The following is a 229,919-nucleotide window of genomic DNA, read 5'->3' on the forward strand; positions in this document are numbered from 1 at the left end:
TTGGCCCACCCGACATCCCAGGGCCTGCCCGCGCAGGCCAGCCGCAACTGGCTGCAGAAGCTTGAACTCGACATGCGCCTGCTGGGCATGATCGGTGCGTTCGTCCTGCTCTGCATCGGTTTCGACCTCTTCACCGACGGCCGTTTCCTGACGCCGCGGAACATCTTCAACCTGACGATCCAGACGGTTTCGGTGGCCATCATGGCCTGCGGCATGGTCTTTGTGATCGTCACCCGCCATATCGACCTGTCCGTCGGCGCGCTGCTGGCCACCTGTTCGGCCATCATGGCGATGACCCAGACGCAGATCCTGCCCTACATGCTGGATTTCGGCCTCAACCACCCCGCCACCTGGATCATCACGATCCTTGTCGGGCTGCTGGCCGGCACGATCATCGGCGCCTTCCAGGGCTTGCTGATCGGCTACCTGACGATCCCCGCTTTCATCGTGACGCTGGGCGGGTTCCTCGTCTGGCGCAACGTGGCCTGGTACCTGACCGGCGGCCAGACCATCGGCCCGCTTGACGAGAATTTCCGCCGTCTCGGCGGCATCAACGGCACGCTGGGCGAAACCTGGTCCTGGGTGCTGGGCGTAGTGCTGACCATCGCCGCGCTCTGGGTGCTCTGGACCTCGCGGCAGGCCCGCGCGCGCCACGGCTTCGTGGTCAAACCGCTCTGGGCACAGGGCGTGCTGTCGGCGATTTTCGCCGCCGCGATCCTGGGCTTCGTCGCCATCCTGAACGCTTATGAAATCCCCTCCCGCCGGCTGGAGCGCATGTTCGAAGCCCGCGGAGAGGTCATGCCCGAAGGCCTGACCATGGGTTACGGCGTGCCCTTCTCGGTGCTGATCCTGATCGCGGTGGCCATAGTGCTGACCGTCGTTGCACGGCGCACCCGATTCGGGCGCTACATCTTCGCCACCGGCGGCAACCCGGACGCGGCGGAACTGTCGGGCATCAACACCCGCAAGCTGACCGTGAAGGTCTTTGCCCTGATGGGCTTCCTCTGCACACTGTCGGCGGTGGTCGCCTCTGCCCGCCTCGCCAACCATTCCAACGACATCGGCACCCTGGACGAATTGCGCGTGATCGCGGCTGCGGTCATCGGCGGCACGGCGCTGTCGGGCGGGTTGGGCACGATCTACGGCGCGGTGCTGGGGGCGCTCATCATGCAGGCGCTGCAATCGGGCATGGCCATGGTCGGCGTCGATGCGCCGTTCCAGAACATCGTGGTGGGCGCGGTGCTGGTGCTGGCCGTGCTGATCGACATCCTCTACCGCAAGAAAGTGGGAGCATGACAATGGTCGACAGAAGCGGAACCCCACTGGTCCAGATGCGCGACATCTCCGTTGCCTTCGGCGGCGTCAAGGCGGTCGACCATGTCAGCGTCGACCTCTACCCCGGCGAAGTCGTCGGCCTGCTGGGCCATAACGGCGCCGGCAAGTCGACGCTGATCAAGGTCCTCTCGGGCGCCTACCAGGGCACCGGCGAGATCCTGATCGACGGCAAACCGGTCGAGATCACCAATCCCCGCGATGCCCGCGCCAACAATATCGAGACGATCTACCAGACGCTGGCCCTGGCCGATAACCTCGACGCGACCTCGAACCTCTTCCTCGGACGCGAACTGGTCACTCCCATGGGGCTGGTCGACGACGCCGCGATGGAGGCCGAGTGCCGCAAGATCATGGGTCAGCTGAACCCCAACTTCCAGAAATTCCACGAACCCGTCTCCGCCCTGTCGGGTGGACAGCGGCAATCCGTGGCCATTGCGCGCGCGGTCTATTTCAACGCCCGCATCCTGATCATGGACGAACCCACCGCCGCGCTCGGCCCGCACGAGACGCAGATGGTGGCGGAACTGATCCAGCAGCTCAAGGCGCAGGGCATCGGCATCTTCCTCATCGACCACGACGTGCATTCGGTGATGGAGCTGTGCGACCGCGCCTCCGTCATGAAGAACGGCCAGCTGGTCGGCACGGTGAACATCCCCGATGTGACCGACGATGACCTGCTGTCCATGATCATCCTGGGCAAGATGCCCGGTGCCTCCGCGGCCTGACCGCCGGCACACTTCAATTCTCCCGCACCGTCCCGGCCCCGCCGGGGCGCCCTGCCCCTGACCAGCCAAGGAACGAGCACAATGAGCACAGGATTTTTCGACGGTATCGACAAGATCGCCTACGAGGGTCCCGACAGCACCAACCCGCTGGCCTTCCGCCACTACAACCCCGACGAGATGGTCATGGGCAAGCGGATGGAGGATCACCTGCGGTTCGCCGTCGCCTACTGGCATTCCTTCGCCTGGGAAGGCGGCGACCCGTTCGGCGGCCAGACCTTCATCCGGCCCTGGCACCCGCAGGACGACATGGGCCGGGCGAAACTGAAGGCCGATGTCGCGTTCGAGATGTTCGACCTGCTCGGCGCGCCCTTCTTCTGCTGGCATGACGCCGATATCCGTCCCGAACAGGGCAATTACGCTGACAACCTGCGCACACTCGAGGAGATCACCGATTATATCGGCGAGAAGATGCAGGGCTCCGATACCGGGCTGCTCTGGGGCACCGCAAACATGTTCGCGCATCGCCGCTGGATGTCAGGCGCCTCGACCAATCCCGACCCGGATGTCTTCGCCTTTTCTGCCGCCACCGTGAAGGGTTGCCTGGACGCGACGCACAAGCTCGGCGGGCGGAACTACGTGCTCTGGGGCGGGCGCGAAGGCTACGAGACACTGCTGAACACCGATCTCGGGCAGGAACTCGACCATATGGGCCGCTTCCTGTCGATGGTCGTCGATTACAAGCACAAGATCGGCTTCAAGGGCCAGATCCTCGTCGAACCGAAACCGCAGGAACCGTCGAAGCATCAATATGATTTCGACGTCGCCACCTGCATCGGCTTCCTGCGCAAGTACGGGCTGGAAAGCGAGGTGAAGCTGAACATCGAACAGGGCCACGCGATCCTCGCCGGCCATTCCTTCGAACACGAACTGGCGCTTGCCGCGTCCGAGGGGATGCTGGGCTCGATCGACATGAACCGTAACGATTACCAGTCGGGCTGGGACACCGATCAATTCCCCAACAACACGCCCGAGGTCGCACTGGCCTATTACCACATCCTGAAATCCGGCGGCTTCACCACCGGCGGCACCAATTTCGACGCCAAGCTGCGCCGCCAGTCGCTGGACCCGCAGGACCTGATCGCCGCCCATGTCGGCGGCATGGATATCTGCGCCCGGGGCCTCAAGGCCGCCGCCGCGATGGTCGAGGATGGCGGGCTGGAAACCGCGCTGGCCGACCGCTACGCCGGATGGCAGAGCGACGCGGCACAGCAGATGCTGAACAGCGACCTCGGCTCCATCGCCGCCCGTGTCCTGTCCGAAGGGATCAACCCCGAACCGCGCTCCGGCCGGCAGGAGATCCTCGAAAACTACGTCAACCGTTTCGTCTGAGGGGGACGCCATGTATCTGGGACTGGACCTCGGCACCTCCGGCCTCCGCGCCATCCTCGTGGACGAGGCGGGCATCGTTCAGGGCGAGGCCGAGGCCAGCTTTGACCTCGCCCATCCCTATCCCGGCTGGTCCGAACAGGACCCGGCCGCCTGGGTGACCTCCTGCGAAACCGCCGTCGCCGCCCTGCGCCGCCACGTGCCCGACGCCTTCGCCCGCCTTCGCGGCATCGGCCTGTCGGGTCACATGCACGGCGCCATCCTGCTGGATGCGGGCGACCGGGTGCTGCGCCCCTGCATCCTGTGGAACGACACCCGCTCCACCGCCGAGGCCGCCGCGCTGGATGCGACACCCGGCATCCGCGAGATCACCGGCAATATCGTCTTCCCCGGCTTCACCGCACCCAAGCTCGCCTGGGTCCGCAAACATGAACCCGACCTCTTCGAAAAGGTCGCCAAGGTCCTGCTGCCCAAGGATTATCTGCGCCTCTGGCTGACCGGAGAGCATATCTCAGATTTCTCCGACAGCGCCGGCACCGCGTGGCTGGACGTCGGCGCGCGGGACTGGTCCGACGCCGCGCTCGAGGCCGGCGGCATGCGGCGTGACCAGATGCCGTCGCTGGTCGAGGGCAGCGCGCCCGGCGGCACGCTCCGCCCTGCCCTGGCCGAAGCCTGGGGTCTGTCGCAGACCGTCACCGTCGCGGGTGGCGCGGGCGACAATGCCGCCGCCGCCTGCGGGTCGGGCTGCCTGGGCGAAGGCACCGGTTTCGCCTCTCTCGGCACCTCCGGCGTCTTGATGGCGGGGCGCGACAGCTACAGCCCCGACCCGGCCTCTGCCGTGCACAGCTTCTGCCACGCCGTGCCCGATCGCTGGTACCAGATGGGCGTGATCCTGGCCGCGACCGACAGCCTGAACTGGCTGTCCCGCAACCTCGGCCAAAGCCCGTCAGAGCTTGCCCGCGCCCTGCCCGACGCGGCCACCGGCCCGTCCGCGCTGACCTTCCTGCCCTACCTTTCGGGCGAACGGACCCCGCATAACGACAGCGCCATTCGCGGCGCCTTCATCGGGCTCGACGTGTCCTCTGACCGCACCGACCTCACCCGCGCGGTGATGGAGGGCGTGGCCTTCGCCCTTCGCGACAGCCTGCTCGCGCTCAAGGGCACTGGCGCACGGTTCGACACGCTGCTCGCCACTGGCGGCGGCGCGCGGTCGCGTTTCTGGCTGACGACGCTGGCCAGCGTGCTGGACCTGCCGCTGTCGCTGCCCAAGGGGTCCGAACTGGGCGCCGCCATGGGGGCCGCGCGGCTTGCCATCTGTGCAGCCGACGGAGCTGATCCGAATGATGTCATGACCGCCCCCGAAGCGGCCGAAATCATCGCTCCCGATCCTGCACTGCGCGGTGCCTACGAGGACGCCTACCAACGCTACCGCGCGCTCTACCCGCTCCTCTCCGGACTGGGCTGAGATGCAGCGCGTCCTCCTTCAGGACGGGGACATGCGCGTCGCGCTGCTCGATCACGGCGCGATCACCCAGGGCTGGTGGCTGGGCGACCGCCCCCTGATCCTGGGTTATGACGATCCGGCGGCCTACCTGACCGACCCGTATTTCATGGGCGCGATCGTCGGCCCCGTCGCCAACCGCGTCGGCGGCGCGGCCTTCACACTGGGCGGCTGGCCCCACCTGCTACAGGCGAACGAGGGGCCCAATCAGCTCCATGGCGGGCCGCACGGCTTCTGGTCCCGGCCCTGGGACATCCAGGTCGTCACCGCGACCATGGCCCGCTTCGTCCTGCATGCCGGCGATGGCGAAGGCGGCTATCCCGGACCGGTCGATGTCACGCTCACCGTCCGGCTCACCGCCCCGCGCCTGACCTACGATTTCTGCGCCCGTCCCGGCCAGCCGACCCCGATCAGCCTCGCGCAGCACAATTACTACACGCTCGGTCAGCCCGGCATTCGCGCCCATCGCCTGCATCTGCCCGCCTCGCGCACCCTTGCCCTCGATCCGCAACAGATCTCGACCGGCGACCGCATCGCCGTGACCGACGCGACCGATTTCCGCGAAGCCGCCCCGCTCACCGCACCGCTCGACGATTACTACATTTTCGACCCGATGACCGAGCCGCGGGTCACCCTGACCGCCCCAGACGGCCTGCGCCTCCATCTGCGCAGCGACCAGCCAGGGCTTCAGGTCTATACCGGCCAGGGGCTCGGAGCCCCCTTCGCACCTTTCGATGCCGTCTGCCTTGAACCGTCGGGTTACCCGGACGCGGTGAACCACGGCAGCTTTCCCTCTGTCATCGCCACACCCGAAGCGCCCTATCGCCAGGTACTGCACCTCGATATCCTGAGGCCAGAATGACCTTCGTTGACGGCCTCCCCAGCGCGCCCCGCGCCGACAAGCGATCCAATCCGCTAGGGGCCACCTGTTCCGAGACACTGGCCGGCGACAGCCTGCCTCTCGACGTCGCGACGCAATCCGCACAAGTCGCCGCATCCAGCCCCGCCGTAGCCTACGAACGAGGCGAAACCATTGACGTGGTTCCGGCAGCGCCGCGCAAATCAAGACTCCGCACCGACGCATTCCTGACCGCCCTCGCCCTCCTCGCTGCAACCGCCATCCCTCTGGCGGCACAGGACCTCGGTCCGCGCCCCACCTTCCCCGAAACAGACCCCAACCGGGTCGAGCTTGGCTGGCTCCTCTTCTACGACCCGATCTTGTCGGGCAACCAGGCGGTCAGCTGCGCCACCTGTCACCACCCGGATTTCGGCACGTCCGACGGCGTGTCCCTCGCCATCGGCGATGGTGGCCTGGGTCTTGGCCCCGAACGCGTCGTGGACCCCGACAACCCGCCAGAGGAGCGCATTCCCCGCAACGCCCCCGGCCTGTGGAACCTCGGCGCCAGCGAATTCACCCGCTTCTTCCACGACGGGCGGCTGGAGCTGGACCCGACCCAGCCAAATGGCATCCGCACCCCGCTTGGCGCCGATATGACACTCGGTTTCGACAGCCCGCTGGCCGCCCAGGCGATGTTCCCCGTCCTCTCTGGTGACGAGATGGCCGGCCATTACTCGGAGAACGAGGTCAGCCGTGCCGTCCGCCAGGGTCTGCTCAGCCAACCCGGAGGCGCATGGGACAAGATCGCGGCCCGTGTCGCCGCGATCCCGGAATACAGGGATAGGTTTGACAAAGCCTTACCGGGAGAGCCGATTTCCTTCACCGCCATCGCCAACGTCATCGCCGATTTCATCACCTTCGAATGGCGTGCCGTCGATGCCCCCTTCGACCGCGCCATGCGGGGCGAAATTGCCCTGCCGGAGGACGCCCGGACCGGCCAGGATCTCTTCTACGGCGAGGCCGGATGCGCCACCTGTCATTCTGGATGGCTGCAGACCGACCACGCGTTCCACGCGATCGCGATGCCGCAATTCGGACCGGGCAAGGCCGCCCGCTTCGAACCCCATGCCCGTGACGAGGGCCGGATGAAGGTGACCGGCGACCTGACGGACGCCTATGCCTTCCGCACACCTTCGCTGCGCAACGTGACGCTCACCGCGCCTTACGGCCATTCCGGCGCCTATCGGACACTCGAGGGTGTGATCCGGCACCATCTCGACCCCGTTGGCGCTCTGCATCGCTACCAGATCGACGAGGCCATCTTGCCCGATCTGCCAGGGGCGGAGGATACCCGTATCCTCGACACGCCCGCCGATCTAGACGCCATTGCCGCCGCGAACAGCCTCGCGCCCAATCCACTGAGGGAGACAGAGATCGCCGCGATTCTGGCGTTCCTCGGCACGCTCGAGGACCGCGCCGAGCGCCTGGGCATCCCCGAGAAGGTCCCCAGCGGCCTGCCTGTTGTCGGCCGTTGACAGAGACGAAAGAACAGCAGCGGGGCGGACGTCTGGTCGCCAAAAGATCGCGCGCCCAAGCATATCCTACCCAAAATAGCGCTCACTTTCTCCGTACGATACTTTCACTTTTGTGATTATTTTTACTCCAAATTCTCAACTGAAACAGCTACACGGCATTAAAAACGATTATTTATGCCAACCAATCCCAGCACCGACCCGCGCCAGAGCTCCCCCTCGAAAATCACCTCGTCCACCTCCAAATCGCCGTGCCTCCCGTAGCGTCAGCCCCATGTCCAAAGCCTGTGCATTTCGAATTTATGTTTTCGGAAAGGAAAGGCATCCCGCTTGCAGCCTCGTCCGCCATCCGCTTTAGTCAGGGGGCAGGAGGGACTTGCGTGACACAGGAAACAGCAGTCGAGGCCATCGCGGCCGCCAGACATTACGGGACCGGATCGACCGCCGTGAAAGCGCTGGACGAGGTGTCGATCTCGATCCGGAAGGGGGAGTTCTTTACCCTTCTCGGCCCCTCCGGCTGCGGCAAGACTACCCTGCTGCGCCTGATCGCAGGATTCGAAACACCGACATCTGGGCAAATCCTGCTCTCGGGCAAGGACATCACCCACATTCCGCCGAACGAACGGCGCGTGAATACCGTGTTCCAGAGCTACGCGCTTTTCCCGCACCTGACCGTCGCCCGCAACATCGCCTTCGGGCTCGAGATGCTGGGCCGGCCCAACGCAGAAATCGACAATCGCGTCAAAGAGATGCTGGCCCTTGTTCAGATGGAACAAATGGCCGAACGCAAGCCAGCCATGTTGTCCGGCGGCCAGCAACAGCGCGTCGCCCTGGCCCGCGCTCTGGCCCCGGCCCCCGAGGTTCTGCTGCTGGACGAGCCGCTCTCCGCCCTCGACCTCAAGCTCCGCAAGGAGATGCAGCTGGAACTCAAGCGCCTTCAGACAAAAACCGGAATCACTTTCGTTTTCGTCACCCACGACCAGGAAGAGGCGCTCACCATGTCCGACCGGATCGGCGTGATGAAATCGGGCAAGCTGCTTCAGGTCGGCGGTCCGCGCGACATCTACAATGCCCCGGTCAACCGTTTCGTGGCGGACTTCATCGGCGAGACGAACTTCCTCAAGGGGCAGCTGGCCAACGGTCAGGTCACCCTCGCCACCGGCGAAACGCTCCCCCTGCCCGATGCAACGGGCAGCGGAGAAGTGACGCTCGCGATCCGCCCCGAACAGATCCGCATCGCGCCCGACGGGCCGATCACCGCCAAGCTGAAACAGACCGTCTATTTCGGCACCGACACGCATTGTCACCTGGCGCTTGCCGACGGCTCTGAAATCGTGGCCCGGCTGCAAAGCCCGCCCTCTGGCGAAACCGGCCTGCAAGAGGGCGAAACCCTGCGCATCGCGCCGGTTCAGGGCGCGGTCCAGATCCTGCAGGAGGATTGAGCCATGGCGATGCCGAAACATGCCCGCGACGGCTGGCTGCTTTCGATCCCCGCGCTGATCCTTCTGGCCTTCGGCGCGGCGGGGCCGCTTCTGATCGTCTTCATCTATGCCTTCCTCGAACCCGGCGATTTCTCGGGCGTGGTCTGGAATTTCACGACAGAAGCCTGGTTCCGCGTCTTCTTTGAACGCGATATCTTCGACGGCACCGTGTCGATGGCGGATGCGCATCTGACGATCTTCTGGCGGTCGGTGAAGCTTTCGCTGCTGACCACGCTCATAACCTTCCTGATCGGCTTTCCGATGGCCTGGTTCATCGCCACGCAGCCGCCCAACCGGCGGCCCGCCTGGCTGTTCCTGATCACCATACCGTTCTGGACCAACCTTTTGATCCGCACCTTCGCGATCCTGGAAGTGCTGCGAAATCAGGGACTTCTGAACTCTTTCCTGCTATGGCTCGGGGTCATCGACCAGCCCTTGCAGATCCTTTACACCGACAATGCGGTGCTGATCGGCATGGCTTACGTCTACCTGCCGCTCATGGTTCTGCCGCTTTTCGCCGCCATCGACCGGTTCGATTTCCGCCTGATCGAGGCCAGCTATGACCTCTATGCCTCGCGCTGGCAGGTGCTGCGCCGGATCATTCTGCCGATCACGCGGCCGGGCATCGTCGCGGGTTCCATTCTGGTCTTCGTGCCTTCGCTGGGGGCCTATGTGACGCCGCGCATTCTGGGCGGCGGCAAGAACATGATGGTTGGGAATTTCATCGAATTGCAATTCGGCCAGGGCCGGAACTGGCCGCTTGGCGCGGCGCTGTCGATGCTGCTGCTGGTGATCGTGCTGGTGGCGCTGCTCGCCTATGTGCGCGTCACCTCGGGATCGGAGCGGCGCGATGCGTGATCGCAAGTTCTCAATCACCCGGATGCCGGGCTTTGCCACCGTCGCCATCGCCGCCTTCGTGCTGCTCTACGTGCCGATTGTGACCATGGTGATCTATTCCTTCAACGCGTCGGATTCCGTCGCGCTCTGGGGCGGATTTTCCCTGCGCTGGTATGCCATTGCCTGGGAAAACGAGTTCGTGCAGCAGGCCACGATCCGGTCGCTCGTCATCGCGGTGTCGGCGGCGCTGATCGCCTCCGTTCTGGCAACGCTGGCCGCGCTCGGCACCACGCGGCGGCCGTCCTTCAAGGGACAGACGCTGATCTACGTGATGATCAACCAGCCGCTGATGGTGCCCGAAATCGTCACCGCCGTGGCGCTTCTGATCTTCTTCGCGGGCATCAAGGTGGCGACCGGCTATACCGGGCTGCTCTACCTGATCATCGCCCATGCGGCGTTTTGCGTGCCCTTTGCCTACCTGCCGATCCGCGCCCGATTGGAAGGGATGGACCTGACCCTGGAACGTGCCGCCGCGGACCTTTACGCGACGCCGTTCCAGACCTTCCGCCGTGTCACCCTGCCCCTTCTGGCCCCCGGCATCGCCGCCGGCGCCATGCTGTCCTTCGTGATTTCGCTCGACGATGTCATCATCACCGAGTTCGTGAAATCCGCGGGCCAGGACACGTTGCCCACCTACATGCTCGGCCAGCTGCGCCGCGCCGTCACGCCCGAGGTCAACGCGATCTCGACCGCGTTGCTGGTCTTGACGGTGCTGCTGCTGACCGCATTCTTCTTACTGACAAGAAAGCGGGACTAACCCGCCCCACTGACCGGTCGGCCGCACCGACGTAATACCGACGTGATACCGACGCTAAACCGATGCCGTTTCGACGGCGTTAAAACCAGGGAGTAAATCCATGAAAATTCTGCTCACCGGCACCGCGCTGACGATGGCCCTCGCGGGTCTCGCCCAGGCCGAAGGGTCGCTCAATATCTACAATTGGGGGAACTACACCAACCCCGAGCTGATCGAGAAATTCGAGGAAGAATACGATGTCGACGTGACCATCACCGACTTCGACAGCAACACCACCGCGCTGTCCAAGATCGAGGCTGGCGGCCATGGCTTCGACATCGTCGTGCCCACTCATTCCTATGTCCAGATCTATGTGGGCAAGGACCTGCTGATGAAGCCGGGCATCCCCGAGATGGAAAATTACGGCAATATTTCAGAGGTTTGGAAGAACGTCGATTGGGATCCGGGCCGCGAATACACGGTGCCGTGGCAATGGGGCACGACCGGCGTCGCGGTGAACAAGACCGCCTATGACGGCGACATCAACACCTCTGCCATCTGGCTCGACACGCCGGAGGAACTGAAGGGCAAGGTCAACGTCGTGCCCGAGATGCAGGACATCATGAACCTGTCGGTGATGTATATGGGCGGTGAGCCCTGCACCAACGACAAGGAGCTGCTGCGCCAGGTCCGCGACAAGCTGGTCGAGGCAAAATCCGATTGGATGTCAATGGATTACGGCATGACCGAGAAGATGTCGAACGGCGACGTCATGGCCTCGGTCAACTGGAACGGCTCCACCTTCCGGGCGCGTCTGAACAACCCTGACGTGGCCTATGGCTACCCGAAGGAAGGCTACATCGTCTGGATGGACAACGTTGCCGTGCTGAAGGATGCGCAGAACGTTGAAAACGCAAAGCTTTTCGTGAACTTCATCATGGATCCCGAGAACGCCGCCCTGATCTCTTCCTTCGCGCGCTACGCGAACGGGATCGACGGGTCCGAGGAATACATGCCGGATGAAATGAAATCCGCCCCCGAGATCGTTGTCCCGGAGGAGCTGAAGGCGGCCGGCAAGTTCACCTCCTCCTGCCCGAAAGAGGTTCAGGATCTCTACACCGCGATCTGGACCGACCTGCAGAAGTAAGCCCCTGCGGCAAACGAGAACGGGCGCGATCTTCGCGCCCGTTTTCCATTCCCTATCAATGTGTTGAAGGCGTTTCGATCAATCCGCCTCGACCGAATTGGTCAACGTCCCGACCCCCGGAATGTCGATCACGACCGTGTCGCCGTCCTTCAGGAACTTGGTCGGCGTGCGCGCCATGCCCACGCCCGACGGCGTCCCCGTTGCGATGATGTCCCCCGTCCGCAGCTCCATGAAGGTCGACACGTAGGCGACCAGTTCCGGTACCGCAAAGATCAGGTCATCCACACCGCTATCCTGCACCACCTCACCGTTCAGCGTGGTCGTCATGTGCAGCTTGTCCGGTGCCCCGGCTTCCTCTGCCGTGGCGATCCAGGGGCCGATCGCGCCGGAGCGGTCGAAGTTCTTCCCGGGCGCGAACTGACTGGTATGGCTCTGAAAATCCCGGATCGATCCATCGTTGAGAATGGTATATCCGGCAATCGCCTCCATCGCCTTGTCCTGCGGAATGCGGCGGCCGCCCTGCCCGATCACGATGGCCAGTTCACCCTCGTAATCCATCTTCTCGGATTCCGCCGGCTTGATCATCGCCTCACCTGGTCCGACCAGGCTGTCCTGCGTGCGGGTGAAGACGACGGGGTATTTCGGTTCCGCATGGCCGGTTTCCGCGGCATGGGCCCGGTAATTCAACCCGATGCACAGCACCCGCGCCCCCGGATCAAGCGGCGCGACAAGGCTGGCGTCGGCCTCGATCTCGGCATGCACGGCCTCACCGGCCAGCAGGTCCGCGAGCGTGGAGGCGCAGTGCGCCTCCTTCGGCAAGGTTTCTGTCCCCGGCTCCAGCATCGCCCATTGGGGCCCGTGCAGCCCGCTGATCTTGGCTATCGGCATGTCCAACTCCCTGATTTCATGGCCGATCCCGGGACCGACGCGTTCCTTGACTGGCATGGGTATACCATCTGGAACGCCGCTGACCAGACGCCTGCGCTGTTGACCGTGCGGTTGGTTGTCGATGAACATGGCGCATGCAAGTTGCCTACCTCACACTCCACACCGCGCCCAACCGTGCCAGTGATCTTGCCAGCGCGGTCTCGGACCTGGGGCGGCAGCCTATCGTAACCGCCGGGTTCGTGCCGCAGATCGGGGACAGCATCAATCGGCTCTACCTGCTGCTGCGCGCAACCACGGCGGCGGAAATCGACGCGCAAGTCTCTGAAATCATGGCTCTCTCCGACGTGACGCAATCCGGTCTCCACGCGCTGTCACCGGTGCAAGAACGCGCCCTGACCCTGTTGAAGGCGGACAGCGCCATGTACACCAACCGCTGGTTTCATGTCCGAGCCGACGGGGCGGCGGCGTTCGAAGCCGATACCCAGTCCGCCTGGGACGCGTTCGAAAGCGGCACTGAGTCCGGTGTTGTCGGCCTGTGGAAGAAAGCGGAATTGGACGGAGTCGTCAGCTATCTTCTGATCGCACGCTACGCCGATTTCGCCACGTGGGAGCAGTCGAGGTTCTGGAACCGGCCCGCCGCGGAACAAAGTGACGACTGGGTCGAGAAATTCCGCCGCCGTCGTGAGAAAATGGTAGATTCCTCTGTCATTGCAATGCGTTGCGCCATGGTGACGGGCACGGTCTAGCGGCCTTGCGCCAGAACCTTCCTGTCCTCCGCCCGGTGAAACCGATGCTGCGCGCGCCCGGCATGTTTGGCGTCATAGAGCGCTACATCCGCATCGGCCAGCATCACCTCGGCCCGCGGATTGGCGTAGTCGGTGGAGAGCGTGGTGCCGAGAGAGGCCGAGATATGGCAGGGCTGCCCCTGGAAAATGATGGGCTGTTCCAGCCGGTCGATCAGGCGGCGAGCCAATTCCTCGATCCGGGTGCGATCGCATAGGGCATGGAAAATAAGGACAAATTCGTCCCCCCCTACGCGGGCGACAATGTCGTCGCCGCGGGTTTCCTCGACCATGATACGCGCGACGGTTTCGAGCACATGATCGCCCGCCGCATGGCCCATCGTGTCGTTGACCGTCTTGAAATAGTCGAGGTCGAGATGCATCAGTGCGAATTCCTGCCCCGCATCGATCAATCTGTCCAATACGTGATCCAGCGCACGACGGTTCTTCAACCCGGTCAGCGTGTCGGTAAATGCCTGTTCTTCCGCGGCAATCTTGGCGATCTGCAACTGGCGGGTCAGCTTGCGAGAGGCCTCCATCGCGGCGGATTTCGCCTCTACCAGGAAAAGCATTTCCACTGTCGGGTCCGTCGCCGCGAAATCGGCATTGGTCAGCGCGTAGTCGCGCACCGCATCCAGGATCGACAGCCCGAAGGACAGGTTCAGCAGCGCGCCCCCTGCCCCCCAGGGCACAAGAACCCCCTGCATATCCGTGCGGGGATTGTCGCGCATCCGCAGCCGCAGGCGCGCCTTCTGGCCATTGGCGGCGCGCAGGTCCTTCATCGTGGCGATGTGGCGCGGATGGGTCATCTGGAACAGTTCAAGAAACCGTTGGCCCGACAATGACTTGTGCGGCCAGAGCTTTTGCAGCGTCGGGCCGGTATGGCGGATATGGCCAGTCGCATCGACAAGGCAATGCATCGGGCAAAGCACATCCAGCGCGGCCAGGACATCGGGGTCAGAAAGGCTCATCCGCTGCGCGCCCCCAATTCGAACCGGCGGCCTTCGGCAAAGGCGGCTTCGACGAGGGTGATCTCGATCTCTTCCCGGCCCTGGGTCACGCCGCGGTGGTCGAGCATGACCAGCGCCCCGTAGTCGTCCGCCATGGCACGCAGGATGCCGACCATGACATGGCCAAAGCCCGGCCCGATCCCCATCCGGGCGGAATCGACGCTGAGCACAAAACGGCCATCCGCCTGGGCCCGCAATTCCAGCTGCGGCAGGATCAGATCCGACACGGCCAGTTGCGCACGCCCCGGCAGGTCGTCGAGAGAATGCAGGAAATCCTCGTAACAGATACCGGCGAAGCGCAGGAGGCGGCGTAGCGCCTCAACATTCGGGTCGGAGACGAGGTAAGTCCCCAGATCCTCAAGCAAAACGGCGCGCGGCTTGACCAGTTCGACAGATATCGCATCAAGCACGGCAACGGTGATCTTGTCCTCGTAGATCAACATCGCCTCGAAATCCGGGAAGGCCAGGCCTGCACGACGCACCACGGCCTGCCAGATATCCGGCCCGTAAGTGTCCCGCACGAAACACTGGATCGCCCTGTTCATCAGACCGTGCATGTGGTCCTGCCTCATCCTTCTGTTGCGGGGATGATGGCGGCAGGGATTTAAGATTGACCGAACATACTCAATTGTCACGAAATTGCGCGCCCCGGCCTTTCGGACAGGCGGTCAGAAATCGGTGGGCGCGCCGCCCTCGGCCTTGCGGCGTTCGGTGAATTCGGTCAGCGCGGCAAGGTTCGCATCGGGCATCGGTGGCGGCGTGAATTCCTCCATGATGGCCTTGAACATGACGTGGGCACGTTCGGCCGTCCACATGCCGCCCTTGGCCTGCCAGCCCTCGAAATTCTGCCATTCACTGACCGATGGCTGCCAGAAGGCAGTGGCGAACCTGTCCTGCGTGTGCTGGATGCCGAAGAAATGTCCGTTCTGGCGCACCTCCGCCATCGCTTCGAAGGCCAGGTCGCCCGGCTCCGTCCGCCAGAGACTGGGGTCGAAATAGCGTTGGATTTGGCTCAACACCTCGCAATCCATCACGAATTTCTCGGGCGAGGCGATCAGCCCGCCCTCCAGCCAGCCGGCCGCGTGGTAGATCAGGTGGGTGCCCGACTGCACCCCGGCCCAGAGCGAATTCGAGGTCTCCCACATCGCCTGCCCGTCCGGCACGTTGGCCGCACAGGCGCCCGAAGACCGCATGGGCAGACCGTAGAACCGGCACATCTGGCCGGTGATCTGCGTGGCGCGCATGTATTCGGGCGTGCCGAAGGCCGGCGCGCCGGATTTCATGTCCACGTTGGAGGTGAAAGTGCCGAACACGCAGGGTGTTCCGGGCCGGACATACTGGGCAAGCGCAATCGCCGACAGGCCTTCGGCGAGCGATTGCGCCACGGCCCCGACCATGGTGACGGGCGCCATGGCCCCGGCCAGGGTAAAGGGCGACACGATCAGCGCCTGCCCGCGCCGTGCCATCCGCATCCATCCGTCCAGCATCGGGTAATCGTGCTTGAGCGGCGAGGTGGAGTTGATGTTGGTGAACATGTGCGGGCTGGCGCGGAACTCGTCCTCCGTCAGGCCGGCGGCGAGGCGCACCATCTCCATCCCGTCCTCGATCCGCTCGGTGCCGAGCGCATAGGCATGGGGCACCTTGTCGGTCAGCGTCAGCTTGTCATAGACCGCGTCGAGATGGCGGATCGACGGGTGCAGATCGACGGGTTCAACCGGGTAGCCACCGATGAAGTGGATGCAGTTGAAGTATTGGGAAAGCCTGAGGAAGTCGGCGTAGTGCGTGCGCTGGCCGGGGATTTTCCGCCCCAGTTCAAGATCCCAGTAATTGGGCGGAGAGGACACGTTGCCGAACAGCACGTGATTGCCGCCCACCCTGACCTGATGCGCCGGGTTGCGCGGGGTCATGGTGAATTCGGACGGCGCGTGGGACAGCATCTCCATCACGAAGTCGCGGCCCATATAGACGATCTCTCCGTCCACACGGCAGCCGGCTTCGGCCAGGATCCGACAGGCTTCGGGGTTCAGGAAGGCGACACCGATCTCTTCCAGCACGCGCATGGCAGTGTCGTGGATCGCCTCGATCCCCTCCTGCGGCATGGGCTCGGTGGGGCGGTCGGGGTTGACCGGAACGTGCCAGGGGGCCTGCGTGACAATTGCGGGTCCACGACGCGCCGCATGCCCGGCCCGTCCGCCGCTGCGCCGCTTTTTCTTGAGCTCAACATCCATGCCTGACCCTCCGGTTGGATCAAGCAAACGCGCTTCGCCGTCGCCGCTCTGGCCGTTTTGCGACACGATCCGTCGGTTTTGACCCGCGCGGGGGTGGGAATTTCGCCTCAGGCAGCGTCGAGCCAGTCGGGCAGATGGCCGATATGGGGCAGGATCACGTCGGCATGGGGCGACAATTCCGCCGGTCCCGCCAATCCCGTCAGAACGGCGATTGTGACCATGCCGGCGGCGCGCCCGGCGATCAGGTCATGAGTGCTGTCGCCGACCATCGCCACGCGGGCCGGGTCCAGGCCACAGGCCGACGCAAAAGCCAGCAGCGGGGTCGGCGCGGGTTTCGCGCCATGTCCGCTATCGAAACCGATCAGCATCCGGAACCTGTCGGCCACCCCCGCCGCGCCCATATGAGCCCGCGCCGCATATTCGGAATCGTTGGTCATCACCCCCAGTTGCAACCCGCGTCCCGCAAGCTCTGCCAGCAGCGGCTCGAGCGGCACCGGCGGCTGCAAGGGGGCAGAGGCGGCGCGGATCATCATCTCCTGCTCCAGCTCATCCACATCCCGCCCGGGAAGCGCGCTGGCGATGCATTCCGCAGCTTCGCGATTGGTCCCGGCGATGATCGGGCTGGTCGGCGCGAACTGATCGGTGGCCAGGTCGAAATGCGCGGCGTCGGCAATGCGGCGGGCCAAGGCGTCATCGCCATCGGCCAGGTCGCGGATCAGCGACGCCGCCCAGGCGTTCCACGTGGCCGCGAAATCGAACAACGTGCCGTCCTTGTCGAAGAGAATTCCATCCAGTTTCATCACCCTGTCCCCGCCTGCCCTGCTTGCCTGTAACCCCTGTCATCAGCGGAGAGATCCGGCGATGCGCGGCGAAGATGCGCTGCCCGGGACGGCTTGACAACCGTGTCGCCGTGCGGCCCTCTCGCCATATGGCTGTTTCCGGTTCCGACCACCCCGTTTCGTCCGAAAATGATGCGCCCTACCGGCTGCATGAATCGCTGGGCTATCACCTTTCGCTGGCCGCCCGCCTTCAGGAACGGCGGCTGGAAGAGCGCCTGCGCGAGATCGGCCTGAACCGCACGACATGGTGTGTCCTGCTCGCCGTCGCCAATGAGGGCCTGTCGCAACCCTCTGATATCGCGGAGTTTGTCGGGATCGACCGCACGGCCACCTCGCGTGCCCTGCGCGGGATGGAGGCCGATGGCCTGTTGGCGCGCCGCTCGGGCAAGGAAGACCGCAGGACGCGGCAGATCACGTTGACGCCCAAGGGCGAACGCGCGGTTGCCGAGGGCACCCCGCATGCCCGCGAAAACGGGCGCGTGATCGCCGGACAGCTGAGCCCCGAGGAACATCAGGACCTGATGCGGATGCTGCGGCAGTTGATCGACGAAAACCCGGGGTTGTCGACGCTCTGATCCAGCGGCGGCAAGCGTCAGGTCCAGTGGACCTGTTCGCCCCCCGGCAGCGCGGCCCGTGCCCGCATCGGAACGTCATAGGCCAGCCCCTGCGCATCGCAGCATTCCACCACCCAGGCGTCATCCATCAGCAGGAAATCGAGCACGGACCCCAGGAATTCCGGCTCTGCGGCGCGGTCGCGCAGCTCACCCTCTCCGACACCGGTGGCGCCCAGGAAGACAGGCAACAGCTCGTCATTGCCAATCAGCCAGGCCAGGCAGCCAAGCGCGGCGGTTTCAGCCTGTTCCTGTTTCATCCGATACCTCGTTGACCTAGCGGAATGTCGCCGATTTCAGAAAGTAGCCGAAGCTATGGCAACGCTTTCTTAACCAGTTTCAACAAATGATCACCACACGCAATCTTGCGCAAGGCGGAGGCAGAATGCCCGGACGTATCCTGATAGCAGATGATCGATTTGCCTCGCGGCTGATGTTGAGCGCGCTGTTCGGCGGCGCCTATTACGACATCCTTCAGGTCGATCGCAGTGACGCGGTACTGCCCACGGCACGGGCGGAGCGTCCAGGTGCCATCGTCATTTCCGACTGGATCGCCGGCGAAGGCGCGCGCAGCTTGTGCGACGCGCTGCGTCGTGATCCGGCAACGTCGGATATCCTGCGCATTGTCGTGACGGACCGGATCGACCACGGCCGCAACGCCACGCTGATCGACGCGGGCGCCGATGACGTGATCGCGCGGTCCTGCCCGGACGAGGAATTCCTGGCCCGGATGACCCGCCTGCTGCAACACAAGTCGCAGCTTGCAGAATTGCAATTACGCGATGTCGCCCCCCGCCCGTCCGGGCTGGCCGAATTCGACGCCCCGTTTCACGGCCCCGGTCGGATCGGCCTCCTGTCCTCCCGGCCAGAGGCGCAGGCCTGGGTCACCGACCTGCACAAAGTATTGGGCCGAGAAATCTCGGCGAAGCCGGATCTTCTGAGGGGCGAGTCAGAGCTTCCGTCCGGCACGGACGTCCTGCTGATCGACTCCGAGACGCTGGGCACGGACAGCACCCTGCGCCGCGTGGCCCAGACCATGCGCCTGTCCGAAGCACGGAGGCCGCAGGTCATTGTCCTGAGCGATCCGAACACGCCCAGCCTCGCGCGGCGGGCGCTGGAAATGGGCGCGCACGGCATCCTGCACACGCCCTTCGACCCGGACGAAGCCACGGCCCGCATCCGCCTGCACCTGCAGCGCCGGACCGAATTGACCCGCCTGCGTGCGCGGCTGCGCAACGGATTGCGCTCGGCCCTGCTGGACCCGCTGACGGGGCTCTACAATCGCCGCTATGCCCTGCCCCGGCTGGACCAGCTGATGCAGGAGGTGCGGGCCGATCAGAGCCCCGCAGCGCTCATCATGGCCGATCTCGATCACTTCAAGTGGATCAATGACACCCATGGCCACAGCGCCGGCGACACGGTTCTGGCCGCCGTCGCCAATGTCATCCGGTCCCAGATCGACGGGATGGGCTTTGCCGCCCGGATCGGCGGAGAGGAGTTCCTGCTCGCCCTGCCCTCGGCCGGGAAACTGGCCGCGCTGACGCTGGCCCGCCGGATCAAGGCAGAGGTGGAGGGGATGGTGACAAAAGCCCCTGCCGGGCAAGAGGACCTGAAGGTGACGCTGTCGATCGGTGTCGCGATCATCACGCCCGATGCGCTGATCCCGGGCAGCACCGCATCCAAGGAAACCGCACGCTTCATGGCCCAGGCCGATGCCGCGCTGTACGAGGCGAAGCAGAAGGGCCGCAACCGGATCTGCGGCGATGTCGATATCGTCACGCGTGGCGGCGTGTCGCCCGGCAAGCTGGCCCTGCGCGGCTGACGCCGTCGCGGGCCAGGCGGTCAGTCGCGGTCGTACTTGCGCGGCGGCTTGCCCTCGGCCATCCGCTGAACTCCCTCCTCCAACCGGTCCGCAAAGGCGGCACGGTCCTCGGCGCTCATCTCCACGATCCGCTCCATCAACAGCCGTTGGCCAAGGGCGATGCGGTCCGTGGCCGCGTTCAGCTGGCGATCGAGCGATGCCTGGACCCGCGCGGCATCGAAAGGATTTGCCCGCAGCGCTCCGATCACGTCGCGGTAATCCGCCGCGATCTCTTCGCGCGAGGGGCGGTCCTTGCGGTATTCGCGTCGCAGCGCCTGGCCAATGGCATGGCGATCCTCGTGGGTAAGCGCAAAGGTCAGCGGCCCGCCCATCCGGTCGACACGCGGCACGCGACGGTCCGGGCGGTCGTTCAGGAAATGCCCGACCACCGCGCCTGCCACCAGCAGGTTCAGCGCCAGCGACACGAACAGAACGATCCGAAGCAGGCCGCGACGTCGAGGTTTTTCAGGGGTTTGCGAGGTCATGATCCCTCCGCCAGGTTGAGCGACAGCATGTAACCCGGGATCGGGTCCACGAGATAGATGTCGTCTTCGGTGGTTTCGGCCGCACCGGTCAGGTCAGAGGCCAATGTCTGCAGCATCGCCGGCGGCACCGCCCCGATCCAGAGCCCGGCCACCCCGGCCGTGGCCAGGCCGGCCAGCGCGGGCCAGCCGCCGATCGTCGCGATCAACTGGGACCAGAAGCCGCGGCGCGCAACGGGCGCCGGGGCCGCGGCACGGCCCGGTTGCATGTCCAGCGCCTGCGCGGTCATCCGCGCCAGCGCGTCGTCGGACAGTCGCGGCCTGTCCCGCCGGGCCGCGTCGAAGAAGACCTCGAGGCCTTCGGGATCATCACGTCTGTCAGTCATCGTCACGGTACCCCAGTGTTTCCTTGAGCCCCGAAAGCGCCTTGGCCAATCCCCGCTTGCCCCGCGCCGTCAGGCTTTCGACCGCTTCAACACCGATCCCCATGACATGGGCGATGTCGGGGTTGGCCAACCCCTCCAGGTGGCGCAGAACGACCGCCTGTCTCTGCCTGTCAGGCAGCGTCTCCAGCGCGTCCTGCAAGGCCTCGGCCCGCGCACGGACCTGCATCTGTTCGACCACGCCCGGCTGCCCGTCCTCGGGTTCAGGGATGGCGTCGATATCCACCGTGCCACCACGCCGACGGCGGTGGCGGTCGGTCACCAGGTTGGCGGTCACGCGATAGAGCCAGGTGGTCACCTTGGCCTCTCCCTGCCGCCAGTCCGGCGCGATCTGCCACAGGCGCATCAGCGCCTCCTGGGTGATGTCCTCGGCCTCGGCCGCATCGCCCAGCAGGCGATAGGCATGGGCATGGACAACCGGGGCCAGGCGCGCGGTCAACAGACGCGCGGCCGCCGGATCCCCGTTGGCATAGAGCACCAGCAAGGCATCGTCGTCCAGTCGGTCCAGATCGTCGAAGGGCATCTGCGTCATGTCCAGCGGGCGTAACCTGTTCCCATGGGCCGCGCAATCGGGCCCGGAGGAGGATCGGCCCCGACGCACCTGCGCCCCGGGGCCGATCCCTGCTGCTCGGCTCAGTTGTCGCGGTGACCTTTCATCCAGCGCTTGCCGTGTTCGCCATGCTCGCCGTGGCGGCGCTCCATCTTCTTGGCGCGGTCGCCGAAGCGCTCGCGGGCCTGGACCAGTTCGTCTTCCGAGATCGCGCCGTCATCGTCGCGGTCAAGGCGGGAGAACATCATCGCGCTGCGCGGCGGGTCCATTTCCTCGGCCGACAGCATGCCGTCGCCATCCGTGTCCATGCGTTCGATCATGCCCTGCATGCGGTCGTTCATCCGCTGGGCGCGCTGCGCCTCGGCACGGGCGACCAGTTCCTCGACCGACAGCACGCCATCGCCATTGGTGTCGGCCTCGGCAAAGCGGGCCGCACGGGCGGCGGTCATTTCGTCCTGGGTCACCTTGCCATCGCCATCGGTATCGGCGGCGGAAAAGTCGAACATCGGGCCACGGGGGCCGCGCGGGCCATCGCCGCGATCCTGTGCGGCCAGCGGCAGCGCGGTCGCGGTGAGGGCCAGGATCAGGGCGCCGGTCAGAACTTTTGTGCGTTTCATTTCAGATCTCTCCGTCTTATTGACTGCTTTTCAGAAGCGACCCGCGGCTCTCTCCGCTGGCCTCTCGTACACTCATACGGGGGGCGGGATCTTTTCCGTCGCGGACCTGTAGATTTTTTTCTTGGGCCCCGGACGCCCCACGGCGACAGCGCGACATCCCGACGCAAGGACATTGCGCGCACTTTCAAAACAGGGTGGGGATCGCCAGTTTGGGCCTCGTGTCGCTACCGGCACCCGGAACACTGCCTGTCATGGCCCCGCCCTGCCGCGCCTTCGCGAGGATGCAATGAAAGATACCCAGATGGTCCAAGACCCTCATCAGGTGACCGAAGAACGTCCGGTCTGGCCCGCATTGCGCCGGGGCTGGCGGCGGAAATGTCCCAATTGCGGATCGGGTCCGCTGCTGAAGGGTTATCTCAAGGTGCGCGATCACTGTCCCGTCTGTCGGGAAGAACTGCATCACCACCGCGCGGATGACGGGCCGGCCTACCTGACGATCCTGATCGTCGGCCACCTGATGGCGCCGTCGCTTCTGATGGTCTTCACGGCCTTTCAGCCCGAACCGCTGGTGCTGTTCACCTGTTTCGCTATTGGCACGGTCGCGCTCTCCCTCTACCTTCTGCCGAGATTGAAAGGGGCGCTGGTCGGGTTCCAATGGGCTCGGCTGATGCACGGTTTTGGAAAATCGCGCTGATTTCCGCCCCGCGGACCCCGGTCCGCATTCTGGGAGGAAGAGCCGTATATGAGTAGTACCGAAACCGTTTCCGCGCCGATCGACAAGTCGCAGATCCGCAACGCCGCCACCGTGATCGCCCTGCGCGACCGCAAGACAGAGCCGAAGGTCCTGATGGGCCAGCGCGGCGCCAAAGCGGTGTTCATGCCCAACAAGGTGGTTTTTCCCGGCGGCGCGGTCGATCCCGGAGACGCGGGTATCCCGCTGGCGGCCCCGATCCCGATGCCCTGCGCCGACCGGCTGGAGGAGGAGAGCGAGCCGGGCCTGGTCCATGCGCTTGGCGCGGCGGCGATCCGCGAATTGTGGGAAGAAACCGGCCTGATCCTGGGACGCCCCGGATCCTGGGCGTCACCGCCACCGGCCGATTGGGAAACCTTCGCGGCCACCGGCCATATCCCGGACGCATCCGCCCTGCGCTTCGTGTTCCGCGCGATCACACCGCCGGGCCGCCCGCGCCGGTTCGATGCGCGGTTCTTCGTGCTGGATGCGGACGAAGCGGTCGTCAGCGACCTGGACGATTTCAGCGCCGCCTGCGACGAGCTGTCGAACCTGCAATGGATCCCATTGGCCGAAGCGCGCAGCTTCGACCTGCCTTTCATCACCGAGGTCGTCTTGGCCGAAGTGCAGCAGCGCGCCTCGGATCCGACCCCGCCCGCCAGCGTCCCCTTCTTTGCCAACAACGCCGAAAACCGGGCGTTCAAGCGCCTGCGCGGCCTGGTCGACCTGAAGAACCGGCCGGACTGAGCCAGACCGGCCCTGGCCGGCTCAGGTCACCGCGACAAGTACGATGACGGAAACGGTGATGAGCGTGATGCCCACCACCTCTTTCCGCGTCACGCGTTCGTGGAAGAACAGGACCGATGCGAACAGCGACAGGATCACCTCGAGCTGGCCGAGCGCAAAGACATAGCCCGCATTCTGCAGGCTGAAGGCGGAAAACCAACAGAACGAGCCGCCCAGAGAGGTCAGGCCGATCCAGCTGGCCCGCCGCCAGGCCTTGGCCACGCGCGTGATCTCTCCGGGTTCGCGCACCAGTAGCCACGCGCCCAGGCACAGGTTCTGCACCAGCAAAACCCCGCTGAGCGCGATGAGCGCCCGCAGCCATGGCTCGCCCTCGACGGCCAGCGTCGCGCCGCGATAGCTGACGGCAGAGATCGCGAAGAACAGCCCCGACACCACGCCCAGCACCACCGCGCGCCCGGTCAGGATCGACCACCAGCTGGCGCCTTCGACCTTGGGCGGGTCCGACAGGAACAGCACGCCGAGCACCCCCAGCACCATGGCCGCGAACCCGGCCCAAGAGACGCCCTCGCCCAGGATCACGATGCCGACCAGCACGGTCAGCAGGACCTCGGATTTCTTCAGCGTGATGCCGACGGCGAAATTCCGGCTCTGGAAAAGCAGGACGACGCAGACAGTGCCGAGGATCTGGGCCAGCCCCCCGGCCACCGCATAGAGCCAGTATCCCGCACCGAAACTGGGCCAGTCGGCCAGGATGATCGCGGTCGCGACCCAGACGATCGGCGCCGAATAAACGAAGCGCGCCATCGTCGCGCCGCCCGCACTCAACCCGCTGGAGGCCATGACCTTTTGCAGCATGAAGCGGGCCGTCTGAAACACGACCGCGCCGAGGGTATATATGATCCACGCATCCATATGCGTGCTATGGGCTATTCCGCCGGCGGCTTCCAGAGCGGATGCGGAACGGGATCCTTGGCGCGCATGAAATACTTCGCGAAGATTTCCCCGTAGCTTCCATAGCGATAGCCGTCATTGCGCCGCAGGAAACGGTCACGGTTCTGAGCATAGAGCCGGGGAAGTTCGTACCACGGTCGGTTGGGATGCGCGTGGTGCACGACATGCAGGTTGTTGTTCAGGAACAGCAGCGCCAGCGGGCCGCGATCCTCGACGATGACGGTGCGGCCGCGTGCGCGTTCATGGGCGCGATGCTCCAGGAAGGTGCGGATTTTCTGCAGGGCGTGGCTGAAATAGGCGGCCAGAAGGTAGGCCCAGACCGGCATATCCGCCACCCAAGCCAGCCAGGCGATCACCGGCACCAGCGCGGGCAGATGCCAGGCCCACCCCCGTGCAACCGCGCGGTCACCGGCCCGCCAGGCCCGAAACTCCAGCCGCAGGAAGCACAGCGTGCCGATGATCGGCCCCAGGATCATCCGACCGGCCAGCGTGTTGTTCAGGCTTAGCGCAAATTGCTGCACCGGTCCGAGCGTCGTCCAGATCGCCGGGTCCCAGAAATTGCTTTCGGGGTCGTCGTATGGGTCGGTCAGGTTTTCGTCGCGGTGATGCGCCAGATGGGTGTCGCGGAACCGCAGGTAGGGCACGATCAGGCCGACCGCCGGAAAGACCAGCGCCTCGTTCAGCAGGCGGTTGCGGAACGGGTGGCCATGGATGATCTCGTGGCAGAGCGACGAATGCATGGAGATCGCGACGCCCGTCACCAGTATCGCCAGCGTCAGCGACCATTGGGCCAGCACCGTCGTGCCCAGCCCGATGGCCAGGTAGGTCAGCACGATCAGCGAAAGGGTCGGCCATTCGACCCGGCGGGCGCTGCGATCAGACATGCCGCCCCCATCCGATCCGGGCCCAGAGCCGTTCGTAGAAGGCGTACATGACAAAGCCGAGCGCCGCATTGATTGCTGCCATCGACCCGCCGACCGTGAGCGACCCGGTAAAGGCAAAGCCCACAAGCGCCATGATGACGAGCCCCAACAACGTCCAGAGCCCCGATTTCACGAGGGTGCGCAGTCGCGTTTCCATTATCCCTTATCCCCATTCCGCCGCGTTGATCGCGGTCTGCGTGGTGTCTGTCTCAGGGGTACGACCGGCGATCCGGGCAAACCATTCAGTATGTGATTAACAAAACTCTCAGATGGTGATATTTGTCACGTTATGAGTGATGTGATCGACAAACGTGTGCGGGCCCGACAATTTCGGGCCAGATTGAGCCAGGCCATGCGCGCTGAAGGCGTCAGCCAGTCCGCTTTGGCGCGCGCGGTCGGCGTGGATCGCTCAACAATTTCGCAATTGCTGACGGGCGACGGGGCCAGGTTGCCCAATGCGCAGGTCGTCGGGGCCTGCGCGGCGGCGCTTGGTGTCTCGGCCGACTGGCTGCTGTCGCTGTCCGAACGGCCCGAAACGGCGGCGAATCTCCTGGCGACCTCCCTGTCGATCACGACAGCGCCCCGGGCATTGGTCGACGAACAGATTTTCAACTGGCACCAGGAGGCCGCCGGCTACAAGATCCGCCACGTCCCGGCCGCGCTTCCGGACATGTTCAAGACAACAGAGTTCCTGCAATGGGAATATTCCCCGCATCTCGGCCGCACGACGGAACAGGCGATCAACGCTTCCGAAGACCGTCTGTCCTGGATGCGCCAGGCCAATTCCGATTACGAGATCGCCCTGCCGCTGCATGAAATGGCCAGCTTTGCCTGGGCAGAGGGGTACTATTCCGGTCTGCCGCGCGACATCCGGCTGACGCAGATTGACCGGTTTCGCGACCTGTCACGGACGCTTTATCCCCGGCTGCGGATGTACCTGTTCGATGCGCGGCGGCTGTTTTCCTCGCCTATCACGGTGTTCGGTCCGCTGATGGCCGTGCTCTACTCCGGCCACCACTACATCGTCTTCCGCGACAAGGAACGGGTCCAGGCCCTGACCGAGGATTTCGACAACCTGGTGAGAGAGGCGACGATCACCGCGCGGTCCCTGCCCGATCATCTGGATAGCCTGCGCCGGATGATCACCTAGGCCGGATCGCCGATCGCCCGCGCGAGACCGTCGGGGGGCGGCAGTTTACCCTGCGCCTCGGCCAGGGATTTCAGCCGTTCCTCGAGCATCGCCGGCATCTGGGCCGACCGGCGGGTTTCCAGATCCACGTGCAGCAGCATGTGTTCGGCCGTGGCCAGAAGCCGGTCGTCAGACCGCAGCTCGTGCCACAGATGCATCTTCTTGCCCCCGCCCGAGATCACCCGCGTCTCGACCCGGATCGGGGCGCCTGCGCGCACCTCGTCCAGGTGGCGGATATGGGTTTCGACGGTGAAAAAACTCTGCCCGTTCTCGATATAGGCGCGGTCGCAGCCGACCAGCGTCATCATCCGGTCCGTGGCATTGCCGAAGACATCAAGATACCTCGCCTCGGTCATGTGGCCGTTGTAATCCAGCCAGTCCAGCGGCACCGCCCTGTTGATCGTCCGCACCGGAGCGCCGAGGTCGATGATATCGTTGAACCGCACCGGCACCCCGGCCCCGTCCAACCGCGTCGCGTCGACCTCGTTCTGGACCTTGCCGGCGCCCCAATCCTGCCAGCCCAGAGCCCGGATGACGGCGACAAGGTTCTTGTCGCGTTGCGCCTCGAGCTCTGCAATTGTCAGGTCGCCGGACTGGGCGTCAGACTGGCTCGCGATGGTCTGAACCAGGCTGTCGTCCATCGTGGGAACATCGGTCAGCTTGCTCCACGGCCATTGCAGCGCAGGGCCGAATTGCTGAAGGAAATGCGCCATGCCGCCTTCGCCGCCGGCGATGCGGTAGGTTTCGAACAAGCCCATCTGGGCCCAGCGGAGGCCAAAGCCCAGGCGGATCGCGTCATCCACCTCCGAGGTCGAGGCGACCCCGTCCTTCACCAGCCACAGCGCCTCGCGCCACACGGCCTCCAGCAGGCGGTCGGCGATATGGGCGGGCACCTCGCCCCTGATCTTAAGCGGCGCCATGCCCAGTTCCGACAGGATATCCTGTGCCCGTTCCACCAGCGCGGACGGGTTCGCCTGGCTTGCCACGATTTCGACCAGCGGCAGCAGGTAGACCGGGTTGAACGGGTGCGCCACGATGATCTGGTCGGGCCGGGCCGATTGTGCCTGCAGTTCCGACGGGGTGAAGCCCGAGGTTGACGAGGCCAGGATCGCCCCCTCGGCCATGTGCCCCTGGATCGCGCGGTACAGCGTCTGCTTCAACTCGATACGCTCCGGCACGCTTTCCTGTACCCAGTCGGCATCGCGGACGGCTTCGGACATCAGGCGCGGGAAGCTCAGGTCGCCCTCTTCCGGCAGGGCCACCTCGCCCAGGCCGGGAAGGGCCAGGCGCGCCCGGTTGATGACCTCGCGGACACGGTCCTGTGCAGCGGGTTCCGGGTCGAACACCCGCACATCCCAGCCGTTCAGCAGGAACCGGGCCGCCCATCCCGCACCGATCACACCACCACCGATGATTGCAACAACCCGCGTCACCGTTACCCCTGTGCCTCCTGTCTGACCAAACCCAGTTTTTCCCGCATCGCCGCGGGGCCCATCACCGTCGCGCCCATGGCCTCGATAATGGTGACCGCGCGCGTAACCAATTGTGCGTTCGTCGCAGTAACGCCACGCTCAAGCCAGAGGTTGTCCTCCAGCCCGACGCGCACATGCCCCCCCGCCAGGACGGAGGCCGCGACATAGGGCATCTGGTGCCGCCCCAGTCCAAAGGCTGAAAACGTCCAGCCCGCGGGGATATTGGCCGTCATCGCCTGGAACGTGGCCAGATCATCCGGCGCGCCCCAGGGCACCCCCATGCACAATTGCACCAGGGCGGGGTCACGCAGGATCCCCTCCTCGACCAATTGCCGGGCAAACCACAAATGGCCGGTGTCGAAACATTCGATTTCCGGCAGCACATCCAGGTCCGTGATCCGCCGCCCCATGTCGCGCAGCATGCCCGGAGAATTCAGCATGACATAGTCGTTTTCGGCGAAGTTCATCGTGCCGCAATCCAGCGTGCAAATCTCGGGCCGGCACTCTGCCACATGCGCCAGCCGGTCGGCCGCGCCGATTATGTCGGTGCCCTGTCCGGGCGGCAGGGGCTGGTCGGTGCCCCCCAGCACGAGGTCGCCGCCCATACCCGCTGTGAGGTTCAGCACCACATCCGTGTCTGATGCGCGGATCCGGTCCGTCACCTCTCGGTAGAGGGCCAGGTCGCGCGAAGGCGCACCGGTTTCTGGGTCACGCACATGGATATGAACCGCCGCCGCACCGGCGCGGGCGGCCTCCAGCGCGCTGTCTGCGATCTGGGCCGGGCTGCGCGGAACATGGCTAGATCTGTCCTGCGTCTGACCGGAGCCGGTCACGGCGCAGGTAATGAAGACCTCTCTCGACATCGACAGCGGCATGACAACCCTCCAACCCACAGGAAGGCGTGGATCGAAAGGTAGCGCAAGCGCCAAGGTGACGCCGAAGCGCTACGCCTGACGAAGTGTTGTATGCAGGTCACCAGCACAACCGACAGCTGCGCCAGGACCTAGGAAAACCGCTTATTTCAATACGGCATCGGATGGTCGCGATGCACCAGATCGATGTCTTCCAGCACCTCTTCGTCAAGCTCCAGATCGACACCGTCGAGGATGTGCTGCAGCTGATCGCGCGTGGTTGCGCCAAAGATGACGGAGGCCATGAAGGGACGGCTGGCCGCCCAGGCCAGCGCCATGTGCACCGGGTCAAGCTCGTGCTTGAACGCGACATCGAGGTAGTCATCGACCGCCTTGAAGACCCGGTCGTTCTTGCGCCCGCCGAGTTCCGGAACCAGCGACATGCGCGACCCATCCGGGACGGCATGCCCCTGGTACTTGCCGGTCAACAGCCCGGCGGCGAGCGGGGAAAACGCCATCAAGCCAACATCTTCGGCCAGGCACAGCTCTGCCAGGTCGGTGTCGAACAGGCGCGCCAGCAGGGAATATTCGTTCTGGATGGTGACCGCACGCGGCGTGTCGGTTTCCCCCGAAAGACGCAGCCATTGCGCCATGCCCCAGGCGGTTTCGTTGGACAGGCCGAAATGCCGGATCGTGCCGCGCTTGCGCTCGGCCTCGAGCGCGTGAAGGCATTCGGCCATGTCGTCCAGCACCGCGTTTCGGTCGATCCCGGCGGGATTGTAGGTCCAGTTCTGGCGGAAATGGTAGGAGCCGCGATTGGGCCAGTGGAACTGGTAGAGGTCGATGTAATCGGTCTTCAGGCGGCGCAGCGATCCCTCGATCGTTTCGCTGATCGTCTTGGCAGAGATCGGTTCCCCTTCCCTCACGGCCTTCATCCCCTCGCCGGAATGCTTGGTCGCAAGGATCACATCCGCGCGGTGGCCGCGGGATTTTTCCAGCCAGAGGCCGATGATGCGTTCCGTCCGGCCGATGGTTTCGGGCTTCACCGGGTTGACCGGATACATCTCGGCCGTGTCGATGAAGTTGATCCCGCGATCCAGCGCCATGTCGATCTGCGCATGGGCATCCTTCGTCCGGGTCTGCGAGCCCCAGGTCATCGACCCCAGACAGTAGTTGGAGATCGAAATATTGGTCCGGCCAAGGCGATTTTTTTGCATCCGGGTCCCTCGTCAATGCAGTTGGGGTAACGGGAAGAAGTTACCAAATGTCTGACGGCACTTAGGCTATCTTGGCAATTTGTCCAAATTTCTACGGGAAATTCGATTGAGAACATTTAGCGAACACCATACATTGTCGGCATGTCTGCTGCCATCCATCCGCTGCTGTCACGTCGTCCGCACAGGTCACCGCCTGCGCTCGATCTTGGCGCCGGGGCGTCGCTGGCCCTGTCCCGCCTGCACGAGGCATGTGGCGAGGCGCGGCGCAGTTTTGCCATGCTGGTGGCGGCACGGCTGGGGGCAGCCGGTCGGACAGGGCCGATCTGGTGGATCGGTCCGGAATGGCAGACAGAATGTCTGCTGGCCGACGGGGTCGCCGGTTTTGCCGGCGCGGGTCCGGAACGGATGATCTTTGCGCATCCCAAACGCGAAGAAGACGTGCTCTGGACCCTGGAAGAGGTCCTGCGCAGCGGCAGCGCGGCGCTGGCGGTGGCCGACCTTCCCGGGATGCCCGGGCTGACCGCTGTCCGGCGGCTGCACCTGGCGGCGGAAACCGGCGCAACAGAGGGGCGCAGCGCCCCGCTGGGCCTGTTGCTGACCCCCGGCGATGGCGGGGCGCAAGGGGTGGAAAGCCGCTGGCTCATGCAAAGCGCGCACCATAGCGGCAACCGCACCCGCTGGCGGCTTGAACGGTTACGCGCCCGGATGGAACCGCCCCGCAAATGGTTGGTCCATCGCCACAAGGGCGCCTGCATCCTTGCCGCGCCCGAACCACCCGCCCCGCCCAAAACGGCATCGGAGGTCGCATCCGGACTGGCATAATACCCACCGACACGGCAAAGCAGGATCATGCGCCTGATCCTCACCCTCGCCCAGCTCTTCCTGTCGGTCATCCTGCTCCAGCTCTCCTCGGGCGGGCTGGGCCCGCTCGACGCGCTGTCGGGACTGGCCGAGGGGTTCTCCAGGCAGCAGATCGGTCTGCTCGGCTCGGCCCATTTCCTGGGCTTCTTCCTGGGGTGCTGGTGGGCGCCACGCCTGATGGGCAGCGTCGGCCATGCCCGGGCCTTCACCGCCTTCGTGGTGTTCGGGGTGATCGGACTGCTGATGCACATGCTCATCGTCTCCCCCCTACCCTGGGCGCTGATGCGCGTGCTGTCAGGGCTGTGCATCGCCGGCAGCTACACGGTGATCGAGGGCTGGCTGATGGTCCGCGTGACCAAGGAAACAAGGGGCCGCACAACCGGCATATACCGCGTCGCGGATATGGGAGCATCGCTGATGTCACAATTGCTGATCGGGTTCCTCACCCCGGCCACCTACGCGTCCTACACGATCCTGGCGCTGGTCTGCTGCGCCGCCATCCTGCCGCTGACCCTGACCACAGCCGTGCAACCCACGATGTCGGAGGCGCCGCGCCTGCGCCCCGTCATCGCCTGGCGCACCTCACCGCTCGCCGCCGTGGCGGTGATCGTCGCCGCGCTCTCCGCCGCGACCTTCCGGATGATCGGCCCGGTCTACGGCCAGGCCGTGGGGCTGGAGCCGCGGCAGATCGCATGGTTCCTTGCGCTCTTCATCCTGGGCGGCGCACTGGCCCAAATCCCGGTGGGCTGGCTGGCCGACCGGTTCGACCGACGCCGCGTGCTGGTCGGCATCTCCGTCGCAGCGATCCTCAGCTGTATCGCCTCCTCGCTCACCGGCGGAGGCAGCGCGATGGCAGCACAGATCAACGCCTTCTTCTTCGGCATCGCCACCTTCCCGGTCTATTCCGTCGCCGCCGCCCATGCCCACGACTTCGTCAGCGATGACGAACGGGCGGAGCTATCGGCCGCGCTGCTCTTCTATTACGCCGCAGGCGCGATCTTCGCCCCCTATATCGCCGCCTGGTTGATCACCGGGTTCGGGCCGTCGGCCTTGTTCGTCATGGTCGCGGCCGGGCACCTGGCACTTCTCCTCTTCTCGTTCAGCCGCATCCGCGTGGGCCGCACGCCGCGCAAACGCACCGCCTATATCTGGGCGCCGCGCACCTCGTTCCTGGTCGGGCGCCTGACCCGGCGTGCGCGAGAACGGGAAAAGAGCTGACATCCCCCCTCTGGCACCATCCGCGCCCACGCGTTAAAGGGGGGCCGGAGCGTCGCAAAAGGGCATGACATGGCACGGCATCTGATCACCTCGGCAATTCCCTATATCAACGGGGTCAAGCACCTGGGCAACCTGGTCGGATCGCAATTGCCGGCCGACCTCTATGCCCGTTACCTGCGCGGGCGCGGCCATGAGGTCCTGTTCCTGTGCGCCACTGACGAACACGGCACCCCGGCCGAACTGGCCGCTGCCAAGGCCGGCCAGGATGTCGCCGAATATTGCGCCGAAATGCACGAGGTCCAGGCGCGTCTGGCCGAGGGGTTCCGGCTGAGCTTTGACCATTTCGGCCGCTCGTCCTCTCCGCAGAACCACGCGTTGACGCAGCATTTCGCCGGCCGTCTCTACGACGAGGGGCTGATCACAGAGGTCTCGGAAACCCAGATGTATTCCAAGGCCGACGGACGCTTCCTGCCGGATCGCTATATCGAGGGCACCTGCCCCAATTGCGGGTTCGACAGCGCGCGGGGCGATCAATGCGACAATTGCACCAAGCAGCTTGATCCGGTCGACCTGATCGATCCGCATTCGACGATTTCCGGGTCCAAGGACCTTGAGATGCGCGAGACCAAGCACCTCTACCTGCGCCAGTCGACGATGAAGGACCAGCTGGATGGCTGGATTTCCGCCAAGTCGGATTGGCCGGTCCTGACCACCTCGATCGCGAAGAAATGGCTTCACGATGGTGACGGGCTGCAGGATCGCGGCATCACCCGCGACCTCGACTGGGGCATTCCGGTCAAGCGCGGCTCCGAGGATTGGCCGGGTATGGAAGGCAAGGTCTTCTACGTCTGGTTCGATGCCCCGATCGAATACGTCGCCTGCGCGCAGGAATGGGTCGATGCGGGCAAGGGCAGCGATTGGGAACGCTGGTGGCGGACCGACAAGGGCGCCGACGACGTGACCTACACCCAGTTCATGGGCAAGGACAACGTGCCGTTCCACACCCTGTCCTTCCCGGCGACGATCCTGGGCTCGGGCGAGCCGTGGAAATTGGTCGATTACATCAAGTCGTTCAACTACCTGAACTACGAGGGCGGCCAATTCTCCACCTCGCGGGGGCGCGGCGTCTTCATGGACCAGGCGCTCGAGATCCTGCCTGCCGATTACTGGCGCTGGTGGCTGCTGAGCCATGCGCCCGAAAGCTCCGACGCCGAGTTCACCTGGGAGAATTTCCAGGTCTCGGTGAACAAGGACCTGGCCGACGTCCTGGGCAATTTCGTCAGCCGCGTGACCAAGTTCTGTCGGTCCAAGTTCGGCGAAACGGTCCCCGAGGGCGGCACCTATGGCCCTACCGAAGAAGCACTTATTGCCGATCTGAACCAGAAACTTGCCGCTTACCAGACGCACATGGAGGCAATGGACGTTCGCAAATCCGCCCAGGAATTGCGGGCAATCTGGGTGGCGGGCAACGAATACCTGCAATCCGCCGCGCCTTGGGCCGCCTTCAAGGAAGACCCCGATCGGGCGGCCGCCATCGTTCGGTTGTCGCTGAACCTGATCCGGGTTTACGCAATCATCTCGGCACCGTTCATTCCGGATGCCTGCGACACGTTGAAATCGGCCTTCGGCATCGAGGATGCAGCCTGGCCCGATGACATGTCCGATGCTCTGGCGGTTCTGCCTGCTGGCACGGAATTCACCGTGCCCGAAAACCTGTTCCGCAAGATCACGGAAGACGAGGTCGCCGACTGGTCCGCGCGGTTCTCGGGGCAGCGCAACTGAAGTCCTGCCGAACGATCAGAATGCGGTCCGTCACTGAACGGCCCGCCTGAATGGCAAAACCCCCGGCAGATCAACTCTGCCGGGGGTTTTCTTTTTCACATTCCGAGCCATGAGATGCACCCTCAGAATTCGTCCCAAGGCTGCGCCGAAGATGCCGGGGCGAGCGCGCGAACCGTACCGTTGGTCACCTCTCGCACAGCGCGCTTTGGCGTATCGAGCGATTTCCGTTTCGGCTGGGCGGATTGATGCAGCTTGAACTGGGCCGAGGCGGTGACGAGCGCACTGGCCTCGGAGGTCAGCGCATGGCTGGCCGCGTTTGTTTCCTCGAACATCGCGGCGTTCTGCTGCGTAACCTGGTCGAGGTCATTCATGGCCGTATTGATCTCGTTCAAGCCGGCCGATTGTTCCCGTGCAGAGGTCGCGATGGTCGTGACTCGTGCGGAAATGTCCGCGACGGCGCTGACGATCCGGGCCAGAGCGTCACCGGTCTGGTCGACCAGGTCCACCCCCGTGCGCACCTGTTCCCCCGAGGCCGAAATCAGTTCGTTGATCTCGCGCGCGGCTTCGGAGGACCGCTGCGCGAGCGCCCGGACCTCCGTCGCGACCACGGCAAAGCCACGGCCAGCATCCCCTGCCCGGGCAGCCTCCACCCCGGCGTTCAGAGCCAGAAGGTTGGTCTGGAAGGCGATATCCTCGATCACCGATGTGATCTTGGAGATCTCCTGGCTGGAGGCCTTGATCGCGTCCATCGCTGTCACGGCCTGCTTTGCGACCTCGCCGCCGGTTTCGGCCTGTGTCTGCGCGGTGGCCGCGATCTGGCTGGCCTCGTCCGCGCCAGCCGTCGCGGATTGAACAGATGCAGTCAGCTGGTCGAGGGCGGCTGCCGTTTCTTCCAGCGTCGCGGCCTGGTGCTCCGTCCGGCGTGCCAGGTTGTCGGCGCCGCTGGTAATGTCCGCAGCCTCCGAATTGATGGACTTCGCATTCTGAACGACCGCGCCCATGGCATCATGCAGGGATCGGACGGCCTGGTTGAAGTTCTGCCGGAGCTGTTCGTAGGCCGCGCCGAACGTCTGCGTCAGCTGGACGGTCAAGTCGCCACCCGCCAACTGCCCCAGACCAAGCTGCAGGGCATCGACAACCTCCTCCTGCTCCTTGGCGCGCTGCTTGCGGTCTTCCTCCGCCGCGATGGCCGCATAATGGGCGTCGGTGACATCGGCCCCGATGAACACGACCCGCACGACATCACCGTCGGAATTCGTGATCGGCGTCACGATCCCCTCAGCCACCGGTTTGCGCGCGTCTTGTGTCGGCAGCTCGAAACGACCCGAGATGATCTCGCCGTTCATCACCTTGGCGGTGTTCTCCTTCTGCTGCTGCTCGGAAGAATTGACCGAAACCAGCGCCTGGGCCGACGTTGTGCTGCGCAGTTGCGCATCGGTCAGCCCGGTGGCCGACAGGAAGGCATCGTTGAAATCTGCAACCTTGCCTTCCTCGCCGAGGTCGACGCGAAGCTGGTACTTTTCGATAGCACCGAGGATCGCGGCGTTAAGGGCCTTTTCCGAGACATCCTCAAGCTCAAGCACATAGCCAATGACCTCTCCGGTCTCGTTGCGGACGCCATCCATCCGCAGGTCCAGCCGGTTGCGCCCCCAGCGACGCTGTTTGGCGATCGGCAGGGTCTTCCTGCCGGCGGCCACGTCGGCAATCAACGTCCGGCATCCGGGAAGCGACATGAGCCCTTCGGAGGTCAGCATGTCCTTGTTGAACCGCGCCCAATCGTCCCCGGCTTGCGCCGCAAACGTACCCAGCAGGCTGTCACAGGCCCCATTCATGTAACGCAGTTTCATGTCCGGCCCGACCAGCATCAGGGCAGAGCCCGTTCCGCCGATGGCGGCGCTGCGGAACGCGTTTTCTTCCTGGGTGAGTTGTGCCTGTTGGAGATCGGCCTGGAGCGAGGACAGGGCACCGGCGATTGCGCCGATTTCATCCGCACGGCGGCGGCCCGGCACCTCGGTCGACAGGTTGCCACTGGCAACATCCTGCATGGCCTTGGCGACGGCCATCAGCGGGCGCGACAACCAGAACCAGAGAAGCAATCCAGCAGCCAACAGAGCAACAACGAAGACGATACCGGAGAGAAGAATGTCGGTGATGTGTTCGGCCCGCATCGCCTCCATCCGGATGTCCGGCGTCCAGGCCGTTGCAATGATGCCCGCCGGTTCGCCATCGCGGCCGAATACCACCGGTTCGGCGACGATCCAGCCATTGGGGCCCGTCTGGGTCGAATGCGATCTCAGCGCCTCTCGGGCCAAGGTCAGGGCAGCCCCCCTGTCAAAGCCGGGTTCGTCGGAGACGTAGACCTCGCGCCCGTCTGCGGACAGGACCAGACCGCCGATGACTTCGCCCCCGGTATCGGCACGCAGGGCCGCGAAAGTTTCTTCGATCTGCTCGATCTTGCCGAACCGGACCGCGCCGCCAAGCTGCCCGCCGAGGAAGATGGTGGTTTCGGACGCCCGTTGCGCCACGAATTCGCCGATCATCCGCGTCGTTCGAGCATTCGACAGGAATTGAGAGGTAAGCACGACGATCAGGATGCAGACTGCAACCACCACGGTGCCAACGGAAAAAGTGGATTTCAACGAACGGAAAACGGCCACGCCGCCGGCTTGCCTGCGCATGCTGGCATCCTTTCACATGTAACGGGGGTGGTGGGGCGACAGCCCCACCGGTCTTCAATCAGAACAGCATTTCGGCGTTCAGGCCGACGGTCGCCGCGCCGATGACTTCGCCACTGGTGGGGTCGACGATGGTGATGGACACTTGGCCCTGATAGGTCTGGGTGGAATCATCGTATTCGATGTCGCTGACATGAATGGACCCGGCGCCCAGGCCATAGGTTTCGCTGAACTTTTCCTCGTCGCCCTGCCAGTAATCCGACGTCGTGTCAGAGGCAGCGACGTTCAGGCCGCGACCGTCCATCAGGAAGACCTCGGTCATGATGCCGTCGGAGCCTTCGACATGGCGGCGCAGGAAGTCCGAGGTCGGATTGTTCAGCACCGGATCGATCAGCGGGCGACTTGCAAGGCCGACCTGCTGGCGCCAGTTGCGATCCATTTCGTCGATCTGGGGCTGAGACAGCGCGCGGGTGCGCATGTTCTGGGCCCGGATCGCATCGACGACGATCGGATCGTTCACCCAGCTCATGTTGTCACGGGCAAAGGATTTCATGGTTTCGGTATATTGATCCGCATGGACCCCGTGCGCAGAAAGCACGAGAGCAGCGGCCAGCCAGATTGGTTTCATTGCGGCATCTCCTGATAAGTGGAACCGCGATGACCATGAGGACGAAGGCTTACCGTCAGTTTAATCGCAAAACGAAAGCCAAATAGACCCCGGAAAATGCACGAACAATTTTCATCATGCGACGCGCCCCCGCGTCGCCAGCGCCTGGCGGCCCCTTCTCAGCGGTCGAGATACGCGTCCAACGCGGCCTCGACACCGTCGGACCAGATCATCCGCAGCCACCCGTCGAAGGCCTTGGCGAAAACCTCGTTTTCCCCAAGCGTTCCATAGATTTGGCGCAAATTGAGCCACGCCAAGGGTGTCTCCCGCACCTGCCGCGCAAAGTCTTGCAGGTCATCCCAGACGGGATCGTTGGGGACGATCTGGGTGCCATCCTCTCGTGTGCCTTCGCACATCCGCGCCCAGAGCGCCTGGGACAGCGCCAGCCCCTCCACCGGGGTGCCCGCAGCCAGGGCATCGCGGATCACGGGCAGGACCGCGCCGCTGTGGCGCGAGGACCCGTCAAAGGCGACACGGCGAACGGTGTCATGGATCTCGGGGTTGGAAAACCGCACCTCGATCAGGTCGACATAGGCCGCGGGCGTCATTCCGGGCACGGGATGAACCTGCGGTACGATCTCATCCGTGGCGACCTTGCGGAACATCGCACGGATCCGGGGATGGGCCATCGTCTCGGCGATCGTGTCGATCGACAGGACCTCGGCAGGCGCGGCAATGATCTGGTGCCCGCCATTCAGCAACCGTAGTTTCATCGCCTCGAAATCATGGACCTGGTCAGAGAATGTCGCGCCGACGCGGTCCCAATCGGGGCGGCCCGCGCAGAAGTCATCCTCGATCACCCATTGGCGGAAATTTTCGTGCGTGACCGGGGCGTTATCCTCGACCCCCATCTTGCGAACCCGGGCCAGTTCCCGCTCTCCGGTGGCGGGCACGATGCAGTCGACCATGGAATTGGGGAAACTCGCCCGCGCCTCGATCCAGTCCGCCAGTTCCGGATCGGACAGGCGGGCAAGTGTGACGACGACCTCTTTCAGGCGCTGGCCGTTGCCCGGCAGGTTATCGCAGGATTGACAGGCAAAGGCCCCGACGCCTGCGTCCCGACGCGCGCGCAACGCCGCGACGATGGCGCCAAAGGCGGTGCGGGGTGTATGCGGATGCGCCGCGTCATGCGCAATATCAGGATGATCCACGTCGAAGGATTTCGTCGCCGGATCAAGGTAATAGCCCCCCTCCGTCACGGTCAGTGCCACGATGCGGATCGCAGGGTCCGACATTTGCGCAATCAGCGGACCGTGCCCTTCGACGATCGGGACGTAGCCGATCATCGAGCCCACGACCTCGGCCGAGACACCCGCCGGGTCCAGTTCGATCAGCGTCGTCAGGTAATCCTGCTCCACGAGCTTGAGCCGCTGCGCCTCGTCATACGGCCGTACGCCCGCACCGATGATGGCCCAGTCCAACGCCTCGCCCTGCTGCATCAGGCGGTGCAGGTACCAAGCCTGATGCGCCCGGTGGAAATTGCCCAGCCCGATATGGACGATCCCCGGCGTCAGCTGCGACCGGTCATAGCGGGGGCGTTCGATCCCCGCGGGCAGATCATCCAGGGTGGCATTGCTCAGCTTCATCATCTTTGATCCTCGGGCGCGGCGCGCCTCAGCTCATCCAGTTGCCGCCGTCGACGTTGTAGGTCTGGGCGACGATGTAGGCGGCCTCGTCCGAGGCCAGGAACACGGCCATGCCGGTCAGGTCCTCGGCCCGGCCCATGCGGCCGAAGGGCACGGCGGCGCCGACCTCCTGCTTCTTCTGGCCGGGGGCCTTGCCCTCGTATTTCGCAAAGAAGGCGTCGACGCCGTCCCAGTGTTCGCCGTCCACGACACCGGGGGCGATCGCGTTCACGTTGATCCCGTGCCGGATCAGGTTCAGACCGGCCGACTGGGTCAGCGAGATCACGGCCGCCTTGGTCGCGCAGTAGACCGTGACCAGCGCCTCGCCCCGCCGCCCCGCCTGGCTGGCCATGTTGACGATGCGACCGCCCTGCCCGCGCTCGATCATGTGCCGGGCCACGGCCTGCATGGTGAAGAGCGTGCCACTGACATTGATGTCGAAGGTGCGGGCGTAATCCTCGCGCGTGATCTCGTCGATCGGGGCGGCGGTGAAGATCGCGGCGTTGTTGATCAGGATGTCGATGCCGCCGAAGGCATCGACGGTCTGCGCGACCGCCGCGTCGATACTGTCCTGCCGGGTCACGTCCATCTCGACGGCGATGGCCCCGTCGCCCAGCCCTGCCGCCGCCGTGCGGGCCCGGTCGATATCGATATCGCCGATCGCCACGCGCGCGCCCTCGCGCAGATAGGCCTCGGCAAAGGCCAGGCCGATTCCGCGCGCTGCACCGGTGATGAGCGCGGTTTTCCCCTCAAGCCGCATCATTCGATCCGCAGCCCTTCGGCGTCGAAGCGATGCATGACGTCCTCGCGCGGCGTCAGATGGATACGGTCGCCGTGGTTGAAACCGACCTCGCCGCCCGCCCGGACGGTGATCGTTTCGGCGAGGCCCGTCTCATGGATATGGAAGAACGTGTCAGACCCGAGGTGTTCGCTCACCCCGACGACGCCGGACCAAGGCCCTTCGGTTTCGGACACGTCGATATGTTCCGGCCGGATGCCGACGGTGTGGGCGTTGTACTTGGCCGCCTCGGGTCCTTCGATGAAGTTCATGGTGGGGCTTCCGATGAAACCTGCGACGAACTTGTTGCGCGGGGTGCGGTACAGTTCCAGCGGGCTACCGACCTGTTCGATCACCCCGGCCTGAAGCACCACGATCTTGTCGGCCATGGTCATCGCCTCGACCTGGTCATGGGTGACGTAGATCATCGTCGTGGCCAGCCGCTTGTGCAGCTCGGAGATCTCCAGCCGCATGCCCACCCGCAGGGCCGCGTCGAGGTTCGACAGCGGCTCATCGAAGAGGAAGGCCGCCGGTTCGCGGACGATGGACCGCCCGATGGCCACGCGCTGGCGCTGACCGCCGGACAATTGCCCCGGGCGGCGATCCAGGTAGTCGGTCAGGTTCAGAACCGATGCCGCGGCCTCGACCCGGCGGGTGATCTCGGCCGGGTCCATCTTGGCCATCTTCAGCGGGAAGGCGATGTTCTTGCGGACCGACATGTGCGGATAGAGCGCGTAGGACTGGAACACCATCGCCAAGCCCCGTTTCGCGGGCGGCACGGCGGTGGCATCCTGGCTGTCGATGCGGATCTGGCCGCTCGACACGTCCTCCAGCCCCGCGATCAGGCGCAGCAGCGTGGATTTCCCGCAGCCCGACGGCCCGACGAAGACCGCGAATTCCCCGTCTTCGATGGTCAGATCCAGTGGCGGAATGACCTCGACCGCGCCGAAGCTCTTGGTCACCTTGTCCAGAGTAATGCGTCCCATTGGTTCTTCCTTTTTGTTGCCCGACCGCGACGCGGCGCGTGGGCCCTTACTTCACGGCGCCGAAGGTCAGTCCACGGACCAGCTGTTTCTGGCTGAACCAGCCAAGGATGAGGATCGGCGCGATGGCCATGGTGCTGGCCGCGCTGAGCTTGGCGTAGAACAAGCCCTCGGGGCTGGAATAGCTGGCGATGAAGGCCGTCAGCGGACCGGCCTTGGCCGCGGTCAGGTTGAGCGTCCAGAAAGCCTCGTTCCAGGCGAGGATGAAGTTCAGCAGCAGGGTCGACGCGATGCCCGGCACCGCCATCGGCGTAAGCACGTAGAGGATTTCCTCTTTTAGCGTGGCGCCGTCCATCCGCGCGGCCTCGAGGATCTCGCCCGGGATTTCGCGGAAATAAGTGTAGAGCATCCAGACGATGATCGGCAGATTGATCAGCATCAGCACGATGACCAGGCCGACCCGCGTATCCAGCAGCCCCATCCGGATGAAGATCAGGTAGATCGGGTAAAGAACCCCGACCGCCGGCAGCATCTTGGTCGACAGCATCCACAGCAGGATGTCCTTGGTCCGCTTCGAGGGCACGAAGGCCATGGACCAGGCCGCCGGTACCGCGATGATCACGCCCAGCAGGGTCGACCCGCCCGCGATGATGATCGAATTCCACAGGAACCGGGCATAGTTCGACCGTTCCTGCACGATGGCGTAGTTCTCCAGCGTCCAGTCGAAGAACAGGAAGACCGGCGGGTCCGAGATCGCCTGACCTTCGGTCTTGAAGCTGGTCAGGATCGTCCAGAGGATCGGGAAGAAAATCAGCAGGCCGATGGCCCAGGCCAGCGCGGTGTTGATCGTCTTGCGGCGGGTGGTGACAGAGCGTGCCATGATCCGGTCCTTCCTCAGGCGTCCAGGTTCTTGCCGACGATCCGCATCAGGAAGATCGCGACGATGTTGGCAAGGATGATCGCGTAGACCCCACCGGCAGAGCCGAGGCCCACGTTCTGGCTTTCCAGCACGCGCTGGAAGATCAGGTAGGTCAGTGTCTTGGTCCCGAAGGAGCCCTGGGTGGTCACGAAGATCTCGGCGAAGATCGACAGCAGGAAGATCGTCTGGATCAGCACCACGACCGTGATCGCACGCCCCAGGTGGGGCAGGATGATATAGCCGAACCGCTTGAGCGGCGGGGCGCCGTCCATCTCGGCCGCTTCCAGCTGTTCACTGTCCAGCGACTGGATCGCGGTCAGCAGGATCAGCGTCGCGAATGGCAGCCATTGCCAGCTGACGATCATGATGATCGAGGGCAGCGAGGCTTCGGTCAGCCAGGCGATCGGTTCGGCGCCCACGGCCTTCCAAAGATGCGCGAAAAGGCCGTTCACCGGGTCCATGAACATGTTCTTCCAGACCAGCGCAGACACGGTGGGCATCACGAAGAACGGTGCGATCACCAGGATCCGCACGACCCCCTGCCCCCACATCGGCTGATCCAGCAGCATGGCCAGCAACACGCCGAAGACCACGGTGATCGCCAGCACGCCGCCCACGATCAGCAGGGTCGCCTGCACGCTGGGCCAGAATGAACTGCTGGACAGGAAGCGGGCATAGTTGTCGAACCCGACCCATCCCAGGTCGCCGCCCCGAAGCGGCAGGTATTTCTTGAACGAGAAGTAGATCGTCATCGTCAGCGGGACGAGCATCCATCCCAGTAGCAGTACCACCGCAGGGGCCATCATCAGACGGGCCGCGGATCGTGAAGCCTTGGTCGCCATGGGGCACCTCCTCCGGTGACAGCCTTTGATGCTGCCGGTTGTCGCTGATTGACGTGATGGTGTTGGAAAACAGGGGGCGCGTCACGCCCCCTGCCTCGACGGCCTCAATAGCCGGCGGCTTCCATGGCGTCGGTGGTCAGGGCCTGTGCCTTTTCCAACGCTTCGTCCGCCGATTGCTGCCCGGCAAGCGCTGCCGAGAATTCCTGGCCCACTTCGGTCGCGAAGCCCGCGAATTCCGGAATGGCCACGAACTGGACACCCTGGTACGGCACCGGATCGACCGTCGGTTCGATCGGGTCGGCGGACTGAATCGACTTCAGGGTCATCTCCGCGAAGGGGATGTCCTTGTAGTTCGGGTTCTCATAGAGCGAGACGCGCGCGCCCGGGGGAACGTAGGCCCAGCCCTCTTCCGAGGCCACAAGCTCGATATAGGCCTTGGATGTGGCCCATTCGATGAACTCCTTCGCGGCACCTTCGTTGTCGGTGCCCGCCGGGATCGCCAGCGCCCAGGCCCAGAGCCAGTTGCCGCGCTTGCCCTTGCCGGTATCGGGGGCCAGCGCGAAGCCGACCTTGTCGGCTACGGTGGAATCGTCGGGGTTCGTCACGAAGGAGGCCGCGACGGTCGCGTCGATCCACATGCCGCACTTGCCCTGCTGGAACAGCGACAGGTTCTCGTTGAAACCATTGTTGGACGCGCCCGGAGGGCCGGCCTTGTCCATCATGTCGAGGTAGAAGGTCAGGGTTTCGTTCCAGGCGTCGCTGTCGAACTGCGCCTGCCAGTTCTCGTCGAACCAGCGCGCCCCGAAGGAGTTGGACATGGCGGTCAGGAAGGCCATGTTCTCGCCCCAGCCGGCCTTGCCGCGCAGGCAGATGCCATAGATCTCGTTGTCCTTGTCGGTCATCGCGACGGCGGCGTCACGGATGAACTCCCAGGTGGGCGCTTCGGGCATCTCCAGCCCGGCCGCTTCCATCAGGTCCGTCCGGTACATGATCATGGAGCTTTCGCCGTAGAACGGCGCCGCGTAGAGCGTGCCGTCATAGCTCAGGCCGTTGCGCATGGCGGGCAGCAGGTCGTCGACGTCGTAATCCTCGCCCAGGTCATCCAGGGCGACAAGCCAGCCGTTCTTGGCCCAGATCGGCGTTTCGTACATGCCGATCGTCATGATGTCGAACTGGCCGCCCTTGGTGGTGATATCGGTCGTCACGCGCTGGCGCAGGACGTTTTCCTCAAGCGTGACCCACTCGACCTCGTGGCCGGTCGCTTCGGTGAAATTGTCGGTCAGACCCTGCATCCGGATCATGTCGCCATTGTTCACGGTTGCGATGGTGATCGTGTCGGCCTGCGCTGCCGCAGCAGTTACAAGGGTAAGCGCAGTAGCCGCACGAAGTGCGTTCCTCAAAAACATCCGAATCCTCCCTAAGTTTGGATGTGTGACGGCAAGGCTAGGCAGAACTAAACGCGCTGTCAAAATAAATTTTACGCGCGGCAACTTTTGACGGAGATCAGGCCGAACTGCGCATGACGAGCCGCCCTTCAAAGAAGGTATCCTCGTGGGCATGGACCTCACCTTCTATAGCACGAAACAGGATCTCGACCGACCGGCGCGAAATGGATTCGTAATCCTGCGCCACAGTCGTCAGCGGCGGGCAAGTAAAGCGCGAGAACGGGTGATCGTCCTGCCCCGCAACCCGGATCTGGCAATCCTCTCCGATGCCGACGCGGATATTCTGTTCGTAACATGCCGTCAGGAAGCCGATCGCAAGGCGGTCATTGCTGCACAGGATCGTGTTCGTGGAAAACGCACCGGAGGCCAGTGCCCGCCCACCTTCGCGGCGCCCGATCTCTTCGAAATCCCAGCCCTCGCCCTCGGCCTGGAAGATATGCGGCGTATGGCCCAGCTCCTCCATCGATTGGATGTAGCTCTGCCGCCGCTTGTTGGCGTTCGGGTTCGACGGGTGCTTCATTTCGAAGAAACAGGGCGGTTCGCCCGTACGGCACAGGTAATCCACCATAAGGCGGACGAATTGCGGGTTGTCCGACCCGACAAAGGCCAGCCCCATCCCCTGCAAGTGACTGTCGAACAGGACGGTCGGAATTTGTTCGCAGAACTTCTCGACCGCGCGCCGGTCCGACGCACGTCCCAGCGGCGCCAGAAGGACGCCCGCGGGCTTGATCGACCGCAGGCTGTCGAAGATGTCATTCTCCAGCGCCGGCTGCCCGTGCGAGGAATGCAGGCTGGGCCTGTAGCCAGCCGCAATGCAGCGCTGTTCGAGGTTCCTGGCGATCTCGGCAAAGAACGGGTCGGCCAGATAAGGCACCACGATACCAACGTTTTTCGTCAGCTTGCGGTTCTGGTTCATGGCAAAGATGTTGGGCGTGTAATCGTAGGTTTCCAGCGCCTTTTCGACCTTCGCCCGGGTCGAGGCCCGCACGCTGGCCGGATCATGGAAATACTTCGACAAGGTCGGGCGCGAGATGCCGCTGACCGAGGCGAATTCGTCCATGTTTCTGATCTTCTTGCCCGTCATCCCAACCAAGTACCGTCAAATTTTCTTGAAGCGAAGAAAAAACTTGTCATACCTCAACCATTTCTTGCCGCGCGTAAAAAATCAACTGTCATGTCCCTGAACTTCGTGTGATTATGTAGCCGGAGCAGCGCGATGCGATCATCTCGCTGGCGGAGGAACAGAGCGACCCGCCGGTCGCCGAAATAAGGGAGGATCCAATGATCCTGTGTTGTGGCGAAGCCCTGATCGACATGATCCCGCACGGGACGACAGCCGGACGCGACGGCTTCGTGCCCTTTCCCGGCGGGGCCGTGTTCAACACCGCCATCGCACTTGGCCGTCTCGGCGCGCCTGCGGGTCTGCTGACCGGTCTCTCCTCCGACCTGTTCGGCCGCCAGTTGCGCGACGCGCTGCATGCCAGCCACGTCGACAACGGCTATGCCATCACCTCGGACCGGCACACGACCCTCGCCTTCGTGCAGCTGCAGAATGGCCACGCAACCTACGAATTCTACGACGAAAACTCGGCCGGTCGCATGCTTGCTCCCGCCGATATGCCCGAGATCGGGCCGGAAGTGACAGCACTCTTCTTCGGCGGCATCAGCCTGATGAGCACTCCCTGCGCCGATGCCTATGCCAGCCTGCTGGACAAGGCCGGGAACGACCGCGCGGTCATGCTGGACCCGAATATCCGCCCCGGTTTCATCACCGATCCCGAGGCTTACCGCGCCCGGCTGACCGCGATGCTGGCCCGCACCGATATCGTCAAGGTGTCCGACGAGGACCTGGACTGGCTGCTCCCCGATGCGGGCGACCTGCCCCGCCAGATCGCATCGCTGCACGACATGGGACCCGCGCTGGTCGTCCTGACCCGCGGCAAGGATGGCGCGACCGGGTACTTGTCGAGCGGAACCGAGGTCAGCGTCGCCGCCACGCCAGTCGAGGTCGCCGACACCGTCGGGGCGGGAGATACTTTCAACGCCGGCCTGCTCGCCCGCCTGTCGGATCTGGGGGCCCTGACACCTGAGGCGTTACCAAATTTGTCCGAAGATGACCTCCGCGCAGCCCTCACGCTCGGCACCCGCGCGGCAGCCATCACCGTCTCGCGCAGCGGGGCGAACCCGCCATGGGCGAAGGAACTGGGCTGAGATTTATCGGAAATCGCCAGAAGTCTTCGTGGTACCCGCGGCCGGACTCGAACCGGCACGGCATAAGCCTAGGGATTTTAAGTCCCCTGTGTCTACCATTCCACCACGCGGGCCCGTCGGCGTGCCAACGTCTGGCGGACATTACCTGCCCGCGCGTCCATGCGAAAGACCGCATCCCGGCTCTCGCCCCAAGAATTTCGCGCCGTGCGCCCGGCGCGGGACCACCGTGTCCCGGCTGCCCGCCCCATGTGACAAATGCTGTCCGGTCAAGGCTTTGGCTTGACCTCTGCGGCGCGACGGAACAGCGTTGATCCATGTTTCCTCTGCGCGACCATAACCCGTCGGGGCGCACGCCCTATGTCACCTGGCTGCTGATCGCCGCCAACGTGGCCATTTTCATTTTCTATTCCACTGCGCTGCAATCCCCGGCGGCCCTGAACGCCTTTTTCGCGGACTGGGCGTTGATCCCGGCGCGCGTGTCCTCCGGGGACGGCTGGGGGACCTTCTTGACCTCGATGTTCCTGCATGGCGGCTTCATGCACCTGGCCGGTAACATGCTGTTTCTGTGGATCTTCGGCGACAACCTCGAGGATGAGATGGGCCATTTCGGCTATCTCGTCTTCTACCTCGCCTCCGGGCTGGGGGCGGGCCTCGCGCAATATATCGCGGCGCCCTATTCGCCGGTGCCGATGGTCGGTGCCTCGGGGGCGATCGCCGGTGTGATGGGAGGCTACCTGCTGCTCTTCCCCAAGGCGCGGGTCGACATCCTGTTCATCTTCATCGTGATCTTCAAGGTCATTCCCGTCCCCGCCTGGGTCATGCTGGGCATCTGGTTCGGACTGCAATTCTTCAACGGGCTGGGCGCGGATTTGAACGCGGGCGGCGTCGCCTACTGGGCGCATGCAGGTGGCTTCATCGTCGGCTTCCTGCTGGCCATGCCGATCTTTTTCAGGCTTGGCGGCACCGCATTCTGGAGCCAGACCCACGGCCATCCGCCCCACCCCGAAGCGGCCTACAATTTTGAACGGACCAACGTGCCCCGCGTGCGGAGACGAAAATGAACGTGCAGCACCTGACCTGCCATTGCGGCGCCGTCGAGCTCGAGGTGGAGCTGGCCAGCGGCCTGACAGGCGCACGGCGCTGCAATTGCAGCTTCTGCCGGCGGCGCGGCGCCGTGGCGGTCACCGCAGCCCCCGACGGGGTCCGGGTCGTGAAGGGCGCGGAGAATCTGACGCTCTACCAATGGGGGACGCAAACGGCAGAGCATTACTTCTGCAAGACCTGCGGCATCTACACCCATCACCGCCGGCGCGGCGATGCGGGGGAATATGCGGTCAACCTCGGCGCACTCGACGGGGTTGACCCGTCGAAGCACGGGCCTTTCCCCTGGTTCATGGGGCGGGACGTTCCGCTGTGATCGCCGCGGCGATCAGGCGTTGCGGATCACCTTGGAGAATTGTTCGAAGATCGCCTCGTTGGCGCCGATGACCTCGCCGCTGGTCAGGATATCTTCACCCGGGCGCAGCGCATCGACCAGGCCGCCCGCTTCGCGCAGGATGATCAGTCCGGCCGCCATGTCCCAGGCGTTCAGGCGACGTTCCCAGAACCCCTCGTAGCGGCCGGCGGCCACGTAGGCGAGGTCGAGCGCGGCCGATCCCCAGCGACGGACGCCGGCACAGGCCGGCATCAGGCGCGCAAGGTCCTGAAGAGTGGCTGGCAGGTCCGAACGGCCGCCAAAGGGCACGCCGGTGGCGAAGATCGACTCGATCATCCGCGACCGCGACGACACGCGGATCCGGCTTTCGTTCATCCAGGCGCCCTCACCCTTCTCGGCAAAGAACATCTCGTCCTTGGCGGCGTCGTAAACGACACCGGCCACGATCTGGCCCTTGTGTTCCAGGGCGATCGACACGGCCCAATGCGGCAGGCCGTGCAGGAAGTTCGTCGTGCCGTCCAGCGGATCGACGATCCAGCGGCGGGTCGGATCACGGCCCGCCTCTTCGCCGCCTTCCTCACCGACCCAACCATAGGAGGGGCGGGCTTCCATCAGCTCTGCCTTGATGATCTCCTCGGCCGCGATATCGGCACGGCTGACAAAGTCGCCGGCGCCCTTCATCGACACCTGGAGGTTCTCGACCTCCCGGAAGTCCTTGACCAGGCTGCGGCCAGCCTTGCGGGCGGCTTTCTTCATCACGTTGATATTGGCGCTGAGGGTCATGGGCGGGCTCCTGTAACAGGTGGCGCGTATAGACCGCAGGGGCACACTTGCCAAGGGGGCAGGACGATGCAGGGCCCTGCCCGCGCCGGGACGTCATTTTCGGCGTGTGTGAACTCATGGCCGACGGCGCTCCCAAGCCCCACCATGGCCCCGATCCATCCGCCCGTAACGCCCTACCCGCGCTGCAGCTTCACCGCCTCGGTCCGGGCCAGGCGCACGAAATGGGCCAGGTACGGCTTGTCGGCTTCCTCGGCCCGCGTGGCGGCGAACATCCGGCGCGTCATGCCCTTTTCGGTCAGCGGGCGGGTGATGAAATCCGGGCTGCGCCGGGCATCGTTCAGCACCCAGTCCGGCAACACCGACACCCCCCGCCCCGAGGCGACCAGCATCAGGATCATCGGCGTCAGTTCGACCTTGCGGATATGGGCCGGTTCGACACCTTCGGGCTGCAACAGCATCTTGTAGACATCCAGCCGCGTCTTATCGACCGGGTAGGTCAGCAAGGTTTCGTCCTCGAAATCCTCCGCCTCGACAAAGGGCTTCTCGGCCAGGCGATGCCCTGCCGCGGCGACGAAGACCGGCGAATAGTCGAAGAGAGGCCGGAACGAGAAATCCGGATCGTCCTCCGGGTCGGAGGAGATCACGACATCGACCTCTTCCTTGTGCAGCGCCTCCATCGCGCCGAAGGACAGGCCAGGGCGGATGTCGACATCGACCTCGGGCCAGGCGCGGCGGAACTGTTCCAGCACCGGGAACAGCCAGTCATAACAGGCGTGACATTCCAGGGCGACATGCATGCGGCCTGCGATGCCTTCCTCCAGCGCCTCGAACTCCGCCTCAAGGGCGTCGATCTCGGGCAGGATACGTTCGGCCAGGCGCAGCATCCGGTGCCCCGCCGCCGACAGCTTCAGCGGCTTGGACCGGCGTACGAACAGCTCCACCCCCGCCTGGTCCTCCAGGCCCTTGATTTGGTGAGACAGCGCGGACTGTGTTATATGAAGGATGTCCGCGGCCTTCTGGAGCCCGCCTGCATCATGAATCGCCTTAATTGTGCGGAGATGTCGGAACTCTATGTGCATCCAGTAGTTTGGCTCATGATATTCGTGAAGTTTATGAGCTTTTCTCACAAACCCGAATTTGCGACAAGAGATGAAATAAGAGGGGAATCCCATGACCACGCCTGCTGTCTCTTTTGAATTCTTTCCGCCCAAGAACCTGGAAGCCTCCTTCCGTCTCTGGGACACCGTCCAGGTGCTTTCGCCGCTGAATCCGAACTTCGTTTCCGTGACTTACGGCGCCGGCGGCACCACCCGTGACCTGACCCGCGATGCCGTTGCGACCCTGCACAAGAATGCCGGTCTGAACGTCGCCGCGCACCTCACCTGCGTGAATGCCACCCGCGAGGAAACGCTGGCCATCGCCGACGGCTTTGCCGAGGCAGGCGTGACCGAGATCGTCGCCCTGCGTGGTGACCCGCCGAAAGGCGAAGGCAAGTTCACCCCGCATCCCGACGGTTTCGCCAACTCGGTCGAGCTGATCGAGGCGCTGGCTGACAAGGGCAAGTTCAAGATCCACGTGGGCGCCTACCCCGAACGTCACCCCGACGCCGTGTCGGACACCTCTGACGTCGACTGGCTCAAGCGCAAGCTGGATGCCGGCGCGACCGACGGGATCACCCAGTTCTTCTTTGAAACCGAAACCTTCCTGCGGTTCCGCGACCGCTGCGAAAAGGCCGGTATCACCGCCCCGATCATCCCCGGCATCCTGCCGATCGAGAACTGGAAGGGCATGCGCAAATTCGCCATCGGCTGCGGCGCGCACGTTCCCGCATGGTTGGACGACGCCTTCGACAAGGCCGCCCGCGACAACCGCGAAGACCTGCTGGCCACCGCGCTCTGCACCGAGATGTGCACTGCCCTGATCGACGAAGGCGTGGACAAGCTGCACTTCTACACGCTGAACAAGCCGGAACTGACCCGCGACGTCTGCCACGCCCTCGGCGTGACGCCCGAGGTCGACCTGCGCGACGTCGCCTGAGACCAAAATCCGCTCTGCGGTTGATCCTTCCACGCAGCGGGACTACGCTCCCCCTGCGCGGGAGGATTTTTCATGGATGCACAGGTGAACATGGGCCACGGCAGCGCCCGGTATTCCGGTCTGGAAATGATGCAGATGATGCTGGCCGGGGAACGCGAAGGCCCCGCTATCGCCAAACTGCTGAATTATCGGATCACCGCGGTCGAAGGGGGCCGCGTCGTGTTCACCGGCACCGCCACACCGGAATATTGCAACCCGATGGGCACGGTGCACGGCGGCTGGTACGGCACCCTGCTGGACAGCTGCATGGCCTGTGCCGTGGCTACCCGCGTCCCTGCCGGATCGACCTATACGACATTGGAATACAAGGTGAATATCATCCGCCCCATCCCCCTCGGGATGGAGGTCGACGCCATCGGGCTGGCCCAGCATGTGGGTCGCTCCACCGGGATCGCCAGCAGCGAGATCCGGGGCCGCGAAGATGGCAAGCTATACGCCACCGGCTCCACCACCTGTATCGTGATGCCCCTGCCCGGCTGACGGGCGGCACCGGACCGCGTCAGGCGGTCAGACCCTGCGGCAGGGTCAGCCCCCGCTGGATGGCGCTTTCGTGCAGACGTTCCGACGGGTCCTCTCCGACCACCCGCTTGTGGCGGATCAGGAACATCTTGCCAAAGCCGCGCCACATCCCGACCGACGGCGCCTCTGCATCCGCGGGGAACCGGTCGCGCCAGCCTTCGGGCAATTTCAGCCCATGCAGCTCTGCCTGGGCCAGCATCCACAACAGCGGCAGGTTCGCCAGCGGCCGCGCCGGGGCAAAGCCGCCCAGATGCCCCCCCACATCGCCATGGGTGCCACCGAACCAGACCTGTTCCAACCGGCCGGACCAGTCGGGATCGCTGCTCCACATGACGGGGGCATAGACGTCGCGGGTTTCCTCAAGCGCCAGGGCGTGGAACCCGGCCTTCACGCAGCGGGACAGGGCATGGTTGTGAAAGGCATGGCGTGGTTCCGTCAGTTTCCACAGGAACGGCAGGCGCAGGCCCAGAGATTTCACCGTGTCGAAGGCGCCGATCATCTCGACCACCGCATCCTCGTGGCAATTCATCCGCGAAAAGGCCCCGGCGGCCTGGCTCTTGCCGCCCGCCTGGTAGTGGCGATAGGCCAGCTGGATGTTGCGTTCCGTCGCCTGATCGGCGCGCACCAGCCCGACCCGATCCAGGATGCCCGCCAGTGACCGCACCGCGTAGGCGCCTCGTGAATAGCCGAACAGGAAGATCCGGTCCCCGGGCCGATAGCGCGAGGCCAGGTAGCCATAGGCGCGGCGGATTTGCCGGTTGATGCCACGCCCCATCAGAACCTCGTGGGTGTTGCGCCAGCTGCGCCACTGGATCCCCGCCTCGTAATAGAGCGACAGATCCGGCCCCATCTGTTCCGACAGCAGCCGGTAGATCAGGCCGACATTGCTTTCGTCACCCTCTTCCATCGACGACATCGTCCCGTCGAGGATGACAACATGCGTAACCGGCCCGCGCCGGGCACCCGGTGCCGACCGGCGCTGACGGAACAGCCAGCGGGGCCGGACAATCCTCAGCAGTCCATCACTGAGCCGGTTCAGCATCCTTCAGCATCTCCCAGACCCGCAGCGGCGTGAAGGGCATGTCGGCCCGTGTCACCCCGCGCTGTGCGAGCGCATCCATCACCGCGTTGGCGGTGGCCGCCATGGCGCCGACCGTGCCGGCCTCCCCGCAGCCCTTCATTCCCATCGGGTTCGCGGTCGAGGGCACGGGTTCGGTGGTGAACCCGACAAACGGCACGTCCTTGGCCCGCGGCATCGCGTAATCCATGAAGCTGGCCGTCAGAAGCTGGCCATCCTCGTCATAGGTGACGTTCTCGCAGATCGCCTGCCCCAGGCCCTGGGCGACGCCGCCATGCACCTGGCCCTGCGCCAGCATCGGGTTGATCAGGTTGCCGAAATCATCGACGACCGAATAGGCCACGACCTCGACCCGGCCGGTATCGGGGTCGACCTCGACCTCTGCGACATGGGCGCCGTTCGGGTAGGACCGGCCCGGCAGTTTCGCGGTTTCCTCGTGGCGCAGCAGGTCCTCGCGGCCCGCCTCGCGCGCCATTTCGGCGACGTCGACCATCGTCGGCGCGGCGTTCGATCCCTTGATGCGGAACGCCTCGTCGTCAAAGCTGACATCGTCGCGCTTCACGTCCATCTTGTCGGCCAGGAAATCGCCGAACACATCGACCATCTTGCCGACCACGGCCAGCGTCGCGTTGGATTGCGTGGTGACGGACCGCGACCCGCCGGTCCCGCCGCCCTTGGCGATCCGGTCACTGTCGCCCTGAACGACCCGGATATCCTCCATCGGGATGCCGGACTGATCGGACAGGAACCGGGCATAGACCGTTTCATGGCCCTGCCCGTTCGACTGGGTGCCGACATAGATCGTCACGGTGCCATCCTCGTTGAACTCCACTTTCGCGGTTTCCGAAGGATCGCCCAAAATGCTTTCGATATAGTAGCACAGCCCCAGGCCGCGCAATTTGCCCTCGGCCGCACTGGCCTCGCGCCGGGCGGCGAAACCGTCGCGGTCGCAGAAATCGGCGGACCGGTCCAGCAGGCGTTCGAATTCGCCCACATCGTAAAGCTCGTCGGTCACGGTCTTGTAGGGGAAGGCCTTGGGCGCGATGAAGTTCTTCTTGCGCAGCTCCCACGGATCGACACCCAGGTCGCGCGCCGCGTAATCCATCGCCCGCTCCAGCAGGAAAATCGCCTCGGGCCGCCCGGCCCCGCGATAGGCATCGGTGGGCGTGGTGTTGGTGTAATAACCCTCGGCCTCCAGCAGCGCGGCCTGGCAATCGTAGACCCCCATCAGGACGCGACCGAACAGGTAGGTCTGGATCATCTGCCCGAAATTCGAGTTGAAGGCGCCAAGGTTGTACTTCGTCTTGACGTGATAGCCCGTCAGCTTGTGATCGGCGTCAAAGGCCAGCGCGACCTCGTGGGTCAGATCGCGCGCGCCATTGTCGGCCAGCATCGACTCGGTCCGGTCCGCCATCCAGCGCACCGGCCGGTCCAGGAACCGCGCCGCATAGGCTGCCATGACATGTTCGGGATAGAGCTTGGCCTTCATGCCGAACCCGCCGCCCACATCGGACGTGGTCACATGGACCTGCTCGGTCTCTAGGCCCATCAGCTTGCCCAGCTCCCGCTTGGGACCCCAGACGCCCTGACCGTTCATTTCCAGGTGGATACGGTCGTCTTTCCACTCGGCAAAGCCGCCGCGCGGTTCAAGCGACGCGACCATGACGCGGTTGTCCACCACCTCGGCCCGCACCACGTGGGCGGCGGCATCGAAGGCGGCCTTGGTCTCGTCTTCGCGGCCCAGCAGATAGTCGACGCCCAGGTTGCCCGGCGCTTCGTCGTGCAGGTCGACATCGCCCTTGGCCAGCGCCATCTGGGCCGGCAATTCGTCATAGTCGAACTCGATCAGGTCGGCGGCATCCTTGGCCGCCTCCAGGGTCTCTGCCACGATCAGCGCGACTGGCTGGCCCACGAAGAACACCTTGCCCTCGGCCAGGATGGGATGTTTCGGGTTCGCCCCCTTCGTGCCGTCGCGGTTCGGCGCCAGCGTGCAGGACAAGCCGTCGGTGATTCCCGCCGCATGCAGGTCCTCGGCCGCGGCCACCAGGTGCACGCCATCGGTTTCCCGCGCGGCATCCAGGTTCAGTTCGGTGATCGTCGCATGCGCCACCGGAGAGCGCAGAACGTATAGATGCAACGCACCGTCGGGGGTGATGTCATCGACATAGCGCCCATGGCCGGTCAGCAACCGGACATCTTCGACACGCGTGACAGACTGGCTAAGCCCGAACTTTTCCATGGCATCCTCTCCTGCGACCTCAGGGGCGACACTAGCGGGCCGAACCAGAGTGTCCAGAGGGGAGCGGATCAGAACGCGCTGACGGCCACCGGACGGTCCAGCCCGTAACCGTTGAACCGCGTCGCGATGGACAGCGAATAGGCCCCCATCCCCGAAACGATCACGTAATCACCATTCTGCAGATCCCGCGGCAACGGCACCGGCGCGGGCAGACGATCCAGGGAATCGCAGGTCGGTCCAAAGATAATCCGTTCCACCGGCGCTCCGGCCCGGTGCGTGCCGTCGGGCGACAGGCAGGTCAGCCGGTCGGTCGGCCCGATATCACGCAATTCGGAAAGCCCGCCATAGATGCCATCGTTCAGGAAGACCGCGCCGCTGTCACGGATCGCCTTGACGCGCGTTGCCAGGCAGAACGCTTCGGCCACCATGGCGCGGCCCGGCTCGCAGACCAGCGCAGGCGCATCCGCCCCGAAGGCCCGCGCCACGGCCCCGGCGATCCGGGCAAAGATCACCTCGAGGTCCGGCGCATTCCCCTGCCTGTGTGCCGGAAACCCGCCGCCCACGTTCAGCCGGGCGAGCCGCACCCCGGCGCGCGCCGCGATCTGCGCCGCGGCCTCGATATAGGCCACCCAGGCGGCAGGATCATCGCATTGCGTGCCCGGATGAAAGGTCATCGCCAGTGGCACGCCCAGATCTGCGGCCCGGCGCAGCAAGTCCTCCGCCTCCACCGGCGTGGCGCCGAATTTCGACCCGAAGTCGTAGGCGGCCCCGGCGACCGGCAGCTTGAACCGCACCGCGATCTCGCAGCCCAGCCCGGCCACCGCCTCCAGCCCCGCCCTGTCGTCGACCGAGGCCGAGGCGATGCCGAAATCCCGCGCCGCCGCGATCTCCGCCTCCGATCGGACCGGGTTGTTGTAATGCAAACGCGCGCCCGGATGCGCGGCCCTGACCGCAGCCATCTCCGCAGGCGAGGCCACGTCGAACGTGTCGATCCCCGCCGCGACGAGGTTGTCCAGCACCACCGGGTCCGGGTTCGCCTTGACCGCATAGGTCACCAGCCCCGGAAACCCGTCCTGGAACCGACGTGCCTGGGCGTGCAGCATCTCGGGGCAGAAAAAGAGAACCGGCTGATCGGGCCGGTTGTCGTTCAGATATCCTTCGGGCGTGGTCAGCGGGCTGTGCTTCATCTGTGCGGGTCTCCTGTTGCCTGTCCCTTCATGGTGGTCGCGATTCCTGTCGATTTCACCCGTCACTCCGCCTAAACTGAGTCAGGTTCGGATCATATCGACGGAGAAACCATGCAGATCGACGAAACCGACCGGCATATCCTCAAGGCGCTGTCCGATGACGCCCGCCGCTCCGTCGCGGAACTCGGGCGTCAGCTGGGCCTCGCGCGCTCGACCGTGCAGGCGAGGCTTGAGCGGATGGAACGCGCCGGCATCATCGAGGGCTACACCCTGCGCCTTGGCGCCGCCGCGCGCCCCGCCGTCCGCGCCACCGTCCTGCTGACGCTGGAACCGCGCTCGGAACCCGAGGTGCTGAAACGTCTCTCTGCCATGACCGAGGTCGACGCGGTGCACACCACCTCGGGCCGCTACGACCTGATGGTGCAGATGTCCTCGGCCACGACCGAGGCGATCAATGACGCGCTCGACCGCATCGTCGCGGCCCGTGGCGTCCGGTCGACAGAGAGCCTGATCCACCTGTCGACCAAGCTCGACCGGCGGGGCTGAGCCGGACACTGCGCGACCACGAAGCCCAAACCAACCAGCCCCCAAGGCGCCCCATACCCCATCCTGACACACCCCACACGCGAAGCGCACTTTCCCTCGCCCGCGGGATTGGGTATGCCCTTGCCGGACCAACAATCCGGACCAAGCAAGGGCGACGATCATGGCGATGGAAAAAACCTTCAACGCGGCCGAGGCCGAAGACCGGATCTACAAGGCCTGGGAAGAGAGCGGCGCCTTCAAGGCCGGCGCCAATGCCTCCCGCCCGGAATGCTTCAGCATCATGATCCCGCCGCCCAACGTGACGGGCTCTCTGCATATGGGGCACGCCTTCAACAACACGTTGCAGGACATCCTGATCCGGTGGAAGCGGATGCAGGGCTACGACACGCTCTGGCAGCCCGGTACCGACCATGCGGGCATCGCCACCCAGATGGTGACCGAACGCGAGATGGCCGCGAACCAGGAACCCTCGCGCACCGAAATGGGCCGCGAGAAGTTCATCGAACGCGTCTGGCAGCAGAAGGTGAAGACCCGCGGCACCATCATCGGCCAGCTCAAACGCATCGGCGCCTCCGCCGACTGGTCGCGCGAGGCCTTTACCATGGGCGGCGCCCAGGGCGACCCGGACCGCGACAGCGACGCGCCGAATTTCCACGACGCCGTCATCAAGGTCTTCGTCGACATGTTCGACAAGGGCCTGATCTATCGCGGCAAGCGGCTGGTGAACTGGGACCCGCATTTCGAAACCGCGATCTCGGATCTCGAGGTCGAGAATATCGAGACGGCGGGCCACATGTGGCACTTTAAGTACCCGCTCGCCGGCGGTGCGACCTACACCTATGTCGAGAAGGACGAGGACGGCAATGTCGTGCTGGAAGAAGAGCGCGACTACATCTCCATCGCCACGACCCGGCCCGAAACCATGCTGGGCGACGGCGCGGTGGCCGTGCACCCCTCGGATGAACGCTACGCCCCGATCGTCGGCAAGCTGTGCGAAATCCCTGTCGGGCCCAAGGAACATCGCCGCCTGATCCCGATCATCACCGACGAATACCCGGACAAGGATTTCGGTTCGGGCGCGGTGAAGATCACCGGCGCGCATGATTTCAACGACTACCAGGTGGCCAAGCGCGGCAATATCCCGATGTACCGCCTGATGGACCCGAAGGCGCACATGCGCGACGACGGCAACGATTACGCCACCTGCGCCGCCCGCGCGCAGGAGATCGCCAACGGCGCCGAGTTCACCGAGGCCGAGGTCGACACCCTGAACCTGGTGCCGGACCACCTGCGCGGCCTCGACCGGTTCGAGGCCCGTGCCAAGGTCGTCGAAGAGATCACCGCCGAAGGCCTGGCCGTCATGACGCGCCCCGACGACCCGCGCCTTGGCAACGCCCCCAAGAAGAAGAAGGACGACGACGCCCCCGTCACGGACGAGGCCCCCTTCCCCGTCCCGCTGGTCGAGGCCAAGCCGATCATGCAGCCCTTCGGCGACCGCTCCAAGGTGGTCATCGAACCGATGCTGACCGACCAGTGGTTCGTCGATGCGGAAAAGATCGTCGGCCCTGCCCTCGATGCCGTGCGCGACGGCCGCGTCCGCATCATGCCCGAAAGCGGCGAGAAAACCTATTTCCACTGGCTCGAGAATATCGAGCCCTGGTGCATCTCGCGTCAGCTGTGGTGGGGGCACCGTGTGCCGGTCTGGTACGGGTTCGACCTGGCCCGCCACGGTTTCCGCGATGACGAGGCCGACGGCGCGCTGGACCTGGTCGAACTGACCCGCCTGCTGTCCGCGCAGGAACTCGCGCCCGGCACCGACCGGCTGCATTGCGCCCATGATTTCGACGCCGTCACCGGCCAGTTCAACGATGTGCTGAACCGCCTGCCGACGCCGCTGAACCACGCCATCGTGACCGAGGTCGCCGACCGCGACGAGGCGATGTCGGTGCTGGCCGCGTCGCTGGCCGAATACACCGCCACACAGGACCCGACCAAGGTCGTCTACCCGGTCTGGCGCGACACCGACGTGCTGGACACCTGGTTCTCGTCCGGGCTCTGGCCAATCGGCACGCTGGGCTGGCCCGAACAGACCCCGGAACTGGCGAAATACTTCCCGACCTCCGTGCTGATCACCGGTCAGGATATCCTCTTCTTCTGGGTCGCCCGGATGATGATGATGCAGCTGGCCGTGGTCGACGACATCCCGTTCCACGACGTCTACCTGCATGGCCTCGTCCGCGACGCCAAGGGCAAGAAGATGTCCAAGACCATCGGCAACGTCATCGACCCGCTTGATATCGTTGACGAATACGGCGCCGACGCGCTGCGCTTCACCAATGCGGCGATGGCCTCGCTGGGGGGCGTCCTCAAGCTCGACATGCAGCGGATCGCCGGCTACCGGAACTTCGGCACCAAGCTCTGGAACGCCACCCGCTTTGCCGAGATGAACGGCGTCTACCTGACCGGCGCGCCCTCTGCCGACATTCCCAAGGCCGAAGCGACGGTGAACAAGTGGATCATCGGCGAAACCGCCCGTATCCGCGAAACCGTCGATGCGGCCTTGGCCGCCTATCGCTTCGACGATGCCGCCGCCGCGCTCTATCGCTTCGTCTGGGGCAAGGTCTGCGACTGGTATGTCGAATTTGCCAAGCCGCTGCTGAACGACACCGCCCCCGAACGCGAGGAAACCCGCGCCGTCATGGGCTGGGTGCTGGATCAATGCCTGATCCTGCTGCATCCGATCATGCCCTTCATCACCGAGGAACTGTGGTCCGAAACCGGTGACCGCGCCAAGATGCTGATCCATGCCGACTGGCCGACCTACGGGTCCGACCTGATCGACAGCGAAGCGGATCGCGAGATGAACTGGGTGATCTCCCTGATCGAGGACATCCGCTCGGCCCGCGCCCAGATGCATGTCCCCGCCGGCCTGCACGTCCCCCTTGTCGTCACCGACTGGAGCGAGACGGAACAGGGTGCCTGGGCCCGCAACGAAACGCTGATCAAGCGGCTCGCGCGCGTTGACAGCCTGACCTGGGTGGAAAGCTTCCCCAAGGGCTGCATCACCGTCGCCGCCGAGGGCGCGACCTTCGGCCTGCCTCTCGCCGACATCATCGATGTGAGCGAGGAAAAGGCCCGGCTCGAGAAATCCCTGCAGAAGCTCGCCAAGGAGATCGGCGGGCTCGAGGGACGCCTGAAGAACCCCAAATTCGCCGAAAGCGCACCCGAGGATGTCGTGGCCGAAACCCGCGACAACCTCGCCGCGCGCAAGGACGAAGAGGCCAAGCTGAAGGCCGCCCTCGACCGCATGGCCGAACTGGGCTGACGACTGACCATGACCGGGGCGGCACGTCTCGCCGCCCCGTTTTCATGCCCGATTGACTTTGCCGCGCGCAGGCGTAAATGGCGCAGGCCGGATGCCTGTGTCCGGCCTCCTCCGGGCCTTCCATGATTCCGCTTCAGATGTCCTCCGGCGACCTGATCGCCGACCGCCGCGCCTATTACGCAGAGGCGCTTGCCACCGACGATCCCGCCGCGGCCTGCGATCTCTATCTCCAGGCGCTGGACCTCGCCCCCGATTGGGCCGCCGGCTGGTACCGCCTGGGCGTCCTGCGGGCCGATCATGGCCTTCCCGGTGCGGCAGAGGCCTTCGAGCGCGCCATCGCCAGCGACCCCGCCGACCGTCTGGGCGCGGCCCTGCGCCGTGATATGCTGCGCGACCGTGCCCTGGGCGATACCGTGCCCACGGCCTTCGTGGAAACCCTCTTCGATCAATACGCGGCCAGTTTCGACACCGCGCTGGTCGACCGGCTGGACTATCGCGCGCCGCAACTCCTCCGCGCCGGGCTGAACGGTCCGCAGGGCCGCGTGCTCGACCTCGGGTGCGGCACGGGGCTGATGGGGGCCGAACTCCGCCCCCTCTGCACCTATCTCGAAGGCTGGGACATCTCGGCCGAAATGTTGCGAGAGGCCGAGGCCAAGGCGCTCTATGACCACCTGGACAAGCGCGACCTGTCGGCCCTCGCCCCCGTCGACGCCACCTGGGACCTGGTCACCGCCGCCGATGTCTTTGCCTATCTCGGCGCACTGGAACGGATCACCGCCTGGGTCTCTGCCGCCTTGCGCCCCGGGGGCCGCTTCGCCTTCACGGTCGAGGCGCATGACGGGCCAGAGCCCTATCACCTGCGCCCCAGCCGTCGCTTTGCCCATTCGGAAAAGGGGCTTCGGGACCTGCTGGATTAGGCCGGGTTCACCGCCACGCTCACCCGCGCCACCCTGCGGATGGACCGCGACGCCCCGATCGAGGGCTTCGTCGTGCACGCCGTGAAAAACGCCCCCCTGCCACGACATGCCGAGGATGGCGAAGACATGGCCGCCGCCTGACCTCAGGCCCCGACGGCACGCCCCTCGCGCATGTCGATGGCCCGCACGCTCAGCGCCGCCACAAGGCCTATGACGCTGGCCAGGCACATCAGGAAGGGCAGCATGAAGGCGCCCGTCTCGATATTGACGACCGCGCCGGTCACCGTCGTGGTCAATGCGCCCACGAACACGATCAAGGCCGAGGACAGGCCAGAGGCCGAGCCCGCGATATGCGGCCGGATCGACATGACCCCGACATTGGCATTGGGTGTCGTCATGCCATTGCCTGCCCCCGACAACACCATCGCCCCGAAGAACAGCGGGATCGACAGGTAGCCCATCAGGATCAACGCCGCCGCCAGCCCTAGGCCGGTCACTGCCACGATCCGCCCCACGATCATCATCGTACTCAACTGGAAATGCCGCGAAATCCGGCTGGAGATCGCAGAGCCGATGATGAAGCCCAGCGTGATCGTGCCCATATAGGCGCCCAGTTCCGCGGTGCCCATCTCGAAGGCCGCCGACACGACCAGCGGCGCGCCCGACACGAAGATGTGGAAGGTCGACACCGAAAACGCCGCGCACAGCGCATAGCCCCAGAACCGGCGCGAGGTCACAAGCTCCGGATATTCGCGGAATTGCGACCCGAAATCGGTGGACTGGTTCTGGTTCGTCTCGCCCAGATCGACATAGCACAGAACCAGCAGGGCCAGACCCGACAGCGCATACAGCACGAAATTCGCCCGCCAGCCAAAGGCCGCATCCATAAGCCCGCCGATACTGGGCCCCAGCATCGGGGCGATGGCCATGATCATTGCCACCGTCGCCATCTTTGAGGCCGATTCCCGGTCGTCATACTGGTCCCGCACGATCGCCCGGCTCAGCGCCATGCCGGTGGCCGAGGCGCTCTGGAACATCCGCGCGACCAGGAACACCGTGATGTCCGACGTCACCGCGCAGACCACCGAGGCCAGGGTGAAGATGCCCAGCCCCCACAGGATCACCGGACGCCGCCCGTAGCGATCCGACAGCGGCCCCATCAGCAACTGGGTCACCGCCGTCATCAGCAGGTAGGCCCCGACCGCGATGCTCATCACCCCGTAGGAGACCTCGAAATCCTCGGCCATATGGGCCAGCGACGGCAGAAACATGTTCAGCGTCAGGACCGAATTCCCGGTCAGAAGGATCAATGTCAGAAGATGCGGAGCCGAAGAGGCGGGACGAAGCATGAAACGTTTCCAAAAAGTCCCGCTCATCTGACCCGGAAACTATGCAAATGGCAAACAGGTATTCTGCAAACCGGGGGTTTCGGGCCTAGGCTTCGGGCTCTTCCGCCTCGGGGTCGGCCTTGCCCACACCCTTGAAAACAAAGCGGAACGGGATCGCCCAAAGGACACCCAGAACGATGTAGACCAGCAGTTCCAGCCACAGCGGCGGACGGTCCAGCCAGGTCATCACGGTCACGGCAACCACGATGTATAGCGGCAGGCCCAGCAACAGGATCACCAGCGACCAGCGACGTCTTGCCTTGTAACTCAGCGCCATGGGGGCTCCCTTCCGGTCCTGCAGGTCCGGGGCAGGTCCGCCCGCCCCGGCATCGTCGTGTCGAAACATAGCCCGCAGGGCCGCCCGTCAAGGCGGCCGAGGGCTTCACATCCTTGCCGGATCAATCCGCGAAGGGGTCGGTGACCAGGATCGTGTCCTCGCGCTCCGGGCTCGTCGACAACAACGCGACCGGGCATTCGATCAGCTCTTCGACCCGGCGCACGTACTTGATCGCGTTGGCCGGCAGATCGGCCCAGCTGCGCGCGCCTTCGGTGCTGTCGGACCAGCCGGGCATTTCCTCGTAGATCGGGGTGCAGCGGGCCTGCTGATCTGCCGCCGTCGGCAGATAATCCAGCCGCTGGCCGTCCAGATCGTAGCCCACGCAGATCTTCAGCGTTTCGAACCCGTCCAGCACGTCCAGCTTGGTCAGCGCGATGCCGTTGACCCCCGATGTCGCGCAGGTCTGGCGCAGCAGCGCCGCATCGAACCAGCCACAGCGCCGCTTGCGGCCCGTCGTGGTGCCGAATTCGTGGCCGCGCGTGCCCAGCCGCTCACCGTCCTCGTCATGCAGCTCGGTCGGGAACGGGCCCTCGCCCACGCGGGTGGTATAGGCCTTCACGATCCCCAGCACGAAGTCGATCGCACCCGGGCCAATCCCGGTCCCGGTCGCCGCCTGCCCCGCGATCACGTTCGACGAGGTAACAAAGGGATAGGTGCCGAAATCGATGTCCAGCAGCGCGCCCTGCGCCCCTTCGAAAAGGATGCGTTTGCCCGCCTTGCGCTTCTCGTTCATCACCTTCCAGACCGGGGCCGCATAGGGCAGGATCTGCGGCGCGATCTCGCGCAGCTGCGCCAGCAGCGCCTCGGCGTCGATCTGCTCCAGGCCCAGGCCGGCGCGCAGCGCGTTGTGATGCACCAGCAGACGGTCGACGCGGGTCACCAGCGTCGCATCATCGGCCAGGTCGGCGACACGGATCGCCCGGCGACCCACCTTGTCCTCGTAGGCCGGGCCGATGCCACGGCCCGTCGTGCCGATCTTGGCGACGGAATTCTGGTTCTCGCGACCGCGATCCAGTTCGCCGTGGATCGGCAGGATCAGCGGGGTGTTCTCGGCGATCATCAGCGTTTCGGGGCTGATCTCGACGCCCTGTTCGCGCACGGTCTCGATTTCCTTGACCAGGTGCCAGGGGTCCAGCACCACGCCATTTCCGATGACCGACAGCTTGCCGCCGCGCACAACGCCCGAGGGCAGCGCATGCAGCTTGTAGACCTTGCCGTCGATGACAAGCGTATGCCCGGCATTATGACCGCCCTGGAATCGGACCACCACATCGGCCCGTTCAGACAGCCAATCGACGATCTTGCCTTTTCCTTCGTCACCCCACTGGGCACCGACGACTACGACATTGGCCATGGCACTTCCCTCCGGCTCAGGTCAAACCCGCGCCCTTTTAGCCAAAGCCGCCGGGAACCGAAACCGAATTCTCCGACCCGCGACGAATGAGTCAGAAGGCGATCCGGCAGCGCGCGCCCGTCGGCACCTCTCCGCCCGGATTTTCGACCTCCAGCCGCACGCCGAACGTGCCGCTGGCCGCATCGAAGAAGCGATCCACGACAACGACTTCGGCGGGGAACGAGCCCTCCAGCGGCGGCTTCAGCGTGACCTCGTAGCTGTCGCCCACGGCGATGTCGCCGAACAGGCGGCCAGGGGCGAATACCTCCACGTTGACGGGATCCGTTTCGATGATCTCCATCAGTTCGCTCTGTTCCGAGGCATATTCCCCGGCCGAGGCATCGACCGCGACGACCAGCCCGGAGACAGGGCTCAGCACCGATCGGCGTGCCAGCAGCGCCTCGGCCTGGCGCACCTCGATCCCGGCCAGCTGCCGGTCGAACTCCGCCTGTTCCAGCGCCAGCTGTGTCAGGGCCAGCTCGATCTCCGCATCTTCCAGGGCCGAGGTCGCGGCGACATTGCGGTCCGACAGCCGCTTGACCCGTTCAAACTCCCGCTCCCGCAGCGACAGCCGGGTCTGCTGGGCCCGCACGTCGACATCCGAGCCCGCACGGGTGCGCGCCAGTTCCAGCTGAAGCTCCTCCACCTCGGTATCGAGCCGCAGCAGCAGGTCACCGCGGTCCACCATGTCGCCGCGCCGCACCGGCAGATCGCGGATGACCCCTTCGGCGCTCGACGTGATCGTCACGCGGGATGCGGGCTCCAGCACGCAATCGACCATGTCCTGCGCGGCGGCCGCCGTGGACAGTGTGCCAATCAGAACCGCCAGGGTCACATGTCTCATTCCGATCCTCCCAGGAATCCCAGAAATCCATCCCTTTGCAGGTCAAAGCGCAACAGGTCCAGCCGCGCCCGGGCCATCAACCGCTCCGCGCGTTTCTGCGCCTTGCCGACGCCACGCCAATCGCCCAGCATTGACCGCGTGCGGCGCGAGCCGAACTTGTCGATGATCCCGTCATCCCGCGCCACCATGATCTCGCACGATCCCGGGTCGCCCTGGCGCGCGCAGCGGCCCAGCACCTGGCGGTCGATCCGGCCGGCCTCGTTCACCTCGGTCAGGATGACGTGCAACCCGCCGGCCTGCCGCACTGTCTCGTCCAGCATGATGTCCACGCCGCGCCCGGCCATGTTGGTGGCAAGCGTGATCCGCCCCGCCTGCCCGGCCTGGGCGATCACCTCGGCCTCGTCCGCATCTTGGGCGGCATTCAGCAGCGCGGGCTCCAGCCCCGCCTCGCGCAGGTGGCGGTCCAGCTCCGTGCTGGCGCGGATCGTGCGCGTCGCCAGCAGGACGGGCCGCCCCTGCCCCGCGATCTGGCCCGCACGCTTCGCCACCGCCTGCCACTTGCGTTCCTGGTCCTTGAAAATCCGCGGCCGCAGGTATTTGCGGCGCGACCGTTTCGGCGGCGGCAGGGCCAGTACACGCAACCCGTAGACCGCGCGAAACTCGCCCGCGACCTCCTTCGCCGTGCCCGTCATGCCCGCCAGCTTGCGATAACGGCGGAAGAACCGCTGATAGGTCATCCGCCCGCGTGTCACCCGCCGCCCGGTCACCTCGACGCCCTCGCGCGCCTCGACGATCTGCTGGAGACCGTCGCCAAGCGCGCGGTCCTCGGCCACCCGGCCGGTAAACTCGTCGATCAGCGCCACCTTGCCGTCCCGCAGGATGTAATGTTCGTCCCGCACGAACAGGTGCCGCGCACTCAGCGCCTGCACGGCGGCATGGTTGCGCCGGACGGAGTTGCGCCAGATGCCGCCCAACTCCTCTCCCGCATCGGCCAGCCGCGCCTCGCCGCGCGGGGTCAGGTCCAGAACGCGGCGCTGGTCGTCGACCGTGTAATCGCGCCCCTCCTTCAGGGGCTCGGCCAGGGCAATGGCCTGATGCGCCCAATCCGGGTCCGCCTCCGCGGTTTCGGAGATGATCAGAGGCGTGCGGCATTCGTCGATCAGAACCGAATCCGCCTCGTCCACGATGGCGAAGGGCAGCCCGTTCATCGTCAGCGACGCCGCCCGTGCCTGCGCCGCGTGCACCGTTTCCAGCGACAACCGGACCGACCCCTGCGCACCGCCCAGCGTGATCCGGTTGCGCAGGTAGTCAAAGGCGATGTCCTTGTTCGACGCATAGAGCACCCGCGCCCGGTAGGCCGGTGCCCGGGTCTGCGGCGGGACATGGTGCACGATCAGCCCGGTACTCAGCCCCAGGGCGGCAAAGAAATCGGCAAACAGCGCATGGTCGCGTTCAGCCAGGTAATCATTGGCCGTCACCACGTGAACGTCCTCGCCCGACAGCCCGGCCAACCCGGCCGCCAGGGCCGCGGTCAGGGTCTTGCCCGACCCGGTCTCCATCTCGACCAAACGGCCCGAACAGATGGCCAGCGCGCCCATCACCTGGGTCCGAAACGGGGTCAGCCCCTGCACCTCGCGGCAGATGGCGGCGATCAGGCCAAGCGCGCGAAGGCTGTGCCGGCGCATCACGCGATCCCGGCGCAGGCGCGGCCGGATGCGCTCCAGCTCGGCCTGCAGGTCCTCCAGGCTGCGCCCCTGGGTACGTCGCACGATGCGCATCACGCGGGCCGCCGCCAGCCGCAGGCGCATCCGCGACAGCGGGTCCCGCAGCGGCGCGATGGCCGTCTCGCTCATCGCGGTCAGGTGGTAGCGCCAGTCCACGGGCCGCACGCCGCTTTCGGCCTGGGCCATCTGACGCAGTTCCCGCAGACGCGGCACCTGTGCGGCGCGGCCCGACAGCTGGGGGGGCGTTGCGGCGTCAGACATTGAACCGCCTCAGGAAGACCTGCCGCACCCGGCGATAGACCCGCGTCGCAATCGGCTCGTCTCCGTGATCGATCCGCACATGCACGCGCATGCCGATCTCGGCCTCGCGCAGCGGGGTCTCGGGGGCCACGTCGAATTGCAGGATCGGCTCCAGCGTATGGGGCTCCGGCCCCCGTTCGGGATCGACCGCAAAGCGCCCGCCCCCTTCCATGGTCAGCGCGCGCGAGGCGATGCGCTGGCCCAGCGTCGGGACCTCCCTCACGATCCGCGCCGGCACGACGGCGTCCAGGTCATCGGCCGTGCGCAGGGCCAGCGACCGGCTACGCGACCGGATCAGATCCGCCTGGTCCTGATGTACCGCCACGCGCACGATCAGGTCCTCCGGATCGACCAGGTAGCCCACCACGTCGCCACGGCTCAGATACGCGCCCTCCAGGTCGGCGGCCCCCGGCATCACGAACAGACCGTCACGCGGCGCATGCAATGTCATCGAGGCAAGACGGTCGCGCAGCGATTGCGCCTCCTGGTCCGCCCGTGCCGCCTGCGCCCGCCAAAGCCGCATGTCATAGGCGCTTTCGCTCAGCGCCTGCTCATAGCGCAGCCGGTATTTCCGCGCCTCCGCCTCTGCCGCCTCCAGCCGCGCCTCGGCCAGCGGGTCGGTGATCGTCAGGATCGGGGCGCCCGCGGCCAGCCTCGCGCCGGGATCGCTCAGCACCGCCGCGACCTCTCCGGGTTCGGTGGCGTGGACCGTCGCCTCGTAGGGCGCATAGACGACCCCCTGCGCGACCGTGCGGTAAGGCACCGGCAGGAAGCCCAAGCCCCCCACCAGCAGCAGGCAGATCACGGCGACCACCGCGATTGCCCGGTGCCGGATGCCGCGCAGGCTGTCGCTGGTGGCGACGAACCGCAGGTGTTTCAGGATCGGCACGATGAAGATCAGGGTCACCGACCACATCGCCAAAAGCGCGCCAAGCGCGAAGAACCGCGTCGCCACGACCATCACGATGGTCAGCGAAATCAACAGCCTGTAGCAGAAGGCCGCGATGGAATAGGTGAAGAACCAGAACCGCTCGCCCCGCGCGCGCACCGGCGATTTCGCCTTGGCATTGCCGAACAGGTAGCGCTGGATCAGGTAGCCGATGAACCGGTTCGACCGCATCGACAGGTTGGGGATCTCCAGCAGGTCCGAGAACACGAAATAGCCGTCGAAGCGCAACAGCGGGTTGCCGTTGAACAGCAACGTCGACACGCCGCCGATCAGCATGACGTTGAACATCGCGGCCCGCGCCAGCCCGTCCTCCATCTGCGTCCACAGCAGCATCGCTGCCGCCGACAGGCCCAGTTCGACCAGGATCCCCGCGCCCGACACGAAGATGCGCCGCCACTTGCTGGTAAACGCCGCCGAGGCCGAGGCATCGACGTAAGGCACCGGGATGAAGACCAGCATCATCACCCCGACCTCGCGGACCTCCCCGCCCCATTTCTTGACGGCAAAGCCATGGCCCAGCTCGTGACACAGCTTGACCAGCGGATAGACCAGCACCAGCAGGACTAGGCTCTCGGTCGCCAGCACCCGGTCGATCAGGTTGCCGGTCAGCGCGTCCCAGTTCCGGCCCGCCGCGACCCCGCCCGAGATCAGCAGCGCCAGGTAGGCCAGCCCGCCGATCACCCCGAAGAAGGGCCGCGCAAAGGGCCAGAGCGCATCCAGAAGCGCATTGGGATCGAACAGCGGAAACCGCACGGCCAACGGGTTCAGGAACCGCGACAGAAGCGTCTTCCGCCGCACCTTGCCAGCGCGTTCCGACATCGCGTCGACATCGGGCAGCCCATTCGTGTGCAACAGGTCCAGCGCCGCCAATTGCGAGATCAGCGCCAGCATTTCGTCCTGTGCGGGCGCGGCATCGCCCAGTTCCGCACAGGCCGCATCCCAGACCTCGCCCAGGGTGCGGCGGCCATCCATCTGCGCGATCAGCCAATGCCCCGCCTCGGAAATCCGGGTGAACTTGCCGGTCAGCGGGTCGCGTATGACATACCAGACCTGGCCGCGGAACATCTGCCGGGTGACCTCGGCCCGGCGCGGCAGGACGGGGCGCAGATGGGCGGCGCGATACCAGCTCTGGCTTTCGAAACTCGTGGCCATGGCGCGCTCAGGGCGTCCAGCGCCACAGGGCCAGGCGGATCCAGTCGATGATCGGCTGCGCCCAGACCTGGATCAGCAGACGTTCCTCGACATCCACCTTGGCGACCCCGCGCATGCCCGGCCGGATCTGCGGGCTGCTGTCCAGAAGCTGCCCTTCGACCATCGCGACATTGCGCCCGTCATTGGCCTCCAGCCGCGGGGTGATCCGCGTGACCTCGATCGCATAGCCCTGGTCGGGCAGCGAGGACAGGACCAGCGTGCCGGTCTGGCCGATCCGGATATCATCCAGCTGGATTTCCTCGACCTCCAACGCCACCCGGTAGCTTTCCAGCGGCGCGATCTGGAACAGCTCCTCGCCCCGGCGCACGGCCCGGCCGATGGACTGGCTCAGATCGCCCTCGATCACCAGCGCATCAAACGGCGCGATCAGGGCCGAGCGGGCAATCTGCCGTTCCACCAGCGCCGCCTTTGAGCGCGCCTGCTCGATCTCGGCCGAGGCGATCCGCGCCGCAGCCGCGTTCCGCTCGCCAAGCGCGCGGTCATATTCGCCCTCGAACCGGCTCAGATCGGTGCGCCAGCGCAGCAGCTCGATCTGAAGGTCGCGCTCGTCCAGCCGGGCCAGCGGTTCGCCTTCGCGGATGACGTCGCCCGCCCTGACATATTGTTCGGCGATATGCCCGTCGAAGGGCGAGACCAGCGACCGCACGACCAGCCCCTGCACCTCGGATTCCGCGGAAACCCGGTAATCGCCCCGCGCGATGGCAAAGAAGGCAACGATCGCGATCAGCGCCAGCGCCACCAGCTTGCGCCCGATATAGCCGGGGCCAAGCAGCCGTTTCACCTGCCGCCAGAGCGAGGCCGCCCCGATCCGCAGGGCCGACCGGTCCGCCCGCCGCTTTTCGTCCAGCAGCGGGGCCAGCGCGGCGCCCACGGCCTCCGCGATCATCAGGTCGAGGTCCTCGAATGTCTCTCCGGGGCGTTTCTCGAGATGCAGCGCCCCCATGATCCGCTCACGCACGAAAAGCGGCACGGTCAGCAGGTCGCCCGTGGCCTTCATCCGCGCCAGCTCCGCATGCAGCGTCGTCACCGCATAGGCCATGCCCTCGCGGCGGGGGTGCAGCACGGTGCCTTCCTGGTCCGTCGCCTCCGCCATCGCCTGGGCCAGCTTTTCGGAATAGAGGCTGTCCATCCGGAAATCGGCCACGTCCGACACGGCCTCCAGCCGCACCCGGCGCCGCTTCAGGAAGCCGACGGCGACCTGCGAACAGTCCAGCCGCCGGGCCAGTTGGGTCACGGCGGCAATTGCGGCCGCGCGGGTATCGGCAGCGTCCAGCGCCGCGCCCAGCACGTCCAGAACCGCCGCCTGTTTCTCGCGTTCCAGCTTGTCCGACAGCGACAGATCCCGCCGGATGGCCGAGGTGATCCACCCCGCGCCCCAGCTCAGCGTGCGAAAGATGCGGCCGGGATCGGGTTGCGCGACCGGAAACTGAAACGCCGCCGCGCCCATCACCTCGCCATCGACGATCAGCGTCTTGACGAGGATCCGGCCCTCGATCACCACGTCGCGGCTCTTGTCCAGCGCTTCTTCGACCGCATCCGCGATCTCGGGGCTGGGGCGGTAGTCCTTGGGCCATGTGGCCACGGGGATCATGCCCTGCCCGGTCTCCAGCACCAGCGCGGCGCAATCCAGCGCGCCCAGGTCCCGGATCTGCAAGGCAAGCCAGACCCGCGCGAAATCGCGCAGGTCCCGATCTTCGGAAAACCGCGACCACAGCGCCTGGTCCAGTACGGAAACCTCGGCGCCCTGACCCGGCCCGGCCTGATCTCGGCTATCGGCCATGGATCACCCTGCCGTTGTTGGGGATCAGTTTTCCTTGCCGTTGGCCTTCGCCGCGGCAGCCGCCGCCTGCAGGCCTTCCAGCTTGATCTCGCCGAACCGCTTTTCGTACTGCGCCAGAACCGCGCCCATCAGCACGAACAGGCGCTTGGCCGCATGGGGGTTCAGCACGACCCGCTCTTCCAGCTTCACGTCGAAGGTCTTGGCGGCGGTCGGGTTCCAGGTCTGGTTGGTGCCGAAGAACAGCGTCACCTCTTCGCGGGTGGAGGCCGCGTTCACCACGTTGGCATAGGTGGTGCGCATCTGGCTGTCGTCCCAGTTGACCACCGGTGCCGCGGGTTGGCCGACCTCTGCGGCGGTGGCCTCTGCGGTCTTCTCGGTATCGGTGCTCTTGTCAGACATTGTCTTCCTCCGTTCTAAGTCCTTGTGTCCCGAACGGAGCGCCGTTTCCGGCGCCCCTAGGACCAATGTTGTGATTAAAACTCAACCAGTTGGGCGAAACTATGACTATTCAGCCGCCCATTTCACGCGGCCCTTGCCATTGCCCTTGCCGGGACTGGTGGTCTGCGTTTCCTCCGGCTCCACGTCCTCCACAGAGTCGAGCAGCATGGCTTCGTCCTCGGTGACCATGCCATCCACCCTCGGATCGTAATAGGTGTTCTGGCTTGTGTCATCCTGCGTCTGGCCGGATTGCGGCTCCGCATCGGTATTGGCCGGCTGGAAGAGACCCAGGCGCTGCGACGGATCAAGGAAGCCGCTCATCAGGTCGCCGTCATCCATGGAGTGATCCATGTCCAGTGCGTGGCCCAGCTCGTGCATGAGGATGGTGAGCAGATCGTACTTGCCCTCCGCCTCGCTGCCCGCCTCGGCCTCGCCCTCGGCATCGAATTCCTCGTCCGCCTGCGCGGTTTCATCGAGGAAATAGCCCAGGCCGGCCCCGTCGATATCCAGGGTGATCAGGCCCTCGCCATAGGTGGCCAGGGTATCGCCCTGCAGATCGCCGATCGCCAGGTCGATCGCTTCCAGATCCCTGATCTGCGACCGCGACAGGTCCATGGTCATGGCCAGCCGGCGGATCGCCTCGTCCATCAGGGCCTGGGCGTCTTCCATCTCCAGCGCCTCGGCGCCATCACCGACTTCGCCGCCGCGCAGCGCCTCAACGATTTCCACGGCGACCCGGGCGTCATCGGTCTCCAGCTTGAAGCTGTCGAAGGACGCAGCACCGGCCTTGGCGATCAGCCCGCTCTGGCCGTCGACACCGACCGCGTTGAACGCGTGGGAGCCGTAAAGCACCCCGTCCACGCTGGCCGATACGGTGGAGCCGGAGATCAGCAGCGTCAGCTCGTAATCCGTACCCGCCTCGATCCCGGTCGACACCGTGGTGGCGTGATCCACGACCCAGCGGCCATTGCCCTCGTAATGCCCGATCTCGACCTGGTCGGTCTGGGCATTCAGCATCACGAACTTGAACCGGTCGGCCGATACGAGGTCGAAGACGATCCCGCCCTGCGCCCCGGTCTGCACCTCGGCGCTCAGCCGCAGCTTGGCATTGTCCGACAGCGAGAACGCCCCGGCGGCATAGCCCGCATCGGCGGCCAGATCGACCGTCGACAACGCGAAGCCCCCGGTAGCATCCGTGCCATAGGCGCCGCCCGCGACGGCCCAGCTGCCCTCGGTCACGCCGGTGAAGGCATCGGCACTGCCGTCCTCGAAATCCTCCAGCTTTTCAAAGCTAAGCTCGGGCGGCAGCACCTGAACCGTCAGGTTGTCGAGCGTGGTGAAGGAGTTATCCGACCCCGCCCCGACCATTCCGGCATTCAGGCCCTGCGGCAGGCCATCCACGATCCGCGGATCGAACGTGTGGGACACGGCCTTCTTGCCATCGACCAGCAGCGTCACGGTCGTGCCGTTCACCGCCACCAGCACGTCGTAGAACGTGTCGGCCCAGAGCTTCATGTTGGACTGGACGTCGACCTGCCAGCCCCATTCCGCACGGTGACCGATCTGGATCTTGTTGGTGTCGGGGTTGATGCCCGCGAACTTGAAATCGTCCGGCGACTGGTAGTCGAAGATCAGGAAGGCGTTCGAGTCGTAGCCACCCTTGTCCTTCGCCGCCGCCATCGAGGCGGTGATCTCGAAGTAGGTCGGCAGGTAATCCGAGACATGGTAGACGCTCACGCCGTCCATGCCGACCGCTTCGGGGGCGATCGTGGCCTTGCCACCTTCGGTGGACCAGGTGCCGCTATCCGCCGCCAGCCCCACCAGCGCATCCGCCCCGTTGAAGCTCTCGGCCTCCATCACGTCACGCTTGCCGCCCGCGATGTTGCCCGGCTGCGGATCGTCCGGCGCACCGGTCTGATCCTGCCAGAAGGCATCCTGCTGCTTGACCGCGCCGATCTCGCCATAGGGTTCGCCATTGCGCGATGCCGCGCCATCGACGACCCGCGTCGTGTCAGCGCCATCGGCCTCGGACAGATCATAGAGGTAGTCGAAGATCTGCGGCTGCACGTTGCGGCTGATCGTGAAGGCACCGAAGGGCGCGAAGGGCACCAGGTAGGAGTTGAACTCGCCCACCCAGTCGATCAGGCGGTCGCCGCCGGTATTGCCGATCAGGATATCCCGTCCGCCGCCGCCAAAGGCGATATCGGCATAGGAATTCGCGGTATCCGGCGTGTCGTTCGCCCCGCCCGCGTCATGATCGTCATCCGCGTTCAGCAGGTCGTCGCCGAAGCCGCCATAGATATGGTCGCGCCCGGTGCCGCCCACCAGCCAGTCATGGCCCAGATCGCCAAAGATCACGTCATCGCCATCCGATGCCGTCGCCGGACCGTCCCCGATGATCGGATCGGTTGCCGCGCCGTCATTCGGGTCGAAGTTCAGCACGAAGGGCACCGCCCCCGGCGTCGACGGATCGACGAATTCGAAGGTCACCGGGTCGATCCAGACCTCGGGCCGCGGGTTGAACTCGTCATAGGCCGCGAACTCGTTCGGACGCTGATCGCCCTGCCCATAGGCCAGGATGTCGCCCGGATTGCCCGGATTGTCGAACGTGTAGGGCAGCGGCAGGCCACCGACGAAGTACCGCATCGCCTCGGCGCCCGAAATCGCGTCGGAGCCGTAGCCGCCATGCAACGAGTCGCTGCCAAGGCCGCCAAAGATGATGTCGTTGTCGTCGTTGTCCACGTCGGCCGAATTGTTCACCCGGTCCACCAGCCCCGGCACATCGCCCTCGGCCTGCGGGAAGAAGGGCGTCAGGTCGACGGTCTTCTTCAGGTAGCCTTCCAGGTGGATGGTCGATTGCTGGATGTTCCCGGGGGTCGAGATCACCTGGTTCACATCGACATAATCGATGCCGTAGATCGTCTCGGATTCGGCCGCGACGCCGGTGGCCAGGTTGCGCGAGGTATAGATGCGGCCATCGCTGCCGATCACCCCGTCCAGCCCCGTGCCGCCGGAAATCCAGTCATTGCCCAGGCCGCCGATGATGTCGTCGTCATCCGCATCGCCAAAGATCGCGTCGTCCCCGACCTGGCCGTAGACGCTGTCATCGCCGCCTTCCGCGTGGATTTCATCCGCCGCACCATGGCTCGGCCCGCCAAAGGCATCGCCGCCCTCGGTGTAATCCAGCAGGGACGCGCCGCGGATCACGATCCGGTCGCTGCCGCGCGACAGCTCGCCCACGCCGTAATGTTCGGACGCCACGTCGTCCATCGCGTCGTAGGTGAAGGCCATGTACTGACCGGTATCGCCCAGGATGCGGTAGATGTCGCCATTGTCGCCCATCACCATGTCCGCATCGCGGGAATGGCGATCCTCGACCAGGATGTCGGTCACCTCACCGGCCACGCCCGACGGCGCCTCGGTATATTCGTGACGCTCGATCCGCTGGCCAGAGCCACCCAGGATCATGTCCGACCCGGTGCCCAGATCGACGCCGCCGACGAGCAGGCCGAACCGCTCGGTCGCGTCCAAGCTGAACAGCGAGGAATTGTCGCCCACGATGTCATCCTGGCCCAGACCGCCAAAGATCACGTCGTCGCCGCCATTGCCCTCGATGTAATCGTCATCGTCGTAGATCGTCTCGAAGCTGGCATTGACCTGCAGCACGCCATCGGCATCGCGGAAGGCATAAACGCCATCCGAATTGATCCCGTCGGCCAGCATCCGGTCGACATCCAGCAGCGCCGTGCCAAGGTAGCCGGCCTGCGAGAACACGCCCTGCACGCCGCCATCGCCCTGGATCACGTCATCGCCCAGCTGGCCGAAGATGCTGTCCTGCGCCGCGCCGCCGGCAATGTAATCGTCCCCGTAAAGGCCGTTATCGGCCCCATTCTGATCGTGGTCCAGCAGCTCGATCTCGTAATCGCTCCAGACCGCCGTGCCATCGGGATTGGCAAAGGGCGTGCCAGTGATCAGCAGGATGCCCTCGACCGCGTCGCCGGTGGACATCTCGCCCGCATCGACGCTGTAAAGGCGCCCGTCCTGCAGCTGCGTGTAGCGCGGATCGGTGAAGTCGCCCAGGAAGGCGCCCCGACGATCCAGCTCCACGTTGTCGCCGAAGATCAGGTCGCGGCCCGCAAGCCCTGCCTGTGCATCGTCGCGACCCTCGGCATTGTCGCCGTCGATCACGTCCGCGCCAAAGCCGCCGATCAGCACATCCTCGTGCTCGTCGCCAAAGATCGTGTCGTCGCCGCCGAAGGCATTGGTGTCATCGACACCGCCCGCATTCTGGCGGATCGACAGGAACTGCACCTGGCCGCCCAGCACCCCGGCATAGCCGTGGTCGCCCAGCACCGTGTCGTTCTGCGTGCCACCAAGGATCAGGTCGCCGCCGGTGCCGCCCAGGATCAGGTCGTTGCCGGTATTGCCGGAGATCGTATCGCTGTCCCCCCGCTCCTCGGTCGAGGATCCGGCGGTGAAGGCGATAGTGCGCACCACGGTCTCGAACCCGTCGACGCCCCACAGCAGCTCACCATTGTCGCCCAGGATCGTGTCGCCGCCATCCTCGGCGGAATCCGTGCCCAGGCTGTGATCGCCACGGATCAGGTCGGCGCCCAGGCCGCCCAGGATGATATCGCCACCCGCATCGCCGGTGATCGTGTCATCCGCATCGAAGAGCGGCTGGTCGGTATCCAGGCTGCGGACCTCGGACAGCGCACCGCCCGACAGGATGATCTCGGCATTGTCGCCCAGGACGATATCCGCCCCGTCGATAGCGGTCTGATCGTCGCCCTCGTTATTGCCGTGGATCAGGTCGCCGCCATAGCTGCCGATGATCCAGTCCGACCCGGCATTGCCGGTGATCGTGTCGACATCGCCCAACGTATCTTCAAAGCTGCGAAGCTCGGCGATCGTAACCCCATCGGTGTCATAGATCAGTTCGCCATTGTCGCCGACGATGCGGTCGTCGCCATCCACGGCGCCAACCACCGTATCGGCATCACCGCGAAGCTCGTCCGACCCGACACCACCAAAGATCGTGTCGCCACCGGCATGGCCATGGATCGTGTCGTTGCCACCCGTGGCCACGCTGACCTCGCGGGTTGCCACGCGGCTCAGCAGGGACACCGCGCCCGCGGTCACGGCAAAGTCGATCTCGGCCGTGTCACCGAAGATCAGGTCGCCGAAATCAAGCCCGCCGCTGAAGCGGCCGTCGCCGTCGATCAGGTCGGCATCCGACCCGCCAACGATGGTGTCGGCCCCGGCATTGCCCTCGATCGTGTCGGCGCCATCGATGTCTTCCAGCACACCCTCGATCCGCTCGATCGACGACCGGAGCGGCGCGTCGCTGTCGTCGAAGGCATAATCGATCCGGCCATGGTCACCCAGGATCAGGTCGCCACCATCGGCATCGGAACCGATCTCGCCGAAGTCGCGCCCGGCGATCTGGTCGCCGCCCAGGCCGCCCAAGATCGTGTCGCTGCCGGTATCGCCCTCGATCAGGTCGGCCGCGCCCTCACTCCGGTAGGTTTCGACCGCGCCGATGATGCCATCGGTGTAATCGACAAAGCCCACATCCCCCAGGATCAGGTCATCGCCCGCCCCGCCCGAGATCTCGTCGGTGCCCGCGCCGCCGATGATCAGGTCATCGCCGTCATCGCCGGCAATCGTGTCGTTGCCACCGGTGCCGATCTGGATGGCAAAGATGCCATCGCGGAAGGTCGGAACCACCTGGCCCGGCACGCTCGGCGCCGGATCGACACCGCCCAGGAAGGCGTTGCGCACCATGCCTAGGTCGCCAAACCCGATATCGTCGCCCGCGCCCAGGGTGATGTCGTCATCCCCCTCGCCGCCCATGACCGTATCGTCGCCTGCGCCGGTATCGATGACATCGTCACCCCCGGCCCCGGCAATCGCCAGGATCAGGCCGGCCTGCCAGCTGAACCCGTCCGCCTGGTCCTCCGGCAAGGAGGAAATGCGGAACTTGCTGGTCGCGTCCAGATCCACGGCCAGCGGCGGCAGCACCTCCAGCACCTCGTTGTTGTTGTCGGTGATCAGCATCACCGGGGTTTCGAACCCGGTCCCGTCGTTGATGTCCACAAACAGGCCCTTCAGCCCGATATCGCCGGTTTCGTAGGGATCGAACACCGTGCCGTCGGACAGGTCCGCCACCGGGAAGATGTTCTGGTCGGTGTCGATATTCGTGCGCACGTCGAACTGGTCGTCGACGAAGCCCAGGAAGGCCTCCGGCGCCACACCCAGTCGCGTCACGATGGACCCGAAGCCACCGAACAGGTTGACCGGCGTCGGCTCCATGTCACCGTCCAGCAGGAAGGAAATCGCGTTGAAGTAATCGACACGGCCCAGGTCGCCAAAGACGATGTCATCGCCCGCGGCGGTGGTGATCGTGTCCGACCCCGTGCCGCCGAAGACGACCAGACCGCGGTCACCGGTGGCGGTCAGTTGATCGTCCCCACCCTGGAGGTCGACGGAGAGAGCGCCGTCAGCGGGGTCGATGATGCGCCAACCGGTGGCCACGGTTCCGGCCTCGAACTCGACCGGGTCTTCCAGTTCCAGCTCCGTCCCTGCAGAGCCGGCGATCCAGCGCTCGATCTCCTGCGTCGCGCCATCGGCTTCGATGGTGATGATCAGCTTCTGGCCCAGGTAGAAATCGTCTTCCTCACCCAGATCGGTGCCCATGTCGAAGATCGTCTCGAAACCGTTGCCCGGCCCCGGGTTCTCGATCGACACGACATTGCCGTCGCGCATGGGCAGATCGTTGGCGATCAGGTTCACCGTGACCGTGTCGCCCACCGGCGCCCCGACCAGCGGGTTGTCGGGCAGAAGCGTGGCATCCACCGGCACCTCGGTGCCCGTGCGGATGATCGTGCGGGTCTCGTAGCCATCCGACCGCGTCGGCGTGCCGATCACCTTCAGATCGTTGTAGCCGGAGCCCAGGGTGATATCGAGAACCTCGAGCTCGCCAAAGGTGATGCCACCTTGGCGGGCGCGTTCGCCGATGACTGTGTCGGGGCCCATGTTGAACCCGAACAACCGGTTCGAGGTCAGAGTGCCGCTGCTGTCCGCCGGGCTGTCATCGTCCTTGACGAACAGCACGTCGACCGACACCAGCTCGTTGACAAAGAAGTTCAGGCTTTCCGAGGTGATCGCATAGCGGTTCACCAGATCGTCCAGGCTGGTTTCCGGTGTATCCTCAGGCGCCGGATGCCCGGCATTTTTGGGATCGTTGACCGCGTCCAGCGGGTTGAAGCTCTGCGTAAGCTGCTGCTCCCCGACCGGGGACAGGTCGTAAGGCGCATTCAGCTGGAAGGTCACCGTGCCCGCTCCGTCGTCGATCGACACGGCGGTGATCAGGCGGAACTGGTCCACCGCTTCCGGGGCTGCCGGCGCGCGGGTGATTTCCAGCGTCTTGCCGACCAGCGCCTCGATCTCCGCATCCGTGGCCGCCCCGCCCGGATAGCCGGCATCGCCGGGCTCCAGGTCATCGGGATTGGCGCGCAGGCGCAGGTCGATCATGACCTCCGCTGTCAGGTCGCTGCGGCTGATCGTCAGCGCAGGCGCGCTGTCGGAATTGTCGATATCCGCCTCACCGAACTCGCCCACCGGGGCCTTCACGTTGATCTCGCCCGGCAGCATCAGCGGGTCGGCCAGGCCAAAGAGCGACCCGTTGCCGCCGGCCCCGTTGGTCACGACCGGACCAAGGATGCCCGCCAAAGTGGCCGGCCCCGGCGCAAAGACCTGGGTGTCGTCGCCATCGACCACCGCATCGTCGACCGCACGGACGAACACCTGCACCGGGGTATCCCAGTTGGTGTCGTCGAAGGAGATGGTGAATTCCATCACCGGATTGCCGGCCTCGTCGAACAGCAGGTTGCCGCTGTCATCCATCGCCTGCGACTTCAGCGCATCCATCGACGCACCGACATAGAGGTCGGTGCCCTGGATGACCGCGAAGACCTCGACCTGGATATTGTCGAAGCGGATGCCGCCCGTCTTGGTCGTCTTGGTGATGATCTCGCTGACATTGATGTCGACCGTACCCGCCACCGGCGCCGAGGTCAGGCGCAGCTCGTAGCTGTCGGTCGCCCCGCCCTCGATCACATCGGTGCGGCCCTGGGTCTCGCGGACCAGCAGGGTCGGCGCGTCGTCATCGGCAATCCGCACCAGCACGGACCCGCCAAAGGCCTCCTGGTAGGTGATCTGTGAATAATCATACTCGATCTCGACGATGCCCGAGACCTCGACGATATCGTCGCCGTCATAGAACAGGATCTGGTTCGACCCCTCGATCAGCTCGAAATCCACGCCTTCGGTCAGCGTCACGCCATCCAGCGTGACCGAGGTGATCGCATCCGGGCGATAGGTCAGCCCGACCGAGCTCTGCGGGTTGGTCGCGTCAATATCCAGCGTCAGAGTCTCGCTGTCCGAGAAGGACGCGGCTATGCCCGAGAAGTTCGAGAAGGAGAAGTCGATCTTGGCCGTATGCGCACCCTCGCGCAGCTGGTCATCGACCGCCCAAACCTCGACCAGGTGGGTCAGCGTGCCGGAATCGTAATCCAGCGACGTCAGCGACGTGCCAGTCGGGCCCTCGCCCGCCGCCACGACCTTGACCTGCGTCGCGTCGTATTCCAGGTCCAGCGTCAGGCTCTGCCCGCCGGTCAGCGGCTGCGACAGCGACAGGGTCAGCACATCGCCCTCGCCATCCTGATCGCCATCCGCGCCCTCGATCACCGCGGTGATCGTCTCGTTGTTGTTGCTGCCATCGACCGCGCCGGATCCGTCCAGCTCGTCGGTCTGGTCGATGATCAGGCCAGGCATGTCGTTGTCGTTCACCAGGACCTCGACCACCTGGCTGTTCAGCCCGTCATAGCGCGCGATGCGGAAGACGGAGTCCGAGTCCGGGTCGATCGACCAGATGCTGTTCAGGGTCAGCTCCGTGCCATCGGTATCCAGGATCAGCATCTCCTGACCCGCGCCGGTGCCGCCGATGATCTGCAGCGTGAAGCCGGTCAAGTCACCGTAAACGCTCTCGAAATCGATCAGGCTGCCATCGGCTGCATTACCGGTGAAGATCGTGCGATCGTCAAAGATCTCCTCGGCCTTCATCTCGTCAGAGCTGTTATGCGTGCCGGTGATCGAGTCATCCAGACGGATGTTGAAGACGGTGTTTTCGGTGCCCCCCACGGTCGGCACCTTGCCGTCGTCCCAGGGCTTGTTCAGCGTCAGCGTGTAGCTTGCGCCATTGTCGACCACGCCGACGATGAAGCGGTAATCACCAAAGCTTTCGCCCTCAACGATCGACAGCGCTTTGCCCAGCAATGCGTCCTGCGCGATGCCCAGCTTGGCGATCGTCATCTCAGCATTGGCATTGTCGACCGAGATCAGGTCGCCATCCACCTCACGCCCCTGCACCGTCTGCCCGGAGGAGAACGTGTGCGTGATCACCGCATTGGTCGGCCCTTCAAAGGCATCGTCGTCGAAGTCGAAATTCTCGGGATCCGAGAAGGTGTCGCCCGCGATGTCCTGCCGCGTGAACAGCCCGCCGGGGTAGTCGTTCATCACGCCATCGGCGATCACCTGCACTTCCTGGGCCGTGGCCCAGTTGGCAGAGGTGAATTTCAGCACGACCGAGGACCCGTCGAGGCGGGTTTCCGCATCCAGTTCGGTCGAGGCGACGCGGAAGGCATAGATCCCCTGCTGGCGCGCGCTCGGGCTGGGCAGCGGGGCCCCGACGGTGACGAAGACGTCCTCTGTCGGCTGCCGGGTCAGGCGCACCGTGTAGGTGTCGCCGGTCGCGTCACCCTCGGTCACGATGGTCGACCCCTGGGTTTCGGTCAGGATGGCGAAGGGCGTGTCGTCATCGGCCACGTTGGCCGAGATGCCGAACACCGTCTGCCCGTCATAGCGTGCATCGCCACCTGCGGTCATCTCGTGGGTTATGATGCCGGAATGGCCGCGGAAATCGTTGGACACGACCGGCGGGGTTTCCCCGCTGGTAAAGAACGTGTCGTCGCCCAGCCCGCCGAACAGCTCGGTCAGGACGGATTCCAGCGTGGATTGCAGGAAGAAGCGGTCATTGCCTTCCGCCCCGTCGATCCGCAGGCTCTCGATATTGACGAAATTGACGTTCAGCCCGGCGCCAAAGACACCGTCATCGGTGATGACGAAATCGTCGCCGAATTCCGTGCCGATCACGATCAGCGTGTCGAACCCGTCGCCGCCATTGATGTTCACCGGCGCATTCACCGCGTAGCGAACCAGGTCGGCCCCGTCGCCACCGGTCAGGTCGGTGCGTTCGCGCTGCGGTTCCTGGCTGCCGACCAGGGCAAAGGCGCGCACCTCGAAGATGTCGTCGCCCGCCTCGCCGTTCAGGCTCAGAACGGCCTTGTTGTGATAGACGGTAAAGCTGTCATCGCCGATCCCGCCATTGATCGTCATCGGGAAGCTGATCCCGTTGGACAGCCAGCCGCGCGTCACCTCGATGGTGAGGAAGAAATCGTCCTCCGCGATGCCGGTCGGGATGCCGTGGATTTCCTCGTTCACGAAGCGCGACTCGCGGAACAGCTGACCGATCTGGAAACTGTCATTGCCGCTGTCGCCGTAGACCGTGATCTCGGCCGCTGTGTCATCGCTGGCAAACACGTCGTCGCCCGCGCCGCCCGAAACGATGATCCGCTCAAGCGTGCCATCGTAATTGATCCGCTCGACGTTGAACGGCCCGTTCAGGTTGGCGATGAAGGCGTTGTTCAGGCTGACATTCGCGCGCATCAGGATGTGGTCGGCCCGGTCGGTGCCGTTGACCTCCAGCACGTCGACATCGCTGTCGTTCAGCCCGCCATCGGAAATCTCGATCAGGGATTCTGTCGTGCCGCCGGACAGGTTGACGCGGTAGGTGTCTGCCCCCTCGCCGCCATTGACGGAATCCGCCCCCTGGGCCGAGATGATGACATCCGCCCCGGCCTCGCCGAACGCGGTGTCCGCTCCCGTGCCGCCGTCCAGCACGTCATTGTCGTCGCCGCCGCGCAGGCTGTCGGACTGGCCTTCGCCCAGCAGGGTATCGTTGCCCGTGCCGCCGATCGCGGTATCCGCGCCCGCGCCCAGGTAGACCAGGTCGTCCCCGGCCCCGGCATCGACATCGTCATTGCCTTCCTGGCCGAAGATCAGGTCGTTGTCGGCGCCGCCGGTGATCACGTCACCCGCCCCGCCCGAGGCCAGCGCGATCCGCCGCGCCAGCTGCACGATGTCGCTGGAATTGTTCAGCGCGCTCATGTTGCTCAGCAGGTCATCGGCGGGCGCGTTCAGCAGCGATTCCAGGATGCCCCCGATATCGCCCAGCAGAAGGTCGGCCCCCGTGCCGCCGTCGATCGTGTCGAACCCGGCCCCGCCAAAGACCGCATCGGCCCCGGCGCCCGCCGTGATGTCGTCATTGCCGCCCGAGGCAAAGATCACGTCGTTGCCGTCGCCGCCGTCGATCGTGTCCTTCTCGCCCTCGTTCAGCTTGTCGGTCTTGCTCACGCCGCCTTCATGCAGCGCCAGCACGTTGGACAGGATCTTCTGGCCGGTCGGGTCGATGAACCGGATCTCGCCGCCATCGGACAGGATCAGGTCATGCCCCGCCCCGCCCAGTACGCTGTCCTGGCCGCCGCCGCCGATGACGATGTCGTCACCCGCGCCGCCTGCGACCGTGTCACGGCCCGCATTGCCCAGCAGGTCGATCTTCAGAACGCCCGGGTAGAACTCCACTTGGTCGCCCAGAACAAGGTCTTCGCCCGCGCCGCCATCGACGGAATCGTTGCCGGCCCCGCCCTCGACCAGGTCGCGCCCGCCAGAGCCGGTGATCGTGTCGTCGCCCAGCCCGCCGATCAGGCGGTTGAACGTCGTGTTGGACCCGGTGCCACCGCCGGTGAAGGCGATGATATCGTTGCCTATTCCGCCCTCGACATCGAACAGCACCTCGTCGCCGTTCCAGCCGATGAAGTTGATCTCGTCATCGCCCGCACCACCGCGCACGACGATCGCCTGACCCGCCTTCACCTTGTAGGAGAACTTGTTGGACGAGGTCGGGCTGTCCGCTCCGAACCCGTTGGGATCGGTATAGACGTCGACGGTGTATTCGCCGTTCGACAGGCCGCCGTTCTTCTCGATATAGACCGTTTCGCCGAAATCGGTGGCATTGCCCAGCAGGCGCTGCTCTGCAAAGTCGCCGATATTGATGATCAGGTCGCCGGTGCTGGCTTCGGAGGCCACGACAGGCGGGCGGAAGAAGTCGATCTCGAAGTCGAGGATCGTGATCGGGTCGACCAGGTCGAATTCCTTGTCGATCTCAAACAGGCCGAAATCGATCTTGAGGAAGGCGAAGAGCCGGGCAAAGATCTCGCCCGTGACATCGAAAATTGCCAGCGGGGCCAACAGCTTCTCGCCGTCGCCCGGCGCGCGCAGCTGGTTCTCGAAATTCGAGGCAAGCTCGCTGATCCGAACCTTGCCGTCATTGTCCGGATCAAACAGGTCGAACAGGATCTCGATGAACAGACCCCCGGCCACACCGGCCCGCGCAATCCCGAGGTTCAGCTCCGCCGCGGCGGTCACACCGCCCAGGAAGCGCAGTTCCGGCACGTCGGCGCCGGTGCCGTCCGGGTTCTCGGTATCCGAAATGAACAGGCCGTTGAACAGCAGCAGCGGATTGCGGAAATCGGTGTCCACGAAGTCCGAAATGCCCTGCGTGTCATAGCCGAAGGCAAAGTCCGCGCTGAATTCGATCACCAGCCCCAGCGACACGCCCAGCGGCCCGAAGATCGAGAAGAAGAAGTTCTGTTCGAAGCCGACGATCAGCGGGTCCAGATCGAAGGTGATCAGCGTCGCCGGATTGCCCATCAGCAGGCCGAAGATCTGTTCGGGCTTGTTGATGATCGGGAAATCGAACGCCCCGCCCGCCTTCAGCTTGGTCACCGTCTTCGCTGCGTCGGAATTCTTGTCGCCACTGGTCGAGGCCGCGGAGGCCAGCTCGTTGTTGAAGAAGGCCGTCGCATCGTCGATGAAGCTCTGGTCCTCGCTGCGTTCATTGAACAGATCCAGCCCGCTGAACCCGTCGGCGAACGGGTTGTCGGTCGCGGTGCCGCCGATCTGGTCGAAGATTACGAAATCGCCCACCGGGATCACAAGGTTCAGAACGCCCGGCTCGTCGCGCAGGGCGGCGATGTCGTTGATCAGGGTGATCACCTCGGCCAGCGTCTCGATCAGGCCAGCATCGAAATCACCCAGGGCCGCGGCCAGGTCCAGCATCGTCAGGTCGACGCCAAAGATGTCGATCAGCGGGATCGGCGCGGTCAGGAAGTCGATAAAGGGTTGAAGCGGCTCGGTATATTCCGCCACCGCGTCGACGATCGGACCCAGCACATCGGTCACGAACTCGCCCAGGTCCAGCCCCACGCCGGTAAAGGCCAGGTACTTGATGCCCACGTCCAGGTCGGCCTGGTCGGTGCTGCCGCCGATCAGGTTGTATTCGTCGCTGAAGCTCCACAGGAAGTCGAAGCCCGAGATGATCGACGGGAAGCCATTGGCCAGCGCGTCGCCCACCAGGTCCTCGTCCAGGCCCAGCGTCAGGTCCAGCGCCGCCGCCGCGGTCACGTCGATGCCCATCATCAGGCCGATGCCGCCCAGCTCGGTCAGGCCGATCTGATCGGCGGATTCCCCGCCCAGCAGGATATCCAGCCCCACTTCCGCGGTAATGCCGGTATCGGTGCCCTCCCAGGCGCCCGCGCCGGCGCCCAGACCGCTGTCGCGGTTGTCCGCGCTCAGGCCAAGGAAGCCCAGCTTGCCGGTGATGTTGGTGTCCTCGGACAATTCGGCCCGCGCGTTGAAGTAAACCTCGTCCTGGCCATCGGCCTCGTCGAAATCGAAGTAGAAGCCCTTCTGCGCCGACAGGCCGAAGCCCAGCCGGATGCCCCATTCGATGAAGAAGCGCAGATCGCCCTCGGTCTCCAGGCCCAGGCCCGGAATGCCGATGTCGAAATCAAGCGGCACATTCGCCAACTCTTCCTCGCCATCGCTGCCCAGGTCGAAATCCCACGAGATATCGGCAAGTTGGAAATCGCCCGTATCCAGCGCCTGCTGGAACCCATCTGCGTTGAGAAGGATGTAATCCCCGGCCCCGCCAAGGCCGGTCTGGTCAGCGACATCCAGCTCCTTCAGCAGGTCCAGCCCGTTCGGGCCCAGCAGATCGAAGATCAGCTTCGAGATGATGTTCTTGTCCGGATCGGCAAAGTCGTCCGCCGCGTCCTCGATCGTGTCCAGCGCCAGGCGCAGGTTGCCCACGAACCCTTCGCGGAAGTCGCCGATGAAGTTGGCCGCATCGCCAAAGCCTTCGCCCACGACCGGCAGGTTCAGATCGGCCAATTCGCCAAAGATGTTCTCTTCCAGCAGGCCCAGGAACGTGTCGAACCCGTCGACCGCCAACCGGACATTGTCGAAGATCGACAGCTCGGCAAAGTTGAACCCGTCCAGGAAACCGGTCAGCGCGGTTACGTCGATGACCACATCCGTAGTTGCGGGCGCCTGTTCGCCCGGTGCTCCGGTCAGGATCGTCAGCGCGTCCAACCCGTTTTCGGCAAAGCTGTCCAGCGCCCCGTATTCCGACCCGATCCCGCCATTCTCGGCGCCATAGGTCGTACCGATCAGGATGTCGCCGATATGGTTGCTGTCTGTCGGGAAGAAGACGGGCAACCGGCCCGAGATCTCGCCATAGGCCCCGGCATTGATGCCGTCGACCTCGAAGGCACTCAGCAGGCTGGTCGTGCCATTCGTCAGATCGCCCAGGCTGACCCGCCCGTTGGTAAAGGCCGCGCCAACCGATGCGATCTGCGCCCCGGCGCTGACCGCGATCTCGGCGATATCGCCGCCATTGTTGCCGATGGCCAGCGCAAGCGGCCCAAGCCCGGCATTGAAGGCCAGGTTCTGACCCGATGCCTCGATCCGCGCGCCCAGCCCGGTTTCCTCAAGCACGTAGAACGCATCCTGGACCCCGGTGGCCTCGTCGCCATCGGTGACATTCCCGGCCAGTTCGCCCAGGTCGATGCCCAGCCCGATGGACAGGAAGATCCCGCCCTCCGCCGCCAGCCCCGCAGAACCGGAGAAGTTGATCGGCCCCAGATCGCCCAGATCCTCGAAGATGTCGCCCGCGAACGGGATATCCGACAGCCCGACATTGATCGCATCCGAAAACGCCGCCCCGATATTCAGCGAGAAGGTCAGCATCTCCTTGCCCGCATCGGTGTCGTAACCGATGACAAAGGCATCGTCCGGGGCATCGTCGCCGCCGCCGGTCTGGTAGACGATGTCATAGGCCTCTTCGAGCGTCTCGGCACTCAGCCCGATCGCGTCGTTCAGCGCATCCTCGACGAATTGCAGGCTGCCGGCCGGGTTCTCGCGCAGCCCGTCGATGAAGTCGCGCAGATCGCTGGCCAGCGAGAACAGATCCGACAGCGACCGGTCGATGACCGGAATGTCGACATCCATGAATTCAAGGCCTTCCATCTCGGACAGGAAGCTTGCCAGCATCTCCAGCGCGTCCAGCAACGTGTCCAGATCGAAAGAGCCAAAGCCCACATCCGACAGCGCCCCGAAATCGGGCAGGTCCACTTCGGCCGTCGGGCGCACCGTGATGTCATCGAAATCGGCCAGCGACTGGCCGGGGCTCAGCGCCGTGACCTCCGGCCCGTCCACGGACACAAAGGTCGCGTCATCCAGCACCACGGTCGACACGCCACCGGTGAAATCGACAGATTCCACCTTGGCCTCGAAGAGGGAATCCGATCCGGCCAGCGCAAAGCGCACGATGGCCCCCTCGGGCAGCAGCCCGGTGAAATCCTTGTCCACGACGAAAGTATCCGCGCCGGTCACGGCAAAGCCGCCCGCCGCGTCCAGCCTTGTCTTCATGAACGGATCGCCCAATGCGATCAGGTCGATGGAGGCCGAAACGCTCGACCCGCCCAGCAGGTCATTGGCAATCGCCTCGAAGCCCGACGACCCCTCGGCCAGCGACAGCTCGAGGCTCGCCCGGCCGAACTGCGTCTCCACACCCGGGCCCGGATCGACATCCGCGGTCGGGATCAGCTCGGGGAAGACGAACAGATCGAACAGCGCGTCCAGCCCCTCGTCCCCGGCCCGGTCGATCACGTCGATCACCTCGCCCAGCGTGACGATGCCGTCTTCGGCCGGTGCGCCCGTCCCGGCATTGAAGCCCAGGTTCAGCTCTGCCCCGAACAGCGCCTCGCCCGTCAGGTCCACCCCGACGAAGCCCAGCGATGCGCCGGCATCTATGCCGCTCTTGACGATGGCCTTGCCGCCCGACTGGTTGGCCGTGCCGACATCGACGGCCACGTCGCCCGCCGCGACGATCCGCACACCTTCGACCGCATCGCCGAAGATCGACCCGGTGGCGACCTCCTTGATGAAATACTCGCCCGCGGCGATCCCGGCCACGTCGCGGATCTCGATCGCGACCCAGTCCGCCTCGTCCATGGAGCCGGACACGAAATCGCGCAGGTCCAGCGCGGCCGAGAACAGGATGTCGTCGCCCGCCAGTTGCAGGTCCTCGACCAGCCGCCCGGCCTGGGCCGAGAAGTTGATGGAGGCCAGGTCGCTCTGCGTCGCGCCCATCGCCGGTTCGGACTTGATGAAGAACCGGTCGACCAGGTCGATGCCGCCGATATCCGCGCCCTGCACGATCCCGTCGGGGCTGTCATCCTCGTTCAGCGGGTTCGCATCCACGCCGATCAGGCCCAGATCCACTGCCGTCGGCGATCCGTTCACGCCCGACAGCATCATCAGCGTCCGGGTCGCGTCGTTGATCTTGACCGAAATGCTCTTGCCGCCCTCGTTCTGCGGGGTCAGCGGATCGTCCGGCGTCAGGAACACCGCGTAATTCGAGGTTCCGGGATCATCGGTGACCGCACCGGCCGCCAGGCCCAGCGCATCTTCGATCGCATCCGAAATCGCGCCCAGCACATCGGCAATCGAGGTCGCATTGTCAAAGCTGACACGGATGTTGAAATCATCCCCCGGCCCGTCATCCTTGACCGTCATCAACAGGTCGTCGGAATCCGCCACCAGGTTGGTGCTGAAGCCCAGTTCCGGCACGGCCGAGGTCAGCTCCATCTCCGTATGGCTCGACCCTTCGGCCAGCGACAGGACCAGCCGTGACCCCTGGAAGCCCACAGTGATGTCCGAGGACAGGTCGACCTCGGAATCGTCGCTCAGGTCAGTCGCGGTCTGCAGCGCGGCCTTGATGTCCGCCACCAGGTTCACGATCGAGGAATTCAGCGACAGCAGCTGCCCGTTGCGCACCGACAGCGTCGCACTGGCCTCCAGCTTCACCTCGTAGGTCTTGGCGCCGTTATCCAGGTCGATGGTGATATCGACATCCTCACCGACCACGCCCGCGGCGTTGAACGGCTGGATCGTCTCGGCCGCTTCCAGCGTATTGCCGGTGGTCGATCCGGTCTGCCACAGACCCAGGATCGCGCTGGCCGGATCGGTATCGAAATCCTCGACATCGCTGTCGATTTCCATCGTATGCGCGGCAGCACCACCCGTGTAGGTGAAGACCAGCCGCACCAGTTCCTCGATGGGTGGATTGGCATCGGCAGGCGGGGCCACGTCGACAAAGCTGGCCGTCACGCCGGCAGGCAGATCGTCGTTGATCTGCGCCAGGATATCGGCCTGGAAATCGTCGAAGGTCAGCAGCGTCGCCTTGCTCAGATCGACATCGCTCAGCGTCACCACGTGGTCCGTCTCGACCCCGTCCTCGGTCAGGACGAAGGTGAAGGACATGTCGGTCTGCGCCACCGGCGCCTCGTCCGCGGTCAGCGCCTTTTCGGTCTTCTGCGTGATGCCCAGGTCGGCCAGCAGCGTCGCGAGCTCAAGGTTGCCCGCCGGTCCCGGCAGGCCACCGCCATTCGACCCGGTCGACAGGTCGAAGCCCAGGCCCAGGTCAAGCGACGCACCGCCGGAGATCACCAGCCGCGAGGTCGAGTTGATGTTCAGCAGGTTGCCCAGGTCCAGTTCGAAATCCGTCGGCAATTCGACATCGAACAGGTTGGTCCCGCCCAGGTCCACCTCGTACAGCAACTGGTCCGAGGCCGCGTCGTAGAAATCCGACAGGTCCGCATCGTTGAACGCGCCCGCCAGCACGCCGATATCGTTCAACCGGCCCAGGAAGCCCTGGATCGAGTCGAAGGTCGGCGCGTTGAACCGGTCGATCAGCTTGGTGACGTCGTCGCCGATGCCGGTGTTTTCCTCAAGCGCCGCTTCCAGCAATTCGAACTTGCCATCGAACGGGTCCGGCGCGGTCGAGGTCGTGACCCGGATCGTCGCTTGCAAGGCGGCCCCGCCCAGCAGCAGGTTGCCGGTCAGGAAATCCAGCGCGGATTCCGAGCCGTCAAAGATCATGCCATCGCTCAGCGCGTCGTTGATCGACAGGCCCAGCGGCGTCAGGTTGCTGCCGCCGATGATCTGGACGTTGGTGACCGTCGGGTCGATCCAGTCCAGCCGGAACCCGGTGCCGAACCCTTCGAACCGCAGATACGCATCAAGCCCCGCGGCCAGCAGGGCATTGTTCAGGTCGGTGACCAGGCGGTCGTCGCCGTCCTTCTCCCCGTCCCCGCCGTAATCGTACAGCAGCGCGTTCGACACGACTTCGCCGATGCGGGCGATATCGTCCAGCGCCCCTTCGAGGAACGGGATGTCGATGCCCGACAGCAATTCGCTTTCCGCCGTATCCTCCAGCCAGAGGATGAAATCGGCCACGGCGCGGACGATCTCGGTCGGGGTCAGGTTGTTGAAATCAAGGAAGTCCTGCTCGAACCCGCCCGAGAACGTGACATCCGGGGCCGATCCGTCGAAGAGCGTGCCGTTGATGTCGATATCCAGCGTCGCGGCCGCGCCGCCGCCGAACAGGTTGCCCGACACGGTCAGCGTCAGGTCGACCACGTAACCCTGGTTGCCCGCCGCCTCGAAGACGAAGGTGTCGTTGTTGAAATTGTAATCGAACCCGCCCAGCACGAAGCCCAGCTCGTCCAACACGTCGGACGCGCTGTCGCCACTGGCAAAGTTCACCACGCCATCGTCGATCAGCGCCACGTCCAGGAACACGTCGCCTGCGGCCGAGCCCTGCACGACACCGACCTTGGCGTCGATGGAGATGCCCGTCGCCTCGACCTCGGCGCCCAGGTCGAAATCGTCGATGGTGCCGCTGAACGACGCCGCGGCCGGGTTGGACACATCCACCGTCAGGTTGGCGGCGAACCGGAAGGCCGCGGCCATGTCCAGCCGCACATCGCTGTCGAAGGACAGGCCCTGCGCATCCGCATCCGCGCCGAAATCGAACGAGAACCCGGTGGTCCGCGCCGCCTCGAAGTCGAAATCGAAGGTAAAGGTCGTCGCGTCCTGCAATGTCAGCGCGACATTGTCGAAGCCGAATTCCAGATCGCCCAGCCCGGTCAGCCGGTTCAGGATCTGCTCTTCCACGATGGTGGTGAAGGTGCTGGCATCAAAGCCCAGCAGATCATGCGCCAGGTTCAGCGCATTGCCGTCCCCGGCCTTCACGCGCACTTCCTTGACCTCTTCAGTCACCGCCTGGAAGGCCAGTCGCCCGGCATTGATCGTCGGCGCCACCAGCCCGGACAGATCGCCCGACCCGATCGCACCCGACACCAGCGCGTTCAGCGCACCAAGCGCGTCCAGCGCGACGCCGTCGACCACGGTGCCGATCTCGTTCGACACATCCACGGCGCTAAAGCTGATCGCCTGCACCTCGGTCGCGACATTGCCCTCGGCATCCTCGACCAGCGCTTCCAGGTCAAAGCTGAAATAGGCGCCCACGGTACCCAACTCGCCCAGCAATTCCGCCGCCGTCGTGGCGACGCGGCTCATTACGGCGGGGGCGATGCCCTCGACCAGGGCGGTCGCCGCGGCAATCGCGTCCTCGATCTCACCAACCTGAAGGCCATCGGCCAGCCGCGCATTGATTTCCTTGAGGATTTGCGCCCGCGCATTGTCCAGCGTGTCATAGAGATCCAGCGCCCGCGCCAGCGTCACCTCGGCCTGGCCAACGATGTTCGACCCACCCACCAATGGCAGCGCCTTGATCAGGTCCAGCGTATCGCCCGCCTCTTCCAGAACGGAGGCGAAGGTGCCAAAGATCTCGTCCACCGCGGCCACCACGTTGGAGGCATCCAGCACGATGCTGTCCCCCGTGATCGAGGTGAAATCGCCGATATCGGCCAGCGTCGCGACACCGGTCGTCGACAGCAATTCCTGCGTGGTGATCTGGTTGCCCACGACCTCTGTCGTGTTCAGCCCGCCCGCCGCAGGAACCGCGACGACCAGCTCGTCCGCACCGGCCCCGCCATCGATCCCGATCGTGCCATAGCCCGATTCCAGGGTGATCGTGTCGTCCCCCGCGCCCAGGTTCACCTGCAACAACCCATCCAGGTTGGTGCCGGACACGCCGCCGATGGTGATGTCGTCCGCGCCATCGCCTAGGTTGATCGTGACCGAGGTCACCGCCCCGTCGATCGCCAGGTTGTGGGTTTCGATCCCCGGCCCGTCCAGCACGAAATTGTCGGTCGCGCCGACGGTGTTCTGGTAGGAGAGGCTGATATTCGTGTCCTCGGTCGCGCCGAAATCCAGCACGATATCGGGCGCGCCGACCACGTTGATCGGCTCCATCCCTGTGTAAAGCGTCGTCAGCCCGCCCAGCGTGATGCCACCCGCATCGGGCGCCGTCGGGGTGAACCCGACCGCAAGGCCGCCGGCCTCGATCTCGACAAGGTCGAACCCGCCATCGCCGCCTTCCAGCCCGCCGGTGGATTGCGCGCCAGAAAGCAGGCGGAAGATATCCTCGTTATCGGCGCCGCCGGTCAGCGTCTCGACACTGTCAAAGCTCAGGCCTTCGGTCGAACCACTGTCGATCCCGTCGACGATCCAGGTCGCGTCGATCCCGTCCGCGCCGATGATCTGGTCGTTGCCGCCATTGCCGGCGAACCAGATACCGTCGGGGAAGATATAGCTTCCGGCCTCGTCCATCCGCAGGACGTCATCGCCCTCGCTGCCCTCGATCTCCACCGAGGAGGTTTCGGCCCGGGCCTTTTCGGCCACCAGCACGCCCGAGAAACTGTCATGGATCTGGATCATGTCGCTGGCGGCATCCAGCGACAGGGTCAGGTCGTTCTGATCCGCCATCATCGCCACCGCGAAGGGGGCAAGGTCTGCCGAAAGCAGGATCCGCGGCTCCAGAGGTTCGACCTCTGCCTTCTGTACCTGTTTCCGCGCCTTGGGCTTGGTCAGGAGTGCCGTGGCCGCTGTGCTACGAAGGAGCGGCTGTCCAGCCGGTTTTCGCGCCGCCGGCTTTCCGGCTGCGGGGATCTGGCCCCCCTGCGGTTCGCGAAAATCAAAGCTTGGCTGACGTGAGAAATCACGCATGGCTACACTCCTGCAATTTTTCGTTCCGCGGCCGAACCGGCTTGGCTCGCCCGTGGACTTCGTAATGCTCGGCTCTCGCGCCCCGATCGGATCGAAATCCCTGCAAGACGCTAATGAAATAAACTTGCCTCGAAGATGTATGTAACGAACGATTCATCTTCTGGTGTCGTAACGTAAACCGGCGATCAACAATTTGTCACCCGCCAGACCTAGGCCATTTTGTGTCAGTGAGGCTGGGGGGCGTCAGCAAACAAACGCCGATCCGATTAACCGGCGAAGCGCCCATATAAACATCTGATAATAATTGGATTCTCGGCGATTCCGCCACGCAAGGCTCTTGCGCTCTTCTACGCAAAATCCCGCCAAGACCGGCGCCCTTTCGGCGAAATGCCGCCCACAAGATGTAGAATGGAACCAATCCGGCCAAGGTAAACCAGATTGTTCCAAATCCACCCAAAAAGGTTAACAAGATCAACCGCCGCGTGCATCTTGCAGCGCAGGTAACGCCCTTCTCGATATCCATTTCCGGATAGGTTCTGGACAAGCCAGACACCGTCCGCCAAACCTCTCCCAGCTCTGTGATGCAAGGGGGAGAAGTCGCATATGGGATTTGTGCTGCGTTGGATTTTCGCGCTGGTTCTGGTGGCCGCGACATACAACCCGACCGAGTGGAATTACATCGCCTGGATCACCCGATCCTGGCCCGACCAGATGCCGCTGGCGGTACTGCTGGGTCTGCTGCTGCTGGTCGGCTACATCATCTACCTGCGCGCCACGCTGCGTTCCATCGGGGCGTTTGGCATGGGCCTGATCCTCGCGATCTTCGCGGCCCTCGTCTGGGTGCTGATCGATTTCCAGTTGCTCAATCTCGACGATCCCGGGCTGAACACCTGGCTGGCGATCCTGGCCCTCTCCTTCGTCCTGGGCATCGGCCTCAGCTGGAGCCTGGTGCGTCGCCGCCTCTCCGGTCAGGCCGACGTGGACGATGTCGACGAGGTCTGACGGACCCGCCTGCCCCGCATGCAGACCCGCGCCGGATCGGTCCCACGGGGCCGACGAGGCAGCAAACAATGCCCTCTACCGGCTCCACCCCCTTGCGGCACTGGCCCAAAGGGCCTAAGTAGCCGCGGAACTGTTGGCACCGTCGATGCACCGACGTAATACCGACGTAATACCGACGTAATACCGATAGGCCCTCCGCATGGAAAATGTCGTCCTGATCATCCACCTGCTTCTGGCGCTTGCGCTGATCGGCGTGGTGCTTCTGCAACGCTCCGAAGGCGGTGGCCTTGGCATGGGTGGTGGCGGTGGCGCCATGACCGGCCGCGCCGCGGCGACGGCCCTGGGCAAGGTGACCTGGCTGCTTGCGGCGGCGTTCTTCGCCACCTCGATCTCGCTGGTGATCATCGCGGCCGGCAAGTCCGACAGCTCTTCGGTTCTGGACCGTCTGGCACCCGCCAGCTCTGCCCCGGCAGAGGATGCAGGCGACACGCCGTCCCTGCCCGGCGGTGGCTCCCTGCTGCCCCCGTCGCCCTCGACGGACGGGTCCCTGACGCCGTCGGCCGACTGACACGAACTTTCCGCTTCGGCGGCTGATCCACCATCCCTTGAGGCCGCTCTTGCGGCCTCAACAGTATGTAGCGGTACGGATGGACAATCCGGCCCGAATCTGATAGGTCTCAAATCCCGTGATGATGCGGCCTTTTCGGGCCGTTTCGGACATGATTTGCGATCTCTCGCAGCAAGACTTCACGGGAGCCTTCTTACATGGCGCGGTATATTTTCATCACGGGCGGCGTTGTGTCGTCCCTTGGTAAGGGTTTGGCATCGGCGGCGCTCGGGGCGCTCCTGCAGGCCCGTGGGTACTCGGTCCGCCTGAGAAAGCTCGATCCCTACCTCAACGTCGATCCCGGCACGATGTCGCCCTTCGAACACGGTGAGGTCTTCGTCACCGATGACGGCGCCGAAACCGACCTCGACCTGGGCCATTACGAACGCTTCACCGGCGTCGCCGCACGCGCCACCGATTCCGTGTCTTCCGGCCGTATCTATTCCAACGTGCTGGAAAAGGAACGCCGCGGTGACTATTTGGGCAAGACGATCCAGGTCATCCCGCACGTTACCAATGAAATCAAGGACTTCATCAATATCGGCGATGATGAGGTCGACTTCATGCTGTGCGAAATCGGCGGCACTGTCGGCGATATCGAGGGCCTGCCCTTCTTCGAAGGGATCCGCCAGTTTTCGCAGGACAAACCCCGCGGTCAGTGCATCTTCATGCACCTTACGCTTCTGCCCTGGCTTGCCGCCAGCGGCGAGCTCAAGACCAAGCCGACGCAGCACTCCGTCAAGGAACTCCGCTCCATCGGCCTGCAGCCGGACATCCTCGTCTGCCGCTCCGAACAGCCGATCCCGGAAAAGGAACGCGAAAAACTCGCGCTGTTCTGCAACGTCCGTCCCGACAGCGTCATTGCTGCCTATGACCTGAAATCCATCTACGAGGCGCCGCTGGCCTATCACCGGGAAGGCCTGGACCAGGCCGTGCTGGATGCCTTCCAGATCGCCCCGGCCCCCAAGCCCGACCTGCGGGTCTGGCAGGACGTCTACGACCGCATCCACAACACCGACGGATCGGTGAACATCGCGGTGGTGGGCAAGTACACGCAGCTGGAAGACGCCTACAAGTCGATCAAGGAAGCCCTGGTCCATGGCGGCATGCACAACCGCATCAAGGTCAACGTGGAATGGGTCGATGCAGAGGTCTTCGACAAGGCCGACGCCGCCCCCTACCTTGAAGGTTATCACGCGATCCTCGTCCCCGGCGGCTTCGGCGAACGCGGGACCGAGGGCAAGATCAAGGCGGCCGAATTCGCCCGCACCCGCAAGATCCCCTATCTGGGCATCTGCCTCGGCATGCAGATGGCGGTGATCGAAGCCGCCCGCCACCTGGCCGGAATGGACAAGGCCGGGTCCGAGGAATTCGATCATGAAGCCGGGGAAAGCCGTTTCGAACCGGTGGTTTACCACCTCAAGGAATGGGTGCAGGGCAACCACGCGATCAAGCGCAAGGTCGACGATGACAAGGGCGGCACGATGCGCCTGGGCGCCTATTCTGCCACGCTGGCCGAAGGGTCGCGCGTGTCGCAGGTCTATGGCTCCACCCAGATCGAGGAACGTCACCGTCACCGCTACGAAGTCGACGTGAAATACCGCGAAAAGCTGGAAGACTGCGGCCTGTGGTTCTCGGGCATGTCCCCGGATGGCCGCCTGCCCGAGATCGTCGAGGTGAAGGATCACCCCTGGTTCATCGGCGTGCAGTTCCACCCTGAACTTAAGTCGAAACCCTTCGACCCGCACCCGCTATTCGCGGATTTCGTGCGGGCCGCAAAGGACGTGTCCCGACTGGTCTGATCCCTTTCGGGGTCAGCCTCAGAAGTTGAAGCTGAACCGCTTGGTCAGGCCGACACGCAGCTTGAACTGGTCCCGGTCGCCCTGAGCCACGATGGGCGATGCGCCGGCATCGCCGGTCAGGCGGGTCCAGGTCAGCGCGCTGTCGATGCCCCATTCGTCGTTGAGCGCGTAGAACGCCCCCAGTTCGATCCCCGCCGACAGCGCCCCGCCGGAGGGCGTGTAGGCAGCCAGACCCGAGGCGCCGGATTCGGCGGCCGTCACGCCGAAATAGGTCCGGGCATAACGGTTGTCGCCCCAGAACACGCGCGGCCCGGCGCGCAGGCGCAGATCGGGCGTCGGGTTGAAGACGGCGTCGATACCCGCCTCGCCAACCCACGATTCGTGCCCGATCACGCCATAGCGCACATCGGCGAAGGCCTGCACATTGGGCGCGGTGTAGCCGATCCCCATGCCCAGTTCGACCGACTGATCCACGACCGAAAGGCCCGCGAGTTCGGGATAATCGGCCGGGTCACGCTTGCCGATATAGCGAAAAGACCCCCGCAGACCGAAGCCATAACGCTTCGCCAGAGGGTCCGCATCGCCGAATTCGAACTTACCAAGCCGCAGATATTGCAGGGAAAAGCTCGCATCCGGGCCAACCTCGTATTCCTTCGAGCCGAAATATCCCGGAGCAACCGACGCGCCCCCACGCAGGGTGAAGACCAGATCGGGGGACCCGATATCAGGCGCCTCCTGCGCCATCGCGGCAGCGGGAATGAGGGTCGAGGCCAAGATCGCAGCACGCAGCATGAGGGGTCCTTTCCGTGAGCCGTTACAAGGATTTTAGAGCGGCCAGCGCATACTACAAGCGATCTGATAGTCGATCCTTCACCGACATCACTCTGACGCGTCGGGCGCAGGCACGCTCTCGCGCAGCGCCGCGTTTTCCGCTTCCAGCGCTTCGATCCGCTCTGCCTGCTCTTCCATCGTGTCCGTCAAGTCAGCCAGCCGTTCGCGCATCTGCGCCAACTCCGTATCGCGAAGGTTCGCCTCGTCCCGGAGGGCACGCAAGTTGTTGGACAGGAGAGACATTTCGCGGCTCAGCGCCCGTGTGGTCATCAGCGCATCCCGCGCGCAGCGCGCCGCGTCGAAACAGGCCTGTGCCGCCGATCGATCAGGCAGCGGGATCGTCAGGGCGAGGCAACAGGCAAGAATGGCTGGACGCATCGGTTTCTCCTTCGCGGTTTGGCCTTGAACCTAGCGCAAAGCCCCGCAGGTCGAGGTCAGACGCGAAAATTGCGTCCATGCGCGGCACTTGCCCCGAGAGAAGGCCACGGACGACTCGAAACCGTTACGTTCGCGTGGTTCACTCTGCCCGGAAACAACCTGCTTGCCCTGGCGCCGCCGCGCGCCGGGCGATTTGCCGTGACGAAAGGTACGCTCATGTCCCCCGAAGATTTCAACGATGCTGAAGACTGGCTGGAATCCGAGCTTCGGGACGAGTTGGACGAGGATTACGAGATCGAGTTGGAAGACGCTGTCCTGTCGATGAAAATCCGCGAGATCTATCGCAAGGCGCATGGCGAAACGATCCCGCGTCAGACCTATTTCAAATCGCTGCTGCGGCTGCAGGCCGAATTGATCAAGCTGCAGGACTGGGTCATCGCCAATAACGAAAAGGTCGTGGTGATCTTCGAGGGGCGCGACAGTGCCGGCAAGGGCGGCGTGATCAAGCGGATCACCCAGCGGCTCAACCCGCGCGTGGTGCGGACTGTGGCCCTGCCCGCCCCGACGGAGCGCGAGAAATCGCAGTGGTATTTCCAGCGTTACGTGCCGCATCTGCCGGCTGGCGGCGAAATCGTCCTGTTCGATCGGTCATGGTACAACCGCGCCGGGGTCGAGCGCGTGATGGGCTTTGCAGACGAAGACCAGGTCGAACAATTTTTCCAGGACGTTCCGGAATTTGAACGGATGCTGGTGCGGTCAGGGATCAGGCTGGTGAAATACTGGTTCTCGATCACGGATGAAGAACAGCAGATGCGCTTCCTCATCCGCATCCATGACCCGCTGAAACAGTGGAAACTCAGCCCGATGGACCTGCAATCGCGCATCCGGTGGGAGGATTACACCCGCGCCAAGGAAGACATGTTCGCCCGCACCAACATCCCCGAGGCACCGTGGTACATCGTGCCGGGCAATGACAAGAAACGGGCGCGGCTGAACTGCATCGACCATCTGCTGTCGCTCTTCCCCTACGAGGAAGTGCCCAGCGATGAAATCGCGCTGCCGGAACGGGTCTATAACAGCGATTACGAGCGGCATGTGCTGCCGCCCGAATTGTACGTTCCGTCGAAATATTAGGCGGCTGTCGCCTTAGCTGGACGACTGGCGGCCGGGGACGAAGAGCGGGGTGAACAACCCCTGGATGAACCCGTGCCGATGGCCGCCGAGGGCCTTGGGCTTGCGGTTCTTGGCCAGCCCGGCATCGGCGATCACCGGCGCCAAGATCTTGGCGTCGAAGACCCAGCGACCGCGGCGGCCAATCTTGGCGTCCTCGCGTTGATGAGCCAGCCAATCGGCAACCTGTGCAGGGTCCCGCATCTGACGGGCTGCGATTGGCAGGTAAAACCCGCAGTTAATCCGCTGGCACAGCACGTCCAGGACAGCGTGGACTTCACGGCTGTTCTCGGGAAATGCGTTGCGGGGCAGCAGATTCCAGCGGCGCGGATGGAATGCGAAAAACAGTGTCAGGGCGGTGCCGAGATCGAGTTCCTTGCGGGCCGCGATCCAGCGGATGACGGACATGTCGGTATTGTCGACGTCCAGCTTGCGAACAAAATTGCACAGCATGTCGGGCTTGAGCTTCTTGAGCATGGAGATCTGCCGCTCAGGGGACATGCTCGTCCAGTCTTTTTGCACAATCGCCAGCATTTGCTAGGCCTTCCCTCTTTCCGGGGCCCCGAATTGGCGGGGGCGGTTTCCTTGGCATTCTTGCCGTTATGACGCAGCGTTACATCCGATTGCGGCAAAACTTTGGCAGCGCAACTAAAAGGCGAACAACTGCAAAGAGAGTGAATCAATTTGACGCATCTGTGTACGCAAGAGCGCCCTCCGCATGCCAAACGACCATTGGCTGCCCCTGCTTCTCCGACTATATGCGCCATATGTTTGCCGACTTCTTAACGCGTCTCGTGCGCCCCGATCCCGAACCGCTTGCCGAAACCGATGCCCGCCTCGCGCTGTCGGCGCTTCTGGTCCGCGTGGCCCGCAGCGATGGCCATTATGACAGTGACGAACGCCAGATGATCCACCAGATCGTGGCCCAACGTTACAAGCTTGATCAGGCTGCCGCGACGACCCTGACGGGTGAAGCCGAACTGCTGGAGAGCGAAGCGCCGGATACTGTGCGCTTCACCCGCGCCATCAAGGACGCCGTGCCCTATGAGGAGCGCCTGGGCGTGATCGAGGCGCTGTGGCAGGTCGTCATGGCCGATGGCCAACGCGACCCCGAAGAGGATGCGCTGCTGCGCCTGTCCGCGTCCCTGCTGGGCGTGACGGACCAGGACAGCAATGCCGCACGCCTGCGGGTCACCCGCACATGATCGCCAGCCTTCCGATGTATGACCGCCCGGAAACCGCGGCGGCAAACGATGCGCTCTGGGCGTTGATTCGCGATGACCTGCGGGGCGCCGGCATCGACGCGCCCGACAGCCTGACCCGTGGCCCCGACCTCTGGGCGGAATGGGAGGCGCCGGACCTTCTGCTGTCGCAGACCTGCGGCCTGCCCTACCGGGCGCGGCTCAAGGGCCAGGTGACGATCATCGGCGCACCGGATTACGGGCTGGAGGACTGCCCGCCGGGCTATTACGCCTCAAAGATCGTGGTGCGGGCCGAGGATGACGACACCGATCCCTCCGCGTGGAAAACCAAGACCCTGGCCTTCAACGAAACCCGGTCGCAATCGGGCTGGGCGGCCGCGCTGAACCATGCAGAGAAGCTTGGCACCGCATTTGCCCACAGCATCGAAACCGGGGCGCATCTGCATTCCGTGCAGGCCATCGCCGAAGGCCGCGCGGATATTGCCGTGGTCGATGCGCAAAGCTGGCGGATCATCTCCCGGTGGGAACCCGCGGCAAATGCGCTGAAGATCATCGGCCAGACCGATCCGACCCCTGCCACGCCCTTCATCACCGCGATCAGCCAGCCCGACGATGTAAAGACCGCGCTGCGCGGCGCGTTGGAGCGTGCCATCGCCGCTCTGCCCGAGGACGCCCGCGCCCTGATCAACCTGCAGGGCATGGCACAGGTCCCGGAAGAGGCCTACATGGCCGTCCCCACCCCCGCGCGGTAACGAAACGCGCGGCGCAGGCGCCCGGTCGGCATGCTTGTTTTTTCAGCATATCGTTGCGTCATACGCCCGGGACCCGTTGCATTTGCTCAAAAACTGCGCCCTACTCCCCGGGTCCAGACGGGAAAGACAACACTTTGCAGCAGCCACCGGTCATAGAGATCCGTGATCTTCACAAGAGCTATGGCACACTTGAAGTCCTCAAGGGTGTGACGATCACCGCGGAACGCGGCAAGGTCGTGTCGCTGATCGGGTCCTCCGGCTCCGGCAAGTCGACCCTGCTGCGCTGCGCCAACCTGCTGGAGGACAGCCAGTCTGGCGAGATCCTCTTTAAGGGAGAGGCCGTGCATTGGCGCGGCACCGGCATGGCGCGGCGTCCGGGCGATGCGCGCCAGGTGCTGCGCATCCGCACGAACCTGTCCATGGTGTTCCAGCAATTCAACCTGTGGGCGCATATGTCGATCCTGCAGAACGTGATGGAAGCCCCCATGACCGTCCTGGGCCGCGACCGGGCCGAGGTGGAACCGAAAGCCCGCGAATACCTGGCCAAGGTCGGCATTGCCGACAAGGCCGACGCCTGGCCAGCCCAGCTGTCCGGTGGCCAGCAGCAGCGCGCCGCGATTGCCCGTGCGCTGTGCATGGAGCCCGAGGCGCTGCTGTTCGACGAACCGACCTCTGCCCTCGATCCGGAGCTGGAACAGGAGGTCGTCAAGGTCATCAAGGACCTCGCCAACGAAGGCCGGACCATGATCCTTGTTACCCACGACATGCGGCTGGCCGCCGATGTCTCGGACGAGGTCGTGTTCCTGCATAAGGGCCTGATCGAGGAACAGGGCCCGCCAGACCAGTTATTCGGCGCTCCGAAATCGGAACGCCTCCGCCAATTCCTCAGTGCGACGCAGAGCGCGTGAGGCGACAGACCGGGACAATCCGGCCAAGTTCAACAACGGGAGCTTAACATGAAGAAACTGATCCTCAGCACTGCGGCGCTGGCGCTGACCGCCGGTCTGGCCACGGCCGAGAGCCACGCCACCACCGTCCGCCTGGGCACCGAGGGCGCCTACCCTCCGTTCAACTTCATCGACGATAACGGCGAGATTGCCGGGTTCGAACGTGAATTGGGCGACGAGCTCTGCGTGCGGGCCGAAGTGACCTGCGAATGGGTCACCAACGACTGGGATTCGATCATTCCGAACCTGGTGTCGGGCAACTACGACGTCATCATCGCCGGCATGTCGATCACCGACGAACGCGACGAGGTGATCGACTTCACCCAGAACTACACGCCGCCGTCGAATTCCGCCTACGTGGCCCTGTCCGAGGACGTGGACCTGGAAAACGGCATCATCGCCGCCCAGACCGCCACGATCCAGGCCGCCCACGTCGCCGAAGGCAGCGCGACCCTGATCGAGTTCGCAACGCCCGACGAAACCATCGCCGCGATGAAAAACGGCGAGGCCGACGCGGTCTTTGCCGACAAGGACTACCTGAAGCCTTTCGTGGAAGAGACCGGTGAGTTCTACTTCGTCGGCGAAGACGTTCCGCTGGGTGGCGGCGTCGGCATGGGCCTGCGCGAAAGCGACACCGAGCTGAAGGAAAAGTTCAACGCCGCCATCACCTCGATGAAAGAGGACGGCACGCTGAACACCATGATCACCAAGTGGTTCGGCGACGACGCCCAGACCTACTGATCCCGGATCAGGGACCCGGGCGGTGCGCCGCCCGGGTTCGACCCCAATGCCCATTTCAGACAGCAACGCGGATTTTCCATACGGGCCCGGCCCCGTCATGCAGGCCTGCACCGGCCCTTGCATCCACGTGCCTGTCTTTCCCCTGGCCATTCACCGTGATCGACGCCCACGCGGCGGTCTGACGCCCGTGATGGTGCCTCACTTCGCCAAGGCCGCACCAATGCCGGCCCAGCCCGCCTGACGAGGACCCATGTTCGCCTACTGCGCCGATCCGCAATCACTCGAAGGGCTGGCCTGGCTGTCGTGCTACCTGACGACCGGCAAGCACCTGCTGTTCTACCAGAGCTTCGCCTTCATCGTCGCCCTTCTATTGGTGACCGCACCGCTGGCGCTTGGCGTCGGCTTCATGGGCGCGCTGGCGACACGGTCCCAGTTCGCGCCGCTGCGCTGGATCGGGACAGTCTACACCTCGATCGTGCGCGGTGTGCCGGACATCGCCTTCTTCCTCTTCATGCCGCTGGCCATCGACCAGGGCCTGGAATGGATGCGCCACAAGATGCGCTGCCCGGACTGGGACGAACCGATCCGGCAGGGCAGCGATTTCGTCGTCTGCGCCTCGGCCAAGCTGCCGCTGTCCTCCTCGCCGCAATGGGTACATGAATATTACGGTGTCGTGCTGGGCATGTCGGCCTTCGCCTTCGTCTTCGGCGCCTTTGCCGCCTACGTGCTGGCCGGTGCCATGAACGCCGTGCCCCGGGCCCAGATGGAAACCGCAGAGGCCTATGGCATGACCCGCCGCCAGGCTACCTGGCGCATCCTCGTGCCGCAGATGTGGGTCTATGCCCTGCCCGGCCTGTCGAACCTGTGGATGATCCTCATCAAGGCGACGCCGCTGCTGTTCATCCTCGGGATCGAGGATGTCGTCTACTGGGCGCGTGAACTCGGCGGGCGCAAGACCAGCGCCTTCGACTTCCCGCATCCCGACTGGCGGCTGTGGTACTTCCTGGCGTTGCTCGTCTTCTACCTTGCGCTGACCAAGGTGTCCGAGATCGGCTTCAGCCGCCTGGCCCGCCGCATGTCGCGCGGCCAAGCCACTGCCGCCGGCGTGAAGGAGGCCCGCGCATGACCTGTCTCGAAACCATCCAGGCCTATGCGCTGCGCTCCATCGGGATCGGCGAACGGCTGCTGCCCCGGTCCGATTTCACCCTGTGCCAGCAATTCACCCTGATCGGGTCGGGCGTGATCTGGAATATCTACTTCGCCCTTTTCGCGCTGATCCTGGGCTTTGCCCTGTCGGTATCGGTCGGGCTGGCCCGCAACGCCAATAGCGCGCTGATCCGCAAACCGGCGGACTGGTTCGTCTTCGTCTTCCGGGGCTCGCCGCTCTTCATCCAGTTCTTCCTCTTCTACGAGGCCTTCACCCTGTTGCCGAAACAGGGGATCGAGCTGAATCTGGGCTTTGTCGAGATCACCGCCGGCACCCGCTGGCTGACCCGCGCCTGGGCCGGGGCGCTGATCGTGCTGTTCCTGAACACCTCCGCCTATGCCGGAGAGATCTTCTATGGCGCCCTGCGCTCCATCCCCAAGGGCGATCTTGAAGCCGCGGATGCCTATGGCTTCTCGGGGTGGAAGAAATTCCGCAAGATCACCTTCCCGACCATGCTGCGCCTTGGCTGGCCAGCCTATACGAACGAGTCGATCTTCCTGTTCCACGCCACGACGCTGGTCTATTTCAGCTCGTTCCCTGCCTGGCAGCAGAAGGGCGACGCCCTTTACTATGCCAGCTATTTCGCGGACAAGACGTTCAATCCGTTCATTCCCTACCCGATCCTGGCCGGCTATTTCATCCTGCTGACGCTGGCGATCATCTGGGTCTATGGGCTGATCTACCGCCACCTCAACCGTCACCTGCCGCAGGCGTCGCGGCCCCGTCTGCGCGCCCGGCCACAATTGGTCCGTTAATTCCATGGCCCTGGGCCCGATTTCCACTTTCCGTGTCGCCGCCGCCGATCTGAATGGCCAGATGCGCGGCAAACGCCTGCCCCGCCCCACCTTCGACAAGCTTGGCGATGGTGTGCGTATGCCGCTCTCCGTGCTCAACGTCGATGTCTGGGGCGCCGATATCGAGGACAGCCCGCTGGTCTTCGAATCCGGCGATGCCGACGGCATCCTGCTGCCCACCGATCGCGGCCCCGTCCCGATGCCCTGGCTGGACAGCCCCTCGGCCCTCGTCCCGATGGAGATGTTCCACGAAACCGGAGAGGCCTTTGCCGGTGACCCCCGCCATGCCCTGGCCAATGTGCTGAAACGCTACGAGGCCTATGGCTGGACCGTGCAGGCCGGGATCGAGATGGAATTCTACCTGGTCGACGACAGCGGCGACACGCTGGCCCCGCCACTGAACCCGCTGACCGGGCGCCCCTTGCAGGGCAACGCGATCCTGTCGCTGCGCCAGCTGGATGCCTTCGACGGCTTCCTGTCGGCCGTCTACGACGCGTCCGAGCAGATGGAGCTGCCGGCCCAGTCCACGATTTCCGAGGCCGGCCTGGGCCAGTTCGAGATCGACCTGGACCATGCAGACGCAATGCGCGCCGCCGACAATGCCTGGCTTTTCAAGGCACTGATCCGTGGCATGGCGCGGAAACACGGGATGGCCGGCACCTTCATGTCGAAACCGCTGCCCGACGAATCCGGCACCGGCATGCATGTCCATTTCTCGGTGCTGGACGCCGCGGGCAACAACATCTTCGACAATGGCGGGCCCGAAGGCACGGCGCTGATGAAACATGCGGTTGCCGGCTGCCTTGAGGCGATGCCGGCCTCCACCCTGATCTTCGCACCGCACGGGCCGTCCTACGACCGGTTCGTGCCCGGCGCCCATGCTCCCGTCGGCGCCTGTTGGGCCTACGAGAACCGCACCGCCGCGCTGCGCATTCCCGGCGGGTCGTCCAAGGCGCGGCGCATCGAACATCGCGTCGCGGGCGGGGACATCAACCCCTACCTGGCCCTCGCCGCGATCCTCGGCGCCGCGATCACCGGGATCGAGGATGCCCGAAGGCCCCCCGCGCCCATTTCCGGCAATGCCTACGACATGGACCTTCCGCGCCTGCGCCCCGACTGGGCCTCGGCCATCGACACGTTCGAAACCGACCCGACGATTGCCCGTATCTTCCCCGAATTGCTGATCCGCAACCTCACCCTGACCAAGCGTCAGGAGATGCGCAGACTGGCCGAAATCGCGCCGGAAGATCACTGGAAAACCTACCTGGAGGCCGTCTGACGCCCGCCTCGACGGCTCCCCCGACGGCCCCCCTTGCCGCCCCCCGAGCGCTCCTCTACCTTCGCGCCATCAACCAAATCAGGTGATCCATGCTCATCGGCATTCTTCAATGCGGCCATTTCCCCGAAGATCTTCAAGGGGAAAGCGGCGATTACGACGCGATGTTCGAACGGCTGCTGGCCGGCGAAAACTTCGATTACGCGACCTACAACGTGGTGGACGGCGACTTCCCCGAGGGACCGGAGGCCTGTGACGGCTGGCTGATCACCGGCTCCCGCCACGGCGCCTACGAGGATCACGACTGGATCCCCCCGCTCGAGGACCTGATCCGCGCCATTCGCGACGCCGGCCGCCCGCTGGTCGGGGTCTGCTTTGGCCATCAGATCATCGCCCAGGCCCTGGGCGGCAAGGTCGTCAAGTTCGACGGTGGCTGGTCCGTCGGCGCCCAGACCTACCAGTTCGAGGACGGTCCCCTGACGCTGAACGCCTGGCACCAGGACCAGGTCGTCGCCCTACCCGACGGTGCGCAGGTCCTTGCCTCGTCCGAGTTCTGCGCCAACGCAGCCGTGGCCTATGGCGACCGCATCTACACGGTACAGGCGCATCCCGAATTTACCGCGACCGAGGTCGACGGGCTGATCCGCAAACGCGGCCCCGGTGTCGTGCCCGACGCCCTGCTGGCCAATGCCGCAGACAACCTGAACGCCCCGCTCGGCAGCAGCACGATTGCCAAGCGGTTCGCCGCCACCTTCCGGGGAGAGAAATGATGGACGACAACTGGATCGCCTCCCTGCCCGAAGCGGCGCAGGCCTATCTCGAAGGGCGCCGCCTGGACGAGGTCGAATGCGTCATCGCCGACCTGCCCGGCATCGCCCGGGGCAAGGCCGTGCCCGCCTCGAAATTCGCGCGGCAAAGCAAGTTTCACCTGCCCAATTCGATCTTCTTCCAGACGATCACCGGCGATTGGGGCGACGCGGCGGGCGAGGAAGGGTTCATCGAACCCGACATGATCCTCAAACCCGACATGTCGACCGCAACGGCGGCACCCTGGACCGGCGACTGGACGCTGCAGGTCATCCACGACGCCTATGACCGCAAGGATAACCCGATCCCCTTCGCGCCTCGTAACGTTTTGAAACGGGTGGTGGATCTCTATCACAAGCAGGGCTGGAGACCGGTCGTCGCGCCCGAAATGGAATTCTACCTCGTCGCCCGCAACCTCGACCCGGCCAAGCCGATCGAACCGATGATGGGCCGCTCCGGCCGACCTGCCGCCGCGCGCCAGGCCTATTCCATGACCGCTGTCGACGAATTCGGCCCCGTGATCGACGACATCTACGACTTCGCCGAGGCGCAGGGCTTCGAGATCGACGGCATCACCCAGGAAGGCGGCGCCGGTCAGCTGGAAATCAACCTGCGTCACGGCAACCCGATCAAGCTGGCGGACGAAGTTTTCTACTTCAAGCGCCTGATCCGCGAGGCCGCCCTGCGGCACGATTGCTTCGCCACCTTCATGGCGAAACCGATCGGTGACGAACCCGGGTCGGCCATGCATATCCACCATTCGATCCTCGACCTGGAGACCGGCAAGAATATCTTCACCGGGCCGCAGGGCGGCGAAACGGATGCCTTCTACAACTTCATCGGCGGCCTGCAGCACCACCTGCCCCAGGTGATCCCGCTGCTTGCCCCTTACGTGAATTCCTATCGCCGCTACGTGAAGGATCACGCCGCGCCCATCAACCTTGAATGGGGCCGCGACAACCGCACCACGGGCATCCGCGTGCCAATCTCGGACCCGGCCTCGCGCCGGATCGAAAACCGGGTCGCGGGCATGGATTGCAACCCCTATCTCGGCATCGCCGCATCGCTCGCCGCCGGCTATCTTGGCCTGATGCGCGAGGAACGCGCCGAAAAGCAGTTCCGTGGTGACGCCTACGAGGGTGACGGCGACTTCCCCCGCACCCTGGGCGAGGCACTTGGCGAAATGGACGAAGCAGAGGGCATCGCCGAGGTTCTGGGCAAGGAATTCTGCCGCGTCTATTCCATCGTGAAGCGCACGGAATACGAGGAATTTCTGCAGGTTATCTCTCCTTGGGAGCGTGAGCACCTGCTGCTGAACGTCTGATGCGTCCGGCCCGTCGGCACCGCCTGGATCGCGCGTCAGCGCGGGACCGGTCGCGGCGCGTCCGCGCGTCTTCTTGAACCGCCAACAGACAAGGCAGAGCCCATGAACCTGCTGCACGCCAACGACAAACCCGGTGCCTATCCCGAAAGCTATTACGCCGCGACCGCGACGCAATTGCCGCCCTTTCCCGTCCTGAAGGGCGCGCAAAAGGCCGACCTTTGCGTCATCGGCGGCGGATATACCGGGTTGTCCGCCGCGCTGCACGCCGCTCAGGCCGGCCTCTCCGTCATTCTGCTCGAGGCGCAGCGCGTCGGCTTCGGCGCCTCGGGGCGCAATGGCGGGCAACTCGGCTCGGGTCAGCGGCAGGACCAGATGGAGCTGGAAAAGATTCTGGGCCCGGACAATGCCCGGCACTTCTGGACCCTCGGCGAAGACGCCAAGACCCTGGTCAAGACCCTGATCGCCAAGCACAATATCGACGCAGAGCTGAAACCCGGCGTCGCCTGGACCGGTTTCAGCGACAGCGAGGTGCACCACCTGCACGATTACGCAGCCCTGCTGCAATCGCGCTACGATTACGACCAGATCGAGGTCTTGGACCGGAACGCCTGCCAGGCCACGATCCCCTCCCCCGCGTACAAGGGAGGCATCCTCGATATAGGCGCGGCGCATCTGCATCCTCTGAAATTCGCCCTCGGCCTCGCCGCCGCGGCGCGGGACGCGGGCGTCACGATCCACGAGCGGTCCGAAGTGCACCACATTGCTCACGGTACACCGGCAACCATTCGCACCGGCGCAGGTCACGTGGAGGCCGACCACGTCATCCTGGCCTGCAACGGCTATCTCGGCACGCTGGAGCGCAAGGTCGCCAACCGCGTCATGCCGATCAACAATTTCATCGCCGTGACAGAGCCGCTCGGGGATGCGGCTGACAAGGTCCTGGCGCGCGACATTGCCGTGGCAGACAGCAAGTTCGTGGTGAATTACTACCGCCTGTCTGCTGACAAGAGGTTAATTTTTGGCGGCGGCGAAAGCTACGGCTACCGCTTCCCACGCGATATCGCGGAGAAAGTGCGCAAGCCGATGGCCGAGATTTACCCGCATCTGCGCGACGTCCGCATCGACTACGCCTGGGGCGGGACGCTGGGTATCACCATGAAACGGCTGCCTTTTTTCACTCGCCTCGCGCCCAATATCCTGTCCGCTTCGGGCTATTCCGGCCACGGTGTCGGCACCGCGACCCATGCCGGGCAATTGCTGGCCGCCGCGATTGCCGGTCAGGCCTCGGGGTTCGACGCGATGGCCAGCCTGCCGACCCCACGCTTCCCCGGCGGACCGGGTTTCCGAACGCCTTTGCTGATCGCGGCGATGTCCTGGTTCGCCCTGCGTGACCGCCTGGGTCTCTGAACCCACCTGTGTCCACCTGTCCGGAAATTTCAGTTGGCTCCTTCGGGGGGATCGTTTAGGTTTCCAGAAAAGACACTTCAGGAAAGCCGAAAAGATGAGTCTCCCTCCGAACGTCTACGATGCAGAGCCCATCCCCGAAGCCGCCCGCGAAGAGATCGAGCGCCTTCTCAGCTCCGGCGACCTGTTCCGCTACACCGCGCCCGAGAACGCGCCGGTGACACTGCTTGAAACCGAATTCGCCGAGATGATGGGCACGAAATACGCGCTCGCCGTGTCGTCCTGCTCCGCTGCCCTGTTCCTGTCGCTGAAGGCTCTGGGCCTGCCGCGCGGCGCGCGAGTGATGATCCCGGCTTTCACTTTTGCGGCAGTTCCGTCTTCGATCGTCCATGCGGACTGCGAGCCGGTCCTGTGTGAATGCGGTGACAATTATCGCATCGACCTCAACGACTTCCACGCCAAACTTGAGGGCGTTCAGGCGGTCATCATCAGCCATATGCGCGGTCACACCTCTGACATGAATGCGATCATGGAGGCCTGTGACGCCCGCGGCATCCCCGTCATCGAAGATGCGGCGCATTCGCTGGGCACCGAATGGAACGGGCGCAAGATCGGCACCATCGGCAAGATCGGTTGCTTCTCCTTCCAGTCCTACAAATTGCTGAATTCCGGCGAAGGTGGCATCCTGATCACCGACGATGCCGATGCAGTGGCCCGCGCGATCATCATGTCCGGCGCCTACGAGCATATGTGGAAGAAGCACAAGGCGCGGCATGGCGAGAACTCCAACGATCTTGTCGAGGCGCTGGAGCGGTGGCAGAACCAATTGCCGCTCTACAACCTGCGTCTGTCCAACATGTCCGCGACGATCGTTCGCTCGCAACTGCCCGAAGTTCCGCGCCGCGTGCGCGACGGGCGGCGCAACCACGATCACGTGGCCGCGATGATCGCGGCCTCCCCCTGGATCGACGTGCCTGAAAAGCTTGAGGACGAGGTGCGCGCTCCGGATTCCCTGCAATTCAACCTTGTCGGCCTGAGCGATGACGAAACCCGTGCCTTCCAGGACGCCGCGGCTGCCCGAGGGGTCAAGGTACAGGTTTTCGGCATGTCCACGGACAACGCCCGCGCCTTCTGGAACTGGCAATTCATCCAGGATCTGCCCGAGCTTCCCAAGACCCGCGCCATGCTGATGCGCGCCTGTGACACCCGCCTGCCTGCCCGCCTGACGCTGGAACAATGCGAAACTGTCGCCGAAGCCCTGATCGCCGCGGCAGAAGACGTGATGGGTGAGATGGTGGCCTACGGTACCTGACCGGGCGTCCCCAGAGTCGGTAACTTACAGAGGCGGCCAATTCGGCCGCCTTTTCAATGCCTTCTACTTCCGCTTCACTGTCGTGGGGCACCCGAGTATGCATTTTCTTCGCCAAGATTGACAATGTCCTGACTAGCTTCGCGTGAAACATCACGTAGCCTCGGGTCGCACATTAACGCGATGAACTGATTTTAAATCAAATTTATCAGTTAGTTAACCAGGTTCATCCACTTGGGATTTCAGTAGGTTGGGCGATGTTGGTCATGTGTGACCCCATCAGGCTTAACTGTCCGTTTAGGGACGTAAAAAAAGCGGCCCCAAGGCCGCTTTTCCGTTTACCATTTGTCAGGTGATCAGTCCACGAAGGCTTTTTCGACCACGTATTGCTTCGGATCGGAATTGGCGCCTTCCTCAAGCCCGAACTCCTCGAGGATTTCCTTGATCTCGATATTGAAGGCCAGGTTGCCGCAGACCATGCCGCGATCCGCTTCGGGGTTGATCGGCTCGATCCCGAGGTCCTTGAAAACCGTCCCGTCGCGCAAAAGGTCCGTGATGCGGCCCATCTTGGGGCTCTCCTCGCGGGTCGTGGTCGGATAATAGCGCAACTTGGCCAGGTTCTCCGCGCCGATCAGCTCGTTCAGCATCTCATCATTGCGGATTGTTTCAATCAATTCAGCGCCATAGGTCAGCTCACCAACTTCCCGGCAGGTATGGGTAATGATGACCTCGTCGTAGTCCTCATAGGTCTGCGGATCCCGCAGCAACGACGCAAAGGGGGCAAAACCGGTGCCGGTTGCGAAGAACCACAGCCGTTTGCCGGGCAGCAGCGCGTCGTGGACCAGCGTGCCCACGGGCTTCGGCCGCAGGATGATCTGGTCGCCCACCTCGATATGCTGCAGTTTGGAGGTCAGTGGACCGTCCTGAACCTTGATCGAGTAGAACTCCAGTTCTTCATCCCAGGACGGCGAGGCGATCGAATAGGCGCGAAGCAAGGGTTTTTGCTTGCCCGTTTTCGGATCGGGGTCGCCCATGAGGCCGATCATCACGAATTCACCCGACCGGAAGCGGAGCGAAGCAGGACGCGTCACCCGGAACGAGAAAAGCCTGTCAGTCCAGTGCTTTACAAAAGTCACGGTCTGCGCGTCGGGCAGCGTGGGAACCTTGGGTGCGGGTTGTTGATCGGTCAAGAGAGCCTCGGTCATGTGTTTTCGGGGCGTTATCGCCCCCCTCTAGCGTCTTATGCGAATTTTGGAAAGTGTTTCAGCCCGCGCGCAGCCGCGACTGATAGTCATGGGCGCGCCAATCGGCACGGAATTTCCACTCTCCCTCGGGTTGGCGCGCGGCCAGATCGTCGGAGATCTCGACCTCGTCGAAGCCGGACCGCCGCGCCATGGCGTATTGGTCCGAAATCACGTGGCCAAAGGCGCGCAGCTTTCCGGTATAGCCCCGGCGCCGCAGGACGCGGGCGATGGTGAACCCCCGCCCGTCCGAAAAGCTGGGGAATTCAACGCGGATAAGCTTGAGGCCCTCGCTCAACGCAACCTCTTCGGGTTGCGTATCCGAGGGCAGATCCAGCACCTCCGCCTCGTTCAGACCGTCCGCCCAATCGGCGGCGGCAAAGCCATCATCGGTGACGATCACGCTCATGATCCGCCTCCTCTCACCATTTTTCCGTTCACGAAGTGGATGCCACATTCGTTCTTGTCTTCACCGCGCCAGCGTCCGGCGCGCGGGTCCTCGCCCGGGGCCACCGGAGAGGTGCAGGGTTCGCACCCGATGGAAGGATAGCCCTTGGCCACCAGCGGATGCCGCGGCAGCCGGTTTTCCTCCATGTAGGCGCGGATATCTTCGGGTTCCCAATGCGCCAGCGGGTTCACCTTGATCCGGTGCGGGCCATCCGCCTCGAAGAATTCCAGCGCGGAGCGGGTGGAGCCCTGAAAGCGTTTCCGCCCGGTGATCCAGCCGTCGAACTGGGTCAAAGCCTGCTGCAAGGGCCGCGTCTTGCGCAGCGCACAGCAGCTGTCGGTATCGAATTGATGCAGCGTGCTGTCCGGGTCTTCCTTGGCCAGTTCCAGCGGATTCGCGCGGATCACGCGCAGATCCTGCAGATGCAGGCGCTCCGCTAGTTCCGCTTGATAATCAAGGGTTTCCTGGAACAGCATCTGCGTGTCGATAAACAGGACAGGTGTCTTGGGATCGACCATCGAAACAAGGTGCAGAAGCACGACCGATTCCGCTCCGAAGGACGACACCAGCGCGATGCGACCGGCCTCGGGGTCGCGCAAGGCGCCCTCCAGGACCGAGGTCGCGCCGTGATGTCGATAGCGATCATTCAGCGCTCTCACCCGTTCTGCCTGCTCCGGCAGATCGGGCGAGTTGAAATCCATTGCAGCTTCAGGCGGCACGGGTCTTCGCTTTCTCGTCCTCGTAGAGGGCGGCTTTGAACGGGTCGGCGCCCACGCGGCGATAGGCCATCAGGAAGGTCTCGTCCGGGCCTTCGCGCAGCTCCAGATAGGCGCGCACGATGCGTTCGATCGCGTCGGTGATTTCGTCATAGGCAAAGCCGGGGCCGGTGCGCTGACCGATCTCGGCGGTTTCGGTGCCGTCGCCGCCGAGGGTGATCTGGTAGTTTTCCACCCCGGCCCGGTCGAGGCCCAGAATGCCGATATGCCCCACATGGTGATGCCCGCAGGCATTGATGCAGCCCGAGATCTTCAACTTCAGCGGCCCGACATCATGTTCCATCTTCAGGTCTTCGAACCGCTGCGCGATCTCCTGCGCGACGGGAATGGACCGCGCGGTGGCAAGCGAGCAGTAATCCATGCCCGGGCAAGCGATGATGTCCGAGATCAGACCGACATTGGCGGTGGCCAGCTTGGCCTCTTTCAGTGCGGCATAGATCGCCGGTAGGTCCGATTTGTGGACATGCGGCAGGATCACGTTCTGCTCATGGCTGATGCGCAGTTCGTCGTGGCCGTATTTCTCGGCCAGGTCCGCCATCAGGCGCATCTGGTCAGCCGTGGCGTCGCCCGGCGTATCCCCATGTTTTTTCAGGCTGATCGTGACGATCGCATAGCCATCGACGCGGTGCGCCGTGAGGTTGGTATCGGCCCAGGCGCGGAAGATCGGGTCGGCCTCGCGGGCGGCCTCGAACGTGTCGGTCGGGCCGTTGCGGAAGGCCGGCGGGGCGAACTGGCGCTCGATCTCGGCCAGCATCTCCTGGTCGACGCCGGAGAAGAGCGGCTTGAGCTCGGCAAAACGCGCCTCGACCTTGTCGCGGATCGTGTCGATGCCGTTCTCGTGCACGGTGATCTTGATGCGTGCTTTGTACTTGTTATCGCGCCGGCCCAGCGTGTTGTAGACGCTGACGATGGCTTCCATGTAGGGAAGCAGATCCTCTTTCGGCAGGAAGTCACGGATGACCTTGCCGATCATCGGTGTCCGTCCCAGGCCACCGCCGACCAGCACTTCGTAGCCGGCCTCGCCGTCGCGTTCGATCATCCGCACGCCGATATCATGGGCGCGGGTCACGGCGCGGTCGTTCGGGCTGCCGGTGACGGCGAACTTGAACTTGCGCGGCAGGAACTGGAATTCTGGGTGGTCGGTGGACCATTGGCGCAGCAATTCGGCCACGGGGCGCGGATCGGCGATCTCGTCACGGGCGGCACCTGCGAAATGGTCCGCGGTGACGTTCCGGATCGTGTTGCCCGAGGTCTGGATGGCGTGCAGGTTCACCTCTCCGAGCGCGTCGAGGATATCGGGCACATCCGGCAGTTTCGGCCAGTTATACTGGATGTTCTGACGCGTGGTGAAATGGCCGTAACCCTTGTCCCACTTCTCGGCGATCACGGCCAGCTGGCGCATCTGCGCGCTGCTGAGCGTGCCGTAGGGGATCGCGACCCGCAGCATGTAGGCGTGCAGCTGCAGGTACAGCCCGTTCATCAGGCGCAGCGGGCGGAATTCCTCTTCGGTGAGCGACCCGTCGATGCGGCGCTCCACCTGCTTGCGGAACTGGGCGTTGCGCTCGGCCAGGAAGGCGTGGTCGAATTCGTTATACTGATACATCTTATGCCTCCGCCTGTTTGCCGTGGTGGTAGTTGGAGGGGCCGGTACGCCGGAAATCCTCGCGGAAATGGGTGGGCTCGGGGCCGCCGTCACCGGCGACCATGTCGGCCAGGTACGGGCCCACGACCTCTGCGGCGCGGCGTTCGGCTTCCAGCAGGCGCAGATCGGCCACCGCTTCGTCGGTGATCAGTTCCGCCTGCTTGAGATCACGGGTCCATTGGTCGTCAGCGGTCAGGTAGACGACATCACCTTCGAGAAGGGCGTTGGCGGTAACCACTTTGGGGGTAAAGGCGCGCGGCATCAGACCTGCTCCTGTCTGGTTTGGCTTTGAATGGGGGCGGCGACGCCCGGGATGACGCTGGTTTCGACCGGCTCGAGGCCAAGGCGCGCAATCAGCTGATCCGGGATCGGCCGGGTGGAAAGGTAAAGAACGTGCTGACCGCCCTGCGCATGCTGGGCCAGAAGGCGCGGCAGCGGAGGCACATGGGCGGTGTCATGGATGGTGACGAAATCGGCCTCGCGGCGGGCAAGCTCCAGCACAGCATCGGCGATGTCCGCGTCATGCACGACAACGTCGGCGGTGTCGAGCGCGCGGCGCGTCTTCATCACCAGCAGATCGGGGTCGTCGGACCCGGTCCAGGCCAGCGTGACCCGCGGCGTCTGCTCGCGACCGGCCTGATGGGCCTGCAACAGCGTTGTCAGGGCATGATCCAGGTCGTGCCCTTCGGCATGGGCCTCGGGCCCGGCATGGTCGAACCATTCGGCCCAGAACTCGCGGCGGGCGGCGCCGTGGGGCAGAACCTCTGCCCGGTCGCGGAAATGCGCCGCGGCTTCGGCCAGGTCACCGGTTGCGACCGGCAGCTGTGCCTCGAGCGCGGCCTTGACCTTGCGGGCCAGCACGGGCGCGGTGCCTTCGGTCCCGATGGCCACGGTCAGCGGCGCACGGTCGACCATGGCGGGCGTGATGAACTGTGACGCGGCCAGGTTGTCGACGACATTAACCAGCACGCCAGCGTCACGGCCCAGCGACGCGGTGCGCGCATCCTTGGCGTCGTCCTCGTCCGCCGCGTAGACCAGCTGTGCCCCGACCAGATCGAGCGCGCGCAGCGCCCGTGCCTTCAGGATCAGCTGACCGCGACGGGCCCATGTGCGGATTTCCGGTGCCGCATCTTCGGCGTAGACTTCGATCCGGGCGGGCGTCTTCATCAGCAGGCGCAGCTTGGCCAGCGCGGCCGCGCCTCCGCCGGACAGAAGCACGCGTGTGCCCTGCATCGACAGGAAGATCGGGAAATGCTGCATGGACGCCCCCTTTCCGGGTCGGTTGACTTGAGACCAACTTAGGAAATAATCCCCCCAACCCGCTAGGTATCCGGGGAAATAAGGAACTCTGTTCCAGCAAGCGCGACCAGCCGGGTCGGAATCCCGGTAAAGCAAGGAAAACAGGAATGGCGACCCGACTGGACGAGCTCGACCGGAAAATCCTTTTGCAACTGCAGCAGGACACCACACCCTCGATCGAGGAAATCGCCAAGAAAGTAGGGTCCTCCAAGACCCCTGTGTGGAACCGGATCCGCAAGATGCGCGATGCCGGGATCATCACGCGGGAGGTGGCGATTCTCGATGCGGAGACGCTGGGGTTCGAGGCCTGCTTCTTCGTGCTGATCCGCACGTCGGAGCACGACGCCTCCTGGCAGGCGGCCTTCCTCAAGGCCCTGCGCGAACGCCCCGAAGTGCAGGAGGCACACCGACTGGCCGGCGACATCGACTACATACTCAAGGTCCGCGTCCAGAATGCCCGCGCTTACGATGCGTTCTACCAGGCGCTGATATCGGAGGTGAAGGTCCACAACGTGACCGCGCTGCTGTCGATGGAAGAGATCAAATCGACCAACGCCCTGCCCCTCTGACCGGGCGCTCGGGGCTTAATCCAAAGAAAAAGGGCCGGTCGATGCGACCGGCCCTTTGCGTTTTTATGTCAGAGGCTTAGCCTTCCAGACCAAGCGCCTGCCGCACCTGCTCCAGCAGGGTGGAGAGCTGGTCGGGATTGTTCCGCGCGCCCTCGATCCCGGCCTTCAGCGCGCCTTTCTGGATCACCCCGATATCGGAGGCATCGATCAGTTCGATCACCTGGTCGAAGTCGAACCCGTCCACCGTCAGCAGGTCGGTGATGCTGGCCACGGACATGCCGGTTTCCTCGGCCAGAGCCTCGACCTCGGCGCTGGTTTCGGTCGTGGCGGCGTCGGCCGCATCCGCGGTTTCGGCCGCGGCGGTTTCGGCGGTTTCTTCCGCGGCTTCGGCGGTATCGGCTGCGGCGTCAGCAGCCTCTTCGGTCGCGGCGGTGGTTTCCGTGGCCACCTCTTCCGCGGCCTCCGCAGTCGTTTCCGCGGCCTCGTCGGCAACCTCCGCCGTCGCTTCGGCAGTGGCCTCTACGGCCTCTTCCGTCGCTTCGGCGGCGGCGGTCGCGGTGTCCTCGGTCACGTCAGCGGCGGCTTCGGCGGTGTCCTCGGCTGCGGCGACGGTGTCTTCGACGGCTTCTTCGGTCGCTTCGGCGGCGGTTTCAGCAGCCTCACCCGCGGTGTCCATCACGGTCTCGGCCGTGTTTTCAACGGCTTCGGCCGCGTCAGAGGCCTGGTCCGCCGCATCGCCGGCCAGCGCCATCGCATCATCGGTGGCCTCGGCGGCAGCATCAGCTGCGTCGCCTGCGACCTCTTCGGCGTTCTCGGTCGCCTCGCTCACGGCTGCGCCGACGGTTTCTGCCGCTTCTTCAGCGGTTTCCGCGGCATCGGCAGCCAGTTCCTGCGCCTCTTCGACCGCTTCTTCGGCCACTTCGGCCGCAGCTACCGCAGTGTCCTCGACCGCGTCACCGACCGAGTCGGCGGCGTCTTCCAGCGCGGCAGGGGCATCGATGTCCTCTGCGCTTTCGGCAACGTCGGTGGCCATCTCCTCGACCACTTCCGGCTCACGGATGTACCAGGCGATCCCGCCCACGATCACGAGGCCAATCAGAACGGCAATGATTTTCTGCATTTGAGAATTCCCTTCCTTTGGTCACCTGCGCCCATTCTAACGCAAGTTGGCCGACGCCGCCCACAAAATGCTGCGAGGCAGAGATTCGGCTTTGGCAGGACGTTTCCCCGATTTGCCGCTTGAAAGAAACCCCTGCCAAGTCTACTTTGTGCCTTCAAAACCACGGCCACAAAAGGACCAAGAAAATAGCTCGCAGACCACACAACGCGCCGCCGACCCGTGATACCGGCCCCCGCGTAAACGAACGCATTCGCGCAGATGAAATCCGCCTGATTGGCGCCGACGGAGAGAACGTTGGTGTCGTGACTCCGGCCCGCGCCATGGAAATGGCCGCTCAAGCAGAGCTGGATCTTGTCGAGATTTCCCCGAATGCCAATCCGCCTGTCTGCAAGATCATGGATTTCGGCAAGTTCAAGTACGAACAGCAGAAGCGGGAATCCGAGGCGCGCAAGAAACAGAAGATCATCGAGGTGAAGGAGGTGAAGTTCCGCCCCAACACCGACACGCATGACTACGAAGTGAAGATGCGCAACGTCTTCAAATTCCTTGAAAAAGGCGACAAGGTGAAGGTCACCCTGCGGTTCCGCGGCCGCGAGATGGCGCACCAGAACCTGGGCCGCGAATTGCTGGAACGGGTCGCCGAGGACATCAAGGAAGTCGGCAAGGTCGAGAACATGCCGAAGATGGAAGGCCGCCAGATGATCATGATGATCGGCCCGGTCACCAAGTAATCCCAATTTGACGTCATGATGAAACGGCCCTCTTTTGGGGGCCGTTTTTGTTTGCATTCAAGGGTTTGGGGCGGCTGGCTCGGGCAATGCTGCGCGGTTGGTCACGGCTTGTTAAGCCGCCTGCTCCGGTCACGAGGCTGGGGCCGGGTCGGGATTTCCTTGAGCAGGCCACCCACCCCCATCCCGGCGATATCGTCGCCGGAGACGGGCAGACCGCAGGCAATCCGCGACAGGATCCAATCGGCCCCGTTCAGAGACGGCGAACGCGCGCAGCCTGGCAAGCCGATCACCGGACGGTCGGATAAATCCCCCAGGAACAACAGGTTGCCCGGATCGACGGGCATTCCAAACCGCGTCACCTGGCCGCCCGCATCGCGTACGGCACCGGGTGCGACATCATCGGGATCGGACGTGGCAGAGCCTGTCAGGATCAGCACCAGGTCCTCCGGTGCGTCCTTCTGGAGCTCCGCCGTCAGCGCCGCGCGATCATGGGCCACGGTGCGGGTTTCGGTCAGGTCCATCCCCAAAGCCTCGACCCGGTCCCGGATGGCCTTCACGCCTTTTTCCCCTGCTCCACCAGGGATTTGCGTGACGATCAGACGGGCCGTGCACAGCCGCGTCCGCTCCAGCCGGAGGGACGGCGCATCGGCCAAGAGGCTCTCTGCCGCTTCTACCGCGCTGCCCGGAACCGCGTAGGAGATGATCTTGACCGTTGCCACCATCCCGCCCGCGCTCATCTGCCGGTAATTCGGCACCGTGGCGAGCGTCAGCATCGGGTCGATGCGGTTCAGCGCCTGCAAGCGCGCCGCGTCCAATCGCACCACGCCAGGCCCCGTGGCCAGCAGGTTCACGCGCCCCGTAAAGGCCTCTGTTATCTGCAGGTTAGCGGCATCCGGGTCCGGCACGAGAGCAGCCGCAACCCGTGCTGCAGCGGTATTTTCATCGATATCACCAGGCGCCAGACGGGCGACGATGACCTCTGTCATGCCGGCCTCTGCCATGGCCGAAATGTCATCGGCAGACAGGACCTGCCCCTTGCGCAGACGGCCCGAGGACAGGGCCACGGAATGGGCGAGGATGGCGCCTTCGGCCTCCTCAAGGTCGACCTTTCCGAACTTCATGTCAGGCGCCTTTTCGCAGGACCCGAGTGATCTCGCCCATGATCGAAACCGCGATTTCGGCGGGGCCCGCAGCACCGATATCGAGCCCGACAGGGGCGTGGATGCGGCCGATCTCGGCCTCGCTAAAGCCCTGACCTTCAAGCCGTTTCACCCGTTTCGCATGAGTCCGCGTCGACCCGAGCGCGCCGATATAGAACGCGTCCGACCGCAGGCCCAGAACGAGAGCCGGATCGTCGATCTTGGGGTCGTGGGTCAGCAGGACGAGCGCGGTGCGGGTGTCGATGCCCTCGCGGGTCAGAACCTCGTCCGGGTAGTCCTCCAGGATGCGTTCCCCAGGGAAACGGTTCTCGGCGGCGAAGGCGGGGCGCGGGTCGATGATGACCGGGTCGTAGCCCGCGATGCGCGCCATCGGCAAAAGGGCCTGAGCGATATGCACGGCCCCCACCACCATCATCCGCAGCGGCGGGTTGTGGATGGCGACGAAGGTCGTGCCGTCCTCGAGGAAGGCAGACCGATCGGCGCGGAACTTTTCTTCATGCGTTTCAAAGCCTTCCAGGCGACGTTCCCAGGTTTGGGTGTCGATCACATGGGCCACGGGGCGGCGTTCGGCGCGGGCTTCGCACAGGGCGGCGAGGTGATCTTCGGGCAGGCCGTTTTCGAGGCCCACGGGCTCCAGAAGGATGCGGATCGTCCCACCACAGGCAAGCCCCACGGCAAAGGCGTCATCGTCGGAGACACCATAGGTCAGGATACGGCTGCCACCCTCTTCAAGTACCTCAAAAGCCTCGGTAATTACCGCACCCTCGACGCAGCCGCCAGAGACGGAGCCGACCAGCTCCCCCTCGCCCGAGACGGCGAGCATGGCACCGACGCGGCGCGGTGCGGAGCCCCAGGTTTCGACCACGGTCGCCAGCGCCGCGCCCTTGCCGGCGCGAAACCAGTCGAGCGCCTGTTCGGGTATCTGATCCATGAGACTTCTCCTTTTCCGACCGCGATCGTCGCAGAAAATTCGACCCACCCCAAGTGGCGGAAAGTCGACCCTGCCCCCGATTTTCGGAGGGTCGGTACGACGTCGGTATCGCGTCGGTATTACGTCGGTGCATTTTTGCGCTGGATCAAGACATCATTAACCAATTTCCGGCATGACAGTCCTGCGGCCCATGCATTCCTTTCCGGAACGTCTTCTTCCCCAGTCGGGCCGCGACACTGAAAAAGGCCGGGCAGGTTACCCTGCCCGGCCTCGGAAATGTCCCCGGTCCAGAATGGCCCGGTTCGTATCGCTTAGCTGTCCGTCAGCAGCGTGGTGATGCGGCGCACGGCGGCGCGGCGGTTCTCGCGCTCGGCAGACAGGGTGCGGATCTTCAGGTCGTATTCGCCGTAGCCCTGAACAACCATGTTCTCGGGCGGCACGTCGAAATACTCGGTCAGGGCCAGTGCCACGGATTCGGCGCGGCGGTCGGACAGGGCCAGGTTGTAGCTGGCAGAACCGACGGCATCGGTGTGACCTTCGATCAGGAAGACCTCGCCCGGGTTTTCCTCGATCCGCTGACGCATGGCGGTCCCAAGCGCGGCCAGTTCCTCTGCCTCTTCAGGCCGGATCGCGGAGGAGCCGGTTTCGAAGGTGATGTTGTCCACGTCGATCTCGGGCACCAGCTGGCGCACGGCGTTGATGTTGCGCACCTGGCTGAGCGAGAAGGTACGGTTCACATCGGCCGGCATCTGGGCCTGTAGCGCGGCGCGCAGTTCGTCTTCCTGCGCCTGCTGGAAGTTTATCGAACGGTCGGCTTCGGACACCTGCGGCAGCTGGTTCACCTCGACCCGCTCGACAGTGCGGGTGTCGTCGAAGAGAACGACCTGCTGACCGTCGGGCAGGATGCGCGTGCGGCGCAGCACGGTGCCATCGGCGGCACGGATCGTTTCGATCTGCACGCCATTGTCGCGCGTGGCGACCGTCCGGGTGGAGCCGTCGTCATAGGCAAAGGTGCGCACGTCGGTCCCGGGGCGGCGGATCAGCGTGTCGTCGTTCTTGTAGACACGGTAGGAGCCGTCCGGCTGCTGCACGACCACGCGGTCGCCGGAATTCGACACGACCTCGTTGCCGTTCGACAGGATCTGGCCGACAGCGAGGGCACCAAGACCAAAGAGGGCGATCTTGCCCAGATCGTTCAGGCCTTCATTGTCGTCCAGCTGGTTGGCGACGCCATCATCCTGGGTGTTGGCCGCCTGCTGATCGGTCTCCTGTGCCGTGGTCTGCGCATCGGCCGCGGTCTGGAATTCCTCGGTCGAAGAGCGGGTGTCCTCTTCGGTCACGGTTTCCTCGACCACTTCGGCACCTTCGGTGTCGGTCGCGGTTGCGGCCATGGACCCGGATTGCGCCTCGGCTTCGGCCGCCTGGGCTTCGGCCTGCTGTTCGGCGACGGCCTGCCGGTCGACCTCGGCCTCGGCGGTTGCTTCGCCATCGCTGGCGGTGGCGCCCGCATCGGCAGTCGTTTCGGCATCGGCCGTCGCGTCGGCATCTTGCGCCGTAGCGGTTTCGGCGTCGGTCGCGGCCTCCGCGTCAGCGGCGGTCTCAGCTTCGGCTGCGGTTTCAGCTTCTGCTTCGGTTTCAGCTTCTGCTTCGGCAGCGGCTTCGGCATTGTCTTCGCCGGTCAGCGCGTTACGGACGTTGTCGACGGCCTGTTCAAGCGCGCCGGGCTCTTCCTCGGTCACCGGGGCGGCGTTGGCGTCGGCATTGGCCTCGGCCGTGGCATCCGAATTGGCGTCGGCCGGGGCCTCTGCATTGGCCTGAGCCTCTGCTTCGGCGGCCTGGTCGGCCTCAAGGTCTTCACGAAGGGCATCTGCGGTCTGGTCGACCTCTTCGGTCGCGCCTTCGGCAGCGTCTGCGGCCTGTTCGGTTGCGGCCTCGGTCGTATCGGCGGCCTGCTCGGTCACGGCTTCGGCCGTGTCGGCAGCTTGATCTGCAGTCTGTTCGACCGCCTCGGCAGTTTCCTCGGCGGCGGTTTCAGCCGTCTCGGCGGGCTCTGCGGCGGCTTCAGCCTGGGCGTTGGCGTTGGCCTGCCCCTCGGCATTCGCGTTGGCCTGGCCCTGACCGCCAGCATTGCCGGCATTATCGTTCACGTCGCCGTTGCCGGTCACCTGGTCCACGGTGTCCTGAACCGCGTCCACGGCCTGGCCGAGCAGCCCCTTGGCCTCGCCCTCGGCCTGTTCGGGGAGGGATTGGGCCTCTGCGGCCTGCATCTCTTCCAGTTTCTTCAGCTTGAGGGCCTCGATCTCGGCCTCGGTCATGCCCTCGGTGTTCACCTCGAGTTCAACGTCGTCGAGCGTGACCTGGGCAATGGCGGCATGCGGAACCGCGAGGCTGAGGCTCAGCACGATCGCGGTGGTCGATTTCAGAAATGTTCCGGTCATGGGGTGTAGTCCTTTCCTGGGCCGCATCGGGCGGCGCTTAGGAAAGCAACGTCGGATCATCGCAATAAGTTCAATGTTATCGGATAGCGCGAGGGATTTCAGCCTCTTAGCGCAGCCAGCATCCGGGCTTTTTCGCCCATGTCATCGGGGCGCGACAGCGATTGGGCGAGGTCTTCGATGGAAGCGATGGAGTGCCCGGCCCGAAACGTGTCCACGTGCGGCATCATCGCGGCGATGCCCCGGGCGCGCGGCGCGAAGCCGTCATAGCGCAACAGCGGGTTGAGCCAGATCAGGCGCCGCGACGACAGGTGCAGGCGCTGCATTTCATGGGCCAGCGCATCCGGGTCCCCCCGGTCGAGCCCGTCGGTGATCAGCAGGACAACCGCCCCCTGCCCCATGACGCGGCGCGACCAATCGCGGTTGAAGGCGTGCAGGCAATCGCCGATCCGGGTGCCGCCTTCCCAATCCTGCGCCTCCGCCCCGGCGGCGGCGAGCGCGGCATCGACGTCGCGATTGGCGAGGTGGCGGGTGATGTTGGTGAGACGCGTGCCGAAGGTGAAGGCGTGGACCTTGGCCCAGCCGGCGCCTTTTTCATTGGCCACCGCGTGCAGGAAATGCAGCACCATCCGCGAATATTGCGACATGGAGCCGGAGATGTCGCAGAGCGTGACCAGCGCGGGCCAGCGGGTGCGCGGGGTCATGCGGGCAAGGCTTTGGATTTCGCCGCCCGTGCGCATCGCCGCGCGCAGGGTGCGGGCGCCGTCGATCCGCGCGCCGCGGGCGCTGGACTGGCCGCGACGAGTCTTGAGCGGAGTGACCGGCAGCGTGAGCCGCGAGAGCATCCGCTTCGCGCGGGCGATTTCCTCGGTCGACATCTGTTCGAAATCGAGTGAGCGCAGGCGCTCTTCCTCGGACATGGTGAGGGAGGCGTCGACCTCGATCGTGGTCTCCTCCTCGCTCTCGTCCTGCTCGGGCCGGTCGACGGGGGCATCGGCGCCGTCGAGCAGCGCCTCGGCGGCACGTTTTTCGGCGGCTTCAGCGGCGCGTTCCTCGGCCACACCGCGCAGGGAGGGCAGCATCATGGACATCATGTGTTCCATGTATTGCGGGTCGCGCCAGTAGAGCCGGAAGACCTGGTTGAAGATCTGCCGGTGATCCGGGCGGGAGACGAAACAGGCGTGCAGGGTCCAGTAGAAGTCGGATTTCTCGGTGAAGCCCGCGGCCTCGACCGCGCGGATGGCGTCGATCACCCGGCCGGGCCCGATGGGCAGGCCGGCCTTGCGCAGGGCGCGGGCGAAATGGGTGATGTTCTCCGCCAGGCGGGGATGTTCGGGCAGGTCGAGTTGCGGGAATTCGGGCATCAGGTCAGGCCGGGGTTCGGGTGGAGAGGTCGCACAGGTGGGGGATTTTGCATCCCCCACACCCCCGGCAGGATATTTGGGGCCAGATGAAAGGGGCGCGCGCGCCGGGTGGCAAGCGGAATAGCTTGCTCGCCTCCGATGGAGGGCAAGCGATCTTGCCTGCTTTCAGGCAGTGGATATGCAGGCCGGATGGTCACGGGTAGCGACTGATTTCGATGAGATTGCCATCGGGATCGTTGAAATAGACCGAAGTGAACGGCCCGCGGGCGCCGGTCTTTTCCACCGGGCCTTCGACGATCGGGACGCCCTCGGCAGTCAGGCGGGCGATCGTGTCCTCGGGGGCCGCGTCGGTAAGCAGGCAGAGATCGCCGGAGCCGATACAGGCATGGTTGCGCGTTTCCTGGCCCAGCGATTGCAGGTTGATCTTCTGCGCGCCGACCTGGAGGGCCAGACGGCCCTCGCCGAAACGGACCACCCGAAGCCCCAGCACACGGGCATAGAAGGCCGCGGCCCTTTCGGGGTCGCGGACGGTGAGGACGAGGTGGTCTATGCTCTGGATCATCTATGCCACGCGCGCCGATCAGGCCGGGCCGATACTGGCGCGGGCCTCGTCCAGAAGGCGCTTGGCCTCGGACCCTTGCAGGCGGGCGATGTCGTCCTGGTATTTCAGGATCGCGCCCAGCGTGTCGGCGATGGTCTGCGGCGACAGCTCGATCACGTCGAGGGCGAGCAGGCATTTGGCCCAGTCGATGGTTTCCGCGACGCCGGGTTTCTTGAAGATATCCTCGGTGCGCAGGCGCTGGACGAAGGCCACGACCTCGCGCGAGAGGGTGTCGGCGGCCTCGGGCGCGCGGGCGGTGAGGATTTCCATCTCGCGGGCGAAATCGGGGTAATCGACCCAGTGATAGAGGCAGCGGCGCTTGAGCGCGTCGTGAACCTCGCGCGTGCGGTTGGAGGTGACGATGACGATGGGTGGTTCCGGTGCCTTGATCGTGCCAAGCTCGGGGATGGTCACCTGGAAATCCGAGAGCGCCTCGAGCAGGAAGGCCTCGAAGGGTTCGTCGGTGCGGTCGAGCTCGTCGATGAGCAGGACGGGCGGGCCGGCGGGATCGGGGCGCATCGCTTGCAGAAGCGGGCGTTCCGTCAGGTAGTCGGGGCTGAAAAGCTCTGCCTGGAGGGCGTCGCGGTCGGCGCTGCCCGAGGCCTCGGCCGTGCGGATCGCCACCATCTGGGCCGGGAAGTTCCATTCGTAGACGGCAGAGGCCGCGTCGAGCCCTTCGTAGCATTGCAGGCGGATCAGGCGGCGACCGAGGCCGGCCGCGATGGCCTTGGCGATCTCGGTCTTGCCGGTGCCGGGTTCACCTTCGAGGAAAAGCGGCTTGCCGAGGGTCAGGGCCAGGAAGACCACGGTGGAGAGCGCGCGGCCCGCCACGTAATCCTGGCCTGCCAGCATGTCGCCGACCGCCTCGATGCTGTTGGGTATCGTCATGTGGACCTCCGTCGGGGAAGAGTGCATGGGCGGGGCGGAGCGTCAAGGGCCGGAGGGTTGTACTTTAGGCGCAGGGGGACGCGGGACGCGCGGGCAGCGTTGACGGCGCGGCAGGCAAATGCGAAACTGCGCCCAAGTAATTAACGATGGGTCGGGCATAAAGCTGCGACCCACGCAACCCGGGCAGCTATCGGGCCGATATAATGATTGTTCACGTCCCCTTACAGGCGGGGGTGCAGCCATGCGCATAACCGCCGTGACCTGTGTGAAGAACGAAGGTCCCTTCCTGCTGGAATGGATCGCGTTCAACCGACTGATCGGCGTGACCGATTTCCTGTTCTATTCCAACGATTGCGACGATGCGACGGACCGGATGCTGGATGCTCTGGCCGGGCATGGCGTGGTTGTGCACCTGCCCAACCCCGCCGAGGGGCGCAATTACCAGATGGAAGCGCTGAAGGATGCGCGCAAGCAGCCCGTCCTGGCCGAGGCGGACTGGGCCTGGGTGGCGGATGTGGACGAGTTCCTGAACATCCATGTAGGCGATCACACGATCCCCGCCCTGATCGAGGCCTGCGGCAATCCGCAGGCGATTTCGCTGAATTTCCAGTTCTTTGCCAATGCCGGGATCGAGGGGTTCGAGGACCGCCCGGTGATCGAGCAGTTCACCCGCTGCCACAACCCCGACATCTGGTGCGGCGAGTTCGCGATCGAGGTGAAGAGCCTGGTGCGCAGCGACTTCCCGCTGCAATATTTCGGCGCGCATCGCCCGTTCTTCAAATCCAAGCTGCCGCCGAAAAAGCGGCCCTCCTGGACCGACGGGTCGGGGCGGAACGTGCCGCACAAGTTCCTGATCGCCGCCAATGAACGCCGGATCCGCAAGTTCCCGGCCCAGGGCGCGCGGACCCTGGCGACGCTGAACCATTATGCGCTGCGGTCTCTGGACAGCTACCTGGTGAAGAACGACCGGGGCGACGTGAACCGCGAACACCGCGCCTTCGACGACACCTATTGGCGCGAGCGCAACGATATCGCGGCCGAGGATCGCTCGATCCACCGCTACCTGCCCGCGCTGCACAAGGAAATGGACCGACTGAAGGCCCTGCCCGGCATCGGCGCGCTGCATGACGAGGCCTGTGACTTGCACAGGGCCAAGCGCGACGCGCTGCTGGCGCAACCCGAATACCAGGCGATGAAACAGCAGCTGAAGGAGGCCGGCACGATCTGTCCGGCGGAAGAGGCACTGCTGATCTCGCTGGGGCTGACGCCGCCGCCCTCGCCCTATGCCTTGGCAGAGCCGGAGGCCACCGGATGAGCCCGCGCCTGCGGGTGATCAATCTGGGCCTGCCGAAATCGGGCACCACGACCCTGGCCCGCGCCCTGCGCCGGGCCAACCTGCATGTCGCCGATCACCGCATCCAGCCGCAGCAGACCGCCCGCGAAGACCTGCACGAGGTGTTTGTCGGCGACCTGCTGTATCGCGGGCTTTACCACGCGGATGATCCGCTGGCCGACTTGGACGAGTTCGACGCGCTGAGTGAGATCTCGGCCCTGCGGGAGCGGCATCCGATCTGGCCGCAGACCGATTGGGGGCTGATCGAGGCGATCCGCGCCTGTCATCCCGGCGTCCGTTTCGTGGCGACCTGGCGCGATCCGCTGGAGCTGAGCAATTCGATGCTGGCCTGGACCAACATGGTGACCCGGCTGGAACGCGCGGCGATCCCCGGCCTGCCGGTTGGCTATGGCGAGACGACGGCGGAGCGTGTGCGCTGGATCGAAGGGCATTATGCCACGCTGGAGCGGTTCTTTGCGGGCGATCCGCATTTCCTGCACCTGCCCGTCGGGGCGGAGGATGCGCGGGACCGGCTGGCCGCCTTCATCGGGCGCGACGTGCCGTGGTGGGGTCAGGCCAACCGCAACACGAACCCCGATCTGCCCGAGGATGATGCGGCCAGGGGCGACGGGACCGATGACGATGCCGACGGGACCGGGGCCGAGACCGTCAGGGAGACGGATGAGACATGAAGATTCACCTGCATATCGGGCTGGACCATTGCGGTGCCCAGCGTCTTCAGGACGTGCTGGCCGAGAAACGCTCGCAGCTTGAGGGCAAGGGCGTCCTGTTTCCGCGCACGCCGGGCGCGAAGAACCACACCCGCCTGTTCATGGCCGTCACGGCGCCCGATGCGGTGGACCCTCTGCGCTTCAACCGCGGCTTCATCACCGAGGAAAAGCAGACCGCCCTGCGCGACCAGATCGCCGAGGGTCTGGCCCGCGACGTGGAGGCCGCGAAGCCCGAGGTGCTGATCCTGTCGGCCTCGCAACTGGGCACATCGCTGACCAGCCGGGCGGAGCTTGAGACGCTGCGCGACCTGCTGACCCCGCTGAGCAAGGACATCACCGTCACCGCCCATGTGGACGAGCCGGCGCGCCTGCTGGCCCGGGCCTATGCCGCGCAGGTGATGGAGGGGCGCGCCCGCGGGCTGGACCTGGAAACCGGCCTGGTCGATGCGCCGGACTGGTGGGAGGCCTGCCTGGCCCTGGCCCCTGATCCGGCCGCGGAACGCGGCCAGTTTCCCAACATCCAGACCCCGGCCTTCTGGCTGGATTACCAACGCCTCGTGCGCCATTGGGAGGCGACCTTCGGCGCGGGATCGGTACGGCTGCGCAGCTATGATCCCGACCGTTTCACCGGCCCCGACGTGGTCGACGAACTGGCCGCCTGTTTCGACATCACCGAACAATTCGGCAAGGCCGATCCCTGGACCCCGCCGGCAGAGCCCTCGGCCGCCTGGGTGGCGCGCTCGCGGCAGATGAACGACCTGCTGCTGCGCCTGCTGTCCGAGGGCAAGCACGTGCTGACGCGCACCTACTGGAAGCGGTTCATGGACGAGATCGCCATCGACGGCCCGCCGATCGCCTCCGGCACGCTGGGCTTGATATCGGATCGGTTCGCGCGGGATCGCGAGGGTCTGTGCGCCGCGCATCCCGGGCTGGACCCGGCCCGGATGGAACCCGACGCCCCCGAAGGCCCCTGGCGGGAGGCCGGAACGCGCAACGGCTACCGCGCCTCGCAATACCTGCTGGGCTGGATGTGGCGGGTCGAGCGCAGCACGGCCGACCATGCCAAGGCCAAGCTGGCCGATATCGCCGAACTGAACGGCGAAGCCCCGCAGGGTGAGACACGGGCGAAGATCAAGGAGGCCGTGACCCCCGAGGCGATGAAGATCATGTCGCCGCTGGCGCTGGAGAAATTCGCCTCGCTCCAGACCTCGTCGTTCAAGCCGCATAACCGGCTCGGCCGCGTCAACGAGGAAGAACTGGCCGCCCCGTTCGAACCTGCCTATCCCACTGCGCCCGCCCCGGTCCGGCCCCTGCCCGCGGGCAGCACGGGCCGCGTCATCGTCGGCTGCATGAAGAACGAGGCGCCCTATATCCTGGAATGGATCGCCTATCACCGCGCGGTCGGCTTCGACACCTTCCTGATCTACACCAACGATTGCACCGACGGGACCGACAAGATCCTGGCCCGGCTGGACGAGCTGGGCATTGTCCACCATCGCAACAACGACAAGTGGGAAGGCAATTCGCCCCAGCAATACGCGCTGGACAATGCGCTGGAAGAAGACGTGATCCGCAACGCGGAATGGATCGCCCATATCGACGTGGACGAATTCGTCAACATCCGCTGCGGCAATGGCACGCTGGACGATTTCTTTGAACGGGTGCCGGCGGCGACCAACGTGTCGATGACCTGGCGGCTGTTTGGCCATAACGGCGTGACCGCGCTAGAAGACCGACCGGTGATCGAGCAATTCACCGCCTGCGCGCCGAAATACTGCCCCAAGCCGCATACGGTCTGGGGCTTCAAGACGATGTTCCGCAATATCGGCGCCTACGAGAAACTGTCCTGCCACCGGCCCAACAAGCTGGTCGATGACAAGATCGACCAGGTGGCCTGGGTCAACGGCTCCGGCCTGCCCACCACCAAGGAGCAGATCAAGAACGGCTGGAGAAGCTCCAAGAAATCAATCGGGTATGACCTGATCCAGTTGAACCATTACGCGCTGCGGTCGGCCGAAAGTTACCTTGTCAAACGGCAAAGGGGGCGAGCCCTGCATGTCGACCGGTCGATCGGGCTGAACTACTGGATCCGGATGGACTGGAGCAATTACACCGACGTCACGATCACCCGGAACCTGCCCCGCCTGCGCGCCGAGATGGGCGCGCTGATGGCCGATGACACGCTACGCGGGCTGCACGAGGCAGGCTTCGCCTGGCACAAGGCCAAGGCCGAGGAATTGCACGGCATCCCCGAATTCCAGGAGCTGTACGAACAGGCGCTGGAGATCAAGCTGACCGAGACGGAACGGGTCGCCATCGCGCTGGCCCTCGACCTGGAGAGCTGAGCATGGATGGCAGCCAGTACGATCCCGCGGTGATGTTCCCCGGCTCTTCCGATCTGAAGAAGCGCGAGGCGCTGGCGCGGCAGAAGAAACCGACGCATGTGACGTCCTACGGGGTCCGGTTCGCCACCGACATGCCAGTGCTGAAGCCGCGGGTGCGGCGGGCGCTGGCGGATGAGGTCTATGAGCTGAACGAGACCCGCGCGGCGCTGGCCGTGGTGAAACCCGGCGAGAGGGTCGTCGAACTGGGCGCCGGGCTGGGCTACATGTCTTCGGTCATCGCGCGGAATTGCCGCCCGTCCGCGGTGCATGCCTTCGAGGCCAATCCCGACCTGATCCCCTGCATCCGTCGCGTCCATGCGGAAAACGACCTGTCGGATGTGCGCGTGCATCATGCGCTGCTGGGCGAAGTGGCGGGCGAGGCCCCGTTCTACATCCGCCGGAACTTTGTCGCGTCATCGCTGTCGCCCGAGCCGTCGCAGGGCGTGGTGCGGGTCGAGCGGGTCCCGGTCCTGCCGGCGCGCGAGACGATCCGCGACCTCGCCCCGGATGTGCTGATCTGCGATATCGAGGGTGCGGAGCTGCGTGTACTGCCGTTGCTGGACCTGTCCGGGCTGCGCGCCGCCATCGTGGAACTGCACCCCCAGATCATCGGCCATCGCGGGGTCGGCGCGATCTTCGACCTGTTCCACGGGGCGGGGCTGATCTACCACGCGAAACGGTCCTGCGCGAAGGTCGTCTCCTTCGTCCGTCCCGCCTGATGCGCTGTCTTGCCGTTCTGACCGTGCGCAACGAGGGCGCCTTCCTGCTGGAATGGCTGGCCCATCACCGCGCGGTCGGGTTCACCGATTTCCTGGTGTTTTCAAACGATTGCCAGGACGGGACCGATGCGATCCTCGACCGGTTGGAGGAGATGGGGCAGATCACCCATATCCGCAACGATGGCCCCTATGACCAGGGCGGCATCCAGTTCACCGCCTACAAGGCCGCCGACAAGATGGAGATCGTGAAACAGGCGGACTGGATCCTGACCCTGGACGTGGACGAGTTCGTCAACATCCACGTGGGCGACCGGACCCTGCCCGCCCTGTTCGACGCCCTCCCCGAGGCCCACGCGATCACCCTGACCTGGCGGTTGTTCGGGTGCGCGGGCCAGGCGCGGTTCAAGGACGAGCCGGTCACGCAGACCTTCCTGCGTGCGGCCCCCGTCAAGATGTACTGGCCCTGGCGATCGGCCATGTTCAAGACGCTCTATCGCAATGACGGGACCTATCGGAAAATGGGGGTGCATCGTCCGCGCTCGCCCGATCCGGACCGGGTCGAGGCCGCGCGCTGGTTCGATGGCGAGGGCCGGGAACTGGACGCGAAATTCCGCACGCAGAGGATTTTCAGCAATTACGGCCGGTCGAATTACGGGCTGGTCCAGTTGAACCATTATCCGCTGGGCGCGATGGAGAGCTATATCCTGAAGGCCGCGCGCGGGCGGGCCGTGCATTCCGATCACATGCTGGGCGTCGACTACTGGGTGGAGCGGAATTTCAACCAGGAGGAAGACCGCTCGATCCTCGACATGTCCGACCGGATGCAGGCCGAGCTTACCCCCCTGAAGGCCGATCCGGAGCTTGCCAGGTTGCACGAGGCCGCGGTGACCTGGCGGCGAGACAAGTTCGAGGAACTGATGATGCTGGAGCCCTATCGCGCGCTCTTTGGCCGGCTTCTGATGACCCCGCCAACCCGTGCCCTGCCGATGAACGAGGCCCGATTCCTGGTGCGCTACGCCAATCTTGCCCGAGAAATGAGCGCAGGCGGCGAAGAAAACGCCTGATCCACATCTGATTATTGAATGTGATCGGAATCCCGAGAAACGCCATTAACCAACTTTAAAGTTGTGTTAACGTTGCGTCGGGACAATTGAAGTACGCAGTAATTCTTGGGGGCTGCCATGCGAGACGACGTCTTGCCCAATATGGATCTGTCTGGATTGTCCAAATCCGATTGGATCCAGCGTATCGGTGACATTGCGGAACTGACGGGGTATTTTCAGCCCCTCGGCGACGACCATTTCGCGACTTTCGTGGATCAGGGCCGCGTGTTGCTGGTGACATTCGAAAAGATCGACACGATCCGCGGGATGACAGATGCGGCACAGCCACTGGGCTGGCCGATCGCGCGGCGCGAGGGCTGGTCGCATCTGCTGCTGGCCTGCGACGGTGACACCTGGTTCCGCGATCCGCAGGTTTACGGCTATTTCGACCGGCTGTGCGATGATGGGTTCTTCGAGGATTTTGACCGCGTGGTTTTCTACGGCGCCGGAGATTGCGGTTACGCGGCGGCGGCGTTTTCTGTGGCCGCGCCCGGGGCGACGGTGATCCTCGTGAACCCGCAGGCGACGCTGGACGCGGAAGTGACCGGATGGGACACGCGATTCGTCGGCCAGCGGCGGCGCAACTTCACCGACCGTTACGGCTATGCGCCCGACATGATCGACGCCGCCGAACAGGCGCACGTCTATTTCGACCCTGACGTGATGCTGGACGCAGTGCATGCCGCGCTTTTCGCCCGACCCAACGTGCATCTGCATCCCTGGCGCGCGGGGGCCGATCTTCAACAAGCGTTGATACTGAGTGGACAGCTAGAGCCGATCCTAAACGCGGCAGCCCGTGGGGAGCTCTCAAGGGCCATCTTGGGCCGGATCGGGCGGTCTCGGCGCGATTATCGCCCGTATTTGAAGCGTCTGGTCGCACGGCTGGAGGCTGCGGGGCACAACGACCTAGACCGTATCGTATGCCGCAACGTGACCGCGCGGATGAAAGCGCCTGGATTCAAGAAAAGGCTGAAGCGGCTGGAGACCCCTCCTGTCCCGGCAGTCGGAGACGGGCAAAGCAGCCAAACCGGCGCATGACCCTTCCCAAGTGCGGATGGCTTGTGTAAGCGCATCGTCATGACCAGCAGCCTGACCATCCGCCGCCCCGACGACTGGCACCTTCACCTGCGCGACGGCGCGATGATGGAGGCCGTCCTGCCCGAAACCGCCCGCCATTTCGCGCGTGCGATCATTATGCCGAACCTGGTGCCGCCGGTGGTGACCGGGGCGCAGGCCGCGTCCTATCGCGACCGGATCCTGGCCGCCCTGCCCGAGGGCATGAGCTTTGAGCCGCTGATGACGCTCTACATGACCGAGGAGACCGATCCCGATGATGTGGCCGCAGCCTACGAGGCGGGCATCGCACGCGCAGTGAAACTCTATCCGGCCGGGGCCACGACCAATTCGGCCTCGGGCGTGCGGGATTTCGACAAGGTCCGCCCGGTGATGGAGCGGATGGCCGAGATCGGCATGCCATTGTGCATGCATGGCGAGGTCACCGATGCCGAGATCGACATCTTCGACCGCGAGGCGGTGTTCATCGAACGCGTGCTCGATCCGATCCGCCAGGCGGTGCCGGGGCTGAAAGTGGTGATGGAGCACATCACCACCGCGCAGGCCGCCGATTACGTGCGCGCGAATGCCGACGGGCTGGGCGCGACGATCACGACGCATCACCTGATCATCAACCGCAACCATATCCTGGTGGGCGGGATCAAGCCGCATTACTACTGCCTGCCCGTCGCCAAGCGCGAGATCCACCGCGAGGCGCTGGTGGCCGCCGCGACCTCGGGCGATGCGCGGTTCTTCCTGGGCACCGACAGTGCGCCGCATCCCGATCACCTGAAGGAACATGCCTGCGGCTGTGCCGGGTGTTTTACCGCGACCAACACGATGCCGCTGCTGGCGCATGTCTTCGAACAGGCCGGGGCGCTGGACTTCCTGGAAAGCTTCACCTCGCTGCACGGGCCGGCCTTCTACGGGTTGCCCGCGAATACCGGGACGCTGAGCCTGGCCAAGTCGGACACGCCCACCGTCTTCCCCGACAAGATCGAGAGCGCGACCGGACCGGTCACCGTCTTCGACCCCGGGTTCGACGTGCATTGGTCGGTCACCGACTGACACTCACCGCCCCCTGCCCCTGCGCCGAGATTTCCGAAAAGGCCCGACCATGATCCCCAGTTCCTACCCCGCCGCCGAAGAGATCGCCCGCCTGAGCGCCGGGATGCTGCTGGATATCGAGGCGGTCCATTTCAACGCGCGCGAGCCCTACACCTACGCCTCCGGATTGCAGGGCCCGACCTATATCGACTGCCGCAAGCTGATCTCGTTCCCGCGCATCCGCTCGACCCTGATGGATTTCCTGACGGTCACGGTGATGCGCAATGCCGGGCTGGAAAGCTTTGACAATATCGCGGGCGGCGAGACGGCGGGCATCCCCTTTGCCGCTCTGGTGGCCGAACGCATGGCTCTGCCGATGACCTATGTGCGCAAGAAGCCCAAGGGCTATGGCCGCAACGCCCGGATCGAAGGCGCGATGAGCGAGGGACAGCGGGTGCTGCTGGTCGAGGATCTGACCACTGATGGCGGCTCCAAGATCAGCTTTGTCGACGCGATCCGCGACACCGGGGCCAGCTGTGCCCATACGGCGGTGATCTTCTATTACGACATCTTCCCGGAGACGACGAAGACGCTGGGCGATCATGGCGTGACCCTGCATCACCTGTGCACCTGGTGGGATGTGCTGGCCGAAGCGCGCCGCCGCGGCGCCTTTGACACCGAGACGCTGGACGAGGTCGAAAGCTTTCTCAAGGCGCCGCGCGCCTGGCAGGAGGCCCGCGCCAAGGGCTGAGCCCGGCGAAACGATTCGAGTGTGACGCGGGTTTCATGCATGGATCGCCCCGTCACGCGATCAATTTGCGCATGGCTTACCTTGGGTCAATTTTGGGTAAGTTAATACGCCCTCGTATGCTTTCCGCATGGCGGCATATCGAATGAGCAGGTTTCCCCCAGCCTTTCGCAAAATCGGGGAAAGCGGGCGACAAATGCCACCAGATATGGTAGCGTGGAAACATACATCGCTTATCCACAGCTTTTCCAGATTGCGTGAATATGGGCGCATCCGGTAACTCAAATTCCTACCAAGGCATGGTCGGACTGGGACAAGACCAAAGGTCGAACCGACGTGCTGGGGAAGACGAAGGACAGGCAAGGGGCTGGGGTGACGGTGCGCCGAGACGCGCCGCACTCCCGGGTTCCCTATTCGACGGGACGGGGCCAGGCAGATGAACGAGATCACGACTTTCAACGCCACCGGCGTGCAGGCACCGGACGTGTCGCAGGCCGACACGATGCCGCATTCGATCGAGGCGGAACAGCAGCTGCTGGGCGCGCTGCTGACCAACAACGACACCTATGACCGCATCGCGCAGGTCATCAACGCCGACCATTTCTACGAACCCGTACACGGCCGTATCTTCGAAGTCGCCGCCGCACGGATCGCCAAGAACGCGCTGGCGACCCCGGTCACGCTGAAGGCTTTCCTCGAAGACGACGAAGGGCTGAAGGAACTGGGCGGGCCGGCCTACCTGGCGCGCCTCGCCGGTGCCGCCATCGCCGCCTACGCGGTCCGGGATTACGCGCAGATCATCTATGACCTGGCGATCCGGCGCGAGCTGATCGGCCTGGGCCAGGACATCATGGCCGAGGCCAAGCGTGTCGACGTCAAGAACGAGCCCAAGGAACAGATCGTCGCCGCCGAACAGAAGCTGTACAAGCTTTCGGAACAGGGCTCGGCCGAGCGCGGGTTCCAGTCCTTCCTCTCCGCAGTGACCGAGGCCGTGAACGTCGCCAACGCCGCCTACCAGCGCGAAGGCGGGCTGGCCGGTGTATCGACCGGGCTGCTGGACATGGACAAGAAGCTGGGCGGCCTGCACAAGTCGGACCTTCTGATCCTCGCGGGGCGTCCGTCGATGGGCAAGACCTCGCTGGCCACCAACATCGCCTTCAACGTCGCCAAGGCCTATCGTCGCGGTCGCCTGCCCGATGGCAGCGAAGGCGCGGTCGAGGGCGGCGTGGTCGGGTTCTTCTCGCTCGAGATGAGCGCGGAACAGCTGGCCGCGCGGGTCCTGGCGGAAGCCTCGGAAATCTCGTCCCACAAGATCCGCCAGGGCGACATGTCCGAGACCGAGTTCCGCCGCTTCGTCGAGGCGGCCAAGACGCTGGAAGCCTGCCCGCTCTTCATCGACGATACCCCGTCGATCCCGATCGCGCAGCTGGCTGCCCGGGCGCGGCGCCTGAAGCGGATCCACGGGCTGGACCTGCTGATCGTCGACTACCTTCAGCTGGTGCGCGGCACGGCGGAGAACCGGGTCAACGAGATCGCCGAGATCTCCATGGGCCTGAAGGCCATCGCGAAGGAGCTGAACATACCCGTCATCGCGCTGTCGCAGCTGTCGCGCCAGGTGGAAAGCCGCGACGACAAGCGGCCGCAGCTGTCGGACCTGCGGGAATCGGGCTCGATCGAACAGGATGCGGACTGCGTCATGTTCGTGTTCCGCGAGGAATATTACGTGGAGCGGGAAAAGCCCTCGGATGACCGGCTGGACGAAATGGCCGCCTGGCAGGACCGCATGGCCAACCTGCACGGCAAGGCCGAGGTGATCATCGGCAAGCAGCGTCACGGCCCCATCGGGTCGGTCGAGCTGAGCTTCGAGAGCGAGTTCACCCGCTTCGGCAACCTGGTCAAACCCTGGCAGAACAGCGCCGATTCCGACTACTGATGATCCGGATCGAGCGCATTACCGGGGACAATGCCGGCCTGCTGGCCAATATCGCCGGGGATGTGTTCGACGGGCCGATCCAGGCCGAGCGACTAAGCGCGGTGATCGCGTCCGAGATGCACCTGCTGCTGGTCGCGGTCGAGGGTGACCTGGTCGTGGGCCAGTGCCAGGCGATGATCCTGCTGGGCCCGGACCGCCCCCCTGCCCTGTACGTGGAAAACCTGGGCGTCACGCCCGAGTTCCGCCGCCAGGGCATCGCGCGCGAATTGATGATGCGCGCCTTTGGCATCGGCAAGCAGGCTGGCTGCGACCGCGGCTGGCTGGGCGTGGAGCCGGATAGCGAAGCCGCGCGGCCCTTCTATGCCTCGCTGGGCCTGAATTTCGAGACCGTCGAGTTTGCCGATTTCGCCCTGAGCTGAGGCATCCCCGCTTCACCTTTTCGTGCGGATGCCGGTTTGTCTGGACAGCGCGGGGTCCCGGGCGGGACACTGGATCATGCTTCGTATCCTTGCCCTGATCGTCGCCCTCGCCCCCGCATATCTGCAGGGCGCAGGGCCTGCCGCCGCCCAGATGGAACCCTACGATCCCAATTCCATCGAGGTCGATGTCGAATTGCTGCTGCTGGTGGACGTGTCGCGGTCCATGTCCCTGAACGAGCTGGACATCCAGCGCCGTGGCTATGCCGAGGCCTTGCTGTCGGACGAGGTGCTGGGCGTCATCGCCGACGGGATGCTGGGCCATATCGCCGTGTCCTACGTGGAATGGGCGGGCGCCTATTCGCAGCGGGTGGTCATGGACTGGACGATCATCCGCAGCCGTGAGGATGCCACGATTTTTGCCGAGGCGCTGACCAACCATATCGCGCCGGGGATGCGGCGGACCTCGATTTCTTCCGCGCTGATGATGGGGGCCGAGCATTTCCGCGACAACGGCTATACCGGGTTGCGCCGGGTCATCGACATCTCGGGCGACGGGCCCAACAATGCCGGGCGTCCGGTGCTGATCGCGCGGAACCGGGTGCTGGAACAGGGCATCATCATCAACGGCCTGCCGCTGATGACGCAGGAGGGCACCGGATCGCAATGGCAGTTGGATGACCTGGACCTCTATTATGCCGATTGCGTGATCGGGGGGCCGGGCAGTTTCGTGATCCCCGTCACCGACTGGTCGGAATTTGCCGCCGCCGTGCGCAAGAAGCTGGTGCTGGAAATCGCTGCCGCCCCGGTTCCGCCGAAACGGGCCGAGGCGCGGATCATCAAGGCGCAATCCGGCGGCTATGATTGCCTGATCGGCGAGAAGATCTGGGACAATTACATGCGCGGTTGGGAGCCCTGATCGGCGGCCTGTCGCCGGACCGTTCGCCAGACAGTTCAGGCCACCCCACGGGCGGCATCTGCCCATTGCATGACCGCCTGCGATCACAGGCCGCGACACACGCCCGGCGGACCGGGAGGGGCGGCGATCTTACCTCTTGCGCCTTACCTCTGCCCCGGCCACAAAGCACCCCATGAGCACTGCCCGCCTGACCATCGACCTCGACGCGCTTGCCGCCAACTGGCGCGCGCTGGATGCCGTGTCTGCCGACACGACCGAAACCGCCGCCGTCGTGAAGGCCAACGGCTATGGGCTGGGCGCGCAGCCGGTCGCCCGCGCCCTGGCCAAGGCCGGCGCCCGGCGCTTCTTTGTCGCCGTGGCAGAGGAAGGCGCCGCCATCCGCGAGGCACTTGGCCCCGGCGTCGAGATCAACGTCTTCTCGGGGCACATGCGCGGCGATACGGACATGATCCGCGATCTGAACCTGGTGCCGATGATCAATTCGATCGACCAGATGCTGCGCCACGTTGAGGCCCTGCCCGGCCATCCTTTCGGCATCCAGCTGGACACCGGCATGAACCGCCTGGGGATGGAGCCCGCCGAATGGGCCGCCCTGCGCGAGATCGCGCTGGAACAGAACCCCACGCTGATCATGTCGCACCTGGCCTGCGCGGACGAACCCGATCACGACATGAACCTGATGCAGCTTCAGGCCTTCCGCGAGATGACTGACGGGCTGGCCGTGCCGCGGTCCCTGTCGGCGACAGGCGGTATCCTGATGGGGCCGGAGTTTCATTTCGACGTGACCCGCCCGGGCATCGGCCTGTATGGCGGGCTGCCCTACGAAGAGGCGCTGACCGTCGTTCGCCTGGATCTGCCGGTGATCCAGCTACGCGAGCTGGAAGCCGGGGAAACCGTGGGCTATGGCAACACCTGGACCGCGCCGGGCCCTACGGTGATCGCCACCGTCGCGGCGGGCTATGCCGATGGCATCCACCGGATCATCGGCCCGAACACGCATCTTTTTGCCGGTGACGTCCCCTGCCCGATCCGCGGCCGCATCTCGATGGACCTGATCGGGGTCGAGGTCACCCACCTGACCGAGGAACCCGGCGGCCTGACCCTGCTGGGTCCGCAGCAAAGCGTCGACATGATCGCCGATAATGGCGGCACGATCGGCTACGAGGTTCTGACCTCGCTCGGTGGTCGGATGACGCGGCGCTACAAGGGGGGCTGACGCCGTGATCCGGTTGCTGGGAGGCATTGGCGCGCAGGTTCTGGCGATGCTGGCGGTGATCGGACGGGTCACGCTCTATGCCCTGTTGACGCTTCGCCACCTTGTCACCCCGCCCTTCTATGCCCGTGAATTCGGATCGGCACTGCTGCAGATCGGTTGGCTGTCGCTGCCCGTCGTCGGGCTGACCGCCTTTTTCACCGGCGGCGCACTTGCCTTGCAGATCTATGCCGGCGGGTCGCGCTTCGACGCGGAGGCCGTGGTGCCGCAGATCGTCGCCATCGGCATGGTCCGCGAACTGGGGCCGGTGCTGGTCGGGCTGATGATCGCGGCGCGGGTGACTTCGTCCATCGCCGCAGAGATCGCGACGATGAAGGTCACCGAACAGATCGACGCGCTGGTCACGCTGTCCACCCATCCGATGAAATATCTGACCGTGCCCCGCGTTCTTGCCGCCTTTGTCACCGTCCCGCTGCTGGTGGGGATCGGAGACATCATCGGCATCTTCGGCGGCTACACGGTGGCGGTGCGGTCGCTGGGCTTCAACGCCTCGACCTACCTGCAGAACACGGTGGATTTCCTGGAACCGCTCGACCTGATCTCGTCGCTGGTCAAGGGCGCCGCCTTCGGCGTGATCGCGGCACTGATGGGCTGCTATTCGGGGATGAATTCGGGCCGTGGCGCGCAGGGCGTGGGCCGGGCGACCAAGTCCTCGGTCGAGGCGGCGTCCGTGCTGATCCTGGCCGCGAACTTCCTGCTGACGGGGGTCTTCTTCTCGATATGATCCGCTTCGACGATGTCCACAAGGCGTTCGGCGCCAACCAGGTCCTGCGGGGGCTGACGCTCGAGGTGCCGAAGGGCGAGAGCATGGTCATCATCGGCGGCTCTGGCACGGGCAAGTCGGTGGCGCTGAAATGCGTGCTGGGGCTGGTGCAGCCCGATCGCGGGCTGATCGAGGTCGATGGCCGTGACGCGACCGAAGGTGACCGCGATGCGTTCCTTGCGCGGTTCGGGATGCTGTTCCAGGGCGGCGCGCTGTTCGACAGCCTGCCGGTCTGGCAGAACGTCGCCTTCCGCCTGCTGCGCGGAGAGCTGAAACGCCCCAAGGCCGAGGCCCGCGAGATCGCGGTCGAGAAATTGCGCCGCGTCGGGCTGAGCCCCGATGTCGCCGACCGGTTCCCGGCGGAATTGTCGGGCGGGATGCAGAAACGCGTGGGCCTGGCGCGGGCGATTGCCGCGGACCCCGAGATCATCTTTTTCGACGAACCGACCACGGGGCTGGACCCGATCATGGCCGGCGTCATCAACGACCTGATCCGCGAGATCGTGGTCGAGATGGGCGCGACGGCAATGACGATCACCCATGACATGACCTCGGTCCGGGCCATCGCGGACCGGGTGGCGATGCTGCATGGCGGGAAGATCCGCTGGACCGGGCCGGTGGCGCAGATGGACAATTCAGGCGATCCCTATCTCGACCAGTTCATTCATGGTCGGGCCGAGGGGCCGATCGCCGCCGTGCGCTAGACGCCTCTGGTATCCGCGCCTGCGCCGCCCCATCTGCTAGGGATGCGCGTGACCGTGATCCTGAACCTCGCCCTCCTGGTGCTTTTCCCGCTGTCCTGGGCTGCGCCGCTGGTGCGGGCGGGATTGCTGCCCTTGTTCGGATTGTCCGAGATCTCGGTCCTGTCGGGCATCGCGTCGCTCTGGCAGACCGATATCGCGCTGGCCCTGCTGGTGGCGCTGTTCGCGCTGGTCGCTCCGATGGCCAAGACGCTGGCGCTGGCGTTGATCCATGCGGGCCGCGCCCCTGCCACCTGGTTGCCGGCGCTTGGCTGGCTGGGGCGGCTGGCGATGGCCGATGTGTTCCTGATCGCGCTCTATATCACCCTGGCCAAGGGCATCGGCATGGGCCGGATCGAAACCGCCTGGGGGCTCTATCTCTTCACCGGATGCATCCTGGCATCGCTCTTCGTTTCGGCCCGGACCAAGCGGGCGATGGCGTAAAGCGGGACGCGTTAGGGAACTCTTTGACGATTTGCGCGTAGATAAGCGAAGAACCGCCGATCACGCGGGTCTGTAGCCAGGGAGTGCCGCGCCATGACGATCCAAGCCTTGAAGACCGCAACCGCCACTGCCCAAGCCGTCCTGCAGCCGATCGGCGTTGCCGCGATCCTTCTGACGACCTTGGGGCTTATCACGCTGACGGGCCTTGCCTTTGGCGGCGTGGTGCCCTGGCCGGAATTCTCGGTCACCTATGCCGGGGCCGAATACCAGGCGGGCATGATCGCCCAGATCGCGCTGACCGGCCTGATGGTCGTGCTGTGCACCTACCTGCCCGGCACGATGCGCGTGCAGCGACTGGAAACGACGCATCGCCGGTTCCACATGAACATGGAGGACGTGACCCGCGCCTACCATGCCGCCCATGCCGCCGACAGCGCGGGCAAGTTCCAGACCCGGCATGAATTCGACGCGGTGCGCGAACGCATCGCCTATCTGCGCGACCACCCGGACCTTGAAGGGCTGGAGCCGCAGATCCTCGAGATCGCCGCGCAGATGAGCCAGGTGAGCCAGGATCTGGCCGACACCTATTCCGACGAGAAGATGGAGCGCGCCCGCGGCTTCCTGCGCCAGCGCCAGGAAGAGGTCGCCCGCTTCGAACAGCGGCTGGAACAGGCACGGGCCGCAGTGCTTGAGATCAGCCATTGGGCCCGCCAGGTCGAGATGGAGGAATCGGTCGCGCGCAGCCAGCTGGACCGCCTGCAGGACGAGTTGCGCGACGTCATGCCGGAACTGCTGCCCGCCGCCGCGCGCACAAATCCCGCGCAGGACCGCATCATCGACCTGTCGACCCGCGCCGTCGCCAATCGCATTCCCGGCGAATGACGCTTCCCCCAGCGGGTTGAATTGGCCCCGATGCGCCGCTTGGGCGCGGGCTGGCAATTGACCTGATCTGCCCCCTCGGGCACAAGACTTGGCATGGCCAAAGCTGTCGTCTCCTATACCTGCCAATCCTGTGGCGAACATTTCACGAAATGGTCCGGGCGCTGCGACAATTGCGGCGAGTGGAACACCATCGTGGAGGAAAAGCCGCTGGCCTCCGGCCCCGGAAAGGCGCTGACCGGCAAGCGTGGCCGCGCCCTGGCGTTGACCGACCTCTCGGCGAAGGAAGCGCCGCCGCCGCGCACCGCGTCGGGCCTGGCCGAACTGGACCGGGTGCTGGGCGGCGGGCTGGTCCCGGCCTCGGCCATCCTGGTGGGGGGCGATCCGGGCATCGGGAAATCGACGCTGTTGTTGCAGGCCGCGGCGCGCTTTGCCTCCAACGGATTGAAGACATTCTACATTTCGGGCGAAGAGGCCTCGGCCCAGGTGCGGCTGCGCGCGGCGCGGCTGGGGCTGCAGGAGGCGCCGGTCAAGCTGGCGACCGAAACCTCCCTGCGCGACATCATGACGACGCTGGACGAGGAGCGCCCCGACCTGGTCATCATCGATTCGGTACAGACCATGTGGTCCGACACCGTCGACAGCGCGCCGGGATCGGTCAGCCAGGTGCGGTCCACCGCGCAGGAGCTGACGACCTTTGCCAAGCGGCGCGGATCGGCGGTGATCCTGGTGGGTCACGTCACCAAGGAAGGCCAGATCGCCGGCCCCCGCGTGGTCGAGCACATGGTCGACACGGTGCTGTATTTCGAGGGCGAGCGCGGCCACCAGTTCCGGATCCTGCGCAGCGTCAAGAACCGCTTCGGCCCCGCGGATGAGATCGGCGTGTTCGAGATGACCGGCACCGGCCTGTCGGAGGTCACCAATCCCTCTGCCCTTTTCCTGAGCGAGCGCGGCACGCCCGCGCCCGGATCGGTCGTCTTTGCCGGGATCGAGGGGACGCGCCCTGTCTTGGTGGAATTCCAGGCCCTTGTCGCGCCCACCCCGCATTCCCAGCCGCGCCGCACGGTGGTGGGCTGGGATGGCGGACGGCTGGCGATGATCCTGGCCGTACTGGAGGCGCGCTGCGGCATCCCCTTTGCCGGGCTCGACGTCTACCTCAACGTCGCGGGCGGGCTGAAGGTCAGCGAACCGGCCGCCGACATGGCCGTGGCCGCAGCGCTTCTTTCGGCGCGCGAAGACACGGCATTGCCTGCCGAAAGCGTGGTCTTTGGCGAGATTTCCCTCTCGGGTGCGCTGAGACCGGTGGGTCAGACCGAAAACAGGTTGAAAGAAGCGGAAAAACTTGGTTTCTCCTCAGCCATCGTCCCGGCGGGCGGCAAGTCCAGCAGCCGGGACGGAATGCGCCTGATGGAGATGCCGGATCTGACGGCCGTGGTGGGCGAGATTTTTGGCGCCGGTTGAGCGCACAGGCAGAAGGACGGGCGGATGGAAGGTTTCACTGTAGTCGATGCGATCGTGGCGGCGGTCATCATCCTGTCGGCGCTGCTGGCCTATTCGCGCGGCCTTGTCCGCGAGGCGCTGGCCATCGGCGGATGGATCGCGGCCGGCATCCTGGCCTTCATCTTTGCCCCGCAGGTGCAGCCGCTGGTCAAGGAAGTCCCTTTCATCGGCCCCTTCATCTCGGACAATTGCGAATTGTCGATGATCACCGGCTTTGCCGCGGTCTTTGCCGTGGTGCTGCTGATCGCGTCGCTCTTCACGCCCTTGTTTTCCTCGGTCATCCAGCGGTCAGCCCTGGGTGGGCTGGACCAGGCGCTTGGCTTTCTCTTCGGCGTGGCGCGAGGGCTGCTGCTGGTGGCGATCGCCTTCTTCGTCTACGAGACGATCTTTGCCACCCAGCACACTGCCGTGGTCGACGAAAGCCGCTCTGCCCTGGTCTTCGGCCAGCTGACCGGCCGGATCGAGCAGGAAAACCCGCAGGAAGCGCTCGGCTGGGTGACCCGCCAGTACGAACAGCTGATCGGCACCTGCGAGAGCTGATCGCGCCTTTGACCTCCCTGGCCTAGCCCTGGCGGGCCAGGAACTCCTCCACCCCCTCGAACAGCCGCTCCCAGGCCGGTTCGTGGTCCAGGATGACGTGGGAATTGGTGTCCAGCGGCAGGAATTCCGCGCCCGGAATCATCGCCGCGATCTCCTGCCCTTCGGAAAACGGCTGTACCGCGTCGCCCCGGCCATGGGCGACGAGGGTGGGCACGCTGACCTGCGCGACACGCTCCCGCACATCGAGGTGATTGATCGCGCGGCGCAGGGCCGCGGCATTGTCGGGTGAGGCCGAGGCGAGCTGAAGCTCGATCAGGTTGCGCAGGTGTTCGGGGCGTCCATTGGGCAGCATCAGCGTCGTGAAGGCCGACATGAAGGCGCTGTCGGGCTGGCCCCAGCCCTGCCGGATCAGTTGCAGGAAGGTTTCAGCCATGGTGTCGCCGCTCTCGCGGTCGCGCAGGGCGGCGCCGCGCAGGAACCCCGCATGCAGGATCAGGGCGCTGACCCGCTCGGGATGGCGCACGGCAAAGGCGATGGCGGCGGGCACGCTTTGCGACACCGCGTAGATCGCGAACCGGTCGAGGCCCGCGGCGTCCGCGACGATCTCCATGTCCGCCACCATCGTGTCGAGGTCCGGGGCCGGGTCGCAGCGTTCCGACAGGCCGGTGCCGCGCGGATCATAGCGGACAAGCCGCCGACCGGCCGAAAGACGTTCCAGAAGCGGGCGCCAGATCGGGCTCTCGATGTCGCGTTCCAGGTGCGAAAGCCAGTGACCGGCGCGCAGCAGCGGCGGCCCTTCCCCGATCTCGGCCCAGGCGAGGCCGGCGCCGTCGGCGGTGCGGGCCATGCGGATGCGCTGGCGCAATGGCGGATCGGGGCGCGTGGGATCGGGGCGTTCCGTGCCGTTGATCTTGACCGGCACGGCCAGTTGCAGCCCGCGCCTTGTGATCGTGCGGATCACCGCCTGGCGGCTGCCATCGTCGCCCACGGCCTGACGCGCGGCGTTGATGCGGCTGGAAATCGCCGCCTCGGACACGATACGACCCTGCCAGACCGCGTCGATCAGCGCGTCCTTGGTCACCAGCGCACCGTCGCTTTCCACCAGCAGGCGCAGAAGGTGAAAGACCTGCGGTTCGACCTTCACGGGCTCGCCCGCGCGGGTCAGCGCGTGGCGGTCGGTGTCGAGGACGCAATCGGCGAAACGGTAGATCATGGGGCGAGTGTTGCCCTGCCCGCCCGCGATCTCAAGGAAAACCGCGCGATCTGGAGGGTTTCCCAAGGCTTTCTCAAGATCACCGCCAAGCGGGGATGCGGGCCCGGGTCCAGGATGGAGCCATCAGATCAGGGAGATCATCATGGACGAATTCGACACCCCCATCCGCCTGCGCCCCGACGGCAGCATCGACACCGCCTACTACATCGCCCGCAGCCGCGAACTGCGCAGCCGCCAGGCGCTGGACATGGCGGCAGAGGCCGGGCGCACACCGGGCCGGTTGACCCGCCTTCTGGGCCGGGTTCTGACGCTGACCCGCATCGCCCGGGCCTGAAAATATGGGCTTTCGGGCGATTGATGGGCATCACACCGGCAGGGCCGCGGCAGGACGATCACGATTGCTCGTCCCCGGGCATTGATTTGTGATCCTTTCGTGACACCGCGGCGCTGAGGTCATAAGAGGGGGGCAAGGATGCGACAGGATTCGGAGCTCGCCTTGTCCCACGACACTCTCGCCCCCGCCCAACTGCCGGACGACACGAAGGATTTGCCCCGCCACCCGTGGGACGATGACAAGCTGCATGAAGAGTGCGGCGTCTTCGGCGTGATCGGCGTCACCGATGCCTCGAACTTCGTCGCGCTTGGCCTGCACGCGTTGCAGCACCGTGGACAGGAGGCCGGCGGCATCGTCTGCCATCGTCCCGATCACGGTTTCAACTCGGCCCGCCGGTTCGGCTATGTCCGCGACAACTTCACCTCTCAGGACGTGATGGAAACCCTGCCCGGGCCGCTGGCCATCGGGCATGTGCGCTATTCCACCACCGGGTCGAAAGGGTCCACCGCGATCCGCGACGTGCAGCCCTTCTTCGGTGAGTTCTCCATGGGCGGCGCGGCGCTGGCCCATAACGGCAACATCACCAATGCCGACGCCCTGCGCCGGGAACTGATCGAGCGCGGCTCGATTTTCCAGAGCTCGTCGGACAGCGAATGCATCATCCACCTGATGGCGCGGTCGCTGCAAAAGGACATCCCCGATCGGATGGAAGATGCGCTGCGCCGGGTCGAAGGCGCCTTTTCGGTCGTCGCCATGACCCGGACCAAGCTGATCGGCGTGCGTGACCCGCTGGGCGTGCGCCCGCTGGTTCTGGGCAAGGTCGCGGATGGCTGGTGCCTGTCCTCGGAAACCTGTGCGCTGGACATCATCGGTGCGGAGTTCGTGCGCGAGGTCGAACCGGGCGAGATGGTCGTGATCACCGATCAGGGCGTCGATAGCCGCTTCCCCTTCCGTCGCCGGAATTCCCGGTTCTGCATCTTCGAACATGTCTATTTCAGCCGCCCCGATTCGATCATCGGCGGCCGGTCCGTCTATGAAACCCGCCGCCAGATCGGCGTGGAACTGGCCCGCGAGGCCCCCGTCGAGGCCGACCTGGTCTGCCCGGTGCCTGACAGCGGCACCCCGGCGGCGATCGGGTTTTCCCAGGAAAGCGGCATCCCCTACGCCATGGGGATCATCCGCAACCAGTATATGGGCCGGACCTTCATCGAACCGACCGAGCAGATCCGGAACATGGGCGTGCGGCTGAAGCTGAACGTCAACCGCGCGCTGATCAAGGGCAAGCGGGTGATCCTGGTCGACGACTCGGTCGTGCGCGGCACCACGTCCCGCAAGATCAAGGAGATGATCCTGGATGCCGGCGCAGCCGAGGTGCATTTCCGCATCGCCTCTCCGCCGACGGCCTGGCCGTGTTTCTACGGCGTGGACACACCACAGCGCGAGAAACTGCTCGCCGCGACCATGTCCGAGGAAGAAATGCGCGAGCACCTCGCGGTGGATTCGCTGAAATTCATCTCTCTCGACGGGCTGTACCGCGCCGTGGGCGAGGCCGAGGGCCGCAAGGACGACTGCCCGCAATTCTGCGATGCGTGTTTCTCGGGTGAATACCCGGTGGAACCGTCGGACATGATCGAAAAGGGATTCGAGCTGAAAGCCGCGGAATAACGCGACAGGCCGGCTGACCTCGGCAGGGCCCCGTGGGTGTGACCCCGCGGGGCCCTTTTTCGTTTTGGCGCCCCCCCTTGAACCGGCCTCGTGCCGTAGCGTCCATCGCCCTGATCGGCGGCGGGGCGCCGATCAGGGCATCGGGACCGGCGCCCTTGCGCGCAAGGGTTATCAGGCCCCTTTCCCTCGGCGCGGGGATCGGGCATTGGCCCGCTCCGCACGCTGCGCAGAGGAAAGAGGCACAGATGGCAAGCACACCGCAGAACGTGGCGAAGATCGCCACCAAGACCGACGCGATCGACATGTCCGGGATGTCCCTGCTGGGCACCATGGTCGAGGCCAGTGGCCCGAAGGCCCTGTTGCGCCTGTCGACCGGCCAGGTGCGCAAGGTGGCTCCGGGTGACCGGGTCGGGCTCGCCCAGATCCGCGCCATTGGCGCCGGGATGGTCCAGGTCACCGGGCTGGGCGGCACCGATACGCTGACCATGCCGTAGGGCTGATGGCGGCCCTGCCCCGTCGCACGCCCCTGCCGCCCGAACGCGCGGGCAGCACGGGGCGCGACACGGCGGCTCTTGACGCTGTCGGGCAAAGCGGCCAAACCCGCGCCATGACAGACAAGATCGCCCTGATTACCGGTGCCTCCCGCGGGCTTGGCGCGTCGCTGGCCAAGGCGCTGGCGCCGACGCATCACATCGTTGCCGTCGCCCGCACGGTCGGCGCGCTGGAGGAACTGGACGACACGATCCGCACCGCCGGCGGGGCCGTCACGCTGGCGCCCATGGATATCACCAAGCCCGACGCGATGGCGCAGCTGTGCCGGTCGATCCATGACCGCTGGGGCGGTGCGGCGCTCTGGGCGCATACGGCGATCCATGCCGCACCGCTGTCGCCGGCCGCGCATATCGACGCCAAGGATTGGGCCAAGTCGGTCGAGATCAACGTGACCGCCATGGGCCACCTGGTCCCCTATATCGCCGCCCTGCTGGGCAGCGAGGGCACGGCGCTTTTCTTCGACGACGCGGCGGTCGGCACCAAGTTCCACGGCGCCTACGGCGCGACCAAGGCGGCGCAGATCGCGCTGGTGCGGTCCTGGGCGGCGGAAAGCGCGGCTTCGGGCCCCAATGTGCAGGTGCTGACGCCCTCGCCGATGCCCACGGCCACCCGCGCCCGGTTCCATCCCGGTGAGGACCGGACCAACCTGATCCACCCGGATCAGGAGGCCAAGCGGCTGCTGGCCGGCATCGTCTGAGCCATGACCAGCGCGGAGATATCAGCCTATATCGCCGCGCAGCCCGAGGCGCGCGCGCAGGCCCTGACCGCCCTGCACCATTTCCTGGCCGACCGGATCACCCATGCCGGCGTCGCGGCCGAGGATGTCATGTCCTACAACATGCCCGGCTTTCGCATCCTGTCAGAGCCCGGCCGCGGATCGGTCCTGCTGGGTTATGCGGGATGGCAGGCGCATCTGGCGCTCTATCCGCATTCCGGCACGATCCTGTCGCAGATGACCGACCTGACCCACGGGATGAGCCAGACCCGCGGCGCGCTGCACCTGCCCATCGGCACCCTGCCCTCGGAGCAGATCGTCGACCGGATGATCACGCTGCGCCTGGAAGAACTGTCCTGAGCCACGCCGAAGGCCCGTTCGGCCTTTGTCTGCTTGCCCGTCGCGCCCCCCATCGGTATGCAGAGCGAAATATCACGGCAGGGGCAGGACATGCGCATACTCATCACCAATGACGACGGGATCAACGCGCCGGGGCTGAAGGTCCTGGAGCGGATCGCGGAAGAACTGGCGGGGCCGGAGGGCGAGGTCTGGACCGTGGCGCCCGCCTTCGAACAATCGGGCGTGGCGCACAAGATCTCCTACACCCATCCGATGCTGATCTCGAAGATGGGCGAGCGCCGCTATGCCGCCGAGGGTGCTCCGGCGGATTGCGTCATGGCGGGCCTGCACGACGTGTTGCAGGACAAGCCGGTGGACCTGATCCTGTCGGGGGTGAACCGCGGCAACAACTCGGCCGAGAACGCGCTCTATTCCGGCACGCTGGGCGGGGCGATGGAGGGCGCGTTGCAGGGCTACCGTGCCTTCGCCCTGTCGCAATACCTGGGGCCGAACAATTTCAACGCCGACGATCCCTACGAGGCCGCAGGCGCGTATGGCGCCGACTTGATCCGCAAGGTGATTGCCGCCGAACCCGAGGAGCAGAAGGATTACCGGCTGTTCTACAACGTCAATTTCCCGCCCTGCCCCGCCGACCGGGTCAAGGGCGTGCGCGTCGTGCCGCAGGGGATGCGCCCGGGCACCAAGTTCACGACGGAACCGCACAGCTCTCCTTCGGGGAAGACCTTCCTGTGGATCAAGGGCACGAACCAGCGGGTTGCGGCCGCGCCCGATACCGATGCGGCGGTGAACCTGGACGATTACATCTCGGTCACGCCGATGCGGGCCGACCTGACGGCACATGAAATGCTGGAACCGTTCAAGGTGATTGAGTAAGACCGATCAACCCATGACCGACGACGCCACCATCGCCGAACGCAAGATGCAGTTCCTGTTCGCCCTGCGCTCGCGCGGGGTGACGGACAAGGCGACGCTGGAGGCCATGGAGAAGGTCGACCGGGGCAATTTCGTGCGCGGCATCTTTGCCGCCCGCGCCTACGAGGACATGCCGCTGCCGATTGCCTGCGGGCAGACGATCTCGCAGCCCTCGGTCGTCGGGCTGATGACCCAGGCGCTGAAGGTCGAACCGCGCCACCGCGTGCTGGAGATCGGCACCGGGTCGGGCTACCAGGCGGCGATCCTCAGCCAGATGGCACGGCGGGTCTACACCATCGACCGGCATCAGCGGCTGGTGCGCGACGCGCAGGCCCTGTTCGACCACTTGGGCCTGGGCAATATCACGACCTTTGCGGCCGATGGCAGCCACGGCCTGGCCGATCAGGCGCCCTTTGATCGTATCATTGTGACCGCCGCCGCAGAGGACGCCCCGGGGCCGCTCTTGGCTCAGTTAAAGATTAACGGTATCATGGTGCTGCCAGTCGGGCAGTCGGACAACGTGCAAAGCTTGATCCGGGTGACGCGGCTGGAAACAGGTTTCGACTACGAAGAGCTTCGGTCGGTGCGGTTCGTGCCCCTGGTCGAAGGTCTGGGGAAAGAAGATTAGGCGGAAAAATCCGCGCAAGAGACGGGCCTCCGGACATCGGGGGACGATGAGGGATCGAACAGATGCAGGACATGAAGAGCCTTGGCCGCGGCGGTATCCTTCTGCGCGGACTGATGACTGGAACCGCCATTCTGGCGCTGGCAGCTTGTGAAAACGGGCTCGACCTGGACATGCGCGGCAATCTCGGCGGATTTTCGACCACGGAGGCAGCACGGACCGCCACCGCCAACCGGCCCCGCCCCGATGATCGCGGCATCATCTCCTATCCCAGCTACCAGGTCGTCGTGGCACGCCGCAACGACACGGTGCAGGACGTCGCCAACCGCATCGGTGTGGGTGCCGCCGATCTGGCCGCCTATAACGGCCTGAAGGTCACCGATCCGCTGCGCGGCGGCGAAGTGCTGGCCCTGCCGGGCCGTGTCGCCGAACCCTCGCCCGCCACCGGCGCCATCGGCACCGGGCCGATCGTGCCGGCGGATCAGGTCGATATCTCCTCCATCGCGGGGGCCGCCATCGACCGGGCCGGCGATCAGCGCGTGGAGGTCACCGAATTGCCGCCCGCACAGCGCCCGCAGACGGGCGAAGAACCGGTGCGCCACAAGGTGCAGCGCGGCGAGACGGCCTACACGATCTCGCGGCTCTACAACGTCTCTGTCCGCTCGCTGGCGGATTGGAACGGGCTGGACCAGAACTTCACCATCCGCGAAGGCCAGTTCCTGCTGATCCCCGTCGCCGAGGAGGAACCGCCCGTGCGCGAGGTCGCGGAAACGACCGAACCCGGCCAGGGGTCGCCGACGCCGGTGCCGCCAAGCGCCGCGGCCCCCCTGCCCGAGGAACGCACGGAACCCGTCGCCGCCGCAGCCCCTGCGGCCAGCACGACGGCCGCCGCCGCCACGCCGCAACCCACGCCCAAGCCGCAGCCCAGTGCGGCGCCGAACCTGGGCCAACAGCAGACGGCAAGCTCTTCGGCCGCGATGGCCTATCCGGTCAATGGCCGCATCATCCGCGAATACCAGCGGGGCAGCAGCGACGGCATCAACATCGCCGCCGATCCGGGTACCGCGATCCGCGCCGCCGATGGCGGAACCGTGGCCGCGATCACCTCGGATGCGGACAACAAGAAGGTCATCGTTGTGCGCCACCAGGGCAAGCTGCTGACGATCTATTCCAATGTCGACAACATCGTCGTCAAGGAAGGCACCACCGTCGCGCGCGGCCAGAAACTGGCCGAGATCCGCGCCGGGGCCTCGCCCTACCTGCATTTCGAGGTCCGCAAGGGGCTCGAAGCGGTCGATCCAATGGATTTCCTGCAATAATCGACGGAACGGGCCGCCCTTCGGGGCGGCCTTTTCACGTCGGGTGCGTCAGCCGATGGCGACGCCGTGGCGGCCTGCCAGGTCGGTGAAGAACTGCCATGCGACACGGCCCGACCGGGACCCGCGCGTCGCCTGCCATTCGATCGCCTCGGCTCTCAGGACATCCGGGTCGATGCGCAGGCCGTGGGCGGCGCAATACCCGTCGATCATCGACAGGAACTCGTCCTGGTCGCAGGGATGGAAACCCAGCCACAGGCCGAACCGGTCCGACAGCGATACCTTTTCCTCGACCGCCTCGCCCGGATTGATGGCCGAGGAACGCTCGTTCTCGATCATGTCGCGGGGCATCAGGTGGCGCCGGTTGGACGTGGCATAGAACAGGACGTTATCGGGCCGCCCGGCGATGCCGCCATCCAGAACCGCCTTGAGCGACTTGTAATGCTGGTCGTCATGGCTGAACGACAGGTCATCGCAGAACAGCAGGAACCGGTGGGACGACTCGCCCAGGATCTGCATCAGCCGGGTAACGGTGGGCAGGTCTTCGCGCTGAAGCTCTACGATCTTGAGCGGTTGGCCACGCGACAGGATCTCGGCATGGACGGCCTTGACGAGGCTGGATTTCCCCATGCCCCGCGCGCCCCAGAGCAGGGCGTTGTTGGCGGGCAGCCCTTGCGCGAATTGCAGCGTGTTGGCCAGCAGCGTGTCGCGGGACCGGTCGATGCCGACCAGCAGGTCCAGAGCCACGCGGGACACCTTGGTGACAGGCTCCAGACGCTCGGGATCGGTCTGCCAGACAAAGGCATCGGCCCCGTCGAAATCGGGAGAGGCCAGCGGCGCGGGGGCCATACGCTCCAGCGCCGCGGCGATCCGGTCAAGCGGGTCAGTCATTCTTGCGGTCGTCTTTGTCGCTTTCGTCGAATTCGTCCATCAGCGGATCGTCGAAGTCTTCTTCCGCATCGGCGGCGGCTTCGGCATCTTCGAATTCGTCGTCGTAATAGCCCTCGGCGCGCAGGCGTTCCTCGCGCTTGGTTTCGACGCGACGCACCAGGAAGATCGAGATTTCGTAGAGGCCATAGACCACCACGAAGAGGATCGCCTGGGTGATGACATCCGGCGGCGTGACCAGCGCGGCGAGCACCAGGATCGCGACGACGGCGTATTTCCGCACCGCGCCCAGCCCTTCGGAGCTGACCAGCCCGGCCTTGCCCATCAGGGTCAGCAGCACGGGCAGCTGGAAACACAGCCCGAAGGCCACGATGAACTTGATCGTCAGCGACAGGTATTCCTGCGCGGAGCCCTGGAAGGCGATGCCGGCGGTGGCGTTCTGCACGTCCCCGTCATTCAGCACGGTGCCCGGCTGCTGGAAACCCAGGAAGAAGTCGAAGGCCAGCGGCGTCACCACGTAGAAGGCAAAGGCCGCACCCAGGAAAAACATCGCCGGGGACGAGATCAGGAAGGGCAGAAACGCGCCCTTTTCGTTCTTGTAGAGCCCCGGCGCCACGAACCGCCACATCTGGAAGGCGATATAGGGGAAGGACAGGACCAGCCCGCCCAAGAGCGAGATCGAGATCGCGACGAAGAAGCCTTCCTGCAGCTTGATCAGGATCAGCCCGCAATCGGAATGGCCACGTTCGGCCAGCGCCGAACACAGCGGATGGGTCAGGAAGTTGAACAGCGGGTTCCAGATGGTGAAACAGATCACCATGCCGACGATAAAGGCGCCGGCCGAATGCATCAGGCGCGTCCGCAACTCGGCCAGGTGTTCGATCAGCGGGGCGGAGCTGTCTTCGATTTCGTCGCGTGCGTCGGGCGCGCTCATGCCTTGTCCCCGGTCTTGGAGGTTTCCGTGTCGGGCTGCGCATCCGGCTGCGCCTCGGCCTGGGAGGCCCCGGCGGCGGGCGGATCGGCGCGCACGGGCGTGTCGGGCTGCGCGTCGGTCTGGGCGGCCTCTGCCGCGGCGGCGGCTTCGGCCTCACGGCGCTTGGCGGCCTTGTCGGCGGAGGCGGCGTGGATCTTCTTGGCCTTCTCGGCCCGTTCCTCGGCCAGCTTCGCGGTGTTGGAGCCCGGTTCCCACTTGGTGAAATCCGTGGCCTCCTTGACCTTGTCGAGACCGTATTTCGCCGGGTTGGACAGGCCGCGCAGGCTGTCCGTCGCCTCTTTCACACCGGAGGCATCGGCGGCGTCCTCCATCGCGCGGGAGAATTCCCGCGCCATGCCGCGTGCCTTGCCGGCAAAGCGGCCCATGTTGCGGAACAGGACCGGCAGATCCTTGGGACCGACAACGATGAGGGCGACAACGCCGATGACCAGAAGCTCGGTCCAGCCCATTCCGAACATGGGGGGATCAGGCCTTGTCTTTTTCTTCCGGGGTCACGTCACGGGCCTCGTCGGCCTGCGCGTCTTCCAGTTCCTTGGTGCCGTCGCTGACACCTTTCTTGAACGCGGTGATGCCTTTGCCGACCTCGCCCATCAGCGATGAGATCTTGCCGCGCCCAAACAGCACCAGCACGACGACGGCGATCAGCAGAAGGCCAGGAAGGCCGATATTGTTGAGCATCTTGTCTCTCCCCTTGGCTCCGGCCTGGGATCAGCCGGGTCGAAAGTCCCGATGTATCTAATGGCTCAAAGGTCGGAGGGGAAGGTGTAATCCGGGGATTGTGATAGATTCTGCAATGACGTGCCTGCCATGGTTCACGTGGTGACCCAAAGGCGCAGGACCCTGCCGGGCCCTGCACGCGATTCATGGATTGGGGAAGGGCTCTGCCCTTCTTCCGCCGGGCGGGGCCCGCCGGAATTCATCCCGGAGTATTTCCGGCAAGATGAAGATCAGGAGGCGGGGAAAACGAAGCAGCGATCGCGCCGGATGGTCAGCCAGAGCGGCTTGCCCGGACGCGGCAGGAAGACATTGGGCACCGTTGCCTTGATGATCGACCCGTCGTGATCCATCCGGAACTCCACCAGGCTTTCATTGCCCATGAAGCGCGCCCGGACCACCACGCCGCGGGCCGGGGTGCCGTCCTGCGCCGTCGACAACGGGCCGGAGCCGTTGCGGTCGAAGTCGATCTTGAGGTGCTGGGGCCGGATCACAATCTCGACCTCCTGCCCCTCGGGCACGCCGGGGGCGAGGAACTGGCCGAAGGGTGTTTCCGTCAGCGCGCCGCGGACCGTTCCGCGTATCACGTTGATATCGCTGAAGAAGGCCACGGCCTCCTTGTCCTTGGGGGCGTTGTAGATGTTGTAAGGCGCGCCCTGCTGGACGATCTTGCCATGGCGCATCAGGGCGATGTCGTCGGCCATGCGCATCGCCTCGTCCGGTTCATGGGTGACCAGCAGAACGGCGGCATCGGCATCCTTGAGAACCGACAGCGTGGTGTCGCGAATCTCGTCCCGCAGGCGGTTGTCGAGGCCCGAGAAGGGTTCGTCCATCAGCATGATGCGCGGATCGGGGGCGAGCGCGCGGGCCAGAGCGACACGTTGCTGTTCGCCGCCCGACAATTCATGCGGCCAGGCGTCGATGAAGCGGCGCAGGTTCACCCGGTCGAGCATGGTTTCGACCCGCGCCCGCTTTTCCCCCGCACTGCCCGTCAGCCCGAAGGCCACGTTTTCGGCCACCGACAGATGCGGGAAGAGCGCGAAATCCTGGAACATCAGCCCGATGCGGCGGCGTTCCGGCGGGATGCGGAAATGGGTGTCGCAGATCAGCTCTCCGTCGACCCAGATCGACCCGCTATCCTGCATTTCGACCCCGGCGATCATGCGCAGGGTGGTCGATTTGCCGCAGCCCGACGGGCCCAGCAAACAGGTCACCTGGCCCGGCATCACCTGCAGCGACACGTCATCCACGACGGCGCGACCGTCGAAACGGCGGGTCAGGTTGCGGATTTCGAGACGGGGAGTGGCGGCCACGGACTTTCCGATGAATTCTCTCGGGATTTTCGGGGGAGGTAGCAGCCACCGCGCAGCACGGCAAGCCCCGTGACGGCCGGCGTGGCGGCCTTTGACGCTAGCGGGTCAGCTCGACAACGCCGGTGGCGCGGATGCGGCCGTTGACCTGGATCTCGATCTCGTGCGGGCCGGGATGCAGCGTGTAGGTCGAGGATTGCGCGGGCAGCTTGTGGCGTTTCGAAAGCGTCAGAGGGGTCCCGGCCTTCAGTTCGGTCACGGCCAGCTTGTGGACCTTGCGCCGCCTGCGGTCGCCGGGGCCTGCGAAATGCAGCACGTAATCGACCAGGACCGGCTGATCCTCCGGGCAGGTGAGGGTCACGGAGAATTCCAGCGCCTCTCCGATGCGGGCGGTGGCGGGCAGATCCAGATCGCCCGATATGATCGCCTCCATCCGGTAGCCCAGCAGCGACATGGCGCCGGGATGGCCCTTTTTCACGAGGTCGCGCAGGGCGTGGCGGGTGATCCAGGCCAGCTCTGCCGGGTCCTGCTGGCCGGCCGTCTTCCAACGGTTCAGGGCCGCGAGGACGGGACGGACATCCTTTTTCGAGATGTCATTGACGTGGTTCGCGACAGAGCGGGTGACAAAACGCGCCCGATCGGCATGCAGCCTGTCCAGCAGCGGCATGGGGCGGGCCATTTCGGTCGCGATGCCGATGCCCCAGGGCAGGCGCGGGCGTGTGCCTTCGCTGACGAGGCGGCGGACATGGTAGCTGTCATGCCCTGCCCAATCTTCCAGCCGGTCGAAGGTGGCGTCGGGCCAGCGGTTGATGAAGGGCCGGATCGCGTATTCCATGGAAAAGCGCTGCGTCAGCGCCTCGATCAGGTCAAGCGCGCGGGCGGGATGATCTTCCAGCCCCTGCAACACCGCGTATTCGCCCAAGGGTGCGAAGATGAAATCGCCGAAATCGTCATCCGTGCGCGTAGGGTCCAGCGGCGGCGGCAGCGCCGCGTCGATCATGTCGGCGGCGGCGGGGAAATCGCCCGGCAGGGCCAGCACCAGGTTTTCGGCGATCCAGGCGATGCGCTGCTTCAGCTCCAGTTCGGGGAAGCGGGCCAGAACCCGCGCCTCGAAATCCGGATCGAATCCGGGATCGACGGCACGGAACAGGCCGGCCAGGTAGCCGACCTTGTCTGCATTGAAGAGCTGATCCTTGAGGGAATAGCCCTGCGCCATGGCGTGACCTCAGGTGGTTGAGTTGAAGGCCCCACCGTCGAGAAGAACGTTCTGTCCGACCATGAAACCGGCATGGACCGAACACATGAAGGCACAGGTCGCGCCGAACTCGGCCGCGGTGCCGATGCGGCCCGTCGGGTTGGCGGAATCGCGGGCCTTGGCGGCTTCTTCGACCGTGATGCCCTCGCGCTTTGCGGCGGCTTCGGCCAGCGAAACGGCGCGGTCGGTGTCGTGCAGGCCCGGCAGCAGGTTGTTGATCGTCACGCCGAACTTCGCGACCTGGCGCGAGGTGCCGGCGACATAGCCTGTCAGGCCCGCACGGGCCGAATTCGACAGGCCCAGCTGCGCGATCGGCGACCGGACGGAGGCCGAGGTGATGTTGACCACCCTGCCCCAGCCCTTGTCGATCATGCCGGGCAGCTGCGCCTTCATCAGCGCGATCGGGGTCAGCATGTTCGCCTCGAGCGCCTTGATGAAATCGTCATGCTCCCAATCGGTCCAGAAGCCCGGCGGCGGGCCGCCCGCATTGTTGACCAGGATGTCCAGCTGACCGGAGGCATCCAGCACCTTGGCGCGCCCCTCTTCGGTGGTGATGTCGGCGGCGACGGTGGTGACCTCCACCCCGTGGGCGGCGCGGATTTCCTCGGCCGTGGCCTCCAGCGCATCGGCGCCGCGGGCGTTGAGAACGAGGGTCACACCGGCCTCTGCCAGCGCCATGGCGCAGCCCTTGCCCAACCCTTTGGAGGAGGCGCAGACCAGTGCGCGCTTGCCTGCAATACCAAGATCCATATACATTCTCCCTCGGGCTGGGGGGCCCGTCTTCGTCTGTTTGGCCATCGGTTTCCAAGCCGTTGGCGCCCGTTTCGCAACAATGACGGCAAATAACCCGGTACTCGCCAGTTTGCCGCCACAATCGCAACCTAGACCTTACTCATGCCGAAGAGACACGGCTGAGGAAAGGTCAAAAAAAGAATGATTTCTGCCATCGCCAAGCCAGCCGCATCGATCCCGGTCCTTCATGCCGCCGATCTGCCCTGCGTCAACGGGGCAAACGAAGGCGACGATCTGACCTTTGCCGAAGAGCTCATGCTCGACGATACCTACTGGTGCGCCGAGGATGCCCGGCAATTGCGCCTGGGGATCGAGGCGAGCGACAATGGCGACATCACCATTGGCCACGATACGGCTGCGGGCACGCCGGGCGCGGGGCTGCACCTGGACAGCTGCCTGACCTTCATGTCGCCCAACGGCCAGACCACCGAGGTGCTGATCCTCGTCGAGGTCGACATGTTCGGCGATGCCGCCAATGTCTACGCCATGCCCTTTGCGCCGCTGGCGCCGAAGACGGATTACACGCTGGTCGGGATCGAGATCGAAGGCGCGGCGCGCAAGTTCGCGGAAATCGCATGTGTCTCGTTCACGCGCGGCACACAGATCACCATGTCCACCGGCGCGCAGCGCGCCATCGAAACGCTCGAGATCGGCGACCGTGTCCTGACCCGGGACAATGGCGTGCAGGAAATCCGCTGGGTCGGGCATTCCACCGTTCGCGCCGTGGGCGAATTTGCCCCGATCGTGATCGCTGCCGGGACACTGAACAATACCAACGACCTGATCGTCAGCCCGGACCACCGGCTGTTCATCTACCAGCGCGAGGACGCCATTGGCGCCGGCCGTCGCGAGGTTCTGGTCAAGGCCCGTCACCTGGTCAACGGCACGACCATCGTGCAGCAGGATGGCGGCTTCGTGGAATATTACCAGCTGCTCTTCGACAGCCACGAGATCATCTACGCGGAGGGGATCGCGGCGGAAACGCTGCTGGTCGACACCCGCACCCGCGCCGCCCTGCCCCCGGAACTGGACGAGGTCCTGGCCCGTGCCATTCCGCATCACAGCGACAGCCTGCACGTGGATTTCGAGATCCAGAAGACCCTTCTGGACAAGCCCGACGCGGCCGAGCTGCTGCGCGCGGCCTCGCGGCGGGCCGGCGCCCGGTAAGACGCCCTAGCGGTCGCGCACCATGTGTGTCAGCGCCGCCCCGGTTTCGTAGTAAAGCCCCTTCGCCCCCGTGAACCGTTCCGAATAGCGGTCGATCGGAGCCATCGGCAGTCCGTCCTCGCGCCCGGTCAGTAGCGCCTCGGCCATCGCCTTGCCAAACAGCGTTCCCGTTCCGATACCGCGCCCGGAATAGCCGAATGCACTCAGCCCATTGGGGCCAAGCCGCAGGATTTTCGGGATGTGATCCGAGGTCGAGGCGATCTTGCCCTGCCAGGCATAGGCCAGCGGCACGTCGCGCAATTGCGGGAACAGCGCGGTCAGCTTGCGCCGCGCCCAATCCCGGTGCAGCCCCGAGGCCCCGTGATCCAGCCGCCCGATGGCCCCGATCAGCACCCGCCCCGCTTGGTCGCGCCGGAAGGAGGACAAGACCATCGCCGTGTCCCACCCGCCTTCGCCCCCCGGCAGGACGCTGTCACGCAGGTTTTCGGGCAAAGGTTCGGTCGCCATCTGGAAGAAATGCATCGGTGCGAACCGGTCCGTGTGACCACCATAAGCGTTGACCGCCTCGATCGCCGCCTCGGCCCGTATCTCGTGCCCGCCCGCGCGGAGCACCCAGCCCTGGCCGTCATGGTGCAGCCCCTCCGCCCGGATCTGTTGCACGATCCGTGCGCCCGCCGCGATGGCCGCCCGTGCCAGCCCCTGGGCATAGGCCTTGGGCTGCACGGTTCCGGCCCGCGGATCGAACAGCGCGCCATGCACCGCGTCAGACCCGACCCGCGCCCGCGCCTCGGCCGCATCCAGCAGGACCACCGGCGCCCCGATGGCACGCAGCTGGTCGTGACGGGCCTGCAGATCGCGCTGCCCCGCCGGGGAATGCGCGCAATGCAGCGTGCCGTTTCGCAGCGCCTCGCACTGGATCTGGTGCGCCTCGATCAGGTCGAAAACCGCCGAAGGGCCGCCGGACAGGGCCGTGTTCAACCGATCTGCCGCCTCATCCCCCATCCGCTTGGCCACCTCGCCCGGTGGCAGCCAGAGGCCGGCATTCACCAGCCCGACATTCCGCCCGGATCCGCCATGCCCGATTTCTCCGGCCTCGATCACGCAGACCGAGGCGCCCGCCCGCGCCGCATGCAGCGCTGCGGACAGACCGGTATAGCCGCCGCCGATCACCACCAGGTCGACCCGCAGATCACCGTCCAGCTTTTCGGTCTGCACGGGATGGCCAGTGTGATCCCAGAGGCTGCCCTGCAGGGCGGTCATGGGCGATCAGTCGATATCAAACACGACCCCCTGCGCCAGCGGCAATTCGCTGGAATAGTTGATGGTGTTGGTCGCCCGCCGCATGTAGGCGCGCCACGCGTCAGAGCCCGACTCACGCCCGCCGCCGGTTTCCTTTTCGCCACCAAACGCGCCGCCGATCTCGGCCCCGGAGGTCCCGATATTCACATTTGCGATCCCGCAATCGGATCCCCGTGCGGACAGGAAGATCTCCATCTCGCGCAGGTCGGTGGTGAAGATCGACGAGGACAACCCGCCGCCGACCTCGTTATGCATTTCCAGCGCATCATCCAGATCGCTGTATTTCATCACGTAGAGGATCGGCGCAAAGGTTTCGCGCAGCACTGGACCGGCATGGTCCGGCATCTCGACCAAAGCGGGTTTCACGTAGTAGGCGCTTTCGGGGCCCACGGCCTCGCGCTCGCCGCCATGGACGGTGCCGCCAAGGCCTTTCGCCTCCTCCAGCGCCGCCTGCATGCCCTCATAGGCCGTCTTGTCGATCAGCGGGCCGACCAGCGCCTGGGTTTCCAGCGGGTTGCCCACCGTGACCGATCCATAGGCCTTTTTCAGGGCCGGCACGATCTGGTCATAGACCGACTCGTGCACGAAGAGCCGCCGCATCGTGGTGCAGCGCTGCCCTGCCGTGCCCATGGCGCCGAAAGCCACCGCGCGCAGCGTCATGTCCATATCCGCCGAGGGGCAGACGATACCGGCATTGTTGCCGCCCAGTTCCAGGATGCACTTGCCGAACCGTGCCGCCACTTTCGGGCCGACGATCTGGCCCATCCGGGTCGACCCGGTCGCAGAGATCAACGCCACCTTGGGGCTGTCGACCAGCGCCGCGCCGACCTCTGGCCCGCCGACCAGGACCTGGCTCAGGCCGTCGGGCGCGTCGCCGAACCGTGCCATTGCGCGCTCCAGCACCGCCTGGCAGGCCAGCGCGGTCAGCGGCGTCTTTTCCGACGGTTTCCAGATCACCGGATCGCCACAGACCAGCGCCAGCGCGGTGTTCCAGCACCACGGCGCGCAGGGGAAGTTGAAGGCGGTGATGACCCCCACGACGCCCAGCGGATGCCAGGTTTCCATCATCCGGTGGCCCGGCCGTTCGGTGGCGATGGTCAGACCGTACAGCTGGCGCGACAGGCCCACGGCAAAGTCGCAGATATCGATCATTTCCTGCACTTCGCCCAAGCCTTCGGAGGGCGATTTGCCCGCCTCGATGCTGACCATGCGGCCCAGGTCTTCCTTGGATTTGCGCAGCTCTTCAGCGAAGAGGCGCACCAGCTCGCCCCGGCGCGGCGCGGGCACCATGCGCCAGGTGCGGAAGGCCTGCCCGGCCAATGCGATGGCGGCCTCGGTCCCGGCGACGTCATGGGCGGCAAGGCTCGCCACGGCCTCTCCGGTGACCGGAGAGATCACCTCCATCCCGCCAGCAACCTCGAGTTCCGCGGTCACGCCGCAGGCCTCCAGCGTTTCGGATGTCACGGCTTTCAGCGGTTTGGTCAGCATGTCGGGTCCTCTGTCAAAATGGGGTCACGGGGCGCGGCATGTCGCATGGCCTGCGGGACAGGCCGGGCGCCCTTTTGCCGGCACCCTAACGCCGATCCGGCGACGGCGTCCAGATCACCCGTCCGGCGACGCGACGCAAAGCCGAAAGGCTTGCGTTCCGCGGGTCATTTTGCGCCGGGCGGGCAACCGTCCCAGCTTGCGCCGCCCCGCGCCCGGGGATATACGCCCGCCCATGCTGGACACGCCCACGAACCGCCCCGACCTGCCCCCCGAGATCGCGCGCCGCCGCACTTTCGCGATCATCTCGCATCCCGATGCGGGCAAGACGACCCTGACCGAAAAGTTCCTGCTGTTCGGCGGGGCGATCCAGATGGCCGGCCAGGTCCGCGCCAAGGGCGAAGCCCGCCGCACCCGGTCGGACTTCATGCAGATGGAGAAGGATCGCGGGATTTCGGTCTCCGCCTCGGCAATGTCGTTCGATTACAAGACCTTCCGGTTCAATCTTGTCGACACGCCCGGCCACAGCGACTTTTCCGAGGACACCTACCGCACCCTGACCGCCGTGGACGCGGCCGTCATGGTCATCGACGGGGCCAAGGGCGTCGAGTCCCAGACCCGCAAATTGTTCGAGGTCTGCCGCCTGCGCGACCTTCCCATCTTGACCTTTTGCAACAAGATGGACCGCGAGAGCCGCGATACCTTCGACATTATTGACGAAATCCAGGAAAACTTGGCGATCGACGTCACCCCCGCTTCCTGGCCCATCGGGGTTGGGTCGGACTTCATCGGATGCTACGATATCCTGCGCGACCGGCTGGAACTGATCGACCGCAAGGACCGCAACCGCGTCGCCGAAAGTATCGAGATCAACGGCCTCGACGATCCCAAGCTGGCCGACCATGTCCCCGCGCATCTGCTGGACAAGCTGGTGGAAGAGGTCGAGATGGCCAAGGAATTGCTGCCGACGCTGGACCCGCAATCGGTGCTCGAAGGCCATATGACGCCGATCTGGTTCGGCTCTGCCATCAACTCCTTCGGGGTGAAGGAACTGATGGACGGGATCGGTGCCTATGGCCCCGAACCGCAGGTCCAATCCGCCGAACCGCGCAAGATCGCGCCGGAGGAGACCAAGGTTTCCGGCTTTGTTTTCAAGGTGCAGGCCAATATGGACCCCAAGCACCGGGACCGCGTCGCCTTTGTCCGCATGGCATCCGGTCACTTCAATCGCGGCATGAAGCTGACCCATGTGCGCACCAAGAAACCGATGACGATCTCGGCCCCGGTGCTGTTCCTTGCTTCCGACCGCGAACTGGCGGAGGAGGCCTGGGCGGGCGACATCATCGGCATCCCGAACCACGGCCAGCTGCGCATCGGCGACACGCTGACCGAGGGCGAGGCGCTGCGCGTCAGCGGCATCCCCTCCTTCGCGCCGGAACTGCTGCAATCGTGCCGCGCGGGCGACCCGATGAAGGCCAAGCACCTGGAAAAGGCGCTGATGCAATTCGCCGAGGAAGGTGCCGCCAAGGTTTTCAAGCCGACCTTCGGCTCGGGCTTCATCGTCGGCGTTGTCGGCGCCCTGCAATTCGAGGTCCTGGGATCCCGGATCGAGCTGGAATACGGCCTGCCCGTGCGCTTCGAAGCGTCCCAGTTCACCTCGGCCCGCTGGGTGAAGGGCGACCGCCAAGCTGTTGATAAGTTTGTGAATGCGAACAAGCAGCATATCGCAGAGGATCATGACGGCGATGTCGTCTACCTGACGCGCCTGCAATGGGATATCGACCGCGTGGACCGGGATTACCCGGATATCCAACTGACCGCGACCAAGGAAATGATGGGCTGACAGGGCGTTGCGTTGCGGCGCCCCCTCTTGCCACATGGCCTGACGCGCGCCACTCTGCGCCCATGACAGCCGTTTCGCCCTCGAATTTTCCTGACGCCGAACAGGGTGTGGATAACCCCGAGGGCTTTCGCCAGATCAGGCACTTGTACTGGGACCTTCACCCCCTTCCGCTGCCCCCCGCCGGTCCCCCCACATGGGAGGTCGTGGCGACCGTCAAGGCGCCCACCGATCAGATCGCACGCTTCGCCGCGTGGCACCTTGATCTGGGCGCCGACCGTGTCACGCTCTATTTTGACGCGCCCGATCCCGCACAGATCGACGCCCTGCGCCATCCCCGCATCACCGCCCATGCCTGCGACGCCGCCCATTGGGACAAGCGACGTGGACGGCCCGAGACGCATCAGCTGCGCCAGGCGCGGAATGCCACGGAAACCTGGCGGCACTGCAGCGCGGAATGGCTGGCCCATATCGACGTCGACGAATTCCTATTGCCCCCGGCCCCAATGGCGACGCTTCTCGCCGAAGCTCCGGCGGATTGCGCCATGATCCACCTGCCCCCGGTCGAGCAATTGTCCGGCGGGAACGGGCACCTCTTCAAGCGCACCGCCCGGGCTGCGGGGCACAAAAGCACCGTTCTGTCGGACGTTTATCCGACTTTCGGGCAATACCTGCGCGGCGGCTTCCTCAGCCACCTCGAGGGCAAGCACCTGCTGCGCGCCGGTGGCAAACCCCGCGCCGAAAGGGTTCGGTTCGGCATTCACGGCGCATTCTGGCAGGGGCAGGAGATCTCCAACCGCGTGCACTGGCCCGACCTGCCGATGGGCCATGCCCATGCCCCGGACTGGCAGAGCTTCGTTGACCACCTGGCCTTCCGCCGCAGCAAAGGGTCCTACCGCAATCGCGACAAGACCGGCTTCAGACTGGCAGAGCTGATTGATTTCCTTGAGGAAAGCGAAGGCGAAGCCGGGATACGGCAGCTCTATTCCGAAGTGGCAGAGGCGACACCTGACCTGATCGCCCGCCTCGACGCCCATGGCATGTTGCTACGCTACCCGCTGGACACCGTCACGGCACTGAAACGTCATTTCCCGGACCTAGCCCCATGACCACCTGGGGCCTTGTCACCACCGTCCGCGCGCCGTTGCGCACGGTCCTCGACTTCGCCGCCTGGCATCTGGAGCTGGGCGCGCATCGGCTGTTCCTGCATCTCGACGAACCCGACCCCGAGACCTTTGCGATCCTGCGTGCGCATCCCCGGATCCGCCCCATCACGACCGATGCAACCTATTGGAAACGCATGGGGAACCGCCCACGCAAGCACCAGGTGCGCCAGACCAAGAACGCCACCCGCACCTATGAAAAACGCGCCGATGTCGACTGGCTGGCCCATGTCGATATCGACGAATTCCTGATCCCGGATGAGCCGGTCGCCGACATCCTGGCCCGCCTTGGCCCCGACACGCAGGTCGCCCGGATGCGCCCGATGGAGGCGCTGGCGCCGCAGGTCGAAGGCGAAAACCACTGGAACTTCAAGACCCTGACGCTTGACCCCAAGGAGCGCCGCAAGGTCTCGACCGAGGTCTGGCCGACCTATGGCCCTTATCTGAATGGCGGTTTCCTGTCCCATGTGGCCGGCAAGATCTTTGTCCGCACCGGCCTGCCGGAGCCTGAATTCAAGATCCACAACATCTACTCCGCCGGTACGGAAAACCCCGGGGCGCAGGAATTGCCGCAAATCCAGCTGGCCCACATGCATGCGCGCAACTGGACCGATTGGCTTGCCCAATATCGCTACCGGCACGAGGCCGGATCGTACCGTGCCGAATTGAAACCGAACCGCCCGCGCGACAAGGGCGGCCTGTCCCTGCACGAAGTGTTCGCCATGATCGAAGAGGAAGGCGGAGAGGCCGCCCTGCGCCTTTTCTTCGACGAGGTCTGCGCCGCCACACCCGGCCACCTCGACCGGCTAACCCGCGCGGGCTTGCTGCGGCGCATCCACCTGCCCTTCGACGAAGTGCGCGAACGCCACTTCCCCGGCGCAACCTGACCGGGTTGACCGCTTTAAAAGTTTGACCAGACAGGGTTTTTTGGGCTATGCCCGCCGCACTTGGGCCAACCTGACTTCACTCTCAGAGCCATCCGGGCAATTGGTCCTTTTTCGCCGCGCGGGCCGAGACGTGTCCGCAAACAACGGATACGCATGACAAAATTTACTGATCTGAACCTGGACCCCAAGGTCCTCAAGGCCATTGCAGAGGCCGGCTACGAATCGCCGACCCCGATTCAGGCGGGCGCGATTCCCCCTGCACTCGAAGGAAAAGACGTGCTGGGCATCGCCCAGACCGGGACGGGCAAGACCGCGTCCTTCACGCTGCCGATGATCACCCTTCTCGGCAAGGGCCGTGCCCGGGCGCGGATGCCGCGTTCGCTGGTGCTGGCGCCGACGCGGGAACTGGCTGCCCAGGTGGCCGAGAACTTCGACACCTATACCAAGCATATGAAGCTGACCAAGGCGCTGCTGATCGGCGGCGTCAGTTTCAAGGAGCAGGACGCGCTGATCGACCGTGGAGTCGACGTGCTGATCGCCACGCCCGGCCGTCTGCTGGACCATTTCGAACGCGGCAAGCTGCTGCTGACCGGCGTTCAGATCATGGTCGTGGACGAAGCCGACCGCATGCTGGACATGGGCTTCATCCCTGATATCGAAAAGATTTTCAGCCTGACGCCCTTCACGCGCCAGACGCTCTTCTTCTCCGCCACCATGGCGCCCGAGATCGAGCGCATCACCAACACCTTCCTGTCGGCCCCGGCGCGGGTCGAAGTGGCCCGCCAGGCCACCACCTCCGAGACGATCGAACAGGGTGTGGTCATGTTCAAGGCCTCCCGCAAGGACCGCGAAGGCAGCGAAAAGCGCCGCGTCCTGCGCGACCTGATCGAGGCCGAGGGCAAGGCCTGCAAGAACGCGATCATCTTCTGCAACCGCAAGACGGATGTGGATATCACCGCGAAATCGCTGAAGAAATACGGCTACGACGCCGCACCAATCCATGGTGACCTGGATCAGTCGCAGCGGATGAAGACGTTGGACGGGTTCCGCGACGGGACGCTGCGCTTCCTCGTCGCTTCCGACGTTGCGGCGCGCGGGCTGGACATCCCCGATGTGAGCCACGTGTTCAACTTCGACGTCCCGTCCCATGCCGAGGATTACGTGCACCGGATCGGCCGCACGGGCCGCGCAGGCAAGAACGGCAAGGCCGTGATGATCTGCGTGCCGCGCGACGAAAAGAACCTGGCCGATATCGAACGCCTGGTCGAACGCGAAGTGCCCCGCCTGCCCGTACCGGGCGCAAGCCAGCCCGAGGCGGCAGAGGCGCAGGACGCTGAAAAGACCGAAGAAAAGCCCAAGCGCAGCCGCAACCGGTCGCGCAAGAAACCCGAGGATCAGGCCAACGCGCCCAGCCCCCAGGCCAAGGAAGAGAGCCCCGCGCCTCAGTCCAAGGACGACACCTCCGAACCCGCCGAAGAGGCGAAGTCCGGGGACGAGGGCAAGTCGGATCGCGGCCGGTCCCGCGGCGGCCGCGGCCGTTCGCGTCAGGACGACAACAAGGTCGTAGGCATGGGCGATCACATGCCCAGCTTCATCGCCCTCAGCTTTGAACAGCGCCGCGCGGGCTGACTAGAAAGAATGTGACGCAAATCAGCATCACATTCGCCTGCCATTTTCAGACATCCGTAACCAAGCCAGCCATAGCTTGCCCCTGCGTGTCCTATTCAGGCGCGCAAAGGGGGCAATATGGATGACGCATTACGCGTGATCGACCAGCGGCGCTTTGTCCGCTACGACGTCAATTGGGTCGGTCAGGCAGTATTTCCAACGGGCACGACGACGATCCGCGTGCTGGACCTGTCACTGGGCGGGGCGCGGATTGCGTTGCCCCTGCCCTTCGCCAGCTATCAGGCAGAGATCCGGCAATTAAGGCTGCCGGATATCGCGCTGCTGGCCTGCAGTCGGCGTTGGTCGACCGACCGGCTGGTCGGGGTTCAGTTCGACCAACCGGAACAGGCCTATGCCAGCCTCAGGACGATCATCGCCCAGCTGGAAGACAGGGTCAGGAGCTCAGCCGGCTGACAACGACGGTCACTTCGGGTTTCTTGCCGATCTCGTCATTGGCGCTCTGCCGGACGACCTTGCGCAGGGCGTCCTCGATCTTGTCGTCATCCGACAGGGTCTTGGCGTTGGCGCGCCCCAGGAACTGGCTCAGGTCTTCTTCCAGCACGTCCTGGAGGGAGGCATTGGAGCGTCCGGTTTCCGGCAGCCCCATCAGGTCGCACCAGGGGTCACCCAGCGGCTCGTCCGCTTCGTCCAGCACCACAGTCACGGTGACATGGCCGTTCAGCGCCATGCGGATACGGTCGCGGACGATCCCGTCCAGCGCCCCGATCTGTACCGACCCGTCCTTGTAGGTGCGCCCGGTCTCGACATAGTCGACCACTTCAGGCGCATTGCCCGACAGGGACACCATCGTGCCGTTGACGGCCAGCACGCCCTTGCGCCGGTTCGCCTCGGCCAGCTTGGCATGTTCGCGCAGGTGGCGGTGTTCGCCATGCATCGGCACGACGATCTGCGGGTTCACCACCTCGTGCATCTTCAGCAGGTCAGGGCGGTTCGCATGGCCCGACACGTGGTAGCGGCCGGAACTGTCATCAACCACGTCGACGCCCATTTCCGAGAAGGCGTTGATGATGTGGATCACGCCCTTTTCGTTGCCGGGGATGGTCTTGGACGAGAAGAGGAAGGTATCGCCCTCCTTCATCGTCAGCCCCATATGCTTGCCCCGCGACAACTGGGCCGAGGCCGCGCGCCGTTCGCCCTGCGACCCGGTAACAATCAGCATCAGGTTCTCGCGCGGGATGTCCTTGGCGTCTTCCGGTGCCACGACCTTGGGAAAATCGGACAGCACGCCGCTTTCGATCGAGGCCTCGATCATCCGGCGCATCGCCCGGCCCAGCAGGCAGATCGAACGGCCCGCGGCCTCCCCGGCTTCGGCCAGGGTCTTCACCCGCGCCACGTTGGAGGCAAAGGTCGTCGCGACGAACATGCCCTTGGCTTCGCTGATCAACTTGGTGATCTCGGGGCCGACGATGGCCTCCGACCGGCCTTCATTGTCCGAGAAGACATTGGTGCTGTCGCAGATCAGCGCGCGCACGCCGGGGGCGGCAACCTCGCGCCACAGGTCTTCGTCGAAGGGTTCGCCGACCAGCGGTGTCACGTCCAGCTTGAAATCGCCGGTATGGATCACGCGCCCCTCGGGGCTGTCGATCACGAGAGCAGAGCTTTCGGGGATGGAATGCGAGATCGGCAGGAAGCCGATAGTGAACGGGCCGGCCTTGATCGTGTCGGGCCAGGCATTGGCGATGGTCACGGCATTGTCGCCGATCCCGTATTCCGCCAGCTTGCCCCGCGCGATATTGCCGGTGAAGGCCCGCGCATAGACCTTGGGCGCGCCCAGCCGTTCGAACAGGTGCCCGATCGCGCCGACATGGTCCTCGTGGGCATGGGTGATGAACACCGCTTCGAGCCGGTCACGACGTTCTTCCAGCCACGCGATATCGGCAAAGATCAGGTCGACGCCCGGGGTGGTGTCCATGTCCGGGAAGGCCACGCCGATATCGACAAGGATCAGCCGCTCTTCTCCCGGGGCGCCATAGCCATAGACATAGGCGTTCATGCCGATTTCGCCGGCGCCCCCAAGGGGAAGATAGATCAGCCGTTCATTGCTCATACGTTGCCCATTTCGCGATTGTAGTCGTGGATGATCCTAAGTCCGTGGATCGTCAGGAATTCGTCGAATTCGTCATAGAGGGTATCGCCCTGACCGAAGAGCGGCGCAAGGCCCCCGGTCGAAATTACCTTCATCGGGCGGTCATATTCAGCCTTGATCCGTTCCGTGATCTCGCGGACCAGCCCGACATAGCCCCAGAAGACCCCCGATTGCATGCAGGCCACCGTGTTGGTGCCGATGACCTTCTGCGGTTTGGTCACGTCCACATGGGGCAGCGCGGCCGCCATTTCATGCAGCGCCTGCAGGGACAGGTTCACCCCCGGCGCGATGATCCCGCCGACATAGGCACCATCCTCGGCCACCACGTCGAAGGTCGTCGCGGTACCGAAATCCACCACGATCAGGTCGCCGCCATACCGGTCGAACCCGCCCGCCGCATTGACCAGCCGGTCCGGCCCCACGACCGTGCCCTCGTCCACGCGGGGCTGGGTCGGCAGCAGGCATTCCGGTTTGCCCACCACGTAGGGGCGACAGTTGAAATAACGATCCGACAGGACGCGCAGGTTGAACACCACCCGCGGCACGGTCGAAGAGATGATGACCGCGTTGATATCCATCGGGATCTTGTGATGGGTCAGCAGCGTGGACAGCCAGACGTAATACTGGTCCGCCGTGCGCTGATGCTCCGTCGAGGTGCGCAGCGTGCACAGGAACTTTTCCCCGTCCCAGATGGAGAACACGGTATTGGTGTTGCCGCAATCGATCGTCAGAAGCATGGGTCCCCTCCCCCGTTTCAGAAATAGATATCCGCCGCCGCGATGGCCTGTCGCCCGGCATCGGTCGTCAGGATCAGCTGGCCGGTGGCGTCAATCGTCTCGAACCGTCCCCGCGTCTCGGACGTGCCGGTGCGGGCGGTGATGTCGTTGCCCAGATGCGCCGCACGATCCAGCCAGGCGCGGCGGATCGGCTCGAACCCGTAGGTGGCGAACTGGGTCTCGTAACGGGCAAAGGCGGCGGCGAGGAAGGTCAGGAACTCCTCCGGCGCGACCAGGGCCCCGGTGACCGAGGCCAGCGCAACCGGCGGCACCGCCCGCGGCTCCAGACTGTCGATGGCCGGCACGGCGGCCAGGTTCACCCCGACCCCGATGGAGGCACCACAGACCCGGCCGCCCTTCTGCAAGGTTTCCAGCAGGATACCGGCCAGCTTGCCACCGTTCAGCAGCACATCGTTCGGCCATTTCAGCGTCAGCCCCTCGACCCGCCCGGTCGCGGCGACACAGGCGTCGAACAGGGCCAGCGAAGTGGTGAATGAGCGCAGGGCGATCCGGTCCGTCGGATCGCCGGTCGGCAGGATCAGCGTGGTCGCGAAATTGCCCGCGGGCATCGCCCAAGCCCGGCCTCGCCGGCCGCGCGCCGCAGTCTGGTTCAGCGCCAGTATCCAGGTTGGACGCGACACACCCTGGGCAAAGCGTCTCTGCGCCTCGTCCAGGGTGCTGTCGATTTCGGTCAGGATCACGCGGTCATGGCCCTCGGGCCAGACCGTTGCCTGTGTCATCGGATCAGTTGACCAGAGACGCCGCCGCAGCCTGCGCCATATGGTCGATCCCGAAGAGGTTCACGACCCCAAGGACCATCACCGCGGCCGAGCCCATCAGCAGCGCCCAGAGAACCGGGGACTTGCCGCTCTCGACCGTTGCGCCTTCGGCCCCGAAATACATGAAGAACACGATCCGCAGGTAGTAGAAGGCACCGATGGCCGATGCGACTGCCGACAGCGCCACCAGCCAGACCATGTCGGCCTGAAGCGCCGCCTGCCAGACACCCAGCTTGGCGAAGAAGCCCAGGAAGGGCGGCACGCCCGCCAGCGAGAACAGCAGAACCAGCATGGCCAGCGCCCGTGCCGGTTCGGCCTTGGCATAGAGGTTCAGCGACGCGATGTCGGTGACCGGCTCGCCGTCGCGCTGCATCGCCAGGATGAAGGCGAAGGTGCCGACATTCATCGTCACGTAGATCGCCATGTAGACCATCATCGCGCTGACACCGGCCGCATTGCCCGCCGCCAGGCCGATCAGGGCATAGCCCATATGCGCGATCGAGGAATAGGCCATCAGGCGCTTGATGTTGGTCTGGCCGATGGCCGCGATACCGCCCAGGAACATGGACAGGACCGCGATCAGCGCCACGACCTGTTGCCAGTCGCCGACGGAATTGCCGAAGGCGTCATGCATGACGCGGGCGAACAGCCCCATGGCGGCAATCTTGGGCGCGGTGGCGAAAAAGGCGGTGATCGGGGTCGGCGCGCCCTCGTAGACGTCCGGCGTCCACATGTGGAACGGCACGGCCGACACCTTGAAGGCAAAGCCCGACAGCATGAAGACGATCCCGAAGAGCAAGCCGATAGCCACCGGCCCCTCGCCCGCAGAGGCGATGATGCCCGAGAACAGCGTCGTGCCGGCAAAGCCATAGACCAGCGACATGCCGTACAGCAGCAGACCCGAGGACAGCGCGCCCAGCACGAAGTATTTCAGGCCCGCCTCGGTCGACTTGATGTTGTCCCGACGCAGCGACGCGACGACGTAAAGCGCCAGCGATTGCAGCTCCAGCCCCATGTAGACGGCCATCAGGTCCCCGGCAGAGACCATGACCATCATGCCCACCGCCGACAGGGCGACCAGCACCGGGTATTCGAACCGAAGGATGCCGCGGCGTTCCATGTATTCCTGGCCCATGATCAGGACCACGGCCGCCGAGATCAGGATCGTGACCTTGGCAAAGCGGGAAAACGCGTCGTCGACGAACATGCCGCCGAAGGCTGCGTTGCTGCCCTCGCCCGTCGTGGCGATCCAGATGGCGACCAGCGCCATGAACCCGGCGGTGATCCAGACCAGGGCCGAGGCCAGCTTGTCCTTGCCGGTGTAGACCGCGCCGACAAGTGCCAGCATGGCAAAGAGAGCGATCAGGATTTCCGGAAGGATGATGTTCAGATCAGCCTGCATCGTTCAGACCTCCCTCAATGCGACGCGGCGGTGGCGACCTGCGCATCGCCCAGGCGATCCGCGGCGGCCAGGGCCGTTTCATGGTTGTCGATCAGCGCCTCGACCGAGGGCCCGATCACATCGGTAACAAGGCTGGGATAGACCCCCAGCAGCAGGGTCATGACGACCAGCGGGGCAAAGATCCACTTCTCGCGCGCGGTCATGTCGGAGATCGACCGCAGGCTCTCCTTGATCAGGTCGCCCATGACGACCCGACGGTAGAGGTAGAGCGCATAGGCCGCCGACAGGATCACGCCCGAGGTCGCGACCAGCGCCACCCAGGTGTTGACCTGGAAGATACCGACCAGCGTCAGGAATTCCCCGATGAAGCCAGAGGTCCCCGGCAGGCCCACATTGGCCATCGTGAACAGCATGAAGATCAGCGCATAGGCCGGCATCCGGTTCACCAGGCCGCCATAGGCGTCGATATCGCGGGTATGCATCCGGTCATAGATCACGCCGACACAAAGGAAGAGCGCGCCCGAGATGAAGCCGTGCGACAGCATCTGGAAGATGGCCCCGTCGATCCCCTGCTGGTTCGCCGCGAAAATGCCCATGGTGACGTAACCCATATGCGCGACGGACGAATAGGCGATCAGCTTTTTCATGTCTTCCTGCACCAGCGCGACCAGCGAGGTGTAGACGATGGCGATGGCCGACATCCACAGCACCAGCGGCGTCATCACGTCCGCCCCCACCGGGAACATCGGCAGCGAGAACCGCAGGAAGCCGTAGCCGCCCATCTTCAGCAGGATCGCGGCCAGCACGACCGACCCGGCGGTCGGCGCCTGCACGTGTGCGTCCGGCAGCCAGGTATGGACCGGCCACATCGGCATCTTCACCGCAAAGGAGGCGAAGAAGGCGATGAACATCAGGGTCTGCACCCCGCCCACGATCTGGATGCCCAGGAGCGAGAACGTCTCGGACCCAAACTGGTGCGTCATCAGCGTCGGAATGTCGGTGGTGCCCGCATCCGCGTACATCGCGACCATGGCCACCAGCATCAGCACCGAGCCGAGGAAGGTGTAGAGGAAGAACTTGAACGATGCGTAGATCCGGTTCGCGCCCCCCCAGATGCCGATGATCAGGAACATCGGGATCAGGCCGGCCTCGAAGAAGAGGTAGAACAGGACCAGGTCCAGCGCCATGAACACGCCCAGCATCAGCGTTTCCAGCATCAGGAAGGCGATCATGTACTCCTTGACCCGCGTGTTCACGCCCCAGGAGGCGGCGATGGTCAGCGGCATCATGAAGGTGGTCAGCATCACGAACAGGACCGAAATCCCGTCGACGCCCATCTTGTATTTCAGCCCCATCAGCCAGTCGCGTTCCTCGACGAACTGGAAGCCCGTATCGGAAGCGTCGAAGCCGAACAGGATGAACAGCGACACCAGGAAGGTGATGACCGTTGCGATCAGCGCGACCCATTTCGCATTGCGCGCGCCCGCCGCATCGTCGCCGCGCAGGAAGATCGCGAGGATCAGCGCCGCGATGGCCGGCAGGAAGGTGACGATCGAGAGAAGGTTGCTCATTATTCCGCCCCTCCGGTCATCGTCATCCAGGTCACGAAGACCGCGATGCCGATCACCATGGCAAATGCGTAGGTGAAGATGTAGCCGCTCTGCGCCCGGCCCGCGAGCCGGGTAAAGAAGGGGATGATCCCCATGGCCAGACCGTTGATGCCGCCGTCGATGACGTTGCCGTCGCCCTTCTTCCAGAAGAACTTGCCGATCCACATCGCGGGCCGAATGAAGATGAACGCGTAGATTTCATCGAAATACCACTTGTTCAGCAGGAACAGGTACAGCGGACGGTTCGCATCGGCGACCCGTGCCGGCATCGACGGGTTCCAGATGTAGAACCACAGCGCCGTCAGCAGGCCGATCACCATCGCGATGAACGGGCTGACCTTGACCCAGGTCGGGGCGTGGTGCGCTTCGTCCATGACGTGGTTGTCGGGATGCATGAAGATCGCGCCTTCGGGGGCCATGCCGGTCGCGGCATGGGCCACGTCCTCGCCATGGCTGTCCGCCGCGGCGGTCTCACTGTGGTCGTCGGTCGCGGCCTCGTCACCGTGGCTGTCCGCAGCTGCGGTTTCGCCGTGATCGCCGGCCTCTTCGCCATGGCCGGCATCCGCCTCTGCATGGTGGGCGGGAATGCCGAAGAAGGCGTTCACCCGGTCATGCGACCCGAAGAAGGACCCGTACCAGACCATGCCCGAGAACACGGCGCCAAGCGCCAGGACACCCAGCGGGATCAGCATCACCTTGGGGCTTTCATGCGCATGGTCATGCGTATGCTTGTCGCCCCGCGCCTCACCGAAGAAGGTCAGGAAGATCAGGCGCCAGGAATAGAAGGACGTGAACAGCGCCGCGACCACCAGCATCCAGAAGGCATAGCCCCCCGCCGTGCCGGCCCAGGCGCTTTCGATCACCGCGTCCTTGGACAGGAAGCCCGCGAAGCCGATATGGGTCAGCGGAATGCCCACCCCGGTGATCGCCAGCGTACCGATCATCATCGCCCAGAACGTGTAGGGCAGTTTCTTGCGCAGGCCGCCATAGTTTCGCATGTCCTGCTCGTGATGCATCCCGTGGATCACCGACCCGGCACCCAGGAAAAGCATCGCCTTGAAGAAGGCGTGCGTGAACAGGTGGAACATCGCGACCGAGTAGACACCGACGCCTGCGGCCACGAACATGTAGCCCAGCTGGGAACAGGTCGAATAGGCGATCACGCGCTTGATGTCGTTCTGCACCAGGCCCACGGTCGCGGCGAAGAACGCGGTGGTGGCGCCCAGGAAGGTGACAAACACCATGGCCTGCGGGGCGTATTCCATCAGCGGCGACATCCGGCAGACCAGGAAGACGCCCGCGGTCACCATGGTCGCGGCATGGATCAGCGCCGACACCGGGGTCGGGCCTTCCATCGCGTCCGGCAACCATGTGTGCAGGATCAGCTGCGCCGATTTGCCCATGGCGCCCACGAACAGCAGGAAGGCCAGCAGGTTCGCCGCATTCCACTCGGTCCACAGGAAGGTGATCTGGGTTTCCGCCAGCGTCGGGGCGGCGGCAAAGACGTCGTCGAACTGGATCGAGTCGGTCAGGTAGAACAGCCCAAAGATACCAAGCGCGAAGCCGAAATCCCCGACCCGGTTGACGATGAAGGCCTTCATCGCCGCCGCGTTGGCCGAGGGCTTGCGGTAGTAGAAGCCGATCAGCAGGTAGGAGGCGACACCGACGCCTTCCCAGCCGAAGAACATCTGCACCAGGTTGTCCGAGGTCACCAGCATCAGCATCGTGAAGGTGAAGAAGGACAGGTAGGCAAAGAACCGGGCGCGGTAGCTTTCCTCGCCGTCCTTGAAGTTCTCGTCATGCGCCATGTAGCCGAAGCTGTAGAGGTGCACGAGCGCCGAAACCGTGGTGACCACGATCAGCATGATCGAGGTCAGCCGGTCCAGCCGGATGCCCCAGGAGGTCGACAGCGACCCGCTTTCGATCCAGCGCAGCAATTCGATGTGCTGGGTTTCCGGCCCGTGGGTCAGAAAGACGATCCAGGACAGGAAACAGGCCAGGAACAGCAGGCCCGTCGTGACCCACTGCGCCCCGCGGATCGAGATGATCCGCCAGCCGAAGCCCGCGATGAGAGCCCCGAAAAGGGGCGCGAATAGGATGATCGACACCATGGGCTCAGCCTTTCATCACGTTGACGTCTTCGACCGCGATCGTTCCGCGGTTGCGGAAGAAGCAGACGAGGATTGCAAGGCCGATGGCGGCCTCGGCGGCGGCGACCGTCAGCACGAACAGGGTAAAGACCTGCCCGGCCAAATCGCCGTGATACCAGGAGAAGGCGACAAGGTTGATATTCACCGCCAGCAGCATCAATTCGATGCTCATCAGCAGGATGATTATGTTCTTCCGGTTCAGGAAGAGCCCGAAGATGCCGATGACGAATAGCGCTGCGGCCACCGTCAGGTAATGTTCGATCCCAATCATCAATGTCCCTCCGGGTCGTGCCCGTCTTTGGTTTGTCTCGTCGACCCCTCGGGGCCTTTGTCTTCAGCCCAGCGGGCTCTTGCGTGCCAGCAGCCCGATCCGGGCCAGCTGGGCTTCGGTCCAGTTCCGCGACCGCTCGGGCAGCAGCGTCAGCCCCTGCCTGATCGCCCAGGCACCGGCCAACAGCTTCAGCGCCCAGAACGCCGCGTAGGCGGCGATCCCTGCGGGCGAGAGGAGAAAGGCGAACAGATCGCTCACACTCTTCCCCCTTTAGGCGGCGATGCCGGCCGCGCCCGTGGCGATGGCGGCCAATGTCATCGCCAGCGCAGGCACCATGCCGCGCCGGCCGGCGCGACGCTCGGCCAGCATGACCAGCGGAATGGCAGCCGCGAAGGCCACTGCGAACCAGCTCGCCACCGGCATTACAGGCCCTGCCCCGGCTTGACGTCCTTCAGCTCCATCGCCTTGGCCGGGTCGCGCCACATCTGGGCCAGAACGTTCTGGCGCTTGACGTCGTCGCGGTGGCGCAGGGTCAGGACGATCGCACCGATCATCGCGACCAGCAGGATCAGACCCGCCAGTTGGAACAGGATGAAGTACTGATCGTAGATCAGCAGGCCCAGGCCTTGCGTGTTCTCGCCCTCGGGCATCAGCGCCAGGCGGTTGCCTTCGGCCATCGCCGAGGTTTCCCAGCTGCCATAGGCCAGGCCGAACTGCATCAGCAGGATGACCCCGATCAGCAGCGCCAGCGGCATGTATTTCGCCATCTCCGCCTTCAGCGCGGCAAAGTCGACATCCAGCATCATCACCACGAAGAGGAACAGCACCGCGACCGCGCCCACGTAGACGATGATCAGCAGCATCGCGACGAATTCCGCGCCCATCAGCACGAACAGCCCCGCCGAAGAGAGGAAGGCCAGGATCAGCCAGAGCACCGAATGAACCGGGTTCCGGCTGACAACGGTGAACAGCCCTCCCGCCAGGGTCGACAGAGCGAACAGATAAAAGGCCAGCGTTGCGGCAGTCATTCTTGGTCCCCTTCCTTTTGCGCGGCTTCGTGATCGCGGATCACATCCTGCGCGATTTCGCCCGCCCGGGTCATGGCGGGTATGCCGGCAAACATCGACATCTGTGCGATGCATTCGGCGATTTCCTGTTTCTTTGCCCCCAGCTCAAGCAGGTGGCGAACGGTCATCCGGATCTGTGCTTCGGCCTGGGCGCCCTGCATGGTCAGCCCGGCCAGCGTCAGGTACAGCCGCGTCTTGGCATCCAGACCTTCGGTGTTGAAGGTGTTGCCAAAGGCCATTTCCATCCATTCCTTGGGCATGGTCGGCCAGAGCGCGTCGAATCCCTTGGGGGTAAAGCTTTCCAGCGCCGGGTTCATGGATTTCACCATCTCCTGCGCCTGCTGCATCATCATCTCGAACGGGGTCTTGGGATCGCTCATGCCGCGCCCTCCCCGCTCCGGGCCGCCACGCAGCGCACCGCACCGGCGCGGAAGATGCCGGCGGGCTGGCTTTGGCTATGGCGGTCAGTGTCGGACATGGCGTGTCTCGGGTCCTTCCGGATCAGCGGTACGGCGCGTCAAGCTCGAGGTTGCGGGCGATCTCGGCCTCCCAGCGTTCGCCATTGGCGAGCAGCTTGGCCTTGTCGTAGAACAATTCCTCGCGCGTCTCGGTGGCAAACTCGAAGTTCGGGCCTTCGACGATGGCATCCACCGGGCAGGCTTCCTGGCAGAAGCCGCAATAGATGCACTTGGTCATGTCGATGTCGTAGCGCGTCGTCCGGCGCGAGCCGTCCTCGCGCGGTTCGGCGTCGATCGTGATCGCCTGAGCGGGGCAGATCGCCTCGCACAGCTTGCAGGCGATGCAGCGTTCCTCGCCGTTGGGATAACGGCGCAGGGCGTGCTCGCCGCGGAACCGCGGGCTCAGCGGGCCCTTCTCATGCGGGTAGTTCAGGGTGCCCTTGGGTTTGAAGAAGTACTTCATCCCCATCTTGAACCCCTGCCACACGTCCCACAGCAGGAAGTATTTTGCAGCGCGGGTATAGTCGACTTGGGTCATGATTACCCTCCAATCGCCCAGCGGGCATAGGCGCCGCCGAACAGTTCGAATTTCGCAAGGAACGCCACGATGACCACCCAGACCAGCGACAGCGGCAGGAAGACCTTCCAGCCAATGCGCATCAGCTGGTCATAGCGGAAACGCGGCACCACGGCCTTCGTCAGGGCGAAGACGAAGAAGACCACCAGCATCTTGAGGATGAACCACAGGATGCCGTCCGGCAGGCCGGGGATCGGCGACAGCCAGCCGCCCAGGAACAACAGCGACACCAGCGCGCACATCAGGACGATGGCGAAGTATTCACCGATCATGAACAGCAGGAACGGGGTCGAGGAATATTCCACCTGGTAGCCCGCCACCAGTTCGGATTCCGCTTCGGGAAGGTCGAAGGGCGGGCGGTTGGTTTCCGCCATGGCCGAGATGATGAAGAGGAACATCATCGGGAAATGCGGCAGCCAGTACCACGAGAAGATGCCGTAACGCCCATCCTGCGCCGCAACGATGTCGCCAAAGCTCAGCGACCCGGTCGAGATGATGACGCCGATGATGATCAGACCCAGCGACACCTCGTAGGAGATCATCTGCGCCGCGGACCGCAGCGAGCCCAGGAACGGATATTTCGAGTTCGAGGCCCAGCCGCCCATGATCACGCCGTACACCTCGAGAGAGGAGACCGCGAAGACGTAGAGGATGGCCACGTTGATATCGGCCAGCACCCAGCCGTCATTGAACGGGATCACCGCCCAGGCGATCAGCGCCAGGGTGAAGGACAGCATAGGCGCCAGGAAGAACACGAACTTGTCCGCGCCTGCCGGCACCACGATCTCCTTGGTGATGTATTTGCCGAAATCCGCAAAGCTCTGCAGCAGGCCGAAGACGCCCACGACGTTCGGGCCCTTGCGCAGCTGAACCGCCGCCCAGACCTTGCGGTCGGCATACAGCAGGAAGGCCAGCGCGATCAGCAGCGGCACAACCAGCAACAGCACCTGACCGACGGTCAGCAGAACGATGCCTAGGGGGTGGGTGGTAAAGAAATCAGCCATAGGTCCTCACACCGTCGGTATTCCGTTGTTCTTGCAATTCTCGACCGTCACTTCCGCGTCGATCGTGCGCAAACCGGCGGGGATGGCCGCCGAGATGGTATAAATCGCATCTGCCTGCCAAGTGCCAGCCACTTCGGCAGTTTTTGTGCGCAAATGCCGGGCAAATCCGAAGCCTCGGATCAGCGTATACTGCGCCGCGGCGCATTCGGCATAATCGGTAACGTCCTGGGCGTCCCGCGCGCCGCGCATCGCGACGTGAAACGCCACTAGGTCGTCATCCAGCAGCCGGGTTTCGACCGCGCCGTATTCCGGCGAAAAGGGCAGCGACTCGCGCGCCTGCACCTCGGCCGCGCGGGACACTTCGTCCCGGGCGCCGCAGGCGGCAAGCAGCGAAGCCGCGATTATGAGCCCCGTCCGGATCACTCTGCCGCAACCGCCGTTTCGCCACGCGCCGCCGCGTTGGCCGACAATTCCGCCATCACCTCGGACGCACGGGCAATCGGGTTGGTCAGGTAGTGATCCTTGATCGCGGTGACAAAGCTCGCCTCGCCCAGCTTGCCGGCATCGAGCTTCGTCCACTCGTTTTCCGGCACCTGGTCGATCATCTTCAGATGCGGCACGGCCTCGACCAGCGCCTTGCGCAGCTGCGCCATCGAATCGAAGGGCAGCGTCGCGTCCAGCTCGGCCGACAGGGCGCGCAGGATGGCCCAGTTCTCTTTCGCGTCACCGGGGGCAAAGCCGGCACGCAGCGCCAGCTGCGGACGGCCCTCGGTGTTGACGAACAGGCCCTGTTCCTCGGTGTAGGCGGCGCCCGGCAGGATCACGTCGGCGCGGTGCGCACCGCGATCACCATGCGACCCCTGGTAGATCACGAAGGCACCTTCGCCGATCTCGACCTCATCGGCGCCCAGGTTGTAGATCACCTCGGCCCCGTCCAGCGCGGCCTCCATGCCCCCCTCGGTCACGGCGCCCACATCCATCGCACCGACGCGGGACGCGGCGGTGTGCAGGATCAGCAGCTTGCCGTTGGTCTTTTCGACCACGTCCATCGCGGCAGCCAGAACGGCGGCGCCGTCGGCCTCGCGCAGGGCGCCCTGCCCCACGATCACCAGCGACGGCGCATCCTTGATGGCGCCGAAATCGTGCTTGGTCAGATCGTCCAGCGCTTTCCGGTCATTGCCCATGTGGGTGTATTCGTAGGTCAGCTCTGCCGCGTCGCCGATCAGGCCGATATTGGCCCCGTTCAGCCACGCCTTGCGGATCCGCGCGTTCAGCACCGGGGCCTCGACGGCCGGGTTGGTGCCGATCAGCTGGATGAACTGGGCAGTGTCGATCTCTTCGACCGTCGCGGTGCCGACATAGGCCGAGCGGTTGCCGGCGGGCAGCTTCGCGCCATCGGTGCGGCACTCGATCTTGCCGTCCAGGCTCTCGACCAGCTGTTTCAGCGCAAAGGCGGCCTCGACCGGGGCCAGGTCGCCGACCAGGCCGGTGACATTCTTGCCCTTCATAGCGTTGGCCGCGGCCGACAGGGCCTCGGGCCAGGTGGCGGGCTTCAGCTTGCCGTCGACGCGCACGTAAGGCCGGTCCAGCCGCTGGCGGCGCAGCCCGTCCCAGACAAAGCGCGTCTTGTCGGAAATCCATTCCTCGTTCACGCCGTCATGGTTGCGCGGCAGGATCCGCATCACTTCGCGGCCCTTCGTATCCACGCGGATATTGGACCCAAGCGCATCCATCACGTCGATGGTTTCGGTCTTGGTCAGTTCCCACGGACGGGCGGTGAAGGCGTAGGGCTTCGACACCAGTGCGCCCACCGGGCACAGGTCGATGATGTTGCCCTGCATGTTCGAATCGAGCGTCTCGTTCAGGTAGCTCGTGATCTCCGCATCTTCGCCGCGGCCGGTCTGGCCCATCTTGTGGATGCCTGCGACCTCGGTGGTGAAGCGCACGCAGCGGGTGCAGGAGATGCAGCGCGTCATGTGCGTCTCGACCAGCGGGCCGAGATCCAGATCGTCCGACGCCCGCTTGGGTTCGCGGTAACGCGAGAAATCGACGCCATAGGCCATCGCCTGGTCCTGCAGGTCGCATTCGCCGCCCTGGTCACAGATCGGGCAATCCAGCGGGTGGTTGATGAGAAGGAATTCCATCACCCCTTCGCGGGCCTTCTTGACCATGGGCGAATTGGTCTTGATCACCGGCGGCGCGCCTTCCGGCCCGGGCCGCAGATCCTTGACCTGCATCGCGCAGGAGGCAGCCGGCTTCGGCGGGCCGCCGACCACTTCGACCAGGCACATCCGGCAATTGCCCGCGATGGACAGCCGTTCGTGGTAGCAGAACCGCGGCACCTCGACCCCGGCCTGTTCGCAGGCCTGGATCAGCGTCAGGCGCGGATCGACCTCGATCTCCTGGTCGTCGATGATGATCTTGCGAAGGTCAGACATGGTCGCTCACTTTGCTCTCAACTTGGCCGGCCCCGCACAGATGCGGGACCCGGTATGGATGGGGTGCCAGACACGGGGAAGTCCCCCCGGCCGGCACCGAATTCACGTCGCGGCGGACAGATGGCCCGCCCGGGCGCAGGATATGCCGCCGCGAAGCCATCACCGAAGGAACACTCCGATCTGGCTGTTGCGCGCCATTTCCTGGCGGCCCAATTCACACAGCGACGCGGTCTGTTTCGGGTCCAGGCCCTGCTGGCGCATGTATTGCGCCCCCATGGCCCGCATCCGGTTCTTCTCGTCTTCGCTGTCCACGTAGGCCTTGATCTCGGACTCGCTGTAGCCAAGGTCCAGCGCCTTGTTCTTCAACGAGTTGAGAAAGGCCAGCCCCTTCAGCGTCCGGGGCTTGATATCCGAACACTTGTTGGAAATCTCGATCGCCATGGCCACGGCGAACATGGGCCGGTCGATCTCGGGCACGTCGCGCAACGGCGTCTTGGCCGCCGCGGCACCGGCACCCAGGCTCAGGATCAAGGCGGCGAAAATCATGCGCATTTGGGGTCTCCCTTTCTGGCACACAGGGACGACCAATATGGCCGCCCATCTGCTGCGCAGATGGGTTCCGCACCGCTCGTTATGCAATAACAAGCGGGGTAAGCCCCTGATATGCGGGAAAATCCGCTCATTCCGCCGCGACCCCGCAGGCATGATCCTTCCACAAGCCGTTCTCGCGCAGCCAGGCCCAGCCAAAAGCCTCGTCGCTGGCGCCGTGTTCGTTCAGATGATCCAGCCGCGCCAGAGCTTCGTCCAGCGTCGGGCGGTGCCCCTCGGGCACCCACCACATGACGAAATGCATCTTGCCCATCACCTCGAACCATTCGGCGCGGCGGTTGTAGAACTGCCGGTGCACCGTGTTCCAGACGAAGTTCTCGAGGCTCGGCAGATCTTCCCAGACCGTCAGGTTCGAGACGAATTGCGGGTCGCCGTCGATCTTGGCCTCGGTATTGCCGGTCCCCGGCTCGCCCGAGCCTTCCATCATCCACACAAAGCCCGGCATCCGTTTGCCCAGCCCGTTGATGCGGTCGAGGTTGTTCATGAAGTCGGCCACGCGCGGGTCGTCCGTCGGGGCGACCAGGCGGCCGACATTCAGCTCGGCCAGGTGATATCCGGGGCGGCTTACCATCCCTTGCACTCCCCCGGCATGATCAGGTCGCCGTTCACGATGGGCAGCGCCGCGTCATCCTCGACATCGGGGCTGACCTCCCAGTCGATCTCGGACAGGCCGTATTGCTTGATGCAGTATTCCACCGCCTGGTGCCGTGCGGCCTCGCGGGCACCGGACAGGCTCTGCCCGGCATCGTTCACCGTCACGACGAAATTCGCGCGATCCTCGCGGTCGCTGTCCAGCTTCGCCCGGAACCGCACACCCTCATAGGTCTGGCGCGCGCCAAAGACATTCTCGCTCGCGTTCTTCACCCGCGCGCAAGAGGCCGTCGTCACCATCGACGCGGCAATCACCGAAACAAGCACAAGGCGTTTCATGCTGCACCCCCAAGGCCCGGGGCCCCTTCCCCCACCTGCGTATGACGCGGCGGGGCCACTTTGCGTTTTTCCAGAACCACGATCGAATCGTAGACATGCAGACCGGCGACATGACCGGCCGTGGCCGCGGTTTTCTCGCCTTCGGTGTGATACCAGTGATGCATGTCGTCGATGATCTGCTTCACATCGCTCATGAAGCTGTCGCGGGTCTGATAGCCCCCGCCGAAATCGCTCCAATAGGCGCAATGCAGATCCTCGATCATGTAGAGCCCGCCTTCGGACAGGCGCGGATACAGGACTTCCAGGCTCTTGCGGATATGGGCCGAGACATGGCTGCCATCGTCCAGCACCAGGTCGATTCCGCCCATCTCGTCGACAACGGAATTCAGGAAATCGGGATCGTCCTGCGACCCGATCCGCACCTGGCCCGCCTGGCCGTCGAACCGCACACAGGACGGGTCGATATCGATGCCGAAGATCTGTGCCTCGGGGCCCAGGTACTTGCGCCACATCTGTAGCGACCCACCCTTGGACACGCCGATTTCCAGCATCCGGATCGGACGGTCGCGAAAGCCCGAGAAATAGCGCTCGTAGATCGGAAGGTAGTGATGCCACTTGTGCACCAGCGGACCGGTATTGCCCCAGAAGAGCGACTCGAGGTCGGACACGGCCCCGTCGGGCCGCGCACCCTGGTACGCGAATTGGTCGATCGGCGCCATGGGGGCGCGATCGGCCGGCTTGCGTCCGGGCATCCTGATCCTCAAGGCCGCCATCTGCGCGCTTACTCCGCTGCGACGGGGGCTGCGCCCCGCTTGTGCTTGATCCGGTCCTCGATCTCGGGACGGAAGTTCTTGATCAGGCCCTGGATCGGCCAGGCGGCCGCGTCGCCAAGGGCGCAGATCGTGTGGCCTTCGACCTGCTTGGTCACGTCGAACAGCATGTCGATTTCCTCGACGCTGGCATCGCCGGTCACCAGGCGGTCCATCACGCGCATCATCCAGCCGGTGCCTTCACGGCACGGCGTGCACTGGCCACAGCTTTCATGCTTGTAGAATTTCGACAGGCGCCAGATCGCCTTGATGATGTCCGTGGACTTGTCCATCACGATCACCGCGGCAGTGCCCAGGCCCGAGCCCAGCTCCCCCCGCAGGTAGTCGAAGTCCATGATGGCGTCCTTCATGTTCTCGCCGCGCACGCAGGGAACAGAGGACCCACCCGGGATCACCGCCAGCAGGTTGTCCCAGCCGCCCCGGATGCCGCCGCAATGCTTGTCGATCAGTTCCTCGAAGCTGATCGACATCGCCTCTTCGACGACGCAGGGGTTGTTCACGTGGCCCGAGATCGCGAACAGCTTCGTGCCCGCGTTGTTTTCGCGGCCGAAGCCTGCGAACCATTCCGGGCCGCGGCGCAGGATGGTCGGGACGACGGCGATGGATTCGACGTTGTTCACCGTGGTCGGGCAGCCGTAAAGGCCCGCGCCCGCCGGGAATGGCGGCTTCATCCGCGGCATCCCCTTCTTGCCTTCCAGGCTTTCCAGCAGCGCGGTTTCCTCGCCGCAGATATAGGCGCCGGCCCCGTGATGCAGGTAGAGGTCGAAATCCCAGCCGGATTTCGCGGCGTTCTTGCCCAGCAAGCCCGCGTCATAGGCTTCGTCGATCGCCGCCTGCAGCGCCTCGCGCTCGCGGATATATTCGCCGCGGATGTAGATGTAGCAGGCATGGGCGTTCATCGCGAAGGACGCAATCAGGCAGCCCTCGATCAGCGTATGCGGATCGTGGCGCATGATCTCCCGGTCCTTGCAGGTGCCGGGTTCGGATTCGTCGGCATTCACCACCAGGTAGGCCGGACGTCCGTCGCTTTCCTTCGGCATGAAGGACCACTTCAGACCGGTGGGGAAGCCCGCACCGCCGCGACCCCGCAGGCCCGAGGCCTTCATGTTGTCGATGATCCAGTCACGGCCCTTCTTGATGATATCGGCCGTGCCGTCCCAGTGCCCGCGGGCCTGGGCCCCCTTCAGGGTACGGTCGTGCATCCCGTAGATATTGGTAAAGATGCGGTCCTGATCCTTGAGCATGGTCTACCCTTTGTCATCCCGGCGCGCGCGCCAAATCTGTGAGGCCACCACAAGCGCCCAGACAAGCGCCCCGATGGCCATGAAATCGAAAAGAAAGGCAAAGCGCCCCGGCATCCCCAGTTGCGGCCCGATCACCTGGGCCCCCATCCAGATCAGCATGGCGCCTGCGATCACCAGGGCCACGGTCCGGCCCTTCTTCGCAATTGCCTCGTCCTTCTCACTCATTCGCTACCTTCAGTACACGTCGCCCTTGTCGACGCGCTTTGAAAATTCCGTCTCCTCGCCAGTGGCGAGCTTGCTGGCCTGGTCGACCCAGCTGTCGCGGCTGACCCGGCCCTTGAACCCCTTGAGGTTCTGATCGACCCAGGCCACCTCGTCGGCGCTCCAGGCGGCGATCTGGTCGAAATGGTAATAGCCCATCTCGTTCAGCATGACCTCCAGCTTGGGCCCGACGCCCTTGATCCGTTTCAGGTCGTCCGCCCCGCTGTCCCTCGGCGCGTCCAGACCCTTGGGCTTCACGCCCTCGCCCTCTGCGGCAACCGGAGCGGCGGGTTCGGCGCTGGCCGGAACCGGGTCCGCGGCAGGCTCTGCCGGGGTCACCGCGCCCGTGTTGGCCGGCGCATCGGCGGCAGGCGTTTCCGCCGCTTCGGCTTCCACCTCGGCCTCAGCATCGGTCTCATCCGCACCGGCCTGCTCAGGCTCCGCCGCCATCGCCGCACCGGCCGAAGGGGCCGCGACCGGGGCCGGCGCCGCTGCCGGGGCGCTCACCGCATCCTCGGATTGCGGGGCGCCGCTGCTGGCGGGCGCCGAGGCCTCGCTGTCCTTGCAGACCAGCGTGAGCAGCGCGTAACCGACGACCGCGGCGATCACAACGGCCAGGACCAGGGCCCAGAAAATCGCAAGACCCGGCCTCATCAGCAGGTAAGCCAGCAAACCGACGATCGCAGCGATCGCCCAGCATATAGTCTTGCAATTCGTCCCCATGGGTCCGTTCCCCCGTCCTGGTCCTTATTATCTTACCTTATTCGTATACGTCGCCCTTCTTCACGCGATCCGCGAATTCCGTTGTCCCGCCCGAGGCGAGGATTTTTGCCTGATCGATCCAGTTGTCCCGGCTGGCACGGCCCTTGAACCCTTTCAGGTTCTGGTCGATCCAGGCCAGTTCCTCGCCGCCCCAAGCGGCAATCTGGTCGAAATGATAGATGCCGAGGCTGTGGCACAGCTTTTCCAGCGCCGGGCCGATCCCCTTGATCGACTTCAGGTCGTCGGGACCACCCTCGCGCGCGGCGTCCAGCCCCTCGGGCTTGGTGCCTTCGCCTTCGACCGCCGTGACGCTGCCCGGGCCCGAGGACGCGGCTTGCAGCGCCGCTTCCTGTTCGGACGTGTCAGCCGCATTGGCGGTTTCCGGTTCCGACTTGGAGGGCGGGTTGGCCGCGGATTTGGCCTTTGCCTCCTGTTCGGTCACGCCGGTCTTGTCGGCGGACTTGCCCTTTGCGGGACGCGGATCGGCCGGCTTCGGGTCCACCGACCCGGCGGCGCCGCTTTTCAGCCAGGGGGTCAGGATCGGCACTTCGGTGCCGTCGATCCGCTTGACCGTATCGCCGATTTCCACGGCCAGCGCGGCGCTGGCGTTGTGGGCGGGCTTGTCGGCCTCGTAATCTTTCAGCGAGGTCAGACCCATCTTCGGCTCAGAGGTATAGCGGCCATTCTGCGGCCCCGGCACCGGAACCTTGCCCTCGGCCAGTTCCTTCAGGATCTCGCGCAGACGCTCGGCCGTCAGGTCCTCGTAGTAATCCTTGCCGATCTGGGCCATCGGCGCGTTGGCGCAGGCGCCCAGGCATTCCACCTCTTCCCAGGAGAACTTGCCGTCCTCGGACAGCTGATGCGCTTTCGGCGCGATCACCTCCTGGCAGACGCCGACCAGGTCCTCGGCGCCGCAGATCATGCAGGACGTCGTGCCGCAGATCTGGATATGCGCGACCGAACCGACCGGCTGCAGCTGGAACATGAAGTAGAAGGTCGCAACCTCCAGCGCCCGGATATAGGCCATGCCCAGCATCTCGGCGATGCTTTCGATCGCCGGACGGGTCAGCCAGCCTTCCTGCTCCTGGGCACGCCACAGCAGCGGAATGATGGCCGAGGCCTGGCGGCCTTCGGGGTATTTCGTCATCTGCGCTTCGGCCCATTTCTGGTTCTCGGGCGTGAAGGCAAAGCTCTCGGGTTGCTCTTTGTGCAGGCGTCGCAGCATCAGGCGCAGGCTCCGGTCGTCAGTTTCACACTGCCGTCGTCAAGCTTCACAGCCTTGTCGGTGGCAAGTTTGAAGGCGGTCATCTCTAGCACCTGCTGGCGGGTCATCCCGGTCTGGATTTCCACCGGCAGGTAGTCCTTTTCGGTCCGCAGGGTGCACCCGACCGAGGCCACGGCTTCGTCGTAGGACGCGATGGCATCGGCAGGCACGCCCTGGGGCGGCATCGCACAGGCGGCCGTCAGGGCCAGGGTGGCAAGCGCAGCGGAGGCGCGAAGGATGGGCATCAAGGGGCCTCCGGGGCAGGTAACATTCTTCATACGGGTCATGGCGAAACGATCCCCATGTCTTCCTCGCACAGCACCTCAACGGTGCCCGCGAACAGATCGAGACGGCGGATCATCTCTCCGGCATCGGCATGGGCCGACACGCTGTCGGGATAAAGCGCATGAGGCAGGACATGGTCGAAATAGGCACGGGCCAGGTCCGCAGGGCCGTAGCCCTCGAAGTCCAGGTCGACCATCTCGTTGAATTTCTCATGGCCGATTTCCCAGGCCAGGCCCTGGGTGGCCAGGTTGAACTCGTGGCTCAGGGACGTCAGCGCCCAGGTCTCGATCTCGTGGCGCTGCTCGAGGGTCAGCCGTTCGGCCTCGCCCAGCTCCACCAGGTTGAACATGCTGTAGACCAGCGCGGGCACGCTCCGACAGGTCGCCTCCTCCATCGCCACGGCCGAGGCCGGGACGCTCAGAAGGCAGGCCGCAACAGCGGCCCCCATGACCCTATCGGAGGCGACGCGGATCATCAGCGGTCGATCTCCCCGAACACGATGTCCAGCGTCCCGATGATCGCGGCCACGTCGGCCAGCTGATGCCCCTTGGCGATGTAATCCATCGCGGCCAGGTGCGGATAGCCGGGCGCGCGCAGCTTGGCGCGGTAGGGCTTGTTTGTCCCGTCCGACACGATGAACACGCCGAACTCGCCCTTGGGCGCCTCGACCGCGGCATAGACCTCGCCCGCCGGCACCTTGAAGCCCTCGGTGTAGAGCTTGAAGTGGTGGATCAGCGCCTCCATGGAGGTCTTCATCTCCCCCCGCTTCGGCGGCGTGATCTTGCCACGGGCCAGCACGTCGCCCTGCCCTTCCGGCGCGCGCAGCTTGTCGATGCATTGCTGCATGATCGACGCGGATTGGCGCATCTCCTCGACACGGCAGAGATAGCGATCGTAGCAATCGCCGTTCTTGCCAACGGGGATCTGGAAGTCGAACTCGTCATAGCATTCATAGGGCTGCGCACGGCGCAGGTCCCAGGCGAGGCCCGACCCGCGCACCATCACGCCCGAGAAGCCGTAATTCTGGATGTCTTCTTCGGTCACGACCCCGATATCGACGTTGCGCTGCTTGAAGATCCGGTTCTCGGTCAGCAGGTTGTTCAGGTCGTCGATGAAATCGTAGAATTGCGGCAGCCAGGCTTCGATGTCGTCGATCAGCTTGGGCGGCAGATCCTGGTGCACCCCGCCGGGGCGGAAATAGGCCGCGTGCAGACGCGCCCCGCAGGCCCGTTCGTAGAAGATCATTAGGTCTTCGCGCTGCTCGAACCCCCAGAGCGGCGGCGTCAGCGCACCGACATCCATCGCCTGCGTGGTCACGTTCATCAGGTGGTTCAGGATCCGCCCGATTTCCGAGAACAGAACCCGGATCAGCGATGCGCGGCGCGGCACCTCGACCCCGGTCAGCTTCTCGATGGCCAGGCACCAGGCATGTTCCTGGTTCATCGGCGACACGTAATCGAGACGGTCGAGATAGGGCAGGTTCTGCAGGTAGGTCCGGCTCTCCATCAGCTTCTCGGTGCCACGGTGCAGCAGCCCGACATGCGGGTCACAGCGCTCGACCACCTCGCCGTCCAGCTCCAGCACCAGGCGCAACACGCCGTGGGCCGCCGGGTGCTGGGGCCCGAAGTTCAGGTTGAAGTTGCGGATCTTCTGTTCGCCCGTCTGGGCATCGCCGAACTGATTGGAACCGTCCATCATGTCAGACCTCCGTCTGCAAACCAAAGCCGAGGCAATTCAAGTGGCGCGTGCCCGCTCCGCCTCCCACGGCAAGAGCATGATGCTCCCCCGTCGGACCGGACACGCGCCCACCCTTCGCTACCTCGTGGATATCGGGGAAATGCAGGATCAACCGGCCTTCCCCTCTTCTTTCTTCTCGTCACCGGGCAGGATGTAATTGGCCCCTTCCCAGGGCGACATGAAATCGAACTGGCGGTATTCCTGGACCAGTTTCACCGGCTCGTAGACCACCCGCTTCTGCACTTCGTCATAGCGCACCTCGGTATAGCCCGTGGTCGGGAAATCCTTGCGCAGCGGATAGCCGCGGAACCCGTAATCGGTCAGCAGGCGGCGCATGTCCGGATGGCCCGAGAAGATGATCCCGAACATGTCGAATACCTCGCGCTCGAACCAGTTGGCACTCGGATGGACATTGGTGATCGACGGGATCATCTCGTCCTCGCGCAGCGCGCAACGCAGGCGGATGCGCTGGTTCTGGTACATCGACAGGAAGTGATAGACCACGTCGAACCGCTTGGCCCGCTCGGGGTAGTCGACGCCGGTGATGTCCACCAGGGTCGAGAACTTGCAGGTCGCGTCATTGCGCAGGAATTCCACGAATCCCTCGATGTTGGACGGGGCGACGTCGATCGTCAACTCGTCCAGGGCGATATTCCAGCCCAGCACGCAATCGGGGCGTTTCAGCTCGATATGGGTGCCGAGTTCCTTCAGCGCTTCGCTCATCGCTCCCGCTCCTTATCGCGTGATCGTACCGGTGCGGCGGATTTTCCGCGCCAGCTGCATGATGCCGTAAAGCAGGGCTTCGGCGGTCGGCGGGCAGCCGGGCACGTAGATGTCCACCGGAACGATCCGGTCGCAGCCGCGCACCACGGAATAGCTGTAGTGATAATAGCCGCCGCCATTGGCGCAGGACCCCATCGAGATCACGTAACGCGGCTCGGGCATCTGGTCATAGACCTTGCGCAGCGCCGGCGCCATCTTGTTGGTCAGCGTGCCGGCCACGATCATCACGTCCGACTGGCGCGGAGAGGCGCGCGGCGCGATCCCGAACCGTTCGGCATCGTAGCGCGGCATGGAGGTGTGCATCATCTCCACCGCGCAGCAGGCCAGGCCGAAGGTCATCCAGTGCAGCGACCCGGTCCGGGCCCAGTTGATCAGGTCCTCGGTCGAGGTCAGCAGGAAGCCCTTGTCCTGCAATTCCTTGTTCAGCGCCTGGGTGGCGTGCTCCTTGTCGCCGCCCGCGGTGTTGGCGCCATAGGCGGCCATGTTCGACGGGCCGCCCTTGACGCGCGGGGTCTGGGTGCCGTCACCCTGAACCTGCGTCACATGGGCGTCATCCTTGGTCACTGCCATTCGAGGGCCCCTTTCTTCCATTCATAGGCAAAGCCGATCGTGAGGACGGCCAGGAAGACCATCATCGACCAGAACCCGGCCATGGAGATATCCTTGAACGCCACCGCCCAGGGAAACAGCATCGCGATTTCCAGGTCGAAGATGATGAACAGGATCGAGACGAGGTAGAACCGGACATCGAACTTCATCCGCGCATCGTCGAAGGCGTTGAACCCGCATTCATAGGCCGACACCTTTTCCGGGTCGGGATTGCGGACCGCGATGATCGCCGCAGCAATGATGAAAACAAGGCCCAGTCCGATGGCAATGACAAGAAAGACGATAATGGGAAGGTATTCCCTGAGCATCACTTCCACGTAGAAGGCTCCTTTCCTGAGGGCGGCCGGACCCCCCCGGGTCCTGCTAGCTGCTAGCGGGTTTACTCCCGCCCCTTGGCAGGGTCAACCAAAGCCGCCCATATTCCGCAATTGGAATGCTGCATTTGCAAATTCCTGACTGCCTTAAGACATCGAATGATTTCAAAGGGGTTACGCGATCCAATTCCCGAGTCTTTCACACAGGTATTTCCCGATCTCGCCCGCGCCGCATCCCGCCCGGAATCCGCCCGGAATCCAAAGCCTCGACCACCGGAAAACCCCCGCAAAAGCGCCCCTTGGCACCCCGCGCCCTCTTTCATCTGGCCGGTAAATATCCCGGGAGGTCCGGAGGGCTGGCCCTCCGGCCCCGGCCAGCCACGCGGCGCCGGGTTCGGCCCCGGCGCGGGACGGGCAAAACTTGACGCAAAGTCACCGCGAAAAAATCGGCGCCGACAGGGGGCCAGCCTCAACAAGATATGAAGCCGGCTCACGAATCCGCGACCTGGCCCCGCATCGCCCCGAGGCGCAGCTCACGCCTGCCAGGACGGCTTCTTCTTGTCGAAGAACGCCCCGATCCCCTCGGGCGCCTCGGTGCCGGACCAGCAGGCGACCAGCTCTCCGATGGAATGCTCGATCACCTCCTCGGTGATCGGCGGACCCAGGTGACGCAGCAACGCCTTGGCGCGGGCCACCGCACCCGGCGCGGTCTCCAGGTAGGGCGCGACCTCGGCCTCCACGGCCTCGTCCAGCGCCTCTTCGGAAACGACACGGGACAACAGGCCCAGCTCCATCGCTTCCGCCGCGCCGAAACGGCGGCCCGACATGAACACCCGGCGCGCCCGCGCCTCGCCCATCCGTGCGGCGACGTAAGGCCCAATGGTGGCGGGGATCAGCCCCAGCCGGGTTTCCGTCAGCGCCATGGTCACGGCCTCGGACCCCACGGTCACGTCACAGACCGAGGCCATGCCGACCCCGCCGCCGAACGCATTGCCCTGCAGCCGCCCGATCAGCGGCTTGGGCATCAGGTTGAGCGCCTGCAACATGTAGGCCAGCGCACCGGCCTCGCGTCCGCGCTGTTCCGGCGGCGCGTCGAACTGGTCGCGCATCCAGCCCAGATCGCCCCCGGCGCAGAAGGTCCGCCCCCGTGCCGCCAGGATCACCACGCGCACGCTCTCATCCGCGCCCAGCTCGTCCGCCGCCTCGTGGATCTCGCGGATCATCTGCGCGTTCATCGCGTTGTGCTTGTCCGCCCGGTCCAGCCACAGCGTGGCAACCCCACGTGCATCCCGGTCTATGCTCACCGTCTCGGCCATGTCCCCTCCCTTTCCTCGCTCTGTCTCAATCGCCGGACCCGCTCAGGCCGCGGCACCGCTGCGCATCGCACGCGCCATCGCCGCCGCCTCGACCAGCACGTCGCGGTCCAGCCCGGTCTCGTAGCCAAGCGCGATCAGCCGGTCATGCACCGCTTCGGTCGCCACGTTGCCCGCAGCGCCCGGCGCATAGGGACAGCCGCCCAGCCCGCCCACGGCGGCGTCGAAGACGCGCACACCGCGCTCCAGCGAGGCTTCGAGATTGTCCAGCGCCCGGCCCGACGTGTCGTGGTAATGGCCCGCCAGCCGGTTGGCCGGTATCTCTTCCAGCACGGCGTCCAGCATGGCCCCGATGCTCTCGGGTGTGCCCTGCCCGATCGTGTCGCCCAGCGAGATCTCGTAGCAGCCCATGTCGCGCAGGGCCGCCGCCACCCGCGCCACGGCGCCCGGCGGGGTCGCCCCGTCATAGGGGCAATCCGTCACGCAGGAGATATAGCCGCGCACCGGCAGCCCCTCTTCCCGCGCGGCATCGGCCACGGGGGCGAACCGTTCCAGGCTCTCGGCGATGGAGGCGTTGATATTGGCCTTGGAAAACCCTTCCGAGGCCGACCCGAAGATCGCCACCTCGTCCGCGCCGGCCTTCACCGCATCCTCGAACCCGCGCATGTTCGGCGTCAGCGCGGCATAGCGCACGCCCTTGGCGCGCCAGATGCCCGCCAGAACCTCGCCCGATCCGGCCATCTGCGGCACCCATTTCGGCGACACGAAGGACGCGCATTCGATCCGGCGGAACCCGGCACCGCTCAGCCGGTCGACCAGCGCGATCTTGTCGGCGACGGGGATGTCACGGGCCTCGTTCTGCAACCCGTCGCGCGGGCCGACCTCGAAAATCTCGACGTAATCTGCCATTCAAACCTCCCAGGCGGGGTAGAAATCCTGCGTGTAGATGCCGCGCCCCTCTTCGGGCAGCGCTTCGCGGAACCCGGGGCGGTCGGTGATCCGCTCGTACCATTTCTCGGTCTCGGGAAAGCCGTCCAGCTTGGCAAAGAACTTGGCCAGGTAGACCGCCTGCCCCACCGCGATATCGGCCGCCGAAAAGCCCGAGGTCAGCAGGTAGTCGCGGTTCTCCACCGGGGTCGACAGACGCCCCTCGATCGCGGCGTAGCATTTCTTCAGCCGTGCGGCCTCCAGCTTCATGACCATGGGCGAGCGCATCGTGTCGTCATACAGCGCCACATGCTGCTGGGTCAGGGCGGCACTGTGCTGGGTGATCGTCTCCGCGAAATGCAGCCAGACCAGCCAGTCGGGCCGGTCGAGGTCGCCCATCAGCCGGCCCAGCCCGCGATCCTGGAACCGTTCGCACAGGATCTCGGTGATGGCGCCGCTTTCGAAATAGGTCTCGCCGTCCATCTCGATGGCGGGCACCCGGCCCGCAGGCGACATCACCAGGAATTCCGGGTCACGCAGCGACTTGTCGAAGGCATGCGGCACCACGCGGAATTCGGCCTCCAATTCGTGCAGCAACCACAGGATCCGCATGGACCGGGTCTGGGGACAATGATGCAGGGTGATCAAGAGCGTACCTCGTAGAAGTCTTCGGCCGGGAAATTCGGGCTGCCGTCCAGCTCGCGCGCGGCCTTGTAGGCGGGGCGGGCATGGACGCGGTCCAGATAGGCCAGGATGTTGGGGAAGGTTTCCAACCGGACATAGCGCCGCGCCGCGAAGAAGGAGAAGCTCATCATCGTGTCCGCCGCCGAAAAGCCCGAGGGCAGGATGAAATCCTGCTTGGCAAAGCGGCTTTCGAACGGGGCCAGCGCGCCGGCCAGCCGCCGCGCCTCGATCTTCACGACCGTGTCGGACCTTTGGGCGGGGTCGCGCAGGAATATCCATTGCAGGTTCAGGTTGGCGATCAGATGCCCCGCGGTTTCCGCGTAATGCATCGCCTCGAGGAATTCCACGCGTTCGGGATGCCCGACCTCGCGGCCCAGCCCGTATTGCGGCCGGGTCTCGCACAGGTATTCGGTGATCGCACCGCTTTCATGAATGACCTGTCCGTCGATCTCCAGAGCGGGGATTCGCCCGGCCGGAGATTTCTCGAGGAAATCCGGCGTGCGCAGCGACCCGTCCTGGATCGCATAGGTCCTGATCTCCGGGGTCAGCCCCATTTCCTGCAGCAGCCACAGCACCCGAAAGGACCGCGACGCCGGCACATGATGCAAGACGATAGACATTCCTTAACCTCCGATTGGAAATGCCGGGGTCCCGTCCCGCGTCAAAGGATGGGTCATTCATCCTCCAGCCGGATCAGCGGGGCCCCCGCTTCGACCTGGCTACCTTCGGATACCAGAACCTCGGCCACAACCCCGTCTCTCGGCGCCGTGAGGGAATGCTCCATCTTCATCGCCTCCAGCACCGCCAGCCGGTCGCCCGCGCTGACGCTCTGACCGGCCTCGGCCCGCATCACCTTGACCAGCCCCGGCATCGGCGCCTCGATCAGGTTGCCGCCCGCCGCGGCCTCGGCGACGCGGTCCAGCGGGTCGATCCGCTCGAAGGCCTGTCCGTAGCCGTCGAACACCGTGACCTTGTGGCCCTCGACGTGGTGCGCGGGCGCGGTGTCACCGTCCAGCGTCCAGCCCGCCGCATCGTAAAGCGCCTCGACCACAATCCCGTCCGGCAGCGTCACCAGGTGCGACCGGCCCGAGCGTGTCACCACCCGGCATGTCAGATCCGCATCGCCCCGGCGCAGCACGACGTCCCGTCCCAGCGGCGCCCACATCACGAACCCGTCCAGCGGGGCCGGAGCACCGTCCAGCCCCAGGGCCACGAGCGCCGCCCAGGCCATTGCGGGTGCCGTCGGCTCCGGCGCCGCGGCCAGCGCGTCCAGGTCCCGCCCGATCAGGCCGGTATCGACGTCGCCCGCGGCAAAGCCCGCATGACCCGCAAGGGCCCCCAGGAAGGCCAGGTTGGTCACCGTGCCCGCCACCTGCGTCTCGCGCAGGGCCTGGCCCAGCCGCTTCAGGGCAATGTCGCGGGTCGCGCCATGGGTGATGATCTTGGCGATCATCGGGTCGTAATGGGGGCTGATGACATCGCCCGACCGCACGCCCGTGTCGGACCGCGCACCGGCCGGAAACGCGAGATGCGCAAGCCGCCCGGTCGCGGGCAGGAACCCCGCCGGCACGTCCTCGGCATAGAGTCGCGCCTCGAAGGCATGGCCGGTGATCGTCAGATCCTCCTGCGCCACCGGCAGCGGCTCACCGGCGGCGACGCGCAGCTGCCATTCCACCAGGTCGACCCCGGTGATCGCCTCGGTCACGGGATGTTCGACCTGCAGGCGGGTGTTCATCTCCATGAACCAGAACCCGTCGGGGCGCAGCCCGTCCGACCCGTCGACGATGAATTCCACCGTGCCCGCACCCTTGTAGCCGATCGCCTCCGCCGCACGCACGGCGGCCTGGCCCATGGCGGCGCGCATCTCTACGGTCATACCGGGCGCCGGGGCTTCCTCGATGACCTTCTGGTGGCGGCGCTGCAGCGAACAATCGCGCTCGAACAGATGCACCGCGCGGGTGCCGTCGCCAAAGACCTGCACCTCGATATGGCGCGGCTTCTCGACGAATTTCTCCACCAAGACGTCGGGGTTGCCGAACGCCGTCCGGGCCTCGCCCCGCGCGCTTTCCAGCGCCTCGGCAAAGTCTGCGGCGCGCTCGACCAGGCGCATGCCCTTGCCGCCACCGCCCGCGACGGCCTTGATCAGCACCGGATAGCCGATCTCGTCCGCGGCCTTCGACAGCACGTCATCCGACTGGTCCGCCCCGTGATAGCCCGGCACGACCGGCACCCCGGCCTCTTCCATCAGCGCCTTGGCCGCATCCTTCAGCCCCATGGCCCGGATCGCCTTGGCTGAGGGCCCGATGAAGACCAGCCCGGCCGCCTCCACCGCCTCGACGAAATCGGGGTTTTCCGACAGGAAGCCATAGCCCGGATGGATCGCCTGCGCCCCCGTCGCCGCCGCGGCGGCCAGGATCGCCTCGGTCCGCAGGTAGCTCTCGGACGGGGCCGCGCCGCCGATATGCACCGCCTCGTCGGCCAGCGCCACGTGGCGCGCCCCGGCATCGGCATCGGAATAGACGGCCACCGACCGCACCCCCATGGCCCGCGCGCTTTCGATCACGCGGCAGGCGATCTCGCCTCGGTTCGCAACCAGGATCGTGTCAAACAGAGCCATCGTCAGGTCCTTTCGCTTGTTCGCCCGTCACGGGGCCAGCCGCCGTATCCGTCTTGCCGGTCCCGCCGCCCGAAGGCGGATAGGACCGGTACCGGTGGCGATAGATCAGATTGGGCCGGTCGCCCTCGAGCAGGTAGAAGATGATGAGGATCAGCACGACCACGTTGCCCATCCCCACCGCGTTCAGGTAGCGGATCGAGGCGAGGTGATAGAGGATCGTCAGCGCCGCGACGACCACCGTCACCGGCATCGCATAGGGGATGCGCAGATACAGACCCGCTGCCAGCAAGGCCGGCACCAGCACCCCGGCCAGCCCCATGCCAAGGGGCACCTGCCCCGCCATCAGCCCATAGGCCCAGCCCAGCGCCAGCAGCGCGAAATAGCCGATCACCAGCCACATCGGCCCGCCCGGCTTTCCCTTGGGATGCCCATGCGCCGCCTCGCGCCCCACATGCACCCAGGTCACGCCGGTTTCTTCGTCCGACAGGCGCTCGCCTGCCTGGCCCTGGTCCCGCTCCGCCATCACCGACGCCACCCGCCGCCCAGCAGGCCTTCGGCCTCCGCAGCGATCCGCGTCACGATCTCTCCCGCGCCGGGTAGGTCATGGATCAACCCCACCGCTTCCCCGGCAATCGGCGGCGCCATGCTGGCATCGCCCTCCGCCGCGGCCCGGGCATAGGCCTCCGCCTCGCCCCCCGCGGCGCGCAGCCCCTCGGGATCCTGCTGCCAGCGCCGGGTAAAGTCGTTCTCGACGGTGCGGATGGTAAACGGCGCCGGCCAGTCCAGCCCCCTCGCGATATCGGGCAGCGACGACCGCAGCGTCGCATCGCCCCCCGCGGCCACGGCCGCCTCCAGCATCGGGCGCGGCGCCAGGCATTCCGCACTGGCCCAGAGCCGCGTTCCGACCAGAACGCCATCCGCCCCCAACATCAGCGCCGCCGCCAGGCCGCGCCCGTCGGCAATCCCGCCCGCGGCCAGCAACAGCACCTCCGGCGCTGCGCGGTTCAGGTAATCCGCCACTTCCGGCACCAGCGTCATCACGGCCCGGTTCGCGCCATGGCCCCCGGCCTCGCCGCCCTGCGCCACGATGACCTGCGCGCCCGCCTCGACGGCCTCCCGCGCATGATCCAAAGTCTGCACCTGGCAGATCAGCGGCACGCCCGCCGCCGCGATCTCCGCCGCAAAGGGGCGCGGATCGCCGAAGGACAGGAACAGGCAGGCGGGATCGCGCTCCAGCACCCGGCCCAGTAGCTCCGGCTGCTCCGCAAGTTTCCACGTGATGAAGCCGCAGCCCACCCGCGCATTGCCCGCCGCGCGATATTCCCGCTCCAGCCAGTCCGCATCGCCATAGCCGCCGCCGATCAGGCCCAGCCCGCCGGCCTCACTCACCGCCCGCGCCAGCGCCCCGCCGGCCGCCAGCGCCATCGGCGCCGACAGGATCGGATGATCCAGCCCGAAGGCTTTCGTGAGACGTGTCTCGATCATGCCCACGCCCCGCTTTCATCTGGCCGGTCAATATCCCGGGGGAGTCGCCCCGCAGGCGACGGGGGCAGCGCCCCCGCACCGGCCGCCAGGCCGGCCCGGGTCCCAGACCGGGACCGACCTCGGCACCGACGCGATACCGACGTGATACCGACGTGATACCGACGCGGCAAAAGAGGGGAAAAATCACATCCGGAAGACACCGAACTTCGTCTCCTCGATCGGGGCATTCAGGGTGGCCGACAGGCTCAGCGCCAGCACGTCGCGGGTCTGGCGCGGGTCGATGATCCCGTCATCCCAAAGCCGCGCCGACGCATAAAGCGGATGCGACTGCCGCTCGAACATCTCGATGGTGGGGCGCTTGAATTCGGCCTCCTCCTCCGCCGACCAACTGCCGCCCGTCCGCTCGATCCCGTCGCGTTTCACGGTGGCCAGCACGCCCGCCGCCTGCTCCCCGCCCATGACGGAGATGCGCGAATTGGGCCAGGTCCACATCAGCCGCGGCTGGTAGGCGCGGCCTGCCATGCCGTAATTGCCCGCCCCGAAAGAGCCCCCCACCAGCATGGTGATCTTGGGCACCTTGGTCGTCGCCACGGCGGTCACCAGCTTGGCGCCGTGCCGGGCGATACCCTCGTTCTCGTATTTCCGCCCGACCATGAAGCCGGTGATATTCTGCAGGAAAACCAGGGGGATATTCCGCTGAGAGCACAACTCCACGAAATGCGCACCCTTCTGCGCGGCCTCGGAAAACAGCACGCCATTATTGGCTACGATGCCGACGGGGCAGCCCATCACATGGGCGAACCCGGTCACCAGCGTCTCGCCGAAACGCGGCTTGAACTCGTCAAAGCGCGAGCCGTCGACGACCCGCGCGATCACCTCGCGGATGTCGTAGGGCGTGCGCAGATCGGCCGGCACCACGCCGATGATCTCCTCGGGGTCATAGGCCGGATCCTCGGGGCTTTCCCAGCGGACGGTCTGCGGTCGCTGCCGGTTCAATCCCGCCACGGCGCGCCGCGCCAGGCTAAGAGCATGGGCATCATCCTCCGCCAGGTAATCCGCCACGCCCGACAGCCGCGTATGCACGTCCCCGCCGCCCAGATCCTCTGCCGAAACGACCTCCCCCGTCGCCGCCTTCACGAGCGGCGGCCCGGCCAGGAAGATCGTGCCCTGTTCCTTCACGATGATCGTCACGTCCGACATCGCCGGCACGTAGGCCCCACCCGCCGTACAGGAGCCCATCACCACCGCGATCTGCGGGATGCCCTTGGCCGACATGTTGGCCTGGTTGTAGAAGATACGGCCGAAATGGTCGCGGTCCGGGAACACCTCGTCCTGGTTGGGCAGGTTGGCGCCGCCGCTGTCGACCAGGTAGATGCAGGGCAGATGGTTTTCCTCCGCAACCTCCTGGGCACGCAGGTGTTTCTTCACGGTGACCGGGTAATAGGTGCCGCCCTTCACGGTCGCATCGTTGCACACGATCATGCAATCCTGACCCTGCACGCGGCCGATCCCGGTGATGATCCCGCCGCCCGGCGCCGCGCCGTCATACATGCCATGCGCCGCCGTCGCGCCCATCTCGAGGAAGGGCGATCCGGGGTCCAGCAGGGCCGCCACGCGGTCGCGCGGCAGCATCTTGCCCCGGCTGACATGGCGGTCGCGGGATTTCTGCCCGCCCCCGGCCGCCGCGGCCTCGGCCGCCTCGCGGACCAGCTCCAGCGCGGCCAGGTGGTTCTCTCGATTGCTGCGGAAATCCTCCGACGTGGCAATGGCTTGGGAGATCAGCTTCATGGGGCCTCCTCGGACAGATGGGATGAATGGGTCAAACGAAGGAAAGCGATCATGCTTGCGTCTCCGCCACGGCGCGGGCCTTCAGCTCCTTGCGGATCACCTTGCCCGTCACCGTCATCGGCAGGGCATCGACAAAGGCGATCTCGCGCGGGTAATTGTGCCCCGAAAGTCGGGATTTCACATAATTAACAATGTCTTGCTCCGTGTCGGGCGATGGATCAACGCCATCCTTCAACACGATGTAAGCCTTGACGATTTCGGTGCGAAGCGGGTCCGGCTTGCCGACCACTCCCGCCGTCGCGACGGCAGGATGGGTCAGCAGGCAATCCTCGACCTCCCCCGGCCCGATCCGGTAGCCGGCCGAGGTGATGACGTCATCCTCCCGCCCAACAAAGCGCAGGAAGCCATCCTCGATCACGCCGCGATCGCCGGTCAGCATCCACTCGCCGCGGAACTTTTCGGCCGTGGCCTCGGGTTTTTCCCAGTATTCCAGCATCATGGAGGCCGATCCGCGCCGCACGGCCACGTCGCCTTCGTCCCCGGTCACCGCGCCGCTGTCGTCGATCACGGCGACCTCGTGCCCCGGCGCCGCGCGTCCCGCACAGCCCGGGCGCGCCGCAAAGGACGCGGCGCAGGAGGACACGACCATGTTGCATTCGGTTTGGCCGTAGAACTCGTTGATCGTGACGCCAAGCGCCTCGCGCCCCCAGGCCAGCATCTCGGCCCCGAGCGGTTCGCCGCCGGAGGCGACCGAGCGCAGGCCGGGGATCGTCGCACCCTCGGCCTTGAGCATCCGCAGCGCCGTCGGCGGGAAGAAGATGTTGCGGATACCGGTGCTTGCGATCAGGTCCCGGCATTCCGAGACCGAGAATTTGGCCATGCGGGCCGCCACCACCGGCACGCCAAGCGCCAGCCCCGGCATCAGCACGTCGAAGAGCCCGCCGATCCAGGCCCAGTCCGCCGGGGTCCACAGGCAATCGCCCTCCCGGCCCAAGAAGTCATGGCTCATCTCCACGCCCGGCAGGTGGCCGGTCAGCACTCGGTGCGCATGCAGCGCGCCCTTGGGCTTGCCCGTCGTGCCGGAGGTATAGATCAGCACCGCCGGGTCCTCTGCCGCCGTGTCCAGCGTCGGCGTCAGCAGCTCCGGCACGCCATCCTCCGGCACCAGCGCCTGCGCCAGCCCCTCCAGCATCCCGGCCCCTTCGGCATCGCTGACGGCCAGGGTCAGCCCGCTATCCTCGATCCGGCTGCGCAGGGCATCCTCGCGGAAGAGCTTGAAAAGAGGGACGGAAATCGCGCCCAGCTTCCAGATCGCGATATGGGCGGCGGCGCACCAGGCATCCTGGGACCGCAGCACGCCGACCCGGTCACCACGGGTCACGCCGTGATCCGCCAGGCCCGTAGCCAGCTGTTCGGCCATCTCGCGCAGCGTGCCATAGGAGACGTCGCGCCGCCGTGCGCCGGTCATGTCGATGATCGCGGTGCGGGCCGGGCTGCGCGCCGCCCAGTCATCGCAGACCTGCGCCGCCATGTTCAGCCGGGGCGGAATGTTCCAGGCAAACCCGTCACGCAGCGCGTCATATGAAAGCGTCCGGTCCAGCATCAGCGCGGGCTCAGCCGGGTGGTCCGGCCCCATTGGTCGACGGAATAGCGATAGGTCTGCGCCCCGCCACGCGGGCGGCAGATGACGCTCAGCCAGGCCAGCCCCGGTGCGGGGCGGGCCGAACAATCGGTCATGCTGGCATCCTGGCCCATCTGGCGCTCCATCCTCACGTAATCCTCTGCGGCGCGGGTGATGGCGTCGGTTTCGCTGCGGGTGATGACGTACCAACCGACCCGAAGGCCAAGCACGATCATCAATCCTGCCAGCGCGATCACCATGATCCGAACCATCCTCCCTGGCGCCCTCCTCCGGGCGTCGCCTCAGCTCATCGAGGCCATAAGCTCCCGCCCGATCAGCATCCGACGGATTTCCGAGGTCCCCGCCCCGATCTCCATCAGCTTGGCATCGCGGAAGATGCGGCCCACCGGGTTGTCGTTCAGATAGCCTGCCCCGCCCATGGCCTGCACCGCCTGGTGCGCCACGACCATCGCCTCCTCGGAGGCGTAGAGCACGCAGGCCGCCGCATCCTGGCGGGTCACCTCGCCCCGGTCACAGGCCTTGGCGACCTCGTAGACATAGGCGCGGGCCGAGTTCATCTTGGTGTACATGTCGGCGATCTTGCCCTGCATCAGCTGGAAATTCCCGATGCTCTGGCCGAACTGCTTGCGTTCGACCATGTAGGGCATGATCTCGTCCAGGCAGGCAGCCATGATGCCGGTGCCGATGCCCGACAGCACGACGCGTTCGTAATCGAGGCCCGACATCAGAACGCGCACGCCCTTGCCCTCTTCGCCCAGCACATTCTCAAACGGCACTTCGCAATTGTCGAAGATCAGCTCGGCGGTGTTGGACCCGCGCATCCCCAGCTTGTCGAAATGCGGCGAGGTCGAGAACCCCGTCATGTCCTTCTCGATGATGAAGGCGGTGATGCCCTTGGAGCCAGCCTCCGGGTCGGTCTTGGCATAGACGACCAGCGTGTCGGCGTCGGGGCCGTTGGTGATCCAGTACTTGTTGCCGTTCAGCACGTAATAGCCGTTGCGCTTCTCCGCCTTCAGCTTCATCGACACGACGTCGGACCCGGCCGAAGGTTCGGACATGGCCAGCGCGCCCACATGCTCGCCCGAGATGAGGCCAGGCAGGTATTTCTGCTTCTGTTCTTCGGAGCCGTTCAGCTTGATCTGGTTCACGCAGAGGTTCGAATGCGCCCCGTAGGACAACGACACGGAGGCAGAGGCGCGCGCGATTTCCTCGACCGCGATGACATGGGCCAGGTAGCTCATGCCCGACCCGCCATAGGCCTCGTCCACGGTGATGCCCAGCAGGCCCAGATCGCCCATCTCTCTCCAGAGGGCGGGCGGGAATTCGTTGCTGCTGTCGATCTCGGCGGCCTGCGGCTTGATCCGTTCCTGCGCGAAACGGTGCACCATGTCGCGCAGCGCGTTCACGTCCTCGCCCAGATCGAACGTCATGGAAGCGTTGAACATGGCGGGCCTCCTCTCCCATTTATTGAACACTTGTTCATATACCAACCACAGGCCGCGAGTCGGGTCAAGCGGAAGGAACCACGGGCGGCGCGGCATCGTTGGTCTTCCAAATGGCAGCAGCCAGATAAAGGAGATCACCATGAAAGATTTTGCGACCAAACTGACGGATACCTTCTGGGACCGGATCGGTGACGCGCGCGCCGGCATGCTGGACGTGTCGGGCCGGGCAATTCCGATGTCCCCCTATGCCGACCGCGAGAACGGCGTGATCTGGTTCATCACCGCCGACGGGTCCGATGCGGCCCATACGGCGCGCGGTGCGGGCCGGGTCCGCTACCTGATCGGCGATTCCGCCGCCAAGATCTATGCCGATATCGAAGGCAGCCTGACGGTCGCCGACAATCCCGACAAGCTGGACGAACTGTGGTCCCCCGTGGCCAGCGCCTGGTTCGAGGATGGCCGCGAGGATGACGACGTTCGCCTGCTGGCCTTCCGTCCCGCCACGGCCGAGGTCTGGGCCACCGACGGCGCGGCCGGGTTCCTCTACGAGGTGACCAAGGCCAACCTGACGGACGACACGCCGGATGCCGGCGACCACGGCAAGATCACGTTCTAAGCGTCCGATCCCAAGCCAATGCAGAACGCCCCCAAGACCGGGGGCGTTTTCGCTGTCAGGTCAGGCGGTTGCGCCGGCCTGCCAGACGGCGCTGACCTCGGCCCGGATGATCCGGGCCAGCAGCGCGCAATCCTCCAGCGAAAAGGTCAGCGGCAGGCGCATGTCGATGATCCCCCGCAGCACCCGGTCGGTCTGCGGCAGCCTGTCGGACGGCGCATAACGCCAACTATCATAGCGCGAGGTAAAGCCCGACGGCTCCGCGCCGCCGAACCATTTCAGCTCCACCCCGCGGGCCTTGCAGCGGTCGATCACCTCGTTCACGGCCTTGTCCGTCCAGTCCAGCAGCAGCACCTGGATCGAGGACCCGACATAGCGTTCCTTCGCCGGGCGCTCGACGATGCGCAGGCCCGGCGTGTCGCGCAGACCGGCCTCCACCGTCCGATACCGTTCGTTCCACCGCTCGCATTGCTCGTACAGGCGGCGCAGTTGCGGACGCAGGATCGCGGCGCGTAGATTGTCCATCCGGCCCGAGACATTGGGCGTCACGTACTTCACCTTTTCGAACACCTCGGGCCCCGGAGCCGCCAGGTGACGATCATAAAGCATGTAGCTGCCCGACAGGATGATGGCCCGCGCCATCAGCTCAGCATCGTCGGAAATCAGGAAGCCACCCTCGCCGGAATTGAGGTGCTTGTAGGTCTGGGTGGAATAGCAGGCCATGGCCCCATGCCGCCCCGACATGACGCCGTCCCAAGCGCCGCCCATCGTATGCGCGCAATCCTCGATCACGGCCACGCCACCGGCATCGCAGATCGCAATCAGCCGGTCCATGTCGCAGATATGCCCGCGCATATGGCTCAGCAGAAGCACCTTGGAGCCACCCTGCCCCACCAGCGCCTCGAGATGATTAAGGTCGATCAGCAGATCCTCGGTCACGCCCACATAGACCGGCACCGCGCCCAAAGACGCGATTGCACCGGGCACCGGGGCCAGCGTGAAGGCATTGGTCAGCACCTTGTCGCCCGGCGCCACGCCGATGGCGCGCAGGGCCGTGGCCATGGCCGATCCGCCCGACGCGGTGGCCAGCGCGTATTTCGCGCCCATGGCCGCGGCGAATTCCTGTTCCAGCAACGCGACCTCGCCCGCCTCGTCCTCGGCCACGTTGTAGCGGTGCAGACGCCCGCTCTGCATGACCGCGACGGCCGCCGCGATCGCCTCGTCGGGGATCGGTTCCTGCTGGGTGAACGAGCCTTTGAACGTTTCGGTCATGGGGCCTCCTGCGGGCCAAGTGTCGAATGCGGTGCGGCCTGCGTCAATCCACCTCCGTCGGTGCCCTCAACGGAACGCCGCAGGGCCAGATACACCACCAGCGCCAGCGCCAACAGCCCCGCCGCGATCACGAAGGGGGCACCGGGGCGCGGGGTCGCCGCCTCGGGCCGGACGAACCAGCCGAAAATCTGCGAGAAGAAGATCGTGCCGAACAGCATCGCCAGGTTGGACAGGCCGGAAATCCCGCCCTGCAATTCGCCCTGCGCGTCATCCGGGACTTCCTTGGTCATCACGGCGGTCAGGCAGGGATGCACCAACCCCTCGAAAGCGACGAAGACCAGCAGCGCCAGCACCATCGTCAATGTCGTCGCCAGCCCGAACCCGAGCGCCCCCAGCGACGCGATGGCCAGCCCGATCACGACGATCCGATGCTCGCCCAACCGGCGGACCAGCGGCCCGGACAACAGCCCCTCGGTCGTGGCGGTCAGGATGCCGAAGGCAGCCAGCGTCACGCCGATCATCGCCTCGCTCCAGCCGAATTGCGCAATGCCCCAGAACGCCCAGAGCGTCGGGTAGATGGCGCCCGCGAACAGGTAGAGCCCCAGCACACCGGTCAGCGGCAGCACCGTCGGATAGCCGCGGAACACCTTGAACATCCCGAACGGGTTGGCACGGCGCCAGTCAAAGCGGCGCCGGTTCTCCGGCGGAAGGGTCTCGGGCAGGACGAACCAGCCGAAGACGAGGTTCAGCGCCGACACGCCCGCCGCCGCCCAGAACGGCACGCGCGGCCCGAACTCGCCCAGCAACCCGCCGATGGCCGGCCCGATCACGAAGCCCAGTCCAAGCGCCGCCCCCACCATGCCGAAGGCGCGGGCGCGCCGCTCCGGCGTGGTTATGTCGGTGAGAAAGGCAAAGGCGATCACGTGGCTCGCCCCGCAAAGCCCCGCGATGACCCGGCCCGCAAAGATCAGCACCAGAGTCGGCGCAAGAGCCGAAAAGACATAATCGACCGCCAGCCCGCCGATGGCCAGCAACAGCAGCGGGCGGCGGCCATAGGCGTCCGACAGGCTGCCCATGACCGGGCCGAACAGGAACTGCGCCAGCGCATAGGCCGCGAACATCCAGCCGCCGATCACCGTGGCCTGGCCCAGATCCGTGGCGCCCACATCGGCCAGCAAGGCGGGCACGACCGGCAGGATCAGCCCCAGCCCGATCATGTCCAGCAGCACGGTCACGAAGATGAACAGCACGGCGGACCGCGGCGCCAGCGACACGGTCGCGGCAGCCTCGGTCAGCTCTTCTGTCAAAGGGGTCCGCGGCTCGGACATGGGAAGGAACCAAGGGTCAACCAGTTGAATGCGACGCGGTTAAGCGCCGCGTTCATCGGGGTCAAGCAACGGTTTGATGAAAGGCTGACGACGCGTCAGGACCATAGCCCCGCGACCACACCCGGCAGGTGGTCGAAATGCTCCAGCAGCACCTCCGGGTCCAGCGCGGCCATGTCCTCTCCGCTCGGGCCGAAGGTCACAAGGATCGAGGGCACCCCCGCGGCGCGCGCGGTGTTGCGGTCAGTGTCGCTGTCCCCCACGAGGCAGGCAATTGCCGGATCACCGCCCGCGCGGCGCACCGCCTCGCGCAGCGGTTCGGGATCGGGTTTGCGCACCGGAAGCGTATCGGCTCCGATCAGCGCCGCGAAAGCGTCCAGCACATTGAGATCGCTCAGCAATTGCCGTGCCAGCGCCTCGGGTTTGTTGGTGCAGATTGCCACGTTGTGGCCTGATGTCTCCAGCGCCGCGACGGCCTCCATCGCGCCGGGATAAAGCCGCGTATGCACCGCGATTGCCCCCGAATAGGCCTCCAGCAGCAGGGGATATTGGCGGTCGATCTCGGCCTCGTCGCCCTCGCGCCCGATCCGCGCCATGCCCAGCCGCAGCATCGCCCGACCGCCGCGCAGCGCGGTGCCGGCATCGGCAGGCGTCAGCACCTGCCCCGCCCCCATGCCGACGAAACAGGCATTCGCCGCCGCCAGCAGATCGCCACTGGTATCCGCCAGCGTGCCGTCCAGATCGAAGACCACCGTGCCCATCATTCCTGCCCCTTCATCGCGCGGAATTCCGCGCGGTCCTGTTACGGGCCGAAACCCAAGTTGATCCGAATTCGCGTCGCCCGCCCTTGCAAGCAAACCCCATCCGGATAAAACGAGCGAAAGCCAAAAACAATGCAGGGGCACCAGGCAAAATGAGCACCGCACTGATCATTCTCGCCGCCGGACAGGGCACACGGATGAATTCCGACCTGCCCAAGGTGCTGCACAAGATCGCGGGCGCCCCGATGCTGGTCCATGCCATCCGCTCGGGCGAGGTGCTGGAACCGTCCCGCCTTGTCGTCGTCACCGGCCATGGCGGCGAAGCCGTGGCCGCCGCCGCGACCGCCTATCAGCCGATGGCCGAAATCGCCGTGCAGAGCGAACAGAAGGGCACCGCCCACGCGGTCGCCCAGGCCCGCACCGCGCTGGACGGGTTTGATGGCGATGCGATCGTCCTTTATGGTGATACCCCCTTCATCCAGCCCGAGACGCTCGAAAAGATGCAGGCCGCGCGCCAGGCCCACGACATTGTCGTCCTGGGGTTCGAGGCCGCCGATCCCGGCCGTTACGGGCGACTTGTCATGGACGGGGAAAAGCTTGAACGCATTGTTGAGTTCAAGGACGCAACGGATGAGGAACGGCAGATAACGCTCTGCAATTCCGGCGTTGTCGCCGCCAGGGCCGATCTGCTGTTCGACCTGATCGACGGGGTGGGCAACGACAATGCCTCCGGCGAGTACTACCTGACCGACATCGTGGGGCTCGCCCGGTCGCGCGGCCTGTCCGCCGGCGCCGTCACCTGTGACGAGGCCGAAACGCTGGGCATCAATTCCCGCCCGGAACTGGCCCGGGCAGAGGCGAAATTCCAGGACCGCGCCCGCGCCGAGGCGCTGGAGAACGGCGTCACCCTGGCCGCACCCGATACGGTCTTCTTCGCCTTCGACACGGTGATCGGCCGCGATACCGAGGTCGAACAGAACGTCGTTTTCGGCCCCGATGTGACCGTGGAATCCGGCGCCCATATCCGCGCCTTTTCGCATCTCGAGGGCTGCCATGTCAGCCGCGGCGCGACCGTCGGCCCCTACGCCCGCCTGCGCCCCGGCGCGGAACTGTCCGAGGACGTAAAGGTCGGAAACTTCGTGGAAATCAAGGCCGCCCGGCTGGATCGCGGCGCCAAGGTCAGCCACCTGTCCTATGTCGGCGATGCCGAGGTCGGCGAGGATGCGAACCTGGGCGCCGGCACAGTGACCTGCAATTACGACGGCGTCATGAAGCACCAGACCCGGATCGGCGCCCGCGCCTTCATCGGCTCCTCGACCATGCTGGTCGCGCCGGTCTCGGTGGGCGACGACGCGATGACCGGATCGGGGTCGGTCATCACCGAAGACGTCGAACCGGGCGCGCTGGCCATCGGCCGGGCCCGCCAGGTGACCAAACCGGGCCTGGCCCGGCGCCTGTTCGAAATGCTCAAGCAGCAAAAGGCAAAACGCGACAAGGGGGCCCAGTAAATGTGTGGAATCATCGGGTATCTGGGCAGCCACGAAGCCGCCCCTTTCCTTGTCGAGGCGCTGAAACGGCTGGAATATCGCGGCTATGACAGCGCCGGGATCGCCACGATCAACAATGGCAAGCTGGAACGCCGCCGCGCCGTCGGCAAGCTGGTGAACCTGTCGGATCTGCTGGTCCACGACCCGCTGCGCGGCAAGTCCGGGATCGGCCATACCCGCTGGGCCACCCATGGCGAACCCTCGACCCGCAATGCCCACCCGCATCAGGCCGGCCCGGTCGCGGTGGTGCATAACGGGATCATCGAGAACTACCAGGATTTCCGCGCCGAATTGGCCGAACAGGGCATCGGCTTCGACACCGATACCGACACCGAAACCATCGCGCTGATGGTCCGCCACTACATGGACCAGGGCGACAGCCCCCGCGCTGCCGTCGCCCGCATCCTGACCCGGCTCGAAGGGGCCTATGGGCTGCTGTTCCTCTTCGACGGCGAAGAGGACCTGCTGATCGCCGCCCGCAAGGGTTCCCCCCTTGCCGTGGGGCATGGGGATGGCGAGAATTACGTGGGTTCCGACGCGATCGCCCTGGCGCCCCTGACCGACAGGATCACCTATCTGGAGGAGGGCGACATGGCCATTGTCACCCGCTCCAGCATCGAGATCCGGGATGCGAATGGCGAACAGGTCCACCGCGAGATGCGCAAGATCCACATGGATGCGGCCCGCGTCGACAAGGCCGGGCACAAGCATTTCATGGCCAAGGAAATCGCCGAACAGCCGCAGGTGATCGGCGATGCGATCAGCCATTATTTCGGCTCCGGCACGGATTTGCATCTGCCGGGTGACGGCATTGATTTCAATGGCATTTCCCGCATGATCCTGGTGGCCTGCGGCACCGCCTACTATGCCTGCCTGACCGCCAAGTACTGGATCGAGAAACTGGCCGGCATCCCGGTCGAAGTCGATGTCGCCTCTGAATTCCGCTACCGCGAACCGCCCGTCGGCGAGGATGCGATCGCGCTCTTCGTCAGCCAGTCCGGAGAGACCGCCGACACCCTGGCCGCCCTGCGTTACTGCGCCGGCAAGGCCCGAACGATCCTGTCGGTGGTCAATGTCCCCGAAAGCTCCATCGCGCGGGAAAGCGACCTGGCCCTTCCGATCCTCGCGGGCACCGAAATCGGCGTCGCCTCGACCAAGGCGTTCTCCTGCCAGTTGACCGTCCTGTTGATCGTCGCGCTCGAGGCCGCCCGCCAGCGCGGCCGCCTCGACGCCGACCGCCAGGCCGAGATCGTCACCGCGCTGCGCGGCCTGCCCGCCCGGCTGAACCTGGCGCTGGACACCGAGGCGATCACCGAACGCCTGTCCCAGGAACTGGCCGAGGCGCAGGACGTGCTGTTCCTGGGCCGGGGCCAGATGTATCCTCTGGCGCTCGAAGGGGCGCTGAAACTCAAGGAAATCAGCTACATCCACGCAGAGGCCTATGCCAGCGGCGAACTCAAGCACGGCCCGATCGCCCTGATCGACCAGAACGTGCCGGTGGTCGTGATGGCCCCGCGCGACCCGCTGTTCGACAAGACCGTGTCGAACATGCAGGAGGTCATGGCCCGTGGCGGCAAGGTGCTGCTGATCTCCGACAAGGCCGGGATCGAGGCGGCCGGAGACGGCATCTGGCGCTCCATCGAGATGCCCGTTGTCGAAGACCTGCTCTGCCCGATCCTCTACGCCATCCCGGCGCAATTGCTGGCCTATCACACCGCCGTCGCCAAGGGCACGGATGTGGACCAGCCGCGCAACCTGGCGAAATCCGTGACGGTGGAATGACCGCCCCCGGCGATGCCGAGGCGGCCCTGACCGCCCTGCGCGCCCATGCCGAACCCGGCCGGGCCGAAGGTTCGGCCGCCTATCACAAGGTGCCGCGCCCGCATCTGGGCGTGCCCAACCCGGCCATCAACGACCTGACCGCCGAATGGCGCCGCGCGCTGACCGTCGATGACCGCGTGGCCCTGGCCCGCGACCTCTGGGCCACCGATATCCACGAGGCCCGGATCGCCGCCGCCAAGCTGCTGACCCAGGCCCGCATCCGCCCCGATGACGGGGTCTGGCGGCTGATCTGTGACTGGGTGCCCGAATTCGACAGCTGGGCCATCGCCGATCACGCCTGCATGGCCGGGCAGCGCCGCATCATGGCCGATCTCTCGCGTCTGGACGAGGTCGAGGGCTGGACCCGCTCCGATCACATGTGGACGCGACGCGCCGCGCTTGTCATCACGCTGGCCCTGACCAAGTCCAACCACCCGTCCGAGGCCGAGGCACAGGCCCGCGACCGCATCCTCGGCTGGGCCGCCGGCTATGTCACGGACCCGGACTGGTTCATCCAGAAGGCCGTCGCCTGGTGGGTGCGCGACCTGTCCAAGCACGACGCGGCGCGCGCGAAGGCCTTCCTCGACGCTCATGGCGCCGCGATGAAACCCTTCGCCCGGCGCGAGGCGTCGAAATACCTCAGCGGCTGACGACCAGCTCCGGCAGGCCGGTCAGCGGCGCGCCCAGCTCCTGCATCGCGGCCAGCGACACGCGCGACCCGGCGGTCGGCGGACCGTCCAGCGGAATCAGCTGCGCCTCTACGCTGCGGCCGGTTTCGGGATAGGTGATCGTCCCCGTCCCCGCCTGTCGCACCAGCGGCGTCTTGATCCACATTCCCGGTTCTGCCGCATTGCCCAGCGAGGCGACGGTCGTGCCCAGTCGTCCGCTGGCAGGCGGCGTCGCGGCGGCGGGCTGCGCCGCCTCGACCACGTCAGCCGGGGCATCCATCGCCGCGGCCTCTGTGCCCGGGCGGGCCTGCGGGCGCGTGCCGGCAAAGGGCCCGGCGGGGGCCGACGCATCGACCGCACCGGGCCGATCCGGCTTGGGCTGGACAAGACCGCAGGACGCGGCCAGCGGAACGAGAAGGAAGAGAGCGTATTTCATGGCCCCGATCATGGAGCGCCCGCACGGCCAGCGCAATGGCCCGCACGCCCCTTGCGACCAAAGCCCATGGCACAACCCCGTGATCCCGCTTGCCCCGCCCGGCGCGCAGACCTAATGTCCCGACCATGACAGCACCCCTCATCGACCCCTTCGCCCGTGCGATCACCTATCTTCGCGTCTCGGTCACCGACCGATGCGATTTCCGCTGTGTCTATTGCATGGCGGAAAACATGACCTTCCTGCCCAAGAAGGAGCTTCTGACGCTCGAGGAACTGGATCGCCTGTGTTCCACCTTCGTGGGCCTCGGCGTGCAGAAACTGCGGATCACCGGGGGGGAGCCGCTGGTGCGCCGCGACATCATGAAGTTCTTCCACTCCATGTCCCGCCACCTCGACAGCGGCCAGCTGAAGGAACTGACGCTGACGACCAACGGCTCGCAGCTGGAACGCTTCGCCAAGGACCTCTACGCCGCCGGGGTGCGTCGCGTGAACGTGTCCCTCGACACGCTGGACGAGGAAAAATTCGCCCGCGTCACCCGCTGGGGCCGCCTGCCCCAGGTGATGCGCGGGCTGGACGCCGCCCAGGCCGCCGGGCTCAAGGTCAAGCTGAACGCCGTCGCCCTGAAGGAATTCAACGAGGACGAGCTGTTCACCCTCACCGAATTCTGCGCCGAACGCGGCATGGACATGACCTGGATCGAGGTCATGCCGATGGGCGATCTCGGCAACGAGGACCGGATCGGGCAATATTGGTCCCTGCGCGACCTGCGCAGTGAACTGGCCAAGCAATATACCCTGATCGACCTTGCCGAACGCACCGGCGGCCCCGCCCGCTACGTGCAATTGCAGGAAACCGGCCAGAAGATCGGCTTCATCACGCCGCTCACGCATAATTTCTGCGAAAGCTGCAACCGCGTGCGGATCACCTGCACCGGAGAGATCTTCATGTGCCTCGGCCAGGAAGACGTGGCCGACCTGCGGATGCCGCTGCGCGCCCATCCCCATGACGACGCCCCGCTCGAGGCCGCGATCCGCGCCGCGATTGACCGCAAGCCGGAAGGGCATGATTTCGACTATTCCCGCCAGAAGGCCGATGGCCAGGTCTCGCGCCACATGAGCCATACGGGCGGCTGATGCGGCCCGAGGGGACCGTCTTCTACCAGTTCTATCGCGGTATCTCGGCCCTGGCCGCGCCGCTGATCTGGCGCCGGGTTTCGGCCAAGCTCGCCCGCGAAGGCGTGCCCGAAAATCGTCGCCGCGAACGCCTGGGCCACGCGACCGAAGACCGGCCCGATGGTCGCCTGATCTGGTTCCACGCCGCGTCTGTCGGGGAAAGCCTGTCGATCCTCACGCTGGCCGACCGGCTGATGACGCGGATGCCCGGCGCCCAGGCGCTGATCACCTCCGGCACGGCCAGCTCGGCTGAGATCCTGTCCAAGCGCATGCCCGAGGGCTGCCGCCACCAATTCGCCCCGCTCGACAACCGCGCCGCCCTGCGCCGGTTCCTCGATCATTGGCGCCCCGATGCGGGCATCTTTGTCGAAAGCGAGATATGGCCCCAGATGCTGGTCGAGGCGCAGTCGCGCGGGCTGAAGCTCGCCCTGGTCAATGCCCGCATGTCCCGCACCAGCCTGAAGAACTGGGCCCGCTTCGATCACACCGCGCGCTACCTGCTGTCGCTTTTTTCGCTGATCCGCACCCAGGACCAGGCCACCTGCGACGGTTTGTTGGCGCTTGGCGCCGATCCCGCGACCACCGCGCTTGGCCCCAACCTGAAATCCACCGCCGCCCCCCTGCCCGTGGATCCCGACGCGCTGGTGGCGCTGGCCGATGCGCTGGACGGCCCGCTCTGGCTCGCCGCCTCGACCCATGAGGGCGAAGAGAAGCAGGTGCTCAAGGCGCATTTGGAGGCCCGCAAGACCCATCCCGACCTGCGCCTGATCCTCGCCCCCCGCCATGTCGAACGCGCCGAGGCCATCGCCGAGGAGATCCGCGCCCAGGGCCTCACCGTGGCCCGTCGCGGCGCGGGCGAAGCGCCGGGCGAGGCGGATGTCTACCTCGCCGATACCCTGGGCGAGATGGGGCTGTGGTTCTCCCTTGCCCCCGTGGTCTTTATCGGCGGCACTTTCGGCCCGGCCGGCGGCCACAACCCCTACGAGCCCGCGCAATTCGGCGTGCCCCTGCTCGCCGGCCCCCGCTACGCGAATTTCACCGACGTCTATGCCGAGTTCGAGGCCGCCGCCGCCCTCGATATCGTCAAGAAACCCAAGGAGCTCGGCCGCCAGGTCGCCGCCCTGCTGTCGAACCCGCTGGAGGCCGCCGAAAAAGGCTCCGCCGCCCGCGCCATCGTCTCGCGCCAATCCAGCGCGCTCGACGACCTGACCGAGTTGCTGCAGGCGAAGCTGTTCGGCTGAGTGGGTCGACGGGTGTGATTGGAAGGGGTTAGCGACCGGCCGCCGCCCTATGGGCGCGCTCTCAGAACCCGCACGGAATCAAGCCAAAGGCGCCGTGCGAGCGATCGTACATTGTCCGCCATTGGTCCGAGGACAATGGACGATGCCGCCCCCACCGGGGCGGCGCTCGCACGGCTTGTGGACGCAATAACTCACACCTGTTGACCGCCGTCCCAAACGCCCCCCTTCCCGCCCCGCCCGCGCCGGTGTAAGCCGAAGACATGACCGCTCCGGACCTCTCCCGCATCGACGTGATCGCGCCGAATTTCAAGCGTCGGCTCTCTGGCGTGACCTCCACCGTCGTGCGGCTCGTGCCGCTTCAGGCGCGCGAGATCGGCATCGCCGCCGTCGCCCCCGAAATGCCGGATCAGGTTCCCACGATCCCGCCCGCGCGCCTCGTCACCATGTCGCGCAAGGGGCCCCACGGCGCCCGCGTTTTCCATGCCCGCCGCAATATCGAGATGATCGCCGGCCTCGCCCTGAAACACCTGTTGCGCAAAAAGCTGCGGCTGATGTTCACCTCCGCCTCGCAGCGGCACCATACCGGGCTGACCAAGTGGCTGATCCGGCGGATGGAGGCGGTCGTCGCCACCTCTGCCCGCACCGCGACCTACCTCGAACGCGAGGCGACGGTGATCCATCATGGCATCGACACCGACCAGTTCTCGCACTCCGACGACCGCGCCGCCCTGCGCCGGTCGCTGGGCCTGCCGGAAAACGCAGCGATCGCAGGCTGTTACGGGCGCATCCGCGCGCAGAAGGGGACGGATGTCTTCGTCGATGCGATGCTCGACCGGATGGATCGCGACCCCGCGCTGGTCGGCATCGTCATGGGCCGCGCGACCGAGAAACACCAGGGTTTCGAGGCTGACCTGAAGGCCCGGATCACGGCCCGTGGCCATGCCGACCGCCTGCTCTTCAAGCCCGAAGTGCCGGTCTGGCAGATGGCCGACTGGTACCGTGTGCTCGACCTCTACATCGCGCCGCAAAGGTGGGAGGGCTTCGGCCTCACCCCGCTCGAGGCGATGGCCTGCGGTGTCCCCGTCCTCGCCACCCGCGTCGGCGCCTTCGAGGAGCTGGTGGCCGACGGCACGACCGGCGCGCTGGTCCCGCCCGACGACATCCCCGCGATGACCAGGGCCGCCGACGCGCTCTTGTCCGATCCCGACGCCCTCACCCGCATGGGAGACGCCGCCCGCACCCATGTCCTGACCCATTTCCGGATCGAGGACGAGGCGAAGGCGTTGATCGAGATCTACCGGGCGCTGCTGGCCAAGGGCTGAGCCCTGCCAGCACCGCGACGATGGCGTAGGTCAGGTCGGGGCCGGATCATCTCCCGCATCCCCCGTCCAAGACGCCAACCGCATGGGACAGCCCAGGGCCAGACCCGGCCCCGGACCAACACCTCTCAGGCCGCCGGCATCCGCTGTTCGACGATCCCGGCCCACCAGGAACAGCCGGCGGGGATGGCCTCGTCGTTGAAATTGTATTCCGGCGTATGGACATTGGCGCTGTCGCCATTGCCGACGAGGATATAGGCGCCCGGCCGTTCCTCCAGCATGTAGGCGAAATCCTCGCCGCCCATCGTCACTTCGGCCACGTCGCAGGCGCCCGCGACCGATGACGCGACCGAAGCCGCGAATTCCGTCTGTTCCTCGCTGTTCACCATGGTCGGATAGCCGGGGATCCAGTTGATATCCGCCCGCGCGCCGAAGGCCTCGCAGGTCGAGGTCGCAATGGCCTTCAACCGGGTTTCGGCCAGTTCACGGGTCTCTTTCGACATGGTGCGGATCGTGCCACGCACGGTCACGCTGTCGGGGATGACGTTGAACGCCTTGGACGAGCTTTCGATGGAACAGACCGATACCACGATCTGCTGGATCGGGTCGGCATTGCGCGACGCGATGCTTTGCAGCGCCGACACCATGGTCGAGGCGGTGACGATCGGATCGACCGTGCGGTTGGGCTGCGCAGCGTGCCCGCCCTGCCCGACCACGGTGATCTCGAACTGGTCGGTGGAGGCAAAGAACCCGCCGGGCCGGATCGCGAACTGGCCCGTGGGGATCCCCGGCCAGTTATGCATGCCATAGACCTCCTGGATGCCGAAGCGCTCCATCATGCCGTCGTCGCACATCTCCTTGCCGCCGCCGCCGCCTTCTTCGGCGGGCTGGAAGATCACCACGACCGTGCCGTCGAAATTGCGCGTCTCGCTCAGGTACTTGGCCGCGCCCAGCAGCATGGCGGTATGGCCGTCATGGCCGCAGGCATGCATCGCCCCCGGCGTCTTGGAGGCATAATCCACCCCGGTCTTTTCCAGGATCGGCAGCGCATCCATGTCGGCGCGCAGCCCGATCACCTTGCCCGACCCGTTGGACTTGCCCTTGATCACGCCGACCACGCCGGTGCGCCCGAGGCCGGTGACGACCTCGTCACAGCCAAAGGCTTTCAGCTTTTCCTCGACAACGCTGGCGGTGCGCACGGTGTCGAACAGGATCTCGGGGTTTTCATGCAGGTCATGCCGCCATTCGGTGATCTCGGGCAGCATTTCGGAAAAGCGGTTCTTCACGGGCATATCGAGGGTCCTTCTTTAGGCCGTGGCTCAGGCCACCGGCATCCGTCGTTCCACCAGTTCCGCGAACCAGGAACACCCGGCCGGAATGGCGTCATCGTTGAAATCGTATTCGGGGTGGTGGACCGCAGGGCGATCCACCCCGTTGCCCAGCATGATATAGGCGCCGGGGCGCGCCTCAAGCATATAGGCGAAATCCTCCGCCGCCAGGACCGGTGCGGCCTCGCGGTCGACGCGGCCCGACACGGCCTCGGCCATGTCGGCGGCAAAATCGGTCTGGTCGGGGCTGTTCATCGTCACCGGGTAGCCGCGGGCATAGTCGATCTCGGCCTCGGCGCCAAAGGCGGCGGCGGTGGCGGTGACAAGGCTGCGAATGCGCGCCTCCGCCATCTCCCGCAATTCGGGGTCGAGCGCGCGGACCGTACCGCGCAGCGCCACCGCGCCGGGGATGATGTTGTGCGCCTCTGTGTCGGATTTCACCGTACAGACCGACACGACCAGCGACTTGGTCGGATCGGCGTTTCGGCTGGCTACGCTTTGCAGCGCGACGATGACATGGGCCGCGGCAACGACCGGGTCGACCGTGGTATGTGGCTGCGCGGCGTGACCGCCCACGCCCTTGATCTGGATGTTGAATTCATCGGCAGAGGCCAGCAGCGCCCCGGGCCGGATCGCAAACTCGCCCGCCGGAATGCCGGGCATGTTGTGCAGTCCATAGACCTCGTCGATGTTCCAGCGATCCATCAGCCCGTCCTCGACCATGGCCAGGCCGCCTGCCCCGCCTTCCTCTGCCGGCTGGAAGATCACGACGACCGTGCCGCCGAAATTGCGCGTCTCGCTCAGGTATTTCGCGGCGCCCAGCAGGATCGCGGTATGGCCATCATGGCCGCAGGCATGCATCGCCCCCGGCGTTTTCGAGGCATGCGGCAGCCCGGTCTGTTCCGTCATCGGCAGCGCGTCCATGTCGGCGCGCAGCCCGATCACCTTGCCCGATCCGCCCTCGCGCCCCTTGATGATGCCGACGACGCCGGTGCGTCCGATCCCCTCGACCACCTCGTCACAGCCGAAGTCGCGCAGCTTGTCGGCCACGATGCCCGCGGTGCGGTGCACCTCGTAGAGGATCTCGGGATGTTCGTGGAAATCGCGCCGCCAGGCTGTGATCTCGTCGTGCAATTCGGCAAAGCGGTTGCGGATCGGCATGTCACGCCCCCTGTTTCAGATGGTCGATCAGCCGCTGCATGAAGCCGTGTCCGGCCTCGAACTGAGCGACCTCGATGAATTCGTCGGGCTGGTGCGCCTGGTTGATGTCGCCCGGCCCGCAGACCACCGCGTCAAAGCCATGGGCCTGGAAATACCCGGCCTCCGTGCCATAGCTGACGACGTGCTGGGCATTGTCGCCGGTCAATTGCCGCACCAGGGTTTCGGCCTTGCCGCCCGGTTCGGCCATCAGGCCGGGGCCCGCGAACCGTTCGGTCAGTTCGATGAAGCAGGACGGGTCGATCGCCTGCATGTCGGCCTCGATCTCGGCCACCTTGTCGCGGACGCGCTTTTCCCAGGCCGCCGCATCGTCGCCCGGCACCAGCCGGATCGAGAAGACGAAATGGCAATCCCGCGCGGTGATGTTGTGGGCGGTGCCGCCCTCGATCATGCCCACATGCAGGTTGGACCAGGGCGGATCGAAGACCGCGTTGATGTCCGACGGCGTAGCGGCGGCGCTTTCGGCGTTCACCTCGTTGGCCCACTGGATCAGCCGCGCGCCCTCCATGATCGCCGACACTCCGCGATGCGCCAGCGAGGAATGGATCTCGAAGCCGCGCACATGCACGTCCCAGGCCATGCCGCCCTTGTGGCCGGTCACTGCCTGCATCGTCGTCGGTTCACCGATGATCGCGGCCGAGGCGCGGGGGAACTTGTCGCCCGCATCCTTCAGCAGAGGGTCGGCACCGATCAGCCCGATCTCCTCGTCATAGGTCAGGGCCAGTTGCAGCGGGCGCGCGATGTCGCCGTGCTGCGCCTCGACCATGGCCCAGATGGCCAGCGCGTCGAAGCTCTTCATGTCGCAGCAGCCGCGCCCGTAATACTTGCCGTCCCGCTCGGTCACGGTGAAGGGATCGCTGGACCAGTCCTGCCCGTCCACCGGCACCACGTCCGTATGACCTGACAGGATCACACCGCCCTCTTCCATCGGGCCCGCATGCGCCCACAGCCCCGCCTTCGGTTCGCTGTCGTGGAGGTGGCGATAGACCTGCACGCCGTGGCCCTCCAGGTATTCCTGCACCCAGTCGATCAGCGGCAGGTTGCTGTCACGGGAAACGGTCGGAAAGCTCACCAGCTTTTCCATGATGTCGTAAGGGCTGAGACGAGAGGTCATCCAGTGGGGTCTTTCTTGTGGTCCGGCTATGTGCGGGGCGCGCAGGGGATCGGCGCCGCGACGGCGCGCGGGGGCCTGATCCGGCTTGCCACACCGAACCACTCCGCGCCGCCAAGTGCAAGCGGCGGCGACACCGCCATGGTTGCAAGCCCGGGCTTCCGGCCCGGCGACGCGAGGTCAGGTGGTGAGATTGCGGGCACAGCGACGCGCATCCCGCACAGCGGCGCGGCTCAATACCCGCTGTCGGTGGTCAGCACGTAGTGATCCTCGCCCACCTTCTCGTAGACCGAGGGTTCGGGGCGGTAATCGAGGTCGTGGATCGGCGACGGGATCGGCTTGAAGTTCAGCTCGTGCTCCGATTTCCGCCGCGTCGGATCGGCGATCGGCACCGCCTGCATCAACGCCTGCGTATAGGGATGGCGCGGGTCTTCGAACACCGCCTGGCGCGACCCGATCTCGACGATACGGCCCAGATACATCACGCCCACCCGGTGGCTGACCCGTTCGACCACCGCCATGTCGTGGCTGATGAACAGGAACGACAGGCCCAGCTCGGCCTGCAATTCCAGCATCAGGTTCAGCACCTGCGCCTGCACCGACACGTCCAGCGCCGACACCGCCTCGTCCGATACGATCAGCTTGGGGTTCAGCGCCAGGGCACGGGCAATCGCAATCCGCTGTCGCTGGCCGCCGGACAATTCATGCGGATAACGGCGCATGAAATCGCGTGGCAATTCGACCCGGTCGAACAGCATCTCGACCCGGGCCTCCATCTCGGCCCCGCTATGGGTGCCGTAATTGCGCATCGGTTCCGACACCTGGTCGCGCAGCATCATCTGCGGGTTGAGCGAGGCGAACGGATCCTGGAAGATCATCTGCATGTCCAGCCGGGCCTTGCGCAGGTCCCGCTGGTTCAGCGCGATGATGTCCTTGCCGTCCAGCCGCACCTCGCCCGATTGCGGCTCCACCAGACGCAGCAGGGACCGGCCCGCCGTCGACTTGCCGCAGCCCGACTCGCCCACAAGGCTCAGCGTCTGGCCCTTGTTGATGCTGAACGACACGTCCTCGACCGCGTGCACATTCGCCACGGTCCGACGCAGGAAACCGCCCTTCACCGGGAAGCGCGTCACCAGGTTCTTCACGCTCAGCAGCACCTCGTCGCTGCCGGGCACGGGCTTCACATCGCCGCTGTCGACACCCAGCAGGCGCATCGGTTCCGGCGCCGCCTTGCCGCGCATCTCGCCCAGCTTGGGCACCGCGGCCAGAAGCGCCTTGGTGTAATCATGCTGCGGATTGCTGAAAATTTCGGCAACCGGCCCTTCCTCGACCTTGTGACCACGGAACATCACGACGACCCGGTCGGCCATCTGCGCGACCACGGCCATGTCATGGGTGATGAACATCACCGCCGTCCCGGTTTCCCGTTTAAGGCGATCCATGAGGGCCAGGATCTCGGCCTGGATCGTCACGTCCAGTGCCGTTGTCGGCTCGTCCGCGATCAGCAGCCGCGGCTTGCAGGCCAGCGCCATGGCGATCACCACGCGCTGGCGCATGCCGCCGGACAATTCATGCGGATATTGCGACATCCGGCGTTCGGGTTCGGGGATGCGCACCTCGCGCAGCAGCTCGATGGCGCGGGCATTGGCCTCGGCCTTGTCCATGTCCATGTGCAGTCGCAGACCCTCGCTCAGCTGCCGCCCGACGGTGAAGACCGGGTTCAGCGCCGTCATCGGCTCCTGGAAGATCATGCCGATCTCGTTGCCGCGAATCGTCCGCATAAGACTTTGATCCGCATCGGCAATATTCATCTCGCCGCCCTGTTTGCGATCGAACAGCAACCGCCCGCCGGCGATCTTGCCGCCGCCGAACTCCACCAGCCGCATCAGCGACAGGGACGACACGGATTTGCCGGACCCCGATTCTCCGACGATGCAGACGGTCTCGCCCGGGTTCACCTCGAAGGAAACGTCCTGAACGCCAAAGACCTCTCCGTCCTTGGTCTGGAAGGAAACGCGCAGGTTTTCGATCCGGGCGATCGGGGACGGCTTGGTCGCCTCGGCGGTGTTGGGCTGGTCCAGCATGGGGGATCCTGTCCTGAAAGGTGTCCCGACGCTAGCGACGGATTGCGCAAATTGTCAAACGGAGGTGTTCCTTTACCTAGGGTTCGTGCAGGACCGGGCTTGCAATTTATACGAATCCGCTTTTCGATACCCGGTATGCGTGGGGCCCCACGTGGTTTCCCTGTTCGGACGTCGCTCGGAACAGGGTTAACTTTATGGATTGGCCTCATGGCTCAACGCCGCGCCGCCGACAGAAGCGGTCCGGTCAGTCCAACAATGGAGTAAGTTATGAAACTCAAGTCCCTGTTGCTCGGCGCCGTTGCCGCCACGGCACTGGCGCCCGCCGCCTTTGCCGAGCGCGGTGAGGACGGCCACGTCAACATCATCTATTGGCAGGCCCCGTCGATCCTGAACCCCTATCTCTCCAGCGGGACCAAGGATATCGAATCCTCGTCCATCGTGATCGAACCGCTTGGCCGCTTCGACCAGGACGGCAACATGGTCCCCTATCTCGCGACCGAGATCCCGACCGTGTCCAACGGCGGCGTGTCCGAAGACCTGACGACCATCACCTGGAAGCTGAAAGAGGGCCTGCTGTGGTCCGACGGCACCCCGGTGACCTCGGCCGACGTGGCCTTCACCGCGGAATACTGCATGCATCCCGAAGGCGGCTGCGCGCAAGCCGCCAAGTTCGAGGGCGTGTCCTCGGTCGAGACGCCGGATGACCTGACCGTCGTGGTCAACTTCTCCGAGCCCAAGCCGAACCCCTATGGTCCCTTCATGGGCGGCCAGTCCCCGATCCTGCAGCAGGCGCAATTCGCCGACTGCCTCGGCGCCCGTGCCCCCGAATGCACCGAGGCCAACTTCGGCCCGATCGGCACCGGCCCCTTCGTCGTGGACGAATTCCGCCCCAACGACGTGATCTCGCTGTCGGCGAACCCGAACTACCGCGACCCCGCGAAGCCCGCCTTCGCCACCATGACCTTCAAGGGCGGCGGCGACGCGGCCGCAGCCGGTCGTGCCGTGATGGAAACCGGTGAATTCGACTACGCCTGGAACCTCCAGCTCGCCCCCGAGGTGATCGAGGAAATGGCAGCCGGCGGTCAGGGCACCCCGGTTTCGGGCTTCGGCACCCTGGTCGAACGGATCGAGATGAACCTTACCGACCCGTCCCCCGACCTGCCGGAAGGCGAACGCGCCACCGCCGCGCATCCGCACCCGATCCTCACCGACATGAAGGTCCGCAAGGCCCTGTCCATGGCGATCGACCGTCCGCTGCTGGTGGAAATCGGCTACGGCCAGGCGGGTCGTCCGACCTGTAACCTGGTGCCCGCACCGGAAATCTACGCCTCCGACAACACCGAATGCCTGACCCAGGACATCGAAGGCGCCAAGGCGCTGCTGGAAGAGGCCGGCTGGACCGACACCGACGGTGACGGCATCCGCGACAAGGACGGCGAAAAGCTGTCGCTGCTGTTCCAGACCTCCACCAACGCCGTGCGCCAGGACTTCCAGGCCCTGATCAAGCAGTGGTGGAACGAGATCGGCGTCGAAACCGAGCTGCGCAACATCTCCGGCTCGGTCTTCTTCGGTGGCGACCCGGGCTCCCCGGACACGTTCCAGAAGTTCTACGCGGACGTGGAAATGTACGCCAACAACTTCGACGGCACCGACCCCGAATCCTACCTGGCACAGCGCACCTGCGACAAGTTCCCCCGCCCCGAAAGCCAGTGGCAGGGTGAGAACATCAACCGCTTCTGCGACGAGGAATTCGACGCCCTCGTGGCCGAACTGGGCCGCACCGGCGAGATCGAGCAGCGCGCCGAGATCGCGAAAAAGCTGAACGACATGGTGACCGCGGACAGCTACGTCGTCGTGCCGCTGGTCGACCGTGGCCGTGTCTCCGCACATTCCAACACCCTGGGCGGTGTGATCCTGAACACCTGGGATTCGGAACTGTGGAACGTCGCCGACTGGTATCGCATCGACGAATGACCTGACATGATTGCGCCCCTGCGCCTTGGCGCGGGGGCGTTTTCATATCCTCAGCCTCCCCCACCCGCCCCCCGGACCGCACCGGCAAGCCATCGCCCACGATGCCTTTCCCGCGCAGCCCAAAACCGGACGCAAAGCCCAGATGACCAGACCTCACGGTTCCCAACCGAAAGCTCTCCAGCCATGCTGACCTTCACGATCCGCCGTCTGGTGCTTGCCGTCCCGACGCTCCTGTTCATCTCGCTGGTCATCTTCGGCCTGCTGCAACTGGCGCCGGGCGATCCCATGGCGCAGGTGCCGCTGACCGTCCCGCCCGAGGTGAAGGAGAAGATGCGCGAGGCGCTCGGCCTCGGCGATGCCTGGTACATCCAGTTCTGGAAATGGATCGTGCAGTTCTTCTGGGTCGAACCGCAGGTGCTGGTCGACTACGTCTTCGGCACCAGTTTCTCCGAAGACAAACTCCGCGTCCTGTCCTGGCAGACCCGTTCGCCGGTCATGGAAATCGTGATCCAGCGGATCCCACAGACGCTCTGGGTTGTCGGCACGGCCTACGTGGTCGCGGTGCTGATCGCCCTGCCCATCGGCATCTACTCCGCCTACAAGCAATATTCCGTCTTCGACAATATCGGGACGTTCATTTCGATGATCGGTTTCTCGGTCCCGCCCTTCTTCTCCGGCGTGCTGGTCATCGTGATCTTCTCGGTCATCCTGGGCTGGTTCCCGTCGATCTACGACACCACCCACCAGGTCACCGACTGGGACAGCTTTGTGGTGCAGCTGCGCCAGATGATCATGCCGGTCATGGTACTGGCGCTTCAGGTCACGGCCCAGATCGCGCGGTTCATGCGCGCCTCCACGCTCGACAACCTCAACCAGGATTACGTGCGCACGGCCCGCGCCAAGGGCCTGGGCGAACGCGTCGTCGTGCTGTCGCATGTTGTGCGCAACTCGATGATCCCCGTGGTCACGGTCATAGCGCTTGGCATCCCGCAGATATTCGGCGGCGCGATCATCACCGAACAGGTCTTCAAGGTGAACGGGATCGGCCAGCTGCTGATCACCGCGATCCAGGCCAATGACCTGCCGATGGTGCAGACGCTGACCTTCATCTTCGCCGTGCTGATCGTGCTCTTCAATCTGATCGCCGACGTGCTTTACGGCATCCTAGACCCGCGGATCCGCTATGACTGACAATTCGACACAGCAACCGCAGATCGAACCCGGCCCCGGAGAGGCGCAGGCCGCCGACATCCTTGTCGCGCCCATGCCCACCACCCCGCCGCGCAGCCAATGGGCCGAAGTCTGGAGCCAGTTCCGCCACCACAAGGGTGCCATGGTCGGCGCGGTCGTGTTCTTCCTCATCGTCGCCATTGTCTTCCTCGGCCCGTTCTTCTGGACGATCGAGGCGACCTATATCGACATCCGCGCCCGTAACCAGGGCCCGTCGCTCGCCCATCCCTTCGGTACGGATCAGCTGGGCCGGGACATGCTGGCCCGGATGATGGCCGGCGGTCAGGTCTCCATGTCCGTGGGGATCGTGGCCATGCTGCTGGCGCTGTTCCTCGGGTCGTTCGTCGGCGTGCTGGCGGGCTATTTCAAGGCGCTGGACAACCTGCTGATGCGGACGACGGACCTGTTCCTCGCCCTGCCACTGCTGCCGCTGCTGCTGGTCATGGTGATGCTGTTCCGCGATCCGCTGTCCAAGGCCTTCGGGCCTGAAACCGGCATCTTCATCCTGATCGTCGTGGCCATCGGCCTGACCTCCTGGATGCCGACCGCGCGGATCGTGCGCGGCGACGTGCTGGCCCTGAAGGAACGCGAATTCGTCCTGGCCGCGCGTTCGATCGGCACGACCAACGGGATGATGGTGATCCGCCACATCCTGCCCAACGTGATCTCGCCCATCGTGGTGTCTGCGACGCTGGGCATCGCCAACGCGATCATCACCGAAAGCGCGCTGTCCTTCCTGGGCCTCGGCTTCCCGCCCGACTTCCCGACCTGGGGCCGGTTGCTGTTCGACGCGGTCGACTACATGCAGCAGAACCCCGAACGGGTGATCCTGCCCGGCGTGGCGATCTCCCTGACCGTGCTGTCGGTGAACTACCTGGGCGACGGCCTGCGCGACGCGCTCGACCCGCGTATCCGCGGCCGCTGAGGGCCCGCTCGGAACATTCGGCGCAGGCCCCCTGTTGACCCCCAGAGGATCCGAAAGGGGGCCACGCCATGACCGACACGCTGAATTTCACCGAAACGCCTGCCAGGGACCGCGACCGCACGAAGGCGCGGCTCTACCGGATGGTGATGCCAGATCACCTCTGCCCTTTCGGGCTCAAGTCGAAATGGCTGCTGGAACACAAGGGCTACGAGGTCGAGGATCACCCCCTCACCACGCGCGAGGAAACCGACGCCTTCATGGACAAGCACGGGGTCGAAACCACGCCCCAGACCTTCATCGAAGGTCAGCGCATCGGTGGCTATGACGAGCTGCGGGCCTTCTTCGGACAGGCGCTGAAGGGCGAGGATGAAACCTCCTACCGTCCGGTCATCGCCATCTTCTCGGTCGCGTTCCTGATCGCCGCCGCGCTGATGCTGCGGGCGGGCAATATCGATCCGCTGTTCCTGCTGACCGGCTTCGTCGCGGTCGCGATGGTCCTGCTGGGCCTGCAGAAGCTGCAGGATGTCGAGGGCTTCTCGACCATGTTCCTCAACTACGACCTGCTGGCGCGGAAATGGGTGCCTTATGGCTACATCTACCCCTATGCCGAAACGCTGGCGGGGGTGCTGATGGTCGCGGGCCTGCTGCCCTGGCTGTCCGGCCCCCTGGCGCTCTTCATCGGGACGGTGGGCGCGGTGTCGGTCTTCAAGGCCGTCTACATCGACCGCAGGGAGTTGAAATGCGCCTGTGTCGGCGGCGGGTCGAACGTGCCGCTGGGCTTCGTGTCGCTGACCGAGAACCTCATGATGATGGGCATGGGCACCTGGACCATTCTTCAGGCGCTGCTCTGACAGCCCTGACTGGCCACTGAACCGTCAGCGCCGAGAAAAGACCGACGCAGTACCGACGTGATACCGACGCAATACCGACGTCCGTTCGGTGCATTAAAAAAGGCGGCCCGGGGGCCGCCTTTTCCATGTGTCGTGGTGGTCGCGATCAGTCGATCTTGGGCAGCAGGTTGCCGATCGAGTCCTTCGCGTCCCCGTAATACATCCGGGTGTTGTCCTTGTAGAACAGCGGGTTCTCGATCCCCGAATAGCCGGTGCCCTGCCCCCGCTTGGAGACGAAGACCTGCTTGGCTTTCCAGCATTCCAGAACCGGCATCCCCGCGATCGGAGAGTTCGGGTCTTCCTGCGCCGCCGGGTTCACGATGTCATTGGAACCAATGACAATTGCCACGTCGGTGTCGGGGAAATCGTCGTTGATTTCCTCCATTTCCAGCACGATGTCATAGGGCACCTTGGCCTCGGCCAGCAGCACGTTCATGTGCCCCGGCAGACGCCCGGCAACCGGGTGGATCGCAAAGCGCACTTCCTTGCCTGCCGCCCGCAGCTTGCGGGTCAGCTCGGCCACGTTCTGCTGGGCCTGGGCCACCGCCATGCCGTAGCCGGGGATGATGATGACGCTGTCGGCCTCCTTCAGGGCCTGCGCCACACCGTCCACGTCGATGGGCTTCTGTTCGCCTTCCACTTCCATCGCCGGACCCGCCGAGCCGCCGAAGCCGCCGAGGATCACGCTGATGAAGGACCGGTTCATGGCCTTGCACATGATGTAGGACAAGATCGCACCGGAGGAGCCCACCAGCGCGCCGACCACGATCAGAAGGTCATTGCCCAGCGAGAAGCCGATCGCCGCAGCCGCCCAGCCCGAATAGGAGTTGAGCATCGAGACAACCACCGGCATGTCCGCGCCGCCGATGCCCATGATCAGGTGATAGCCGATGAACAGCGCCATCACCGTCATCAGGGCCAGCGGGAAGAAGCCGCCGGTATTGGCGTACCAGAACAGGCAGATCACCGAAATGATCGCCGCAGCCGCGTTCAGCACGTGGCCACCGGGCAGCTTGGTCGCCGCGGAGGTCACCTTGCCGGCCAGCTTGCCATAGGCGATCACGGAGCCGGTGAAGGTCACCGCACCGATGAAGATGCCGAGGAACAGCTCGACCTTGAGGATGCCGATCTCGACCGCATCCTTCTTGGCCACCAGGGCAGCAAAGCCCTTGAGCGTTTCCTTGGCGGCCTCGTCCATCGCCAGGACGCGGACCAGTTCGATATGGGCGTTGAAGCCCACGAAGACCGCCGCCAGGCCGACCAGCGAGTGCATCGCCGCGACCAGCTGGGGCATCTCGGTCATCTGGACGCGCTTGGCGACCACGAAACCGATGGCCCCGCCCGCAACGACCAGCAGGATCGACAGGATCCAGAGGCCGGAGCCCGGGCCGATCAGGGTGGCGAAGACCGCCAACGCCATGCCCACGATGCCGTACCAGACGGCCCGTTTCGCGCTTTCCTGCCCCGAGAGACCGCCGAGCGAGAGGATGAAGAGGACAGCCGCGACCACGTAGGCCGCTGTCGTGAATCCGAAATCCATGTGTCCCTACTCCTTACGATTTCTGGAACATGGCGAGCATGCGCCGTGTCACGAGGAAGCCGCCGAAGATGTTGATCCCGGCCATGAAGACCGAAAGGGCGGCAAGGAGGATCACCAGCCACGAGCCCGAGCCGATCTGCATCAGCGCGCCCAGGATGATGATCGACGAGATCGCGTTGGTCACGGCCATCAGCGGGGTGTGCAGCGAATGCGACACGTTCCAGATGACCTGGAAGCCCACGAAGACCGCCAGCACGAAGACGATGAAGTGCTGCATGAAGCTGGCCGGCGCGACAAGGCCCGCCGCCAGGATCAGGATCGCACCGACAGACAGCAGTGTCACCTGTGTCTTGGTCTCTTTCTTGAAGGCCGCGATTTCCTGTTCCCGCTTTTCTTCGGGGGTCAGTTCCGGGGCCTTTTCCTTCTTCGGCTGGGCCGCGATCGCCGCGACTTTCGGCGGCGGCGGCGGCCAGGTGATCTCTCCCTTGTGGGTCACGGTCGCGCCGCGGATCACGTCGTCTTCCATGTCGTGGTTGACCACGCCGTCCTTCTCGGGCGTCAGGTCCGTCATCATGTGACGGATGTTCGTCGCGTAGAGCGAGGAGGACTGGGTCGCCATCCGGCTGGGGAAGTCGGTGTAGCCGATGATGGTCACGCCGTTATCGGTCACGACCTTCTCGTCGGGCACGGTGCCCTCGGCATTGCCGCCACGTTCCGCTGCTAGGTCGACGATGACCGATCCGGGCTTCATCGACTTGATCATATCCTCGAGCCACAGCTTGGGTGCCTCGCGGTTCGGGATCAGGGCGGTGGTGATGACGATGTCCATCTCGGGCGCAAGTTCCCGGAACTTGGCCAGCTGCGCCTCGCGGAATTCCGGCGAGGACACGGAGGCATAGCCGCCCGAAGCGGAGCCGTCCTGCTGTTCTTCCTCGAAATCCAGGTAGACGAATTCGGCGCCCATGGATTCGACCTGTTCCGCCACTTCGGGGCGCACGTCGAAGGCATAGGTCATCGCACCGAGGCTGGTGGACGTCCCGATGGCGGCCAGACCGGCCACACCGGCGCCCACGACCAGGACCTTGGCCGGGGGCACCTTGCCCGCGGCGGTCACCTGGCCGGTGAAGAACCGGCCGAAATTGTTGCCGGCCTCGATCACCGCGCGGTAGCCCGCGATATTGGCCATCGACGACAGCGCGTCCATCTTCTGGGCCCGGGAGATCCGCGGCACCATTTCCATCGCGATGACGGTGGCACCCTTGGACTTGGCCAGTTCCATGCCTTCTTCGTTCCCGGCCGGGTTGAAGAAGGAAATCAGCGTCTTGTCCGCGGTCAGGCGCTTCAGCTCGGTCTCTGTAGGCTGGCGCACCTTGGCGATGATGTCGACCTCTTTCCAGAGCGCGGCGGCGGTCTTGATGACCGTCACGCCTGCCTCTTCATAGGCCGCGTCGGAGAACCCGGCGAGCGATCCCGCCCCGGTTTCGACGTAACATTCATGGCCGAGCTTTTGGAGTTGCAGCGCCGAATCCGGCGTCATGGCAACCCTGGCCTCCCCTTCGAACACTTCTTTGGGCGTTCCGATTTTCACCTGTGTCGTCCCCCTTTATGAACAACTTGGTCAGTCTGATGTCGGAATTTTCCGACAGTTTGTATTCCGTTGTGCGCAATATTATTGCGCGGCATCATTGCCGATTTGCCCTTTCTGCGGCGCAGAGTCAAACCCATCGACGTGTCTTTTGGCAGTAGCGTGCGAATTCGGCACGGAATTTTCTGCGCAGCCCGTCCTCCTCGGGAATGATGAAACGCGTTTCGATCACCCAGATGAAAATCGGGATCAGGATCAAGGATAGCACGGCGTCCCAGTAAAGCACGAAACCGGTCAGGATCAGCGCGTCGCCGACATAGATCGGGTTGCGCGACCGGCTGAAGATGCCGGTTGTGACCAGGTGGTCCGCCTCCTGATGCGGAATGACCGTCGTGCGTTGACGGCGCATCTCGTAGATGGCCAGCGCCAGAAGCAGCAGCCCCGCCCCGACCAGCAGGCCGCCCAGGAAATCCATCCAGACCCCGCCCAGGCCAAGGCCCAAAGTCAGGAACCGTGACTGGCACCAGGCCAGGACCAACGCCCCCACCAGCCAGACCGGCGGCATATCCAGCCATTTCCACGCAGGCATTATCATTCCCCTGGACGACACCCGGCAGAGCCTATGGTGCCGGGGCCGGACGCTCAACCGGAAACCTGCGGTTTTGCCTGACGAGCGACAGGGTTGCGCTTTGACGGGCGCTCTCTATGGTCGGGCCGAAATCAAATCCGCAATGAGGGAGGAGCGGCCATGGATCTCAAGGGCAAACACGCGATCGTCACGGGTGGCGGCACCGGGATCGGCCTGGCCGTGGCCAAGGCCCTTGTCGCCGAGGGCGTCGAGGTCACCATCACCGGCCGCCGCCTGGAAGTGCTCAAGGAAGTGGCAGAACCGGGGATGCACCCGATGGTCATGGACGTGACCGACGAACAGCAGATCATCGACGCGACCCAGGCTGCCGTGGATGCCCGCGGCCCCATTCAGATCTGCGTGGCCAATGCCGGGATCGCCGAAGGCCGCAAGCTGCACAAGACCTCGTCCGAGTTCTGGCGCAAGATCATGGCCACCAACCTGGATGGCTGTTTCTACACGGTGCGTGAAAGCCTGAAATCCATGACCGACACGGATTACGGCCGGGTCATCGCGATCTCCTCCATCGCGGGGCTGCGCGGATCGGCGGGCGCCGGGGCCTATGCGGCCTCCAAGCACGGCGTGATCGGCATGATCCGCTCCTTCGCCGAGGACTTCCTTGGCAAGCCCTACACGTTCAACTCCATCTGCCCGGGCTATGT

204 protein-coding genes and 1 tRNA gene (1 of these 205 only partly in view) are annotated in these 229,919 nt (G+C 65.1%); 88 read left to right on the top strand and 117 right to left on the bottom strand.

Translation table 11 applies throughout. The features are described from left to right. From ATO9_RS11945 to ATO9_RS11990, 10 genes are all read left to right on the top strand, one after another. Positions 1-1,296 (top strand): sugar ABC transporter permease, encoded by a 1,296-nt coding sequence (locus ATO9_RS11945; RefSeq protein ID WP_043749117.1) that lies wholly within the window; start codon positions 1-3, stop codon positions 1,294-1,296. Continuing rightward, positions 1,293-2,060: an ATP-binding cassette domain-containing protein gene (locus tag ATO9_RS11950; protein WP_043749120.1), complete on the top strand. Its 768-nt coding sequence runs from the start codon at positions 1,293-1,295 to the stop codon at positions 2,058-2,060. The genes ATO9_RS11945 and ATO9_RS11950 overlap by 4 nt, the downstream gene beginning before the upstream one ends. Before the next feature lie 81 nt (positions 2,061-2,141). Next, positions 2,142-3,449: a xylose isomerase gene (gene xylA, locus ATO9_RS11955; protein WP_043749125.1), complete on the top strand. Its 1,308-nt coding sequence runs from the start codon at positions 2,142-2,144 to the stop codon at positions 3,447-3,449. Between the two features lie 10 nt (positions 3,450-3,459). After that, entirely contained in the window at positions 3,460-4,911 is a 1,452-nt protein-coding gene (gene xylB / locus ATO9_RS11960) for a xylulokinase (protein WP_043749127.1), read from the top strand. A 1-nt stretch (position 4,912) separates the two neighbouring features. After that, entirely contained in the window at positions 4,913-5,809 is an 897-nt protein-coding gene (locus tag ATO9_RS11965; RefSeq protein WP_043749131.1) for an aldose epimerase family protein, read from the top strand. Next, the gene (locus ATO9_RS11970; protein WP_081979550.1) at positions 5,806-7,320 is read left to right on the top strand and encodes a cytochrome-c peroxidase; all 1,515 of its coding nucleotides are present in this window, start codon (positions 5,806-5,808) and stop codon (positions 7,318-7,320) included. Before ATO9_RS11965 ends, ATO9_RS11970 begins: the two co-directional genes overlap by 4 nt. Positions 7,321-7,697: 377 nt before the next feature. Further along, on the top strand, positions 7,698-8,759 hold the full coding sequence (locus ATO9_RS11975; protein WP_043749133.1) for an ABC transporter ATP-binding protein: 1,062 nt from the start codon (positions 7,698-7,700) through the stop codon (positions 8,757-8,759). A gap of 3 nt (positions 8,760-8,762) precedes the next feature. Next, positions 8,763-9,656, top strand: a complete 894-nt coding sequence (locus ATO9_RS11980; RefSeq protein ID WP_043749134.1) for an ABC transporter permease — start codon at positions 8,763-8,765, stop codon at positions 9,654-9,656. Next, on the top strand, positions 9,649-10,452 hold the full coding sequence (locus tag ATO9_RS11985; protein ID WP_043749137.1) for an ABC transporter permease: 804 nt from the start codon (positions 9,649-9,651) through the stop codon (positions 10,450-10,452). The genes ATO9_RS11980 and ATO9_RS11985 overlap by 8 nt, the downstream gene beginning before the upstream one ends. A 100-nt stretch (positions 10,453-10,552) precedes the next feature. Next, positions 10,553-11,578 carry an extracellular solute-binding protein gene (locus ATO9_RS11990; RefSeq protein ID WP_043749140.1) on the top strand — a complete coding sequence of 342 codons (1,026 nt, stop codon included), beginning with the start codon at positions 10,553-10,555 and terminating at the stop codon, positions 11,576-11,578. Between the two features lie 78 nt (positions 11,579-11,656). Here ATO9_RS11990 and ATO9_RS11995 read toward each other — a convergent pair whose 3' ends face one another. After that, positions 11,657-12,466, bottom strand: a complete 810-nt coding sequence (locus tag ATO9_RS11995; protein WP_162183071.1) for a fumarylacetoacetate hydrolase family protein — start codon at positions 12,464-12,466, stop codon at positions 11,657-11,659. A 134-nt stretch (positions 12,467-12,600) separates the two neighbouring features. On the opposite strand from ATO9_RS11995, the gene ATO9_RS12000 reads away from it, so the two are divergent. Further along, positions 12,601-13,212, top strand: a complete 612-nt coding sequence (locus ATO9_RS12000) for a hypothetical protein (protein WP_043749141.1) — start codon at positions 12,601-12,603, stop codon at positions 13,210-13,212. Here the strand turns inward: ATO9_RS12000 and ATO9_RS12005 are convergent. The 4 genes from ATO9_RS12005 to ATO9_RS12020 form a co-directional block, all read right to left on the bottom strand. Beyond that, positions 13,209-14,219 carry a GGDEF domain-containing protein gene (locus ATO9_RS12005; RefSeq protein ID WP_052418274.1) on the bottom strand — a complete coding sequence of 337 codons (1,011 nt, stop codon included), beginning with the start codon at positions 14,217-14,219 and terminating at the stop codon, positions 13,209-13,211. The genes ATO9_RS12000 and ATO9_RS12005 overlap by 4 nt on opposite strands. Continuing rightward, on the bottom strand, positions 14,216-14,815 hold the full coding sequence (locus ATO9_RS12010) for a heme NO-binding domain-containing protein (RefSeq protein ID WP_043749143.1): 600 nt from the start codon (positions 14,813-14,815) through the stop codon (positions 14,216-14,218). The genes ATO9_RS12005 and ATO9_RS12010 overlap by 4 nt, the downstream gene beginning before the upstream one ends. Positions 14,816-14,926: 111 nt before the next feature. Beyond that, entirely contained in the window at positions 14,927-16,486 is a 1,560-nt protein-coding gene (locus tag ATO9_RS12015; RefSeq protein ID WP_043749145.1) for a trimethylamine methyltransferase family protein, read from the bottom strand. A gap of 107 nt (positions 16,487-16,593) precedes the next feature. Next, positions 16,594-17,286, bottom strand: a complete 693-nt coding sequence (locus tag ATO9_RS12020; protein WP_202902133.1) for an HAD family hydrolase — start codon at positions 17,284-17,286, stop codon at positions 16,594-16,596. A 128-nt stretch (positions 17,287-17,414) separates the two neighbouring features. Here ATO9_RS12020 and ATO9_RS12025 point away from each other — a divergent pair, with 128 nt between their 5' ends. Beyond that, complete coding sequence (locus ATO9_RS12025; RefSeq protein ID WP_043749759.1) at positions 17,415-17,900, top strand: MarR family winged helix-turn-helix transcriptional regulator; 486 nt, start codon at positions 17,415-17,417, stop codon at positions 17,898-17,900. A 17-nt stretch (positions 17,901-17,917) separates the two neighbouring features. On the opposite strand, the gene ATO9_RS12030 is transcribed toward ATO9_RS12025, so the two are convergent. Then, positions 17,918-18,196 carry a DUF3572 domain-containing protein gene (locus ATO9_RS12030; RefSeq protein WP_043749150.1) on the bottom strand — a complete coding sequence of 93 codons (279 nt, stop codon included), beginning with the start codon at positions 18,194-18,196 and terminating at the stop codon, positions 17,918-17,920. 125 nt (positions 18,197-18,321) lie between these two features. Here ATO9_RS12030 and ATO9_RS23480 point away from each other — a divergent pair, with 125 nt between their 5' ends. Further along, positions 18,322-19,758, top strand: a complete 1,437-nt coding sequence (locus ATO9_RS23480; protein ID WP_052418275.1) for a diguanylate cyclase — start codon at positions 18,322-18,324, stop codon at positions 19,756-19,758. A 20-nt stretch (positions 19,759-19,778) separates the two neighbouring features. On the opposite strand, the gene ATO9_RS12040 is transcribed toward ATO9_RS23480, so the two are convergent. The 4 genes from ATO9_RS12040 to ATO9_RS12055 all read right to left on the bottom strand — a co-directional run bounded on the left by ATO9_RS12040 (position 19,779) and on the right by ATO9_RS12055 (position 21,889). Then, entirely contained in the window at positions 19,779-20,282 is a 504-nt protein-coding gene (locus ATO9_RS12040; RefSeq protein ID WP_043749151.1) for a periplasmic heavy metal sensor, read from the bottom strand. Further along, entirely contained in the window at positions 20,279-20,665 is a 387-nt protein-coding gene (locus tag ATO9_RS12045) for a hypothetical protein (RefSeq protein ID WP_043749154.1), read from the bottom strand. The genes ATO9_RS12040 and ATO9_RS12045 overlap by 4 nt, the downstream gene beginning before the upstream one ends. Further along, entirely contained in the window at positions 20,658-21,254 is a 597-nt protein-coding gene (locus tag ATO9_RS12050; protein ID WP_043749157.1) for an RNA polymerase sigma factor, read from the bottom strand. The genes ATO9_RS12045 and ATO9_RS12050 overlap by 8 nt, the downstream gene beginning before the upstream one ends. A 101-nt stretch (positions 21,255-21,355) precedes the next feature. Further along, entirely contained in the window at positions 21,356-21,889 is a 534-nt protein-coding gene (locus ATO9_RS12055; protein WP_052418276.1) for an EF-hand domain-containing protein, read from the bottom strand. 301 nt (positions 21,890-22,190) lie between these two features. Between ATO9_RS12055 and ATO9_RS12060 the strand changes: the two genes are divergently transcribed. Then, positions 22,191-22,583, top strand: coding sequence for a DUF983 domain-containing protein (locus tag ATO9_RS12060; RefSeq protein ID WP_238318741.1), 393 nt, complete (start codon positions 22,191-22,193; stop codon positions 22,581-22,583). 48 nt (positions 22,584-22,631) lie between these two features. Then, positions 22,632-23,366: an NUDIX hydrolase gene (locus ATO9_RS12065; protein WP_043749163.1), complete on the top strand. Its 735-nt coding sequence runs from the start codon at positions 22,632-22,634 to the stop codon at positions 23,364-23,366. A 21-nt stretch (positions 23,367-23,387) separates the two neighbouring features. On the opposite strand, the gene ATO9_RS12070 is transcribed toward ATO9_RS12065, so the two are convergent. From ATO9_RS12070 to ATO9_RS12080, 3 genes are read right to left on the bottom strand one after another with little or no spacing between them, the layout of a single operon-like run. After that, the gene (locus ATO9_RS12070) at positions 23,388-24,242 is read right to left on the bottom strand and encodes a DMT family transporter (protein WP_337588276.1); all 855 of its coding nucleotides are present in this window, start codon (positions 24,240-24,242) and stop codon (positions 23,388-23,390) included. Between the two features lie 50 nt (positions 24,243-24,292). Beyond that, entirely contained in the window at positions 24,293-25,201 is a 909-nt protein-coding gene (locus ATO9_RS12075) for a fatty acid desaturase (protein ID WP_043749167.1), read from the bottom strand. Then, on the bottom strand, positions 25,194-25,397 hold the full coding sequence (locus ATO9_RS12080; RefSeq protein WP_043749169.1) for a DUF2061 domain-containing protein: 204 nt from the start codon (positions 25,395-25,397) through the stop codon (positions 25,194-25,196). Before ATO9_RS12080 ends, ATO9_RS12075 begins: the two co-directional genes overlap by 8 nt. A gap of 132 nt (positions 25,398-25,529) precedes the next feature. Here ATO9_RS12080 and ATO9_RS12085 point away from each other — a divergent pair, with 132 nt between their 5' ends. Beyond that, a complete protein-coding gene (locus ATO9_RS12085; RefSeq protein WP_043749171.1) occupies positions 25,530-26,390 on the top strand; it encodes a helix-turn-helix domain-containing protein in 861 nt (286 codons plus the stop codon). Here ATO9_RS12085 and ATO9_RS12090 read toward each other — a convergent pair. The 3 genes from ATO9_RS12090 to ATO9_RS12100 all read right to left on the bottom strand — a co-directional run bounded on the left by ATO9_RS12090 (position 26,387) and on the right by ATO9_RS12100 (position 29,969). Then, complete coding sequence (locus ATO9_RS12090; protein WP_043749174.1) at positions 26,387-27,862, bottom strand: carnitine 3-dehydrogenase; 1,476 nt, start codon at positions 27,860-27,862, stop codon at positions 26,387-26,389. The two genes, ATO9_RS12085 and ATO9_RS12090, sit on opposite strands and share 4 nt — an antisense overlap. A 2-nt stretch (positions 27,863-27,864) precedes the next feature. Further along, positions 27,865-28,776: a beta-keto acid cleavage family enzyme gene (locus tag ATO9_RS12095; protein ID WP_043749177.1), complete on the bottom strand. Its 912-nt coding sequence runs from the start codon at positions 28,774-28,776 to the stop codon at positions 27,865-27,867. A gap of 146 nt (positions 28,777-28,922) precedes the next feature. Continuing rightward, positions 28,923-29,969: an aldo/keto reductase gene (locus ATO9_RS12100; RefSeq protein ID WP_043749178.1), complete on the bottom strand. Its 1,047-nt coding sequence runs from the start codon at positions 29,967-29,969 to the stop codon at positions 28,923-28,925. A 141-nt stretch (positions 29,970-30,110) separates the two neighbouring features. Here ATO9_RS12100 and ATO9_RS12105 point away from each other — a divergent pair, with 141 nt between their 5' ends. The 3 genes from ATO9_RS12105 (at position 30,111) to metG (ending at position 33,830) form a co-directional block, all read left to right on the top strand. Next, positions 30,111-30,791: an ImuA family protein gene (locus ATO9_RS12105; RefSeq protein WP_043749180.1), complete on the top strand. Its 681-nt coding sequence runs from the start codon at positions 30,111-30,113 to the stop codon at positions 30,789-30,791. 27 nt (positions 30,792-30,818) lie between these two features. Next, positions 30,819-32,048, top strand: a complete 1,230-nt coding sequence (locus ATO9_RS12110; RefSeq protein ID WP_043749182.1) for an MFS transporter — start codon at positions 30,819-30,821, stop codon at positions 32,046-32,048. A 69-nt stretch (positions 32,049-32,117) separates the two neighbouring features. After that, positions 32,118-33,830 (top strand): methionine--tRNA ligase, encoded by a 1,713-nt coding sequence (metG, locus tag ATO9_RS12115; protein ID WP_043749184.1) that lies wholly within the window; start codon positions 32,118-32,120, stop codon positions 33,828-33,830. A gap of 122 nt (positions 33,831-33,952) precedes the next feature. On the opposite strand, the gene ATO9_RS23485 is transcribed toward metG, so the two are convergent. The 9 genes from ATO9_RS23485 to ATO9_RS12160 form a co-directional block, all read right to left on the bottom strand. Beyond that, positions 33,953-36,508 carry a methyl-accepting chemotaxis protein gene (locus ATO9_RS23485; protein WP_052418277.1) on the bottom strand — a complete coding sequence of 852 codons (2,556 nt, stop codon included), beginning with the start codon at positions 36,506-36,508 and terminating at the stop codon, positions 33,953-33,955. A gap of 58 nt (positions 36,509-36,566) precedes the next feature. Further along, complete coding sequence (locus ATO9_RS12125; protein WP_043749187.1) at positions 36,567-37,133, bottom strand: hypothetical protein; 567 nt, start codon at positions 37,131-37,133, stop codon at positions 36,567-36,569. Between the two features lie 158 nt (positions 37,134-37,291). Continuing rightward, positions 37,292-38,761 carry a mannitol dehydrogenase family protein gene (locus ATO9_RS12130; protein WP_043749190.1) on the bottom strand — a complete coding sequence of 490 codons (1,470 nt, stop codon included), beginning with the start codon at positions 38,759-38,761 and terminating at the stop codon, positions 37,292-37,294. 25 nt (positions 38,762-38,786) lie between these two features. Then, entirely contained in the window at positions 38,787-39,560 is a 774-nt protein-coding gene (locus tag ATO9_RS12135) for an L-iditol 2-dehydrogenase (RefSeq protein WP_043749191.1), read from the bottom strand. Next, positions 39,557-40,561 carry an ABC transporter ATP-binding protein gene (locus ATO9_RS12140; protein ID WP_043749193.1) on the bottom strand — a complete coding sequence of 335 codons (1,005 nt, stop codon included), beginning with the start codon at positions 40,559-40,561 and terminating at the stop codon, positions 39,557-39,559. The genes ATO9_RS12135 and ATO9_RS12140 overlap by 4 nt, the downstream gene beginning before the upstream one ends. Positions 40,562-40,607: 46 nt before the next feature. Then, entirely contained in the window at positions 40,608-41,438 is an 831-nt protein-coding gene (locus ATO9_RS12145; protein ID WP_043749194.1) for a carbohydrate ABC transporter permease, read from the bottom strand. A gap of 14 nt (positions 41,439-41,452) precedes the next feature. Then, entirely contained in the window at positions 41,453-42,319 is an 867-nt protein-coding gene (locus tag ATO9_RS12150; protein WP_043749195.1) for a carbohydrate ABC transporter permease, read from the bottom strand. 104 nt (positions 42,320-42,423) lie between these two features. After that, positions 42,424-43,725 carry an ABC transporter substrate-binding protein gene (locus ATO9_RS12155; protein ID WP_043749198.1) on the bottom strand — a complete coding sequence of 434 codons (1,302 nt, stop codon included), beginning with the start codon at positions 43,723-43,725 and terminating at the stop codon, positions 42,424-42,426. Between the two features lie 97 nt (positions 43,726-43,822). Next, on the bottom strand, positions 43,823-44,848 hold the full coding sequence (locus tag ATO9_RS12160; protein ID WP_043749200.1) for a LacI family DNA-binding transcriptional regulator: 1,026 nt from the start codon (positions 44,846-44,848) through the stop codon (positions 43,823-43,825). Positions 44,849-45,045: 197 nt separating this feature from the next. On the opposite strand from ATO9_RS12160, the gene ATO9_RS12165 reads away from it, so the two are divergent. Continuing rightward, positions 45,046-45,975, top strand: a complete 930-nt coding sequence (locus tag ATO9_RS12165) for a carbohydrate kinase family protein (RefSeq protein WP_043749203.1) — start codon at positions 45,046-45,048, stop codon at positions 45,973-45,975. A 29-nt stretch (positions 45,976-46,004) separates the two neighbouring features. On the opposite strand, the gene ATO9_RS12170 is transcribed toward ATO9_RS12165, so the two are convergent. Next, positions 46,005-46,088: transfer RNA gene (locus ATO9_RS12170), tRNA-Leu, on the bottom strand. Between the two features lie 201 nt (positions 46,089-46,289). On the opposite strand from ATO9_RS12170, the gene ATO9_RS12175 reads away from it, so the two are divergent. After that, positions 46,290-47,036, top strand: coding sequence for a rhomboid family intramembrane serine protease (locus ATO9_RS12175; protein ID WP_043749204.1), 747 nt, complete (start codon positions 46,290-46,292; stop codon positions 47,034-47,036). Then, a complete protein-coding gene (locus ATO9_RS12180) occupies positions 47,033-47,392 on the top strand; it encodes a GFA family protein (protein WP_043749206.1) in 360 nt (119 codons plus the stop codon). The genes ATO9_RS12175 and ATO9_RS12180 overlap by 4 nt, the downstream gene beginning before the upstream one ends. Before the next feature lie 12 nt (positions 47,393-47,404). Here ATO9_RS12180 and ATO9_RS12185 read toward each other — a convergent pair whose 3' ends face one another. Both ATO9_RS12185 and ATO9_RS12190 read right to left on the bottom strand, forming a co-directional pair. After that, positions 47,405-48,193 (bottom strand): inositol monophosphatase family protein, encoded by a 789-nt coding sequence (locus tag ATO9_RS12185; RefSeq protein ID WP_043749210.1) that lies wholly within the window; start codon positions 48,191-48,193, stop codon positions 47,405-47,407. A 173-nt stretch (positions 48,194-48,366) separates the two neighbouring features. Beyond that, positions 48,367-49,272, bottom strand: a complete 906-nt coding sequence (locus ATO9_RS12190; RefSeq protein WP_043749212.1) for a LysR family transcriptional regulator — start codon at positions 49,270-49,272, stop codon at positions 48,367-48,369. 91 nt (positions 49,273-49,363) lie between these two features. On the opposite strand from ATO9_RS12190, the gene metF reads away from it, so the two are divergent. Beyond that, the gene (gene metF, locus ATO9_RS12195; RefSeq protein ID WP_043749214.1) at positions 49,364-50,230 is read left to right on the top strand and encodes a methylenetetrahydrofolate reductase [NAD(P)H]; all 867 of its coding nucleotides are present in this window, start codon (positions 49,364-49,366) and stop codon (positions 50,228-50,230) included. Positions 50,231-50,302: 72 nt separating this feature from the next. Further along, positions 50,303-50,770 (top strand): PaaI family thioesterase, encoded by a 468-nt coding sequence (locus ATO9_RS12200; RefSeq protein WP_052418278.1) that lies wholly within the window; start codon positions 50,303-50,305, stop codon positions 50,768-50,770. A 19-nt stretch (positions 50,771-50,789) separates the two neighbouring features. Here the strand turns inward: ATO9_RS12200 and ATO9_RS12205 are convergent, their stop codons facing one another. The 3 genes from ATO9_RS12205 to ATO9_RS12215 all read right to left on the bottom strand — a co-directional run bounded on the left by ATO9_RS12205 (position 50,790) and on the right by ATO9_RS12215 (position 55,313). After that, the gene (locus ATO9_RS12205) at positions 50,790-51,851 is read right to left on the bottom strand and encodes a DUF2235 domain-containing protein (protein WP_043749215.1); all 1,062 of its coding nucleotides are present in this window, start codon (positions 51,849-51,851) and stop codon (positions 50,790-50,792) included. Then, the gene (locus tag ATO9_RS12210; protein WP_043749217.1) at positions 51,832-54,126 is read right to left on the bottom strand and encodes a xanthine dehydrogenase family protein molybdopterin-binding subunit; all 2,295 of its coding nucleotides are present in this window, start codon (positions 54,124-54,126) and stop codon (positions 51,832-51,834) included. The genes ATO9_RS12205 and ATO9_RS12210 overlap by 20 nt, the downstream gene beginning before the upstream one ends. 68 nt (positions 54,127-54,194) lie before the next feature. Then, on the bottom strand, positions 54,195-55,313 hold the full coding sequence (locus ATO9_RS12215) for a type III PLP-dependent enzyme (protein ID WP_043749219.1): 1,119 nt from the start codon (positions 55,311-55,313) through the stop codon (positions 54,195-54,197). Between the two features lie 111 nt (positions 55,314-55,424). On the opposite strand from ATO9_RS12215, the gene ATO9_RS12220 reads away from it, so the two are divergent. The 3 genes from ATO9_RS12220 to ATO9_RS12230 all read left to right on the top strand — a co-directional run bounded on the left by ATO9_RS12220 (position 55,425) and on the right by ATO9_RS12230 (position 60,101). Next, positions 55,425-55,859 (top strand): Lrp/AsnC family transcriptional regulator, encoded by a 435-nt coding sequence (locus ATO9_RS12220; RefSeq protein WP_043749221.1) that lies wholly within the window; start codon positions 55,425-55,427, stop codon positions 55,857-55,859. Positions 55,860-56,019: 160 nt separating this feature from the next. Continuing rightward, positions 56,020-59,184: a valine--tRNA ligase gene (locus ATO9_RS12225; protein WP_043749223.1), complete on the top strand. Its 3,165-nt coding sequence runs from the start codon at positions 56,020-56,022 to the stop codon at positions 59,182-59,184. 122 nt (positions 59,185-59,306) lie between these two features. Beyond that, positions 59,307-60,101, top strand: a complete 795-nt coding sequence (locus tag ATO9_RS12230; RefSeq protein WP_202902134.1) for a class I SAM-dependent DNA methyltransferase — start codon at positions 59,307-59,309, stop codon at positions 60,099-60,101. 143 nt (positions 60,102-60,244) lie between these two features. Here the strand turns inward: ATO9_RS12230 and ATO9_RS12235 are convergent, their stop codons facing one another. From ATO9_RS12235 to ATO9_RS12275, 9 genes are all read right to left on the bottom strand, one after another. Beyond that, positions 60,245-61,450 carry a multidrug effflux MFS transporter gene (locus tag ATO9_RS12235; protein ID WP_043749225.1) on the bottom strand — a complete coding sequence of 402 codons (1,206 nt, stop codon included), beginning with the start codon at positions 61,448-61,450 and terminating at the stop codon, positions 60,245-60,247. Between the two features lie 85 nt (positions 61,451-61,535). Continuing rightward, positions 61,536-61,766, bottom strand: a complete 231-nt coding sequence (locus ATO9_RS12240) for a DUF2842 domain-containing protein (RefSeq protein WP_043749228.1) — start codon at positions 61,764-61,766, stop codon at positions 61,536-61,538. A 121-nt stretch (positions 61,767-61,887) separates the two neighbouring features. After that, complete coding sequence (locus tag ATO9_RS12245) at positions 61,888-63,180, bottom strand: adenylosuccinate synthase (protein WP_043749232.1); 1,293 nt, start codon at positions 63,178-63,180, stop codon at positions 61,888-61,890. A 91-nt stretch (positions 63,181-63,271) separates the two neighbouring features. After that, positions 63,272-64,063, bottom strand: coding sequence for an efflux RND transporter periplasmic adaptor subunit (locus ATO9_RS12250; RefSeq protein WP_052418279.1), 792 nt, complete (start codon positions 64,061-64,063; stop codon positions 63,272-63,274). After that, positions 64,060-66,048 carry a preprotein translocase subunit SecA gene (locus ATO9_RS12255; RefSeq protein WP_043749236.1) on the bottom strand — a complete coding sequence of 663 codons (1,989 nt, stop codon included), beginning with the start codon at positions 66,046-66,048 and terminating at the stop codon, positions 64,060-64,062. Before ATO9_RS12255 ends, ATO9_RS12250 begins: the two co-directional genes overlap by 4 nt. After that, entirely contained in the window at positions 66,041-68,188 is a 2,148-nt protein-coding gene (locus ATO9_RS12260; RefSeq protein ID WP_043749238.1) for an HlyD family secretion protein, read from the bottom strand. The genes ATO9_RS12255 and ATO9_RS12260 overlap by 8 nt, the downstream gene beginning before the upstream one ends. 7 nt (positions 68,189-68,195) lie before the next feature. Further along, positions 68,196-70,028, bottom strand: a complete 1,833-nt coding sequence (locus ATO9_RS12265; protein WP_043749241.1) for an efflux RND transporter periplasmic adaptor subunit — start codon at positions 70,026-70,028, stop codon at positions 68,196-68,198. A gap of 24 nt (positions 70,029-70,052) precedes the next feature. After that, the gene (locus ATO9_RS12270) at positions 70,053-70,427 is read right to left on the bottom strand and encodes a DUF3467 domain-containing protein (protein ID WP_081979553.1); all 375 of its coding nucleotides are present in this window, start codon (positions 70,425-70,427) and stop codon (positions 70,053-70,055) included. 105 nt (positions 70,428-70,532) lie between these two features. Continuing rightward, positions 70,533-91,964, bottom strand: coding sequence for a matrixin family metalloprotease (locus ATO9_RS12275; RefSeq protein ID WP_043749244.1), 21,432 nt, complete (start codon positions 91,962-91,964; stop codon positions 70,533-70,535). Between the two features lie 603 nt (positions 91,965-92,567). On the opposite strand from ATO9_RS12275, the gene ATO9_RS12280 reads away from it, so the two are divergent. From ATO9_RS12280 to ATO9_RS12290, 3 genes are all read left to right on the top strand, one after another. After that, positions 92,568-92,966, top strand: coding sequence for a DUF6524 family protein (locus ATO9_RS12280; RefSeq protein ID WP_043749247.1), 399 nt, complete (start codon positions 92,568-92,570; stop codon positions 92,964-92,966). A gap of 199 nt (positions 92,967-93,165) precedes the next feature. Next, positions 93,166-93,534 (top strand): preprotein translocase subunit SecG, encoded by a 369-nt coding sequence (gene secG, locus ATO9_RS12285; protein WP_043749249.1) that lies wholly within the window; start codon positions 93,166-93,168, stop codon positions 93,532-93,534. A 197-nt stretch (positions 93,535-93,731) separates the two neighbouring features. Continuing rightward, complete coding sequence (locus ATO9_RS12290; RefSeq protein WP_043749251.1) at positions 93,732-95,375, top strand: CTP synthase; 1,644 nt, start codon at positions 93,732-93,734, stop codon at positions 95,373-95,375. Between the two features lie 18 nt (positions 95,376-95,393). Here ATO9_RS12290 and ATO9_RS12295 read toward each other — a convergent pair whose 3' ends face one another. Continuing rightward, the gene (locus ATO9_RS12295) at positions 95,394-96,167 is read right to left on the bottom strand and encodes a MipA/OmpV family protein (protein ID WP_043749253.1); all 774 of its coding nucleotides are present in this window, start codon (positions 96,165-96,167) and stop codon (positions 95,394-95,396) included. A gap of 87 nt (positions 96,168-96,254) precedes the next feature. Further along, on the bottom strand, positions 96,255-96,584 hold the full coding sequence (locus tag ATO9_RS12300; protein ID WP_043749255.1) for a hypothetical protein: 330 nt from the start codon (positions 96,582-96,584) through the stop codon (positions 96,255-96,257). Between the two features lie 216 nt (positions 96,585-96,800). On the opposite strand from ATO9_RS12300, the gene ppk2 reads away from it, so the two are divergent. Then, entirely contained in the window at positions 96,801-97,718 is a 918-nt protein-coding gene (gene ppk2 / locus ATO9_RS12305; RefSeq protein WP_043749257.1) for a polyphosphate kinase 2, read from the top strand. 12 nt (positions 97,719-97,730) lie between these two features. Here ppk2 and ATO9_RS23490 read toward each other — a convergent pair whose 3' ends face one another. Next, positions 97,731-98,288, bottom strand: coding sequence for a hypothetical protein (locus ATO9_RS23490; RefSeq protein WP_052418280.1), 558 nt, complete (start codon positions 98,286-98,288; stop codon positions 97,731-97,733). A 233-nt stretch (positions 98,289-98,521) separates the two neighbouring features. On the opposite strand from ATO9_RS23490, the gene ATO9_RS12315 reads away from it, so the two are divergent. From ATO9_RS12315 to ATO9_RS12365, 11 genes are all read left to right on the top strand, one after another. Beyond that, complete coding sequence (locus ATO9_RS12315) at positions 98,522-98,959, top strand: tellurite resistance TerB family protein (RefSeq protein ID WP_043749779.1); 438 nt, start codon at positions 98,522-98,524, stop codon at positions 98,957-98,959. Continuing rightward, positions 98,956-99,708 carry a phosphate/phosphite/phosphonate ABC transporter substrate-binding protein gene (locus ATO9_RS12320; protein ID WP_043749260.1) on the top strand — a complete coding sequence of 251 codons (753 nt, stop codon included), beginning with the start codon at positions 98,956-98,958 and terminating at the stop codon, positions 99,706-99,708. The genes ATO9_RS12315 and ATO9_RS12320 overlap by 4 nt, the downstream gene beginning before the upstream one ends. A gap of 134 nt (positions 99,709-99,842) precedes the next feature. Next, the gene (locus ATO9_RS12325; protein ID WP_043749263.1) at positions 99,843-100,616 is read left to right on the top strand and encodes an ABC transporter ATP-binding protein; all 774 of its coding nucleotides are present in this window, start codon (positions 99,843-99,845) and stop codon (positions 100,614-100,616) included. A 48-nt stretch (positions 100,617-100,664) separates the two neighbouring features. Beyond that, entirely contained in the window at positions 100,665-101,396 is a 732-nt protein-coding gene (locus ATO9_RS12330; RefSeq protein ID WP_043749265.1) for a transporter substrate-binding domain-containing protein, read from the top strand. A 250-nt stretch (positions 101,397-101,646) separates the two neighbouring features. Further along, the gene (locus ATO9_RS12335) at positions 101,647-102,522 is read left to right on the top strand and encodes an ABC transporter permease (RefSeq protein ID WP_043749267.1); all 876 of its coding nucleotides are present in this window, start codon (positions 101,647-101,649) and stop codon (positions 102,520-102,522) included. After that, the gene (locus tag ATO9_RS12340) at positions 102,519-103,358 is read left to right on the top strand and encodes an ABC transporter permease (RefSeq protein ID WP_043749270.1); all 840 of its coding nucleotides are present in this window, start codon (positions 102,519-102,521) and stop codon (positions 103,356-103,358) included. Before ATO9_RS12335 ends, ATO9_RS12340 begins: the two co-directional genes overlap by 4 nt. A gap of 4 nt (positions 103,359-103,362) precedes the next feature. Further along, positions 103,363-104,676 (top strand): glutamine synthetase family protein, encoded by a 1,314-nt coding sequence (locus ATO9_RS12345; RefSeq protein ID WP_043749272.1) that lies wholly within the window; start codon positions 103,363-103,365, stop codon positions 104,674-104,676. 89 nt (positions 104,677-104,765) lie between these two features. Further along, positions 104,766-105,443, top strand: a complete 678-nt coding sequence (locus tag ATO9_RS12350; RefSeq protein WP_043749275.1) for a type 1 glutamine amidotransferase — start codon at positions 104,766-104,768, stop codon at positions 105,441-105,443. Beyond that, positions 105,443-106,804, top strand: a complete 1,362-nt coding sequence (locus ATO9_RS12355) for a glutamine synthetase family protein (protein ID WP_043749782.1) — start codon at positions 105,443-105,445, stop codon at positions 106,802-106,804. Before ATO9_RS12350 ends, ATO9_RS12355 begins: the two co-directional genes overlap by 1 nt. Positions 106,805-106,906: 102 nt before the next feature. Continuing rightward, positions 106,907-108,211, top strand: a complete 1,305-nt coding sequence (locus ATO9_RS12360; protein ID WP_043749277.1) for an NAD(P)/FAD-dependent oxidoreductase — start codon at positions 106,907-106,909, stop codon at positions 108,209-108,211. A 94-nt stretch (positions 108,212-108,305) separates the two neighbouring features. Beyond that, the gene (locus ATO9_RS12365; protein ID WP_043749280.1) at positions 108,306-109,520 is read left to right on the top strand and encodes a DegT/DnrJ/EryC1/StrS family aminotransferase; all 1,215 of its coding nucleotides are present in this window, start codon (positions 108,306-108,308) and stop codon (positions 109,518-109,520) included. A 353-nt stretch (positions 109,521-109,873) separates the two neighbouring features. Here the strand turns inward: ATO9_RS12365 and ATO9_RS12370 are convergent, their stop codons facing one another. Genes ATO9_RS12370 through ATO9_RS12395 form a run of 6 tightly spaced genes read right to left on the bottom strand, consistent with a single transcriptional unit; the run spans position 109,874 to position 114,884 of the window. Continuing rightward, positions 109,874-110,722 carry a ferredoxin--NADP reductase gene (locus ATO9_RS12370; RefSeq protein ID WP_043749282.1) on the bottom strand — a complete coding sequence of 283 codons (849 nt, stop codon included), beginning with the start codon at positions 110,720-110,722 and terminating at the stop codon, positions 109,874-109,876. Between the two features lie 58 nt (positions 110,723-110,780). Then, entirely contained in the window at positions 110,781-111,167 is a 387-nt protein-coding gene (locus ATO9_RS12375; RefSeq protein WP_043749285.1) for a DUF934 domain-containing protein, read from the bottom strand. Continuing rightward, a complete protein-coding gene (locus tag ATO9_RS12380; protein WP_052418281.1) occupies positions 111,164-111,907 on the bottom strand; it encodes a phosphoadenylyl-sulfate reductase in 744 nt (247 codons plus the stop codon). The genes ATO9_RS12375 and ATO9_RS12380 overlap by 4 nt, the downstream gene beginning before the upstream one ends. 7 nt (positions 111,908-111,914) lie before the next feature. Continuing rightward, positions 111,915-113,585, bottom strand: coding sequence for a nitrite/sulfite reductase (locus ATO9_RS12385; protein WP_043749287.1), 1,671 nt, complete (start codon positions 113,583-113,585; stop codon positions 111,915-111,917). Between the two features lies 1 nt (position 113,586). Beyond that, positions 113,587-113,886 (bottom strand): DUF2849 domain-containing protein, encoded by a 300-nt coding sequence (locus ATO9_RS12390; RefSeq protein WP_043749291.1) that lies wholly within the window; start codon positions 113,884-113,886, stop codon positions 113,587-113,589. After that, positions 113,886-114,884: an NAD(P)-dependent oxidoreductase gene (locus tag ATO9_RS12395; protein WP_043749293.1), complete on the bottom strand. Its 999-nt coding sequence runs from the start codon at positions 114,882-114,884 to the stop codon at positions 113,886-113,888. Before ATO9_RS12395 ends, ATO9_RS12390 begins: the two co-directional genes overlap by 1 nt. A 146-nt stretch (positions 114,885-115,030) precedes the next feature. Here ATO9_RS12395 and ATO9_RS12400 point away from each other — a divergent pair, with 146 nt between their 5' ends. Further along, positions 115,031-115,492, top strand: coding sequence for an Lrp/AsnC family transcriptional regulator (locus tag ATO9_RS12400; protein ID WP_043749295.1), 462 nt, complete (start codon positions 115,031-115,033; stop codon positions 115,490-115,492). A gap of 76 nt (positions 115,493-115,568) precedes the next feature. Here the strand turns inward: ATO9_RS12400 and ATO9_RS23495 are convergent, their stop codons facing one another. Then, a complete protein-coding gene (locus ATO9_RS23495) occupies positions 115,569-116,612 on the bottom strand; it encodes a hypothetical protein (RefSeq protein ID WP_052418282.1) in 1,044 nt (347 codons plus the stop codon). Between the two features lie 146 nt (positions 116,613-116,758). Here ATO9_RS23495 and infC point away from each other — a divergent pair, with 146 nt between their 5' ends. Beyond that, positions 116,759-117,343, top strand: a complete 585-nt coding sequence (gene infC / locus ATO9_RS12415) for a translation initiation factor IF-3 (protein WP_337588277.1) — start codon at positions 116,759-116,761, stop codon at positions 117,341-117,343. A 101-nt stretch (positions 117,344-117,444) separates the two neighbouring features. Here the strand turns inward: infC and ATO9_RS12420 are convergent, their stop codons facing one another. The 6 genes from ATO9_RS12420 to ATO9_RS12445 form a co-directional block, all read right to left on the bottom strand. Further along, entirely contained in the window at positions 117,445-118,464 is a 1,020-nt protein-coding gene (locus ATO9_RS12420) for a molybdopterin-binding protein (RefSeq protein ID WP_043749298.1), read from the bottom strand. Position 118,465: 1 nt separating this feature from the next. Next, complete coding sequence (locus ATO9_RS12425; protein ID WP_043749302.1) at positions 118,466-119,434, bottom strand: XdhC family protein; 969 nt, start codon at positions 119,432-119,434, stop codon at positions 118,466-118,468. 311 nt (positions 119,435-119,745) lie between these two features. Then, on the bottom strand, positions 119,746-121,872 hold the full coding sequence (locus tag ATO9_RS12430; RefSeq protein WP_043749305.1) for an OmpA family protein: 2,127 nt from the start codon (positions 121,870-121,872) through the stop codon (positions 119,746-119,748). A gap of 98 nt (positions 121,873-121,970) precedes the next feature. Then, positions 121,971-123,233, bottom strand: coding sequence for a vWA domain-containing protein (locus ATO9_RS12435; RefSeq protein WP_043749308.1), 1,263 nt, complete (start codon positions 123,231-123,233; stop codon positions 121,971-121,973). 193 nt (positions 123,234-123,426) lie between these two features. Next, complete coding sequence (locus ATO9_RS12440; protein WP_043749312.1) at positions 123,427-123,795, bottom strand: VOC family protein; 369 nt, start codon at positions 123,793-123,795, stop codon at positions 123,427-123,429. 18 nt (positions 123,796-123,813) lie between these two features. Beyond that, a complete protein-coding gene (locus ATO9_RS12445; RefSeq protein WP_043749314.1) occupies positions 123,814-124,722 on the bottom strand; it encodes an AAA family ATPase in 909 nt (302 codons plus the stop codon). 241 nt (positions 124,723-124,963) lie between these two features. Here ATO9_RS12445 and ATO9_RS12450 point away from each other — a divergent pair, with 241 nt between their 5' ends. The 18 genes from ATO9_RS12450 to ATO9_RS12535 all read left to right on the top strand — a co-directional run bounded on the left by ATO9_RS12450 (position 124,964) and on the right by ATO9_RS12535 (position 143,247). After that, entirely contained in the window at positions 124,964-126,037 is a 1,074-nt protein-coding gene (locus ATO9_RS12450; RefSeq protein WP_043749317.1) for a glycosyltransferase family 2 protein, read from the top strand. After that, on the top strand, positions 126,034-126,747 hold the full coding sequence (locus ATO9_RS12455; RefSeq protein WP_202902135.1) for a sulfotransferase family protein: 714 nt from the start codon (positions 126,034-126,036) through the stop codon (positions 126,745-126,747). Before ATO9_RS12450 ends, ATO9_RS12455 begins: the two co-directional genes overlap by 4 nt. Further along, positions 126,744-129,131, top strand: a complete 2,388-nt coding sequence (locus ATO9_RS12460) for a glycosyltransferase family 2 protein (protein ID WP_043749320.1) — start codon at positions 126,744-126,746, stop codon at positions 129,129-129,131. The genes ATO9_RS12455 and ATO9_RS12460 overlap by 4 nt, the downstream gene beginning before the upstream one ends. 2 nt (positions 129,132-129,133) lie before the next feature. Next, positions 129,134-129,889, top strand: coding sequence for an FkbM family methyltransferase (locus ATO9_RS12465; protein ID WP_052418283.1), 756 nt, complete (start codon positions 129,134-129,136; stop codon positions 129,887-129,889). After that, positions 129,889-130,953, top strand: a complete 1,065-nt coding sequence (locus ATO9_RS12470; protein WP_052418284.1) for a glycosyltransferase family 2 protein — start codon at positions 129,889-129,891, stop codon at positions 130,951-130,953. Before ATO9_RS12465 ends, ATO9_RS12470 begins: the two co-directional genes overlap by 1 nt. A 117-nt stretch (positions 130,954-131,070) precedes the next feature. Beyond that, positions 131,071-132,030 carry a hypothetical protein gene (locus tag ATO9_RS12475; protein ID WP_052418285.1) on the top strand — a complete coding sequence of 320 codons (960 nt, stop codon included), beginning with the start codon at positions 131,071-131,073 and terminating at the stop codon, positions 132,028-132,030. A 39-nt stretch (positions 132,031-132,069) separates the two neighbouring features. Then, positions 132,070-133,113, top strand: a complete 1,044-nt coding sequence (gene pyrC / locus ATO9_RS12480; RefSeq protein WP_043749322.1) for a dihydroorotase — start codon at positions 132,070-132,072, stop codon at positions 133,111-133,113. Positions 133,114-133,162: 49 nt separating this feature from the next. Beyond that, positions 133,163-133,843 carry an orotate phosphoribosyltransferase gene (locus ATO9_RS12485; protein ID WP_043749325.1) on the top strand — a complete coding sequence of 227 codons (681 nt, stop codon included), beginning with the start codon at positions 133,163-133,165 and terminating at the stop codon, positions 133,841-133,843. A 433-nt stretch (positions 133,844-134,276) separates the two neighbouring features. Continuing rightward, a complete protein-coding gene (locus ATO9_RS12490) occupies positions 134,277-135,773 on the top strand; it encodes a replicative DNA helicase (RefSeq protein ID WP_043749329.1) in 1,497 nt (498 codons plus the stop codon). Further along, a complete protein-coding gene (locus tag ATO9_RS12495) occupies positions 135,773-136,192 on the top strand; it encodes a GNAT family N-acetyltransferase (RefSeq protein WP_052418286.1) in 420 nt (139 codons plus the stop codon). The genes ATO9_RS12490 and ATO9_RS12495 overlap by 1 nt, the downstream gene beginning before the upstream one ends. 76 nt (positions 136,193-136,268) lie before the next feature. Beyond that, positions 136,269-137,108 carry a DUF1194 domain-containing protein gene (locus tag ATO9_RS12500; RefSeq protein ID WP_043749331.1) on the top strand — a complete coding sequence of 280 codons (840 nt, stop codon included), beginning with the start codon at positions 136,269-136,271 and terminating at the stop codon, positions 137,106-137,108. 172 nt (positions 137,109-137,280) lie between these two features. Beyond that, complete coding sequence (alr, locus tag ATO9_RS12505; RefSeq protein WP_043749333.1) at positions 137,281-138,324, top strand: alanine racemase; 1,044 nt, start codon at positions 137,281-137,283, stop codon at positions 138,322-138,324. 46 nt (positions 138,325-138,370) lie between these two features. Further along, positions 138,371-139,105: an MlaE family ABC transporter permease gene (locus ATO9_RS12510; protein WP_052418314.1), complete on the top strand. Its 735-nt coding sequence runs from the start codon at positions 138,371-138,373 to the stop codon at positions 139,103-139,105. Further along, positions 139,102-139,848, top strand: a complete 747-nt coding sequence (locus ATO9_RS12515) for an ABC transporter ATP-binding protein (protein WP_043749338.1) — start codon at positions 139,102-139,104, stop codon at positions 139,846-139,848. Before ATO9_RS12510 ends, ATO9_RS12515 begins: the two co-directional genes overlap by 4 nt. A 42-nt stretch (positions 139,849-139,890) precedes the next feature. Further along, on the top strand, positions 139,891-140,328 hold the full coding sequence (locus ATO9_RS12520) for a paraquat-inducible protein A (protein WP_043749341.1): 438 nt from the start codon (positions 139,891-139,893) through the stop codon (positions 140,326-140,328). 93 nt (positions 140,329-140,421) lie between these two features. After that, positions 140,422-141,210, top strand: coding sequence for a hypothetical protein (locus ATO9_RS12525; protein ID WP_043749345.1), 789 nt, complete (start codon positions 140,422-140,424; stop codon positions 141,208-141,210). A gap of 93 nt (positions 141,211-141,303) precedes the next feature. Continuing rightward, on the top strand, positions 141,304-142,668 hold the full coding sequence (radA, locus tag ATO9_RS12530) for a DNA repair protein RadA (protein WP_043749346.1): 1,365 nt from the start codon (positions 141,304-141,306) through the stop codon (positions 142,666-142,668). A gap of 24 nt (positions 142,669-142,692) precedes the next feature. Continuing rightward, positions 142,693-143,247 (top strand): CvpA family protein, encoded by a 555-nt coding sequence (locus ATO9_RS12535; protein ID WP_043749348.1) that lies wholly within the window; start codon positions 142,693-142,695, stop codon positions 143,245-143,247. 22 nt (positions 143,248-143,269) lie between these two features. On the opposite strand, the gene ATO9_RS12540 is transcribed toward ATO9_RS12535, so the two are convergent. Then, the gene (locus tag ATO9_RS12540) at positions 143,270-144,460 is read right to left on the bottom strand and encodes an alpha/beta hydrolase (protein WP_043749351.1); all 1,191 of its coding nucleotides are present in this window, start codon (positions 144,458-144,460) and stop codon (positions 143,270-143,272) included. 142 nt (positions 144,461-144,602) lie between these two features. Between ATO9_RS12540 and ATO9_RS12545 the strand changes: the two genes are divergently transcribed. The 8 genes from ATO9_RS12545 (at position 144,603) to ATO9_RS12580 (ending at position 150,942) form a co-directional block, all read left to right on the top strand. After that, positions 144,603-144,794 carry a hypothetical protein gene (locus ATO9_RS12545; RefSeq protein ID WP_043749354.1) on the top strand — a complete coding sequence of 64 codons (192 nt, stop codon included), beginning with the start codon at positions 144,603-144,605 and terminating at the stop codon, positions 144,792-144,794. A 138-nt stretch (positions 144,795-144,932) separates the two neighbouring features. Further along, positions 144,933-146,459 carry an amidophosphoribosyltransferase gene (gene purF, locus ATO9_RS12550; RefSeq protein ID WP_238318743.1) on the top strand — a complete coding sequence of 509 codons (1,527 nt, stop codon included), beginning with the start codon at positions 144,933-144,935 and terminating at the stop codon, positions 146,457-146,459. Between the two features lie 245 nt (positions 146,460-146,704). After that, entirely contained in the window at positions 146,705-146,953 is a 249-nt protein-coding gene (locus ATO9_RS12555; protein WP_081979554.1) for a hypothetical protein, read from the top strand. 113 nt (positions 146,954-147,066) lie between these two features. Further along, positions 147,067-147,708 carry an SDR family NAD(P)-dependent oxidoreductase gene (locus ATO9_RS12560; protein WP_043749815.1) on the top strand — a complete coding sequence of 214 codons (642 nt, stop codon included), beginning with the start codon at positions 147,067-147,069 and terminating at the stop codon, positions 147,706-147,708. A gap of 3 nt (positions 147,709-147,711) precedes the next feature. Further along, positions 147,712-148,086: a DUF1801 domain-containing protein gene (locus ATO9_RS12565; protein WP_043749356.1), complete on the top strand. Its 375-nt coding sequence runs from the start codon at positions 147,712-147,714 to the stop codon at positions 148,084-148,086. Between the two features lie 90 nt (positions 148,087-148,176). Continuing rightward, positions 148,177-148,959, top strand: a complete 783-nt coding sequence (surE, locus tag ATO9_RS12570; protein ID WP_043749358.1) for a 5'/3'-nucleotidase SurE — start codon at positions 148,177-148,179, stop codon at positions 148,957-148,959. 13 nt (positions 148,960-148,972) lie between these two features. Then, entirely contained in the window at positions 148,973-149,626 is a 654-nt protein-coding gene (locus ATO9_RS12575) for a protein-L-isoaspartate(D-aspartate) O-methyltransferase (protein ID WP_043749361.1), read from the top strand. 62 nt (positions 149,627-149,688) lie between these two features. Further along, positions 149,689-150,942 carry a peptidoglycan DD-metalloendopeptidase family protein gene (locus tag ATO9_RS12580; protein ID WP_081979555.1) on the top strand — a complete coding sequence of 418 codons (1,254 nt, stop codon included), beginning with the start codon at positions 149,689-149,691 and terminating at the stop codon, positions 150,940-150,942. 48 nt (positions 150,943-150,990) lie between these two features. On the opposite strand, the gene ATO9_RS12585 is transcribed toward ATO9_RS12580, so the two are convergent. From ATO9_RS12585 to ATO9_RS12615, 7 genes are all read right to left on the bottom strand, one after another. Next, a complete protein-coding gene (locus ATO9_RS12585) occupies positions 150,991-151,830 on the bottom strand; it encodes an ATP-binding protein (RefSeq protein ID WP_043749364.1) in 840 nt (279 codons plus the stop codon). Next, positions 151,823-152,761 (bottom strand): twin-arginine translocase subunit TatC, encoded by a 939-nt coding sequence (tatC, locus tag ATO9_RS12590; protein ID WP_043749366.1) that lies wholly within the window; start codon positions 152,759-152,761, stop codon positions 151,823-151,825. The genes ATO9_RS12585 and tatC overlap by 8 nt, the downstream gene beginning before the upstream one ends. Beyond that, on the bottom strand, positions 152,758-153,279 hold the full coding sequence (tatB, locus tag ATO9_RS12595) for a Sec-independent protein translocase protein TatB (RefSeq protein WP_052418287.1): 522 nt from the start codon (positions 153,277-153,279) through the stop codon (positions 152,758-152,760). The genes tatC and tatB overlap by 4 nt, the downstream gene beginning before the upstream one ends. Before the next feature lie 7 nt (positions 153,280-153,286). Beyond that, a complete protein-coding gene (locus tag ATO9_RS12600) occupies positions 153,287-153,499 on the bottom strand; it encodes a twin-arginine translocase TatA/TatE family subunit (RefSeq protein ID WP_043749369.1) in 213 nt (70 codons plus the stop codon). 269 nt (positions 153,500-153,768) lie between these two features. Further along, positions 153,769-154,848: an ABC transporter ATP-binding protein gene (locus tag ATO9_RS12605; protein ID WP_043749371.1), complete on the bottom strand. Its 1,080-nt coding sequence runs from the start codon at positions 154,846-154,848 to the stop codon at positions 153,769-153,771. A 97-nt stretch (positions 154,849-154,945) separates the two neighbouring features. Next, the gene (locus tag ATO9_RS12610; RefSeq protein WP_043749372.1) at positions 154,946-156,061 is read right to left on the bottom strand and encodes a hypothetical protein; all 1,116 of its coding nucleotides are present in this window, start codon (positions 156,059-156,061) and stop codon (positions 154,946-154,948) included. Between the two features lie 9 nt (positions 156,062-156,070). Beyond that, positions 156,071-156,850, bottom strand: coding sequence for an SDR family oxidoreductase (locus ATO9_RS12615; RefSeq protein ID WP_043749822.1), 780 nt, complete (start codon positions 156,848-156,850; stop codon positions 156,071-156,073). A 183-nt stretch (positions 156,851-157,033) separates the two neighbouring features. Between ATO9_RS12615 and ATO9_RS12620 the strand changes: the two genes are divergently transcribed. Continuing rightward, the gene (locus tag ATO9_RS12620; RefSeq protein ID WP_043749375.1) at positions 157,034-158,059 is read left to right on the top strand and encodes a Hint domain-containing protein; all 1,026 of its coding nucleotides are present in this window, start codon (positions 157,034-157,036) and stop codon (positions 158,057-158,059) included. A 6-nt stretch (positions 158,060-158,065) separates the two neighbouring features. On the opposite strand, the gene ATO9_RS12625 is transcribed toward ATO9_RS12620, so the two are convergent. Further along, positions 158,066-159,319 (bottom strand): NAD(P)/FAD-dependent oxidoreductase, encoded by a 1,254-nt coding sequence (locus ATO9_RS12625; protein ID WP_043749377.1) that lies wholly within the window; start codon positions 159,317-159,319, stop codon positions 158,066-158,068. Positions 159,320-159,325: 6 nt separating this feature from the next. Beyond that, positions 159,326-160,846, bottom strand: coding sequence for an L-piperidine-6-carboxylate dehydrogenase (amaB, locus tag ATO9_RS12630; protein WP_043749379.1), 1,521 nt, complete (start codon positions 160,844-160,846; stop codon positions 159,326-159,328). Between the two features lie 232 nt (positions 160,847-161,078). Between amaB and ATO9_RS12635 the strand changes: the two genes are divergently transcribed. From ATO9_RS12635 to ATO9_RS12655, 5 genes are all read left to right on the top strand, one after another. Then, entirely contained in the window at positions 161,079-162,686 is a 1,608-nt protein-coding gene (locus tag ATO9_RS12635; protein WP_043749382.1) for a peptide chain release factor 3, read from the top strand. Between the two features lie 203 nt (positions 162,687-162,889). Then, on the top strand, positions 162,890-163,792 hold the full coding sequence (locus ATO9_RS12640) for a glycosyltransferase family 2 protein (protein WP_052418288.1): 903 nt from the start codon (positions 162,890-162,892) through the stop codon (positions 163,790-163,792). Continuing rightward, entirely contained in the window at positions 163,789-164,733 is a 945-nt protein-coding gene (locus tag ATO9_RS12645) for a glycosyltransferase family 2 protein (RefSeq protein ID WP_043749383.1), read from the top strand. The genes ATO9_RS12640 and ATO9_RS12645 overlap by 4 nt, the downstream gene beginning before the upstream one ends. A 153-nt stretch (positions 164,734-164,886) precedes the next feature. After that, complete coding sequence (locus ATO9_RS12650; RefSeq protein WP_043749384.1) at positions 164,887-166,362, top strand: DEAD/DEAH box helicase; 1,476 nt, start codon at positions 164,887-164,889, stop codon at positions 166,360-166,362. 117 nt (positions 166,363-166,479) lie between these two features. Continuing rightward, positions 166,480-166,815, top strand: a complete 336-nt coding sequence (locus tag ATO9_RS12655; protein WP_043749385.1) for a PilZ domain-containing protein — start codon at positions 166,480-166,482, stop codon at positions 166,813-166,815. Here the strand turns inward: ATO9_RS12655 and ATO9_RS12660 are convergent. From ATO9_RS12660 to ATO9_RS12850, 40 genes are all read right to left on the bottom strand, one after another. Further along, positions 166,796-168,469 (bottom strand): ribonuclease J, encoded by a 1,674-nt coding sequence (locus ATO9_RS12660; RefSeq protein ID WP_043749387.1) that lies wholly within the window; start codon positions 168,467-168,469, stop codon positions 166,796-166,798. The genes ATO9_RS12655 and ATO9_RS12660 overlap by 20 nt on opposite strands. Then, a complete protein-coding gene (locus ATO9_RS12665; protein WP_043749389.1) occupies positions 168,466-169,245 on the bottom strand; it encodes a type III pantothenate kinase in 780 nt (259 codons plus the stop codon). Before ATO9_RS12665 ends, ATO9_RS12660 begins: the two co-directional genes overlap by 4 nt. A gap of 17 nt (positions 169,246-169,262) precedes the next feature. Next, positions 169,263-170,024, bottom strand: a complete 762-nt coding sequence (locus tag ATO9_RS12670) for a biotin--[acetyl-CoA-carboxylase] ligase (RefSeq protein ID WP_043749392.1) — start codon at positions 170,022-170,024, stop codon at positions 169,263-169,265. 4 nt (positions 170,025-170,028) lie between these two features. Further along, positions 170,029-171,465 carry an NADH-quinone oxidoreductase subunit NuoN gene (gene nuoN, locus ATO9_RS12675; RefSeq protein WP_043749395.1) on the bottom strand — a complete coding sequence of 479 codons (1,437 nt, stop codon included), beginning with the start codon at positions 171,463-171,465 and terminating at the stop codon, positions 170,029-170,031. 14 nt (positions 171,466-171,479) lie between these two features. Continuing rightward, positions 171,480-173,036 (bottom strand): NADH-quinone oxidoreductase subunit M, encoded by a 1,557-nt coding sequence (locus ATO9_RS12680; RefSeq protein ID WP_043749399.1) that lies wholly within the window; start codon positions 173,034-173,036, stop codon positions 171,480-171,482. Continuing rightward, positions 173,036-175,186, bottom strand: coding sequence for an NADH-quinone oxidoreductase subunit L (nuoL, locus tag ATO9_RS12685; RefSeq protein ID WP_043749405.1), 2,151 nt, complete (start codon positions 175,184-175,186; stop codon positions 173,036-173,038). Before nuoL ends, ATO9_RS12680 begins: the two co-directional genes overlap by 1 nt. Positions 175,187-175,190: 4 nt before the next feature. Next, the gene (gene nuoK, locus ATO9_RS12690) at positions 175,191-175,496 is read right to left on the bottom strand and encodes an NADH-quinone oxidoreductase subunit NuoK (RefSeq protein ID WP_043749408.1); all 306 of its coding nucleotides are present in this window, start codon (positions 175,494-175,496) and stop codon (positions 175,191-175,193) included. A gap of 63 nt (positions 175,497-175,559) precedes the next feature. After that, positions 175,560-175,754: a hypothetical protein gene (locus ATO9_RS12695; RefSeq protein ID WP_043749411.1), complete on the bottom strand. Its 195-nt coding sequence runs from the start codon at positions 175,752-175,754 to the stop codon at positions 175,560-175,562. A gap of 12 nt (positions 175,755-175,766) precedes the next feature. Continuing rightward, on the bottom strand, positions 175,767-175,919 hold the full coding sequence (locus tag ATO9_RS24295; protein ID WP_162183072.1) for a hypothetical protein: 153 nt from the start codon (positions 175,917-175,919) through the stop codon (positions 175,767-175,769). Continuing rightward, positions 175,919-176,524: an NADH-quinone oxidoreductase subunit J gene (locus tag ATO9_RS12700; RefSeq protein ID WP_043749414.1), complete on the bottom strand. Its 606-nt coding sequence runs from the start codon at positions 176,522-176,524 to the stop codon at positions 175,919-175,921. Before ATO9_RS12700 ends, ATO9_RS24295 begins: the two co-directional genes overlap by 1 nt. Then, entirely contained in the window at positions 176,521-176,943 is a 423-nt protein-coding gene (locus ATO9_RS12705; protein ID WP_043749417.1) for a carboxymuconolactone decarboxylase family protein, read from the bottom strand. Before ATO9_RS12705 ends, ATO9_RS12700 begins: the two co-directional genes overlap by 4 nt. A 121-nt stretch (positions 176,944-177,064) precedes the next feature. Further along, positions 177,065-177,559 (bottom strand): NADH-quinone oxidoreductase subunit NuoI, encoded by a 495-nt coding sequence (gene nuoI / locus ATO9_RS12710; protein WP_043749420.1) that lies wholly within the window; start codon positions 177,557-177,559, stop codon positions 177,065-177,067. Between the two features lie 2 nt (positions 177,560-177,561). Then, positions 177,562-178,602, bottom strand: coding sequence for an NADH-quinone oxidoreductase subunit NuoH (nuoH, locus tag ATO9_RS12715; protein ID WP_043749421.1), 1,041 nt, complete (start codon positions 178,600-178,602; stop codon positions 177,562-177,564). A gap of 6 nt (positions 178,603-178,608) precedes the next feature. Continuing rightward, complete coding sequence (locus ATO9_RS12720; protein WP_043749827.1) at positions 178,609-178,962, bottom strand: hypothetical protein; 354 nt, start codon at positions 178,960-178,962, stop codon at positions 178,609-178,611. 59 nt (positions 178,963-179,021) lie between these two features. Then, entirely contained in the window at positions 179,022-181,040 is a 2,019-nt protein-coding gene (gene nuoG / locus ATO9_RS12725; RefSeq protein WP_043749424.1) for an NADH-quinone oxidoreductase subunit NuoG, read from the bottom strand. A gap of 159 nt (positions 181,041-181,199) precedes the next feature. Then, entirely contained in the window at positions 181,200-181,592 is a 393-nt protein-coding gene (locus ATO9_RS12730) for a DUF5333 domain-containing protein (protein ID WP_043749427.1), read from the bottom strand. 127 nt (positions 181,593-181,719) lie between these two features. After that, a complete protein-coding gene (locus tag ATO9_RS12735) occupies positions 181,720-182,220 on the bottom strand; it encodes a DUF3291 domain-containing protein (protein ID WP_043749429.1) in 501 nt (166 codons plus the stop codon). Beyond that, the gene (locus tag ATO9_RS12740) at positions 182,214-182,579 is read right to left on the bottom strand and encodes a hypothetical protein (protein WP_052418289.1); all 366 of its coding nucleotides are present in this window, start codon (positions 182,577-182,579) and stop codon (positions 182,214-182,216) included. Before ATO9_RS12740 ends, ATO9_RS12735 begins: the two co-directional genes overlap by 7 nt. Further along, positions 182,576-183,331, bottom strand: a complete 756-nt coding sequence (locus ATO9_RS12745; RefSeq protein ID WP_052418290.1) for a class I SAM-dependent methyltransferase — start codon at positions 183,329-183,331, stop codon at positions 182,576-182,578. Before ATO9_RS12745 ends, ATO9_RS12740 begins: the two co-directional genes overlap by 4 nt. 29 nt (positions 183,332-183,360) lie before the next feature. Continuing rightward, positions 183,361-184,653 (bottom strand): NADH-quinone oxidoreductase subunit NuoF, encoded by a 1,293-nt coding sequence (nuoF, locus tag ATO9_RS12750; protein ID WP_043749431.1) that lies wholly within the window; start codon positions 184,651-184,653, stop codon positions 183,361-183,363. Positions 184,654-184,656: 3 nt separating this feature from the next. Beyond that, positions 184,657-184,878, bottom strand: coding sequence for a DUF5337 domain-containing protein (locus ATO9_RS12755; RefSeq protein ID WP_043749434.1), 222 nt, complete (start codon positions 184,876-184,878; stop codon positions 184,657-184,659). 9 nt (positions 184,879-184,887) lie between these two features. Next, the gene (locus ATO9_RS12760; protein ID WP_043749436.1) at positions 184,888-185,637 is read right to left on the bottom strand and encodes a hypothetical protein; all 750 of its coding nucleotides are present in this window, start codon (positions 185,635-185,637) and stop codon (positions 184,888-184,890) included. A 37-nt stretch (positions 185,638-185,674) separates the two neighbouring features. Further along, positions 185,675-186,901, bottom strand: a complete 1,227-nt coding sequence (locus ATO9_RS12765; protein ID WP_043749438.1) for an NADH-quinone oxidoreductase subunit E — start codon at positions 186,899-186,901, stop codon at positions 185,675-185,677. Further along, on the bottom strand, positions 186,901-187,185 hold the full coding sequence (locus ATO9_RS12770) for a hypothetical protein (protein ID WP_043749440.1): 285 nt from the start codon (positions 187,183-187,185) through the stop codon (positions 186,901-186,903). Before ATO9_RS12770 ends, ATO9_RS12765 begins: the two co-directional genes overlap by 1 nt. 38 nt (positions 187,186-187,223) lie before the next feature. Next, complete coding sequence (locus ATO9_RS12775; RefSeq protein ID WP_043749444.1) at positions 187,224-187,700, bottom strand: hypothetical protein; 477 nt, start codon at positions 187,698-187,700, stop codon at positions 187,224-187,226. Next, entirely contained in the window at positions 187,700-188,920 is a 1,221-nt protein-coding gene (locus ATO9_RS12780; RefSeq protein ID WP_043749834.1) for an NADH-quinone oxidoreductase subunit D, read from the bottom strand. Before ATO9_RS12780 ends, ATO9_RS12775 begins: the two co-directional genes overlap by 1 nt. 150 nt (positions 188,921-189,070) lie before the next feature. Continuing rightward, positions 189,071-189,685, bottom strand: a complete 615-nt coding sequence (locus ATO9_RS12785) for an NADH-quinone oxidoreductase subunit C (RefSeq protein WP_043749446.1) — start codon at positions 189,683-189,685, stop codon at positions 189,071-189,073. A 12-nt stretch (positions 189,686-189,697) separates the two neighbouring features. Further along, positions 189,698-190,228: a NuoB/complex I 20 kDa subunit family protein gene (locus tag ATO9_RS12790; RefSeq protein WP_043749835.1), complete on the bottom strand. Its 531-nt coding sequence runs from the start codon at positions 190,226-190,228 to the stop codon at positions 189,698-189,700. A 77-nt stretch (positions 190,229-190,305) separates the two neighbouring features. Next, entirely contained in the window at positions 190,306-190,671 is a 366-nt protein-coding gene (locus ATO9_RS12795; RefSeq protein ID WP_043749449.1) for an NADH-quinone oxidoreductase subunit A, read from the bottom strand. A gap of 530 nt (positions 190,672-191,201) precedes the next feature. Continuing rightward, entirely contained in the window at positions 191,202-191,984 is a 783-nt protein-coding gene (locus ATO9_RS12800; protein ID WP_043749450.1) for a crotonase/enoyl-CoA hydratase family protein, read from the bottom strand. Positions 191,985-192,026: 42 nt separating this feature from the next. Further along, on the bottom strand, positions 192,027-192,890 hold the full coding sequence (locus ATO9_RS12805) for a hydroxymethylglutaryl-CoA lyase (RefSeq protein ID WP_043749453.1): 864 nt from the start codon (positions 192,888-192,890) through the stop codon (positions 192,027-192,029). Next, entirely contained in the window at positions 192,891-193,556 is a 666-nt protein-coding gene (locus ATO9_RS12810; RefSeq protein ID WP_043749454.1) for a glutathione S-transferase family protein, read from the bottom strand. It lies immediately after the preceding gene. Continuing rightward, on the bottom strand, positions 193,553-194,212 hold the full coding sequence (locus ATO9_RS12815) for a glutathione S-transferase family protein (protein ID WP_043749457.1): 660 nt from the start codon (positions 194,210-194,212) through the stop codon (positions 193,553-193,555). Before ATO9_RS12815 ends, ATO9_RS12810 begins: the two co-directional genes overlap by 4 nt. 53 nt (positions 194,213-194,265) lie before the next feature. Next, positions 194,266-196,203: an acetyl/propionyl/methylcrotonyl-CoA carboxylase subunit alpha gene (locus ATO9_RS12820; protein WP_043749838.1), complete on the bottom strand. Its 1,938-nt coding sequence runs from the start codon at positions 196,201-196,203 to the stop codon at positions 194,266-194,268. After that, entirely contained in the window at positions 196,196-196,732 is a 537-nt protein-coding gene (locus tag ATO9_RS23500) for a hypothetical protein (protein ID WP_052418291.1), read from the bottom strand. The genes ATO9_RS12820 and ATO9_RS23500 overlap by 8 nt, the downstream gene beginning before the upstream one ends. Continuing rightward, entirely contained in the window at positions 196,732-197,694 is a 963-nt protein-coding gene (locus tag ATO9_RS12830) for an NAD(P)H-dependent flavin oxidoreductase (protein ID WP_043749459.1), read from the bottom strand. The genes ATO9_RS23500 and ATO9_RS12830 overlap by 1 nt, the downstream gene beginning before the upstream one ends. 183 nt (positions 197,695-197,877) lie before the next feature. Continuing rightward, complete coding sequence (locus ATO9_RS12835) at positions 197,878-199,482, bottom strand: carboxyl transferase domain-containing protein (protein WP_043749462.1); 1,605 nt, start codon at positions 199,480-199,482, stop codon at positions 197,878-197,880. A 49-nt stretch (positions 199,483-199,531) separates the two neighbouring features. Then, the gene (locus ATO9_RS12840) at positions 199,532-201,085 is read right to left on the bottom strand and encodes an AMP-binding protein (RefSeq protein ID WP_052418292.1); all 1,554 of its coding nucleotides are present in this window, start codon (positions 201,083-201,085) and stop codon (positions 199,532-199,534) included. Continuing rightward, on the bottom strand, positions 201,085-201,375 hold the full coding sequence (locus tag ATO9_RS12845; RefSeq protein ID WP_043749464.1) for a hypothetical protein: 291 nt from the start codon (positions 201,373-201,375) through the stop codon (positions 201,085-201,087). The genes ATO9_RS12840 and ATO9_RS12845 overlap by 1 nt, the downstream gene beginning before the upstream one ends. 30 nt (positions 201,376-201,405) lie before the next feature. Continuing rightward, on the bottom strand, positions 201,406-202,569 hold the full coding sequence (locus ATO9_RS12850; protein ID WP_043749466.1) for an isovaleryl-CoA dehydrogenase: 1,164 nt from the start codon (positions 202,567-202,569) through the stop codon (positions 201,406-201,408). 139 nt (positions 202,570-202,708) lie between these two features. Here ATO9_RS12850 and ATO9_RS12855 point away from each other — a divergent pair, with 139 nt between their 5' ends. After that, positions 202,709-203,185, top strand: coding sequence for a pyridoxamine 5'-phosphate oxidase family protein (locus tag ATO9_RS12855; RefSeq protein ID WP_043749469.1), 477 nt, complete (start codon positions 202,709-202,711; stop codon positions 203,183-203,185). 60 nt (positions 203,186-203,245) lie between these two features. Here the strand turns inward: ATO9_RS12855 and ATO9_RS12860 are convergent, their stop codons facing one another. From ATO9_RS12860 to ATO9_RS12870, 3 genes are all read right to left on the bottom strand, one after another. After that, on the bottom strand, positions 203,246-204,454 hold the full coding sequence (locus tag ATO9_RS12860) for a DegT/DnrJ/EryC1/StrS family aminotransferase (protein ID WP_043749471.1): 1,209 nt from the start codon (positions 204,452-204,454) through the stop codon (positions 203,246-203,248). Beyond that, complete coding sequence (locus ATO9_RS12865; protein ID WP_081979559.1) at positions 204,451-205,782, bottom strand: TCR/Tet family MFS transporter; 1,332 nt, start codon at positions 205,780-205,782, stop codon at positions 204,451-204,453. Before ATO9_RS12865 ends, ATO9_RS12860 begins: the two co-directional genes overlap by 4 nt. Before the next feature lie 95 nt (positions 205,783-205,877). After that, positions 205,878-206,540 carry an HAD-IA family hydrolase gene (locus tag ATO9_RS12870; protein WP_043749846.1) on the bottom strand — a complete coding sequence of 221 codons (663 nt, stop codon included), beginning with the start codon at positions 206,538-206,540 and terminating at the stop codon, positions 205,878-205,880. 152 nt (positions 206,541-206,692) lie between these two features. Here ATO9_RS12870 and glmU point away from each other — a divergent pair, with 152 nt between their 5' ends. The 3 genes from glmU to ATO9_RS12885 are packed head-to-tail and all read left to right on the top strand — an operon-like array spanning position 206,693 to position 210,558. Then, complete coding sequence (gene glmU, locus ATO9_RS12875; RefSeq protein ID WP_043749474.1) at positions 206,693-208,048, top strand: bifunctional UDP-N-acetylglucosamine diphosphorylase/glucosamine-1-phosphate N-acetyltransferase GlmU; 1,356 nt, start codon at positions 206,693-206,695, stop codon at positions 208,046-208,048. Then, entirely contained in the window at positions 208,049-209,869 is a 1,821-nt protein-coding gene (gene glmS, locus ATO9_RS12880) for a glutamine--fructose-6-phosphate transaminase (isomerizing) (protein WP_043749477.1), read from the top strand. Further along, entirely contained in the window at positions 209,866-210,558 is a 693-nt protein-coding gene (locus ATO9_RS12885) for a DNA alkylation repair protein (RefSeq protein WP_043749479.1), read from the top strand. The genes glmS and ATO9_RS12885 overlap by 4 nt, the downstream gene beginning before the upstream one ends. Here ATO9_RS12885 and ATO9_RS12890 read toward each other — a convergent pair. Continuing rightward, positions 210,548-211,012 carry a hypothetical protein gene (locus ATO9_RS12890; protein WP_052418293.1) on the bottom strand — a complete coding sequence of 155 codons (465 nt, stop codon included), beginning with the start codon at positions 211,010-211,012 and terminating at the stop codon, positions 210,548-210,550. The two genes, ATO9_RS12885 and ATO9_RS12890, sit on opposite strands and share 11 nt — an antisense overlap. A gap of 125 nt (positions 211,013-211,137) precedes the next feature. Between ATO9_RS12890 and moaA the strand changes: the two genes are divergently transcribed. The 3 genes from moaA (at position 211,138) to ATO9_RS12905 (ending at position 214,747) form a co-directional block, all read left to right on the top strand. Further along, positions 211,138-212,145 (top strand): GTP 3',8-cyclase MoaA, encoded by a 1,008-nt coding sequence (gene moaA, locus ATO9_RS12895; RefSeq protein ID WP_043749483.1) that lies wholly within the window; start codon positions 211,138-211,140, stop codon positions 212,143-212,145. Further along, entirely contained in the window at positions 212,145-213,425 is a 1,281-nt protein-coding gene (locus ATO9_RS12900) for a 3-deoxy-D-manno-octulosonic acid transferase (protein ID WP_043749487.1), read from the top strand. Before moaA ends, ATO9_RS12900 begins: the two co-directional genes overlap by 1 nt. A 260-nt stretch (positions 213,426-213,685) precedes the next feature. Beyond that, positions 213,686-214,747, top strand: a complete 1,062-nt coding sequence (locus ATO9_RS12905) for a glycosyltransferase family 4 protein (protein ID WP_043749490.1) — start codon at positions 213,686-213,688, stop codon at positions 214,745-214,747. Positions 214,748-214,872: 125 nt separating this feature from the next. Here ATO9_RS12905 and ATO9_RS12910 read toward each other — a convergent pair whose 3' ends face one another. From ATO9_RS12910 to ATO9_RS12925, 4 genes are all read right to left on the bottom strand, one after another. After that, positions 214,873-216,036, bottom strand: coding sequence for a M20 aminoacylase family protein (locus ATO9_RS12910; protein WP_043749491.1), 1,164 nt, complete (start codon positions 216,034-216,036; stop codon positions 214,873-214,875). Between the two features lie 27 nt (positions 216,037-216,063). Beyond that, positions 216,064-217,233, bottom strand: coding sequence for a M20 aminoacylase family protein (locus ATO9_RS12915; protein ID WP_043749494.1), 1,170 nt, complete (start codon positions 217,231-217,233; stop codon positions 216,064-216,066). Between the two features lies 1 nt (position 217,234). Further along, positions 217,235-218,404 (bottom strand): acetylornithine deacetylase, encoded by a 1,170-nt coding sequence (gene argE / locus ATO9_RS12920; protein ID WP_043749497.1) that lies wholly within the window; start codon positions 218,402-218,404, stop codon positions 217,235-217,237. A gap of 230 nt (positions 218,405-218,634) precedes the next feature. After that, positions 218,635-220,485, bottom strand: a complete 1,851-nt coding sequence (locus ATO9_RS12925) for an ABC transporter ATP-binding protein (protein ID WP_043749499.1) — start codon at positions 220,483-220,485, stop codon at positions 218,635-218,637. Positions 220,486-220,752: 267 nt separating this feature from the next. Between ATO9_RS12925 and ATO9_RS12930 the strand changes: the two genes are divergently transcribed. From ATO9_RS12930 to ATO9_RS12945, 4 genes are all read left to right on the top strand, one after another. Next, positions 220,753-222,459 carry a peptide ABC transporter substrate-binding protein gene (locus tag ATO9_RS12930; protein ID WP_043749502.1) on the top strand — a complete coding sequence of 569 codons (1,707 nt, stop codon included), beginning with the start codon at positions 220,753-220,755 and terminating at the stop codon, positions 222,457-222,459. 183 nt (positions 222,460-222,642) lie between these two features. Further along, on the top strand, positions 222,643-223,650 hold the full coding sequence (locus ATO9_RS12935; protein WP_043749505.1) for an ABC transporter permease: 1,008 nt from the start codon (positions 222,643-222,645) through the stop codon (positions 223,648-223,650). Next, the gene (locus ATO9_RS12940; protein ID WP_043749507.1) at positions 223,643-224,614 is read left to right on the top strand and encodes an ABC transporter permease; all 972 of its coding nucleotides are present in this window, start codon (positions 223,643-223,645) and stop codon (positions 224,612-224,614) included. Before ATO9_RS12935 ends, ATO9_RS12940 begins: the two co-directional genes overlap by 8 nt. Positions 224,615-224,754: 140 nt before the next feature. Then, positions 224,755-225,465, top strand: a complete 711-nt coding sequence (locus tag ATO9_RS12945; RefSeq protein WP_156127867.1) for a MauE/DoxX family redox-associated membrane protein — start codon at positions 224,755-224,757, stop codon at positions 225,463-225,465. Positions 225,466-225,610: 145 nt separating this feature from the next. On the opposite strand, the gene ATO9_RS12950 is transcribed toward ATO9_RS12945, so the two are convergent. The 3 genes from ATO9_RS12950 to ATO9_RS12960 all read right to left on the bottom strand — a co-directional run bounded on the left by ATO9_RS12950 (position 225,611) and on the right by ATO9_RS12960 (position 229,218). After that, positions 225,611-227,044, bottom strand: a complete 1,434-nt coding sequence (locus ATO9_RS12950) for an NAD(P)(+) transhydrogenase (Re/Si-specific) subunit beta (protein ID WP_043749512.1) — start codon at positions 227,042-227,044, stop codon at positions 225,611-225,613. 13 nt (positions 227,045-227,057) lie between these two features. Next, positions 227,058-228,632: a Re/Si-specific NAD(P)(+) transhydrogenase subunit alpha gene (locus tag ATO9_RS12955; RefSeq protein ID WP_043749515.1), complete on the bottom strand. Its 1,575-nt coding sequence runs from the start codon at positions 228,630-228,632 to the stop codon at positions 227,058-227,060. Positions 228,633-228,759: 127 nt separating this feature from the next. Then, entirely contained in the window at positions 228,760-229,218 is a 459-nt protein-coding gene (locus tag ATO9_RS12960; RefSeq protein ID WP_043749518.1) for a methyltransferase family protein, read from the bottom strand. 159 nt (positions 229,219-229,377) lie between these two features. On the opposite strand from ATO9_RS12960, the gene ATO9_RS12965 reads away from it, so the two are divergent. Continuing rightward, positions 229,378-229,919: the 5' portion of an SDR family NAD(P)-dependent oxidoreductase gene (locus ATO9_RS12965; protein ID WP_043749520.1), read on the top strand. 211 nt of this gene lie beyond the right edge of the window; the window shows 542 of its 753 coding nt (coding positions 1-542); its start codon is at positions 229,378-229,380; its stop codon lies off the right edge, out of view.

It is taken from the genome of Pseudooceanicola atlanticus (assembly GCF_000768315.1).
Lineage (GTDB): Bacteria > Pseudomonadota > Alphaproteobacteria > Rhodobacterales > Rhodobacteraceae > Pseudooceanicola > Pseudooceanicola atlanticus.

Excerpts from the sequence above, each read along its gene's own strand:
- ATO9_RS11950 (WP_043749120.1), top strand. The coding sequence starts at position 1,293 with ATGACAATGGTCGACAGAAGCGGAACCCCACTGGTCCAGATGCGCGAC.
- xylA (WP_043749125.1), top strand. The coding sequence starts at position 2,142 with ATGAGCACAGGATTTTTCGACGGTATCGACAAGATCGCCTACGAGGGT.
- xylB (WP_043749127.1), top strand. The coding sequence starts at position 3,460 with ATGTATCTGGGACTGGACCTCGGCACCTCCGGCCTCCGCGCCATCCTC.
- ATO9_RS11965 (WP_043749131.1), top strand. The coding sequence starts at position 4,913 with ATGCAGCGCGTCCTCCTTCAGGACGGGGACATGCGCGTCGCGCTGCTC.
- ATO9_RS11970 (WP_081979550.1), top strand. The coding sequence starts at position 5,806 with ATGACCTTCGTTGACGGCCTCCCCAGCGCGCCCCGCGCCGACAAGCGA.
- ATO9_RS11980 (WP_043749134.1), top strand. The coding sequence starts at position 8,763 with ATGGCGATGCCGAAACATGCCCGCGACGGCTGGCTGCTTTCGATCCCC.
- ATO9_RS11985 (WP_043749137.1), top strand. The coding sequence starts at position 9,649 with ATGCGTGATCGCAAGTTCTCAATCACCCGGATGCCGGGCTTTGCCACC.
- ATO9_RS11990 (WP_043749140.1), top strand. The coding sequence starts at position 10,553 with ATGAAAATTCTGCTCACCGGCACCGCGCTGACGATGGCCCTCGCGGGT.
- ATO9_RS11995 (WP_162183071.1), bottom strand. The coding sequence starts at position 12,466 with ATGCCGATAGCCAAGATCAGCGGGCTGCACGGGCCCCAATGGGCGATG.
- ATO9_RS12000 (WP_043749141.1), top strand. The coding sequence starts at position 12,601 with ATGCAAGTTGCCTACCTCACACTCCACACCGCGCCCAACCGTGCCAGT.
- ATO9_RS12005 (WP_052418274.1), bottom strand. The coding sequence starts at position 14,219 with ATGAGCCTTTCTGACCCCGATGTCCTGGCCGCGCTGGATGTGCTTTGC.
- ATO9_RS12010 (WP_043749143.1), bottom strand. The coding sequence starts at position 14,815 with ATGCACGGTCTGATGAACAGGGCGATCCAGTGTTTCGTGCGGGACACT.
- ATO9_RS12015 (WP_043749145.1), bottom strand. The coding sequence starts at position 16,486 with ATGGATGTTGAGCTCAAGAAAAAGCGGCGCAGCGGCGGACGGGCCGGG.
- ATO9_RS12020 (WP_202902133.1), bottom strand. The coding sequence starts at position 17,286 with ATGAAACTGGATGGAATTCTCTTCGACAAGGACGGCACGTTGTTCGAT.
- ATO9_RS12025 (WP_043749759.1), top strand. The coding sequence starts at position 17,415 with ATGGCTGTTTCCGGTTCCGACCACCCCGTTTCGTCCGAAAATGATGCG.
- ATO9_RS12030 (WP_043749150.1), bottom strand. The coding sequence starts at position 18,196 with ATGAAACAGGAACAGGCTGAAACCGCCGCGCTTGGCTGCCTGGCCTGG.
- ATO9_RS23480 (WP_052418275.1), top strand. The coding sequence starts at position 18,322 with ATGCCCGGACGTATCCTGATAGCAGATGATCGATTTGCCTCGCGGCTG.
- ATO9_RS12040 (WP_043749151.1), bottom strand. The coding sequence starts at position 20,282 with ATGACCTCGCAAACCCCTGAAAAACCTCGACGTCGCGGCCTGCTTCGG.
- ATO9_RS12045 (WP_043749154.1), bottom strand. The coding sequence starts at position 20,665 with ATGACTGACAGACGTGATGATCCCGAAGGCCTCGAGGTCTTCTTCGAC.
- ATO9_RS12050 (WP_043749157.1), bottom strand. The coding sequence starts at position 21,254 with ATGACGCAGATGCCCTTCGACGATCTGGACCGACTGGACGACGATGCC.
- ATO9_RS12055 (WP_052418276.1), bottom strand. The coding sequence starts at position 21,889 with ATGAAACGCACAAAAGTTCTGACCGGCGCCCTGATCCTGGCCCTCACC.
- ATO9_RS12060 (WP_238318741.1), top strand. The coding sequence starts at position 22,191 with ATGGTCCAAGACCCTCATCAGGTGACCGAAGAACGTCCGGTCTGGCCC.
- ATO9_RS12065 (WP_043749163.1), top strand. The coding sequence starts at position 22,632 with ATGAGTAGTACCGAAACCGTTTCCGCGCCGATCGACAAGTCGCAGATC.
- ATO9_RS12075 (WP_043749167.1), bottom strand. The coding sequence starts at position 25,201 with ATGTCTGATCGCAGCGCCCGCCGGGTCGAATGGCCGACCCTTTCGCTG.
- ATO9_RS12080 (WP_043749169.1), bottom strand. The coding sequence starts at position 25,397 with ATGGAAACGCGACTGCGCACCCTCGTGAAATCGGGGCTCTGGACGTTG.
- ATO9_RS12085 (WP_043749171.1), top strand. The coding sequence starts at position 25,530 with ATGAGTGATGTGATCGACAAACGTGTGCGGGCCCGACAATTTCGGGCC.
- ATO9_RS12095 (WP_043749177.1), bottom strand. The coding sequence starts at position 28,776 with ATGCCGCTGTCGATGTCGAGAGAGGTCTTCATTACCTGCGCCGTGACC.
- ATO9_RS12100 (WP_043749178.1), bottom strand. The coding sequence starts at position 29,969 with ATGCAAAAAAATCGCCTTGGCCGGACCAATATTTCGATCTCCAACTAC.
- ATO9_RS12105 (WP_043749180.1), top strand. The coding sequence starts at position 30,111 with ATGTCTGCTGCCATCCATCCGCTGCTGTCACGTCGTCCGCACAGGTCA.
- ATO9_RS12110 (WP_043749182.1), top strand. The coding sequence starts at position 30,819 with ATGCGCCTGATCCTCACCCTCGCCCAGCTCTTCCTGTCGGTCATCCTG.
- metG (WP_043749184.1), top strand. The coding sequence starts at position 32,118 with ATGGCACGGCATCTGATCACCTCGGCAATTCCCTATATCAACGGGGTC.
- ATO9_RS23485 (WP_052418277.1), bottom strand. The coding sequence starts at position 36,508 with ATGCGCAGGCAAGCCGGCGGCGTGGCCGTTTTCCGTTCGTTGAAATCC.
- ATO9_RS12125 (WP_043749187.1), bottom strand. The coding sequence starts at position 37,133 with ATGAAACCAATCTGGCTGGCCGCTGCTCTCGTGCTTTCTGCGCACGGG.
- ATO9_RS12130 (WP_043749190.1), bottom strand. The coding sequence starts at position 38,761 with ATGATGAAGCTGAGCAATGCCACCCTGGATGATCTGCCCGCGGGGATC.
- ATO9_RS12135 (WP_043749191.1), bottom strand. The coding sequence starts at position 39,560 with ATGATGCGGCTTGAGGGGAAAACCGCGCTCATCACCGGTGCAGCGCGC.
- ATO9_RS12140 (WP_043749193.1), bottom strand. The coding sequence starts at position 40,561 with ATGGGACGCATTACTCTGGACAAGGTGACCAAGAGCTTCGGCGCGGTC.
- ATO9_RS12145 (WP_043749194.1), bottom strand. The coding sequence starts at position 41,438 with ATGGCACGCTCTGTCACCACCCGCCGCAAGACGATCAACACCGCGCTG.
- ATO9_RS12150 (WP_043749195.1), bottom strand. The coding sequence starts at position 42,319 with ATGGCGACCAAGGCTTCACGATCCGCGGCCCGTCTGATGATGGCCCCT.
- ATO9_RS12155 (WP_043749198.1), bottom strand. The coding sequence starts at position 43,725 with ATGTTTTTGAGGAACGCACTTCGTGCGGCTACTGCGCTTACCCTTGTA.
- ATO9_RS12160 (WP_043749200.1), bottom strand. The coding sequence starts at position 44,848 with ATGACGGGCAAGAAGATCAGAAACATGGACGAATTCGCCTCGGTCAGC.
- ATO9_RS12165 (WP_043749203.1), top strand. The coding sequence starts at position 45,046 with ATGATCCTGTGTTGTGGCGAAGCCCTGATCGACATGATCCCGCACGGG.
- ATO9_RS12175 (WP_043749204.1), top strand. The coding sequence starts at position 46,290 with ATGTTTCCTCTGCGCGACCATAACCCGTCGGGGCGCACGCCCTATGTC.
- ATO9_RS12180 (WP_043749206.1), top strand. The coding sequence starts at position 47,033 with ATGAACGTGCAGCACCTGACCTGCCATTGCGGCGCCGTCGAGCTCGAG.
- ATO9_RS12185 (WP_043749210.1), bottom strand. The coding sequence starts at position 48,193 with ATGACCCTCAGCGCCAATATCAACGTGATGAAGAAAGCCGCCCGCAAG.
- ATO9_RS12190 (WP_043749212.1), bottom strand. The coding sequence starts at position 49,272 with ATGCACATAGAGTTCCGACATCTCCGCACAATTAAGGCGATTCATGAT.
- metF (WP_043749214.1), top strand. The coding sequence starts at position 49,364 with ATGACCACGCCTGCTGTCTCTTTTGAATTCTTTCCGCCCAAGAACCTG.
- ATO9_RS12200 (WP_052418278.1), top strand. The coding sequence starts at position 50,303 with ATGGATGCACAGGTGAACATGGGCCACGGCAGCGCCCGGTATTCCGGT.
- ATO9_RS12205 (WP_043749215.1), bottom strand. The coding sequence starts at position 51,851 with ATGCTGAACCGGCTCAGTGATGGACTGCTGAGGATTGTCCGGCCCCGC.
- ATO9_RS12210 (WP_043749217.1), bottom strand. The coding sequence starts at position 54,126 with ATGGAAAAGTTCGGGCTTAGCCAGTCTGTCACGCGTGTCGAAGATGTC.
- ATO9_RS12215 (WP_043749219.1), bottom strand. The coding sequence starts at position 55,313 with ATGAAGCACAGCCCGCTGACCACGCCCGAAGGATATCTGAACGACAAC.
- ATO9_RS12220 (WP_043749221.1), top strand. The coding sequence starts at position 55,425 with ATGCAGATCGACGAAACCGACCGGCATATCCTCAAGGCGCTGTCCGAT.
- ATO9_RS12225 (WP_043749223.1), top strand. The coding sequence starts at position 56,020 with ATGGCGATGGAAAAAACCTTCAACGCGGCCGAGGCCGAAGACCGGATC.
- ATO9_RS12230 (WP_202902134.1), top strand. The coding sequence starts at position 59,307 with ATGATTCCGCTTCAGATGTCCTCCGGCGACCTGATCGCCGACCGCCGC.
- ATO9_RS12235 (WP_043749225.1), bottom strand. The coding sequence starts at position 61,450 with ATGCTTCGTCCCGCCTCTTCGGCTCCGCATCTTCTGACATTGATCCTT.
- ATO9_RS12240 (WP_043749228.1), bottom strand. The coding sequence starts at position 61,766 with ATGGCGCTGAGTTACAAGGCAAGACGTCGCTGGTCGCTGGTGATCCTG.
- ATO9_RS12245 (WP_043749232.1), bottom strand. The coding sequence starts at position 63,180 with ATGGCCAATGTCGTAGTCGTCGGTGCCCAGTGGGGTGACGAAGGAAAA.
- ATO9_RS12250 (WP_052418279.1), bottom strand. The coding sequence starts at position 64,063 with ATGAGACATGTGACCCTGGCGGTTCTGATTGGCACACTGTCCACGGCG.
- ATO9_RS12255 (WP_043749236.1), bottom strand. The coding sequence starts at position 66,048 with ATGTCTGACGCCGCAACGCCCCCCCAGCTGTCGGGCCGCGCCGCACAG.
- ATO9_RS12260 (WP_043749238.1), bottom strand. The coding sequence starts at position 68,188 with ATGGCCACGAGTTTCGAAAGCCAGAGCTGGTATCGCGCCGCCCATCTG.
- ATO9_RS12265 (WP_043749241.1), bottom strand. The coding sequence starts at position 70,028 with ATGGCCGATAGCCGAGATCAGGCCGGGCCGGGTCAGGGCGCCGAGGTT.
- ATO9_RS12270 (WP_081979553.1), bottom strand. The coding sequence starts at position 70,427 with ATGTCTGACAAGAGCACCGATACCGAGAAGACCGCAGAGGCCACCGCC.
- ATO9_RS12275 (WP_043749244.1), bottom strand. The coding sequence starts at position 91,964 with ATGCGTGATTTCTCACGTCAGCCAAGCTTTGATTTTCGCGAACCGCAG.
- ATO9_RS12280 (WP_043749247.1), top strand. The coding sequence starts at position 92,568 with ATGGGATTTGTGCTGCGTTGGATTTTCGCGCTGGTTCTGGTGGCCGCG.
- secG (WP_043749249.1), top strand. The coding sequence starts at position 93,166 with ATGGAAAATGTCGTCCTGATCATCCACCTGCTTCTGGCGCTTGCGCTG.
- ATO9_RS12290 (WP_043749251.1), top strand. The coding sequence starts at position 93,732 with ATGGCGCGGTATATTTTCATCACGGGCGGCGTTGTGTCGTCCCTTGGT.
- ATO9_RS12295 (WP_043749253.1), bottom strand. The coding sequence starts at position 96,167 with ATGCTGCGTGCTGCGATCTTGGCCTCGACCCTCATTCCCGCTGCCGCG.
- ATO9_RS12300 (WP_043749255.1), bottom strand. The coding sequence starts at position 96,584 with ATGCGTCCAGCCATTCTTGCCTGTTGCCTCGCCCTGACGATCCCGCTG.
- ppk2 (WP_043749257.1), top strand. The coding sequence starts at position 96,801 with ATGTCCCCCGAAGATTTCAACGATGCTGAAGACTGGCTGGAATCCGAG.
- ATO9_RS23490 (WP_052418280.1), bottom strand. The coding sequence starts at position 98,288 with ATGCTGGCGATTGTGCAAAAAGACTGGACGAGCATGTCCCCTGAGCGG.
- ATO9_RS12315 (WP_043749779.1), top strand. The coding sequence starts at position 98,522 with ATGTTTGCCGACTTCTTAACGCGTCTCGTGCGCCCCGATCCCGAACCG.
- ATO9_RS12320 (WP_043749260.1), top strand. The coding sequence starts at position 98,956 with ATGATCGCCAGCCTTCCGATGTATGACCGCCCGGAAACCGCGGCGGCA.
- ATO9_RS12330 (WP_043749265.1), top strand. The coding sequence starts at position 100,665 with ATGAAGAAACTGATCCTCAGCACTGCGGCGCTGGCGCTGACCGCCGGT.
- ATO9_RS12335 (WP_043749267.1), top strand. The coding sequence starts at position 101,647 with ATGTTCGCCTACTGCGCCGATCCGCAATCACTCGAAGGGCTGGCCTGG.
- ATO9_RS12340 (WP_043749270.1), top strand. The coding sequence starts at position 102,519 with ATGACCTGTCTCGAAACCATCCAGGCCTATGCGCTGCGCTCCATCGGG.
- ATO9_RS12345 (WP_043749272.1), top strand. The coding sequence starts at position 103,363 with ATGGCCCTGGGCCCGATTTCCACTTTCCGTGTCGCCGCCGCCGATCTG.
- ATO9_RS12350 (WP_043749275.1), top strand. The coding sequence starts at position 104,766 with ATGCTCATCGGCATTCTTCAATGCGGCCATTTCCCCGAAGATCTTCAA.
- ATO9_RS12355 (WP_043749782.1), top strand. The coding sequence starts at position 105,443 with ATGGACGACAACTGGATCGCCTCCCTGCCCGAAGCGGCGCAGGCCTAT.
- ATO9_RS12360 (WP_043749277.1), top strand. The coding sequence starts at position 106,907 with ATGAACCTGCTGCACGCCAACGACAAACCCGGTGCCTATCCCGAAAGC.
- ATO9_RS12365 (WP_043749280.1), top strand. The coding sequence starts at position 108,306 with ATGAGTCTCCCTCCGAACGTCTACGATGCAGAGCCCATCCCCGAAGCC.
- ATO9_RS12370 (WP_043749282.1), bottom strand. The coding sequence starts at position 110,722 with ATGACCGAGGCTCTCTTGACCGATCAACAACCCGCACCCAAGGTTCCC.
- ATO9_RS12375 (WP_043749285.1), bottom strand. The coding sequence starts at position 111,167 with ATGAGCGTGATCGTCACCGATGATGGCTTTGCCGCCGCCGATTGGGCG.
- ATO9_RS12380 (WP_052418281.1), bottom strand. The coding sequence starts at position 111,907 with ATGGATTTCAACTCGCCCGATCTGCCGGAGCAGGCAGAACGGGTGAGA.
- ATO9_RS12385 (WP_043749287.1), bottom strand. The coding sequence starts at position 113,585 with ATGTATCAGTATAACGAATTCGACCACGCCTTCCTGGCCGAGCGCAAC.
- ATO9_RS12390 (WP_043749291.1), bottom strand. The coding sequence starts at position 113,886 with ATGCCGCGCGCCTTTACCCCCAAAGTGGTTACCGCCAACGCCCTTCTC.
- ATO9_RS12395 (WP_043749293.1), bottom strand. The coding sequence starts at position 114,884 with ATGCAGCATTTCCCGATCTTCCTGTCGATGCAGGGCACACGCGTGCTT.
- ATO9_RS12400 (WP_043749295.1), top strand. The coding sequence starts at position 115,031 with ATGGCGACCCGACTGGACGAGCTCGACCGGAAAATCCTTTTGCAACTG.
- ATO9_RS23495 (WP_052418282.1), bottom strand. The coding sequence starts at position 116,612 with ATGCAGAAAATCATTGCCGTTCTGATTGGCCTCGTGATCGTGGGCGGG.
- ATO9_RS12420 (WP_043749298.1), bottom strand. The coding sequence starts at position 118,464 with ATGAAGTTCGGAAAGGTCGACCTTGAGGAGGCCGAAGGCGCCATCCTC.
- ATO9_RS12425 (WP_043749302.1), bottom strand. The coding sequence starts at position 119,434 with ATGGATCAGATACCCGAACAGGCGCTCGACTGGTTTCGCGCCGGCAAG.
- ATO9_RS12430 (WP_043749305.1), bottom strand. The coding sequence starts at position 121,872 with ATGACCGGAACATTTCTGAAATCGACCACCGCGATCGTGCTGAGCCTC.
- ATO9_RS12435 (WP_043749308.1), bottom strand. The coding sequence starts at position 123,233 with ATGCCCGAATTCCCGCAACTCGACCTGCCCGAACATCCCCGCCTGGCG.
- ATO9_RS12440 (WP_043749312.1), bottom strand. The coding sequence starts at position 123,795 with ATGATCCAGAGCATAGACCACCTCGTCCTCACCGTCCGCGACCCCGAA.
- ATO9_RS12445 (WP_043749314.1), bottom strand. The coding sequence starts at position 124,722 with ATGACGATACCCAACAGCATCGAGGCGGTCGGCGACATGCTGGCAGGC.
- ATO9_RS12450 (WP_043749317.1), top strand. The coding sequence starts at position 124,964 with ATGCGCATAACCGCCGTGACCTGTGTGAAGAACGAAGGTCCCTTCCTG.
- ATO9_RS12455 (WP_202902135.1), top strand. The coding sequence starts at position 126,034 with ATGAGCCCGCGCCTGCGGGTGATCAATCTGGGCCTGCCGAAATCGGGC.
- ATO9_RS12460 (WP_043749320.1), top strand. The coding sequence starts at position 126,744 with ATGAAGATTCACCTGCATATCGGGCTGGACCATTGCGGTGCCCAGCGT.
- ATO9_RS12465 (WP_052418283.1), top strand. The coding sequence starts at position 129,134 with ATGGATGGCAGCCAGTACGATCCCGCGGTGATGTTCCCCGGCTCTTCC.
- ATO9_RS12470 (WP_052418284.1), top strand. The coding sequence starts at position 129,889 with ATGCGCTGTCTTGCCGTTCTGACCGTGCGCAACGAGGGCGCCTTCCTG.
- ATO9_RS12475 (WP_052418285.1), top strand. The coding sequence starts at position 131,071 with ATGCGAGACGACGTCTTGCCCAATATGGATCTGTCTGGATTGTCCAAA.
- pyrC (WP_043749322.1), top strand. The coding sequence starts at position 132,070 with ATGACCAGCAGCCTGACCATCCGCCGCCCCGACGACTGGCACCTTCAC.
- ATO9_RS12485 (WP_043749325.1), top strand. The coding sequence starts at position 133,163 with ATGATCCCCAGTTCCTACCCCGCCGCCGAAGAGATCGCCCGCCTGAGC.
- ATO9_RS12490 (WP_043749329.1), top strand. The coding sequence starts at position 134,277 with ATGAACGAGATCACGACTTTCAACGCCACCGGCGTGCAGGCACCGGAC.
- ATO9_RS12495 (WP_052418286.1), top strand. The coding sequence starts at position 135,773 with ATGATCCGGATCGAGCGCATTACCGGGGACAATGCCGGCCTGCTGGCC.
- ATO9_RS12500 (WP_043749331.1), top strand. The coding sequence starts at position 136,269 with ATGCTTCGTATCCTTGCCCTGATCGTCGCCCTCGCCCCCGCATATCTG.
- alr (WP_043749333.1), top strand. The coding sequence starts at position 137,281 with ATGAGCACTGCCCGCCTGACCATCGACCTCGACGCGCTTGCCGCCAAC.
- ATO9_RS12510 (WP_052418314.1), top strand. The coding sequence starts at position 138,371 with ATGCTGGCGGTGATCGGACGGGTCACGCTCTATGCCCTGTTGACGCTT.
- ATO9_RS12515 (WP_043749338.1), top strand. The coding sequence starts at position 139,102 with ATGATCCGCTTCGACGATGTCCACAAGGCGTTCGGCGCCAACCAGGTC.
- ATO9_RS12520 (WP_043749341.1), top strand. The coding sequence starts at position 139,891 with ATGCGCGTGACCGTGATCCTGAACCTCGCCCTCCTGGTGCTTTTCCCG.
- ATO9_RS12525 (WP_043749345.1), top strand. The coding sequence starts at position 140,422 with ATGACGATCCAAGCCTTGAAGACCGCAACCGCCACTGCCCAAGCCGTC.
- radA (WP_043749346.1), top strand. The coding sequence starts at position 141,304 with ATGGCCAAAGCTGTCGTCTCCTATACCTGCCAATCCTGTGGCGAACAT.
- ATO9_RS12535 (WP_043749348.1), top strand. The coding sequence starts at position 142,693 with ATGGAAGGTTTCACTGTAGTCGATGCGATCGTGGCGGCGGTCATCATC.
- ATO9_RS12540 (WP_043749351.1), bottom strand. The coding sequence starts at position 144,460 with ATGATCTACCGTTTCGCCGATTGCGTCCTCGACACCGACCGCCACGCG.
- ATO9_RS12545 (WP_043749354.1), top strand. The coding sequence starts at position 144,603 with ATGGACGAATTCGACACCCCCATCCGCCTGCGCCCCGACGGCAGCATC.
- purF (WP_238318743.1), top strand. The coding sequence starts at position 144,933 with ATGCGACAGGATTCGGAGCTCGCCTTGTCCCACGACACTCTCGCCCCC.
- ATO9_RS12555 (WP_081979554.1), top strand. The coding sequence starts at position 146,705 with ATGGCAAGCACACCGCAGAACGTGGCGAAGATCGCCACCAAGACCGAC.
- ATO9_RS12560 (WP_043749815.1), top strand. The coding sequence starts at position 147,067 with ATGACAGACAAGATCGCCCTGATTACCGGTGCCTCCCGCGGGCTTGGC.
- ATO9_RS12565 (WP_043749356.1), top strand. The coding sequence starts at position 147,712 with ATGACCAGCGCGGAGATATCAGCCTATATCGCCGCGCAGCCCGAGGCG.
- surE (WP_043749358.1), top strand. The coding sequence starts at position 148,177 with ATGCGCATACTCATCACCAATGACGACGGGATCAACGCGCCGGGGCTG.
- ATO9_RS12575 (WP_043749361.1), top strand. The coding sequence starts at position 148,973 with ATGACCGACGACGCCACCATCGCCGAACGCAAGATGCAGTTCCTGTTC.
- ATO9_RS12580 (WP_081979555.1), top strand. The coding sequence starts at position 149,689 with ATGCAGGACATGAAGAGCCTTGGCCGCGGCGGTATCCTTCTGCGCGGA.
- ATO9_RS12585 (WP_043749364.1), bottom strand. The coding sequence starts at position 151,830 with ATGACTGACCCGCTTGACCGGATCGCCGCGGCGCTGGAGCGTATGGCC.
- tatC (WP_043749366.1), bottom strand. The coding sequence starts at position 152,761 with ATGAGCGCGCCCGACGCACGCGACGAAATCGAAGACAGCTCCGCCCCG.
- tatB (WP_052418287.1), bottom strand. The coding sequence starts at position 153,279 with ATGTTCGGAATGGGCTGGACCGAGCTTCTGGTCATCGGCGTTGTCGCC.
- ATO9_RS12600 (WP_043749369.1), bottom strand. The coding sequence starts at position 153,499 with ATGCTCAACAATATCGGCCTTCCTGGCCTTCTGCTGATCGCCGTCGTC.
- ATO9_RS12610 (WP_043749372.1), bottom strand. The coding sequence starts at position 156,061 with ATGGCGCAGGGCTATTCCCTCAAGGATCAGCTCTTCAATGCAGACAAG.
- ATO9_RS12615 (WP_043749822.1), bottom strand. The coding sequence starts at position 156,850 with ATGGATCTTGGTATTGCAGGCAAGCGCGCACTGGTCTGCGCCTCCTCC.
- ATO9_RS12620 (WP_043749375.1), top strand. The coding sequence starts at position 157,034 with ATGATTTCTGCCATCGCCAAGCCAGCCGCATCGATCCCGGTCCTTCAT.
- ATO9_RS12625 (WP_043749377.1), bottom strand. The coding sequence starts at position 159,319 with ATGACCGCCCTGCAGGGCAGCCTCTGGGATCACACTGGCCATCCCGTG.
- amaB (WP_043749379.1), bottom strand. The coding sequence starts at position 160,846 with ATGCTGACCAAACCGCTGAAAGCCGTGACATCCGAAACGCTGGAGGCC.
- ATO9_RS12635 (WP_043749382.1), top strand. The coding sequence starts at position 161,079 with ATGCTGGACACGCCCACGAACCGCCCCGACCTGCCCCCCGAGATCGCG.
- ATO9_RS12645 (WP_043749383.1), top strand. The coding sequence starts at position 163,789 with ATGACCACCTGGGGCCTTGTCACCACCGTCCGCGCGCCGTTGCGCACG.
- ATO9_RS12650 (WP_043749384.1), top strand. The coding sequence starts at position 164,887 with ATGACAAAATTTACTGATCTGAACCTGGACCCCAAGGTCCTCAAGGCC.
- ATO9_RS12655 (WP_043749385.1), top strand. The coding sequence starts at position 166,480 with ATGGATGACGCATTACGCGTGATCGACCAGCGGCGCTTTGTCCGCTAC.
- ATO9_RS12660 (WP_043749387.1), bottom strand. The coding sequence starts at position 168,469 with ATGAGCAATGAACGGCTGATCTATCTTCCCCTTGGGGGCGCCGGCGAA.
- ATO9_RS12665 (WP_043749389.1), bottom strand. The coding sequence starts at position 169,245 with ATGCTTCTGACGATCGATTGCGGCAACACCAATACCGTGTTCTCCATC.
- ATO9_RS12670 (WP_043749392.1), bottom strand. The coding sequence starts at position 170,024 with ATGACACAGGCAACGGTCTGGCCCGAGGGCCATGACCGCGTGATCCTG.
- nuoN (WP_043749395.1), bottom strand. The coding sequence starts at position 171,465 with ATGCAGGCTGATCTGAACATCATCCTTCCGGAAATCCTGATCGCTCTC.
- ATO9_RS12680 (WP_043749399.1), bottom strand. The coding sequence starts at position 173,036 with ATGAGCAACCTTCTCTCGATCGTCACCTTCCTGCCGGCCATCGCGGCG.
- nuoL (WP_043749405.1), bottom strand. The coding sequence starts at position 175,186 with ATGGTGTCGATCATCCTATTCGCGCCCCTTTTCGGGGCTCTCATCGCG.
- nuoK (WP_043749408.1), bottom strand. The coding sequence starts at position 175,496 with ATGATTGGGATCGAACATTACCTGACGGTGGCCGCAGCGCTATTCGTC.
- ATO9_RS24295 (WP_162183072.1), bottom strand. The coding sequence starts at position 175,919 with ATGCCGGTGGCGAGCTGGTTCGCAGTGGCCTTCGCGGCTGCCATTCCG.
- ATO9_RS12700 (WP_043749414.1), bottom strand. The coding sequence starts at position 176,524 with ATGACTGCCGCAACGCTGGCCTTTTATCTGTTCGCTCTGTCGACCCTG.
- ATO9_RS12705 (WP_043749417.1), bottom strand. The coding sequence starts at position 176,943 with ATGAGCGATCCCAAGACCCCGTTCGAGATGATGATGCAGCAGGCGCAG.
- nuoI (WP_043749420.1), bottom strand. The coding sequence starts at position 177,559 with ATGACCCAAGTCGACTATACCCGCGCTGCAAAATACTTCCTGCTGTGG.
- nuoH (WP_043749421.1), bottom strand. The coding sequence starts at position 178,602 with ATGGCTGATTTCTTTACCACCCACCCCCTAGGCATCGTTCTGCTGACC.
- nuoG (WP_043749424.1), bottom strand. The coding sequence starts at position 181,040 with ATGTCTGACCTTCGCAAGATCATCATCGACGACCAGGAGATCGAGGTC.
- ATO9_RS12730 (WP_043749427.1), bottom strand. The coding sequence starts at position 181,592 with ATGCGCATGATTTTCGCCGCCTTGATCCTGAGCCTGGGTGCCGGTGCC.
- ATO9_RS12735 (WP_043749429.1), bottom strand. The coding sequence starts at position 182,220 with ATGGTAAGCCGCCCCGGATATCACCTGGCCGAGCTGAATGTCGGCCGC.
- ATO9_RS12740 (WP_052418289.1), bottom strand. The coding sequence starts at position 182,579 with ATGAAACGCCTTGTGCTTGTTTCGGTGATTGCCGCGTCGATGGTGACG.
- ATO9_RS12745 (WP_052418290.1), bottom strand. The coding sequence starts at position 183,331 with ATGCCCGGACGCAAGCCGGCCGATCGCGCCCCCATGGCGCCGATCGAC.
- nuoF (WP_043749431.1), bottom strand. The coding sequence starts at position 184,653 with ATGCTCAAGGATCAGGACCGCATCTTTACCAATATCTACGGGATGCAC.
- ATO9_RS12755 (WP_043749434.1), bottom strand. The coding sequence starts at position 184,878 with ATGAGTGAGAAGGACGAGGCAATTGCGAAGAAGGGCCGGACCGTGGCC.
- ATO9_RS12760 (WP_043749436.1), bottom strand. The coding sequence starts at position 185,637 with ATGGGGACGAATTGCAAGACTATATGCTGGGCGATCGCTGCGATCGTC.
- ATO9_RS12765 (WP_043749438.1), bottom strand. The coding sequence starts at position 186,901 with ATGCTGCGACGCCTGCACAAAGAGCAACCCGAGAGCTTTGCCTTCACG.
- ATO9_RS12770 (WP_043749440.1), bottom strand. The coding sequence starts at position 187,185 with ATGCCCATCCTTCGCGCCTCCGCTGCGCTTGCCACCCTGGCCCTGACG.
- ATO9_RS12775 (WP_043749444.1), bottom strand. The coding sequence starts at position 187,700 with ATGATCCGCGTCGCCTCCGATAGGGTCATGGGGGCCGCTGTTGCGGCC.
- ATO9_RS12780 (WP_043749834.1), bottom strand. The coding sequence starts at position 188,920 with ATGGACGGTTCCAATCAGTTCGGCGATGCCCAGACGGGCGAACAGAAG.
- ATO9_RS12785 (WP_043749446.1), bottom strand. The coding sequence starts at position 189,685 with ATGAGCGAAGCGCTGAAGGAACTCGGCACCCATATCGAGCTGAAACGC.
- ATO9_RS12790 (WP_043749835.1), bottom strand. The coding sequence starts at position 190,228 with ATGGCCGCCTATGGCGCCAACACCGCGGGCGGCGACAAGGAGCACGCC.
- ATO9_RS12800 (WP_043749450.1), bottom strand. The coding sequence starts at position 191,984 with ATGGCCGAGACGGTGAGCATAGACCGGGATGCACGTGGGGTTGCCACG.
- ATO9_RS12805 (WP_043749453.1), bottom strand. The coding sequence starts at position 192,890 with ATGGCAGATTACGTCGAGATTTTCGAGGTCGGCCCGCGCGACGGGTTG.
- ATO9_RS12815 (WP_043749457.1), bottom strand. The coding sequence starts at position 194,212 with ATGTCTATCGTCTTGCATCATGTGCCGGCGTCGCGGTCCTTTCGGGTG.
- ATO9_RS23500 (WP_052418291.1), bottom strand. The coding sequence starts at position 196,732 with ATGGCGGAGCGGGACCAGGGCCAGGCAGGCGAGCGCCTGTCGGACGAA.
- ATO9_RS12830 (WP_043749459.1), bottom strand. The coding sequence starts at position 197,694 with ATGATCGAGACACGTCTCACGAAAGCCTTCGGGCTGGATCATCCGATC.
- ATO9_RS12835 (WP_043749462.1), bottom strand. The coding sequence starts at position 199,482 with ATGAAGCTGATCTCCCAAGCCATTGCCACGTCGGAGGATTTCCGCAGC.
- ATO9_RS12840 (WP_052418292.1), bottom strand. The coding sequence starts at position 201,085 with ATGCTGGACCGGACGCTTTCATATGACGCGCTGCGTGACGGGTTTGCC.
- ATO9_RS12845 (WP_043749464.1), bottom strand. The coding sequence starts at position 201,375 with ATGGTTCGGATCATGGTGATCGCGCTGGCAGGATTGATGATCGTGCTT.
- ATO9_RS12850 (WP_043749466.1), bottom strand. The coding sequence starts at position 202,569 with ATGTTCAACGCTTCCATGACGTTCGATCTGGGCGAGGACGTGAACGCG.
- ATO9_RS12855 (WP_043749469.1), top strand. The coding sequence starts at position 202,709 with ATGAAAGATTTTGCGACCAAACTGACGGATACCTTCTGGGACCGGATC.
- ATO9_RS12860 (WP_043749471.1), bottom strand. The coding sequence starts at position 204,454 with ATGACCGAAACGTTCAAAGGCTCGTTCACCCAGCAGGAACCGATCCCC.
- ATO9_RS12865 (WP_081979559.1), bottom strand. The coding sequence starts at position 205,782 with ATGTCCGAGCCGCGGACCCCTTTGACAGAAGAGCTGACCGAGGCTGCC.
- ATO9_RS12870 (WP_043749846.1), bottom strand. The coding sequence starts at position 206,540 with ATGGGCACGGTGGTCTTCGATCTGGACGGCACGCTGGCGGATACCAGT.
- glmU (WP_043749474.1), top strand. The coding sequence starts at position 206,693 with ATGAGCACCGCACTGATCATTCTCGCCGCCGGACAGGGCACACGGATG.
- glmS (WP_043749477.1), top strand. The coding sequence starts at position 208,049 with ATGTGTGGAATCATCGGGTATCTGGGCAGCCACGAAGCCGCCCCTTTC.
- ATO9_RS12885 (WP_043749479.1), top strand. The coding sequence starts at position 209,866 with ATGACCGCCCCCGGCGATGCCGAGGCGGCCCTGACCGCCCTGCGCGCC.
- ATO9_RS12890 (WP_052418293.1), bottom strand. The coding sequence starts at position 211,012 with ATGAAATACGCTCTCTTCCTTCTCGTTCCGCTGGCCGCGTCCTGCGGT.
- moaA (WP_043749483.1), top strand. The coding sequence starts at position 211,138 with ATGACAGCACCCCTCATCGACCCCTTCGCCCGTGCGATCACCTATCTT.
- ATO9_RS12900 (WP_043749487.1), top strand. The coding sequence starts at position 212,145 with ATGCGGCCCGAGGGGACCGTCTTCTACCAGTTCTATCGCGGTATCTCG.
- ATO9_RS12905 (WP_043749490.1), top strand. The coding sequence starts at position 213,686 with ATGACCGCTCCGGACCTCTCCCGCATCGACGTGATCGCGCCGAATTTC.
- ATO9_RS12910 (WP_043749491.1), bottom strand. The coding sequence starts at position 216,036 with ATGCCCGTGAAGAACCGCTTTTCCGAAATGCTGCCCGAGATCACCGAA.
- ATO9_RS12915 (WP_043749494.1), bottom strand. The coding sequence starts at position 217,233 with ATGCCGATCCGCAACCGCTTTGCCGAATTGCACGACGAGATCACAGCC.
- argE (WP_043749497.1), bottom strand. The coding sequence starts at position 218,404 with ATGACCTCTCGTCTCAGCCCTTACGACATCATGGAAAAGCTGGTGAGC.
- ATO9_RS12925 (WP_043749499.1), bottom strand. The coding sequence starts at position 220,485 with ATGCTGGACCAGCCCAACACCGCCGAGGCGACCAAGCCGTCCCCGATC.
- ATO9_RS12930 (WP_043749502.1), top strand. The coding sequence starts at position 220,753 with ATGAAACTCAAGTCCCTGTTGCTCGGCGCCGTTGCCGCCACGGCACTG.
- ATO9_RS12935 (WP_043749505.1), top strand. The coding sequence starts at position 222,643 with ATGCTGACCTTCACGATCCGCCGTCTGGTGCTTGCCGTCCCGACGCTC.
- ATO9_RS12940 (WP_043749507.1), top strand. The coding sequence starts at position 223,643 with ATGACTGACAATTCGACACAGCAACCGCAGATCGAACCCGGCCCCGGA.
- ATO9_RS12945 (WP_156127867.1), top strand. The coding sequence starts at position 224,755 with ATGGTGATGCCAGATCACCTCTGCCCTTTCGGGCTCAAGTCGAAATGG.
- ATO9_RS12950 (WP_043749512.1), bottom strand. The coding sequence starts at position 227,044 with ATGGATTTCGGATTCACGACAGCGGCCTACGTGGTCGCGGCTGTCCTC.
- ATO9_RS12960 (WP_043749518.1), bottom strand. The coding sequence starts at position 229,218 with ATGCCTGCGTGGAAATGGCTGGATATGCCGCCGGTCTGGCTGGTGGGG.